209 protein-coding genes, 1 tRNA gene, 5 pseudogenes and 1 other annotated feature (1 of these 216 cut by a window edge) are annotated in these 230,686 nt (G+C 41.1%); of the genes and pseudogenes, 60 read left to right on the forward strand and 155 right to left on the reverse strand.

All coding sequences use genetic code 11. The features are described from left to right. Positions 1–363: 363 nt before the first annotated feature. The 4 genes from FZC78_RS13750 to FZC78_RS13765 all read right to left on the reverse strand — a co-directional run bounded on the left by FZC78_RS13750 (position 364) and on the right by FZC78_RS13765 (position 2,946). Positions 364–993, reverse strand: a complete 630-nt coding sequence (locus FZC78_RS13750) for an RsfA family transcriptional regulator (protein ID WP_148940364.1) — start codon at positions 991–993, stop codon at positions 364–366. A 150-nt stretch (positions 994–1,143) separates the two neighbouring features. Then, positions 1,144–1,905 carry an enoyl-CoA hydratase/isomerase family protein gene (locus FZC78_RS13755; protein ID WP_148940366.1) on the reverse strand — a complete coding sequence of 254 codons (762 nt, stop codon included), beginning with the start codon at positions 1,903–1,905 and terminating at the stop codon, positions 1,144–1,146. A 262-nt stretch (positions 1,906–2,167) separates the two neighbouring features. Continuing rightward, positions 2,168–2,341, reverse strand: a complete 174-nt coding sequence (rpmF, locus tag FZC78_RS13760; RefSeq protein WP_006836756.1) for a 50S ribosomal protein L32 — start codon at positions 2,339–2,341, stop codon at positions 2,168–2,170. 62 nt (positions 2,342–2,403) lie between these two features. Beyond that, positions 2,404–2,946, reverse strand: a complete 543-nt coding sequence (locus FZC78_RS13765; protein WP_148940367.1) for a YceD family protein — start codon at positions 2,944–2,946, stop codon at positions 2,404–2,406. Positions 2,947–3,096: 150 nt separating this feature from the next. Here FZC78_RS13765 and FZC78_RS13770 point away from each other — a divergent pair, with 150 nt between their 5' ends. Next, complete coding sequence (locus FZC78_RS13770) at positions 3,097–4,314, forward strand: nucleotidyltransferase (RefSeq protein WP_148940369.1); 1,218 nt, start codon at positions 3,097–3,099, stop codon at positions 4,312–4,314. Between the two features lie 617 nt (positions 4,315–4,931). On the opposite strand, the gene FZC78_RS13775 is transcribed toward FZC78_RS13770, so the two are convergent. Beyond that, positions 4,932–5,969 (reverse strand): SepM family pheromone-processing serine protease, encoded by a 1,038-nt coding sequence (locus FZC78_RS13775; RefSeq protein ID WP_252183622.1) that lies wholly within the window; start codon positions 5,967–5,969, stop codon positions 4,932–4,934. A gap of 3 nt (positions 5,970–5,972) precedes the next feature. Next, on the reverse strand, positions 5,973–6,758 hold the full coding sequence (locus FZC78_RS13780) for a patatin-like phospholipase family protein (RefSeq protein ID WP_148940371.1): 786 nt from the start codon (positions 6,756–6,758) through the stop codon (positions 5,973–5,975). 187 nt (positions 6,759–6,945) lie between these two features. On the opposite strand from FZC78_RS13780, the gene ylbJ reads away from it, so the two are divergent. Beyond that, positions 6,946–8,169, forward strand: coding sequence for a sporulation integral membrane protein YlbJ (gene ylbJ / locus FZC78_RS13785; protein ID WP_148940373.1), 1,224 nt, complete (start codon positions 6,946–6,948; stop codon positions 8,167–8,169). Between the two features lie 607 nt (positions 8,170–8,776). On the opposite strand, the gene coaD is transcribed toward ylbJ, so the two are convergent. The 4 genes from coaD to FZC78_RS13805 all read right to left on the reverse strand — a co-directional run bounded on the left by coaD (position 8,777) and on the right by FZC78_RS13805 (position 12,417). Further along, on the reverse strand, positions 8,777–9,259 hold the full coding sequence (gene coaD / locus FZC78_RS13790) for a pantetheine-phosphate adenylyltransferase (RefSeq protein ID WP_148940375.1): 483 nt from the start codon (positions 9,257–9,259) through the stop codon (positions 8,777–8,779). A gap of 388 nt (positions 9,260–9,647) precedes the next feature. Further along, positions 9,648–10,202, reverse strand: a complete 555-nt coding sequence (rsmD, locus tag FZC78_RS13795) for a 16S rRNA (guanine(966)-N(2))-methyltransferase RsmD (RefSeq protein WP_148940377.1) — start codon at positions 10,200–10,202, stop codon at positions 9,648–9,650. Between the two features lie 363 nt (positions 10,203–10,565). After that, positions 10,566–11,897 (reverse strand): DUF4179 domain-containing protein, encoded by a 1,332-nt coding sequence (locus FZC78_RS13800; protein WP_187444939.1) that lies wholly within the window; start codon positions 11,895–11,897, stop codon positions 10,566–10,568. After that, complete coding sequence (locus FZC78_RS13805; protein ID WP_148940381.1) at positions 11,890–12,417, reverse strand: sigma-70 family RNA polymerase sigma factor; 528 nt, start codon at positions 12,415–12,417, stop codon at positions 11,890–11,892. Before FZC78_RS13805 ends, FZC78_RS13800 begins: the two co-directional genes overlap by 8 nt. Positions 12,418–12,949: 532 nt before the next feature. On the opposite strand from FZC78_RS13805, the gene FZC78_RS13810 reads away from it, so the two are divergent. Continuing rightward, positions 12,950–13,339 (forward strand): DUF7147 family protein, encoded by a 390-nt coding sequence (locus tag FZC78_RS13810; RefSeq protein ID WP_148940383.1) that lies wholly within the window; start codon positions 12,950–12,952, stop codon positions 13,337–13,339. 553 nt (positions 13,340–13,892) lie between these two features. Here FZC78_RS13810 and FZC78_RS13820 read toward each other — a convergent pair. Then, positions 13,893–14,168, reverse strand: coding sequence for a YlbG family protein (locus tag FZC78_RS13820; protein WP_148940385.1), 276 nt, complete (start codon positions 14,166–14,168; stop codon positions 13,893–13,895). A gap of 88 nt (positions 14,169–14,256) precedes the next feature. On the opposite strand from FZC78_RS13820, the gene FZC78_RS13825 reads away from it, so the two are divergent. Then, the gene (locus FZC78_RS13825) at positions 14,257–14,571 is read left to right on the forward strand and encodes a hypothetical protein (protein ID WP_148940387.1); all 315 of its coding nucleotides are present in this window, start codon (positions 14,257–14,259) and stop codon (positions 14,569–14,571) included. A 232-nt stretch (positions 14,572–14,803) separates the two neighbouring features. Here FZC78_RS13825 and FZC78_RS13835 read toward each other — a convergent pair whose 3' ends face one another. The 4 genes from FZC78_RS13835 to FZC78_RS13850 all read right to left on the reverse strand — a co-directional run bounded on the left by FZC78_RS13835 (position 14,804) and on the right by FZC78_RS13850 (position 16,463). Beyond that, positions 14,804–15,247: a YlbF family regulator gene (locus tag FZC78_RS13835; protein ID WP_148940389.1), complete on the reverse strand. Its 444-nt coding sequence runs from the start codon at positions 15,245–15,247 to the stop codon at positions 14,804–14,806. A 61-nt stretch (positions 15,248–15,308) separates the two neighbouring features. Next, a complete protein-coding gene (locus FZC78_RS13840) occupies positions 15,309–15,704 on the reverse strand; it encodes a hypothetical protein (protein ID WP_148940391.1) in 396 nt (131 codons plus the stop codon). A gap of 106 nt (positions 15,705–15,810) precedes the next feature. Further along, positions 15,811–16,050, reverse strand: coding sequence for a YlbE-like family protein (locus FZC78_RS13845; RefSeq protein WP_148940393.1), 240 nt, complete (start codon positions 16,048–16,050; stop codon positions 15,811–15,813). Positions 16,051–16,064: 14 nt separating this feature from the next. Then, positions 16,065–16,463 (reverse strand): YlbD family protein, encoded by a 399-nt coding sequence (locus tag FZC78_RS13850; protein WP_148940394.1) that lies wholly within the window; start codon positions 16,461–16,463, stop codon positions 16,065–16,067. A 545-nt stretch (positions 16,464–17,008) separates the two neighbouring features. On the opposite strand from FZC78_RS13850, the gene FZC78_RS13855 reads away from it, so the two are divergent. Continuing rightward, positions 17,009–17,497, forward strand: coding sequence for a PaaI family thioesterase (locus FZC78_RS13855; RefSeq protein ID WP_148940396.1), 489 nt, complete (start codon positions 17,009–17,011; stop codon positions 17,495–17,497). Between the two features lie 488 nt (positions 17,498–17,985). On the opposite strand, the gene FZC78_RS13860 is transcribed toward FZC78_RS13855, so the two are convergent. Together FZC78_RS13860 and FZC78_RS13865 are read right to left on the reverse strand one after the other, a co-directional pair. Then, positions 17,986–18,885, reverse strand: coding sequence for a CAP domain-containing protein (locus FZC78_RS13860; protein WP_252183623.1), 900 nt, complete (start codon positions 18,883–18,885; stop codon positions 17,986–17,988). Between the two features lie 622 nt (positions 18,886–19,507). Then, positions 19,508–19,924: a CBS domain-containing protein gene (locus FZC78_RS13865; RefSeq protein ID WP_148940851.1), complete on the reverse strand. Its 417-nt coding sequence runs from the start codon at positions 19,922–19,924 to the stop codon at positions 19,508–19,510. A gap of 226 nt (positions 19,925–20,150) precedes the next feature. Between FZC78_RS13865 and FZC78_RS13870 the strand changes: the two genes are divergently transcribed. Together FZC78_RS13870 and ytvI are read left to right on the forward strand one after the other, a co-directional pair. Next, positions 20,151–20,510: a YugN family protein gene (locus tag FZC78_RS13870; protein WP_148940400.1), complete on the forward strand. Its 360-nt coding sequence runs from the start codon at positions 20,151–20,153 to the stop codon at positions 20,508–20,510. 402 nt (positions 20,511–20,912) lie between these two features. Further along, positions 20,913–21,971, forward strand: a complete 1,059-nt coding sequence (gene ytvI / locus FZC78_RS13875) for a sporulation integral membrane protein YtvI (protein WP_148940402.1) — start codon at positions 20,913–20,915, stop codon at positions 21,969–21,971. A gap of 241 nt (positions 21,972–22,212) precedes the next feature. On the opposite strand, the pseudogene FZC78_RS13880 reads toward ytvI, so the two are convergent. From FZC78_RS13880 to cyoE, 9 genes and pseudogenes are all read right to left on the reverse strand, one after another. Next, positions 22,213–22,470: pseudogene (locus FZC78_RS13880) on the reverse strand (sterol carrier protein domain-containing protein); the annotation flags it as partial. A gap of 30 nt (positions 22,471–22,500) precedes the next feature. Then, positions 22,501–23,358, reverse strand: a complete 858-nt coding sequence (locus FZC78_RS13885; protein ID WP_148940406.1) for a GNAT family N-acetyltransferase — start codon at positions 23,356–23,358, stop codon at positions 22,501–22,503. 106 nt (positions 23,359–23,464) lie between these two features. After that, on the reverse strand, positions 23,465–23,926 hold the full coding sequence (locus FZC78_RS13890) for a DUF420 domain-containing protein (RefSeq protein WP_148940408.1): 462 nt from the start codon (positions 23,924–23,926) through the stop codon (positions 23,465–23,467). A gap of 38 nt (positions 23,927–23,964) precedes the next feature. Next, entirely contained in the window at positions 23,965–24,882 is a 918-nt protein-coding gene (gene ctaG, locus FZC78_RS13895; RefSeq protein WP_148940410.1) for a cytochrome c oxidase assembly factor CtaG, read from the reverse strand. Positions 24,883–25,362: 480 nt separating this feature from the next. After that, positions 25,363–25,695, reverse strand: coding sequence for a cytochrome c oxidase subunit IVB (gene ctaF, locus FZC78_RS13900; protein ID WP_148940412.1), 333 nt, complete (start codon positions 25,693–25,695; stop codon positions 25,363–25,365). Positions 25,696–25,699: 4 nt separating this feature from the next. Next, the gene (locus tag FZC78_RS13905; RefSeq protein ID WP_148940414.1) at positions 25,700–26,329 is read right to left on the reverse strand and encodes a cytochrome (ubi)quinol oxidase subunit III; all 630 of its coding nucleotides are present in this window, start codon (positions 26,327–26,329) and stop codon (positions 25,700–25,702) included. Then, on the reverse strand, positions 26,329–28,200 hold the full coding sequence (gene ctaD / locus FZC78_RS13910; RefSeq protein ID WP_148940416.1) for a cytochrome c oxidase subunit I: 1,872 nt from the start codon (positions 28,198–28,200) through the stop codon (positions 26,329–26,331). The genes FZC78_RS13905 and ctaD overlap by 1 nt, the downstream gene beginning before the upstream one ends. Before the next feature lie 28 nt (positions 28,201–28,228). Further along, positions 28,229–29,308 carry a cytochrome c oxidase subunit II gene (gene coxB / locus FZC78_RS13915; RefSeq protein WP_148940418.1) on the reverse strand — a complete coding sequence of 360 codons (1,080 nt, stop codon included), beginning with the start codon at positions 29,306–29,308 and terminating at the stop codon, positions 28,229–28,231. Positions 29,309–29,413: 105 nt separating this feature from the next. After that, positions 29,414–30,328 (reverse strand): heme o synthase, encoded by a 915-nt coding sequence (gene cyoE, locus FZC78_RS13920; RefSeq protein WP_148940420.1) that lies wholly within the window; start codon positions 30,326–30,328, stop codon positions 29,414–29,416. A gap of 569 nt (positions 30,329–30,897) precedes the next feature. Between cyoE and FZC78_RS13925 the strand changes: the two genes are divergently transcribed. Then, the gene (locus FZC78_RS13925) at positions 30,898–31,803 is read left to right on the forward strand and encodes a COX15/CtaA family protein (protein ID WP_148940422.1); all 906 of its coding nucleotides are present in this window, start codon (positions 30,898–30,900) and stop codon (positions 31,801–31,803) included. Between the two features lie 48 nt (positions 31,804–31,851). Here FZC78_RS13925 and pyc read toward each other — a convergent pair whose 3' ends face one another. The 4 genes from pyc to glsA all read right to left on the reverse strand — a co-directional run bounded on the left by pyc (position 31,852) and on the right by glsA (position 38,562). Beyond that, positions 31,852–35,292: a pyruvate carboxylase gene (pyc, locus tag FZC78_RS13930; RefSeq protein ID WP_252183624.1), complete on the reverse strand. Its 3,441-nt coding sequence runs from the start codon at positions 35,290–35,292 to the stop codon at positions 31,852–31,854. Positions 35,293–35,443: 151 nt separating this feature from the next. Further along, positions 35,444–36,664, reverse strand: a complete 1,221-nt coding sequence (locus tag FZC78_RS13935) for an FtsW/RodA/SpoVE family cell cycle protein (RefSeq protein ID WP_148940426.1) — start codon at positions 36,662–36,664, stop codon at positions 35,444–35,446. Between the two features lie 140 nt (positions 36,665–36,804). Next, positions 36,805–37,086, reverse strand: a complete 282-nt coding sequence (locus tag FZC78_RS13940) for a YlaN family protein (protein WP_148940427.1) — start codon at positions 37,084–37,086, stop codon at positions 36,805–36,807. Between the two features lie 549 nt (positions 37,087–37,635). Then, positions 37,636–38,562, reverse strand: coding sequence for a glutaminase A (glsA, locus tag FZC78_RS13945; RefSeq protein ID WP_148940429.1), 927 nt, complete (start codon positions 38,560–38,562; stop codon positions 37,636–37,638). A gap of 141 nt (positions 38,563–38,703) precedes the next feature. On the opposite strand from glsA, the gene FZC78_RS13950 reads away from it, so the two are divergent. Then, a complete protein-coding gene (locus tag FZC78_RS13950) occupies positions 38,704–39,210 on the forward strand; it encodes a peptidyl-prolyl cis-trans isomerase (protein ID WP_148940430.1) in 507 nt (168 codons plus the stop codon). Between the two features lie 129 nt (positions 39,211–39,339). On the opposite strand, the gene FZC78_RS13955 is transcribed toward FZC78_RS13950, so the two are convergent. Continuing rightward, on the reverse strand, positions 39,340–40,668 hold the full coding sequence (locus tag FZC78_RS13955; protein WP_148940432.1) for a PhoH family protein: 1,329 nt from the start codon (positions 40,666–40,668) through the stop codon (positions 39,340–39,342). Positions 40,669–40,846: 178 nt separating this feature from the next. Here FZC78_RS13955 and FZC78_RS13960 point away from each other — a divergent pair, with 178 nt between their 5' ends. Continuing rightward, entirely contained in the window at positions 40,847–41,476 is a 630-nt protein-coding gene (locus FZC78_RS13960) for a YhcN/YlaJ family sporulation lipoprotein (RefSeq protein ID WP_148940434.1), read from the forward strand. A 408-nt stretch (positions 41,477–41,884) separates the two neighbouring features. Here FZC78_RS13960 and FZC78_RS13965 read toward each other — a convergent pair. Next, positions 41,885–42,321: pseudogene (locus FZC78_RS13965) on the reverse strand (hypothetical protein). A 254-nt stretch (positions 42,322–42,575) separates the two neighbouring features. On the opposite strand from FZC78_RS13965, the gene FZC78_RS13970 reads away from it, so the two are divergent. Together FZC78_RS13970 and FZC78_RS13975 are read left to right on the forward strand one after the other, a co-directional pair. Continuing rightward, the gene (locus FZC78_RS13970; RefSeq protein WP_148940436.1) at positions 42,576–42,776 is read left to right on the forward strand and encodes a YlaI family protein; all 201 of its coding nucleotides are present in this window, start codon (positions 42,576–42,578) and stop codon (positions 42,774–42,776) included. Next, positions 42,766–43,212, forward strand: a complete 447-nt coding sequence (locus FZC78_RS13975) for a hypothetical protein (protein WP_148940438.1) — start codon at positions 42,766–42,768, stop codon at positions 43,210–43,212. The genes FZC78_RS13970 and FZC78_RS13975 overlap by 11 nt, the downstream gene beginning before the upstream one ends. A 425-nt stretch (positions 43,213–43,637) precedes the next feature. On the opposite strand, the gene FZC78_RS13980 is transcribed toward FZC78_RS13975, so the two are convergent. After that, complete coding sequence (locus FZC78_RS13980) at positions 43,638–43,949, reverse strand: YlaH-like family protein (RefSeq protein WP_148940439.1); 312 nt, start codon at positions 43,947–43,949, stop codon at positions 43,638–43,640. A gap of 25 nt (positions 43,950–43,974) precedes the next feature. Next, positions 43,975–45,816: a translational GTPase TypA gene (gene typA, locus FZC78_RS13985; protein ID WP_148940441.1), complete on the reverse strand. Its 1,842-nt coding sequence runs from the start codon at positions 45,814–45,816 to the stop codon at positions 43,975–43,977. Positions 45,817–46,699: 883 nt separating this feature from the next. Between typA and FZC78_RS13990 the strand changes: the two genes are divergently transcribed. After that, positions 46,700–46,885 carry a YlaF family protein gene (locus FZC78_RS13990; protein ID WP_148940443.1) on the forward strand — a complete coding sequence of 62 codons (186 nt, stop codon included), beginning with the start codon at positions 46,700–46,702 and terminating at the stop codon, positions 46,883–46,885. 84 nt (positions 46,886–46,969) lie between these two features. Here the strand turns inward: FZC78_RS13990 and FZC78_RS13995 are convergent, their stop codons facing one another. Next, complete coding sequence (locus FZC78_RS13995; protein ID WP_148940445.1) at positions 46,970–47,776, reverse strand: inositol monophosphatase family protein; 807 nt, start codon at positions 47,774–47,776, stop codon at positions 46,970–46,972. Between the two features lie 266 nt (positions 47,777–48,042). Further along, a complete protein-coding gene (locus FZC78_RS14000) occupies positions 48,043–48,237 on the reverse strand; it encodes a hypothetical protein (RefSeq protein WP_148940446.1) in 195 nt (64 codons plus the stop codon). Positions 48,238–48,418: 181 nt separating this feature from the next. Between FZC78_RS14000 and FZC78_RS14005 the strand changes: the two genes are divergently transcribed. Continuing rightward, positions 48,419–49,039 (forward strand): YktB family protein, encoded by a 621-nt coding sequence (locus FZC78_RS14005; RefSeq protein WP_148940448.1) that lies wholly within the window; start codon positions 48,419–48,421, stop codon positions 49,037–49,039. Positions 49,040–49,106: 67 nt separating this feature from the next. Here FZC78_RS14005 and FZC78_RS14010 read toward each other — a convergent pair whose 3' ends face one another. Continuing rightward, positions 49,107–49,376: a UPF0223 family protein gene (locus tag FZC78_RS14010; RefSeq protein WP_148940450.1), complete on the reverse strand. Its 270-nt coding sequence runs from the start codon at positions 49,374–49,376 to the stop codon at positions 49,107–49,109. Positions 49,377–49,458: 82 nt separating this feature from the next. Beyond that, on the reverse strand, positions 49,459–50,430 hold the full coding sequence (locus tag FZC78_RS14015; RefSeq protein WP_148940452.1) for an NAD(P)H-dependent flavin oxidoreductase: 972 nt from the start codon (positions 50,428–50,430) through the stop codon (positions 49,459–49,461). Between the two features lie 250 nt (positions 50,431–50,680). Here FZC78_RS14015 and FZC78_RS14020 point away from each other — a divergent pair, with 250 nt between their 5' ends. Beyond that, the gene (locus tag FZC78_RS14020; protein WP_148940453.1) at positions 50,681–52,153 is read left to right on the forward strand and encodes an aminotransferase class I/II-fold pyridoxal phosphate-dependent enzyme; all 1,473 of its coding nucleotides are present in this window, start codon (positions 50,681–50,683) and stop codon (positions 52,151–52,153) included. A 372-nt stretch (positions 52,154–52,525) separates the two neighbouring features. Here the strand turns inward: FZC78_RS14020 and FZC78_RS14030 are convergent, their stop codons facing one another. Together FZC78_RS14030 and FZC78_RS14035 are read right to left on the reverse strand one after the other, a co-directional pair. Further along, a complete protein-coding gene (locus tag FZC78_RS14030) occupies positions 52,526–52,645 on the reverse strand; it encodes a GapA-binding peptide SR1P (RefSeq protein ID WP_113928954.1) in 120 nt (39 codons plus the stop codon). 775 nt (positions 52,646–53,420) lie between these two features. Then, positions 53,421–54,287 carry a polysaccharide deacetylase family protein gene (locus tag FZC78_RS14035; protein WP_148940455.1) on the reverse strand — a complete coding sequence of 289 codons (867 nt, stop codon included), beginning with the start codon at positions 54,285–54,287 and terminating at the stop codon, positions 53,421–53,423. A 554-nt stretch (positions 54,288–54,841) separates the two neighbouring features. On the opposite strand from FZC78_RS14035, the gene FZC78_RS14045 reads away from it, so the two are divergent. Further along, positions 54,842–55,222 (forward strand): hypothetical protein, encoded by a 381-nt coding sequence (locus FZC78_RS14045; RefSeq protein WP_148940459.1) that lies wholly within the window; start codon positions 54,842–54,844, stop codon positions 55,220–55,222. Positions 55,223–55,310: 88 nt separating this feature from the next. On the opposite strand, the gene lpdA is transcribed toward FZC78_RS14045, so the two are convergent. From lpdA to FZC78_RS14070, 5 genes are all read right to left on the reverse strand, one after another. Then, complete coding sequence (gene lpdA / locus FZC78_RS14050) at positions 55,311–56,720, reverse strand: dihydrolipoyl dehydrogenase (RefSeq protein ID WP_148940460.1); 1,410 nt, start codon at positions 56,718–56,720, stop codon at positions 55,311–55,313. A gap of 4 nt (positions 56,721–56,724) precedes the next feature. Then, positions 56,725–58,107, reverse strand: coding sequence for a dihydrolipoamide acetyltransferase family protein (locus FZC78_RS14055; RefSeq protein WP_148940462.1), 1,383 nt, complete (start codon positions 58,105–58,107; stop codon positions 56,725–56,727). Between the two features lie 98 nt (positions 58,108–58,205). After that, complete coding sequence (locus tag FZC78_RS14060; protein WP_148940463.1) at positions 58,206–59,183, reverse strand: alpha-ketoacid dehydrogenase subunit beta; 978 nt, start codon at positions 59,181–59,183, stop codon at positions 58,206–58,208. 3 nt (positions 59,184–59,186) lie between these two features. Then, positions 59,187–60,302, reverse strand: a complete 1,116-nt coding sequence (gene pdhA, locus FZC78_RS14065) for a pyruvate dehydrogenase (acetyl-transferring) E1 component subunit alpha (RefSeq protein WP_148940465.1) — start codon at positions 60,300–60,302, stop codon at positions 59,187–59,189. Between the two features lie 625 nt (positions 60,303–60,927). Continuing rightward, entirely contained in the window at positions 60,928–61,587 is a 660-nt protein-coding gene (locus tag FZC78_RS14070; protein WP_148940467.1) for a YkyA family protein, read from the reverse strand. Between the two features lie 581 nt (positions 61,588–62,168). On the opposite strand from FZC78_RS14070, the gene def reads away from it, so the two are divergent. Then, complete coding sequence (gene def / locus FZC78_RS14080) at positions 62,169–62,723, forward strand: peptide deformylase (protein ID WP_148940468.1); 555 nt, start codon at positions 62,169–62,171, stop codon at positions 62,721–62,723. A gap of 56 nt (positions 62,724–62,779) precedes the next feature. Here the strand turns inward: def and FZC78_RS14085 are convergent, their stop codons facing one another. Then, entirely contained in the window at positions 62,780–63,550 is a 771-nt protein-coding gene (locus FZC78_RS14085; RefSeq protein WP_148940470.1) for a Cof-type HAD-IIB family hydrolase, read from the reverse strand. A 1,222-nt stretch (positions 63,551–64,772) separates the two neighbouring features. On the opposite strand from FZC78_RS14085, the gene FZC78_RS14090 reads away from it, so the two are divergent. Both FZC78_RS14090 and rnjA read left to right on the forward strand, forming a co-directional pair. Beyond that, positions 64,773–64,982 carry a DNA-dependent RNA polymerase subunit epsilon gene (locus FZC78_RS14090; protein ID WP_148940472.1) on the forward strand — a complete coding sequence of 70 codons (210 nt, stop codon included), beginning with the start codon at positions 64,773–64,775 and terminating at the stop codon, positions 64,980–64,982. Positions 64,983–64,986: 4 nt separating this feature from the next. Continuing rightward, complete coding sequence (gene rnjA, locus FZC78_RS14095; RefSeq protein ID WP_148940474.1) at positions 64,987–66,654, forward strand: ribonuclease J1; 1,668 nt, start codon at positions 64,987–64,989, stop codon at positions 66,652–66,654. Between the two features lie 213 nt (positions 66,655–66,867). Here rnjA and FZC78_RS14100 read toward each other — a convergent pair whose 3' ends face one another. From FZC78_RS14100 to FZC78_RS14120, 5 genes are all read right to left on the reverse strand, one after another. Beyond that, positions 66,868–67,527 carry a potassium channel family protein gene (locus tag FZC78_RS14100; RefSeq protein ID WP_148940475.1) on the reverse strand — a complete coding sequence of 220 codons (660 nt, stop codon included), beginning with the start codon at positions 67,525–67,527 and terminating at the stop codon, positions 66,868–66,870. 65 nt (positions 67,528–67,592) lie between these two features. Continuing rightward, entirely contained in the window at positions 67,593–68,606 is a 1,014-nt protein-coding gene (locus FZC78_RS14105) for a cytochrome d ubiquinol oxidase subunit II (protein ID WP_148940477.1), read from the reverse strand. A 67-nt stretch (positions 68,607–68,673) separates the two neighbouring features. Next, complete coding sequence (locus tag FZC78_RS14110) at positions 68,674–70,014, reverse strand: cytochrome ubiquinol oxidase subunit I (RefSeq protein ID WP_148940479.1); 1,341 nt, start codon at positions 70,012–70,014, stop codon at positions 68,674–68,676. A gap of 910 nt (positions 70,015–70,924) precedes the next feature. Continuing rightward, a complete protein-coding gene (locus FZC78_RS14115) occupies positions 70,925–72,748 on the reverse strand; it encodes an ABC transporter ATP-binding protein (RefSeq protein WP_148940480.1) in 1,824 nt (607 codons plus the stop codon). Between the two features lie 8 nt (positions 72,749–72,756). Further along, positions 72,757–74,511 carry an ABC transporter ATP-binding protein gene (locus tag FZC78_RS14120; RefSeq protein WP_148940482.1) on the reverse strand — a complete coding sequence of 585 codons (1,755 nt, stop codon included), beginning with the start codon at positions 74,509–74,511 and terminating at the stop codon, positions 72,757–72,759. 601 nt (positions 74,512–75,112) lie between these two features. Here FZC78_RS14120 and FZC78_RS14125 point away from each other — a divergent pair. Then, positions 75,113–75,979, forward strand: coding sequence for a mechanosensitive ion channel family protein (locus FZC78_RS14125; protein WP_148940483.1), 867 nt, complete (start codon positions 75,113–75,115; stop codon positions 75,977–75,979). A 228-nt stretch (positions 75,980–76,207) separates the two neighbouring features. On the opposite strand, the gene FZC78_RS14130 is transcribed toward FZC78_RS14125, so the two are convergent. The 3 genes from FZC78_RS14130 to FZC78_RS14140 all read right to left on the reverse strand — a co-directional run bounded on the left by FZC78_RS14130 (position 76,208) and on the right by FZC78_RS14140 (position 79,329). Beyond that, positions 76,208–77,329 (reverse strand): N-acetyldiaminopimelate deacetylase, encoded by a 1,122-nt coding sequence (locus FZC78_RS14130; protein ID WP_148940485.1) that lies wholly within the window; start codon positions 77,327–77,329, stop codon positions 76,208–76,210. Positions 77,330–77,632: 303 nt separating this feature from the next. Further along, complete coding sequence (gene dapD, locus FZC78_RS14135; RefSeq protein ID WP_148940487.1) at positions 77,633–78,343, reverse strand: 2,3,4,5-tetrahydropyridine-2,6-dicarboxylate N-acetyltransferase; 711 nt, start codon at positions 78,341–78,343, stop codon at positions 77,633–77,635. Positions 78,344–78,438: 95 nt separating this feature from the next. Next, positions 78,439–79,329, reverse strand: a complete 891-nt coding sequence (locus FZC78_RS14140) for a LysR family transcriptional regulator (RefSeq protein WP_148940489.1) — start codon at positions 79,327–79,329, stop codon at positions 78,439–78,441. 134 nt (positions 79,330–79,463) lie between these two features. On the opposite strand from FZC78_RS14140, the gene FZC78_RS14145 reads away from it, so the two are divergent. Next, complete coding sequence (locus FZC78_RS14145; RefSeq protein ID WP_148940491.1) at positions 79,464–80,195, forward strand: sulfite exporter TauE/SafE family protein; 732 nt, start codon at positions 79,464–79,466, stop codon at positions 80,193–80,195. 1,076 nt (positions 80,196–81,271) lie between these two features. Here the strand turns inward: FZC78_RS14145 and FZC78_RS14150 are convergent. The 4 genes and pseudogenes from FZC78_RS14150 to FZC78_RS14160 form a co-directional block, all read right to left on the reverse strand. Next, positions 81,272–82,767: pseudogene (locus FZC78_RS14150) on the reverse strand (MDR family MFS transporter). A gap of 70 nt (positions 82,768–82,837) precedes the next feature. Next, complete coding sequence (gene cbpB / locus FZC78_RS14155) at positions 82,838–83,275, reverse strand: cyclic-di-AMP-binding protein CbpB (protein WP_148940492.1); 438 nt, start codon at positions 83,273–83,275, stop codon at positions 82,838–82,840. Between the two features lie 264 nt (positions 83,276–83,539). Further along, complete coding sequence (locus tag FZC78_RS23720; protein ID WP_187444952.1) at positions 83,540–83,695, reverse strand: hypothetical protein; 156 nt, start codon at positions 83,693–83,695, stop codon at positions 83,540–83,542. A gap of 194 nt (positions 83,696–83,889) precedes the next feature. Beyond that, positions 83,890–84,147, reverse strand: a complete 258-nt coding sequence (locus FZC78_RS14160) for a YkuJ family protein (protein WP_113928979.1) — start codon at positions 84,145–84,147, stop codon at positions 83,890–83,892. A gap of 495 nt (positions 84,148–84,642) precedes the next feature. On the opposite strand from FZC78_RS14160, the gene FZC78_RS14165 reads away from it, so the two are divergent. Together FZC78_RS14165 and FZC78_RS14170 are read left to right on the forward strand one after the other, a co-directional pair. Beyond that, positions 84,643–85,590 carry an MBL fold metallo-hydrolase gene (locus FZC78_RS14165; RefSeq protein WP_148940494.1) on the forward strand — a complete coding sequence of 316 codons (948 nt, stop codon included), beginning with the start codon at positions 84,643–84,645 and terminating at the stop codon, positions 85,588–85,590. Between the two features lie 3 nt (positions 85,591–85,593). Beyond that, on the forward strand, positions 85,594–85,845 hold the full coding sequence (locus FZC78_RS14170; RefSeq protein ID WP_148940496.1) for a glutaredoxin family protein: 252 nt from the start codon (positions 85,594–85,596) through the stop codon (positions 85,843–85,845). Positions 85,846–85,869: 24 nt separating this feature from the next. On the opposite strand, the gene FZC78_RS14175 is transcribed toward FZC78_RS14170, so the two are convergent. The 7 genes from FZC78_RS14175 to FZC78_RS14210 all read right to left on the reverse strand — a co-directional run bounded on the left by FZC78_RS14175 (position 85,870) and on the right by FZC78_RS14210 (position 96,458). Then, positions 85,870–86,553: a DUF3993 domain-containing protein gene (locus FZC78_RS14175; protein WP_148940498.1), complete on the reverse strand. Its 684-nt coding sequence runs from the start codon at positions 86,551–86,553 to the stop codon at positions 85,870–85,872. Between the two features lie 702 nt (positions 86,554–87,255). Beyond that, positions 87,256–87,498: a hypothetical protein gene (locus FZC78_RS14180; RefSeq protein WP_252183625.1), complete on the reverse strand. Its 243-nt coding sequence runs from the start codon at positions 87,496–87,498 to the stop codon at positions 87,256–87,258. Between the two features lie 64 nt (positions 87,499–87,562). Further along, the gene (locus tag FZC78_RS14185; protein ID WP_148940499.1) at positions 87,563–88,783 is read right to left on the reverse strand and encodes an EAL domain-containing protein; all 1,221 of its coding nucleotides are present in this window, start codon (positions 88,781–88,783) and stop codon (positions 87,563–87,565) included. 1,999 nt (positions 88,784–90,782) lie between these two features. Beyond that, positions 90,783–91,541, reverse strand: a complete 759-nt coding sequence (gene fadH / locus FZC78_RS14195; protein ID WP_148940503.1) for a 2,4-dienoyl-CoA reductase — start codon at positions 91,539–91,541, stop codon at positions 90,783–90,785. 782 nt (positions 91,542–92,323) lie between these two features. Next, a complete protein-coding gene (locus FZC78_RS14200) occupies positions 92,324–92,539 on the reverse strand; it encodes a hypothetical protein (RefSeq protein ID WP_148940505.1) in 216 nt (71 codons plus the stop codon). A gap of 196 nt (positions 92,540–92,735) precedes the next feature. Beyond that, positions 92,736–94,835: an RNA degradosome polyphosphate kinase gene (locus FZC78_RS14205; protein ID WP_148940507.1), complete on the reverse strand. Its 2,100-nt coding sequence runs from the start codon at positions 94,833–94,835 to the stop codon at positions 92,736–92,738. A gap of 96 nt (positions 94,836–94,931) precedes the next feature. Then, positions 94,932–96,458 (reverse strand): Ppx/GppA family phosphatase, encoded by a 1,527-nt coding sequence (locus tag FZC78_RS14210; RefSeq protein ID WP_252183626.1) that lies wholly within the window; start codon positions 96,456–96,458, stop codon positions 94,932–94,934. A 300-nt stretch (positions 96,459–96,758) separates the two neighbouring features. Here FZC78_RS14210 and FZC78_RS14215 point away from each other — a divergent pair, with 300 nt between their 5' ends. Further along, a complete protein-coding gene (locus tag FZC78_RS14215; protein WP_148940511.1) occupies positions 96,759–97,223 on the forward strand; it encodes a YkyB family protein in 465 nt (154 codons plus the stop codon). A 150-nt stretch (positions 97,224–97,373) separates the two neighbouring features. On the opposite strand, the gene FZC78_RS14220 is transcribed toward FZC78_RS14215, so the two are convergent. Both FZC78_RS14220 and corA read right to left on the reverse strand, forming a co-directional pair. Next, a complete protein-coding gene (locus tag FZC78_RS14220) occupies positions 97,374–98,279 on the reverse strand; it encodes a chemotaxis protein (protein ID WP_148940513.1) in 906 nt (301 codons plus the stop codon). Positions 98,280–98,862: 583 nt separating this feature from the next. After that, positions 98,863–99,858: a magnesium/cobalt transporter CorA gene (gene corA, locus FZC78_RS14225; protein WP_148940515.1), complete on the reverse strand. Its 996-nt coding sequence runs from the start codon at positions 99,856–99,858 to the stop codon at positions 98,863–98,865. Positions 99,859–100,236: 378 nt separating this feature from the next. Between corA and FZC78_RS14230 the strand changes: the two genes are divergently transcribed. After that, complete coding sequence (locus FZC78_RS14230) at positions 100,237–101,406, forward strand: aminotransferase A (protein ID WP_148940516.1); 1,170 nt, start codon at positions 100,237–100,239, stop codon at positions 101,404–101,406. A 242-nt stretch (positions 101,407–101,648) separates the two neighbouring features. On the opposite strand, the gene FZC78_RS14235 is transcribed toward FZC78_RS14230, so the two are convergent. From FZC78_RS14235 to FZC78_RS14280, 9 genes are all read right to left on the reverse strand, one after another. Then, positions 101,649–102,518, reverse strand: a complete 870-nt coding sequence (locus tag FZC78_RS14235) for an NAD(P)-dependent oxidoreductase (RefSeq protein WP_148940518.1) — start codon at positions 102,516–102,518, stop codon at positions 101,649–101,651. 723 nt (positions 102,519–103,241) lie between these two features. After that, on the reverse strand, positions 103,242–104,960 hold the full coding sequence (ptsP, locus tag FZC78_RS14245; protein ID WP_148940520.1) for a phosphoenolpyruvate--protein phosphotransferase: 1,719 nt from the start codon (positions 104,958–104,960) through the stop codon (positions 103,242–103,244). Beyond that, entirely contained in the window at positions 104,960–105,226 is a 267-nt protein-coding gene (locus tag FZC78_RS14250) for a phosphocarrier protein HPr (protein WP_148940522.1), read from the reverse strand. The genes ptsP and FZC78_RS14250 overlap by 1 nt, the downstream gene beginning before the upstream one ends. 1,178 nt (positions 105,227–106,404) lie before the next feature. Further along, positions 106,405–106,659, reverse strand: a complete 255-nt coding sequence (locus tag FZC78_RS14255; RefSeq protein WP_148940523.1) for a hypothetical protein — start codon at positions 106,657–106,659, stop codon at positions 106,405–106,407. Between the two features lie 119 nt (positions 106,660–106,778). Next, positions 106,779–107,561: an ABC transporter permease gene (locus FZC78_RS14260; RefSeq protein WP_148940525.1), complete on the reverse strand. Its 783-nt coding sequence runs from the start codon at positions 107,559–107,561 to the stop codon at positions 106,779–106,781. Beyond that, positions 107,554–108,192 (reverse strand): ABC transporter ATP-binding protein, encoded by a 639-nt coding sequence (locus FZC78_RS14265; RefSeq protein WP_148940527.1) that lies wholly within the window; start codon positions 108,190–108,192, stop codon positions 107,554–107,556. The genes FZC78_RS14260 and FZC78_RS14265 overlap by 8 nt, the downstream gene beginning before the upstream one ends. A 419-nt stretch (positions 108,193–108,611) precedes the next feature. Next, a complete protein-coding gene (locus FZC78_RS14270; protein ID WP_148940529.1) occupies positions 108,612–109,892 on the reverse strand; it encodes a hypothetical protein in 1,281 nt (426 codons plus the stop codon). Continuing rightward, the gene (locus FZC78_RS14275) at positions 109,862–111,055 is read right to left on the reverse strand and encodes a DUF58 domain-containing protein (RefSeq protein WP_148940531.1); all 1,194 of its coding nucleotides are present in this window, start codon (positions 111,053–111,055) and stop codon (positions 109,862–109,864) included. The genes FZC78_RS14270 and FZC78_RS14275 overlap by 31 nt, the downstream gene beginning before the upstream one ends. A 2-nt stretch (positions 111,056–111,057) precedes the next feature. Further along, positions 111,058–111,990, reverse strand: coding sequence for an AAA family ATPase (locus FZC78_RS14280; RefSeq protein ID WP_252183627.1), 933 nt, complete (start codon positions 111,988–111,990; stop codon positions 111,058–111,060). A 228-nt stretch (positions 111,991–112,218) separates the two neighbouring features. On the opposite strand from FZC78_RS14280, the gene FZC78_RS14285 reads away from it, so the two are divergent. Next, positions 112,219–112,596 (forward strand): PilZ domain-containing protein, encoded by a 378-nt coding sequence (locus FZC78_RS14285; protein ID WP_187444940.1) that lies wholly within the window; start codon positions 112,219–112,221, stop codon positions 112,594–112,596. A 386-nt stretch (positions 112,597–112,982) separates the two neighbouring features. Here FZC78_RS14285 and FZC78_RS14290 read toward each other — a convergent pair whose 3' ends face one another. Then, positions 112,983–113,723 carry an SDR family NAD(P)-dependent oxidoreductase gene (locus tag FZC78_RS14290; protein WP_148940535.1) on the reverse strand — a complete coding sequence of 247 codons (741 nt, stop codon included), beginning with the start codon at positions 113,721–113,723 and terminating at the stop codon, positions 112,983–112,985. 120 nt (positions 113,724–113,843) lie between these two features. Next, a complete protein-coding gene (locus FZC78_RS14295; RefSeq protein ID WP_148940537.1) occupies positions 113,844–114,038 on the reverse strand; it encodes a hypothetical protein in 195 nt (64 codons plus the stop codon). 300 nt (positions 114,039–114,338) lie between these two features. Here FZC78_RS14295 and FZC78_RS14300 point away from each other — a divergent pair, with 300 nt between their 5' ends. Beyond that, positions 114,339–114,518: a YkvS family protein gene (locus tag FZC78_RS14300; RefSeq protein WP_148940539.1), complete on the forward strand. Its 180-nt coding sequence runs from the start codon at positions 114,339–114,341 to the stop codon at positions 114,516–114,518. Positions 114,519–114,652: 134 nt separating this feature from the next. Here the strand turns inward: FZC78_RS14300 and FZC78_RS24305 are convergent, their stop codons facing one another. Both FZC78_RS24305 and FZC78_RS14305 read right to left on the reverse strand, forming a co-directional pair. Continuing rightward, positions 114,653–114,778 (reverse strand): DUF6254 family protein, encoded by a 126-nt coding sequence (locus FZC78_RS24305; protein ID WP_252183628.1) that lies wholly within the window; start codon positions 114,776–114,778, stop codon positions 114,653–114,655. A 63-nt stretch (positions 114,779–114,841) separates the two neighbouring features. Then, entirely contained in the window at positions 114,842–115,882 is a 1,041-nt protein-coding gene (locus tag FZC78_RS14305; protein WP_148940541.1) for a YkvI family membrane protein, read from the reverse strand. 291 nt (positions 115,883–116,173) lie between these two features. On the opposite strand from FZC78_RS14305, the gene FZC78_RS14310 reads away from it, so the two are divergent. After that, positions 116,174–118,258: an ATP-dependent Clp protease ATP-binding subunit gene (locus FZC78_RS14310; RefSeq protein ID WP_148940543.1), complete on the forward strand. Its 2,085-nt coding sequence runs from the start codon at positions 116,174–116,176 to the stop codon at positions 118,256–118,258. Positions 118,259–118,465: 207 nt separating this feature from the next. On the opposite strand, the gene FZC78_RS14315 is transcribed toward FZC78_RS14310, so the two are convergent. The 6 genes from FZC78_RS14315 to FZC78_RS14345 form a co-directional block, all read right to left on the reverse strand. Next, positions 118,466–118,924 carry a MarR family winged helix-turn-helix transcriptional regulator gene (locus tag FZC78_RS14315; protein ID WP_286365500.1) on the reverse strand — a complete coding sequence of 153 codons (459 nt, stop codon included), beginning with the start codon at positions 118,922–118,924 and terminating at the stop codon, positions 118,466–118,468. Between the two features lie 21 nt (positions 118,925–118,945). Continuing rightward, complete coding sequence (locus FZC78_RS14320) at positions 118,946–120,520, reverse strand: bifunctional metallophosphatase/5'-nucleotidase (protein WP_148940547.1); 1,575 nt, start codon at positions 120,518–120,520, stop codon at positions 118,946–118,948. 817 nt (positions 120,521–121,337) lie between these two features. After that, positions 121,338–121,538 carry an aspartyl-phosphate phosphatase Spo0E family protein gene (locus FZC78_RS14330; RefSeq protein ID WP_187444941.1) on the reverse strand — a complete coding sequence of 67 codons (201 nt, stop codon included), beginning with the start codon at positions 121,536–121,538 and terminating at the stop codon, positions 121,338–121,340. 209 nt (positions 121,539–121,747) lie between these two features. Further along, a complete protein-coding gene (locus tag FZC78_RS14335; RefSeq protein ID WP_148940860.1) occupies positions 121,748–122,332 on the reverse strand; it encodes a metalloregulator ArsR/SmtB family transcription factor in 585 nt (194 codons plus the stop codon). A gap of 567 nt (positions 122,333–122,899) precedes the next feature. Continuing rightward, complete coding sequence (locus FZC78_RS14340; protein WP_435874125.1) at positions 122,900–123,361, reverse strand: methylated-DNA--[protein]-cysteine S-methyltransferase; 462 nt, start codon at positions 123,359–123,361, stop codon at positions 122,900–122,902. Between the two features lie 5 nt (positions 123,362–123,366). Continuing rightward, positions 123,367–125,532: a PAS domain-containing sensor histidine kinase gene (locus tag FZC78_RS14345; protein WP_148940552.1), complete on the reverse strand. Its 2,166-nt coding sequence runs from the start codon at positions 125,530–125,532 to the stop codon at positions 123,367–123,369. A gap of 445 nt (positions 125,533–125,977) precedes the next feature. On the opposite strand from FZC78_RS14345, the gene FZC78_RS14350 reads away from it, so the two are divergent. Together FZC78_RS14350 and FZC78_RS14355 are read left to right on the forward strand one after the other, a co-directional pair. Beyond that, a complete protein-coding gene (locus tag FZC78_RS14350) occupies positions 125,978–127,030 on the forward strand; it encodes an acyltransferase family protein (RefSeq protein WP_148940554.1) in 1,053 nt (350 codons plus the stop codon). 431 nt (positions 127,031–127,461) lie between these two features. Further along, positions 127,462–129,219: a B12-binding domain-containing radical SAM protein gene (locus tag FZC78_RS14355; protein WP_148940555.1), complete on the forward strand. Its 1,758-nt coding sequence runs from the start codon at positions 127,462–127,464 to the stop codon at positions 129,217–129,219. A gap of 193 nt (positions 129,220–129,412) precedes the next feature. Here the strand turns inward: FZC78_RS14355 and FZC78_RS23725 are convergent, their stop codons facing one another. Continuing rightward, a complete protein-coding gene (locus tag FZC78_RS23725) occupies positions 129,413–129,559 on the reverse strand; it encodes a hypothetical protein (RefSeq protein ID WP_187444953.1) in 147 nt (48 codons plus the stop codon). Further along, on the reverse strand, positions 129,546–129,722 hold the full coding sequence (locus FZC78_RS23730; protein WP_187444942.1) for a hypothetical protein: 177 nt from the start codon (positions 129,720–129,722) through the stop codon (positions 129,546–129,548). The genes FZC78_RS23725 and FZC78_RS23730 overlap by 14 nt, the downstream gene beginning before the upstream one ends. Before the next feature lie 180 nt (positions 129,723–129,902). Here FZC78_RS23730 and FZC78_RS14360 point away from each other — a divergent pair, with 180 nt between their 5' ends. Further along, complete coding sequence (locus FZC78_RS14360) at positions 129,903–130,094, forward strand: alpha/beta-type small acid-soluble spore protein (protein WP_148940557.1); 192 nt, start codon at positions 129,903–129,905, stop codon at positions 130,092–130,094. Between the two features lie 48 nt (positions 130,095–130,142). Here FZC78_RS14360 and FZC78_RS14365 read toward each other — a convergent pair whose 3' ends face one another. The 11 genes from FZC78_RS14365 to FZC78_RS14415 form a co-directional block, all read right to left on the reverse strand. Further along, positions 130,143–131,312, reverse strand: coding sequence for an anti-sigma-I factor RsgI family protein (locus tag FZC78_RS14365; RefSeq protein WP_148940559.1), 1,170 nt, complete (start codon positions 131,310–131,312; stop codon positions 130,143–130,145). Further along, on the reverse strand, positions 131,309–132,061 hold the full coding sequence (sigI, locus tag FZC78_RS14370) for an RNA polymerase sigma factor SigI (protein ID WP_148940561.1): 753 nt from the start codon (positions 132,059–132,061) through the stop codon (positions 131,309–131,311). The genes FZC78_RS14365 and sigI overlap by 4 nt, the downstream gene beginning before the upstream one ends. Positions 132,062–132,228: 167 nt before the next feature. Beyond that, positions 132,229–132,357 carry a hypothetical protein gene (locus FZC78_RS24600; protein WP_286365501.1) on the reverse strand — a complete coding sequence of 43 codons (129 nt, stop codon included), beginning with the start codon at positions 132,355–132,357 and terminating at the stop codon, positions 132,229–132,231. Continuing rightward, a complete protein-coding gene (locus tag FZC78_RS14380; RefSeq protein ID WP_148940565.1) occupies positions 132,354–133,166 on the reverse strand; it encodes a DUF5667 domain-containing protein in 813 nt (270 codons plus the stop codon). Before FZC78_RS14380 ends, FZC78_RS24600 begins: the two co-directional genes overlap by 4 nt. A 579-nt stretch (positions 133,167–133,745) precedes the next feature. Beyond that, positions 133,746–134,207 (reverse strand): hypothetical protein, encoded by a 462-nt coding sequence (locus FZC78_RS14385; RefSeq protein WP_148940567.1) that lies wholly within the window; start codon positions 134,205–134,207, stop codon positions 133,746–133,748. A 126-nt stretch (positions 134,208–134,333) separates the two neighbouring features. Next, positions 134,334–135,416 (reverse strand): SDR family oxidoreductase, encoded by a 1,083-nt coding sequence (locus FZC78_RS14390; protein WP_148940569.1) that lies wholly within the window; start codon positions 135,414–135,416, stop codon positions 134,334–134,336. A 110-nt stretch (positions 135,417–135,526) separates the two neighbouring features. Further along, positions 135,527–138,607 (reverse strand): efflux RND transporter permease subunit, encoded by a 3,081-nt coding sequence (locus FZC78_RS14395; protein WP_148940571.1) that lies wholly within the window; start codon positions 138,605–138,607, stop codon positions 135,527–135,529. A gap of 506 nt (positions 138,608–139,113) precedes the next feature. After that, a complete protein-coding gene (locus FZC78_RS14400) occupies positions 139,114–140,133 on the reverse strand; it encodes an EAL domain-containing protein (RefSeq protein WP_148940573.1) in 1,020 nt (339 codons plus the stop codon). 673 nt (positions 140,134–140,806) lie between these two features. Continuing rightward, a complete protein-coding gene (locus FZC78_RS14405; protein ID WP_148940575.1) occupies positions 140,807–141,706 on the reverse strand; it encodes a nuclease-related domain-containing protein in 900 nt (299 codons plus the stop codon). A gap of 184 nt (positions 141,707–141,890) precedes the next feature. Beyond that, positions 141,891–143,459 (reverse strand): peptide chain release factor 3, encoded by a 1,569-nt coding sequence (locus FZC78_RS14410; RefSeq protein ID WP_148940577.1) that lies wholly within the window; start codon positions 143,457–143,459, stop codon positions 141,891–141,893. An 85-nt stretch (positions 143,460–143,544) separates the two neighbouring features. Continuing rightward, complete coding sequence (locus tag FZC78_RS14415; protein ID WP_148940579.1) at positions 143,545–143,781, reverse strand: YueH family protein; 237 nt, start codon at positions 143,779–143,781, stop codon at positions 143,545–143,547. A 362-nt stretch (positions 143,782–144,143) separates the two neighbouring features. On the opposite strand from FZC78_RS14415, the gene FZC78_RS14420 reads away from it, so the two are divergent. Further along, a complete protein-coding gene (locus FZC78_RS14420) occupies positions 144,144–145,361 on the forward strand; it encodes a NupC/NupG family nucleoside CNT transporter (RefSeq protein WP_148940580.1) in 1,218 nt (405 codons plus the stop codon). Positions 145,362–145,502: 141 nt separating this feature from the next. Further along, positions 145,503–146,573 carry an aromatic acid exporter family protein gene (locus FZC78_RS14425; protein ID WP_187444943.1) on the forward strand — a complete coding sequence of 357 codons (1,071 nt, stop codon included), beginning with the start codon at positions 145,503–145,505 and terminating at the stop codon, positions 146,571–146,573. Between the two features lie 485 nt (positions 146,574–147,058). On the opposite strand, the gene FZC78_RS14430 is transcribed toward FZC78_RS14425, so the two are convergent. From FZC78_RS14430 to FZC78_RS14445, 4 genes and pseudogenes are all read right to left on the reverse strand, one after another. Next, the gene (locus tag FZC78_RS14430) at positions 147,059–148,528 is read right to left on the reverse strand and encodes a UDP-N-acetylmuramoyl-L-alanyl-D-glutamate--2,6-diaminopimelate ligase (protein ID WP_148940584.1); all 1,470 of its coding nucleotides are present in this window, start codon (positions 148,526–148,528) and stop codon (positions 147,059–147,061) included. Between the two features lie 99 nt (positions 148,529–148,627). After that, the gene (locus tag FZC78_RS14435; protein WP_148940585.1) at positions 148,628–149,653 is read right to left on the reverse strand and encodes a P1 family peptidase; all 1,026 of its coding nucleotides are present in this window, start codon (positions 149,651–149,653) and stop codon (positions 148,628–148,630) included. Between the two features lie 174 nt (positions 149,654–149,827). Continuing rightward, positions 149,828–150,088 (reverse strand): annotated as a pseudogene (locus FZC78_RS14440) (KGG domain-containing protein); the annotation flags it as partial. Positions 150,089–150,331: 243 nt separating this feature from the next. Then, positions 150,332–151,384: a M42 family metallopeptidase gene (locus FZC78_RS14445; RefSeq protein ID WP_148940589.1), complete on the reverse strand. Its 1,053-nt coding sequence runs from the start codon at positions 151,382–151,384 to the stop codon at positions 150,332–150,334. 203 nt (positions 151,385–151,587) lie between these two features. On the opposite strand from FZC78_RS14445, the gene kynA reads away from it, so the two are divergent. After that, positions 151,588–152,430, forward strand: a complete 843-nt coding sequence (gene kynA / locus FZC78_RS14450; RefSeq protein ID WP_148940591.1) for a tryptophan 2,3-dioxygenase — start codon at positions 151,588–151,590, stop codon at positions 152,428–152,430. A gap of 575 nt (positions 152,431–153,005) precedes the next feature. Here kynA and FZC78_RS14460 read toward each other — a convergent pair. Both FZC78_RS14460 and FZC78_RS14465 read right to left on the reverse strand, forming a co-directional pair. After that, positions 153,006–153,077: transfer RNA gene (locus FZC78_RS14460), tRNA-Val, on the reverse strand. A 538-nt stretch (positions 153,078–153,615) separates the two neighbouring features. Continuing rightward, positions 153,616–154,170, reverse strand: coding sequence for a phosphatidylglycerophosphatase A family protein (locus FZC78_RS14465; protein ID WP_148940593.1), 555 nt, complete (start codon positions 154,168–154,170; stop codon positions 153,616–153,618). 239 nt (positions 154,171–154,409) lie between these two features. Between FZC78_RS14465 and FZC78_RS14470 the strand changes: the two genes are divergently transcribed. The 4 genes from FZC78_RS14470 (at position 154,410) to FZC78_RS14485 (ending at position 157,160) form a co-directional block, all read left to right on the forward strand. Beyond that, complete coding sequence (locus FZC78_RS14470; RefSeq protein WP_148940595.1) at positions 154,410–155,135, forward strand: alpha/beta hydrolase; 726 nt, start codon at positions 154,410–154,412, stop codon at positions 155,133–155,135. 280 nt (positions 155,136–155,415) lie between these two features. After that, positions 155,416–155,931 carry a YjcG family protein gene (locus FZC78_RS14475; protein ID WP_148940597.1) on the forward strand — a complete coding sequence of 172 codons (516 nt, stop codon included), beginning with the start codon at positions 155,416–155,418 and terminating at the stop codon, positions 155,929–155,931. Between the two features lie 11 nt (positions 155,932–155,942). Further along, a complete protein-coding gene (locus tag FZC78_RS14480) occupies positions 155,943–156,362 on the forward strand; it encodes a GNAT family N-acetyltransferase (RefSeq protein ID WP_435874133.1) in 420 nt (139 codons plus the stop codon). A gap of 123 nt (positions 156,363–156,485) precedes the next feature. Then, positions 156,486–157,160 (forward strand): DUF421 domain-containing protein, encoded by a 675-nt coding sequence (locus FZC78_RS14485; RefSeq protein WP_148940601.1) that lies wholly within the window; start codon positions 156,486–156,488, stop codon positions 157,158–157,160. A gap of 40 nt (positions 157,161–157,200) precedes the next feature. Here the strand turns inward: FZC78_RS14485 and FZC78_RS14490 are convergent, their stop codons facing one another. The 11 genes and pseudogenes from FZC78_RS14490 to FZC78_RS14560 form a co-directional block, all read right to left on the reverse strand. After that, a complete protein-coding gene (locus FZC78_RS14490) occupies positions 157,201–158,094 on the reverse strand; it encodes an MBL fold metallo-hydrolase (protein WP_148940603.1) in 894 nt (297 codons plus the stop codon). 23 nt (positions 158,095–158,117) lie between these two features. Beyond that, positions 158,118–158,387, reverse strand: coding sequence for a hypothetical protein (locus FZC78_RS14495; protein WP_148940604.1), 270 nt, complete (start codon positions 158,385–158,387; stop codon positions 158,118–158,120). Positions 158,388–160,062: 1,675 nt separating this feature from the next. Beyond that, a complete protein-coding gene (locus FZC78_RS23735; RefSeq protein ID WP_187444944.1) occupies positions 160,063–160,230 on the reverse strand; it encodes a hypothetical protein in 168 nt (55 codons plus the stop codon). Next, the gene (locus FZC78_RS14525) at positions 160,217–160,480 is read right to left on the reverse strand and encodes a stage VI sporulation protein F (protein ID WP_148940608.1); all 264 of its coding nucleotides are present in this window, start codon (positions 160,478–160,480) and stop codon (positions 160,217–160,219) included. The genes FZC78_RS23735 and FZC78_RS14525 overlap by 14 nt, the downstream gene beginning before the upstream one ends. A gap of 157 nt (positions 160,481–160,637) precedes the next feature. Further along, positions 160,638–160,706, reverse strand: a pseudogene (locus FZC78_RS24870) (YjcZ family sporulation protein); the annotation flags it as partial. A gap of 124 nt (positions 160,707–160,830) precedes the next feature. Beyond that, positions 160,831–161,523, reverse strand: coding sequence for a DUF421 domain-containing protein (locus FZC78_RS14535; RefSeq protein ID WP_148940612.1), 693 nt, complete (start codon positions 161,521–161,523; stop codon positions 160,831–160,833). Between the two features lie 6 nt (positions 161,524–161,529). After that, on the reverse strand, positions 161,530–161,886 hold the full coding sequence (gene spoVAE / locus FZC78_RS14540) for a stage V sporulation protein AE (RefSeq protein ID WP_148940614.1): 357 nt from the start codon (positions 161,884–161,886) through the stop codon (positions 161,530–161,532). Between the two features lie 23 nt (positions 161,887–161,909). Then, a complete protein-coding gene (spoVAD, locus tag FZC78_RS14545; protein ID WP_148940616.1) occupies positions 161,910–162,926 on the reverse strand; it encodes a stage V sporulation protein AD in 1,017 nt (338 codons plus the stop codon). Beyond that, entirely contained in the window at positions 162,926–163,396 is a 471-nt protein-coding gene (gene spoVAC / locus FZC78_RS14550) for a stage V sporulation protein AC (protein ID WP_148940618.1), read from the reverse strand. Before spoVAC ends, spoVAD begins: the two co-directional genes overlap by 1 nt. A gap of 13 nt (positions 163,397–163,409) precedes the next feature. Then, entirely contained in the window at positions 163,410–163,880 is a 471-nt protein-coding gene (locus tag FZC78_RS14555; RefSeq protein WP_148940619.1) for a YhcN/YlaJ family sporulation lipoprotein, read from the reverse strand. Between the two features lie 459 nt (positions 163,881–164,339). Then, the gene (locus tag FZC78_RS14560) at positions 164,340–164,678 is read right to left on the reverse strand and encodes a DUF1360 domain-containing protein (RefSeq protein WP_148940621.1); all 339 of its coding nucleotides are present in this window, start codon (positions 164,676–164,678) and stop codon (positions 164,340–164,342) included. Between the two features lie 34 nt (positions 164,679–164,712). On the opposite strand from FZC78_RS14560, the gene FZC78_RS23740 reads away from it, so the two are divergent. Both FZC78_RS23740 and FZC78_RS14565 read left to right on the forward strand, forming a co-directional pair. Continuing rightward, positions 164,713–164,964, forward strand: coding sequence for a hypothetical protein (locus tag FZC78_RS23740; RefSeq protein ID WP_187444954.1), 252 nt, complete (start codon positions 164,713–164,715; stop codon positions 164,962–164,964). An 834-nt stretch (positions 164,965–165,798) separates the two neighbouring features. Continuing rightward, positions 165,799–166,296 (forward strand): CotY/CotZ family spore coat protein, encoded by a 498-nt coding sequence (locus tag FZC78_RS14565; RefSeq protein WP_148940623.1) that lies wholly within the window; start codon positions 165,799–165,801, stop codon positions 166,294–166,296. Positions 166,297–166,348: 52 nt separating this feature from the next. On the opposite strand, the gene FZC78_RS14570 is transcribed toward FZC78_RS14565, so the two are convergent. The 4 genes from FZC78_RS14570 to mgtE all read right to left on the reverse strand — a co-directional run bounded on the left by FZC78_RS14570 (position 166,349) and on the right by mgtE (position 171,688). Next, positions 166,349–166,897: a CotO family spore coat protein gene (locus tag FZC78_RS14570; protein ID WP_187444945.1), complete on the reverse strand. Its 549-nt coding sequence runs from the start codon at positions 166,895–166,897 to the stop codon at positions 166,349–166,351. Positions 166,898–167,394: 497 nt separating this feature from the next. Then, positions 167,395–168,168, reverse strand: coding sequence for an enoyl-ACP reductase FabI (gene fabI / locus FZC78_RS14575; protein ID WP_148940626.1), 774 nt, complete (start codon positions 168,166–168,168; stop codon positions 167,395–167,397). A 264-nt stretch (positions 168,169–168,432) separates the two neighbouring features. After that, the gene (locus tag FZC78_RS14580) at positions 168,433–170,295 is read right to left on the reverse strand and encodes a monovalent cation:proton antiporter family protein (RefSeq protein ID WP_148940628.1); all 1,863 of its coding nucleotides are present in this window, start codon (positions 170,293–170,295) and stop codon (positions 168,433–168,435) included. Between the two features lie 16 nt (positions 170,296–170,311). Further along, positions 170,312–171,688 carry a magnesium transporter gene (gene mgtE / locus FZC78_RS14585; RefSeq protein ID WP_148940862.1) on the reverse strand — a complete coding sequence of 459 codons (1,377 nt, stop codon included), beginning with the start codon at positions 171,686–171,688 and terminating at the stop codon, positions 170,312–170,314. 418 nt (positions 171,689–172,106) lie between these two features. Here mgtE and prpE point away from each other — a divergent pair, with 418 nt between their 5' ends. Continuing rightward, positions 172,107–172,853, forward strand: coding sequence for a bis(5'-nucleosyl)-tetraphosphatase PrpE (prpE, locus tag FZC78_RS14590; protein ID WP_148940630.1), 747 nt, complete (start codon positions 172,107–172,109; stop codon positions 172,851–172,853). 104 nt (positions 172,854–172,957) lie between these two features. On the opposite strand, the gene FZC78_RS14595 is transcribed toward prpE, so the two are convergent. The 4 genes from FZC78_RS14595 to FZC78_RS14610 form a co-directional block, all read right to left on the reverse strand. Further along, on the reverse strand, positions 172,958–173,836 hold the full coding sequence (locus FZC78_RS14595; protein ID WP_148940632.1) for an RluA family pseudouridine synthase: 879 nt from the start codon (positions 173,834–173,836) through the stop codon (positions 172,958–172,960). A gap of 12 nt (positions 173,837–173,848) precedes the next feature. Then, a complete protein-coding gene (locus tag FZC78_RS14600; protein ID WP_148940634.1) occupies positions 173,849–174,646 on the reverse strand; it encodes an NAD kinase in 798 nt (265 codons plus the stop codon). A 51-nt stretch (positions 174,647–174,697) separates the two neighbouring features. Continuing rightward, positions 174,698–175,348: a GTP pyrophosphokinase gene (locus tag FZC78_RS14605; protein WP_148940636.1), complete on the reverse strand. Its 651-nt coding sequence runs from the start codon at positions 175,346–175,348 to the stop codon at positions 174,698–174,700. A gap of 294 nt (positions 175,349–175,642) precedes the next feature. Beyond that, positions 175,643–176,023: a hypothetical protein gene (locus FZC78_RS14610; protein ID WP_148940638.1), complete on the reverse strand. Its 381-nt coding sequence runs from the start codon at positions 176,021–176,023 to the stop codon at positions 175,643–175,645. A gap of 174 nt (positions 176,024–176,197) precedes the next feature. Between FZC78_RS14610 and FZC78_RS14615 the strand changes: the two genes are divergently transcribed. From FZC78_RS14615 to FZC78_RS14630, 4 genes are all read left to right on the forward strand, one after another. After that, entirely contained in the window at positions 176,198–176,776 is a 579-nt protein-coding gene (locus tag FZC78_RS14615; RefSeq protein ID WP_148940640.1) for a CYTH domain-containing protein, read from the forward strand. Between the two features lie 27 nt (positions 176,777–176,803). Further along, positions 176,804–177,460, forward strand: coding sequence for a lytic transglycosylase domain-containing protein (locus FZC78_RS14620; RefSeq protein WP_148940642.1), 657 nt, complete (start codon positions 176,804–176,806; stop codon positions 177,458–177,460). 444 nt (positions 177,461–177,904) lie between these two features. Next, positions 177,905–178,303, forward strand: coding sequence for a globin (locus tag FZC78_RS14625; protein WP_148940644.1), 399 nt, complete (start codon positions 177,905–177,907; stop codon positions 178,301–178,303). Then, positions 178,300–179,166 (forward strand): ClpXP adapter SpxH family protein, encoded by an 867-nt coding sequence (locus tag FZC78_RS14630; protein WP_252183629.1) that lies wholly within the window; start codon positions 178,300–178,302, stop codon positions 179,164–179,166. The genes FZC78_RS14625 and FZC78_RS14630 overlap by 4 nt, the downstream gene beginning before the upstream one ends. Positions 179,167–180,159: 993 nt before the next feature. On the opposite strand, the gene pepF is transcribed toward FZC78_RS14630, so the two are convergent. The 11 genes from pepF to FZC78_RS14685 all read right to left on the reverse strand — a co-directional run bounded on the left by pepF (position 180,160) and on the right by FZC78_RS14685 (position 193,723). Next, a complete protein-coding gene (pepF, locus tag FZC78_RS14635) occupies positions 180,160–181,977 on the reverse strand; it encodes an oligoendopeptidase F (RefSeq protein WP_148940646.1) in 1,818 nt (605 codons plus the stop codon). A 121-nt stretch (positions 181,978–182,098) separates the two neighbouring features. Continuing rightward, positions 182,099–183,211 (reverse strand): competence protein CoiA, encoded by a 1,113-nt coding sequence (locus FZC78_RS14640; protein WP_148940648.1) that lies wholly within the window; start codon positions 183,209–183,211, stop codon positions 182,099–182,101. Positions 183,212–183,596: 385 nt separating this feature from the next. Further along, positions 183,597–184,265, reverse strand: coding sequence for an adaptor protein MecA (mecA, locus tag FZC78_RS14645; protein WP_148940650.1), 669 nt, complete (start codon positions 184,263–184,265; stop codon positions 183,597–183,599). A 452-nt stretch (positions 184,266–184,717) separates the two neighbouring features. Then, on the reverse strand, positions 184,718–185,113 hold the full coding sequence (gene spxA / locus FZC78_RS14650; RefSeq protein ID WP_113930503.1) for a transcriptional regulator SpxA: 396 nt from the start codon (positions 185,111–185,113) through the stop codon (positions 184,718–184,720). Between the two features lie 385 nt (positions 185,114–185,498). Next, on the reverse strand, positions 185,499–186,071 hold the full coding sequence (locus FZC78_RS14655; protein WP_148940651.1) for a GNAT family N-acetyltransferase: 573 nt from the start codon (positions 186,069–186,071) through the stop codon (positions 185,499–185,501). Positions 186,072–186,478: 407 nt separating this feature from the next. Then, positions 186,479–187,678, reverse strand: coding sequence for a putative glycoside hydrolase (locus FZC78_RS14660; protein ID WP_252183630.1), 1,200 nt, complete (start codon positions 187,676–187,678; stop codon positions 186,479–186,481). 207 nt (positions 187,679–187,885) lie between these two features. Next, a complete protein-coding gene (locus FZC78_RS14665) occupies positions 187,886–188,821 on the reverse strand; it encodes an ABC transporter ATP-binding protein (protein ID WP_148940653.1) in 936 nt (311 codons plus the stop codon). Then, positions 188,821–189,891 (reverse strand): ABC transporter ATP-binding protein, encoded by a 1,071-nt coding sequence (locus FZC78_RS14670; protein WP_148940655.1) that lies wholly within the window; start codon positions 189,889–189,891, stop codon positions 188,821–188,823. Before FZC78_RS14670 ends, FZC78_RS14665 begins: the two co-directional genes overlap by 1 nt. 17 nt (positions 189,892–189,908) lie before the next feature. Beyond that, positions 189,909–190,931 carry an oligopeptide ABC transporter permease gene (opp3C, locus tag FZC78_RS14675; RefSeq protein ID WP_148940657.1) on the reverse strand — a complete coding sequence of 341 codons (1,023 nt, stop codon included), beginning with the start codon at positions 190,929–190,931 and terminating at the stop codon, positions 189,909–189,911. Then, positions 190,931–191,860: an oligopeptide ABC transporter permease gene (gene opp3b / locus FZC78_RS14680; RefSeq protein WP_148940659.1), complete on the reverse strand. Its 930-nt coding sequence runs from the start codon at positions 191,858–191,860 to the stop codon at positions 190,931–190,933. Before opp3b ends, opp3C begins: the two co-directional genes overlap by 1 nt. 177 nt (positions 191,861–192,037) lie before the next feature. Further along, the gene (locus tag FZC78_RS14685; protein WP_148940661.1) at positions 192,038–193,723 is read right to left on the reverse strand and encodes a peptide ABC transporter substrate-binding protein; all 1,686 of its coding nucleotides are present in this window, start codon (positions 193,721–193,723) and stop codon (positions 192,038–192,040) included. A 490-nt stretch (positions 193,724–194,213) separates the two neighbouring features. On the opposite strand from FZC78_RS14685, the gene FZC78_RS14690 reads away from it, so the two are divergent. Next, entirely contained in the window at positions 194,214–194,588 is a 375-nt protein-coding gene (locus FZC78_RS14690) for a DUF3899 domain-containing protein (RefSeq protein ID WP_148940663.1), read from the forward strand. 40 nt (positions 194,589–194,628) lie between these two features. After that, positions 194,629–194,854 (forward strand) — a binding site (T-box leader). 75 nt (positions 194,855–194,929) lie between these two features. After that, positions 194,930–195,916 (forward strand): tryptophan--tRNA ligase, encoded by a 987-nt coding sequence (trpS, locus tag FZC78_RS14695; protein ID WP_148940665.1) that lies wholly within the window; start codon positions 194,930–194,932, stop codon positions 195,914–195,916. 193 nt (positions 195,917–196,109) lie between these two features. Here trpS and FZC78_RS14700 read toward each other — a convergent pair whose 3' ends face one another. The 5 genes from FZC78_RS14700 to FZC78_RS14725 form a co-directional block, all read right to left on the reverse strand. Further along, a complete protein-coding gene (locus FZC78_RS14700) occupies positions 196,110–196,856 on the reverse strand; it encodes a YjbA family protein (protein ID WP_148940667.1) in 747 nt (248 codons plus the stop codon). 189 nt (positions 196,857–197,045) lie between these two features. Next, the gene (locus FZC78_RS14705; protein WP_252183631.1) at positions 197,046–197,294 is read right to left on the reverse strand and encodes a hypothetical protein; all 249 of its coding nucleotides are present in this window, start codon (positions 197,292–197,294) and stop codon (positions 197,046–197,048) included. Positions 197,295–197,683: 389 nt separating this feature from the next. Then, the gene (locus FZC78_RS14710; protein ID WP_187444946.1) at positions 197,684–198,466 is read right to left on the reverse strand and encodes a DUF2268 domain-containing protein; all 783 of its coding nucleotides are present in this window, start codon (positions 198,464–198,466) and stop codon (positions 197,684–197,686) included. A gap of 848 nt (positions 198,467–199,314) precedes the next feature. Next, a complete protein-coding gene (gene fabF / locus FZC78_RS14720; RefSeq protein ID WP_148940869.1) occupies positions 199,315–200,553 on the reverse strand; it encodes a beta-ketoacyl-ACP synthase II in 1,239 nt (412 codons plus the stop codon). Between the two features lie 68 nt (positions 200,554–200,621). Beyond that, on the reverse strand, positions 200,622–201,557 hold the full coding sequence (locus FZC78_RS14725; RefSeq protein WP_148940672.1) for a beta-ketoacyl-ACP synthase III: 936 nt from the start codon (positions 201,555–201,557) through the stop codon (positions 200,622–200,624). Between the two features lie 256 nt (positions 201,558–201,813). On the opposite strand from FZC78_RS14725, the gene FZC78_RS14730 reads away from it, so the two are divergent. After that, a complete protein-coding gene (locus FZC78_RS14730) occupies positions 201,814–202,044 on the forward strand; it encodes a hypothetical protein (RefSeq protein ID WP_148940674.1) in 231 nt (76 codons plus the stop codon). Positions 202,045–202,672: 628 nt separating this feature from the next. On the opposite strand, the gene FZC78_RS14735 is transcribed toward FZC78_RS14730, so the two are convergent. The 4 genes from FZC78_RS14735 to FZC78_RS14750 form a co-directional block, all read right to left on the reverse strand. Continuing rightward, entirely contained in the window at positions 202,673–202,861 is a 189-nt protein-coding gene (locus FZC78_RS14735; RefSeq protein WP_148940676.1) for a ComZ family protein, read from the reverse strand. A gap of 2 nt (positions 202,862–202,863) precedes the next feature. After that, positions 202,864–203,826, reverse strand: coding sequence for a BMP family ABC transporter substrate-binding protein (locus FZC78_RS14740; protein ID WP_435874134.1), 963 nt, complete (start codon positions 203,824–203,826; stop codon positions 202,864–202,866). A 193-nt stretch (positions 203,827–204,019) separates the two neighbouring features. Continuing rightward, on the reverse strand, positions 204,020–204,778 hold the full coding sequence (locus FZC78_RS14745; protein ID WP_148940679.1) for an SDR family oxidoreductase: 759 nt from the start codon (positions 204,776–204,778) through the stop codon (positions 204,020–204,022). A gap of 27 nt (positions 204,779–204,805) precedes the next feature. Then, positions 204,806–205,546, reverse strand: coding sequence for a hydrolase (locus FZC78_RS14750; protein ID WP_148940681.1), 741 nt, complete (start codon positions 205,544–205,546; stop codon positions 204,806–204,808). 1,048 nt (positions 205,547–206,594) lie between these two features. Between FZC78_RS14750 and FZC78_RS14755 the strand changes: the two genes are divergently transcribed. Next, entirely contained in the window at positions 206,595–206,777 is a 183-nt protein-coding gene (locus FZC78_RS14755; protein ID WP_148940682.1) for a YjzD family protein, read from the forward strand. A 238-nt stretch (positions 206,778–207,015) separates the two neighbouring features. Here FZC78_RS14755 and clpB read toward each other — a convergent pair whose 3' ends face one another. Together clpB and FZC78_RS14765 are read right to left on the reverse strand one after the other, a co-directional pair. After that, the gene (gene clpB / locus FZC78_RS14760; protein WP_148940684.1) at positions 207,016–209,607 is read right to left on the reverse strand and encodes an ATP-dependent chaperone ClpB; all 2,592 of its coding nucleotides are present in this window, start codon (positions 209,605–209,607) and stop codon (positions 207,016–207,018) included. Positions 209,608–209,706: 99 nt separating this feature from the next. Further along, a complete protein-coding gene (locus FZC78_RS14765; RefSeq protein ID WP_113930483.1) occupies positions 209,707–209,889 on the reverse strand; it encodes a YjzC family protein in 183 nt (60 codons plus the stop codon). 338 nt (positions 209,890–210,227) lie between these two features. On the opposite strand from FZC78_RS14765, the gene FZC78_RS14770 reads away from it, so the two are divergent. Further along, the gene (locus FZC78_RS14770; RefSeq protein ID WP_148940686.1) at positions 210,228–211,040 is read left to right on the forward strand and encodes an undecaprenyl-diphosphate phosphatase; all 813 of its coding nucleotides are present in this window, start codon (positions 210,228–210,230) and stop codon (positions 211,038–211,040) included. A gap of 378 nt (positions 211,041–211,418) precedes the next feature. Then, positions 211,419–212,111: a Crp/Fnr family transcriptional regulator gene (locus FZC78_RS14775; protein ID WP_148940687.1), complete on the forward strand. Its 693-nt coding sequence runs from the start codon at positions 211,419–211,421 to the stop codon at positions 212,109–212,111. A gap of 110 nt (positions 212,112–212,221) precedes the next feature. Here the strand turns inward: FZC78_RS14775 and FZC78_RS14780 are convergent, their stop codons facing one another. Together FZC78_RS14780 and FZC78_RS14785 are read right to left on the reverse strand one after the other, a co-directional pair. After that, on the reverse strand, positions 212,222–212,530 hold the full coding sequence (locus FZC78_RS14780) for a metal-sulfur cluster assembly factor (RefSeq protein WP_148940689.1): 309 nt from the start codon (positions 212,528–212,530) through the stop codon (positions 212,222–212,224). 105 nt (positions 212,531–212,635) lie between these two features. Further along, a complete protein-coding gene (locus tag FZC78_RS14785) occupies positions 212,636–213,403 on the reverse strand; it encodes a prolyl oligopeptidase family serine peptidase (RefSeq protein WP_148940690.1) in 768 nt (255 codons plus the stop codon). 144 nt (positions 213,404–213,547) lie between these two features. Between FZC78_RS14785 and FZC78_RS14790 the strand changes: the two genes are divergently transcribed. The 3 genes from FZC78_RS14790 to FZC78_RS14795 all read left to right on the forward strand — a co-directional run bounded on the left by FZC78_RS14790 (position 213,548) and on the right by FZC78_RS14795 (position 215,027). Beyond that, positions 213,548–214,363, forward strand: coding sequence for a Cof-type HAD-IIB family hydrolase (locus FZC78_RS14790; RefSeq protein ID WP_148940871.1), 816 nt, complete (start codon positions 213,548–213,550; stop codon positions 214,361–214,363). A gap of 314 nt (positions 214,364–214,677) precedes the next feature. Then, the gene (locus FZC78_RS23745) at positions 214,678–214,830 is read left to right on the forward strand and encodes a hypothetical protein (protein WP_006838689.1); all 153 of its coding nucleotides are present in this window, start codon (positions 214,678–214,680) and stop codon (positions 214,828–214,830) included. 2 nt (positions 214,831–214,832) lie between these two features. Next, a complete protein-coding gene (locus FZC78_RS14795; protein WP_148940692.1) occupies positions 214,833–215,027 on the forward strand; it encodes a DUF3813 domain-containing protein in 195 nt (64 codons plus the stop codon). Positions 215,028–216,374: 1,347 nt separating this feature from the next. On the opposite strand, the gene FZC78_RS14800 is transcribed toward FZC78_RS14795, so the two are convergent. Together FZC78_RS14800 and FZC78_RS14805 are read right to left on the reverse strand one after the other, a co-directional pair. Continuing rightward, positions 216,375–217,133 (reverse strand): BsuPI-related putative proteinase inhibitor, encoded by a 759-nt coding sequence (locus FZC78_RS14800; RefSeq protein ID WP_148940694.1) that lies wholly within the window; start codon positions 217,131–217,133, stop codon positions 216,375–216,377. A gap of 57 nt (positions 217,134–217,190) precedes the next feature. Continuing rightward, positions 217,191–218,045, reverse strand: coding sequence for a YitT family protein (locus FZC78_RS14805; protein ID WP_148940696.1), 855 nt, complete (start codon positions 218,043–218,045; stop codon positions 217,191–217,193). A gap of 310 nt (positions 218,046–218,355) precedes the next feature. Here FZC78_RS14805 and FZC78_RS14810 point away from each other — a divergent pair, with 310 nt between their 5' ends. From FZC78_RS14810 to FZC78_RS14830, 5 genes are all read left to right on the forward strand, one after another. After that, a complete protein-coding gene (locus tag FZC78_RS14810; protein WP_148940698.1) occupies positions 218,356–219,222 on the forward strand; it encodes a DegV family protein in 867 nt (288 codons plus the stop codon). Positions 219,223–219,284: 62 nt separating this feature from the next. Next, entirely contained in the window at positions 219,285–219,416 is a 132-nt protein-coding gene (locus tag FZC78_RS14815; protein WP_148940699.1) for a DUF3941 domain-containing protein, read from the forward strand. Positions 219,417–219,608: 192 nt separating this feature from the next. Then, the gene (locus FZC78_RS14820) at positions 219,609–220,100 is read left to right on the forward strand and encodes a YajQ family cyclic di-GMP-binding protein (RefSeq protein ID WP_148940701.1); all 492 of its coding nucleotides are present in this window, start codon (positions 219,609–219,611) and stop codon (positions 220,098–220,100) included. A gap of 358 nt (positions 220,101–220,458) precedes the next feature. After that, the gene (locus FZC78_RS14825; protein WP_148940702.1) at positions 220,459–221,820 is read left to right on the forward strand and encodes a CoA-disulfide reductase; all 1,362 of its coding nucleotides are present in this window, start codon (positions 220,459–220,461) and stop codon (positions 221,818–221,820) included. A 113-nt stretch (positions 221,821–221,933) separates the two neighbouring features. After that, positions 221,934–222,791, forward strand: coding sequence for an SDR family oxidoreductase (locus tag FZC78_RS14830; RefSeq protein ID WP_148940704.1), 858 nt, complete (start codon positions 221,934–221,936; stop codon positions 222,789–222,791). A 97-nt stretch (positions 222,792–222,888) separates the two neighbouring features. Here FZC78_RS14830 and FZC78_RS14835 read toward each other — a convergent pair whose 3' ends face one another. From FZC78_RS14835 to FZC78_RS14855, 5 genes are all read right to left on the reverse strand, one after another. After that, positions 222,889–223,935, reverse strand: coding sequence for a LacI family DNA-binding transcriptional regulator (locus tag FZC78_RS14835; RefSeq protein ID WP_148940705.1), 1,047 nt, complete (start codon positions 223,933–223,935; stop codon positions 222,889–222,891). A 50-nt stretch (positions 223,936–223,985) separates the two neighbouring features. Further along, positions 223,986–225,524, reverse strand: a complete 1,539-nt coding sequence (locus FZC78_RS14840) for an alpha-amylase family glycosyl hydrolase (protein ID WP_148940707.1) — start codon at positions 225,522–225,524, stop codon at positions 223,986–223,988. A 40-nt stretch (positions 225,525–225,564) separates the two neighbouring features. Further along, positions 225,565–226,407, reverse strand: coding sequence for a sugar ABC transporter permease (locus FZC78_RS14845; protein ID WP_148940709.1), 843 nt, complete (start codon positions 226,405–226,407; stop codon positions 225,565–225,567). A 1-nt stretch (position 226,408) separates the two neighbouring features. Further along, on the reverse strand, positions 226,409–227,701 hold the full coding sequence (locus FZC78_RS14850) for a carbohydrate ABC transporter permease (RefSeq protein WP_148940711.1): 1,293 nt from the start codon (positions 227,699–227,701) through the stop codon (positions 226,409–226,411). Between the two features lie 168 nt (positions 227,702–227,869). Continuing rightward, positions 227,870–229,156 (reverse strand): extracellular solute-binding protein, encoded by a 1,287-nt coding sequence (locus tag FZC78_RS14855; RefSeq protein ID WP_148940713.1) that lies wholly within the window; start codon positions 229,154–229,156, stop codon positions 227,870–227,872. Between the two features lie 262 nt (positions 229,157–229,418). On the opposite strand from FZC78_RS14855, the gene FZC78_RS14860 reads away from it, so the two are divergent. Then, positions 229,419–230,686: the 5' portion of an alpha-glycosidase gene (locus FZC78_RS14860; protein ID WP_148940715.1), read on the forward strand. It continues 490 nt past the right edge of the window; 1,268 of the gene's 1,758 nt are visible here — the first part of the coding sequence; its start codon is at positions 229,419–229,421; its stop codon lies off the right edge, out of view.

Here is a 230,686-nt window from a genome sequence, read left to right on the forward strand (position 1 = left end):
GAGTGTGCTCGGCTTATCAGTCAGACCTCCCTGGGTAAAAGTACAATCTTTCCCTCCACCTATCTGCTTCATTTACTTTGTATTGCTTTCGGCAGAAAGGACTTTGTTTTGTGTTGCAAACTCGTCCAACAATACTAGCCTCTTATGAAGTTCGTGTTCCTCAGACCGGAGGTTTGCCGCTCGCTTCCTTCAGATTCCACGTCACCATGGACACCCTTGCGTTAAGCTAACTGCTACTTCTGCCTTCACAGTTCGGGACTTACACCCTATAGATTGCACCCATGCCAGGCGCACAACCAATACAAAAGGCTGACGTCTAGTCAGCCTTTTGTATGTTAAAAGAAACTTGCCAAATTTCAAAGTTCATTTTTGAAGCCGCTGCAGGTTGCCATTCTTATCCATTTGAAATTTCACTTTATCCTCATTTTCTTGCAGCAATGCCATTTTCCGGGCTTTTTCAAATATAGACAGCAGGGATTGATGATCTTCTTCAAGCAGCTCCAGCTTATCTCTATAGGCAGCATTTGCTTCATTCAGCCGCTCTACTTGATGCTCAAGCTTTTCGGTGTATTCTTCAAGTTTTTTATAAGCCGACTGCAGTTCTATATCTTCGTTCAAATTGCCTTTCAGATTCTCCAAAAATTCGATGACTCCCTCAATAGTCAGCGTACCTGAGCGGGTTTCTTCAACTTCTTTTGATGATTGATTTTCCACTACTCTTTCAGACTGCAGGGGTTCAGTATAACCAGCATGGACAGATTGTTTTTTATTTTCCTTACGCTGTCTTTTTGCCAATTCAATCCCCGATTTATATTGCTTTCGCACAAATGAATTCCAGCGAAATCCACAGGCAGCAGCTGTTCTTGACAATTTCCTGCCAACTTCCTCAAACGCCTGCAGCTGCGTCCCCCCTTCTCTGATATGACGAAGCACCACCTCGGCAAGCAATAAATCTTCATCTTGACTCCATGCATCTTGTCTATTAGACGTCACTTCCATCCCTCCTGTATGAATTTATTTATTAATCCATACTTATGTTTATAGTAGAAAAGATAGAATATATTACGTAAGTTTTTAATGCATTTCGAAGTGAATGACTTCTTATTCTGCCTGAAAAGCCGCTGACATGAAGATTCTTCCAATTTACTTTCCGGATAAGAATTTTTCTACCGCTTGGTGGTGTTCCTCTTTCTCCCATAATTTTGCGCACGAGCGGATTTCTTTATCAATTCTTTGATAGAGATTGGCCGACTCCCATTTTTTCTTAACAGCTTGCTTATAAGCAGCCAGGACATTTACATCTTTATTCAAAAAACCTTCCATATGATGTATAAGAGAAGGCAAATCCGGGTTTTCAAGAAGAAAGTCGATGAAACCAAGGTCATGCATCTTCTCAGCGGGGTACAGATCTGCTGTCCCTAATAGATAGAGGGCATTTCCATGTGCTATTTTCTCCAATAGCAAGGAGCCTCCACCCCAGCCTGTTGTAATTGCAAGTCTTCCTTGTATAAATCCCATCTTTGCTCCTTTTCGTGCAGCGCGGAAATCGCATGCTGCAGCGATCTCACAACCTCCCCCTACCGCGCTCCCGTTTAGAAGAGCAGCTGTAATCTTTGGAAGTGTCGCCAGTTGATAGAGTATGTCCCCCATCTTTTTCAGCATAGAATAGGCTTGTTCTTCCGTCTTTAACCCATGAAAGGTCTCCAGGTCCCCCCCAGAACAAAATGCCTTTTCTCCAGCAGCTGTTATTACCAGGAGTTTAACCTCATCATTTGAAGCGGCTTCATCAATAGCTTTCTGCAATCCGTCCATCACTTCGTAATTAATCGCATTCCGCTTCTCTTCCCTGTTAATAGTAAAGACAAGAACACCGTCATCAGTTCTTTCCAATATGTAATCTTCCATCCTCATTCCCCTTTGCAGTAAATATAGATATGTAGTTAAACTTGTATCTCGTTCTATATTATTAATACCATACATTTACAGATATAGGGGGAAGTTTTTTGAACAGCGGCAGCGCTGATCATTCGTTTTTCAAGCCGAAAGTCCAAGATACAGCGGTGATTAATGTCTGTCCCCTGCTCGAAACGGGTACCATACTAAAGAAAAAAACCACAAAAAAACGTGAAGAGCCATGGTCTCTTCACGCTTTTTGCTGAGAATAAAATTATTTATTCACAACTTCTTTTCCTTTATAAGTACCGCACTCTTTACATACACGGTGAGCTAGTTTCATTTCCCCGCAATTCGGGCATGCAACCATACCAGGTACATTTAACTTGAAATGTGTACGGCGTTTTCTCTTTGCTGTTTTAGATGTTCTTCTAAAAGGTACTGCCATTTCTTCCCACCTCCTTACAGAGATATGTTATGATGAAGCCAGAACGAGCTGGTTCACGCGCTTTAAGAGTTCTTGTCTTGTTCAAGAAGCTTAGCAAGACCGGCAAGCCGAGGATCGACTTTCTTTTCCTCTTCTTCTTCCGCCTGAATGGCCTGCTCTTCCGTAATGACTTCCCAATTCTTGCCGGATGGAAGGTTTTCATCGTCTTTCGCTTTTTCGCTGAAAACTTGCAAAGGAATTTCCAGGACAAGCAATTCATTGATGACAGGCATCAAATCAATGACATCTCCCTGCATCCTGTGCACTTCTTCCTCTTCATACTGATCATAGTCATTCGCTTTTAATAAGAATGTTTCGACCGTGTCAATATCAACCGGAAAATGGACATCTTCCAGCGTTCTTGAGCAAGGAAGAACAAGTTGGCCTTCAATATGCAGATGGAAGGTTACTTTATCAGAACTGATGTCTGCTCTTCCTGTGACATGGATCGGAGAAACATCACGTATCTGAGGATCAAGTTCTTTCACTTCACTTGCATCGACTGTTTCATCAAGGGGCATTCCCTTATCACGAAACTTTTGCAATTGAATTATTGACCATTTCAATGTAATCACCTCAAGGCAACAAAGGTAATTATAGCTTTCATAATACCTTTTGTCAATATTTTTTCTTTACACTCTTTACAAGTATAGTGTTGTAATTATAACTTGTATTTATAAGTATTTACCACCCATTTTAAAGGATGTGAAAAAGAAATGAAAGCAGCGGGCGTTATTGTAGAATATAATCCATTCCATAATGGTCATTTTCACCATCTTTCTGAGACCAGAAAAATGACTGCGGCCGACCTGATCATTGCGGTCATGAGCGGAAATTTCTTGCAGCGCGGAGAACCTGCCATTGTTTCTAAATGGTCCCGTGCAAGGATGGCCCTGAAATCAGGAGCCGACATAGTCATCGAACTTCCCTACGCATTTGCTACCCAGCATGCGGAAATTTTCGCTTCTGGCTCGGTTGCTCTATTGGACAGTATGAAATGTTCGGCTTTTTGCTTTGGAAGTGAATCGGGTGACATTGCCGCCTTTGAAAAAACCGTAGAATATCTTCAGAAACATGATCAGCACTATAATGCCTTTGTCCAGGAGTTCGTTAAGAAAGGAATGAGCTATCCCTCTGCACTATCAAAAGCTTTCCAGAGCCTGGATCCTGATGGAAGCCTGGTTGACCTCTCATTGCCTAATAATATTCTTGGGTACCACTATATCCAGGCAATGAATAAAATAGGCTCGGGTATGAAAGCTTATACTCTTGCAAGAAAAAATGCAAATTACCACGATGAACATTTTAGCGATGAGAACATTGCCAGTGCTACAAGCATCCGAAAAGAACTAAAGAAAAAGGAAGGAAAAGTGGAAGCTGTCCATTCTTTCATTACAGAACCAACCTTGGATGAATTGAAAGATTACCAGAATACATACGGAATCCTGCATGATTGGGAACTTTACTGGAGTCTTCTCAAATATAAAATAATATCCTCTTCCAGCGAGGAACTAGCACGCATCTATGAAATGGAAGAAGGAATCGAAAACAGATTTAAAAATGCCGCACGCTCCTGTTCAAGCTTTCTGGAATTCATGGAAACGGTTAAAACCAAGAGATACACCTGGACACGATTGCAGCGAATGGCGCTTCATGTTCTGACCAACACAACCAAGGAAGAGATGAACAGGCATCATGCTCCTGAATACATCCGTCTGCTTGGCATGACGGAAACAGGCAGGCAGTACCTTAACCACATAAAGAAGGATCTTAGCTTGCCATTGATCAGTAAGCTCAGCTCCGCTGACAGAGACCTAATATCCCTGGATGTGAAGGCTGCCGAGATTTTTTCTCTTGGTGCTATTGAACCCGGCCATCAAATGAAGCTGCTGGAACAGGAATTCAAGCAGCCTCCGATCTACCTGAAAAAATAATTGTTAAAAACCAGCCAATATGTTGATAGATGAAAATCAAAACCACCAGTGTGAACTGGTGGTTTACTCTGCCGCTGGAAGCCTCTCATACCGAGCTTGGTCTAAAAGGTCCACTGAATGATTTACTTCAGCAATTTATTCCCTTTGAAAATTTTTGAAAAATAAGCGGAAAAATTCCGCTTATTTACCCCAAATTGAATTCAATTTCACAGCTGAAACCGGAAATTTCCCCTTATTTTATTTTGGATTATTCATGCCCTTCACAGGCATACATCCTCCTGGAATGAAATGAAGTCATAGGGAAACCTGCTTATCAATTCATGAAAGGAGAATTTCTCACACTAAGCTATAAACTCTCTGGAACCCACGTTACAGCCAGGGAGTTTCAGGACCCCCGAAAAAAAAAACGCAATGGAATCCAGTGCGTTTTGATATGTCATTTCAATATTTGCAGCTCACAAGTACACCTGCTAAGAAAAAAATCTTTTTTGGAAGCTATTTTCAATTGAGATGTTACTTTCGGATATCCCTAGGGTATTAGGTGATTTCTCTCTGTTCTTGCCTGCAGGATTTTCCCAATCAATAGTAAGCAGCAGAAAAGGATAAGAATCTGCCTTTTATATAGAGTCCAGGTAGCTCAAAGCCTCTTCAAACGTTTTGACAGGCACGATTTTCATATCCGTCCCGATTTCTTCAGCAGTCTGCAAAGCTTCCTCATAGTTCGGTTGTAAATCCGGATTGGATTTACTAAGGTTTTCAGGAATAATATCCATAGGGGCAAAGAACACCTCAGCACCTGCATTATCTGCCGCAATGACCTTTTGCTCTATCCCGCCGATCCTTCCGACGGTTCCGTTTGAAGAAATGGTACCCGTGCCGGCAATATCCAGTCCCTTGGTTATATCTCTTTCAACCAATCCGTTATACAACTGCAGACTGAACATCAATCCCGCAGACGGCCCTCCGATTTTCTCGGTATCCATTGTCACTTTTGTTTTCGTGATAATCTCTTTGTCATCCACCAGTCCAATACCAAGTCCGACTTTCCCATCACTGGCCGAAAACTCTGCGAGAGGAACTTCTTTTTCGTATACTTCCCCTTCTCTGGTAAACGTGATATTTACAGTGTCATTCACGGTCTTTTTACTGATATAATCAATAAACTCCTGGGAAGAACTGAATTTATTTCCGTCTATGGCTGTGATCATGTCCCCAGGTTCGAGAGTATCCTCTGCGGGCATACCAGGATAAACATTCAGGATATATACGCCGTTGTAGTCAAATGAATAAGGTTCCCCTGCATGCTCGAATGCCACTTCTATGGCATTCAATTTAGACGTTTCCATTAAGTGAAGCTGCCTGACATTATATTCTTCATCTGTCTCTTCTGGGCTTCTTATTTCTCCTGCAGGGTAGATATGCTCGTATTTCCTTAAAGAAGCAATGAGATAGGTATAAATGTTTGCCTTGCCCATTCTGACGGTTGTCAGCATCAGCCGGCCTTCATCCTCAAACCCGTTCTCCACTTCAATGATCGTATCAAGGTCTTTTGCACTTCCAGGCTTGGTTACATAATACGGCAAATAATAAAACGAACTTCCTATAATAAGGATTGTCATGATGACAAGAATGCGGATCCATTTTTTTTGTGACACTTATTACTGCTTCCCCTTCCATTCTTCAATTGCTTGCTTAATTGAAGGAATAATTTTCTTGGCTTCTTCTTCGCCGGCTGCAATGATCTCTTCTGTATGAGTGAATGCTCGTGAACTGTATTGTTCAACATTCGGCCTGATCATAAAATCAGCACTGAGTTCACGATTCCTGATGATTTCCTTCTGAAGTATATCAATACTTTGCATTATGACATCATACACAGTCAAAATTTCTGCATTTTGTTTCACTTGTGCGACATCTACACCTATGACAATATCAGCACCCATTTCTTCTACAACAGAAACAGGCACCCGGTCGATCACTCCACCATCCACAAGCAGCCTTCCGTCGATTTTCTCTGGAACAAAAACTCCCGGTATACTGATGCTTGCCCTAACTGCCTCCGCTATAGGTCCTTTAGTAAAGATTACTCTTTCTCCCTTGGTAAGATCAGTTGCCACCACAGCTGTAGGGATGCTGAGATCTTCTATGTTTTTATTATGGGTAAACAGCCTCACAAACTGCTTGATCCGTTTGCCCGCGATGAACCCCATTTTTGGCACAGTAAAGTCCAGGTAGTACTTTCTCCGAAACGCGGTTGACAACTTATAAAGATCTTCCATATTATGGCCGACTCCGTACAAACAGGCAGCGAGCGCCCCCATGCTGCTTCCGGCAATCATATCAACAGGGATATCTTCTTCTTTAAAGGCCTTCAGCACTCCCAGGTGGGCAAAACCCCTTGCTCCCCCTGAACCGAGAGCTAAGCCGACTTTAGGCTTGTTCACTTGGCCTCCCCCTTTTTTTACCGTTTGATTTATTCTATGGTCTATTTTAAGCGGCTATGAGTATATTTCAATAATATGAGGACAAGGTGCGACTGCTATGGCATTGCCTAATTTCATTCTAACATTTTTTCTACTATCTACAAGTTAAGCAAGGGGAACAACCATATAAACTCCGGGAGGGAACAGATTGAATGCTTCGCAATTAAAAACAATCTTTTTAGCACTTTCCGTTACTACACTTGCAGCCTCTCTCATTATATTTCCTCAAGAATCTTTTGAAGCTTCTATCAGGGGGCTGAACATGTGGTGGGAGATTGTCTTTCCGTCGCTGCTTCCATTTTTCATCATCTCCGAAATGCTCATAGGATTCGGGGTTGTTAAGTTTATTGGTGTCATTTTAGAACCGTTCATGCGGCCATTTTTCAGGGTTCCGGGAGTCGGAGGCTTTGTCTGGGCCATGGGAATGGCTTCTGGTTTCCCTGCAGGCGCAAAGCTGACAGCCAGGCTCAGGCAGGAAAAGCAGCTGACCAGGATTGAAGCAGAAAGACTGGTTTCATTTACGAACTCTTCCAACCCCCTTTTTATTTTTGGAGCGGTTTCAATCGGATTTTTTTATAACCCGCATTTAGGGGTCATCCTTGCCTGTGCCCATTATCTTGGAAATATTTGCGTTGGATTGATGATGAGCTTCTATGGCAGAAAAGAAGAAAGTCAGAGTAAAACGGTGTCCAATAAAGTTTTTTCGATCAGAAGTGCTCTGGCTGCTCTTCACAGAACAAGGGTAAAAGAAAAAAGGCCAATCGGAAAGCAGCTGGGAGATGCAGTGAATTCCTCTATTCAGACTCTGCTTATGATTGGTGGTTTTATCATTTTATTTTCAGTGATTAATAAACTGCTCTTTCACCTTGGGGTGACTACATTTGCTGCTGATGCGCTCAATATACTCTTAAAGATGCTGACTTTGCCAGAAACGTTGACACTGCCGTTTATATCAGGTTTATTCGAAATCACATTAGGAAGCCAAATGACCAGCGGAGCCGGTGGAGCCACCCTTCTTCAGCAAGCCATTATCACCAGCTTCATACTTGGTTTCAGCGGCTTCAGTGTACAGGCTCAAGTGGCCAGTATACTTGCACAGACAGATATCCGCTTTCGCCCGTTCTTTATAGCCAGATTTATACATGGTACTGCCGCTGCTATGATTACCCTCCTTATTTGGAAGCCGGTTTATGTGAATTTTTATGGAGATAAACCCTCAAATTCTGTACCTGTTTTTAACCAGCCCGACTGGACTGTCTGGGAATGGGCACTGCTATGGCTGAAACAATGGGGGCCAGTCATTACCATTGCCTCTCTGGTGATTTATATATTGTTATATATTCAAAAAATGAGAACGGACAGAAGGTTTTAAAGGAATACAATTGCCATAAAGATGATATCGATATTGACAAGGAGAGCAATCTTCTCTTCCAGCGGGCTTTGAACCCTTTTCAGGAGTATAATCACTTCCTATTTAGGTAAACAGCCAATTAAAAAGTGCAAGCACCCCTTTCTGTATCGAGAGGCTGCGCCCTTTCAGGCAGTGAAGGATCCTTGAGCGCTCCATTGTTAACAGTTATCTATAGAAGATGATTTTCAAATCCTATCAAACAAAAGAGGCTGGGACAAAACCTTATAAAAAGCTCTTTTCAAAGAAATGTGTCTGAGTATAAAGAAAGGGTTTCCGCTCCATGTGCACGATCCGCGGGGCGGGCGCTGAGCCTCCTCGGCTTTGCCTGCGGAGTCTCACCTGTCCCGCAGGAGGTCGCACACCTTCCGCTCCAATCCGCCTACGATCACGAACTGGCGGATAACCTAATCTAAAAAGTAACATCTTTAAGGTCAGAGCCTAATAACAAAAATGAACCGCATGAGATCAAGTATGTAACCTTGATCTCATGCGGTTTTATTTTCGATGATTTCTACTTGCATCAATTAGTTTTCTACTTTTGTCCCAGCCTCTTGCATTCCTTTTTCAGTCAGCCAATATTTTTGGCCTGCAAAGCAATCTCGACAGGTTTGGGGACAAGTTCTGAAATGTCAGCATCATACTTGGCCACTTCTTTGACGATCGATGAACTCAAGAAAGAATATTGATTATTCGTCATGATAAAGAAAGTCTCTATATTTTCATCCAGCACCCTGTTCATGGAAGTGATTTGCATTTCATATTCAAAATCCGAGACGGCTCTCAAGCCCCTGATGATGGCATTTGCGTTCACACTTTTCGCATAATCGATGAGCAGACCCTGGAAGGAGTCCACTACGATGTTTGGTATATCCTGAGTCACTTCCTTGATCAATTGCATTCTTTCTTCCACAGAGAACATCGGTTGTTTCGATGAATTGTTTAATACCGTGATGTACAATTTATCAAATACTTTGGCCCCGCGCGTGATAATATCCAGATGACCATAGGTAATTGGATCAAAACTACCTGGACAGACAGCTATACTTCCCATTTCTTGCAGCCTCCGTTTCTTTTAAGAGGGGTAACCCCCTGGAAATAATTCGGTTTATCTTTTAACCTGCTGTTTTCGTAAGTATTATTGCTATGTAAAGAGCAGTTGATTTCCGCTCCGTGTGCGCGGCTCCCCAGATTCCTGCCTATCCCTGTGACAAAATGCACCGGTACTAGGCCGGCAAAAGCAAAATCAACTCTTTTTATAAGACTGTTTTCGCATTTATTGTTGCTTTCGGCAAAATCCCAAGAGCCGGATTTTCCCCCGGATACTAAGAGTTTTAACTCTAAACGGGAAAGAGCAGCTCTTTTCTTTTCGGTTTTGCCTGATTTCATCTTCGTAATAGGGTTATTTTTTAAAAATTAGTATGGAATAGCAACAAAGTTTGCTAAAAGTGCCTTTTATAGATTGTGATTCCGATGATTCCATATGATTCTGTCCTGATTATTTTCAAGGTGCCGGCTTCCTCTGGCAGAACAATCTCCGATCCATGTTCACAAACAACGTAACCGCTTTCATTCAATAAGCCGTTTTCGTCGATGTCTTCCAGCAATTGCTGAAGTTTCTGCTTTTTGTACGGTGGATCCAGGAAAATATAATCAAAGGTTAACTCTCTTTTTATTACAGCTTTAAGGGCTCTTCCCGCTTCATTCCGGTATACTTCGCTTCTTTCACTGTATCCGCAGTGGTCCAAATTCGATTTAATGGTCTTAATGGCATTGAAATCCTTGTCCACAAAAATGACCTTTTCCAATCCTCTGCTTAGAGCTTCTATTCCCAGGCCGCCGCTGCCTGCAAACAAATCGAGACCGCTTCCGGAATCAAAATAGGGACCAATTATATTGAAGATTGCTTCTTTCACTTTATCAGTTGTCGGCCGCGTTCCGCTGCCCGGCACAGCTTTCAACGGCCTGCCTTTACATTCACCCGATATTACTCTCATTTAATTCACCACTGAATATGTATTTATTTCTTTTATATCCTACCATATATAAACATTCTTTTCTATCAATCGTCGAATTCCGGGAAAATCCGCGCAAAATCGTCCACCCCATGTATAAAAGATTGTGCACTGGTGATAATGCTAGTAACAACATCTATTCTGGTGTTGTTGCCAACCGCGGAGAAGACTTACGTTTCCCCATAAGTTCTTCCTCCGGTTTCTCCTCTCCCTTTGCCTTCTTTCCTTTGTGGAAGTAGAAGGACCCTGCAGGAAGTCCTGCAGGGTATTTTTATTTCAGTAATTTTCTGTTCCCTTACATACTGAGTTTTAGTGTCAGCCTGCTGATCTCGACTTAAATGAATACTAATACTGCTCTAACGGTATCCTGACGTCTCCTTCAATCCACGAAGGATAATCTTGAAGTTCAAAAGTGATCACACCGGAACCTTGCATTCTGTCATAAGGAAAACCAAAACGGGGCATGCCGTCAACGCCGCCGCCATCATGGTACTGAGAATGCAATTCCTGCACTTCCCCATCAGCTCCGGTATAGCTCTGTATAGGGGACATATGGCTCGCCTGTTCATATCGCTCTGCCCACGAAAAGAGTAAAGCGCCTGTCTCATCATAAATTTCCTCGTACTCTACTTTAGCAAGCCTTTCATCAGGTGCCAGAAGTATTTTCAGCTCTTCGGTATCTACCTTGACTTCCAGCTCATCTTTCTCTAATGCCCTGATTTTACTGAAGACCAGGAAAAGCTCTTTTGGTTTCTCAAAGTAGTTGCTTTGAAGATAGTATGTCTTTTCTTCAAAATCTCCGCTGGCTGAGAGGCCGTTGGAGATGCGGGACCAGGTTTCACCATTTTCATCAACCAGCCTCAGGTCCTCTATATCAAATATACGTTTAGTATTTTCCGATGAAAATTCCATCTGGATACCGACCCTTGTTGGTGAAGCCTTTATTGTTTTTACTAAGATTTTTTGCCCTTCTACTAGAAACACCTGATTGAGATGTATGTCTTTGGTTTTACCAACTTTGTTTTGATTGACCTTAAAAGGAATTTCCCATGTATCTGCTAATGGTTTATCACCGCTGCTCAACTCAATTTCCATGGTATATTTCTCCTTGTTTAAAGTTTCTTTCAAGCCATAGTCAGACTGATACATATCCTCTTCTTTCGAATCAATTGAGTCAATGGACAAGCTGTCGAAAGCGACCTCTTCACCGTACTCATCTACCACCTGAATCTTATCGATCCTCAGGTTTTCGAATGATGATGAACTTGAGTCGACTTTGTAAAAAAGGACGAGCTGTTCCTGATCGGCTATGAATGAACTCAGCGTAATCGTAATTCCCTTGTGTACTGCTGAGTTATTCACTGTCTGCACAAAATCATTGTCAATGACCGAGACCATCCCTTTGTCATGTCTAACCATCTCAACAATCTGCTCCATCCCCGGTATGGAACTTACATAAGAAGCAAAGGCCTCTGAAACCCTTAGGGAACTGATAAATAAAACTAGAAAGATTAAGGATGCAGCCAGTGATACCCTCCATGAATAGGAAGTTTTCTTTGGACGGCTGGCTTTTTGGATTCCCATCTGAATCGCTTCATCGATTGCTCTCTCGGGATACTCTCTTTCATTTATCTTTGTCTTCAATTCATCAAGACGCTCTTCTTCGCGGTTAGACATTGGAATCCTCCTCATCTTCAGTGAATTGTATTCTTAAAGCCTGCAGCCCCTTATGCAGCCAGGTTTTGATTGTTCCCTGGGGATGCTCAAGCAAGGCTGCTATCTCATCGATCTTCATCCCTTCCAGGTACTTCAGGATAATAACTCTTCTATATTTTTCATCGAGCAGCTGAATCGCCTCATCGATTTCCATCTTGGAGCCCGTTCCCGTAGCTTCTTTCGACTGAAGAATTTCATCATTATATATGATCCTCTTTTTTTTCAGAAGCTCGTCATGGCAGTAGTTCAAGAGGATTCTGACCAGCCATGTGGAGAAGAATTCAGGCTTCTTCAGCTTTCCGATAGACTTATAAGCCCGGAATGTTGTCTCTTGAATGGCTTCCAAAGCATCATGGTCATTTCGGAAATAGGAGATTGCTATTCGATACAATTGCATTTTATGAAACGTGATAAGCTGATAAAAAGCATTATCATCGCCTTTTTTTGCTTTTTTGACTAATAGTTCATTTTCTTTTTTCATAAGATTCTCCTTTCCTGTACGTTAGACTCGTTTAACAGGAAAAAGTTTTAATAAATCATAATTTTTTCTCAGATGGTGATTTTACTAAGTCAAAGATAAATATATAGGGCGTCACTCCTGCTGTGTAAAGTGAACTAAGTCTCGAGTACTGCATTCTTCAGCTCGGGTATCCTCCCACTTTGGACGCTAAGTGAAGGCCGATATGTACATTGTAAAGCAGCACTGTTATATAAAAGGAGATCAAAAGATATTAGGCCTTTCTCTCTAGCCAGGAAGAGCAGCTCTTTTCTTTCTTGCATACAAGAATACAGCCGGGAAGTTATTGCATTTTCCTTCTAAAATTTTGAACCAATAGCAGAAAAATTTACAAAACACCTTTTGAAAGAATATTTTATCATCCCTACCTAAAACCTGTGATTGTAAAAAATTGATATTCATATTCTAATAATACTCTTTACTTCTTTATATGCTTTTGGAATAATTAAAAGTTGGAAAAGATGATATCAATGAGGGTTGAAAGGAAGTAGTATACATGATCCAGCGTTTTATTGAACTAGGAGAAGGGTATTCAGATTTATATGAACTTATAGAGTTGGCACACCACAATGAACCCAGAATGCTTCATTTTATGGCGTTTCACACTGTCGTGAAAGACCGTCCTGTAACTTCGTTGGCAGTTGTCCTTAAACCTGCCGGTGAAAGTAAGTTTCAACCATTGTATATATGCCGGGAAGGTGTTCCCGATCCAAACCACCTGCCCAATAAAAGATACCAGCTGTTCGAGGAAGCAGCAAAGGCTCAGGGACGCGAAATCATCCAGATGGACGTAAAGCCGTCCTCTGTGTTTGCCGAGAAAGAATTGTATTATGCTCACCTAATCGCAATTCTGCGCCTGAATCACTTTATATCACCTTTGCAGTAGACGGATCAAAAGCGTAAGCGGCCTGCTCAGACCCGACAGGCAAATGTTCCCAAGAGAAAAAAAGGCGGTCTTTCCTTTTATTCCCTTGGGGTTATTTGACCCCGAGGGGCTGGCCGCTGAAGCTGGACGGATCAAAAGCGTAAGCGGCCTGCTCAGACCCGACAGGCAAATGTTCCCAAGAGAAAAAAAGGCGGTCTTTCCTTTTATTCTCTTGGGGTTATTTGACCCCGAGGGGCTGGCCGCTGAAGCTGGACGGATCAAAAGCGTAAGCGGCCTGCTCAGACCCGACAGGCAAATGTTCCCAAGAGAAAAAAAGGCGGTCTTTCCTTTTATTCTCTTGGGGTTATTTGACCTCGAGGGGCTGGCCGCTGAAGCTGGACGGATCAAAAGCGTAAGCGGCCTGCTCAGACCCGACAGGCAAATGTTCCCAAGAGAAAAAAAGGCGGTCTTTCCTTTTATTCTCTTGGGGTTATTTGACCCCGAGGGGCTGGCCGCTGAAGCAAATCCTAAGCAAAAAAAAGAAAACAGGTGGCTGACACCTGTTTTCTTTAACTTAAATCCCCATTTTATAATCATACTCTTTTGCTTTATCTGGTTTAGAATTTTCAAATTGAGTCTTGATGAAAGGCTTATAAGAAGGCTCCACTTTTTTCACATAAGAATAAGAAGACAGCTTTTCGACAATTGAATCTGTCTCACTTTGATTACAATACAGTACAACATACTTCATCTTTCTGGAAACATATTGTACATTGCCGAACCTTCTCATCGACTTGGCGTGTTTCAAACTATATAACCATACTGTAATTCCTTGTCTATCGGTGAACATCTTTATTTTCCCCTTAAATAACACTCTGTTTTTTCATTAGTCTAGCATAAGAAATGACTATAAATCAACAAAAGAAGGGATGAGAAGCATGGATCTTGCAGTGATTTGGAATAAATTCGCAGAACATTTGCAATCCTTTGAAGGCATCGAAGACTATGAAATGAAGAAAATTGCCGGCATTCCTTTCATATACATTAATGCTGATCTGACTAAGGAAGAGATCGAGAATTCAATCAAACGGGCCACCGCGAAATCAATGCGGGGTAAGCGGCTTCATTCAGAGACTGTATATGTAAGAAGAAGAGAGGAGTATTACGTCTACCGTCACCGTTTCTACGTACCGCAGGAAAAAATGTTTTGCTGCGGAAACCTCTGTGTCGACTGCATAAGACTGCGGGGGTAAGATCAAAAGCGGAAGCGCCTTGATCAGCCCCGACAGGCAAATGTTCCTCAGAGAAAAAAAGGCGCTCTTTCCTTTTATTCTCTGAGGGTTATTTGACCCCGAGGGGCTAGGCGCTGAAGCTGGACGGATCAAAAGCGGAAGCGCCTTGATCAGCCCCGACAGGCAAATGTTCATGCGTGAGGGTGATTTTACTATTTCCTAAACAACAAAAAATGCGGGGATTTCCCCGCATTTAAGAGCAGCCGCAGCTTCCTCCGCTTCCACAACCGCCTCCGCAAGCAGATCCTGAGTCAAAGAAGGGATTGCCGGTCGGCACTTTAACATTTTCAGACACTGAACGGCCAATTAAAACACTGACTTCATCCAGCAGGCTTTGCAGATCTTTTTCTGCACGGCGAAAACTTGCCACATTTTCGTCCATATCCATATCACGTTTCAGCTCACGGATTTCCTTCATCACCCTCTTATAATCGGGATGATAGCGGCCGAAGCGCTGAACCTCTTCATACAGTTCTTTCATTTTGCTGAATTGCTGTATTTTGAGCTGTGTGCCTTTATCTGACTTTAACCTATATAAACAACGGCGGTACTCTTCTGCAATATCCGACTGCAGGATCTGAGCTGCCAATTCTTCTGCGGATTCCTGAATTTCCAATCTTTCCAGTGTAGCAAGCAAAAACGCTCACCTCCATAACGTCATTTTAACACGTTTAAGGAAAGTAAGCTAATAGTTGTTTTTAGGGAATGCTAATGTAAAATTGTTTTTGAAGCCCTAATGATTGCCGATTATTTTTCTCGACAATATCCACCTTCACATGGTGCATACCTTTGTTCAGTCCCTTAATGACAAATGCTGCAGTATGATATTCGTCATATCTCTTTCCATCCACGCTAACTACTATTTTTCCCTTCTTGCCTTTCTTTCCTGTTGAAAACGTAACTCCCGGGGCAATGCATTCCACGTAGACTTGACTTCCCTGAACGATATGTCTTACTGTTACCTCTTTTTTGTCCCGGGAGTTAAGCGTCGCCGCCTCTGCTTCATGCTCTAATGCAAAAGATTCCGGTTCGGGTATATCTTCTCTGCATCCCGCCAAACATATAATGGCCAGTAATAATATCCATTTTTTCATTATAACCACTCCTTGCCATTAGCGTTTGCAGGCAAGAGAGTTTTTAACCAAAAAAATAAGCCATATCCGCCTGGACGACCTTAGTTGTGTGTACATGGAAATAATACTATTGCGAATCATTCATCGCCTGGAACATCTGCATCATCATCGAGGCCATTTGCACTCCATTAGAAAACCGTTGAACCTGATGGTGGACCGTTTTTTCATAATGATTAATGGAGGCAGCTTCAAACTTATCAAGCTGATGTGGATTTTTACTAAGAATTCGATACCATGCCGGCTGGACCCTTATAAAATTTTTCAGATCTTGCTTAGAATGGATATAGTCCACCACTTCTTTTCTCATACAATCCACTTCCCTTAATCTTTTGTGAATGAAAACGGATGCCTGGGACGCTCGGGAGCTTCCGTTGCTTTAGACTGTGACGAGGTATCAGCCGACTGAAATTGCGACAACACTCCTTGTACGGCACCAATCGCCTGGCTCAAACTGTTTATATGCTGTTCCATCTGGGCAGGATCCATATTTTTCAGCATACCGCCGATTTGATCCATGAATCCCTTTGAATCCTTCTTTTCTTCTTTGACTTTACCTTCTCTAAAGTCATCCCACCGTGAATCTTCTTCTCCTAATAAGTACCATTCCTCAAACAATTCCTGCCAAGTGGCAGTCCCCTTCCTCACTTCTAAAGACATTTTTGGGTGCTTTTGCACGAATTCCTTGAATTCTTTCACTTTAGGATGCAGCTGTTTTGCCATATCCTTCACCTCCTAACTCGGGGCATATACCTACTACAACATATGAAACTCCTTTCTAAATGTGAATGACCAAAAGGCTGTTTTCGCATACATTGGTGTTTTCAAAAAAATGCCAAGAGCCGGATTTTCCCGTGGATACTAGGTACTACTCTCTAATCGGAGAGAGCAGCTCAAATACTGCTTTTTTTACCCTTGCTTAAATACTGTTTTATTTTCACTCCAATGGCTGAAGTTGCACCTCACTTTTTTATGATCTTTTCGCAAACTTTGCGGCTAGTTTTTATATTTAAATAAAGTAATATCTCCTTATTAAGATAAATTTCATTTAACAAAACAGTATTACATCCTTAAAACAGACATGAAGAATCAAAAAAAATCCCCCAGGAAATTATTTCATGATATGATTAAAAAGTCTGATAAAAGGAATAGCCCACCCCCATAGCTGCTGATAACCGCTATTAGAGACTTTCAAGAGAACAAACAGCAATTAATCATTTATACAAATATAGTAAAGAAACAAAAATAAAGAAGAAGGATGAATTAGGATGAAAGAAGAACTGACAGAACTTTTGAATGAATGTATAGAGAACGGTAACGAAGCGGATATTAGCGTTTTAAAACAAATGCTTCAAGGAGTCAGAAGAAAACAGGATCAACACAATGGATCTTATATAGGCGCAGCCTTGGCGATGGAAAGAACTAACGGAGAAGATACCTGTGAAGTGACAATACCCATCACCCCGCTTACCTATAACTCCCTGGAAATAGTTCATGGAGGGATCACAGCCACACTAGTGGATTCTGCTATGGGAACATTGGCTAATATTCTCCTCCCCGAAGGATATGGTGCAGTCACCACCAACTTGAATATTCATTACCTGGCACCCGGTAAGACAGGAAGCTTAACTGCCAAAGCTTCTCTTGTTCACAAAGGCTCCAAAACACTCGTCATTGATGGCAAAGTAGTGTCAGACGATGGAAAAACTGTTGCTCACTGTACAGGATCTTTTTTTGTGGTTAAGAAAAGACTTTGAAAGCATGTAAAAAGCCTGCCATCTTGTGACAGGCTTTTTACATGCTTTCCATTGCAACTATCATGGCTTTCAAGAAAGACAAGAGCTTCACATCCTTTTTCCAGAGAACCTCCAGTAATAAATCCTAAAGAACACTCTATGCAAAAGGCTGTTTTCACTTATATTGTTGCTTTCGGATATCCCCGGATAATAAGAGTTTTATCTCTTATTGGGGGAGAGTAGCTCTTTTCTTTTCGATGTTCCCTGATTTTACCTCTCTTGATATGGTTACTTTTTCTGAATAAGTATCAAATAGCAACAATGGTTTCGAATAGAGCCTTGCAAAAACAGGCCTGAGAAAAGAGCGTAAGAGAACAGGTTTCTCACACGTTCACCACTCTGGAATTCATTGCAACTAGCAATAGCTATTAACTTTGATCCATAACCCTTAGCTGAGCCTGCCTGTTGAACAAAAAAGAACCAGCCATCTTTGACTGGTCCTTCGAAACTTATGGTACGAATTGCTGGATAAAATTTTGAGTAAAGTACTTTCGATATACTCCCACTCCAAGATGCGTAAAATCCGGTTCCAATAAAGTTTTCCGGTGTCCCTCTGAGTTCAGCCATCCATGTACAGCTGCTGGGCCGTCGGCATACTGGGCTGCAATATTTTCCCCTGCCATACCAAAGACAATATTTCCGCTTTCCAAACGGTCTGCAAGTGTTCCGGAAGTAGGGGATTCATGGGAAAAATAATCCTGTTCAAACATATCTTTGCTGTGCTGTTCCGCAACAGAGGCTGTTACCTCATCCCATTCCACCTCACCTGCTTCATAGCTTGACCGGATAATATTAGTGATTTCGAATATTTGCTTTTCACTGCCTTCTGCTATCTCATCCCACTTTTCTTGGGGGATATCGCTTTCTTCCATTAATTCCCCTCTATACACCATCTCATAAGGCCTTTGTTCAATCAGTGTCTCTTTATTGAACAGGCGTATGCTGACAAGTTTTCCTGTATACTTATCAAGGTATAGCTGTGCATATACATCCCCGAGCGAAGTCAGCATCCTTGTATTCAGGTCTTCTTCAGATAGTTCGAAACGGTAGGTACCTTCATCAACATTTACAACAATTTCAGATTCAACGGGAGAAGTTTGGTAGATTTCTTTAATCGTCTGCCCCACTTTGAATGGTTCTATCTCTGCTTCATCTCCAGCCGCATAAATGGTGACGATTTTGCTTCGAAGTATGCCAACTTGAAAGTACTTCTGGTCAGAAATATGATAGATCCACCACTCATACCCATATGCTGATGGATCAATACGGTCAGGTTCGCCTAATTGGGCAACCAGCTCTTCAGCACTCTTATTAATAAAGGAGGCCATCCCCAAGGCAGGAGCACCCATATTAGGATTCTCTTTTGTTCCATTGAGAGAGTCATTCTGATCTTCCTGAGGTTCATTTGTTGCAGGCCCTTGTAATATAGGGGTGTCATCCTGCTTTCCATTTGAATAAATACCGACAAAAATTATAATAGCTAGAATCGTTAAGATACGAAGTAAAGTTTTCAGGAGTTATCCTCCTTTCTCTTAGTATGCTGATATAAAAATTTCATTTAAATCCTTTAAGATATACCGTCGATTTACACATCGGGATAAAGACTTTATGTATATATAACTATTATTAGTATAGCATTACTTGTAATTCCTTTTACAGTAAGACCTTTTAAATTTTTTCTGAAATGCGTATTCATTTCGATTTGTTTATTTATTACCTATACTATTCACCGGCCACTTCATTTATTTAGCATTGAGCCGCTTTAATAAACACTTTGAAAAGCCTTGTTTCAAACAGTATGAAAAAAAAGCCCTTAAGAAAACAGCCTGAAATTGGAGAAGCACCGGAACATAAATAGAGCCGTCCTCAAGTAAAGGACGACTTCTCATCAAAATAGAAGTGACTGTTATCTATCGACCATCCATACCATGAGATCAAACCTGCGCTGATCAGTTAAGGCCTTGGCTTAAATTAACAAGGTTTGTTAGAGCTGATTTCGTGTTGGGATATTTTTTCTATAGCCAAGTTGGTTTGATGATCCAGCTTATCCCTGACTGCCAGGTCTCCAAGAGAGACTATACCTACAAGTTTTTGTCCATCAACCACCGGCAGCCTCCTGATTTGATGACGGCTCATTAATGATGCCGCCTCCTCGATCGAAGCTTCTGCTCCGATGGTGACCAGTTCATCACTCATCACTTGTTCTACTTTAGAAGACCCCGGATGCTTCTCTGCCACCCCTCTGATGACTATATCCCTATCTGTGATCATTCCCGCCAAAAGATCTCCATTTACAATCGGTATTGCACCGACATCATACTCCTTCATTTTGACAGCTACTTCAAATACATTATCAAGCAATGTGCAAGTTTCGACTTTTGTGGTCATTATATCTTTTACATTCAAGCTGCTCCCCTCCCTTCTGAATAGATACTGCTATTATCATTCTCTTTTAAAAGAGAAGTATTCGCCTGCATACCCGGTAATTACTATTTTCGTCACAATGTATTCGTTGCATCAATTGAAAAATTCCACTATTATAAAGAATGAGGAATTTTGCATTCTGCAGAAAATCACAAGAAAAGAATGCGTTGAAGATATTGGAGGGATATATATGCGTTTTGAAACTTCTGGCGTCGATAAAATGAAAGCGGATTTAAACAGACTTGATGAAGTGATGAGCTCACATGGAATGCATCGTGATGGGCAATGGGATTATGAGCGCGTCACATATGACAAAAAGTTTGAGATCAAAGAGGGTACATTCTACCTTAGAATTCAAGGTCATACGGTAAATGGTGACATTGGGAAACATGATGCAATCATCCAACTAATGACACCACTGCTGGGAAAACATTATTACCCGCATGGCATCGAATATGGTGAAGGAGAACACTTTCCTGCACACCTTGTGACAACGTGTGAGAAGCTGTTGGGCGAAATTAAAGCAGAAGTGTCAGGATTTGCAGAATAACGAATAACTCCGCAGGCAGAAAGGGATTACCTTTCTGCCTGTTTTTTTGTAAAGGCTGCTTTCTCCTAAATAGTTGCTTCCGGAAAAATCCCAAGTCCCGGATTCCCCCTGGAATCGAAATTATTTCTTTAACCATGAAAGGCAGAAAAGTCTAGAAAAAAGAGCCTTTTAAAAAAACACTGATGACTTTTTTAAACCCGTATGAAAGGTTCGATATGCAGAGGGCTGCACTTAGTATTCCGTGAGGGTTTCAAGTTTTGAATCTTTGGATAATAAGCTGCGTACTCGGCGAAGATAGATTAAAGTGAAAAAACTTTAGAATTGGAAGCTGTGCTCTGTTCAGTTTAGGACATATTGTAATATAATAGTTATATAGGTACATAAGAAGAAAGGGGCACCAAATTGACAAAGTTTCTTTCCAAGAAAATGATCATAGTCAGCATCTCAGTCATTTTCACTATTTTATTGCTTTATTATATCCTCCCTGTATCCATCCCGCTTATAGCTGCCATAGTCACAGCACTGTTACTGGACCCTGCGGTGAAAATGCTTGAAAGAAGATTTAAGATCAAAAGAAAACTTGCTGTCTTAATCGTCTTTATCATTTTTATACTATCAATCGGTGTGATTTCTTACTTCGTGATTACGAAAGTCGTTGGTGAAGGTGTCAAACTGGTAGAGGATATTCCCTTATATATCAATCAGCTAAGCGATATCTGGCTGTCTTACGAAAAACAATTTACCAATGCTGCAAAGGATCTGCCAATTGAAATTGTCAAAGAAACGAGCAGAGAGGTTCAGGACTTTTTAACCAGCTTCAAAAACAGCTTGAAAGAATATTTGGATATAGAGAAAATAAGTGCATTCCTCGCGTATATCCCTAACTATTTAGTCAGTTTTCTTGTATTCTTAATAGCACTGTTCATGTTTATGCTTGACCTTCCAAGGATAAAACAAACGATTTTCAACCATCTGACAGAAAAAACAGCTGAGAAAGTAAATTTTATGACTTCGAGACTTTCTTATGTGATTTTCGGATTCTTTAAAGCACAATTTCTGGTTAGTATTATCATTTTTGTAGTTGCACTAATCGGCCTTCTCTTTATTTCTCCTGAAGTGGCCGTCGTCATGTCAATCATTATATGGGTCATTGATTTCATTCCTTTGATTGGATCTATCGTGGTGCTCGCCCCTTGGGCCATATTCCACTTACTATCAGGAAATCTTACTTTGGGAACGGAGCTCGCAATACTTGCTGCGGTCCTTCTAATCATCCGCAGGACCGTCGAACCTAAAGTGATGGGGAGCCACATCGGTCTCTCTCCTCTGGCAACGCTGATTGCGATGTATCTCGGTTTAAAACTGCTCGGTGTTCTCGGTTTCATTCTGGGACCATTAATTTTAATCGTGTTCAATTCTGCTAAAGAAGCGGGAATTATTAAGATGAACTTCAAAATTTAATTCTACTTACTAAGGGCTTGATACGGATTCTGTACATTCCAATACATTAACCTTAAATATAAGTGAGGCAGGTCGATTATCGACCTGCCTCTTTTCGTAAGCTTTGTTTTCCCAAAGAATAACCAGAATTCACCGGTGTAACCTGGTGATCTTGAAAGAAAAGACCTGCCCTTCCCGATTAGAGAGAAAACCCTTAGGTTCCGGGGAAATCCCAAAACAGCACTATTTGCGAAAACAGCCTTTAGAAAAAATCAATAAAGAAACCAGATTTTACTTGCACGTTTTCTGTTAAGATCTGGATTTTCTGCGAATCTCCCTTTATGAGCCCCATGTTGCAAAGCTCTGTGGCGGAATAATTCCCGAAAATCAGCGGAATTAAAACATTGACGTCCAGCTCCAGATCCACCTCATAGTCAGATGACAATTTCTCTATTTTCTTATTAGCAAGAAGAAATTTCCCATTGTTCCAAGACGCATAATCGTCATGGATGTTCATTGATAATTCCCCTTTAAAGGAATGGAAATATAATTAAAAAAATGAAAAGACATCTACTACTCTTGCCATGAAATATGGTTGAAGTTCTGTTATGGTTTTCGGGTTATGAAATAGAAAGGGCAAAGGATCGCGCGGATGCAAGACCAATTCAACTTCTGCCAGCATGGAGTCATGCTGGCAGACGAAATTCCATAAACCATTTCTAGCCTCAGCATTCAGTGCAATAAACTCTTCTACTTTCATCTTCTGGTCTTTGACATCATAAAGAATATATCCAATGTCTTCGCCTTTATCGTCAGCGTAGACTGCAACGCTGAGGGTGGTTATCGTTCTTTCCTTCCACCATTCACTATCCCTTGCCAGCATACCGTTATACCCTTTGGCATATTGCCTGTAGATTTCTTCTAATTTATATGGATAGGTATCTTTGTTGAATCTCCTTATCGTCCCGGATACTGGCTCAAACATTTTTAATTCTGCCTTTGGTACTTTTACCTTTTTTAATGTGGTAAACAATTCCCAGCCATATTTTCGATAGAATGCAATCGAGAAAGGATGAAGCATTGAAAGAGTTTGTCCTTTTTCCCTCATCCGTTCCAAAGTAAAGGTTAATAAATCTTTTACCAATCCCTTTCTTCTGTATTCCGGGTAGGTTGCTACTCCTGCTATCCCTCCCATCTTATATTCCGTGTCTCCCAGAAAAACACCCAGCGATAGCAGATGGAGTTTTGCAGCAAGCTTATCTTCAATTTCAATGCCATATAACTCGTGGGTATCCAATTGCTTATACCTTTTTTCTAATTCCTCTTCTGGAATCTTGTATTGAAAGGCATACATCGATAAGTTTAAAGTTTCTTCATAATATTGTTTATCAAGCCTCTTGATTGTCATCCCATTTCACCTCATCGTTCAATATTCGATAGGTAAGCGTTGTATTCCTTCAACACATACAAAAAGGAGCCGGTAATTATACCAGCTCCTTTCCTTTAGGTTGCTCTTAAAAACCTAGAATTGCTTTTATGACAGAGGTTGTTTCTCCGCCTTTATAAAGGACATACAATAACGAATATACAGCCACTCCAGTAATCGCAGTAAAAAACCAAATGATACTTGTTATTGGTCCTAATTTTCTATGTCTTTCATAATTCGCTTTGTAACCTGTCCATAAAGTCACCAGACCAAAGACCGCACCGGTTGTAGCCAAGGTGATATGAAAAATTAAAAACGAAGTGTAATAGATTTTAATATCATCAGGACCGCCAAATGCGGTATTTCCAACAAAGATAGTCCGGCTTGCATAAATAATAAAGAAAGTTAAGGCGAAAACGGCTGCCATGAACATGGTTTTTTTATGTGCTTCAATCTTCCTTTGTTTAATCTGCCACCAGCCTATCGCCACAGTAATGGCACTTAAAACGATAAATGTCGTGCTGATTGTCGGTAAAATAGGTAAAGACATGGTTTCTTCCTCTCTTCTCTCTATGGTAAAAGTATTAATTATTCAACAGGTCTCGGTGCTGTATAACCGGCATTTTCATATTGCTGCATCGCTTGATCAGCTTCTGCCTGATCTTTTTTGTACCATTGAAAAAATAGGCTGGCGAGAACAAATCCAAATACGATTTCCTGGATGATTTTCATTATAACACCGCCAAGCTGCTGATCATGTTCAAGTGACATGGATGTGAACAATTCGGGACCGCTTAAAGTCAAACCGGACAAAGTGCCTGCAGGAACACACAGCGCCAATGCTTTTAGCCACTCTGTGGGATCATAATAGGTGGCATAAAGTGGATTATTGGCAAATATAATTAATCCGCATGCCGGAGTCAACAGTACGGCACTTCCAAGTATATAGCCGATTTTTTTTAAACCATGCAGGTCAATTTTATTATCTGCAGGGTTCAACAGCGGCCACCACATAAAGACTGCCAGGATGAATAAGATGAACGTAAACAAGCCATGAAGGGTCACATCTGTCCTGACATTATCAAATACAGCTGGAATATGGTAAACAGAAAACAAAATGTTAAATGAAACAAGTGCGATAATCGGTTTAGTCATGAAAGACATTACCGGCCTGATTACCGGAAGCTTAACCACGCTCTTCCAAACCCATGCAGGAATACCAAGGAGAAGCAGAGGTGTAAAGACTAGATATAGAGTCGCCATCTGAGTCATATGGACGGAAAACAGCATAGTGCTCATCACTTCCACAGGAGAACCTTTGATAGCATATAGTAGAAGCATCGAGATTAAAAAATAGGCTGCTTGTTTAGCAGTAAGCGGTTCACTCTCTTTAAAACTGTTTCTCCACTTAACAGTGATTAAGAAATAAACAGCTGTTATAAATAAAATTGTAATTATAAATAACGGACTCCACAGTGCAAAAAATCCGAATATACCTAAATGCATAATGAATACCTCATTTCTTAGGAATGCTCATCTATATTATACGTTGACCCTTTCTGCAGTTCAACGTCCGCTCATGACAAGTTCATGACATTTCCCCTTGGAGCACTTTTCTCTTCCCCTGCGGAACCGCTTTTGGTTTCCGTCCCCTTTCAGCTGGCTTTCATACCAACTGAAAATATTGGCAGGTATTAGGAAAAGGACTGGGGGCTGTGAATTTAGGTGCTGTAGTGATCCTCTAAATTGTTTGCTCGGAAACGTATTCAACATCAGCATTACTTTTCCACTAACCCAAAGCCCTTTTATTTTTTATTGCTGTCAGCCGCCTTCTTAGAAGAGAATAATTTGTTCAGTCCTGCATTATGCAAATCTTTTCTCTCTTTAGAAGGTGCATCTTTTACGCTGTCCTAAAAGAGCCTTCCTTAACAAATGAAAAAAGAAAAACCCTTGAAATTGCTAAGCAATTTTCAAGGGTTTTCTTCTTTAAATCCAAACGATTGTCATAAAAGCCAAAATGGTAATAAATCCAACGAATGCTCCTGAATATAGAAACAAAGCAGGGGCTTCATGTCCTTTATGGCTCATATGCATGAAATAATACAATTGGAAAATAAGCTGCACAGCAGCAAGGAGTAGAATAAATGGTATTACAAACCATTTTGAAAATCCACCCGCGACTGCTACGAAAGCCGTCAAAGTCAAGAAGATCATTAGAGCAAATGAAACTACCTGCATTCTCATGTCCTCTGCATTTTTCTTGCGGCGATATTCGTAATCTACACTTGGGTTACCTGAATTTGATTGTACATTCGCCATCAGTTTATCCCACCATTCCCATTAGATATACTACCGTGAAGATGAAAACCCACACGACATCGATAAAGTGCCAGTATAAACTCGCTACATAGAACTTTGGTGCATTATACAAGTTCAAACCTCGTTTGGCATTGCGGACCATCAATGAAGTGATCCACATCAGACCGAAAGCCACGTGGGCACCATGAAAGCCTACTAAGGTATAGAAAGCTGAACCAAAGGCACTGCTCGTAAATGTATGGCCATATTCATGGACATAATGATTAAACTCATAAATCTCAAGTGCAAGGAAAGCAGCGCCCAGCAAAACTGTGATTAACAGCCAAGCCTGCATACCCTTGAAGTTATAGTTTTTCATATGATACATGGCATATACGCTTGTTAATGAACTGGTTAATAACAGCATAGTTGCGATGAAGGCAAGCGGAAGATCGAAAATATCCTTTGCCAATGCATGGTCAGGACTTGGCACACTGTCTTTCAATGCTAGGTAAGTAGCAAACAGGGAAGCAAATAATACAGTTTCGCCTCCAAGGAAAAACCAGAATCCCATGAACTTGTTCTTGGCTTCCAAAGTAGCCTTTTCAGGGGCTGCCGGCCAAGTTTTAGGTGTAAATTTTTCTTCAGTATGCATTATGCATTACCTCCTTTATCTGAATCATCAAGAAGGTCTTCTTTATGAACATGATAACCATGATCATCAATTACTGATCTTAGGAACATAGCTCCTAGAGTGATCAGCATTCCGATCACAAGTACAGGAATTGCCCAAGCCTTGTCATCCACATGGTACATAGCGCCGAATGCAGCTATGAATAATCCAAGAGACATCACAAATGGAAGGATTGAATTGTTAGGCATATGAATATCACCAAGCGGTTCAGCTGGAGTATACTCTTTCTTTCCTTCCATCTTCTCTAACCACCAAGAATCCAAGCCGCGAACAAGCGGTGTTTGCTTGAAGTTATAGAATGGAGGAGGAGATGGGATTGCCCATTCCAATGTACGGCCGTCTCCCCAAGGGTCATTGCCGACTTTAACACCTTTAACCTGAGTCATGATGATGTTGTAAAGAAGCACAAGAACTGCCACTCCCATGAATGCAGCACCAATGGAACTTACCAGGTTTCCTGTTTCGAAACCTTGACCAGGCAAGAATTTCCAAATACGGCGAGGCATACCCATAAGACCAAGGAAATGCTGGATGAAGAATGTTAAATGGAATCCGATAAAGAACAACCAGAAAGAAATCTTTCCTAAAAATTCATTCAACATTGTACCGAACATCTTCGGCCAGTAGAAATGAGTTCCTGCTAATAGTGCAAATACTACCCCGCCCACGATAACATAGTGGAAGTGGGCTACAACGAAATAAGTGTCGTGGAACTGATAGTCAGCTGCCGCTGATGCAAGCATGATTCCTGTTACACCGCCCGCGGTAAACGACGGTATGAACGACACCGCATATAGCATCGGGGTTGTAAATGAGATACTTCCGCCCCACAAAGTTAACAGCCAGTTAAATATTTTAATTCCTGTAGGGACTGCAATAGCCATTGTTGCAACAGCAAAGATTGCGTTTGCGATAGGTCCCAGACCAACTGTGAACATGTGGTGAGCCCATACCATAAATCCTAAGAAACCGATAAGTACTGTAGCAAATACCATTGAAGAATAACCAAACAAACGCTTTCTTGCGAATGTAGGGATAATCTCAGAGAAAATACCGAATGCCGGCAAGATCAGGATGTATACCTCAGGATGTCCAAAGATCCAAAAGAAATGTTCCCAGATAATTGTATTTCCTCCTGCTGCCGAATCAAAGAAGTTAGAACCGAACATACGGTCGAACAACATTAGGAACAACCCGATAGTAAGAGCCGGGAATGCGAATAAAATCAAAGCAGACGTTACGAATGCTGTCCAAGTGAACAAAGGCATACGCATATAAGTCATACCTGGAGCACGCATCGTGATGATGGTTACAAGGAAGTTGATACCACCAATAAGCGTACCGGCACCTGAAATCTGAAGGCCGAGTACATAGAAGTCAATTCCATGTCCTTCTGAGTGGAGAGATAATGATGCGTATGAAGTCCACCCCGCATCCGGAGCACCGCCCAGGAACCAGGACAGGTTCAAGAAAACTCCTCCGAAGAAAAATAGCCAGAATCCAAGTGAATTCAAAAATGGAAAGGCGACGTCACGTGCGCCTATCTGTAAAGGAACGACTGCATTCAAGAATGCGAATATGAGCGGCATGGCTGCCAGGAATATCATAGTCGTCCCGTGCATTGTCAAAACCTCATTGTATAAGCCTGCGGCGATAAAATCATTATTCGGCACGGCAAGCTGAATACGTATAATCAAGGCTTCTAGTCCACCCAGCAAGAAGAAGAATCCTCCTGATACCAGGTAGAGTATAGCTATCTTCTTATGGTCCACTGTTGTCAAGTAGTCCCAAAGAGTGGCGCCGAAGCCTTTCTTTTGTGCATAGCTACTCACGATTAAACCTCCCTTTTACTTTCCCCAATTAATCTTGTACCTTTAAGCCCATTAGATATTCTGCAAGGGCGTCTAATTGCTGATCATCCAGTTCGCCATATGTACCCGTCATTTTATTGCCAGGCTTATATTGCTCAGGATTTTCCAGCCAGTTTTTCAATTCTTCTTCATTATGAGTAAGGAAACCTGCTATACGAGTACGCTCGCCAAAGTTGGCAAGGTTAGGTGCAAGACGTGCCTGTTCAGGTCTTTCATCTACACCTGAAACTGCGTGGCAGCTCAAACATTTTTGATTGAAAATCTCTTGTCCTTGCTGCGCCAGTTCAGTTGTAGGAGCAGGCGCTTCCGTTTCTTGCATAGCTGATACCCAGCTGCCGAATTCATCTTGAGAGATCGCTTTTACTTTGAAATCCATCAAAGCATGGGATGGTCCGCAAAGTTCAGCACATTTTCCATAGAACACATTTTCAACATTTTCCGCAGCTTCGCTGTCAAACTCAAGGAAGAACGTATTGACATTATCAACATTTGTATCGATCTTACCGCCTACTGCCGGAATCCAGAATGAGTGCTTAACATCTGAAGCTGTAACATTGAAGTAAACTTTTCTGTCAGTTGGCACAACTAGATCCTGGGATGTGATGATTCCTTGATCAGGATACTCAAATTCCCACCAGTACAAATTAGCACGGACATTAACAACCAGTGCTTCACGGTTGCCTTCCGCATCTTTCTTTTCCATAGCTTCTGTATCAGCCAATTTAAATGTAGCGGATACAGTAGGAACGGCCAAAATTAAAAGAAGGAGGATCGGAACAGTCGTCCAGATAACCTCTAATGTATGGCTTCCTTCCACCTGCTTAGGAATTCTGTTTTCGTCGCCTTTTTTACGACGGAAACGTGTAATAGCAATAAAATAGACAACTGCAACTACCAGAATCACGAGAACCATGATTACAGTAGACAAGATCATAAGATCGTATTGCATCTGTGCCACTTCACCGGCTGGCTGTAATGTAGAAACAAATGGCTCTCCACAGCCGGAAAGAACGAGCGCCATCAGCGTGAAAAGCGATAATAGACGCCATTTAGATAGCCTTGCTTTCATAGCTTAATCAAACCCCTCTTTCGTGTAATGTACTTTTGGTAAAACTAAAACAAGGACTGAAACCTTTTTTATATGGATTTCCTATAGAAAGAATTCCTGAATTCATTAAATGACTGTTACGATGACCATCGCTACAAAAAGGATTGTCAAATAGTTTAAAGAATAAACAAACATGAGCCTTGCCCATTTCAGATCATCCTTCATTCTATATCCTGAAAGCGCCAGAGCTAACCATCCAAGATTGAATGCTGTAGCTAAAATAAAAAATGGCAAGCCAAGATCCCATAAAAAGAACGGGATTGGAAGGAGCGCTGCTACCCATGCAACACTGTGATGCTTGGTGACTTTGAATCCCTTCACAACTGGAAGCATTGGAATATTCGCAGCCCTGTATTCTTCACAGCGCTTCATAGCGAGGGCATAGAAATGCGGCGGCTGCCAAATAAATACTATCGCAAAAAGCATCCAGGCCATCAGGCTTAGATCAGCATCAACTGCAGCCCATCCAATAAGCGGAGGCACCGCACCTGAAATACTTCCAACAACCGTGTTGCTGACATGCTGTCTTTTCGACCACATGGTATAAAGAACAACATAACTGAAGATGCCGATGATTCCTATTACACCAGCAGTCACAGTAGTCATAAATAAAAATACTGTCCCTAATGTAATCATAAGCAGCCCAATCAATAGTGCTCTGCTTCCTGTTATCTTACCGGTAACAGTAGGGCGTCTCTTGGTTCTCTCCATCAAATGATCAATATCGCGGTCAATAAAGTTATTGATGCTGCAAGCTCCTCCCATGACAAGAGCCGATCCCGCCAAAGTAAGGAACAATGTATCAAGTGAATTAAGAAAATGTGTATTAGTAAAATAGAAGGCTAACCACATACCAGTAAATGTTGTAATTAAATTGGAATTAACAATACCAATTTTTATAAGGGCCAAAAAGTCTTTCCAGGCTGTAGTAACTTGAATATCTGCATCTTTCATATCTGCAATTACTCTGCTGTTAGACATCTTTTCCCCCTCCTCTCTCTTAAATAACAGAGGTTTTCCCACCTCTATACTATAAAGGAATTTCAAAACCATTTCTATAACCATACGGGAATTTAATAGATTTCCTCACTAAATCCCTGAAAAATGATCTGCACAGCCAGAGAATTTTTAAAAATTCCAGCTGTCAATATTATATTAAACCACAGATTTTTTTCTATTTGGGAATGAGAACGGAATGAAATATGGCGATATTGTGTCATCCAGCTTCCTTTCAACATTATAGTTTGTTTCACAGAAACATCATATCATAGATTCGATTGAAACGCTTACAGTCATTCAATGTTTTTATAACAATTCCATGATCCTGATTAACTCCCAATCTCCTTAATTTGTCCTCTGAGGGGCATATTCTCTTTATTCTGTAACATTTTATCTGTTGTTTTTTGATGGTTTATTCGGTATCATCTTAAAGGCGTACATTTTTGCAGAATACCTTTTTTAAACGTTATTACAAGTGTTTTATATTGTATTGATATTTATTTCAGCATGAATATTAGTTTCAGAGTTTATAATTAAAGTAGGTGAATAGATTGCATAAAGGTTTAAAATGGTTAAGCGTTATTACAACCCTTGGAATGCTTTTCGTTTTACTCGGCGGTGCCCTGGTAACCAAAACCGATTCAGGAATGGGCTGCGGCAGGTCCTGGCCTCTCTGCCACGGAGAGTTTGTTCCAAGTGATATCACCTTTGAACTGCTCGTTGAATTATCACATAGGCTGGTTTCCGGAAGTGTGGGAATCCTCGTGCTGGTTCTGGCTGTCTGGTCATGGAAAGCCATAGGTTATAAAAGGGAAACGAAGCTTCTCGCTTCCTTATCTTTTTTCTTTCTGGCAGCACAGGCACTTATAGGAGCTGCAGCTGTCATTTGGGCACAATCCGATTTTGTGCTGGCACTTCATTTTGGAATCTCATTGATTTCTTTCGCAGCCATATTACTTCTAACCCTTTTGATTTTTGAAGTAGACAAAAAATTCGATGCGGACAAGGTTGTCATAGACCGCAAGATGAGGTTTCATATCCTTGGTATCACTCTTTACAGTTACATTGTCGTCTATACCGGCGCTTTAGTCAGGCATACAGACTCAAGCCTAGTCTGCAGGGACTGGCCTTTATGTCTGAACGACAGCCCCGGGCTGCCTGGAAATATGTATGAATGGATTCAAATGGGCCACCGCTTTGCGGCAGCCATCATATTCTTCTGGATTGCCTACGCCGCATACCTCGCAGTCAAGAACTATAAAGATCAGAGAGTGATTTACTGGGGTTGGATCATTGCCTTTATTCTTGTAACCCTTCAGGCTACTACAGGTGCCTTGACGGTCATTACAAGATTGAACCTTATGATTGCCCTTGCGCATGCATTGATCATCTCCTGCTTGTTCGGGCTGCTATGCTATTTGATTCTGCTTGCCTCCCGCAGCAAGATCCGTCAGTAATGTTATTGCAAAAAAGGATGCCGCCCCTCGTGGGACGGCATCCTTTTTTTAGATTCGATCTATTTCAATAAGTAAATCTCCCGGAGCAATTGCATCCCCGCTTTTTACATGGATATCTCTTATAGTTCCAGTGAAAGGTGCCTGTACAGTGGTTTCCATCTTCATAGCTTCGTTGATGAGAAGATGGTCTCCCTGACTGACTTTTTCGCCTTTTCCAGCGATTACCTTTAAGACGGTTCCCGGCATAGTAGCGCCGATATGGTTCTCGTTTTTTGGATTTGCTTTCGGTTTTAAGGCTACCGAAGCTTTAACGCTTTCATCCTTGATGACCACTTCCCTGGCCTGTCCATTCAGTTCGAAATACACAATCCTTGTTCCATCTGCTTGAGGCTGGCCGACAGAAATAAGTTTGACGATCAAAGTCTTACCAGTTTCTATTTCAACCTCCACTTCCTCTCCCAGCCTCATTCCATAAAGGAAAGTCGGTGTATCCAGGACTGAAATATCACCAAATGCTTCTACAGTCTTGCTGTAATCCATAAAGACTTTTGGATAAAGAGCATAGGCTATTGCATCAAAGCTCGTTACTTGACGGTCTAGATCCTTGAACAATTTTTCTTTCAACTCCCCAAAATCTACATCATCAAGCAGTTCACCCGGTCTAACCGTGATTGGTTCTTTTCCTTTAAGAATGGCTTGTTGCAGCTCTTTCGGGAATCCTCCATAAGGCTGTCCGAGATACCCTTCAAATAGCTCAATAACTGAATCAGGGAAATCGATTTTTTCACCGCGCTCTACGACGTCGCTTTCGGTTAAATCATTCTGAACCATGAATAGCGCCATATCCCCCACAACTTTAGAGGAAGGCGTCACTTTGACGATGTCACCGAACAGATGATTCACCCTTGAGTACATTTCTTTGACTTCTTCCCAGCGGTCTCCGAGCCCAACTGCTTTTGCCTGCTGCTGAAGGTTGCTGTATTGGCCGCCTGGCATTTCATGCTCATACACCTCTGTATGGGAAGACATCATGCCGCTCTCAAAATCACGATAATATTTCCTGACATCTTCCCAATAGTGGGAAAGTTTTTCAAGTGACTGTACATTCACTTTAGGTTCTCTATCCATTCCATCAACTGCATAATACAGCGTATTCGCACTCGGCTGGGAAGTTAACCCAGACATGGAGCCTAGAGCCGTATCAACGATATCCACCCCAGCCTCTATTGCTTTTGCATACATGTAGATCCCGTTTCCGCTTGTATCGTGGCTGTGAAGGTGAATTGGCAGGTCAACGGTTTCTTTCAGCTCGGAAATCAGTCGATAAGCTGCCTGAGGCTTCAGCAGTCCAGCCATATCTTTGATTGCAAGGATATGGGCGCCTTGAGCTTCCAGTTCCTTTGCCAAATTCTTATAATACTGTACATCGTACTTTTGTCTGGAAGGATCAAGGATATCACCCGTGTAACAGATGGCCGCTTCTGCAATCTTTCCATTCTGCCTTACAGCGTCAATCGCTGTTTCCATTCCCTGTATCCAGTTAAGACTGTCAAAAATCCTGAAAACATCTATCCCTGTAAAAGCCGATTTTTCCACAAACTCCCTGATGACATTATCAGGATAATTTTTATAACCGACTGCGTTCGAAGCCCTGAGCAGCATTTGAAAAAGCACATTCGGAATTCTTTGTCGAAGTGAAATGAGCCTGTCCCATGGGTCCTCTTTGAGGAAGCGGTATGCCACATCAAAAGTCGCCCCTCCCCACATTTCATAAGAGAAAAGATCCGGCATCAAACGGGCTGAAGGTTCAGCAATCGATTTCAAATCAGTGGTTCTCACCCTGGTTGCCAGCAAGGATTGATGGGCATCCCTGAAAGTGGTATCAGTCAGGAGTACATTTTTTTGTTCCTTGATCCAGTTAACCAGACCTTCAGGGCCTTGCCTGTCAAGAATCTGCTTGGTACCCTCCTGTAAATCCGGCAGTTCTTTCAAATGTGGGATTCTCGGCTTATCAAACACTGGCTTCTTCTTCTTTTCAATCCCTGGGAAACCATTGACTGTAACGTTTCCTATATAGGAAAGCATCTTTGTTCCCCTGTCTTTTCTTTTAGGGAATATAAATAGCTGAGGGGTTGTATCAATAAAGGACGTATCATACTGCCCCGTCAGGAATTGGTCATGTTTTATTACATTTTCCAGGAAAGGAATGTTCGTCTTGATACCCCTAATCCGGAATTCCTGAAGATTGCGGACCATTTTAGATGCGGCTTGATCAAACGATAAAGCCCATGTAGATACTTTAACAAGCAGCGAATCGTAAAACGGGGTAATGATCGCTCCTTGGTAGCCGTTACCCGCATCGAGCCTTACACCAAAACCGCCTCCTGAACGATAGGCCATAATCTTTCCTGTATCAGGCATGAAGTTATTCAATGGGTCCTCTGTTGTTACCCTTGATTGAATGGCATAGCCGTGAATCGAAATTTTCTCTTGCTCCGGTATTCCGATTTTACTTCCATGCAGTTCATTTCCTTCAGCAATCATAATTTGAGACTGTACGATATCGACACCGGTGATCATTTCAGTGATCGTATGCTCTACCTGCACCCTTGGATTTACTTCGATAAAATAGAAACGGTTATCTGCTACAAGGAATTCCACTGTACCGGCATTCACATAGTCTACATTTTTCATCAATTGGACTGCCGCATTGCATATCTCGTCCCTGAGCTGTTCATCCAGCGACACACACGGTGCAACTTCCACCACTTTTTGATGCCTACGCTGAACTGAGCAGTCTCTTTCAAATAAATGGATGATATTTCCCTGCTCATCCCCTAATATCTGAACCTCTATATGCTTTGGATTCTGCACAAATTTTTCTACATACACTTCATCATTTCCAAATGCTGCTTTAGCTTCGGATTTGGCTCTCTCAAAGGACTCTTTCACTTGGTCGGGTCCATGGACGATTCTCATTCCTCTTCCGCCTCCTCCAAGTGAGGCTTTAATGATGATAGGATAACCGTGTGCCTTCCCGAATTGGACTACTTCCTCAAGTCCGTTGACCGGTCCGTCACTGCCCGGTATAACAGGTATATTAGCGAGCTGGGCCTGATGCCTGGCCTTTACTTTATCTCCAAACATATCTAGATGTTTGGAGTGGGGGCCTATAAAGGTAATGCCTTCTTCTTCACATCTTCTTGCAAAATTTATATTCTCAGACAGGAAGCCGTACCCGGGGTGAATGGCATCTACATCCGCCTTCTTGGCAATTTCAATGATGCCCTCGATATCAAGGTAAGCGTCAATCGGTTTTTTCCCCTCGCCAACAAGGTAGGCTTCATCTGCTTTATAACGGTGGTAGGAACCTGAATCCTCTTTAGAATAAACCGCAACGGTCCTAAGATTTAATTCTGTACATGCACGGAAAACCCGAATGGCGATTTCTCCGCGGTTGGCCACTAGAACTTTGTTAAATTTCCTCAAATTATACCTCTCCTTTAAGCAATAATCTTGTATGTAAATAAACATGCAGATGATGAAAAACCAAATCTAAAATTTTTAATTTTTCAAACAAATCTGCTTATATAGAAGGGCTGATCACTAAGGAGTTTCTTAAATAACCAGCCCATTCTTTCTAATGATGGATATTATATACATTTTTCACTTCACTGCTGGTGTTGGCAGCAGAAATTTCTTTTTTCTCTCTGTACTTTTCATCATATTTGACAAACATCGATACATTCACCAGGACACCCATAGAAAGCGAAAGCACCAGAAGGGATGACCCTCCATAACTGACGAAAGGGAGTGGGACACCGGTAATTGGTATCACACCGGATACCCCTCCAAGATTAATGAATGCCTGAAGGCCAATCATGCTTGAAATACCGACAGCAAGCATAGTGCCGAAAGGGTCCCGGCTCTTCACCCCGGTGTATATGCCCCGAAGTACAATGTAGGAAAGCCCCAGAATGACAAAAGCAACCCCAAGGAGACCAAGTTCCTCTACAATGATGGCCATGATGAAGTCGGTGTGGGATTCAGGCAGATAACCGAGCTTCTGGATCCCTTGTCCCAGTCCTAGACCTTGTAGTCCCCCTGCGCCTATAGCTAAATAGGAATTGACAAGCTGGTATCCTTCTCCTTGAGCATATTGAAAAGGATCAAGATAGGCATGGATCCTTCCCACCCTTTCATTGGTGAAAATATAATTCCTGCCAAGATAAATGAAAGGTGAAACCAAGACCAGCAGCCCTGCTCCCAACGCCCCAAGCTTAAAAAACATCTTAAAGCTTATGCCGGAGCACAGTATCACAAAGCAGCCAATCACAAAGATGATACCAGCTGTTCCATAATCAGGTTCAAGGAAGACCAGGAAACAGATAAAACCAAAAATCAGTAATGGCGGCATTACTCCCACATTCAATTGATCTATGTAATCCTGCTTCTTAGCATAAACCGCAGAGAGATAAATGATGACCGATAACTTGGCAAATTCAGAAGGCTGGATCTGCATGATGCCTATGTTGATCCAACTTTGAGCTCCATTCACTTCAACCCCGACGAAATGGACAGCCAGCAAGAGTCCAATCGTGCCGAACAGCACTGCCTTTAGAGGAAGCTTGAACCTCGTAAACGCTTTGTACGGGAAGACAGCTGCCAATAAGAAAGCCGAGAGTCCGACAAAAATATTAAATAACTGTTTTTTATAGAAGTGATCACTGCTGGTTTCATAGAATTCTACAGCAGTCACCATGCTGGCGCTGTAAATCATGATCAATCCGAAAAAGCACAAGAAAATATAAACAGCTATCAACGAGTAATCGTACGATTTTAATATTTTTTTTATAAGCATAGTCTCTTCCTATCCCTTTTTTAGAAATATTCTATTTAAATAGTTAAAATCCTGCTAATCTCTTTAAATAGAAACATTATTGACGGGCTAGTAAAAAAACCCAAACAACCGCATGCTTTTGTTTGAGTTTTCACTATTATTTATTTTTTAGTAGAAGCTTCATGCAGGGCAGAAAGCTCTCTTTCTAAAGAATCCATAAGGGTCTTTCCATCTGTTCCGTCTACTAGTCCAAGGCGGACAGCAAACTCTATTTCACGGGATAATCCGAACATTTGAGTATCCAACACTTCCTCATATAAAGGACATTGGGGCATCGTTAAATTATCCATCTGTACTTTTATAAGCTTTAATATTTTTTCTGCGTCAGCCTTCAGCAGCTGATAGGCTTTTTCACGATGGTCGATTTTCATCTCAGACGCCATAATGATCCCCCCATTCCGTACAAATAGCGACTCTCTTATCTTAAAATTTTATCGCTAAACCGAGTAAATTGCAAGGAAAAAAGAAAAGAGGAAGCGGCCGAGCAGAGAGTTTTAAAATTGTATGCTGCCCTCTTGGGATAAAGGAGGAAACATTGACAAAATGCTCCCTTGAGTATGAGGGATTCATATTAATAGGAGCCTGAAGTTAATTAGGTTTTTCTCGTTTTATTTCAGGATGTATTTCAGAATGGAAATTCGCGGCAATTTTCAGGAAGGATCAGTGTACAGCTGGAGGTAGAATTAAAAGACTTCCGGGAGTCGAACCTCACCTGTTCGCGGCTCTCAAGGATTTCTAATAGAAGCAGGTAATTGGTTTGATTATTATAGGCTCCACTTTTCTTTTTTATTTAGTTAGTACGTCTCCTAAATAACTGACAGCGATAGTTTTTTTCACTTTCTATCATGACTGCTTCCGTATGAACCAACCAATTCAGCTTATATACCGTCTTATTTATACATCCATTTAAACCGCCTGTGCGTCGAGCAATCTTAAAAAATGCTCCATTTATATTCGGAACCCATCAGTTCAAGCAGCCTTAATCCCGCAATGCTGTTTCCGGTTTCATCAAGAGCCGGGCCGAAAATCCCAATTCCGCACTTTCTTGGAACAGAACCCATGATCCCCCCGGACACACCGCTTTTTGCCGGAATTCCTACTTTTATGGCAAACTCACCGGATGAATTGTACATCCCGCACGTCACCATGAACGTTTTGCAAATACGGGCAACATCTCTTGTAATCAATTGCCTGCCGGTTACAGGATCGATCCCGTCATTGGCGAATACCGCACCAATTTTAGCAAGGTCCTGACAATTCATCTCGATTGCGCATTGCTTAGTATAAAGATAAATCAAATTTTCAATATCCCCTTGTATAACACCATGCTGTTTCATAAAGTACCCAAGGGAACGATTCAGAAATGCTGTATTAAATTCAGACTGAGCTACTTCAGAGTTATAAGTTACTTCATTATCTCCGGTCAGCACCCTGACAAAAGCAAGCAGCCTCTCCCACTTTTCTTCATTAGTGGAACCTTTGATCATATCTGTCACCGCAAGAGCCCCTGCATTGATCATTGGATTCAGCGGTTTGGACACCTTATTGGTTTCCAATTTCACAATGGAGTTAAAAGGATCACCTGTGGGCTCCATTCCGACCTTTGAAAAGACCTCCTCTTCTCCATAATCCATCAGCACAAGTGCAAGGGTAATCACTTTGGAGATGCTTTGCAAAGTGAATTTTTCCAAGTAATCGCCTGCTGAGAAGAATTCGCCGTTCAAAAAACAAACAGAGACAGAAAGATTACCTTTATTCTCCTTTTTTAACGCTGGAATGTAATCTATCAGTTTTCCTTGAGCAGAAATCGGCCGTGCTTCCTCGACCATTTTTGTTAAGATATCATCGTTTATATACATCAGAAACCTCCTATCCTAAAGATTGTTGTCTTTTATCTTTTCCCAACATGGATGACCGTTACTCATCGGTAGGACAGGATAGATGTGAAAGCGGAATATTATCTGATATACTAAGGGTATAACACAGATGGAGGGAAGCAGATGGATACTTCAATTGTACCTTTGACAGGAAAGGTGAAATATCAAATCACACTAGATCCAGGTGTCTGGATTTTCGATGACAGAAAAGTCGATTTAAATACATATTTTCAAGATGAAGAAAAAGCGAAGAATGAGCTGGATGAGTACACCAAAAATATGTCCAAAAACTGGACTAGGGAAATTCAGGAAGGCGCCACTTCACCCCCTACTTTAAAAACGGAAAAGAAATATGAAAAAGAAAAGATTATGACCGGAACTTTCGGCATACCCTTGGATCCGTTCCTGAAGAACGCCCAGCCCGATGAGGATGCTGATACACTCATTATCTTGACAGAGGACCCGGGTAATGAAGTTAGTTTTCCTCTCTCTAAGAGCAGTGAAATCATTTTCGGCTTCTCAAAAGATGGCCAGCCACTTAAGGAAGACGGACCGGTCCATGTTCTCTTCAAAGATGGCTCAAACCTTGATAATCCTATCAAGAGTGTGCGGGGAATTAAAGTTAAGTAACTTAAAACATCCCTGAGCTTGAGAAAATGAGTGTAAACGGTTTTCGAGATTAATTGTTCACAAAAAAACGATTCAGCGTGCAATAACTGAATCGTTTTTTCATATGGTAATAATGTATTTTTCAGCTGCTCACAATATATCAGCTGCCAGCTGCGCCAGTCCGGACCTTTCTCCTTTCATAAGCTTGATATGACCAGCAACAGGATGATCCTTGAATTTTTCAACCACATACGTCAGGCCATTATTATATTCATCAAGGTAAGGGTGATCGATTTGCGCAGGATCCCCCATAAGAACGATTTTACTCTTTTCTCCCACGCGGGTCAGGATGGTTTTTACCTCATGCTTTGTAAGATTCTGAGCCTCGTCAATAATGATAAATTGCTCAGGTATGCTTCTTCCCCTGATATAAGTCAGCGCCTCTACTTCTATTGAGCCCATGCCAGCCAATATGTCGTCCAATTCCCCTGGTTTTTTCGTGTTGAATAAATACTCCAGATTATCAAATATCGGCTGCATCCACGGTCTCAGCTTTTCTTGTTTTTCACCAGGCAAATACCCTATATCTTTTCCTACAGGAACAATCGGCCTTGCAACTAAAAGCTTTTTATAAGCTTGAAGATCTTCGGCTTGCAGCAAGCCTGCAGCAAGAGCTAAGAGAGTCTTCCCTGTTCCGGCCTTGCCAACCATGGTGATCAAAGGGATGTCTTCCCTTAAAAGCAGTTCAATCGCCATTGTCTGCTGTACATTTCTCGGTTTGATTCCCCATATATGATCCTGGTCATACACCAGCTTTTTCACAAACCTGCCTGTAATATCCACGACACCTACCGCTGAAGCAGAACTCCCCAATGAATCTTTCATCAGGAGGAATTGGTGAGAGTAAAAAGGATGCTGAGTGATATCCGCTAATGGAATTTCACCCTTTTCATAAAATTTATCAAGCAGCTCCTTTGGAATGTAAATTTCAATGAATCCGCTGTATATATCGCTTACATCCACTACCCTGTCGCTTAAAAAATCTTCCGCCTGCAGCCCCAGTGCATCCGCCTTTACTCGGACCAGGGTATCCTTGCTGACCAATATAACTTGTCTTCCATCTTCTTTTGTCTCTTCTTCGAGTGATAAATTTTTGGCTACAGCCAATATACGGTTATCATTTGTCTTTTCTACAAAAATTTCCTGCAACTGATGAAAGGACCGGTGGTTCAACTCTATACGCAAAGTTCCGCCATTATACAGCGGAATACTTTCATGGAGCTTTCCTTGCTGCCGTAAGCTATCAATTATTTTCGATACGTGTCTTGCATTGCGCCCAATTTCGTCCATATAACGTTTTTTGCTGTCCACTTCTTCCAATACTACTGCGGGAATAATTACTTCATTATCTTGAAAGGAAAAAACTGCTTGCGGGTCTTGCAATAAGACATTGGTATCCAATACATAAATTTTTTTCAAATCGATGCCTCCTGCTCCTCTATTCTTATACTATTGTATGTAGACCCTCTTCATCCGGTTATTACTAAAGAGTCCACTTAAATAGGACGGCCCGTTGCTAAAATATATGAACCAAGGAATAAATATAGAAGAAGATTACACAATAAGAACTACAGATATAATAATCGGAGGTTGCATAATGAAAAAATGGCTAGCATTAATTTCACTCATCATCCTAATATCAGGGTGTAATCAGCAGAACAACCAGACCGCTTACGATAATCAAGGAAATGGCGCTAATCCACGCCCGATTAATGTAGAAAACAGTGAAATACACAACGAGCAGCAAAATGAATCAAGCCAGGAAATATCGGAAAATCTGGTTAGAATTGCTACTTCCGTACCTGATGTTAAAGATGCCACAGCAGTAGTATTAGGAAAATATGCCTTTGTTGGCATTGATGTCAATTCAACTGTTGAAAGATCTGAAGTAGGTACAATAAAGTATTCAGTTGCAGAGGCCTTGAAAGACGATCCTCACGGAGCACGAGCCATGATTGTGGCTGATCCGGATCTTTATGCACGGCTGCAGGAAGTCGGCAGCGATATCGAAAATGGAAGGCCTGTCCAAGGTGTGCTGAACGAACTGTCAGATATCGCCGGGCGGTTGATGCCTGAACTTCCTAAAAACACACAGCAGAATAATCCTGATAATGCCCCTGAACAATCCACAGATAAAGCAGATGGACAAGAAGAAAGACAGCTAGAGGAAGAACAGCAGGACCAATCAAACAATTATATGAACAGAAATCAAAATAACAATCAATAAAGAAGGCTGTTTTCGTATATATTGCTGTTTTTGGATTTTCACCGATACTAAGGGTTCTCTCTCTAATCAGGAAGAGCAGCTCTTTTCTTTTCTTGCTAACCAGGTTATTCCATTGAGTTAAGGTTTTTTTCAGAATTAGCAGCCTATAGAAGCAAAGTTTACGTAAAGAGCTTAATAAAAAGGCTGTTTTCGCATATATTGTTGCTTTCGGAAAAATCCCAAGAGCCGGATTTTTCCCCGTATACTAAGAGTTTTATCTCTTATCGGGGAAGAGCAGCTCTTTTCTTTTCGATATTACCGGAATTTTCCCTTCTTAAGATTTATATTTTTCGCAATTAGTATCAAATAGCAACAAAGTTTACGAAAAGAGCCAATAAAAAACAAAAGAAGCCTTGGAAAAGCTTAGGATTAAGCTTTTTTCATGGCTTCTATTACTTGCCGGTCCAATCTGCCGGCAGCTTCTTTATCATAAGTTTTCTCATATTGAGGTTCAACGGAAATCCTGGACCCATAGAACATTACATCCCTCACTTCTTCAATATCAAGAGAAATCAGGGACAGATTAAGAGGGACGTTCAGCAGTTTCTCAGATTTCATTTGGCATAGGAGGATTCATTTGCTATGATATTCAGCACAACCAGAGGGTTCCCCTCAACATTTTTAATGATTCGGGAACGGCTGTCGACAACAAACAGGATTCTCTCCTCACTTTCAGCATAAACCCAAGAAATTGCACACAAGTTAGGTCCTCCCGTTTCATGGTCAACGGTAGAAACCGAGATGAGTTTTTCATTCTGGAGTTCTTCAAATAAAGCAGGAATTAATTTTGATTCAATTCTATTCATTGAAATCCCTCCCCTAATTACCTATAGTATACATCAGAAAAAGAAAGAAAAGAAAACAAATGAAGCTTTTACAAACGAATTTTATTAAGTAAATAATTCATATTCCAAGGGACTTTTGAAGGTCCCTTTACAGCACCATATCAGCAAACATTTTTAGAAATGCCGGCTGCTAAAAGAAGAAATACTCTTGTCTACGTGATATACTTAGATTGGAATACATACCCATACTCATCGAGACATGGAGGTGTCTAAATATGAGAGTGAAATGCACTCTGTGTGATGTGATTGAGTCTATAAATGATGAATCATTGACAGCAAAGCGGCTAAGAAACCGCCCAATCCATACTTATATGTGTGATAAATGCCGTGAACGGATCACAAATAGAACAAAAGAACGGGCAGACACCGGAAATTTCAGGCTGTACCGTTCCGCAAAATCCAAAAATGACTTCTAGCACAGTCCTAAAAGGAAGTCTGGCAGGAATTACTTCCGGTATCATTATGGGCTTCTTTTTAAAGCTGACTGAGAATGCGACCGGCCAAAAAGTCTATATTCTGCTGCTGAACGTTGATTTCATTCCTGTCATTGGTAAGATCCAGTGGACGGAACTGATTGAGTTCATTTTTCACTTGCTTGTTTCTTTGGTGTTAGGTCTTGTCTTTTATCACCAGTCACGGAAATCGAAACTCAGATATTGGAAGAGACTGGGACTAGTTGCAGCCCTTACGCTGCCTGCCCTTTTTTTATACTTCCCTCTCTCGGTCCTGGCCAGAAAAGAGGTTCCGGCGGTTGATAATTGGGAAGCCTTTTTATATTGGAGCTTGGCACATATCCTGTTTGCCTTCTTCCTGAACCACCTATATCCCGTTCTAGAGAAATGGAAAAGTTAATCTTTTTGAAAGGCTCTTTTCTAAAAGATTGTTGCTATTGAATGCTATATTTTCCTCCTTCCTATTTTTACTAGAAGGATTGGAGCGTAAGGCGTGCGACCTCTTGCGGGACTAGCGGGCGTCTAGTTCCAGCACCTTGCTCACCCCTCGGGGTGAGCAAGGTGCTTCTACTTTTGATGACAGGTGAGACCCCGCAGGCGAAGCCGAGGAGGCACAACGCCCGCCCCGCGGAGTCGTGCGCCTGGAGTGGAAATCCATTACTTTTAAAATAGCACAATATATACGAAAACAGCCTTCTGAAAAAAGTGTAAATGATTTGTCCATTCTCTCGGATACAGGCAGGGGAAACATTGTAAACGGCTATACACAGAAGAAGATATCCATAAACTACAAAAAAGCAGAGGACCTCGGTCCTCTGCTTTTTCTTATGAACGTGCTTCTTCGTTTTTATGGCTTCGCAGCCTGACTTTATAGATAATCAAAATCAAGGCGGCGACCACCAGTCCTTCAGCTACAGGAAGAAATATCCCCAAGAAGGTCAGTATAGTTGAACCTGCAGCGAGGAAAAAATAAATGACCGCCGACTTCAATAACGGCAATTTTTTTGCGAACCCCAGCTTGTATACCAATACTGATAAAGCAATGATAGTAAGGTAAAGAAGCCACATACCGAGCTCCGTATTTTCCTCGACCCGGTAAAGGGATGCGAAAAAGGATAAACGCTCTGTTACATCCATTTCCTGATCACTCCTAAACTGTTAACTAGTTAGTTTCTACTTTTTTCTTCTTAGTAACTCTTTCACGCTCATTTTTATCAAGAATCTTTTTACGAAGACGGATGGATTCAGGAGTCACTTCACAGTACTCATCATCATTCAAGTATTCTAATGATTCTTCAAGAGTCATTATACGGGCTTTCTTGATTGTTACAGTTTGATCTTTATTAGCAGAGCGGACGTTAGTCGCTTGCTTTGTTTTGGTAATATTTACCGTGATATCGTTCTCACGCGTATGTTCCCCAACAATCATTCCTGTATAGATTTCTGTACCAGGCTCGACAAAAATTGTTCCGCGGTCTTCTACTCCCATGATACCATATTGAGAAGATTTACCTGTTTCCATTGAAACAATAACACCTTGTCTGCGTCCGCCGACTTGGCCTTTTTGCATAGGCTGGTAACTATCAAACGTATGATTGATGATTCCGTAACCGCGAGTCAATGTCATGAATTCAGTAGAGTAGCCGATCAATCCGCGAGCAGGAACCATGAAGATCAATCTTACTTGGCCGCTGCCATTGTTAATCATATCAAGCATTTCGCCTTTACGTGTTCCCATAGATTCAATGATGCTTCCTGTGTACTCTTCAGGCACATCGATTTGAACGCGTTCTACAGGCTCACATTTCACTCCATCAATTTCACGTACAATAACTTCCGGTTTTGAAACTTGCAGTTCGAATCCTTCACGGCGCATGTTTTCAATCAAGATAGAGAGATGAAGCTCACCACGGCCGGACACTGTCCAAGCATCAGGGGAATCTGTGTTTTCGACACGTAAACTCACATCTGTTTGAAGCTGTGCAAGCAATCTTTCTTCAATCTTTCTTGAAGTGACATATTTACCTTCACGGCCAGCGAATGGGCTGTTGTTAACAAGGAAAGTCATTTGAAGTGTAGGCTCATCAATACGAAGTACAGGAAGTTGATCCTGATGATCGATTGGACATACTGTTTCACCTACATTGATATCTTCCATTCCAGAAACGGCAATAAGGTCTCCTGCATGTGCTTCTTGAATTTCAACGCGCTTGAGACCCATGAAACCAAAGATTTTCGTTACACGGAAGTTTTTCACACTTCCATCAATTTTCATCAGCGCTACTTGCTGTCCTACTTTCATCGTCCCTCGGAATACACGGCCGATACCGATACGTCCTACATAATCATTATAATCAAGAAGAGCTACCTGGAATTGAAGCGGTTCTTCGCGATTGTCGATTGGAGCAGGGATATTGTCAATAATGGACTCATAAAGACACTGCATGTTTTCATCCTGGTTTGCTGGATCAGGATCAACAGATGCTGTACCGTTAATTGCAGAAGCATATACTACCGGGAATTCCAGCTGGTCTTCATTGGCATCAAGCTCAATGAAAAGCTCAAGAACTTCATCAATGACTTCTTCAGGACGCGCTGAGTCTTTGTCAATTTTATTTACTACTACGATTGGTGTTAAGTTCTGTTCAAGTGCTTTCTTAAGAACAAAGCGTGTCTGAGGCATACATCCTTCATATGCATCGACAACAAGAAGTACACCGTCAACCATTTTCATGATCCGTTCAACTTCACCGCCGAAATCGGCATGTCCTGGTGTATCCAAGATGTTGATTCTGGTATCTTTATATTGAATAGCAGTGTTTTTTGCTAAGATGGTGATTCCTCTTTCTCTTTCTAGATCATTGGAATCCATCGCACGTTCCTCAACATGCTCATTAGTACGGAAAATACCTGACTGTTTTAATAATTCATCTACTAAAGTCGTTTTACCATGGTCAACGTGGGCAATAATTGCTATATTTCTTAAATCGTCTCTCTTAATCAATGTATTCACTCCTGATTGTTGATCGTATTAGATTTATATTAAACAAACATTATGAACTGTCTTCATGTGTTCCTTCATAAAATTCAGCTATAAGCGGCCTGCTTTCGATACCTTGAATTCTTTTAAATCGCATCTTGTTTTTTCTTATAACCTGAAAATGTACAAAGCATCTTATTGGCTTAAAAAAACAACAACTAAGACATTATATCACAGCATTCAGAAAAGCAAAAACAGATTTCTGTAAATATTGCTGCTGCAGTCATCATTTGGGTATATTCAACACCTCGAAACGCCCGGCATTACTGAATTGCGTAAAGTAATTGAGTTATTCTCCTCTGCTGATTGCCTTTAATTGGAAGGTGTTTGTTGTGCTTTTATATAGGATCTTTTCGTAAACTTTGTTGCTATTTGATATTAATTCAAAAAAATAAACATAATTCACATGAATAACCTAACCTGGTAATCATGAAAAGAAAAGGGCGGCTAATCCCCGATTAGAGAGAAAACCTTTAGTATCCAGGGAAAAATCCGGCTCTTGGGATTTTTCTAAGAGACACAATATATGTGAAGACAGCCTTGTTAAGAAAAGCTGCCTTTTAAAATGGTACTGCTTTTATTCGTAACATTGATTGCCGGTCCAGGTGCACGACTCCGCAGGGAAGTTGTGAAGTCAGGATCGGAAGCAGCCGTTCAGCAGCTTCCAGTTATAATGGCTTTCCCAATGAGCTCATCACGGAGAGCAGCAGCGCCACTAACTTAATGATAGTTTACCGGCAATAAAATGTTGATGCGCTAACTTCCAGAAGAAATATACTTGTTATCATGTACATTCATTGATAAGATTTTAGACAAGTGAAACTTTTCATTAAAAGGAGAATGATTGGTGAAAAACATTAAATGGGTTTTCGTTCTGTATGCGGTTCTTGCAGCCGCTTGTATAATGGCCATCGGTATTGCGGTAAGTGAAAAAAGTTTATCCCTCGCTGCGTTGTCTGTTATTGCTTGGGCAGTTGTCATGGGAATGGGCTTTAAAACGAAGAAAAAGTATAGAGAAGCAGGAAGATTATAGTATTGATATGATATCTGGAGGAACTCAGTCAATCTTTAAAAAAGCTGGCCAAAATCTCGGCCAGCTTTTTTGATTACGGAATTTTTACTTTTTAAACTTTACACCTTTCAAATAGGTCTCAATGATATTTCGATGAAGGCCGGGCTTACAGGAGAATACCGAACTCTTTTCAAGCATATTAAGTTTCCCGCCATCCAGGCTTGTTACGACTCCGCCTACTTCTTCAATGATGATCTTTCCAGCAGCAAAATCCCAAGGAGCAAGTCTCATCGTCATATAGCCGTCGATCCTTCCAGATGCTACATAAGCCATTTCCATAGCGGCAGACCCATATGATCTGGTTCCTCTAACATCTCTTACAAGCGGCCCAAGAACTTCCCTGTCAATTTTTTTATTATCTGTTACCCAAAGGGCATTCACTCCTATTATGCTGTCCCTTACATCCACTTCTTCTAGCTGAGGAAGCTTGGTTTCATTCACGAAAGCTCCATGTCCCTTTCGCGCGTGGTATAACTCATCATGAACAACATCATAAATGTATCCGAGCAGACCTTCTCCATCATGGTAAATACCAATGGATATAGCAAAATTCCGCTGCTGATGCACAAAGTTCATGGTACCGTCGATTGGATCTATAATCCAGATTATGCCTTTCATATCCTTCAGATCATCTCCAAACCCCTCTTCACCCAGGATCCTATGTTCAGGATAAGTCTTTCTGATCCTTTCAATGAAGAACTGTTCTGTTTCCTGATCAACATTAGTGACAAGGTCATTTCTGTTGGATTTGGTTTCGATATTCAATTGTGTCTGGAACGACTGCCGAATCCTTTCACCTGCTTCTTTAATCCAATGCTTAACATATGTATCAACTTCCTGCCAGTTAGACATGCAATGTCCTCCTTCTTCTATATATCAGTTCTTTGCTTGCTGGTAAGAACCCAGTCCTTAAAGCCATGGCCGTAACCCACGCTTAGAAGGTCTTATGTATTATTTACAATTCACTAACTATGATGTACTAACTTTTTTCAAGCTTAATGTATATTCACAAACCCTTCAAGCATCTTGCATTCAGCCACAAAAATACGAACCCTTGAAAGTCTATTCCAGAGTCCGCTTAAAAAGCTATTTATGTTTATTAAGGTTATCTCTCTAACTTAGAGTGCCTTCAGTTTCAAGAGCTCTTCTCTGATTTTCATTAACTTCTCTTTCGTCTTTACCTGGATTGCAGTGTTTTTGTCTTCCATGGCCTCGAACAGGACAGCTAACTCATAATCCATTTCCAGCTTAAGCACCGCCATACGCTGTTGCTGGACATTCTTTTTCCTTGTCGTACTCATAACTTGCTTCATGGACAGTACACCCTTTCCTGATAATATTATTTTAATTTTCTGAATTTATCTAGTACATTCTATGTGAAGGTTAAGAAACACGTAACTAAAATGTGCATACACCCATTCATCCTGAATCAGCATTTTTCCTTCCTATAAATGACTGTGATAAAATAATGGCATCAGCATAAGGAGGAACAAAATGAATTTTACTGGTTTTACAGAAAATGACTTTAAAATCTTCACCATTGATGGCCTGGATGAGCGGATGGAAGCTTTGATAGAGACCGTCCGACCTAAACTTGAAGTTCTGGGACAGCATTTCTCACCTGCCCTCAGCACCATGACTGGCGATGAAATGTTTCCCCATGTAGCTAAGCATGCCAGGCGCTCAGTGAACCCGCCGGATGATACCTGGGTTGCATTTGCCAATAATAAAAGAGGTTATAAGAAGCATCCCCATTTTCAAATTGGTCTTTGGGAAACCCATATATTCGTTTGGTTCGCGGTGATTTATGAAGCTCCCGGCAAAGAGCAGTTTGGAAGTAAGCTGGAACAAAACCTGGACCGTATACAAAAAATCATTCCACCAGATTTCGTATGGTCGGGAGATCACACCAAACCGGAGTCGCGAGCTTTATCTGAAATGGACGAACAGGAGTTATCCTCTTTATTCCAACGGCTGCAAACCGTCAAAAAAGCTGAAATTCTTTGTGGAATCCGCATCCCGAGAGAACAAGCCGTCAAGCTCTCAGGGGATGAAACAATTGAAATAATAAGTGATGCATTTGTAAAATTATTACCCCTTTACAATCTACAATAAACATTGGGTTGAGCATGCAAAAAGAGGAAAGCCCCTGTAATATGAGGCTTTCCTCTTTTTCGTTTTCCTATTTCATTTTTATAATCTTGCTGTCAGACTCTTTCATCCTTTTCACAGCCCGGTAAGAAGAGTATCCGCTTGATTCCTCAAATTCATTGCAGATTCTTTTCTCTTCAGCTTTACCCGGAACAATTTCTTTAAATCGTTTATAAGCCTCCATCAGTTTATCCCGTTCAATACCTTGCTCATAGGCCTTTTCAATACTTTGAAAAAAGCCGACAACATCTATGACTTCTTCCGTTGACCAATCCAACGAAAAAGGATATTGATATTCCATACCATTCACCTTGCTTTCTTAAGGGTTAAGTGTTTACCTTTTGCTGCGTAAGGTATTCCATTCTATCATAACATCAACTTGATCATTCGTTTTCCCATTTACACCACATAGAACCGGCCTCTGCTGCTTGTTTAACCATCCGGTCCATAAGTTCTTTTACAGGCGGGATATCATCAATCAAACCCATTACCTGTCCTGCCCATCCGAACCCTTCTTCATTCTTGCCGTCATAGATGAATTTCTTATTTGCTTCGCCGCTTATATGATTTTTAAGTCCTTCATATCCCGGACCTTCTTTTTCAAGGGTCAGTATTTGATCTGTCCAGCTATTTGAAATGGCACGTGCAGGAGAGCCAAGCGATCGTTTGATGACCACTGTATCACTTTCCGAACCTCTTATCAACGCCTGCTTATATGCAGGAGATGCATGGATGCATTCTTCAGTAGCGATAAATCTGGTACCCATCTCTACCCCTTCTGCTCCGAGGCATAATGCGGCTGCCATTCCTCTTCCGTCTCCTATCCCTCCTGATGCAATGACCGGAATGGAAACTGCATCAACCACCTGGGGAATCAGCACAAAGGTCCCGATATCATCTTTTCCCAGGTGGCCGCCTCCTTCTGCACCTACCACCATGACAGCATCTGCGCCTAGTTCCTCCGCCTTTACCGCCTGCCTTTTAGCTGCTACAAGCACCAGTTTTTTTATAGCACTTCCTTTCAGCATTTCAAACATGGGAGAAGGGTTCCCTCCCGTCATCGACACAACAGGAACGTTCTCATCAATGGCTGTCTGCAAAAATTCCTTGTAAGGACGGCCGTGCTTCCCTATGGCAAAGTTAACTCCAAACGGTTTATCAGTAAGTTCCCGGACTTTATGTATTTCTTCCTTTAATCTTTCAGGAGTTTCAAGCGACATCGCTGTGATCTGCCCAAGTCCTCCTGCATTGCTGACCGCTGCAGCCAATTCTGCATATGCAAGGTAGGCAAGACCTCCCTGTATGATTGGATACTGTATCCCAAGCAGTTCTGAAACTCTCGTTTTCCAATTCATGATTATCACCCTTTCACCAATTAGTTCTATCCTTCACTAATGAAATCCTTTCAAATTCGACAAAATGTTAAAAGTGCGGGCTGATAACACTATGCAAAGAAAAGGCTAAATGCTATAATTCTTTATCGATAAGAGCAATCCTGCTTCTTACAGCTTGCTTTATCAAGAATCTTAATGAACCTAATGACTAATTCCTTATCTTTAAGGGAAAGGCTTAGATATAAAAGACTTTAAAGAGGTGTCGAATGAATTGTCTCAATACAAAACTCCTTTATTTACCGGCTTAGTAGAACATAGCAGAAAAAACCCCGTACAGTTTCATATTCCCGGACATAAGAAAGGGACCGGAATGGACCCGGAATTCAGGAACTTCATCGGTGATAATGCATTTGCAATTGATTTGATCAATATCGGGCCGCTGGACGATCTCCATCAGCCCAAAGGAATGATCAAGGAGGCTCAGGAACTGGCGGCAGAAGCATTTGGCGCTGATTATACCTTCTTCTCAGTACAAGGTACGAGCGGAGCCATTATGACGATGGTCATGTCTGTCTGTGGACCGGGAGAAAAGATAATCGTTCCGAGAAATGTTCACAAATCGGTCATGAGCGCTATCGTATTTTCCGGAGCTACACCTATTTTTATCCATCCGGAAGTCGACGAAACTCTGGGGATTTCTCACGGCATCACGAACGATTCGGTTGCAAAAGCTCTTGAGCAGCATCCTGATGCCAAAGGAGTTCTGGTCATTAATCCTACCTACTTTGGGATTTCTGCGGATTTGAAAAAGATAGTAGAAATCGCCCATTCTTATGATGTGCCTGTACTGGTCGATGAAGCCCACGGGGTTCACATTCATTTTCATGAGGATCTGCCGATGTCTGCGATGCAGGCCGGAGCTGATATGGCTGCAACGAGTGTCCATAAGCTTGGTGGTTCGATGACCCAAAGCTCTGTATTGAACATGAAGACGGGACTTGTATCTCCAAAACGGGTGCAGACGATACTCAGCATGCTTACAACGACTTCCACGTCCTATCTTTTGCTTGCTTCCTTGGATGTAGCAAGAAAAAGACTTGCTACCGAAGGAAAGGAATTGATAGAAAGAACGATCGAGCTGTCTGAAAGCATAAGAAATCAGATTAATGAAATTCAAGATCTTTATTGCGTTGGAAAAGAAATATTGGGCACCAAAGCAACTTTCGATTATGACCCGACCAAGTTGATTGTTTCTGTAAAGGAACTCGGAATCAGTGGATTTGATGCTGAAAAATGGTTAAGGGAAGTTTACAACATTGAGGTTGAGATGTCAGATATGTACAACATCCTTTGCATCATTACACCAGGAGACACAATTAAAGAAGGCGATAAATTGGTGGAGGCATTAACAGAGATGTCCTTTCAATTTGCCAACAAAGAAGGTTTGCTGGAAATCGCTGAAGTCTTGCTGCCAGATATCCCTGTTTTGTCCATGACGCCTAGAGATGCGTTTTATGCTGAAACGGAAGTCATTCCAATGGAAGAGTGTGTCGGCCGTATCATTGCCGAGTTCATTATGGTATATCCTCCGGGAATCCCTATTTTTATTCCAGGGGAAATCATTACCGCAGAAAACATCACTTATATTCACAAGAATGTGGAGGCCGGCTTGCCCGTCCAGGGGCCTGAGGACTTTGACCTTAAACACCTTCGAGTGATAAAAGAGCATAAGGCCATCAGGTAGTAACCCATTTTAGATATAACAGAGCAAATCACCACTCGATTGAGCGGTGATTTTTTTTATAGCTTCTTTTTATATGCCATGCTCAACCTGTTGAGTCTGCCCCGCCTGCTTTCCGGGATATCAAAAGCGGAAGCGCCTTGTCCAGCCCCGACAGGCAAATGTTCCAAAGAGAAAAAAAGGCGGGTTTTCCTTTTTATCTCTTTGGGTTATTTGACCCGAGGGGCTTAGTTCCGTTCCAGGGAGGGTACGGACCCTCAGGCGTTATAGCTAGACAAGGATAGTATAGTTATAGATAGCACAGAGGGTGATTTTATTATCTTCTAAGCAATGAAAAAAGCCCCGTAAAAACGGGGCCGAGCATGCTATACCCTTTTAATCGTCTAATTCGTTTTCATTGTTACAATCACAGCTGCTGGAGAATAAAACCGATACCTTCTCATCTTCAAAGTGATCAATTGTGTTTAAGCAGGACTGACATACAATTGTACCCATCTTAAAACTCCTCCCATTATGCAGTAATTTGAAAGCGTTTACTTTCTATAAATCAATAATAATATAACACAATTAAAACATCAAGCCTAAATTGTATGTCACATTAAATTTTTTCAAGTTATTCTGTTCCATTAAAATTAGTATATGAGATTCTGTATGACTTTATATCTCGTTTTTTAATTGAAGGTTATTAATTCTTAAGGCTCTTTTCGTAAACTTTGTTGCTATTTAATATTAATTTCCTAAGACAACACCATAAATCACCTTTAAGATCTGGTAAACAAGAAGAAAAGAGCTGCTCCCTCTGTTAAGAGAGGAAAACCTTAGTATCCGGAGAAAAATCCGGCTCTTGGGATTTTTCTGAAAGCAACAATTTATGCGAAAATAGCCTTTCTTAATGACCCTTTATAAAACCGCTGCAGATTGCCAGCCGGCCAAACATTAAATCAAACACCTGCAAATACAAACAATGCTGATAAACGGTTTAAGGACTTGTCATTATTTGCAATGACAAAGCGGGATTTACATCTGCTTACTAAAAGGCTCTTTTCATAAACTTTGTTGCTATTTGACACTAATTCATAAGAAAATAATTATAATTCACCGATATAACCTGGTAAACATGAAAAGAATGCGAAAACAGCCTACTAGAAAGATAGATAGGCTTGCTGTCTTCCACCGGTAAGCTTGATTAGAAGTTCAGAAGCTTCCACGCTAAAGGGTTTCTCTAAATTAAAAAGCCGGCAAACGGATTTCCGAGTGCCGGCTTTCTATATTATTGTGGTGTTTGAATCAGTTCAGGGTCAAGGATTTCATATCCCTTATCTCTTAAACCCTTTACTATATCAGCCATCGCTTCATTGGTCCATGTTCTGTCATGCATAAGCAAATTGGCGCCGCTGCTCAGCAATTCAGTATTGACCATGATATCCGCGATTCCTTCTTTATTCTGATATTGTGCTTCCCAGTCATAGCCGTACGTCCAATTCATCAGTGTCATACCTTCACTCTTGGCAAGAGCTTTAGAGTAATCGGTATTCTGGCCAAACGGAGCCCTGAAGAATTTTGGTTTTTCTCCAATGATAGAGGCAATCACTTCGTTCAAATCAACTATTTCTGCTTGCTGCTCCTCTTCAGTTAGATCTGGCAGTGAAGCATGCGTAGCGGTATGGTTACCGATAGGGAATCCCATTTCATGAATTTTCTTCAATACTTCCTTCTCTTCATCAGTATCAAGGAAATGTCCATTAACAAAAAATATCGCTGGTGCCTCAAGACTCTTTAAAGTTTCTGCCATTTCCAAAGCATGCTTGTCCGGAGCATCGTCGATAGTCAGCAAGGCGACTTTCTCATTGGCATCACCGATGGGCTGAACTGACCAATTTGCTTCATTTATTGTATAGAGAGGTTTCTTGACTTCCTCTTCTGAGGATTCCTCTTCCTCTTCAGCATTATCTTCAGCCTCTTCTGTCTCTGTCTCTGTCTCTGTCTGCATGTTTTCACTCTCAGTGTCTTCCGCTGCAACTGCTTCGTTGATGACTTCTCCCTGCCCGTCGTTGTCACCTGCTGTTTCTGATGGCTGCTGTTGGGAACAGCCTGCGATAAATAGGAGCAGTACACTGCAGTAAATCAATTTTCTCATATTGTTCCCCTTCCTCTTATTGTGGTCTGTTGCAATTATAACATTAACTTTAAAAGTAACTAGAGATAATCATTTGTTCAAAGAACATTTTCAAAGAAAAAAATGTAAGAAGGCTTATCAGAGTAATAATGAAAGTCGTTTTTGAAGATTGTAAAATTTTTTTCGCAATCAGAAATCCTAGATAAAAAAATACGATGAACATAATCCAGTTATACTCTATATGATCTTTATCTGATAACCACTGTGCAACAGAAAAAGCACTCCATATTATAAGCTGTAATAAAAAAGCAATATAATTTTTCATATACTCACCCTGTAATTAGGATTTATATCATTATATTCACTTAAGGAATCGGTTTAAAACTTAAAATTTTATTTGATTTTTCAATTCTGTAACAATTTGATGATTATCGCCAATATATTTAAGGAATATGTTAGAATTATGGAAATAAATGAATTAGTAATTATTTTACAGTTTTTATATAAATAATACTTACTTACCATCCATTTGGACAGCATATTTTGTAAATACACTATTGAAAAGAGGCTAATAAATGAAGTATTCTTTTTTGTTTGTCCTTTTGCTTGGAAACATTGTGTTCCTTTCATCGTGCAGTTTGCAGAATGACGGAACAGCAGCCGGACTCAATATTGAGAAAGGCATCCTTTTTTATTCAGATGAAAATAATATTAGTGAAGAGGATTCTTATTACGAGGCTTTAATAGAGTTGAAAGATACCTACCCCTCCCAATTTGAAAATTATGTTATCGTAGCAAAAAACAAAGACCATGCTTCAGCATTTACTTTTCTAAATGATACGTATCCCGCTCTGCTTGTAGTCGAAGACAATGAAGTTATATGCAAGGTGGTTGGAAACATTCCCAAAAAGGAAATCCTGACACCCATCAGCAATACCCTTGAAAACTGGAAGTAGTTATCTTAATTCAATACGGATATAGTTGTTGACCCGAATGAAATTATAATAAAAAAACCTCTTGGATTTTCCAAGAGGTTTTGTGTTATTATTTCATGATATGAATCGGGCTGCCCATAGCTACTTCTGCAGCTTCCATTGAAATCTCACCAAGTGTTGGATGAGCATGGATCGTCATAGCTACATCTTCAGCAGTCATGCCAGACTCAATTGCCAAACCAAGTTCAGCAATCATATCAGAAGCACCAGAACCGACAATTTGAGCTCCGATAATCAAGCCATCTGATTTACGAGTAATCAGTTTCATGAAACCTTCTGTTGCATTTAATGCCAGGGCACGGCCGTTTGCTGCAAATGGGAATTTAGCAGCCGTGATTTCTAATCCTTCTTCTTTCGCTTGTGCTTCAGTGTATCCAACTGTAGCTAATTCAGGATCTGTAAAACATACAGCTGGGATACCCATATAATCAATTTCAGAAGGCTCGCCAGAAATTACTTCTGCTGCAATCTTGCCTTCGTAGGAAGCTTTATGAGCAAGCGGAGGGCCATCAACGATGTCACCAATCGCAAAGATATTGGAAATGTTGGTACGGCACTGTTTATCAATTTTGATTACACCACGGTCCGTCATTTCGATTCCAGCTTCTTCAAGACCGATTTCATCTGTGTTTGGACGGCGCCCAACAGTTACAAGGACGTATTCTGCATCAACAGTTTGTTCCTCGCCGTTAACTTCATACTTAACAGTAACTCCACTGTCCGTCTCATCAACGCCTTTTGCCATCGCTTTTGTTACGATGTCAACACCTTTGCTCTTAAGGCCTTTTTTGACAATTTGAGTCATTTGCTTTTCGAATCCGCTAAGGATATCATCAGCACCTTCAAGGATTGTCACTTTTGTACCGAGGTTGGCATACGCTGTTCCAAGTTCGGTACCGATGTACCCTCCACCGATAACAACCATGCTTTCAGGGATTTCGGAAAGATTTAATGCTCCAGTTGAATCAAGTACACGTTTAGAAAACTTGAAGCTTGGAATTTCAATTGGACGTGAACCTGTTGCAAGGATAAGATTCTTGAACTTATAAGTCTGTGCAGAATTTTCATCCATTACACGTAAAGTGTTTGCATCCACAAGGTAAGCTTCTCCGCGGACGATTTCCGCTTTGTTGCCTTTAAGCAGGCCTTCAACACCGCCCGTAAGCTTCTTGACAACTCCTGCTTTCCACTCCTGGACTTTATCGAAGTTTACTTTAACGTTTTCTGCAACAATCCCCATATCATCAGAATGCTGCGCCTGATGGAAACGGTGACCGGCTGTTATTAGTGCTTTTGAAGGAATACATCCAACGTTCAAGCATACGCCGCCCATATTTTCTTTTTCAATAATTGTAACTTTCTGGCCAAGCTGTGCTGCGCGAATTGCGGCAACATATCCTCCTGGACCTGAACCGACTACTATAGTATCTGTTTCAATTGGGAAATCTCCTACTACCATCGCATTACGCCTCCATTAATAAAAGTTCTGGATCGTTCAACAAACGCTTAATATGGTTAAGTGCATGTTGAGCAGTAGCTCCGTCGATCATACGGTGATCGAAGCTCAATGATAATGCTAACACAGGTGCCGCTACAATTTCACCATTTTTAACCACAGGTTTTTCTGCAATACGTCCAACACCCAGGATTGCCACTTCAGGATGGTTGATAACTGGAGTGAACCATTGTCCGCCGGCAGAACCGATATTGGTAATCGTGCAAGAAGCACCTTTCATCTCATCTCCGGAAAGTTTGCCGTCACGCGCCTTACCTGCCAGTTCATTGATCTCATCTGAGATAGAGAACATGGATTTGCGATCTGCATTCTTCACTACAGGGACAAGCAGACCTTTATCTGTGTCAGCCGCAATACCGATATTATAGTAATGCTTGTGAACGATCTCGCTAGTGCTGTCATCAAGAGATGTGTTAAGTGCAGGGAATTCTCTAAGAGCACTTGTTAATGCTTTTACCACATAAGGAAGGAAAGTAAGCTTTACGCCTTTTTCTGCAGCAACTTCCTTGAACTTTTTGCGGTGGGCCCATAGCTTCGTAACGTCCACTTCGTCCATTAAAGTAACATGTGGTGCGGTATGCTTTGAATTAACCATAGCCTTGGCAATAGCTTTACGCATTCCGCTCATTGGTTCACGAGTTTCAGGGTATTCTCCCTCAGGAACTTTTTGAGCTGCAGCCTTGTTAGGTGTTTCCTCTTTTGCAGATTTCGCTGCCGGCGCTGTTTCGTTCTGCTCAGCAGGGACTGAAGAAGCTCCGCCTTCAAGGAAGGATTGAATATCTTCTTTTGTTACGCGTCCATTTTTACCTGAGCCCGACACCTTGCGGATATCCACGCCTTTTTCTCTCGCCAATTTACGAACGGAAGGCATTGCGATGACACGGCGGTTGGGATCAACTTCCTCATTTTGCTGTCCACCTTGTTCACCGGCACTGATCGTCTGTTCATCAGTGTTAGACTGGGAAGGTTCTTTCCCTACAGACTGGCCTTGTTCAGCAACTCCCTGAACTTGTCCTTCTGTCACTTCATTGGCTTTTGGTTCTTCTTTCTTTTCATCACCATGACCACCCTTGAATTGAAGGTCTTCATATCCTGGTGCATCAAACTTGATCAGGACGTCGCCTACTACTGCTACGGTCCCTTCTTCTACAAGAAGGTCCTCTACAGTTCCTGCAACTGGTGAAGGAATTTCCACCACTGCCTTATCATTTTGAACTTCACACAATACATCGTCTTCTTCAACTTTATCTCCGGGTTTGATAAACCACTTTACAATTTCACCTTCATGAATACCTTCACCGATATCCGGCAGCCTGAATTCAAATGACATAGGTTTATACCTCCTGTTATTGTTTTCGCTTATAGTTTATGGCGGGATTGGAAAAGAGAAGGGAGTCTTTCCCCCTTCTGCTCTGCCACCTGCTGTTCTTAGAAGTTTAGTACTTTCTTTGCTGTTTCAATAACATCTTTAAAGTTAGGAAGCCATACCGGCTCCGCTTGAGAGAATGGATACACTGTATCTGGTGCAGCTACACGCAGAACTGGAGCTTCCAGGCTCAAGATTGCACGATCGTTGATTTCAGCAACCACATTAGCAGCGATACCCGCTTGCTTCTGAGCTTCCTGGACAACGATAGCACGGTTTGTTTTCTCAACTGAAGCAATGATGGTATCAATATCAAGTGGACTAACCGTTCTTAAGTCTACAACTTCAACGGAGTGTCCTTCTTTCTCAAGTTCTTCCGCTGCTTTAAGTGATTCATGTACCATCGCACCATAAGTGATGATGGAGAGATCAGTTCCTTCACGTTTCACGTCCGCTTTCCCGATTTCGATTGTGTACTCTTCTTCAGGAACTTCTTCACGGAATGAACGGTAAAGTTTCATGTGCTCAAGGAAAATGACAGGGTCATTATCTCTGATGGCAGCAATCAAAAGACCTTTGGCATCATAAGGAGTTGAAGGAATAACAACTTTCAGGCCAGGCTGCTGAGCGACAAGGCCTTCAAGGCTGTCAGCATGAAGCTCAGGAGTATGTACTCCTCCTCCAAATGGTGAACGGATGGTAACAGGCGCAGTATAAGTACCGCCGGAACGGTAACGCATACGAGCCAGTTGGCCGCTGATTGAATCCATTACTTCGTATACGAAACCGAAGAACTGGATTTCCGGAACCGGACGGAATCCTTCAAGGGCAAGTCCGACAGTCAATCCGCCAATTCCTGATTCTGCAAGAGGTGTATCGAATACACGGTCCTCTCCGAATTCTTTTTGAAGTCCTTCTGTTGCACGGAAAACACCGCCATTCAATCCTACGTCTTCACCGAAAACAAGCACATTTTCATCATTGCGCAGTTCAGTGCGCATTGCATCAGTGATAGCTTGAATCATTGTCATTTGCGCCATGGCTTATTTCGACTCCTTCTCTTTATAGATTTCTAATTGCTCTTGCAAGTTATAAGGAAGTTTCTCATACATGTTATTGATGAAATCCGTTACTTTCTGTTTAGGAGTTCCATCTGCTTTCTTGATTGCTTCCTTGATATCTTCTTTTGCTTGTTCGATTACTTCATTTTCTTTCTCTTCGTTCCAGAGGCTCTTACCTTCAAGGAACTTACGGAAACGAACTAAAGGATCTTTCTTCTCCCAGTCGGTATCCATTTCAGAAGAGCGGTAGCGTGTCGGGTCGTCGCCTGCCATTGTATGGGGGCCATAACGGTAGCAGTGCGTCTCGATTAGTGTCGGGCCTTCCCCGTTCACTGCACGGTCGCGCGCTTCACGCGTAACAGCATAAACAGCAAGCGGGTCCATTCCATCCACGAGTACTCCGGGAATACCTGCTGAAACCGCTTTTTGGGCGATTGTTTTACCAGCTGTCTGTTTATCGCGAGGAGTAGAGATCGCAAATTGGTTGTTTTGTACAACAAAGATTGCAGGTGCACTGAAGGCTCCGGCAAAGTTGATGCCTTCATAGAAGTCACCTTGGGAAGATCCGCCGTCACCTGTGTAAGTGACCGCAACAGATTTCTTGCCCCGTTTTTTCAATCCAAGAGCCACACCGGCTGTCTGGATGTATTGTGCACCGATGATGATTTGCGGAGATAATACATTAACACCCTCCGGAGGCTGGTTTCCTTTGAAATGTCCGCGGGAGAACAAGAAAGCTTGATATAACGGAAGGCCGTGCCAGATAATCTGAGGTACATCACGGTATCCAGGAAGAATCCAGTCATCTTTCTCCAGTGCATAGTGAGAAGCAATTTGTGAAGCTTCCTGTCCAGCAGTAGGAGCGTAGAAACCTAATCTGCCTTGACGGTTAAGAGAAATTGATCTTTGATCAAGAATTCGAGTGTAAACCATGCGGCGCATCAGTTCTTGCAATTGCTCATCGCTTAAATCAGGCATTGCATCCTGATTAACCACTTCGCCTTCTTCGTTTAAAATTTGAACCATTTCGAATTGCGCTTCAATATTCTCAAGCGTTTTTTTCGCATCGAATTGTGCCTTCTTAGATTTAGAAGCCATCGAAGTCACCTCTTCCTTTCTTTATCCACATATTTTAGAGTTTTTTTACATACAGTGATTAGGGTGTCCAGAAAAGCCTGTGACAACCATAATTTTGGCAAATACACATCATTAAACATATGTTTCCACAATTCACTTAAAAGAAAACTCTTTAAGCAGCTTTTTTAGAAATAAACTGTACTAGTCATTTTTTGCAATAAACTAATACACTGTGTGATTACCTTTAATAGTTTACACCACTTTTTTTATAGAAGTCAACGAGTAATGCTTATAAAATCAACTCGTTTTATTAAGTAGAAATCTATAGTTATTCTCACTAATATTAAACTGTATTAATAGAGTCGCAAGATCTGTATTATAAAACAGAGTAACATTCTTTTAACTGTTATACATTAAGCGTTTCATCCATTTACTTGAATGGCTGCCTGCCGCAGATCATTCATATATTCAATAGAGGAAGAGCATTCGATGCTTAGTAAACAAGTGCTTAGTAAACAAGGGCCTGTTAAAAGGGGAAGAAAAACAGGGATAATATAGACAACTACCCACAGGGTTGTTCTTGGAGCATCCCAAAACGAAAAAAAACCGGCCTAGTGGACTGATCCACTGAACCGGGTGAGTAAATTTAAGCCTCTGAATCAATATCTATTTCTGCATTTTCATAAAAAGAAACTTTCGATCCATTAACTTCTTCAGTTAATTGATTATAAGTCTGATTGTGTTCCATTGTTGTTTCATAGTTGGTGTTTACTTTTTCAATTTGAGCCTGCAGCTCTTCCATTGTAAGGTCTTCCTTTTTTAATAACTCATATAGTTCCTTGTCGCTTGAAAGTGATTGCAGATAAGAATCCGCCATAGCTGAATGGGCCTCGAAGCGTTCGTTCATAAGACTTGAAAGATCATCAGCCTCTTTTCTCAGCTCTTCATCTTCGATTTCTTCAATTGAGGATTCAACTGCCTGAAAAGCTTCTTTAGCATCAGCCATCGCTTCCGATTCTTCATTGATTAAGGCTTCTCTTTCACTAATATTCTCTAGTGCCTGATCCGCTATCTTCCTGATTTCTTCAATTTCTTCCATGCTCATGCTGATTGCCTTATCAAACAGTGCTTGTTCTTCTTCTTCCAGCTTGGTCAGTGGCTCTTGTGTTTCTTTAAGCGTTTCTTCTTTTTTGACGGTATCTTCCAAAGTGTTGTATACCATTTCTTGAGGTGTACTTCCTCCCATACATCCTGTAAGCAGGAAAGCGGCACCTGCAGCAGCCAAAACTCCTCGAAGTTTATACACTTTTAAGTCCCCCTTATAATAATGACATTTACTACTATATCCCCACTTTCAACCTTTGACAATCGAAAATTCTTTTCGATGATCCCTCTCAGGAACATTTAGCTTAAAAAGCAATTATAATGATAACGGGTATATTGCCTGTCCTCAATTAATAACTATGATAAAAGTGAAAATGTATGTCAAGGAATATCCCTTTGAAAATGTAGTTAACTTTTTATTAGGGGTCTGTTAGACTATAATCATAAAAAAAGCACAAAAGCCCCTTTTAGCCCCGACAGGCAAATGTTCACTGGAGAAAAAAAGGCGGTCTTTTCTTTTGTTCTCCAGGGGTTATTTGATCCCGAGGGGCTGGGTGCTGGAGCTGGATTGCACAAAAAGCGCAAGCGCCCCGTTAGCCCCGACAGGCAAATGTTCTCTGGAGAAAAAAAGGCGGTCTTTCCTTTTATTCTCCAGGGGTTATTTGACCCCGAGGGGCTGGGCGCTGGAGCTGGATTCAGAAACGCTCTCTATTTTCGAATTAAAAACTTTATACTTTCTTAACTTTAAAAAATCACGCTGTGCAATACTGGGAGGAAAACTCTATGATTACAATGGAAGATATTATACGCGAGGGACACCCTTCCCTAAGGAAAGTTGCCGAAGAAGTCGCAATGCCGCCCTCTGAAGAAGATAAAGAAATACTCGGCAGCCTGCTGGAGTATGTGAAAAACAGCCAGGATCCGGAAACTGCCCAGAAATATGGGCTGAGGACAGGTATCGGACTGGCAGCACCTCAAATTGATGTGTTGAAAAGAATGCTTGCTGTTCATGTTACCGATCCAAAAGGAAATCTATACAGCTATGCATTATTCAATCCTAAAATCGTCAGTCATTCTGTTGAAAAATCATATTTGACGAGCGGTGAAGGCTGCTTATCAGTAGACCGTCATGTACCGGGCTATGTTCCCCGCTATGCCAGAATAACTGTCAAAGGAATCGATATTGATGGCAATCCAGTTAAAGTAAGACTGAAAGGGATGCCTGCAATCGTCTTTCAACATGAACTTGACCACCTCAACGGCATCATGTTCTATGACCATATTAATAACGAGAACCCGATGAGTCCAATTCCTGATGCCACACCTGTTGATAGATAAGAGCAAAAAGAAGGAAGCTTGACTAAGCTTCCTTCTTTTTGTATGAAAATACATTTTTAAATTAATGAAAGTTCTTTAAGACCATGATATATACCATCTTCGTCTACTGATTTGGTTATAAGATCTGCATGCTCCTTCACTTCAGGTACTGCGTTTCCCATGGCCACGCCTGTCCCGACAGCTTCAATCATCTCAATATCGTTTAAGCCATCTCCGAACGCGTATACCTCGCTGATATCGAAGCCCATTTTTTCTATCATCTTTTTGATTCCTTCTGCTTTTGAGCCGCCTCTTGGCAAAATATCCATGGAATATTGATGCCACCTGATGAAATTGAATTTTGAAAACGTGTCTCGATAAATGCTCTCATCCACATCACGGCAGAACAGCAGGGATTGATATATTTCCTTATCACTATAAAAGTCAGGCTGAAAATCGGGGTGAGGGAACTTCAAGCTCGACATGCTTTCTTCTATGAAAGGATGATGCTGGATATTAGCCTTCATTGTCTTCTCGTTTAAGTGGACAACCGGATGGCTGAGTCCTTCAGCCTTGCTCAGTAACTTCTCCAGTTCATCCCTGTCAAGCGGATTCTTATAGATTACTTCATTCTCAAAAACTACATATTGCCCGTTAAAAGAGACAAAGGATTCTATTCCAAGTTCCTCTCTCAGACCTTCATACATAAAAGGCGCACGGCCAGTTGCGATTGCTACATATGTACCATTATCCTGTAACTGCTTGATTGCCTTTTTAGTTGCATCAGGCAATTTTTTATCATGGTCAAGCAGAGTCCCATCTATATCAAAAAATACTATTTTCGACATTTATTCTATCTCCCTTCAATCGTAAGTTATATGATAGTACTTCAATTGAAATACTCTGTCATTCTCCTTCATTAACTTAAACCTCTCCATTTTAAATGTCAATTAACTCCCCTGTCACTAAGACATGAGCTCTGATGTCCTTCGGGAGTTTCTTGAGGGACACTACAAGGTCCAAAAAAGAGCTTGGGTGTCCTTCGGAAGTTTCCTGAGTGACACCTGAAGCCAATAAAAAAGAGCTTTGGTGGCTCTCGTAGATTTCCTGAGTGACAACTGAAGGCTGAAAATAGACTCTGATGTCCTTCATGGATTTCTCGAGGGACACTAGAAGCCCATTAAAGGACCTTTGGTGTCCTTCGGGAGTATCCCGAGGGCACCTGGAACCAGTAAGGAGCTTTGGTGGCTCTCGTAGATTTCCTGAGTGTAACTAAGAGCCCGTAAAAGAGGAAGAATTCTCTGATCACTGTATTTAACCTTCAGACTGGAGGGCGGAATCCTTTAGTAGAAGAGCTGACCCGACCCTCCTGAGAGACAGCTTTCGATGCAGCTCCCACATCAACCGCTGAATCTATCAATGGCTGAAAGCATCTGCTTTTTTTAGACTGTTTTCTAATACATTGTTGCTTTCGGATATTCCTGGAGACTAAGGGTTCTCTTTCTAATTCGAAATAGCAGCTCTTTTCTTTTCGGTGTTACCAGTTTTCATTCCTCTTAATATGGTTATTTTTTTCGGTATTAGTATCAAATAGCAACAAAGTTTACGAAAAGAGCTTTTTTAAAAGAAGTATAATGTGCTTAAACTTTACTCTTCCAATCTTATCCACGTAAAATCTGTCAAAAATTCCATATACTAAAATCGAAAAAAGAGACAGGAGCCTAGCGGGTAAACTTTACTTTAAGACCAATTCTAGGTAAACTACTAATAAGGAGTGATCCAGATGTTAAAGAAGCTTAGAAAGAAGCTCTTGAAACAATGGAAGGATGTACTCAGAAAAAAAACAATCGCTTAAATGTGCAGGCCCTCACGTTTAGGAGGGCTGTTCTTTGTTTAATGATAGTAAAGATGGAATTCGGCAGGACGGGATGAAAAGCCGGTATTCTTTCAACATACTATCAGCATTTATACATAGAGGGTTCTTATTATGTTGAATGCATGAAAACTTTTAAAACTTTTTATATAATAGAAAAAGTTACATTTTTGATTACGGATAAGGAGAGAGAAAAAATGATTTACAAAGTTTACTATCAGGAAACGAAACAGGAAGTTCCTGTGCGCGAATGCACGATGACCCTGTATGTGGAAGCTGATTCAGAACGTGATGTCCGCCTGAAATTGAAAGATAAACCGTATAATATCGAATTTGTTCAATTGCTTGATGACTCACATCTTGACTATGAGAAGCAATCAGAAAACTATAAGGTGGAGAGTTACTAATATTATGAAATTTGTTAAAAATGATCAGACAGCTGTTTTCGCACTTGGCGGTTTGGGCGAAATCGGTAAAAATACTTACGGTGTACAATTTCAGGACGAAATCATTTTAATTGATGCAGGGATCAAGTTTCCGGAAGATGAATTATTGGGAATCGATTATGTTATCCCGGATTATACCTATTTAGTGAAAAATGTTGATAAAATTAAAGGCCTTTTCATCACACATGGCCATGAGGATCATATTGGCGGAATTCCGTATTTACTTAGAGAAATCAATATCCCGATATACGGCGGTAAGCTGGCTATCGGATTATTGAAAAACAAACTTGAAGAACATGGATTGTTACGCACTGCAAAGCTTAATGTCATTCAGGAAGAAGATATCATTAAGTTCAGGAAAACAGCAGTCAGCTTTTTTAGAACGACTCACAGCATTCCCGATTCTTATGGAGTTGTCGTAAAAACACCTCCTGGAAATGTAGTGCATACAGGAGACTTCAAGTTTGATTTCACCCCAGTTGGCGAACCGGCCAACTTGACCAAGATGGCTGAAATCGGCAAGGAAGGTGTACTCTGCCTCCTATCTGACAGTACTAACAGTGAAATACCTAACTTTACTATGTCTGAAAGAAAAGTCGGAGAAAGCATTGATGATATCTTCCGGAAAGTAGAAGGAAGGGTCATATTCGCTACTTTCGCTTCTAACATCTACAGATTGCAGCAAGTTATAGATGCTGCCGTTATGCATGGAAGGAAAGTCGCGGTATTCGGCCGAAGCATGGAGAACAATATTCGTATCGGACAGGAATTGGGATACATCAAGGCACCAGAGAATACGTTTATTGAATCAAACCAAATCAACAGACTGCCGGCAGGAGAAGTGACTATCCTTTGTACTGGAAGCCAGGGAGAGCCTATGGCAGCTCTTTCCCGAATTGCAAATGGTACACACAGACAAATCCAGATCCATCCTGGAGATACGGTCATCTTTTCATCTTCACCGATTCCTGGAAATACCATCAGTGTAAATCGCACGATTAACATGTTGTCCCGTGCAGGTGCTGATGTAATCCATGGCTCTTTGAATGATATCCATACTTCAGGCCATGGAAGCCAGGAAGAACAGAAACTTATGCTTAGGCTCATTAAGCCTAAATATTTCATGCCGATCCATGGAGAGTACCGGATGCAGAAAATGCATAACCAGCTGGCTGTAGATTGTGGAGTTGAACCGGACAATTGTTTCATCATGGATAACGGTGAAGTACTCGCCCTTGGCAATGATACTGCCCAGGTTGCAGGCAAGATTCCATCTGGTTCTGTATATATTGATGGAAGCGGTATTGGTGATATCGGCAATATAGTACTCCGCGACAGAAGAATCCTATCTGAAGAAGGATTGGTCATTGTTGTCGTAAGCATCAACATGAGTGACTTCAAAATTGCTTCCGGCCCTGACATCATCTCCAGAGGTTTTGTCTATATGAGAGAATCTGGTGATTTGATTAATGAAGCTCAAAATATCATCAATAAACATTTAAGCAAGCTTCTTGAGCGCAGAACAAGCCAGTGGTCAGAAATCAAAAATGAAATCACTGATACATTAGCTCCATTCCTATATGAAAAAACTAAACGCCGTCCAATGATCCTGCCGATCATCATGGAAGTGTAATACAACAGAAGCAGCCCCCGGAGTATAAAACTTTGGGGGCTGCTTCTGTTTCAATGACCATCGAAGCTTCCACTGAAGCAGGACGTGTATCATGAGCAAACCATGGAAACATATCAGGTGGTTTTATATCCTTTCCCAAGGCTTTTGCTGAAACCTTTTTCTTAACATAAAAAAAGCAGGCTGCAAAAATTACAGCATACTTTTTCAATGATATTAAAGCATTACTTTCTTCTCAAAACGGGTTATATCCGAGTCTGCCCCAATTACAATCAGAACGTCTCCCGCCTGTATCAGTTCATCAGCCTGAGGCGAAACGAGGATATCTTTGCCTCTTTTGATAGCTACAATATTAATTCCATACTTTGCACGGATATCCAGATCAATTAATGAATTTCCATCCAAGTGGTCATTAGCCACAATCTCGACTATAGAATGTTCATCTGACAGCTCTAGATAATCAAGGACGTTATTGGAAACGATATTATGTGCAATCCTCCGGCCCATATCCCTTTCAGGATGGACAACATGGCTCGCCCCTATCTTCCTCAATACTTTTTCGTGGTAATCATTTTGTGCTTTCACCGTAATATTGTTCACGCCGATTTCTTTCAGCATCAGCGTGGTCAGGATACTGGATTGAATATCATCACCGATCGCGACGATTACATGATCAAAATTCCTTATTCCAAGGCTTTTTAAAACAGATTCATCAGTGGTGTCTGCAACGACAGCATGAGAGGCAATTGATGCGAATTGATTCACCTTATCCTCTTCCTTATCAATCGCCATGACTTCTAAATCCTGATCTGCCAGTGAGTGGACAATACTTCCCCCAAAACGCCCTAATCCTATAACAACAAATTCTTTTTTCACTATAACTCCTCCAACATACGAGAATGCTTATAGCTTAATTTTACCATAAAATTTTGAATTTCAGATTATTTCTTTCCTTTTACATAGTCGGCATCGAAAAGGAACAGTTTCATCAGAAGGATTAAGGAAGGAATCAACAAGAGCAGGCCGGCAATGAAAACCACCACCAGCGAAGTCCCCATTACCGGACTTGTGACGCTGCTTTCAATCGTGATGAACGGCTTCAGGATATACGGCAGATGAGATGCCCCGTAACCAAAGAAAGCAAAAAAGAATTGCAGCATGACCATGATAAAGGCAGCCCCTAGTTTTTTTCGCTTAAAGATGAGAACAGATGCTGCCAGGAAAAATACAAATGACAATCCAAACATCCACCATATATCCAATGCATTTTGAAAATGCTCAAGATTATGTTCTCTAAGTCCAATGAAAACGAGGAAACTTGCCAAGATAGTCGGCGGGCTCCAAAACAGAGCAAATTTCCTTACGATCTCTCTTGCATCCAGATCATTTGCTTTATCTGCATAATAAGTCAGAAACGCTGCGGAAATGAACAGAACAGATACGATTGCCAGCAGAACTACACTCCATGAATACATACTTGTGAATAATTCGCCCGCAAGGAAAATAACTTTGTCCTCCGTCTCTTCAAGGAATCCACCTTCTGAAATCGTCAGAGCCGTCGACAAAGCTGCCGGAATTAAAAGCCCTGTTGCACCGTAAAGAAACAAAAAGAAAACATTATCTTTGGATCCGTAATTACCAAAAGCATAGAAGGCCCCCCTGATCGCAATCAGGATCAGAGCGATACTTCCCGGAATAAGGAGCGCAGTTCCATAATAATAGGCTGTATCTGGGAAAAACCCGACAAGCCCGACAAAGAAAAATACAAAAAATACATTTGTTACCTCCCAGACGGGAGATAGATACCTGGTGATCAGATCATTTACGGTGTGCTTCTTATTGGTCACCTTTGCATAAAAGGCAAAGAAGCCTGCGCCAAAATCAACAGAAGCAACAATCAAATATCCATATAGGAAAACCCAAAGCACTGTAATTCCTAAAACCTCTAAACTCACGAATCTCCCTCCTTTTCCAGCCGCGCAGCGGCCAAACCCCAATGTTTTTCAGCACGTTTCAACTCTCTTATTGGAGTTTACCACTCTTGAATCTCTGCTCATATTCAACTTCAGGCGGCTTATTCTTGAACATTTTAATTAGTACAGTCACACAGAATATCCCTAAAATAATATACAGAATCACGAAGAGCGCGAAGGACAGTCCTACTCCATCCGCTTTGGTTGCAGCATCCGCCACTTTCATATATCCTCTCAATATCCAAGGCTGCCTGCCTACTTCGGCATATATCCAGCCAAACTCAATTGCAAGCATTGAAAGAGGACCACTGGCTACAATACCCCAAAGAAGAGGCTTGTTCCACTCATTGCGTTTCTTCCATTTCCAGAAAAGAACAAACATTGATGTTATAAACAGTGTGAACATCCCTATTGAAACCATTGAATCAAACAGATAGTGCACAACCAATGGAGGAAGTTCGTCCTCTGGAAATTCCTCCAGCCCGATAACTTCTGTATCAAAGGAATTTCCTGCCAGAAAACTCAGAAAACCTGGAAGCCGTATTTCATTATGAATTTCATTATTTTCATCCAATGTTCCAAAGAGTACTAAATCGGCATCGCTTTCTGTTTCAAAATGCCACTCGGCAGCCGCCAGTTTTTCCGGCTGGTATTCAGCCAGAAATTTAGCAGAAACATCCCCTGCGACAGCAGTTCCGACAGCAAAGATAAGGCCGCAGACCATTGTCATTCGCAAAGCTTTTCTATGGTAGGCGCTGCCTTTGTTTTTTAAGATAGCAAAAGCTGTAATGGCTGCAAGGATTAATGCTGAAGTAAGGTATGCCGATGTCAGCACATGAAAAACCTTGGCAGGTGTCGCAGGATTGAACATCGCGGCAATCGGATCGATATTGACTGCCTTCCCTCCCTCCAGGTCAAAGCCTTGAGGAGTGTTCATAAATGCGTTAACCATGGTGATGAAAAGTGCAGAAGCTGAAGATCCAATGATGATCGGTATCGTTAACAGCCAATGGACCATCCGGTTCTTAAATCGATCCCAAGTATACAAATAAATTCCCAAGAAGATCGCTTCAAAGAAAAAAGCAAAGGTTTCCATAAATAATGGCAGCGCGATTACCTGTCCCGCTACCTGCATAAAAGAAGGCCACAGCAAGGATAACTGCAAACCTATCGCTGTACCTGTGACCACTCCCACAGCAACCGTAATCGTGAAACCTCTGGCCCACCTTCTTGCAAGTAATATGTAATGTCCATCATTTCTTTTGATTCCTATGAACTCAGCAATCGAAATCAACACAGGTATCCCGACACCGATTGTTGCAAAAATAATATGAAACGCCAGGGTCACTGAAGTGAGCATCCTGCTCAATATGACACTATCCAGCTCCATACGTATCCCCCCTATCAATCTACTATACTTATAGATATCACTTTTCCACCATTATAAAACCTCCGGACGAGTTTGTGAAGTAATGAGCATTATCCCATAAAAAGAACTATGGTATTTCCATGTCTTCCTTCTTGTAAACCCGCCCTTATTCCTCAGCCGCAGAGTACACCGCCAGTGTGAACGGTTGGTGTACTCTGCGGCTGAAAGACTTTCTTGCCGGGCTTTTGAAATTTTGCTGTTTTCACATAAATTTTTGCTCTCGGAAAACCCCCAAGAATGGGATGACTCTGCTCCCGAGGACGGTATTACCCAACAACCTTTAAGAAAAAAGCGAGATTGAAGGCCAAATCTTTACTCGAGGAACCAGAGGGTTTTAAATAAGGGAATATTTTACCCTTAAGTACAGTCTTCAGCTTATTTTGCTGATGAATAAGAGAAGTTTTTTCCCTTATTTGAAAAAGATGCTCCCTTTTTGGGAATTTTGATTAGAATAAGAGAATATTTTTCCTCTATTGAAGCTATTTTGGGTGCTATTTAGTAATTAAGGGAAGTTTATTCCTCTATTTAAAAAGCTGTTTTCGCATATATTGTTGCTTTCGGAAAAATCCCAAGAGCCGGATTTTTCCCCGTATACTAAGAGTTTTATCTCTTATCGGGGAATAGCAGTTCTTTTCTCTCTTGCAAACCAAGAAATTCCCTGTACATTATGAATTTCCTTGTAAGATCGTATAGAATAGCAACAAAGTTTACGAAATGGCCAAATAAAAAGATAAGGAAACCTGATTACCCTAAGATAAAGTGAGAATTTTCCATACCCAGCTATAAGCTCTCTGGAACCACCGCATAGCCGGCCAGGAGGTTTTCAGGACCATAACAAAACCGCCCTTCTGTGAAGGGCGGTCCTGTTTATCTAGATAACTTCCAGCATTTTAAATTGAGCTTTCACTAAGTGGAAGTATTCTCCCTGCTGATCCATCAATTCATCATGGTTACCATGTTCGATGATGTTTCCGTGGTCAAGCACAAAGATATTATCCGCTTCCCTGATCGTAGAGAGCCTGTGGGCAATCATGATGGCTGTACGACCTTTCAGCAGCGTTCTCAGCGCTTCCTGTATCTGGACTTCCGTTTCTGTATCAATTGAAGCAGTAGCCTCATCCAGGATGATGATCCTCGGATCGGCGAGCAGCGCCCTTGTAAAGGAAATCAGCTGGCGTTCACCCACAGACAATATGTTACCTCTTTCTTCAACTTCCGTCTCATATCCCTGGGGAAGTTTTTCGATGAATTTATGGGCTCCAACAGCCTTGGCTGCTTCCAATACATCCACATCAGAGGCATCCGGCCTTCCAAAGAGTATGTTCTCTTTGATAGTACCCGAAAAGATAAACGTATCCTGAAGCACAATACTGATCTGGCTTCTCAGGCTGGCTAAAGAAACGTCCCTAAGGTCATGGCCGTCAATCTTGACTGACCCGCCTGTAGGATCATAGAAACGGCTGACAAGGTTGGCTATGGTTGTTTTACCGGACCCTGTATGGCCGACAAGCGCAACGGTTTCCCCGGCTTTCATTTCAAGGGATATATTATTAAGTGCTTTCCGTTTGCTGTCATAAGCGAAATCAACATGTTCAAAAACGATATGGCCATCAACATCTTTTAATTCTTTGGCATTCTCCCTTTCTCCGACATTCGGTTTTTCATCAAGGAATTCGAAGATCCTTTCAGAAGATGCCATCCCAACTAAGAGTTGGTTGTATACCATTCCTAATCGTGAAATCGGTTCCCAGAACATTCCAAGGTAAAAGGCAAAAGATACGAACTCTCCCAAGGTGATTGAATCTCCTTGAATCAAAGCTGCACCAAACCAGATCAGGACAGCTGTACCGACTGCATTCGTCAATTCGACCATTGGCCTGAACATCGCACTCTTTTTTGTGGCATTCTTCCAGCTGTCAAAGCTTTCTGTATTGACACCATCGAAGAATTGCATGTTTTCTTTTTCTTGTGTGAACGATTGGGTTACCCGGATTCCCTGGATGCTTTCATTCAAGTGGGAATTCAATTTAGATTGTTTCAAGCGGACCATCTGCCATGATCTTCTTATTTTCTTTCTCAAGCTGGTAGAGATGAAGAACATGAGCGGCAGAATCACAAGTACCGCAAGAGTTAAAGGCGGACTTAAAGTAAACAGAATTACAATAATTCCGATCAGCAGGATCATATCCATGAGGAGGTTGATGACTCCATTAGTGAACAGTTCCTGAAGGGAGTTAATGTCATTCATGATCCTGACAAGTATGGAACCGGCCGAGCGCTGATCGAAAAATCTGTGTGAAAGCCGCTGAACATGAGAGAACAAGTGCTTTCTCAGGTCATAAATGACCCCTTGGCCAAGCATATTCATCCACCGGATCCTCAGCACGTTGGCTATGTAACTAAGAATATAGAGGCCGGCAATTGAAATCACCAAGGTGGTCAGCATGGAGCTGTCTCTTTCTATAATGGCTTTATCAAGAGTGTAAACACCGATCAAGATAGGAATGACCAATCTGACCCCTGTGGTGATCAGCACCATGATGACGGAAAGCGGCAGCAGGTTCTTTGAATAAGGCTTCAAATAGGTCAGCAGCCTCCAGAGCTGTTTCCAGTTAAAAGGTTTATCAATCACCTGATCGGTTGAATAATAAAACCTTTCTAATATTTTCTGATTTGTTTTTTCCTTATTTTTCATAGTCTCACCTACCCTTGCTGTGATTGAAGGATCTTCTTCTGATCTTTATATTGAATGTCATAAATTCGCTGATATGGTCCATTGTTCTTAAGCAGGAAGTCATGGACACCCCGTTCAACGATTTTACCGTTTTCGAGCACAAGGATTTCGTCTGCATGTTTCAACGAAGAAATACGATGGGCGATGATGAAGGTCGTTCGACCAGCCATCACCTCATTGAAGCCTTGTTGAATCTTGAACTCTGTTTCCATATCAACTGCACTTGTTGCATCATCCAAAATGAGGATACTTGGATCTGTGCAGATCGCACGTGCAATAGCGATACGCTGTTTTTGCCCGCCGGAAAGGCCGAGGCCTCTTTCTCCCAGCTTTGTATCGTAACCGTCTTCAAGTTCCGCAATGAAGTCATGAGCCTGTGCTCTTTTGGCAGCATCGATGATTTCTTCCATAGTGGCTTCGGGCCTTCCATAGGAAATATTCGTCTTGATTGTTGATGAAAATAAGAAGGATTCCTGCAGAACAAACCCAATATTCTTTCTTAGTGATTTAATGGCGTAATCCTGAACAGGTCTTCCATCAACCAGCACTTCTCCTTCACTGGGTTCATAGAACCGGGTCATCAGGCTGGTAATGCTGGTTTTCCCAGATCCGGTCCCGCCTATCAGACCAATGACTTTTCCTGGTTCAGCCTTGAAGGAAATCCCCTCGAGGGCATCTTCATCATCCTTTGTATATTTCAGGGTTACATTTTTGAATTCTACTTCACCTTTCATTCTGTCGACTTTGACAGCATCGTCTTTGTCGACAATGTCTTCATTTGCTTCGAGAATTTCAAGGAGGCGCTCACCAGATGCCTTAGATTGCGAGAATTGGTTGATGGTGAACCCAAGGTTCATAATCGGCCAAATGATGTACCACAGCAAGCTGTAGAAGGCCACCAGCTCACCTGGTGATAAGCTGCCGTTCATAACTTGAAATCCGCCATAGGAAAGCAGGAGGACAACACTGACATTCCCTAAAAACTCCATAAGCGGGAAATACTTTGCCCAAACATCCGACGTCAATAAGTACTTATCTTTGTAATCTCCGTTTGATGAGTTGAACTTTTCGATTTGAAAGTCTTCCCTTGATAAAGATTTTACCGTATTGATACCACTGATATTTTCCTGTACGTTTGTATTCAATTTCCCGAAAGACTTTCTGATCCCGCGGAAAGCAGGATGCACTGCTTTATCAAACTTATAAACCGACACAGCGAGAAACGGCAGGGTAGACAATGTCACGAACGTAAGTGACGGAGAGTAGTAAAACATGACTCCGAAACTGAGGGTGACCAGCAGGGCGAAGCGAATCAATTCGGAGATCCCGAATGAAAGGAAAAACCTGAATGCCTCTACATCCGCTGTCAGCCTTGACATCAGATCTCCTGTTTTAGCGTTATCATAATAACGGAAGGGAAGATATTGAAGCTTTTCATACAGCTCATTGCGCAGTCTGTATACACTTGTAATCCCAAACATATCCCCGTTATATTGATGAATGAAAGTGGTGACACCTTTTATGACCATGATAAAGATGAAACCGAACGCCAAATAAGGTACCAGGCCAAACTCCCTCTGCAATATTACATCATCGATTGTCCTCTGCAGGATGATCGGGTAAACCACTGTGATACCTGTTACGAAAACCAAGAAAATAATCGAAATGAAAAAGAATTTTTTGTAAGGCCAGTAAAACTGCTTTAACTTTTTAAATGTATCCACTTATTTTCCCCCTCTCTTTGATGCAAAAAATTCATGTACTATTTAATATATCGGGTTTCGAAATATTTTTCCACCTTTTTATTTGAATTTTTTACTTTTTTAAGAATCCTTCATGAATTCTGATTTTACTACTATGGATACTTTACTTAACTAAGCATAGGAAGAGATCGGTCAAATGGCCGACCCCTTCTCCCCCTTTAGTCGCTTACTCCCTTTTGTCAATTATTCAACAGCCCGATTGACACGTTTTTCAGGAGCTTCATCCCGATTTCCCTAATTGAAAGGAATTAATTTTCATTTTTCACCAAGCTGCGATTTCAAATAAATTTTCGATAACTACCGCTATAATGCGGGATAACCTGGTAAGCCAGAAAGAAAAGAGCTGCTCTCCCTGTTCAGAGAGAAATTCCAAGAAAAATCCGGCACTTGTAATTTTTCCGTATGCAGCAATTAATGAGAAAACAGCCTTCATCAAGCGGATCTTTCGCCATGATTGTCGAATAAAACAATCTGGTTTTTGACAACACTAATGAAGTTATGTTTATACTTATAAGGTCTTTTTGCTTGTACATATAACCTTAATATGAAAGGAATGACTAAGATGGGCTTTATATTAGGCTTGAATGGATTTACAGAAAGAATAAATGACTTTGATTGGACAGGGCTTTTAATCACAATAGGAATTTCCTTCTTGCAAATTATAGCTATTTATATTGCATTTTTGTTAGTAAGAGGATTTGGAAACAAAGTTCTTCATAGGGCATTCAGCAAATATAGCGAGAGAAACAGTGTCTCTGCGGCGAGAGCACAAACCTTAGAGAGTTTGGCAAGAAACATTTTCTCCTACGTATTGATCTTTATTTTCTTCGTGACCATCCTTCAAATCTTCGGAATACAGGTAACAGCCATTCTTGCAGGTGCCGGGATTATTGGACTTGCCGTCGGTTTTGGTGCACAGGGACTGGTCAGTGATGTGGTTACCGGCTTCTTCATTCTGCTGGAAAAACAAATTGATGTAGGAGATTATGTCACAGCAGGAAGTTATTCAGGAATTGTTGAGGCTGTCGGACTTAGAACGACGCAGATCCGCAGCTTTGATGGCACATTGAATTTCCTTCCTAACAGGGAAATTACCTCGTTGAGCAATCATTCCAGAGGAAACATGAGGGCGCTTGTCGATATAGGGATCTCTTATGATGACGATATTGATAAAGCCATCACGGTCCTACAGCAGGTCTGTGACAAGGCGGCAGCCGAAGATGAAAATATTGTGGATGGCCCTAATGTAATCGGTGTCCAGACGCTTGGAGCATCAGATGTGGTCATCAGAGTGATTGGGAAAACAAAAAATATGGAGCAATGGGGCGTGGAACGCAAACTGCGCAAAGCTCTTAAAGAAGCCCTTGATCAAAATGGCATTGAAATTCCATATCCGCATCAAGTGTACATCGAAAAGAAAGAACAATAATAAAAAAACAACGTCCAATTTCAGGACGTTGTTTTTTATTGGCTGTTTTCGCATCTATTGTTGCTTTCGGATATCCCCGGATACTAAAAGTTTTATCTCTTATCGGGGGAGAGTAGCCTTTTCTTTTAGATTTTAGCCTATTTTATCTTCTCTTAATATGGTTACTTTTTCGAGATGAGAATGAAATAGCAACAAAGTTTACGAAAAGAGCCTTTTTATTTTTGTTCCTTATAAAGTACTGATGTAATCCGTCACAGTGGAGATTGCAAATTCAATGGCCGCTTCATCAGGATTCAATTTAGCATGATGAAGCCCGAATTCAGAATTAACCCCAAGCCAGAACATGAAACCGGGAATTTCTTCAAGCATGTAGCCGAAGTCCTCACCTGTCATAGCCTCATCACATAAAACAAGGTCTACATTCTCTTTCGTTTGCAGAAATTCAATGAACCTTCTTGTCGCCTTTTCTTCATTGAAAACCTGGCGGTACATGCTGCCGTAGTCAATGACCGCCTCACAGTCATAGCCGATTTCAATCCCTTTTACCAGTGCCTGAATCCGTTGTTTCACACTATCCATCGACTCGGCAGATAATGTCCTGATGGTTCCCTCCAGTCTTGCTGTTTCTGCAATTATATTCTGGACGGTTCCTCCTGTGATTTTTCCTATAGTCACCACCGCGCTGTCAAGCGGGTTTATATTTCTGGAGACAACCGTCTGCAGCTGGGTAACGAGCATGGCGGCTGCCACAACCATATCTTTGGTATGGTGAGGATAAGCTGCATGACCTCCTTTTCCTTTCAAGTCGATGAACAGTTCTGAGGTGTTGGCAAACAACAGGCCTTCCTTAATGGCAATAGTCCCTACCTCATACTCTGGCGCGACATGAAGGCCAATAATAAAGTCAGGTTTCCATTCTTTCATAATCTCACTTTCAAGCATGGGTTTCGCGCCTCCGGGACCTTCTTCTGCTGGTTGAAAAACAAACAGAAGATGATCTTCCATTGGGTTTCTTGCAAAATGGGTCAGTATCCCCAACGCAATACTCATATGGAAGTCGTGCCCGCATGCATGCATTCTCCCTTCATGTTCCGAGCGAAATGGAAGGCTGGTGTTTTCTTCAATCGGCAGGCCATCAATATCTGTGCGGTAACCGACCGTCTTTCTTGGATTAGTGCCTTCCAGCCTTACGAACAGGCCTGTTTTCCACTTTTTCACTTGAAGCCTTTCCTGCGGCAGGCTTTCAATATACGAAAGCAGATACTCTTGTGTCTTATGCTCTTTAAATCCCAGCTCAGGGATCTTATGGAGATCTCTTCTGATTTCAATGAATGTGTTGCTTTCAGGCATGGTTGTGCCTCCTTTCATATGGCTCCTGCATTGACTCTATGTGAAAGACTCTTTTCGTAAACTTTGCTGCTATTTAATACTAATTTCGAAAAAATAACCCTATTACGGAGATGAAATCTGGTAACACGGAAAAGAAAAGAGCAGCTCTTCCCGGTTTAGAGTTAAAACTCATAGTATCCGGGGGAAAATCCGCCTCTTGGGATTTTTCCGAAAGCAACAATATATACGAAAACAGCCATGTGAAAAGGACTGATGCCGTATGGCCCTCAGTCCTTTATCCAATCAACCGATGACCGGCAATTATTACAGTTGTCTAAGTTCTTGCTTGATTTCGGTCTTTGATTTTGTTTTTTCATCGATTTCTTTAATGACTTTGGCCGGGGTACCAGCTACAACAGTGTATGGAGGCACATCTTCTACCACAATAGCGCCCGCTGCCACAACGGCACCTTTTCCTACCGTGACGCCTTCAAGAACAACTGCATTCGCTCCAACCACTACATCGTCTTCGATTACAACCGGCTTTGCAGATGGAGGCTCAATGACACCAGCAAGGACGGAGCCGGCACCGATATGGCAATTCTTGCCCACAGTTGCACGTCCGCCAAGTACTACGTTCATATCAATCATTGTTCCTTCACCAATCACAGAACCGATATTGATGGAGGCTCCCATCATGATGACAGCATTATCGCCGATTTCCACCTGATCCCTGATGATGGCGCCAGGTTCGATACGGGCTTTGATGCCTTTCATATCAAGCAGAGGAATGGCCGAATTGCGGCGGTCGTTCTCCACTACAAAATCCACTATATCCTTTTTATTGTTTTCGAGTGCTTCGGAAATCTCTGCCCACTCTCCGAACACCACACCGGATTCGCCATTAATAAAGCTTTTTGCATTAGCGCCAAAGTTAATATCCGAAAGGTTTCCTTTGACATATACTTTGACAGGTGTAGATTTGGTGCTATTTTGAATAAATGAGATGATCTCATTTGCATCCATTTGTTTCATTTGAGTAACCCCCTATTAATATGTATATATTCAGAAATCTATTATCCACTTTAACAAATTAAAGGACGAAAGACAAGAATTCTCTATTCTTACCATTAAAAAATAGATGTGCTGTTTTCCTCTAAAAACTCTTCTACTATTTCCACAAAAGCCTGAACCTGCTTCAGCTGGAAAGCAGAATCATAGCCAATAAGCCAAGTGTCCCTGTGGATCGAACCTTTCTTTTCATCCATTAGGGGAATTTTATAAAGATTTTCCTCAGCCCCGTTTAACGTAATTGCCGGCAGAATCGCATATCCTATCCCATTGAATGTCATCTGCTTACATGTCTCTATTTGATCGACCACTATCGTCCGTTTAGGTACTGATTGAAATTGGCGGTGCCACCAATCCTGAATTTCCTGATAGTAGTTTGAATCGCTCTTGAATTGAATGAAAGGACGATCTGTTTCCAAAACTTCTTCCACATTCTGAATTTCCCTATCTACTAAGTACAGCCTGTCAGTGAAAAGGTGATACTTGGGACCTTTCCAATCAGCAGTTCCCCTTATGATGCCTATATGAACCTGATCTTCATATAGTGCTTCCAGTATTTCACTGCTCCACCCGGTGATCAAGGAGATTTTAGCATGCGGATACGCATCTACAAACTTCTTGAGAACTTGGGGAAGCCAATTCTGTCCTACAATGGATGCGCATGCAATCTTAAGGGTTCCATGCACTTTGGATTGCAGGGCCTGGATTTCTTCCTTCACCTTCTCTTCCTTTTGCAGCATTTCCTGTGACAGCTTAACCACAAGCTCTCCAGCAGGAGTAAGAGACAACCCTTTCTGGGACCTGATAAACAGTTTGGTTCCCCACTCCTTTTCAATGTTCTGAAGCCTTTGAGATAAAGCAGGCTGAGAAACAAACAACCGTTCCGCTGCTTTTCTCATATTCATTTCCTGAGCAAGAACAGACATTAACTGATATTCAGAAAAAGCCATAAAGCCTTCACTCCTATCAATAAGTTTTTCTTATATTATATCTTAGTTTTTATGTAATTTCATTATGACCTCAAAAAGAATACACTATTAGCAGAAAGTAAATGTGACTAACAGAAGATAAATGAGGTGATAACATGTTCATTCTCCTTTTGCTTGCAGGATTTTTCACTGCTCTTATAGGAACTATTGCAGGCAGCGGCGGCTTGATCGGCCTTCCTGTCATGCTCCTCGCAGGTCTGCCTATCCATTCCGCTATTGCAACGAGCAAGTTTTCAAATACGATCAGCTCATTTTCCAGCTTTGCCTATTTGCTAAGAAAAAGAGAAATACGGTGGAAAGAAGCTTTCTCCATCCTTCCCTTTGCATTTGGCGGCGGGATTGCAGGGGGACTGACAGCAGGTTTGCTTTCTCAGTCAACTTTGGAAGCCCTGGCCATTATTTTTTTATCGACCGCATTTTCACTCAATTTCATTAGGAAATCCTCACCCTCCCAGACAGGGGATACCGAAAACCTAAAAGGCATCGGTCCTTTTTTAACTGCCATAGGTTTCTATGATGGTATGTTCGGACCTGGCCAGGCAACAATGCTGATGCACACTTTTATTTACAAAGGGGTCTCTTTTATCAAATCCATTGCTTTTACAAGATTCCAAACCTTTATTTCCTGTTCAGCTGCCTTCACAGCTTATCTTTACAATGGACATTTTATCTGGCAGGCAGGCTTGGCTTTTTGTCTTGGCAGCCTCATGGGCGCACAAATAGCTGTAAAAATCGCTGGCAAGGTTCCCTTGCAGCTGGCAAAAACCGTTTTAAATGTGATGACTCTTATTTTGATCGTTAAGTTGGTTCATTCCTTACTGTTCTAGAAGATAAAAAACCTTGCTCTTGGTTTTCCTTTTTGAATTCTGATAGGTGTATGAGAGGAATCTCGCTTAGTCTGAATCTGCTCCTGCACACTCACCCCCCTCCAAGAAACTTCAAGTAAATAGCTTTTGATTATTATTTAACCCTTCAAATAATCAACCAGCAGCGGAATTTAAATAACACTTTAGCAAGATGAGCGCACTGAAACAGTCCAACAAAGACTATTAATTGTAAAACTTGCCTTTTCCGCTTCAGAGATTATGAAAGAGCTTTGGTTTCCGTTGAAGATAACCGGCTCATCTGAGTAGGCGCTTGATGGATCAGGTCTTATAACGAAATCCGCCTGTCATTTCATTAATTGGGTACCCAGCGGTATAATTAAGGGAACTTTTTTCCCTTATTCGTCAATCCAAGTTAAATACTGGGTAAATAGAGGAACTTTTTTCCGTTATATGATAAAACAGAACATTTTTTAGTGTATTTAGTTAAATAAGGGAATTTTCTTCCCCTATCTTAGCTTTTTTCAATGTTTCTTAGTAAATAAGGGAACTTTTTTCCCCTATTTATTATTTATAGTACTGAGCCATATTGGAAAGACTCACCCGTTACTTGCTTGAGTTAGCATGTTTCTATGAACTAGTTGAAAAAGGCCGCATTCCCGACAGGCAATTGTGCCCAAAAAATTCTATACGTTGCCTTCAATAAAAAAGTCAACTATTCTTCCTATTTAAGGAAGGGTAGTTGACTTTATCTTTGTTCATATAAAGTAAATTTTAAAATTCTCTAGATTTTCAGTTTTCTAAGCAAGACTGGATGCCTTGTTCACTCTATAGACTGCGGTTTTCGTTGATTACCTTCTCAGCCTCGCTCTCCACCTTACTGAATATTCATTCATTTAGACTTTGTAACGATCACTGGATCCCCTGCCTGAATCTATTCCATCGCTATTAAACTCCGTCATCCTGTTTCCCTCGACTGTCTGGAAGCATTTCTGAATACAACGGTTCCCAGCTTGGACCGGCCTCCTCCTAATTGACTGGGTTTAATCAATTAAAGAGAACTTCCAGACATCTCCCAATCAGTCTTTTTTAGGAAGAAACAAAATAAGCAAAAGGCTTATAACAGCAAAGGACAACACCCCAATATATACCCAATGAAGAGAAAAAGTCAGGGCAGACTGCAAGGTTTCTCTTAATGGACCGCTGAGTTCACTTCTCTTCTTCTCATCAAGAAGCATATTAACTACATCAATGTCAGCTTTTGTATGGTCCTTGTTCTCTAAATATTGCTTTATAGAGCTGTTCAGTATCCCGCCGAGTAGCGCCGCTCCCAAGGTACTTCCCAGGTTTCTCATGAACATGTTGGCAGCAGTGGCAATCCCTCTTTGCTTCCATTCAACCGTACTCTGGATGGATACGATAAAGGAGGTAGAAGTCAATCCCATACCTGCTCCAACAAAGAAGGAACCTGCTGCTGCCCATAAAGGTCCCGAATCAGCACCCATGGTGACAAAGAAAATGCTCCCGATGATCAGGGAGAATCCGCCTATCAGCGAAGTCTTATAGTATCCTATTTTCAGAAGTAATCTTCCTGCAGCCGTTGCTGCAATCGGCCAGCCGATGGACATTGTTGTCAGAGTGAAGCCAGCCACTGTGGGGCTTCGTTCCATGACTCCCTGCACAAAGGCAGGAAGAAAACTGGAGATTCCTATTAACATCACTCCTGTAGTGAGTGAAACAATATTTGCTATAAAGATAGATTGCTCCTTCCAGATACTGAACGGCATCATTGGTTCCTGAGCTCTTCTTTCCTGAAATATGAACCCTATAAAAAATAAGATGGCGGCAGCAATCAAAGCTATAGCTGCGGGTGAATCCCATGGGATATGGACTCCCCCTTCCACAAGGATGAACATCAATGTGGAAATGGCACTGTCAGTAATAAAGCCCCAAGGTAATCAATCTTATGCTTTTCCTTCTTAACGTCTTCATGGAGAAACAGCCAAAGGGCAGCAATGGACAATACCCCAAGCGGAATGTTGATCCAGAATACATAATGCCAGCTGACATACTCCACCAGCAATCCTCCAATTGCGGGGCCGCTGACAGCAGAGATACCCCAGACAGAAGACAAATACCCTTGTATTTTCGCTCTTTCTTCCCTAGTATAAATGTCACCGACAATGGTAGTCGCCATTGGAAGAACAGCTCCTGCACCAAATCCCTGAATCAGCCTGTATAGGATCAGCTGTTCCATTGACTGCGCAAAACCACATAGTATGGACCCTGCCATGAATAAAACAATGCCGAATGTAATAATGGGTTTTCTTCCAAATAAGTCAGATAACTTTCCATAAATCAATACCGTGACCGCATTCATCAGCAAATAAGCTGAAAAGACCCAGCTGTATAAAGAAAAGCCTCCCAGATCCCCTACAATAGCCGGCATGGCAGTGGATACAATCGTTGCCTCTATTGCACCCATGAACATGGCGAGCATGACTGCTGCAAGTACGAAAGGCCTTTTTGTCCTTTTAGGAGCCTGTCCGATTGAACTCCCATCCTCTTTCGACATCTCACTTCCCCCTCTTCCGTATTCATCTATTATTAGTAAGAAGAGCCCCCGTTATAGGGAGCTCCAGATATCATGCATTATGTATATTACGGTTTAGCTGTTTAAGGATAACTCTCCTGGTCATGATACCTTCAAAAAGACCGTCTTCATCCACTACACAGAGAAACGGATGATCAATTAGAAGCTGAAGCGCTTTAATGAATTTGGTTCGAAGTAAAATTGTAGGAAAATCCACATCCATGACTTCCTCTACCTTTTTCTCATCCAATTTTTCAAATTCGATATGCTCAAGACCCAGGATTGAATCTGTAATCAAGCTTGAACTGATTAATCCTTCTAAGTGAAATTGTGCATCGAGCACTGGAATGGACGAATACCCGCTTTTCGTCAAGACGAGCAGAGCGTGTTCCAGTGTATTAGCTTTCTGAACATGAGCAACCTTTTCTGACGGTATAATAAAGTCGGCAATATTCGCTTCCAGGAAATCCTTGCTGTGTAACGAAAACATTATGAACCCCTCACTCTCGTATTAAAAGCTGTTCTCGAATGAATTGCTGCCTCGAGGAAAGATGACCGTTCTCCTATACCCGAACCCTGCAGCTCCACTCCCTGATACATGGTCTGATAACAAGAAGAAGAAGAAGCAATTGAAGATAGCAAGAGCACAGGTGCATTGACTTCTTATCAGCAGCAAAGTTTACGAAAAAAGCTAAATAAAGGCCGGCTTTTATTGTATCATACTTTAAGGAATATGTTGGGTTTAAAAGTCTGTTCAGCCCTTTTTCGTCTCTATATTTTTCTTATGATATCCGCAGAAAGGGCAGTCGTACATTACATTTTGATTGGACAATGCAGTCAGGACATCTTCCATAACGTTTATTTGGCCGCATGCAGGACAAATGGTTTCAGGATTTTTTTCAGTATTCATTCTATCACCTCTATCATTAAGTTCCGTCATGCTTGTTATTTCTATACACCCCACACTCCTGTTCCTGCGGGAAGCAGCGTAACATAACAAGAAAGAAAATTAACAACAATTTTCACTAAAGGAGCCGTAAAAAAAAGAGAAAGCAGTCACATCTATGTGACCGCCTTCTCTTCTGCTGAGGATGTGCCTCCCGGTTACTGGGAGTTTTCCTTCTCTTCTTGAAGCAATTCAAAAATCTCGATAGCTGTAATATCGATATCATCGAATGGAAACTTGTTGGCTTTCTTATCATCAGTGTAAACTTCTAATTCAAATGTATCGGTATTAGAAAAATACTTTACCTGACATAGTTTTTTACCATTCACTTCAAAAAAACGCTGTTGTGTTTCACCTGTATCTGTACCATCCTGCAATGATTTTAAACGCTGAATGATCCCTAGAAGCTGAGACATTGACCGTCTCTCCTTTCTTCACTTCATTCTGTCTTATCTTTTACATTATAACAATTTCTATCCTTTCAAAAGATGAGATAAACCGCCATCTGAATGAAAGATCCTTACTAAAAACACATACAACTCTATCACACCTTTTAACATAACACCACCACTTTCCCTTCTCAAGAAAAAAACAGAATTTTTTTATTTTTATTCTAATTCGGCTATAATTAACATCAAAAGAAGCTAATTGAAAGGGGCATTTGAAGGTTTCACCTACAGATTATGCCCTTCTCCATAGGGTTCTTTTCGTAAACTTTCGTTGCTGTTTGGTTCTAATTCCGAAAAAATAACCATAGTTCACATGAATAACCTAGAAATTATGAAAAGAAAAGAGCTGCTCTCCCCGATTAGAGAGAAACCCTTCAGTATCCGGGGAAAAATCCGGCTCTTGGGATTTTTCCAAAAGCCACAATATATGCGAAAACAGACTTTCATAAAGGGGCAAAGAAGATGATAATAAATAGTGAAGATAGAATATCCATTATTGACCTTCTTGATTTGAACGAACGCTTCAGAACAGGTGCATATGTCATCAAAGAAGAAGAAGTGACAGTAATTGAAACTTCTGCCAGCCCCTCTATTCCCCGTTTGATTGAGGGGCTGGAACAAATGGAGATTTCATTGGATAGAATAAAAAATATCATCGTAACCCATATTCATTTAGATCATGCTGGAGGTGCGGGTGTTTTTCTTGAAAAATGCCGGAATGCCTCGATTATTGTCCACGAAAAAGGAGCAAGACACCTGATAAATCCCGAGAAACTTGAAGCAGGTGCAAGACAGGTATATGGAAAGGATTTTGATCGCTTATTCCATCCTATCATCCCTGTACCTCCAGAAAGGGTCATCATAAAAAAACACAATGAGCATCTTCAACTAAGCCCTGACAGTACTTTGACCTTTTTGGATACACCGGGTCATTCACGGCATCATTTCAGTATATATGATAATAAATCAAAAGGAATATTTACCGGGGACACTGCAGGAATCAATTATGGATACATTCTGGAAGGGGAAGCTCTTTATTTGCCGTCCACCTCTCCTAATCAGTTCAACCCTGAGGAGATGCTTCAATCACTTGCTCTATTCAATGAATTAGAACTAGAGAGAATTTTCTTCGGACATTTTGGTATTTCTGAAGAGCCGGCAAAAGTTTTGACAGAGATAAAAAATTGGCTGAAAATATTTATCGATACTGCTATTCGAATCACTAAAGAAAACAAACCAGAAACACAGCTTCCTGCATTGGCAGAAGCACTAAAAAAAGAAGTACTGAATTCAGATAACAGGCTGAGAGGAAATGAGGATTTCCTCCGTCTCCTGGATTTGGATATGAAGGTTTCAGCAATGGGCCTTCTCGACTACCTAAAAAAAAACCATTCCAAAAAGGAAGTGTAAAGATTGAAGCAAAGAGACATCACGGTGTATACGCAGCCAGACTGCCCTCCATGCACTTTCGTCAAAGAACTTTTAAACCATCATAAGATTCCTTACACAGAAAAGGATATCAGAAAAGATCCGGTCTTCAGGAAAGAATTAGTAGAAAAGTACAAAGCAATGTCAACTCCTTTGGTACTGGTAGATGATGAAGTATTATACAGCTCTGATCTTGCACAACTTGCTGAATTGCTGGAGATAAACAAAATAAATTGACACATCTTGTGTCAATTTGAATTCTCAAATAACATTTGAAAAGTAGCGGCTGTCATCAAGGAAATAGCCTTGAAAAATAATGTACAATTTATTTCTATAGGAAACGGAAAGGGGGGAAGAAACACCCTCCCCTTCTGCCGTTTCCAATTTTTGAGCTTCTTCAGTCGAGGAAGCTTCATTGCCGTTCTCTCTCGTTTCCAGTTCTTTTGGGAGTGTAAAGAAAATATCATCCACTTTCAAATCGCCATTTTCTTTTACCAGTTTTACCCCCTGATACCCGTCCTCAAAATAAACAGGTCCTTCCTCATAAGTAATGTATTCATACAGGTAGACAGTTTCACCCTTTTTAACAGCTTCTGTTTTGTCTGTATAGCTAAAATTAGGAATATAATAGGAGGCAAAATCTGAGCCGAAAGTCTGGAAGCCTTCATCCGTTTCAATGACATTTTCCAATACGAATTTTTCCTTGAAACTTTCCGTAAAATGAGTATTTAAAATAGCGTCAATTTCGTTCATATCCCTCGGTTTTTCACTCAAAGATACCTGCTTATTAAAAGAAGTTTCAACTCTTTTGACAATTCCCTCTTTATCCAGGGCAGTCGCCGGTTCAATGAACATGATACAAAAAATGGCTGCAATCAATACTGCGGTTAGTTTCTTGAATTTTTTCATCATCTTTATCTTCTCTCCTTTGGATTTCTTTTCCATTGTAGCAACCCTTGTATGTCGATAGTATGTAAATCATTCGCATTTTACTAACAAAAGCAGACAGATTCATTTATTAATTTCATTTATTCTGTTTCCCTTTTGTCATATTTGTAAAACTTAAATGATGATAAAGAATAATTTACCAGTTATTTAATGTCAAGTTTTCTCTCTGGAGAAGGGGGGAGGTGCTGGAATTGGATGCGCCGCAAATCCTGCAGGAGGCTGCGAAACTTCTGCTCACTCTTTATGTAAGCCTCTTTTCGTAAACTTTGTTGCTATATGGTGTTGATTCCGAAAAGCAGCGCCATAAGCGACAGGAAAAAAACCTGTTAATCAAGAGAGGAAAGAGCTTCTCTTCGTTAAGGTGAAACCTTAGTGTACAGGAGAAAATCGAGCTTTTAGCATTTATCTGAAGCAATTATGTAAGCGAAAACGGCCTTTAGAAAAGAGTCAATAAAAAAGAAGAAGACTGCATCAGCACATGATACACTCTTCTTCTCTGAATCCTGCTTATTCTTTTCTCTTTAAATCAGGCTCATTTTGTAAACTTTGTTGCTATTTGATACTAACTCCGAAGAAATATCAATCTCAAGAAGGAAAAAATACGGTAATACCGAAAAGAAAAGAGATAAAACTCTTAGTATCCGGGAGTATCCGGAAGCAACCATGTTTCAGAAAACAGCCTTTAATACTGACAAATACTCATGCAGCGTATAAATCAACCGCTTTATAGATGATAAATAATATAACAAGTACAGCAGCAATTAAGTAGGTGAGAAAAATTGGATTCTTTGTATATGGATGCTCCTGCACTTTATCCGGTAAATCTGTATCAAGTTCGTTTTTTAATTCTTTCTGCTGACGAGCTACCTTTAATGTATATAGTAATGACAGAACAAGCACTCCTGCACTAATAAGCATAAGGACCATAATAAAACTGCTCATCATACCACCCCTTAATAAGCTTTTAAGGTTAAGGTGCCCACTGAAGCATCAACTATTCCGTGTTCTAATAATGGATTCCATCCTGGTCATACAAGAAATCATAGGCCAAGTCCATAAAAAGATAGTGGTTCTCCCCTAATGGATAGGAAAAGGTCCTGATCATCTCACCCGTTTCAATATCGCTGTAGGAATCTGAAAGCAATCCTGCATTTTTGTTTTGCATTCTCATGATGTTTTCAAGGAAATACGGCCTCCAACTCCAGTTTTTCCCTTTAAAACCGTCAAGTGCTGCCCACCTGCTATCTTTTCTGATCAGGTTCTCCGTCAACTGAAAACCGTTTCCGTCACATATATACAGCCGGAAAAATTTATCCCCAACGAATTTGGATAGGCTGATAATCAAGCTGTCTAAATCATTCATTTGTTTTTTAAGTTGGTTGATATGCTCATTGGTTTCCCTCTGAAGAAGCTGCGCAAGACCATGGACTGCTTTTAAATGTCTCTTTTCATGTTCTATATACTCCTGACACTTTGTCTTTAACTTTTCCCGCAGGATTTCTTTTTTCAGAAAATCTGCGGACGGTTCCTGTAAATAAAAGCCCTGATAATACCTTCCGCCATTCTTCCAGGCAAAGTGAAGCTGATAGTCCAATTCGATATTTTCAAAAAGAAGCGTCGAACCAATCTTCCTGGCCAGCATAGAAAGGCTGTATAAAATATTATGAAAAGCAGTGTTTCCTGCTTCTTTCCGCAGGTGCTGAAGATCAACCTTCATAATATCAGGGCTCACCTTTGCAAGCCTCTCCCACTGATCGCTGTCTCCGCCTATATTATCAATGGCAATTTTGATTCCATACGTTTTATAATACTGAATCAAATGAAATAACTGCTCAAAATCCCCTCTGAACGTTTTCTCTGAAATCTCGAGAACAATTCTCTCCAAGTCTAACCCTTTGGAACAAAAGCGCAATAAAAGTTCAAGAAGTGACTGTCCTCTATCTGCCATTAACAGGTTAGCATCCCTGTTCACAAAAAAACTTGTGGAAATGCCCTCATTCAAGGATTTTTCTAAAGCCTGTGACAAAATATAATTATCCGCCTCTATCCGATACTCATCGGGAATGTCCTCATCAAGGAAAAACGGCCCCAGACTGATGATTCCTTGGTCAGACTGATATCTTCCCAATATCTCATATCCCATAATAGTATGTTCATCTGCACTGAATACCGGTTGAAAATAAGGAAAAGCCTTATTCAAATTCGCTATAACTTCCAATGGATCCATCTTCAACCACTTCCCTACGATAAAATATTATTGAGTATATCATATCCTGATGCTTCAGAGAGAGAAATGATGACTGGTTTTTTTATTTAGCTTTTCAGCAACGATTGTGACTGAAGGAGAGGTAAACTAATAAACAGAGCCGGCTGTTCAGCGGCGTGCAGAGTAATTAAGAGCCTTTTCACATTGATTCCGTTTGTTCAGACAGAAGTAACTGGCGGCATGCCTTTTTTACCATACTATATAAAAAGCAGGCTCTTGAAGAAGGATCTATTAAAGCAGTCAAGAACAAAAGCGGAAGCGCCTCTTTCAGCCCCAACAGGCAGATGTTCTCAAAAGAAAAAAAGGCGGTCTTTCCTTTTATTCTCTTGAGGTTATTTGACCCCGAGGGGCTAGGCGCTGCAGGACGCGGATAATGTAATCCAAAAAAGAGGAGTTTATAAAAATAAAAGGCTCTTTTCGCAAAGATTGTTGTTGGGTAAGGTGCAGCCTTATCCCATCCCAAATATCTAAGCACTCAAGAAAGAAAAGAGCTTCCTCCAAGGGAAATACTTAGGGAAGCGGGATAATTCTACACGGGCAACGACACCTAACATAGAAAAACGACTCCTGGTGTCACCCAAACCGCTCTTGAAGGATACCCGAAAAACAGACTCCTGGTGTCACTCAAACCGCTCTCGAAGGACACCTAACAGCGAAAAACGACTCCTGATGTCATTCAACCAGCTCCCGAAGGACACCTAACAGCGAAAAACGACTCCTGATGTCATTCAACCAGCTCCCGAAGGACACCTAACAGCGAAAAACAGACTCTTGGTGTCACTCAACCAGCTCTCGAAGGACACCTAACACAGAAAAACAGACTTCTGGTGTCATTCAACCAGCTCTCGAAGGACACCTAACAGCGAAAAATAGACTCTTGGTGTCACTCAAATCGTTCTCGAAGGACACCTAACACAGAAAAACAGACTCCTGATGTCATTCAACCAGCTCCCGAAGGACACCTAACAGCGAAAAACAGACTCTTGGTGTCACTCAAACCGCTCTCGAAGGACACCTAACACAGAAAAACAGACTCCTGGTGTCACTCAACCAGCTCTCGAAGGACACCTAACACAGAAAAACAGACTTCTGGTGTCACTCAACCAGCTCTCGAAGGACACCCAACAGCGAAAAACAGACTCTTGGTGTCACTCAAATCGTTCTCGAAGGACACCTAACACAGAAAAACAGACACCTGGTGTCACTCAACCAGCTCTCGAAGGACACCTAACACAGAAAAACAGACTCCTGGGGTCACTCAACCAGCTCTCGAAGGACACCTAACACAGAAAAACAGACTCCTGGGGTCACTCAACCAGCTCCCGAAGGACACCTAACACAGAAAAACAGACTCCTGGTGTCACTCAAACCGCTCTCGAAGGACACCTAACAGCGAAAAACAGACTCCTGGTGTCACTCAACCAGCTCTCGAAGGACACCTAACAGCGAAAAACGACTCCTGATGTCATTCAACCAGCTCCCGAAGGACACCTACCACAGAAAAACAGACTCCTGGTGTCACTCAACCAGCTCTCGAAGGACACCTAACTAACACAGAAAAACAGACTCCTGGTGTCACTCAACCAGCTCTCGAAGGACACCTAACACAGAAAAACAGACTCCTGGTGTCACTCAACCAGCTCTCGAAGGACACCTAACAGCGAAAAACGACTCCTGCTGTCACTCAACCAGCTCTCAAAGGACACCTAACAGCGAAAAACAGACACCTGGTGTCACTCAAACCGCTCTCGAGGGACACCTAACAGCGAAAAACGGTCACCTGGAGTTTTTAGGATACTATTTCTCTCTAAACAGAAAGAGTAGCTCTTTACTCCCTTGCTTATCCGGTTATTAACAGTGAATAATGGAGTTCTCTTATGAAAAATAGATTAATTAGCAACAAAGTTTACGAAAAGAGCCAATAAAAAACCAGCCTTAAATCTGACTGGTTGAGATATTCTTAAAATGGAAAGCGGTTAAGCCACTGTCCCCCGTCCATTGTCACACATTCTCCGTTGATATAGGCTGCGCTGTCTGAAGCAAGGAAATAGGCCAGTTCAGCTATTTCTTCAGGAGTACCCAATCGTTTTAACGGCACACTGTCAATTGTCCTTTTGGCAGCTTCCTCTGATTCCCACAGCTTCTCGGCTCCTCCAGTCCTCTCAATCGGACCTGGAGCAATAGCATTTGTTCTGATCCCGTATTTATGGCCCCATTCGACAGCCAGTGTTCTTGTTAGAGAGAGTACTCCGGCTTTTGCTGCTGCTGAATGGGCAACTCCTGCACCGGCATTCCAAGCATATGTAGCTACCATATTGATAATGTTCCCTTTCGTTCCTGTCTCTTTCCAATAATTGGCCGCTGCATGAGAGCAGAAAAATGTGCCGTTCAATACTATGTCGATGACCGATTTCCATCCGTTAGGAGTCAACTTTTCAGCGGGCACAATGAAATTCCCTGCTGCATTATTAATTAATGTATCAACGCTGCCGAATTTTCCTGCTGTAAATTCAATCATCTTTGTTGCATGTTCAGGCTCCCTGACATCCATTTGAAAGACCTCCATTTTTCCAGACAAAGAAGCAAATCCTTCTTTAGTCTTTTCAAGCCTTCCAATGTCCCGTCCTGTAATGACCACGTTATTTCCTTTCTCCAAAAAGTGTTTCGCCATATATTTCCCCATACCGTTTGATCCGCCAGTTACTATCACTGTTTTCATCTCTAATCCTCCTACTAAATGAATGATCACTCATTTTATTTATGTCAGAATTATATAACAATTTACCCTTTATGAAAACACTTACAATAGAAAAAACTCTTTGCTTTTTTAAAATTAATCCATATCGCAGGGAGTTCCAGTCTCTGAATTTAAGAATTCTTTAGAAAATAATGATATACCTGCGAAGTTTTCAAGGAATTAATATATGAGGTCCCAGCCAGATATATCTGAAGCATTTCTATAAAATTTTTATAGGGGCCATTAACTAAAGAGAATACTCCTTGAGCCCCCAGCATGAGTTCGCTAAGTCCTTTCCTGTCGGCACAGACCATAGGGGCGGATCCTCCGAGAAAGCATAGTTAAAAATTATCCGCATAGGTTGAATTTCTTTCAACTTACTAAAATCAAAAACCACCAGTTTAAACTGGTGGTTTGCTCTGCGGCTGGAAGCCTTCCTTACCAGCCTCGGCCTAAAAGGCCCAATGGATTATTTTCTCTGGCTGTTTATTCCGGCTAAAAAACGTGGAGAAATAAGCGGAGAAATTCCGCTTATTTTAGGCTTTATTAATGCCAATCAGCAAGGATACCTCCCCTCATGCTGGACTGACATGTAGTGATAAAGAACCGGCTTTTTCTATAGAAAGAGGGTGTTCTACACTACGCTATAAGCTCTTTGGAACCACCGGCATAGCCAGGGGTTTTCAAGACCATCACTCAAAGAAGCCGGTGTGAACCCCAAGTTCACACCGGCTTTCAGTCTATATAAAATTAAAAGATCAAACTTAATCCTGACTATTTACGAGCAGCTGATGAAGCTGGGCTAATGTCCGAATGATTGTCTTTTTACGGTTGTATCCTTTAGAATCGACGGTTATGTCGTTTAATTGTACAACTACTTGTCCCCACGATCCAAATGGTTTAAATCCGTAAACGAAAACCTTCACCTCACCCTGATCTGTTGGCAGGATGATCATTTCCATTTGTTCATGCTTCGTCATAAAACATACTCCTTTGCTGTTAAACTCTGGGCAAGCAACACTAAGTACCATTACACTAAAAGTAAATTATCTTCCTGCCTTTTGTCAACTTATAGTTTTCTTCCTCAGCATATAGGAGAGTTTGTGTAACCCTATTAACTATTGGACTCTTTAATCTGTCTGACAACCAAGACCGTTACTGTCCTTAAAATCTCTATTAGCTTTCCAAATAAAGATGTTTGTATGCTTCTTCTTTTAATTCGAGCTGACTATTAATCGGAGGTGTGCCATCCTTTCGCTGCACATAATGATAGTTGCCCTCAGAATCCTGCTTTCTGGCTTTCATATTGTCGGACAATGATAAATCCAGGATTTCCAGCAGCCTCTTCTTAATGCTTCCTCTATAAATCGGGAACAAGATCTCTACCCTTTTAATCATATTCCGGGTCATCATATCTGCAGAAGATAAATACATTTTCCCTTCTCCATTATGATGAAAATAATAAATGCGGCTGTGTTCCAGGAACCTCCCTACAATACTGAGGACTTGAATATTGTCACTGACTCCTCTTATTCCGGGCCGCAGACAGCAGATGCCCCTGATTATTAAATCGATCTTCACACCTGCAGCGGAAGCTTCATACATTTTCATGATGAGTTCTTTATCGGTCAACGAATTCATTTTGGCGATGATACGGCCATTTCCATAATTTCTATGAGATTTTATTTCCTCGTCTATCAGCCTTACAAATTCATCTCTTATATCAAAAGGCGCAACAACCAAGTGATGAAACTCGGGTTTATCAGTATATCCGCTGAGATAATTAAAGAAGTTTGTGGCATCGATTCCAAACTTTCTCTTCGATGTGATAATGCCCATGTCTGTGTATAGTTTAGCTGTCTGATCATTATAATTTCCTGTACCCAAATGCACGAATCGGTCAATTCTTCCATGGGTCTTCCTGACAACAAGCGTAATCTTGCTATGTGTTTTCAGGTTATTCATTCCATAGATTACGTGACATCCGGCTTTTTCGAGCTCTTTAGCCCATTGAACATTATTCTCCTCATCAAACCTGGCTTTTAACTCGACCAGTACTGTTACTTGCTTTCCGTTTTCGGCTGCCCTTTTTAATGCATCAATAACAGGGGAATCGCCGCTGACCCTGTATAATGTCTGCTTTATTGCAAGAACATTGGGGTCATCGGCAGCCAATGAAACAAAATCAACGATCGGTTCAAAAGATTCATAGGGGTGATGGAAAAACAAATCTTCATGAAAGGCTTTTTCAAAAAGGTTTTCATGAGAGTGCAAATCCCTTGGAGGCTGGGGAATAAATACTTCAAAGGATAAGTTGTCCCTCTTTTTCTTTAATTTGCTGATGAAACTAAATAAAAAAGTCAAATCAAGAGGCCCCTTGACCTTATAAACATCCTTGCTATGGATTTCAAGCTCCTCCAGCAGGTACTTAAGGACTTTTTCATTCATGGTTCCTTCTTGGACTTCCAGGCGTACTGCTGCTCCCCATTTCCTTTTTTTCAGCTCTTTCTCAATCTCCAGCAGCAGATCTCTTGCGCCTTCTTCGTGTATCGTCATATCCGCATTTCTGGTGATTCTAAAAGCACTCGCTGACCTTACGCTATACCCCTTGAAAACTTTATCAATGAAATGGATGATCACCTTCTCAAGCAGAATGTACATTTCTTCCCCAGTTTCGGAGGGAAGGGAGATTACTCTGTCCAGTACAGAAGGCACTTGAACGAGAGCAACCTTCTCTCTCTCTTCCTCATCTTCCGCCTCTGGATTCTCCAAGATCACAACAAGATTGAGACTCTTGTTCAACAGCATGGGAAATGGACGGTAGGCATCCACTGCCATGGGGGTGAGAACGGGAAAGATTTGTTCCTCAAAAAAGATTTCCAGAAAAGTCATCTGTTCAAAGTTCAAGTCCTCAAAATTCATGAGGTGAATCTTTTCATCGTTCAACTGAGGAATAATAAGGTTGGTAAATGTCTCATCCTGAAGTTCCACAAGCTCATGGTTCTTGGTTGAAATCGCTTCAAGCTGCTGCTTCGGTGTCAATCCCGCTTTATTTTCCGGTTTATTATAGTTGGCTTTCACCTGATCCTTTAATCCAGCTACTCTGACCATAAAGAACTCATCAAGATTGGAGCTGAAAATCGCCAGGAATTTCATTCTTTCCAGAAGGGGGTTGTGGTCATCCAATGCTTCTTCCAATACCCTTTCGTTAAAAGCCAGCCAGCTCAGTTCCCTGTTATTATAATACTGAGGCAAATCTAATTGTTCTGCCTTCATCTCGTTGTCTCCCCCTCTCTTACTTTTTTCTATCATTTTTTATCCTAGCAAATGCAGAATTGGTATTTATTAAGAAACAGTTAAGATTTTGTAAAGTTAGTCTATTTTAAAGTCCATGTTTATATCAGTTCTGAGAGCCTTTTCCAAATGCCTCTTTTGCTTTTCCGTCTGGTATTTTTCTGCAAGAAAATCACCATGACAATGCACAGAGAAGTTTAGAGAGCCACCACATTTAGTGATATTCAATTCTCTGACAATATTTCTTTTAGTTGCATTCAGGCTGTAGGCCAGCTTCAGCACAGCGCCCATTTCTCTTATCTTCTTCATTTCTTCTTTTGTGAACCATTCCGGGAATATCTTAAGGTATTGCTTTAGGGATAACTTGTTTTTAAAAGAAGAAATGCTTGCAAGCTGCACTCTTTCCCTATGAAAAAATCCATTAATCGATCGATTGGCCATGATATAGAATGTATGCTGTGAACTGGACTCAGAATCAATATATTCACCCAGGTAGTATAAAGCCGCACCATACTGAAGTATTTTCAAATCTTCTGCTTCAAGCTGCCAGTACCCTGACTCGGACAGCTGTTTCCAGACCTCTCCCGCCAGGAAAATCATTTGCTTTGAATGAGATTCGTTGATGTCGAACTCATGGCAGAGTTCTTTAATGCTCAATCCAATGACACTCTCGCGGTTCAACACCTTTTCACCGGTTTCATTTGCCATCTCTATTACCAGGCCATCCCTGAGTCCTTTCCTGCTGACCATAAAATAAGAGGCACCTGTATAGTTGAACAGCTGATGGAAAACTTCAGCAGCAGGAAGTATGATATCCGCCCTGTCTTTCGAAAGTCCTTCAACTTTTTCAATTTCTTGATAATTCAAAGGAAAAAGCTGATCACGAATGGATGAAATGGTATTGCCTGAGAGGATGTATTGATGCACCCCCGCTATTTCATAGTCCCTTTGCTGCTGATCGATCTGGGCGATATTCCTTGCACTTCCCCCGACCCCCACGATTGGGACTCTTTTATTTTTAAGCCAGGGAAGTTTGGAGAACTCTTCCTGTAAAAATTGGATAAGATTTTCTCGTTCTTCTTCCGTAATAGATTCACCTTTTATAAACTGTTGTTTCAATGAAACGACACCAAAAGGATAACTGTGTGACTGCTTCAGTTTTCTATCTTCAAAAAAGGTGATTTCAGTACTGCCTCCCCCAATATCTATTGTAAGGGCGGTATCGGCAGGGGTTGTGGAAATAACAGCGAGATATCCATAAAAAGCCTCCTGCTCTTCTGATAATATTTCGATATCCATCTCGGTTTCCCTCTTGGCTGCAGAAATAATCTCTTCCCTGTTCCCCGCCTGCCTGATTGTGGCCGTTGCGACACACCTTGCTGCAGGAATATCATGAAACTCCAGGATTTCTCTAAAACTTTTTAATATCTTGAGGAGTTTATCAACTCCCCTGCTGGATAAATTCATGTCTTCCCCTAAATAGGTCCTTAATCTGGCCACTGCTTTTACATTTTCTATCTCTTTAAACCTGCCATCAGAATAGTGGTTATAAATAACCAGGCGGATTGTGTTAGATCCTATATCAACTATTGCGCTTTTGCTCATTTTCATCATCCTATTTGAAATTATAGTATCGCTTCATTTTCTTCCCAAGTATTCCTTACTTACTTATGTACCATTCTTATCTCGTAGTATTCTTGGAAACTTATTATCCTTAGCATATATTATTTACCTGCTTTAGGGATAATTTAATCTTAAAGTTCACAAGGATAAATATATATGTTTAATTAATGTTGTTCTCATACAAATCATATACCCACTTTATATTTTCCGAACTTTCCAATCACAGAAAAAAAAGGTATAATAGAATAAACCTATTCCCAACTTAAGGAAGGAGCCAATATTTTGCGAAATTCCCAAGATCCATCCCCTCATTCTACTACAGTAGAAAGCCTCTCCCAAGCTGTTTTCACGGTGAATCGCCACGCCAAAACTGCTATCAATCCAAAGTACTTATATTCTTTGAAAAAACAAGCCCTCCAAAAAATGATCAATGAAGGTAAAGCAACGAAAGTAGGATTGCATTTCTCTAATAATCCACGTTTCAGTCAACAGCAGTCCGATGTCCTGGTTGATTGCGGAATGTACACTTTCCATATTCCTCCTGCTAAATCCGACTTTGAAAATCTTCCACACCTTGGAACGCTGGATAAAACAACCCGAAATCCGAAATGCAGAATGAGCCTTGGGGAAGCCAAACTGATTCTGGAAAAATATACGGGCATGAAAGAGAAGAAGGAAACTTCACAAGGTGCATACGGACGTACTTACCAGAAACCTGTATTCAAAAAACTTGGTGATAGTTATTAAGACTGAAAGCGCCAGCTCCCCTGGCAAGGGCAATATAAGTGAGCGAAGATAATACAGGAAATTAATTTGATACCATTCTCTATAAAAAGAAGCAAAGCTGAGTAATAACTCAGCTTTGCTTCTTTTTCAGTCTGCGCATGATAGGCAGCTCTATAAAATATACTTATCGATTTTCAAAACCAGCTCATTTATTTGGGGTTTACTCACCTGGTCCTCCGCTCCCACTCTTGCCCCTTTATGTTTCAAGTCATCGGTAATCAGTGAAGAGAAGATGATGACAGGCAGCTTTTTCAATCCAGGATGCTCTTTGATGCGTTTTGTAAGATGATGCCCGTCCATCTGCGGCATTTCGATATCTGTCAAAACCAGATTCACAGCATCTTCTATATTTCCCTTGGAAACAGCCAGAGACTCAAGGAAATCATAGGCATCTTTTCCATTTTCAAAAAACTCAACATTATCATAACCTGCTTCTGACAATGTATCACTCAATAACTTTCTTAGAAGAGGTGAATCTTCCGCAGCCACGATCTTTTTTTCCGACCTGGTTCTCTTTCCTAATTTCCTTACTTGCTCAACCTGTATCCCAGACTCAGGGTTGATTTCAGCCATGATGCTTTCAAAATCCAATAGAAGCAGCATGTCTTCCCCTTTTTTGATGACTCCGATGACCTGTGAGCCGCCTCCTTGGTACATATTAGTGGGCTTTTCAATTTGCTCCCAGGAAATCCGGTGGATCTGAGTAACATTTTCCACATGAAATACGACTCGTAATTGATTGAATTCCGCTACTATGTATTTATCTTGCTTATTTTGTACTCCATTCTCAACACCCAGTACTTTTTTCATATCGATGACCGGCAGGACTTCCCCTCTTAACTGGATGATCCCTTCCATGAATGGGTGAGCATGGGGGATGGATGTTACTGGCAAGGGCTGTATAATTTCCTTTACTTTAATCACATTAATTCCATATTTATTTCTGCCTACTTCAAATTCGACGATTTCCAATTCATTGGTACCTGATTCCAGCAGGATTCCTTTATCTTCATTCATATTTCAGCATCCTTTCCTTTTGTAGATACTGTCCTAGAGGCAGCTTAGTCTCACAGATTATTTCACTGGTCTTGTTGCAATTTTAAGGCCGCCTTTTAGGCTTCTGTCACATACCCTTAGGCACAATGCGGCAGAAGCATGTCTGTCTTTGTCTATGGCTCTTTCGTAAACTTTGCTATATGGTATTAATTCCGAAAAAGCAACCATATTAAGAGGTGGAAAAATAAAGAAAGACCGAAAAGAAAAGAGCTACTCTCCCCGATAAGAGATAAAACTCTTAGTATCCAGGGATATCCGAAAGCAACAATATATGCGAAAACAGCCTTGTCTTTCCATTAGACTTACAGAAGATCGCCCAACTGCTGAGAATTACAATAGGACTTGATTCTATATATATATCGGCAGCTATCACCTTTTTCTAAAGGGTGCACCGGCATTTAATAAAGTTATGTTTCGAGAACGAAGTATTTGGAAGTTTTACTGCAGTACCTGCAAGTACACAAATAAAGAAGGACGAAATCCAAATGGGTTTCGTCAGCAGGATTGAATCATATCAATAAGATGGCCTTCCACTTACTGTGTATTACTTTAAGCGTATTTTGCGTCTTTTCTTTCTTTTTTTAATACTAAAGTGAAGCCAGCCGATTTTAACGAAAAACATGAACATCCCCAGAGCTATGAAGCCCATTATTCCAAGGACAACGAAATAGGCATTTCTTTCATCCAGCTCTGGCATATAGGCAAAGTTCATTCCATATAAGCCTGCAATAAACGTCAGCGGCATAAAAATGGTAGTGATCACTGTAAGGGTCATCATAATATTATTCATTTTATCTGAGTTGATGGAAAGGTAATTATCTCGGATATCAGAAGAAAATTCCCTATAAGATTCAAGCATCTCCACCAGCTTTAATAAATGGTCATAAACATCGTTGTAATAGAGATGGTGTCCTTTAAGAAAGCTTAATTTCCCAGTATTTAAGATCCTGTACATCAAGTCCCTCATAGGAACCAGAGACCGCCTCAGCTTGGACATGTCATGCCTGATATCAAACAGGCGCTCCATAATTGCAGAAGTATTAGCATTTTCGAGTACATCCTCAATTTGGTTCAAGCTGTCTTCAATTTTATATACAAGCGGAAAGAAGTCATCCACCAGCCCATCTATTATTTCATGCATAACATTATATGTAGAGTACTTCCCGCTTTTCATTTCGGCAGCCTTTTCCCAAATCCTGTCCACAATACTAACCGGCTGCTTATGGAATGTGACAATGAACTTATCACTCACGAACATATTCACTTCATGAAAGTCCAGTGTCTTATGATCGATGGTATGCATTAGCAGGAAAAAATAATCGTTATAGAAATCCAGTTTCGGTCTTTCACTAAAATCTTCTATACAATCCTCTATGGCCAGAGGATGAAATTGAAAAAAATCATACAGCTGTTGAGTTTCATTGCTGTCTGGCTGGGCAAAGTCCACCCAATACCATTGAATATCTTCTCTGCTTACCTCTTCTAAGGGGATATCTCGTCTTACATCCCTATTTTCCTTCACAACTATAGTTCTAATCATAACGTTCTCCCCAGACTCCGTGATCTATTTTGTAGAATTAAGTTGCCCTTCACTAGTACGATTTATTGCCTATCACAAGAACTGATCCTTTTTTATGCGGGTTTTTTCGTGAACTTTGCTGCTATTCCATACAAATTTCCCTCAAAAATACCACCATAGCTGAGCGGCGATACCCTTATAAGCTACTCTCGCTGAAGAGAGATAAATAATCTTAGTATTAGGGATATCCGAAAGCAGCACCATATGAAAAAGCTGCCTTGCTAAAAGGGCTTTTATTTTTTTACCCCTTTTCAAAACAAGCTAATCTCCTAATGTCGTTTTAATGCCGATAACATGGTAAAATATGAAGCAAGTTAGAAAGAGAAGGTGTTATAAATAATGGATCATTTAATTAATCAACAAGTTCAAAATATCGAAATATCAGGGATCCGAAAATTTTTCAATATGGTTTCAGATATTGAAGATATGGTATCCCTTACCCTTGGCCAGCCCGATTTTCCGACTCCCGGCCATATTAAAGAGGCCGCCAAAAAGGCAATTGATGCTGGTTACACCAACTATACCCATAATGCAGGTTTTCCCCAATTAAGAGAAGCCGCTGCCAATTTTTATAGAAAGAAGTATAATGTCTCTTTTGACCCCGCAAATGAAGTGATCATTACAAATGGAGCATCACAAGGAATTGACTCCACTCTAAGGACCCTTTTGAGTTCCGGAGATGAAGTGATTCTCCCGGGGCCGGTATATCCTGGATATGAACCAATCATTAAATTGTGCGGCGCTGTACCTGTCTTTGCCGATACGGTGTCAAATGGATTTAAAATGGATGCTGAAACTATAAGCCGGTACATAACAGAAAAAACCAAGTGCATCATTCTGCCCTATCCTTCAAACCCGACGGGAGTAAGTTTGACAGCCAGTGAGTTAAAAGAAATTGCCAGCCTTATTAAAGGGAAGGACCTATTTATACTGGCAGATGAAATTTACAGCGAATTGACTTACGATCGGAATCATACTTCCATTTCGGAATTCCTTAAAGACCAAACCATCGTCATAAATGGCTTATCCAAGTCCCATTCTATGACAGGTTGGAGAATAGGCATGGTTTTTGCACCTGAGAAAATTGCTAAACATATACTTAAAGTTCATCAATATAATGTATCATGTGCTTCTTCAATATCACAAAAAGCGGCGTTTGAAGCTTTAACAGAGGGAATTAATGACTCAGATATCATGAGGGATGAATATAAAATTAGAAGAGATTTTGTCTCTGGAAAGCTAAAGGAAATGGGATTTGACGTGATTCTTCCCGATGGAGCCTTTTACTTCTTTGTAAAAATTCCAGATTTCTTTAACGCGGATTCATTTACTTTCGCTCTAACATTGGCTAAAAAATACAAAACAGGCGTGGTTCCCGGCAATAGTTTCTCTTCTTTTGGAGAAGGATTCTTCCGCCTGTCTTATGCATGTTCAATGGAAGAACTGCAAAAAGGCATGAATAGAATTCAAGCATACGTACAAAATGCTGAAGCCTTTATAAAGAAGTAGGAAGTTCTCATCATCTGCAAATTAGAAAAAGGACCAGACAATGGTCCTTTTTCTATTTCTTTATCAGGTTGACCGCCTTTTAATGAGGTGCTTTTAATGACTTTGCCTTTATAGAGCATCATTAGCAGCGGCACTTCCGATTTCCAGTGGAATTCCCGGACAGCACACTTGTCTTGTAAAATTCTCCCGGGAATAAAAACCTTAAGAGCAGCAGATAGTATCTCCCGCAGGTAGGAACATAATTATTCATTCCATATTTTTATCAAAGCCTGAGTCCCATCATCAGCAGCACCAGCTGAACTAAGTTCTTCATACAGTTCTTTTGCCAAGGATAACCCAGGCAGTGCCAATCCCATAGTGTCAGCTTCTTCCAGAGCGATTCCCATGTCTTTAATGAAGTGCTTAACATAGAAACCTGGCTCAAAGTCACATGCAACCATCCTTGGCGCGAGATTGGACAGCGACCAGCTGCCGGCAGCTCCTCCTGAAATGGTCTTAAGGACTGCCTCCAAGTCCAACCCCGCTTTCCTTGCATAGACAAGGGCCTCGCATACTCCAATCATATTGCTGGCGATGGCGATTTGATTGGCCATTTTGGTATGCTGTCCTGAGCCGGCTTCTCCATGATATCTGATGTTAGAACCAAACGCCTTCATATAAGGCAGCGCTTTTTCATAGACACCTTCATCTCCACCCACCATGATGGAAAGAGTTCCATTTCTCGCCCCCGTGTCCCCTCCCGAGACAGGGGCATCAAGTGTATGTATTCCATTTAGTTTAGCAGTCTTAAAAATCTCTTGCGCAAGGGCAGGTTTTGAAGTAGTCATATCCACCGCAATCAATCCTTCACTGCCATTATGGAGTATCCCATTCTCTCCAAAGTAAATTTCTGATACATCGTGAGGGTAGCCCACAATCGAGAATAGAATATCTACCTTCGAGGCCAGTTCCCCTGGAGAATCACTCCACGTCGCACCAGCTTTCAACAGCTCTCCCGCTTTTTCTTTCGTTCTAGTATAGACAGATAAGTTTTCGTATTTCTGCAAAAGGTGAAGAGCCATGCTTTTACCCATTACTCCTGTTCCGATGAAGCCTGCTTTTAATGTATTCATTCTTACCATTCCCCCTTATGTAGTTTACTGCCATTATAATAAATTTTCTGTTTTAAAAATACTTTATTGTCTGGAACGAAAAAAAGAGGACCTGCTATGCAGGCCCTCAAAGAAAAGGGGGTTGTAAAAAGAGAATCTCCAACTTTATGCTTAATTATAGGATTCCCTTATTTTTAATGAATAAACCTATATCACAATAAATTTTTTAAAGAAATTCACTCTTTAAAAAAGCGCTTACATCATTTATAATGATAGATGGCTGTTAAACCAAAAGCGGAAGCGCCTTGATCAGCCCCGACAGGCAAATGTTCCTCAGAGAAAAAAAGGCGGTCTTTCCTTTTATTCTCTGAGGGTTATTTGACCCCGAGGGGCTGGGCGCTGCAGCTAGACGGACCAAAAGCGGAAGCGCCTTGATCAGCCCCGACAGGCAAATGTTGCAAAGCGAAAAAAAGGCGGTCTTTCCTTTTATTCGCTTTGGGTTATTTGACCCCGAGGGGCTAAGTCCGTTCCAGTGGGTACGGCCCCTCAGGCACTGTGCAGCTGGACGAGGATAATATATATAGGTAATAAGCACATAGGGTGATTTACGATTCCCTAAACAATAAAGAAAAGCCAGGTGCGTGAACACCTGGCTAATAGTGGGGAAATGAGAATGAAAAGGCTGAGTAAGTCACCGCTGATGTAGTACTTATATACCCTCATTTCCCCCATTGAATCATATTTTTAAGAGTTAATAACTTTTTTTACTGCTTCCATGACACTGTCGTTCGTGTCAAGCGCTAATACTTCATTAGCAAGGGCTTGCATATCTGATTTATTCAGATTCCTGATTTGAGAACGCGCCTTCAGGATTGAAGTGGCACTCATTGAGAATTCGTCAAGGCCAAGGCCAAGAAGGATAGGTATGGCGATTTCATCTCCTGCCATCTCACCGCACATTCCGGCCCACTTACCTTCTTTATGAGCTGCATCAATAACCATCTTGACTAAACGAAGGATTGCAGGATTGTATGGCTGGTACAGGTAAGAGACCTGTTCATTCATACGATCCGCAGCCATCGTATATTGGATTAAATCATTTGTTCCAATAGAAAAGAAATCGACTTCTTTAGCAAACACATCGGCCATTACGGCTGTTGATGGAATTTCGACCATGATACCCAGCTCAATGGACTGTGATACTTGTTCGCCCGCTTCGACGAGGTTTGATTTTTCTTCTTCCAAGATTGACTTCGCTTCTCTGAATTCATTCAGATTGGAAATCATCGGGAACATGATTTTTAAGTTTCCATAACTGCTGGCTCTTAACAGTGCTCTTAACTGAGTACGGAAAATGCTCTGTTCATCAAGGCAGAGACGGATTGCACGATAACCAAGGAAAGGATTCATTTCTTTTGGAAGGTCAAGATAAGGAAGCTCTTTATCTCCTCCGATATCCAATGTCCTGACAACTACAGGCTTATCGCCCATTCCTTCCAGAACAGCCTTGTATGCTTCGTATTGTTCATCCTCGCTGGGCAATTCAGTTCTGCCCATGTAAAGAAATTCTGTCCGGTAAAGACCGATTCCTTCACCGCCATTATTTCTTACACCTTCCAAGTCTTTAGGTGTACCGATATTGGCAGCAAGCTCAACGTGAGTACCATCTGCAGAAACCGTCTTCTCATTGACGAGTTTGGCCCATTCTTGTTTCTGCTTTTCATATTGCTCATGCTCTTTCTTGTACTGCTCTACCACTTCTGGAGTAGGATTGATATGTACTTCCCCATTCAACCCATCTACAATAACAAGATCTCCATTTTTAATTTCTGAAGTGACATCCTTCGTCCCTACAACCGCCGGAATTTCCATTGACCTCGCCATGATGGCTGAGTGAGAAGTTCTTCCTCCAATGTCGGTTGTAAATCCTTTAACGAACTCCCTGTTCAGCTGGGCAGTATCAGAAGGAGTCAAGTCTTCTGCAATGATGATGACTTCCTCTGAAATCATGCTCGGATTGGAGATTTGAACACCAAGCAGATGCGCCAGTACACGTTTCGTTACGTCACGTATATCAGCTGCACGCTCTCTCATGTACTCATTGTCCATACCTTCAAACATGGAAACGAACATATCAGCAGTGTTTTTCAGAGCAGCCTCCGCATTGACTTTTTCATTCTTGATGTTATCTTCTATAGGTGATATCAACTCAGGATCACTGAGAACAAGTAAGTGAGCATCAAATATCGCTGCTTTGTCCGCACCAAGATCTTCATGTGCTTTCTCTCTGATTGCTTCCAATTCAGACTTTGAAGTCGAGAGGGCTTCCCTGAAGCGGTTTACCTCAGCGTCAACATCCGCTACTTCCTTTTTTTCAATGGAAAGGTCAGGTTCCACGAGGCGGTAAGCTTTTGCGATGGCAATGCCATTTGAAGCTGCTATTCCTTTAAGCATACTTGACATTACTCTGCAAGTCCTTCTTTTTTCAGTGTTTCTTCAAGACTGTTCAATGCCTCTTCTTCATCGCTTCCCTCAGTGATGATTGTGATATCGGCGCCTTTGCCTACACCTAGAGACATAACACCCATAATTGATTTAAGATTGACTTTCTTCTCTTTATACTGCAAGTGAACCTCTGAATCGAATTTGCTTGCTGTTTGAACAAGAAGTGTTGCCGGACGGGCATGAATCCCTGTATCAGCTATTACTGTGAATTGTTTTTGTGCCATAATTAATCTACTCCTTAACATAGGTTTATTTTTTCAGCTTTTTAACCAGGTGGAAATCCCCAATTAAATACCGCGATAGTACGGAATGATATAAGCCTTTTCAATTTAAAAGAATAGCATGCAATTTAAAGTTTAACAATTGTAAAGCATGATATTTTTATTATTTTCATAAATTAGACATCTTATGACCAAAATCAGGCATTTTTCAGGCTGTATTTTAAATCTTTTTTCACCTCCATAAAGCATTCCGCTTTTGGATGTATTGTTTTGCAGCGGCTGTTCCCCTTGTCCATTCTATATTTAGATTTCCCTCAAAAGGCTGAATTAAACGCATGTGAAAGCTCAAAAGAAAAGTTCATTCAATAGAGTTTCTGTTTTCGAGTTCATAATTTATAATCCCAGATCAAAAGGAGTGCCAAACCGCATCGATTTGGCACTCCTTTTTTCTTGATTTAACGTTTTTTTGGCGGTTTTATGTTACCTTGGCAGAAGTTTGTATGCGGGTCAGAACCTCATTTTTTAAGGGCACTGAAAATCTAGAGATTTTAAAATTTTCTTTTTATGAACAAAGATAAAGTCAACTTTCCTTCCTTAAATAGGAAGAAAAAGTTGACTTTTTTCATTGAATGCAATGTATCGAATCATTTGGGCACATTTGCCTGTCAGGAATGCGGCCTTTTTCAACTAGTCCATAAAAAAATGCTAACTCAAACCAGTGACCGATGGGACTTTCCAATATGGCTCAGTATTCTAAATAATAAATAGAGGAAAAAAGTTCCCTTATTTACTAAGAAACATTGAAAAAAGCTAAGATAGGGGAAGAAAATTCCCTTATTTAACTAAATACACTTAAAAAATGTTCTGTTTTATCATATAACGGAAAAAAGTTCCTCTATTTACCCAGTATTTAACTTGGATTAACGAATAAGGGAAAAAAGTTCCCTTAATTATACCGCTGGGTACCCAATTAATGAAATGACAGGCGGCTTTCGTTATAAGACCTGATCCATCAAGCGCCTACTCAGATGAGCCGGTTATCTTCAACGGAAACCAAAGCTCTTTCATAATATCTGAAGCGGAAAAGGCAAGTTTTACAATTAATAGTCTTTGTTGGACTTTTTCAGTGCCCACCATTTTTTTCAGGGTTTTTTTTAAGGTTCGATTTTCTCCCTTGGAATTTATACCTTCTGCTTATTGGCAAGGATTGCATTATAGCTGATTTTCGCTTTAGAAATGGTTCCTTGCAAAGCGGATTCATGAGCGTCTGTAATACCGGTATAAACATTAACTAAATCACAAATACATCTGGAAAGCATCTCTGCAGTATGCTTCAAATCTTTTTCTTTATAATGTACATCGTCTTTCAATAATTCCTCTATTATATCCAGTGCGATGCTCTTCACTTTCAATGCCTGCTCCATTTCAATTTTCATTCTTCCTGCCCCTTCCTATCAATCGATTCTACTAAAGCCTATGTGCCCGCATAGAAAAATAGAACTGATAGAGATAGATTGGTGGCCCAATGCCTGAACGTCAGAAATCATTCAGAATATCAATCGAGAAGCCGGCTGTCTTTTGTAAAAAAGGTCCTGTACCCCAGCAGAATGAATATGATCACAGTGAGTGACACACTTCCCAATATCCCAAGAAGAATGGCTATTTGATATTCTATCGCGAGAAGAGGACTGACACCGGAAAGAATCTGTCCTGTCATCATTCCCGGAAGAAATACAATCCCCATTCCCAGCATGTTATTGATGGTCGGAAGGACTGCAGAATCAAATGCATTATCAACATATGGCTTTGCTGCTTCCCGTGGTTCTGCCCCGAGCATCAGGGCTCCCTCGATCCTGGCTCTGCTGGCAGAAAACCCTTGTATCAATGTTTTAACACCCAATGTGATACCCGTCATCGAGTTGCCTATGATCATTCCTGCAATGGGGATAAAGTAGCGGGGATCATACCATGGAGAGAAATGGATGACGATCAAGTTAAAATATAATAGGCTCGCCAGGCTTCCCGATAACATGGAAACGGTGATGATACTTTTCATCTGCTTTGAAAGCTTCTCCCTGACTTGTTTGAACACATTCCGAATCGCAAAGATTTCCATGATCATAATGATCATTATCGTGAGAAGCGGATGGGGATTGTCAAATATATAAGTGAGGATATACCCTGCAAGTATCAATTGGATAGTCATTCTCATAGTGGCAATGGCAATTTGTTTTTCCCTGGAAATCTTCCTCACTTTAACAATAAGAATAAGAACAAGAACAAATATATACGCTGCGATCAACCTCGTGAGTTCAATATCGATTAAGCCTTCATTCATTGTGCTCACCTGCTTTTTTTCTATATTGTAAGTGAATCTTGTCCTCTCCAAACCTGTCAGCGATGGGCTCGGAATGAGTGACCATGATGACAGTGCCGTTCCTCTCCTTCACCGATTGAATGACCCTTTCCATTACCGCCACTTCTGTCCCTCTATCCAATGCTGATGTCGGCTCATCAAGAAGGTAAACGGAAGGATTCATTAAGAGGACCCTTGCCAATGCCAGGCGCTGCTTTTCACCGCCTGATAGTTTTTCAGAGGAATCACTCAAAGCTTTTTCAAGGAGGACAATCTGCAAAGCTTCTTTTAGCCTTTCAGGTGGAGCCGGAGCTCGCTTTGACAACTTCAAGCCAATTTGTAAATTTTCTTCAATGCTTCCATCAAACAGGACTGGGTCCTGCTGAAGCATAACCGCCTGCCTGCGCAGCTCTACTGAATCAATTGATTCCAAGGGCCTCTCTTTATAAAATATCCGGCCCTCAGTAGGAATGAGCATTTTATTGAGAAATTTAAGAATGGTTGATTTCCCTCCACCGCTTTTACCAGTAATGCAAGTAACTTTTTCTTCTGAAAATTCCATGTTTATGGAATCCAGTATAGAATAAAATGAAACATTTTCTAATCTGAACATTTCCTCTCCTCCTGGACACTTAAATGAAAATTTACCCAAAAAAAAGAGCAGTTATGCTCTTTTTTAATGGATGCTTTCTCATATATTGTTACTTTCGGAAAAATTCCAAAAGCCGGATTTTCCCCCGGATACTAAGAGTTTTATCTCTTATCAGTGAGAATAGCTCTTTTCTTTTCGGTGTTCCCAGATTTTCCCCCTCTTAATATGGTTCCGCTTCGGAGTTAATATCAAATAGCAACAAAGTTTACGAAAAGAGCCTGTTTGAATGATAAAAGGTCAGTTGTACAGTACACCGATGACCGGCTGGCCCCGTCGGAAGACCCCCTCCCCTGGGGTTAACTAATCCTGCTCAAAAAAAGAATAAGGTCTTTTTCTCAAGATATACTGGCGGGGCACTCAGCTTTTTATGCAATTCATTTCTACCTTGGCTTCTTACCGGTTATCTTGGCTTCTACTTGCTTTACAGATTGCTTGAACCAGGCTGTTTTATCCATCGCAATATACTTGTTTCCATATCTGACCTCTTCATAAAGACGATAGAATTCCTTATCCTCCTGAATTCCAAGTCTGCACAGCCACTCTTCAAGAGTTTCACCATTCAATCGTGACACTCCATTCTTTTCAGCCAGTTTTTCCAATGAAAAAATATCCTTCCTTATTTCACTGTCTGCCGCTGAATACCTTGTGTTGGCCGATTGGACAGCTTTCTCTGCTATGGCGGATTCTTTAAAGGACGAAAAGCCTGCGTACCTCTTCGGGCCTTCTTCAGCCACCCAGCCTTTGTCCTTATAACGCCTCCATACATATACCAGAATGACAAGAACCAAGACAGCTATCAGCACTTCATTCCACCACGAAAGAAAGAGCCTGCTGCTGCTATCTTCAAGTTGTTCTGACGTTATGTCGTATGGCATATCCGGTCTCCCTATAGATTGGAGATCTTCTGACATATCCTTGGGCAGCAGTCCCAAAAGCCAGTTGATCAGCTGCCATATTGGAGTTACCAGAAAAGACAATATCCAAAATAAACCACCCATCACGTAATTGATGGACCCGTCAATTGTTTCACTCACTGCAGCAAGCACAGCGGCCAATCCGGCTAGGAGTACAGTAAAAAGAAAGGGAAGCTTAGCCGATTTCACTCTAGTCGCCTTCTTAGAGTGCACTGCACTTTCTGCGACCCTTACTAAATATGTACCTCCACTATAAAGGATCATTCCACTCACAAAGAGAAACAGAATGATTGCTGAAGATTGTTTTTCATAAATATTTTGAAAAGCATAAGAAGAAAGGGTAATAATCAAGAAAGCGAGCATGAACCCGCCGCTCATCTCATATCGCGAGTCTCTTTCCTCCTCCAGATGGGTCGAAATTCTCCAGTGCAGCAGAAACAACAGTAAAAGCGAGGACCACCACGGCAGTCCAAGGAAAAACTGTGCGGTCAGGAATAAAGTAACACTTATCCCTAAGAAGATGACATTAAATTTTCTACTCGATTCGATCCCTGTCCATATTAAAGGCAATGTCATCACGATAGCCAGTGATAGGAAAGGAAGAGCTCCTCCCAAGAAAGAACTTTCAGTAGTAAAAAAAGTGAGAACCGCCAGCAGCAGCAAAATATCTGCCAGTAATTTCACTGAAACCCGGGTAACGTACGCTGATTTTTCCTTTACGCGAATTTCCTGCTGTGCTGCTTCCATTTTCTCAAAACTCCCTGTTTATTAGTGTTTTCCAATAGGTAGACTGAAACATCCTTATAGCTAATTATCGATAATAACTTTTCACTTTCTTTATCCTGTATTCCGGCAGAAATGAGCACCGGGGGAATTTGATGATGCAGAATCAAATATTGATACATGATGCTGAATGGAAAAGTTACATCCTCAACTGAAAGGACTGAAAGCATCTCCAGTGCTCTCTGCCGCTGCTTCTTGCCTTCTCCGATCGGAAGGTAATAAAAAGGTGTCCTGTTCAAAGAACGAACGTTGATGGCGAGAGAATAAGGGATATCGTTTTTGGCTGCCGTCTCAATGATAAACGCTGTCCGTTCAATCAGTTCTTCCAATTCTCCAGTGATTGAATATTGTGAAGATATATTAAGGGTAATCAGCCAATTCCTGCTTGTGGCAGGTGAGTTAACTTTTGTCTGCAGGGACTGTAATCTTGCAGTGGCTTTCCAATTGATATCTGCAAAGCTGTCACCTGGTGAGTAATCTCTTGTTCCAACAGGCTGAAATGGATCCCGGAAAAGAGAGTCATGCACAGCAAATACACCTTGAGTCCTCGTATGGGCGGAAGTAAAACCATCCACCGCTTTTTTCTGAGGAAACACAAGCAGTTCCGCTTTAACAGGCTTAGTATATTGCATGTGAACCTCTCCGCTTCCAAACAGATTAGGTATATCTACGAACATTTTATCAATTTTCGCCAACCCTCTCCGTTGCGCTTCCACAGGAAATTCAATGCATACTGATTCATTTTTATGGATGGAAAATGGAACTTTCATCTCTATGATTCCGCCTGGAAAAACATCATAGTCGACTCCTGCCGGATGGACCACGTCATTAAACCGAAGAATCAATGACCCATTCAAAATCGGCAAGCCGCCATTCCTGAAAGTGAAAGTCCATATTGCCTGGTCTCCTTTATTAAGCCTCTCCCTTGACCTTTCATTTTGAAAAGTCAGCTTCTCTCCTGCCTTATTTACATATAATTGTGCACTGTAAAATAAGAGGAACGAGACCAGGAAGATCAGCAGCACCAGGAAATTTTGAAAAAAAAGTCCAAGTACTGCCAGTATCAGGCTTAAAAATGTACAGACCGTTATTGATTGTAATTCAGTCGTCTCCTTTTTCCACTCCACGGTCACACCCTCGATTCGACAGGAACCACTATTTCTTCTATAAGCTCTTCCATGATCCTTTCAGCTGTTTTTGTCAGTGAAGCTTCCGGAGTCAAAGAGATTCTATGGCTCAGCACAAATTTGGCAACCTTCTTTATATCTGCAGGTGTGACATAATCTCTTTCATTGATATAAGCCATTCCTTGTGAGGCCCGCATCAAGGCAAGGCTGGCACGGGGACTCACGCCCAATTCAATCATCTCATGATCCCTGGTATTCCTGGCAATCTGCAATATGTAAGTTTCTATATCTTCTGAGACATGGATTTCTTGAACGTCTTTTGCACATTTTTTAAGTTCTTCAGGTGTAATGACCGGATGAAGATCATTAAAAGGCTGTTTACCCTTAAATCTTCTTAGCATTTCCCTCTCACTCTCAAACTCTGGATAGGCAATAGGCAGTTTCATTAAAAATCTATCGAGCTGGGCTGCCGGGAGCGGAAAGGTGCCTTGCTGTGATTCAACTGGATTTTGTGTTGCAAGAACTATAAATGGCTCTTCCAGCTTCAGCGTTTTACCTTCAATGGTCACCTGCTTTTCTTCCATGACTTCCAGGAGGCTTGATTGAGTCCTCGGAGTTGCCCTGTTGATTTCATCGGCAAGAAGCACATTGGTCACTACCGGGCCCGGACGAAGTTCAAACTCGTTTTCTTTCGGGTTAAAATAGTGGATACCTGTCACATCACTCGGCAGCACGTCAGGTGTAAACTGGATTCTGCAGAAACTCGACTGAATACAGGCTGCAAATGTTTTCGCCAGCATGGTTTTCCCTGTTCCCGGAACACTTTCAAATAATACATGTCCACCCTGCAGGAGAGCGATACTTAACAATTCAATTTCATGATCCATACCAATCATTACTTTTCCTATTTCTTCTTTCAACTTGTTAACAAACACATTACTCCCCCATTTCTATCTTTCTTTCATTATATCAAAAGAGCATTAATGATTACATAATATTCTAAATCCTCGAAACGATTCTATACAGGAAAAAGATGTTTCGTTAAAATGGACTTAAGTAATGACTTTTCTTAAACATTTCATCAGAATAAAAAGCTGGATTCACTATAAAAAGCAAAAATTCAAAGAAAACACACTAACTAATAGATAAAGCAGGTGATAAAATTGAAACCTTTCATACGCGGGGAATCGTTCCGCTACACTTTTAAGAACCCTCTTCCAGGCAGATTTAAGTTACATATGGATCAAGGAAGGGAACGTGCTTCCACAAAAGAGGGAGCTTTACTTATTAAGGACATCAGTCCAAAAGGCATGCGGTTCAAGACAGAATACACTTTGCCCGTTGACCGGATTGATTTTGAATTGGAAATACATTTTGAATTAATGGACCAGCCGATCACTATGGCAGGCCGCCCAATTTGGAGAAAGGGTGCTGGGAAGGAGATACTTTATGGGTTTACTTCAGTGGAAGATGCTGAAACAGAGAAGTTGATTATCGAGACTCTGAAATCGTACTCAAAAGAAGATAAAAAGAAGCAGTAAGGTCAGCTGCTTCTTTTTAGGCTATTTCGTAAACTTTGCTGCTATTTCGCACTAATTCCGAAGTAATAAACTTAATTCACCTGTTTAACCTCGTAAACAGGTGAAGAAAAGAGCCTCTCACCATTAGAGAGTAATACCTCGTATCCAGAGAAAAATCCGGCTCTTGGGATTTTTTCGAAAGCAGCAATGTATGCGAAAACAGCCTTTTATCATTATAATTTACAAAATATTAAAATAATTAAGCACTTCCATAAACATTCCTTCTATATGATGTAATAAACCATCATAGGAGGAACTCAATATGTTCTGGAATATTGTTATATGCATTATTTTTGTCGCGGTTATTGGAACCTTTAATATCATCCTGCTCAAAAAACAGTAGCAGATTAATGTTCATAAATCATTTTTCTTGTCATTCCGCCGTCAATCACCAAATTTTCGCCATTGATAAAGTTATTTTCTTCATGACATAAAAACAGGCAGGCTCTTGCCACATCATCAGGGGTGCCGACCCTGTTAGAAGGGTGCTGGAAATGATCTTTTTCCCTCAAGCTTCCATAATCACCCGTTTCTATCCAGCCAGGACTGATACTGTTCACTTTGATATTGTACTCACTGAGAGTAATGGCCAAAGCATGACTCAATGAAACAATTCCGCCTTTGCTGGCAGAATAGGCCTCTGTATGGGGCTCAGACATCGCTGCTCTGGTCGATGCCATATTGATGATGCTTCCGCCTAGATCTTTCATAAGCAGCGCCGCTTCTTTAGACATAAAGAACATACTGCTCAAGTTAGTGGAAATCACTTCTTCCCAATCTTTTTCTTCCATGTCCCAAAAATTCTTGAACTTTGAAATTCCTGCATTGTTGATCAAGACATCCACCTTTGGGTAACTGCTTTTTATTTCTGTGAAAAGTGTTTTCACTTCCTTATAATTGCCAACATCACATTTCTTAAAAATGATAGACATTCCTTCATCTTTAAGTTCCCGGCATACTCTTATCCCTTCTTCTTCCTCTTTATCTACCAGTATCACGGTATAGTCTTCCCTGCAAAACCTATTGACAATGGCTTTTCCAATTCCGTTCGCCCCTCCGGTCACAATAGCAATCTTATTCTCCTCCATTTATATTCCTCCTTTTAAAGTAATCTTTCCAAATAATTTACCCGCTAAACTTTGTCTTTATTTCAGCTTTGGATAACCGGATTGCGAAGTTAATAAAAAAGCCTGCCAGAATGGGCAGACTTAACTTCGCGGTTTTTCCATATATGTATAAATGATGTCTCCACCCTGCTGTGCTATCCCGCGAAAGAACTTAAAATCATCTTGTGTAATTAATACATTCCTGAATTGAAGGAAATCCGACTTACTGACCCTATATTCATCAATCCCTTTGTTTCTTAATTCATCCAGAATCGCTGCAATTTCTTGTTCTTCCATACTAATCCCCTTTCATCCGGCAAACCGCTTTTTCCAGATTGCCAACTATTAGTCTGATATAGTTTTACACACATAATATAGTAGCACGGAAAATTCACTTGGTGAAGTTCCTATTTATTTCCTATTGATGATGAATTCAAGCTCTGCGGTTTTGTAAGAGGAAGCTGGAAAGTTATTATGGCGCTATACCCGTTAACATACCATTATTATAATATTTAGATAAAGTTCTTTACCTTTTCGTTATTTTAAGGCAAACTGTAATTAATTGTTTCTGAAACTTTTGACAAAGGAGAGAGATTTGTGAAAAAAGCAGAAGTAGGTAACCTAATAGAATTTAAAAATGGACTAAAAGGGGTCGTTGAGAAAGTGAATGAAAACTCCGTCATCGTCGATTTGACACTCATGGAAAACTTCCGTGATTTGGAACTCGAAGAAAAAACAGTTGTTAACCATAAAAATTATAAAATCCTTGAAGCATAGAGTAATGAAAAGGCCTGGTATCCCCGCGATAAATACCAGGCTGTTTCCCAGCTATAGTTCTCTTCCAGTGAAGGATATTATTATAGGGTATTGTTTGGGTATTGTTCAGGACCATTGATAAAATATTCACACATCTATTTTTTATTCTTCGAAATGCTCTCACCTTCTAATTCCTTGAAAGACTCAACTTTTCCATGAGGATGCTGATCCTGTTTCCTTACATTCCATTGCCTTTCCTTTTCATGCTTAGATTTTGTCATGTGTTCTTCCTTCTTTTTATTCTCCTATAGAGTGGCTTTTTCTCTGAGATTTCATACAAAACATTAAGATTTGTTCCCTGACGGCTTCATCCACAGCAGGATGATGAACAGCAGACTTAAATAGCCAAACAGCGGGTATAAGTAAGACAGCAGCTGGCTGTACTCAAAGAAACTAAGGAGATAAATGATAATGAAAATAACAAAAGTGATGAAAATTCTTCTTCCATTCCAATAATTGGCCATCTGTTTCTCTAAACCAAATACCCCTCCTATAATGGATGTAAATATCTCCCCAAAAATAATGAAGATGTAAATCCCATATAAACTGCCAGCCATGCTTTTCATAACGATGGCCATTGGAATTTCATACGAGGTAACATCCGGTATCATGATAAGAGTAAAATGGCTTGATATTAAGATAATGGTAAGAAGGACCCCGCCGAGGATGCCGCCATACTTAACGGTTTTGATATCCTTAATTTCTGCTGCGACAGGTACCAGAACCGCCTGAGCCATAGCCAGATTGAACGCTGCATAGGAAAAAGGGCTTATGACTGCTTTCCAGCCATCATCGGCATGAGGGATTTTTAGTAAAGCTTCGAGGAAACCAGGCTGAAAAATGTTTGCAAGCATGATCGAAATATTAAATATGATCATAATCGGTACTACAAGGGTATTGACCGCGAATAAACCTTTCATACCAATCATCATTACGATGAACCCTAGGAAAATAGACAGCAGTACACCTGTTTGTTTACTCATGCCAAGCTGTTCTTCAAAAACCGCTCCTGCCCCGGATAACATGACTGCCGTGACTCCAAGAAGCATTAGCATCATCAGGATGTTCATGAACTTGGAAAACCATTTTCCGAACAGATATTCATTGAATTCTTCATAAGATTTAGCTTTAATTTGATGTGCCTTCACCATAATCTTTGCTCCCAGGAAGATAAACAAATAACCGCTAATTAAGATTCCGACCAAACCAATGAATCCGAATCGTGTAAAGAACTCGACGATTTCCCTGCCTGTAGCAAAACCCGCTCCAATAATTGTTCCTACATATACGGCAGCCAATTGAAAAATGCCGCTCCCTCTCTTCATTTATCCCACCCCACAATTACTTGCTGTACTTTTGAAAGATTTCACGGACGCTCCTTATCCAACCCTAAGGCCGCTATTTAACCATATGTACAAGCAGGTTGATTAAGAAGTACAAAATCCACACTTAAAGGAGATAATTACCAAAGCATAACTCTTGAAAGTCAAAATTAGTCAAAGTATAATTTGATCAAGGTCAGAAATGATCAAACATTTACAACTCATTACTATTTATATAGATAGAGTAAAAGTCAGTAATATTTAATACTCATTTTCTTACAGGAGGAATAATTTATGATTTGTCAAAATTGTAACGAAAACACTGCAAAAGTGAATCTGCACTTTAATGTAAATGGACATAAAAAGTCTTTATTTCTCTGTCACGAATGCTACTCTCAAGAGAAAGAATTGATTAACTCGGGCCACAGCCCTTTCCATAACTTTTTTGGTGAAAATCAAAAGGGATCTCTCAAACCTGCCGTTCCTAAAAAGGGCCAAGAGGAATCTTTCCTTGACAAATACGGAAGAAATTTAACTCACCTAGCCAAAGCCGATTTAATCGACCCGGTAATCGGGAGAGATGAAGAATTGGATAGATTGATAGAGGTCTTGAACCGCCGAAATAAAAACAATCCTGTTTTAATAGGTGAACCCGGTGTCGGAAAAACAGCAATAGCTGAAGGACTGGCCATCATGATTGCCAAAGGCCAGGTTCCGTCAAAATTGATGAATAAAGAAGTCTTTCTTCTTGATGTTGCATCTCTAGTATCTAACACAGGCATCCGAGGACAATTTGAAGAGCGGATTAAAGGGCTGATTGAAGAACTTCAGAACCGAAAAAACATTCTTCTATTCATAGATGAAATTCATCTGATCGTTGGCGCAGGGTCCGCTGAAGGAAGCATGGATGCAGGAAATATCCTCAAGCCTGCTCTGGCGCGTGGAGAACTGCAATTAATTGGTGCTACAACACTTAATGAATATAGACAAATCGAAAAGGATGCAGCTTTAGAACGGCGGTTCCAGCCCATTCAAGTAAAAGAACCTTCTGAAGAAGCCGCTATCCAGATTCTTAAAGGGCTTCAAAAAAAATATGAAGACTTCCATGAAGTAAAATACAGCGATGAAGCCATTGAGAGCTGCGTCATCCTCTCAAAACGTTACATCCAGGACCGCTTCCTGCCTGATAAAGCCATAGACCTGCTGGATGAAGCCGGCTCTCACGAAAACCTCCGTCAAGGCAAAAAGGATAAAGATGAGGTTCGCAGCAGGCTTTCTCAAATAGCAGCCGATAAAGAAAATGCTCTTTCAAAAGAGAACTATGAGCTTGCAGCCAAGCTAAGAGATGAAGAAATGGAGTTGGAGAAAGCTTTAGAGGCACAGGACAACCAAGATTATTCTGTAGTCAACGCTGAGTTGATTCAGAAATTGATCGAAAAGAAAACAGGGATTCCCGTAGGCAAGCTTCAAGAAGATGAACAGCAGAAGATGAAAGAATTACAAATGCTCCTCAACAACCAGGTCATAGGCCAAGAGGAAGCTGTAAAAACAGTTGCGAAAGCCATCAGGAGAAGCAGAGCCGGCCTTAAAAACAAAAACCGACCAATTGGTTCTTTCTTGTTCATCGGCCCTACAGGGGTTGGTAAAACGGAATTATCCAAAACGCTCGCCAAGGAATTGTTTGGAACTTCCGACAGTATGATCAGACTTGATATGAGTGAATATATGGAGAAACATAGTATATCTAAACTGATTGGTTCACCCCCCGGCTATGTAGGGCATGAAGAAGCCGGACAGCTTTCAGAAAAGGTGCGCAGAAATCCATACAGCATTATTCTCCTCGATGAAATTGAAAAAGCACACCCTGATGTCCAGCACATGTTCCTGCAGATCCTTGAAGATGGACGCTTAACAGACAGCCAAGGCAGAACTGTCAGTTTCAAAGATACTGTCATCATCATGACAAGCAATGCCGGTGTCGGATTCAAAGAGAAGCATGTAGGATTCACGAGCCACACCATGAAGGAAACTTCGATTCTAGATAATCTTAAAGATTATTTCAAACCAGAGTTCCTGAATCGCTTTGACAATATCGTGGAGTTCAATTCCTTGGATACCTCGGCTTTAAAGAAAATTGTCGATATCCTTCTGAATGAGCTTTACTCGGTTCTTGCTGAACAAAGCATTACTCTGACGGTAACTGACGAAGTCAAAGAAAAGCTGGTGGAAGATGGTTATCACCCGGACTTCGGGGCCCGTCCATTACGAAGGATCATCCAGGAAAAGCTCGAAGATACAATTGCAGACTTTATATTGGATCATCCAGATAAAAAACAAATGACCGCAGTCCTGGAACAAGATGAAATCATCGTAAGGTAATCTCAAAAGCGAAAGCGCCCTGGTCAGTCCCGACAGGCAAAGCCGACGAGGCTCAACGCCCGCCCCGCGGAGTCGTGCGCCTGGAGTGGAAATCCATTACTTTTAAAATGGCAACAACCTATGCGAAAACAGCCTTAACAAAAGAGGAACCTCCCAATTCAATGGGAGGTTCCTCTTTTATATTTACCGTTGATCATACAGACTCTTTTAATAAGACAAATCTTTAATAGATAGTCCTACTCGTTTCAACAGCTCGATCGCCGTATCTTTTTCCTCATTGTCGAGAACGGACATGAGCTTATGAATCTGCTGTTCATGGCGCGGGAATAATTCAGCTATGAAATCTTTCCCCTCTTCTGTAATCTGGGCATAGGTTACCCGGCGGTCATTGGGGCAAGCCACACGCCTGATTAACCCTTTCTTCTCAAGCTTATCCACTACATACGTGATGCTCCCGCTTGCCAGGAGGATTTTCCCTCCAATTTGCTGAAGAGGCTGGTCCCCTTTATGGTAAAGCAATTCCAGCACGGCGAATTCTGTCATGTTCAATCCATTGTTTTGAATAAAAACTTGTACATCTTCGTTGATTGCCTTATAAGCGCGGGACAATACAATGAAGAGCTTCAATGATTGTTCAATATCTTTTCTGTCTTCCATAGCTATCATTTCCTTTTATTATAGTTGTACCTATTTTACTACTTTCCAGTTATGGTTTACAGCCGCTTTAACTGTTTTATGTTTTAGAAAATAGTTTGCAAGCATTTCTGCCATATCGATCTGGCTGGACTTGGTGATTGGACGGTTTTTAAACATAGGATACTCTCCTCCGCCGCCAGCGCGGTAATTATTCATAACCACTTCATATTTCTCATTCATCTCAACGGGCTTGCCATTATACTGCAGGCCTTCTATCCGTTTTCCAATTTCATTGCTGATATTGATTGTATATTCAATACCTTCCCACATATCATAGTTATAATGCTGTGGCTTTGGCACTGAAAATGCAGGATTCACAATGACTTCTCCATTAGCGCCAACCAGAAAATATGAAGCGGAACGCTCCAAAGCATCCTTCATATCTTTCCCGCTGATTTCAATAGCCGTCAAGGTATTGGGGTATACATAGTTTGATACAATATCCCTCATGGTGACAGTACTCGGAAGCCCTCTTGCCGAGTTATTAAACAACGCTGTATTGGAAATCTGCACACCTAGAGCATCCATTTGGACGTTATTGATGAATTCGACAAGCGGATGTTCAACCATTCTTGCCTGAAGAGGATCTTTGATCGTCATATCTCCTTCTATGAAGCCAATGGGCTGATCGAGCCATTCCTGGGTGCTGATTTCATACTTATTCACAAGCTGAAGTACTTCTTCGTCCTCTTCTTCAGAACCTGCTGGAAGAAGCTCTGATTTTTTTTCAACAATATGCCATCTGCCTTCACTCTTTTCAAATATTATATCTGCTTTACCCACATATTCACCATTAAACCCCGGCTGCAGGATTAAAACATTATTAATCGTTCCTGCTAACTGGCGGTGCTGGTGCCCGGTTAATAGGACATCAATGCCATCTATCTCTGTACACATCCTGTAACCTTGATTCTCACTCGTGTGTGACTCAGTCGGCTTTCCTGAATGAGGATCGTTTTCAAAACCTCCATGATAGGAAACAATGAGCACTTCAGGGTTTTCCTTCTCCCTTATATGAGTCACCCAATGCTTTGCTGTCTCAAATGCGTCAGCAAAATCGAGATTTGGAATATGCTCTGGATTTTCCCAATTGGGTATATAGTGGGTGGTTACGCCGAGTACTGCTGCTTTAAGTCCGCTGCCGAATTCCTTTAGAATATAGGGCGTCCCAAAGTACGGCCTTCCGGTTGACTTATCGAGGATGTTTGCAGAAAGCCACGGAAAGGAAGATTGTTCTGCAGCTCCTTGCATGATTGGAAGTCCGTAATTGAATTCATGATTCCCGATTACTGCTGCATCATATTGAAGATGGTTAAGTACTTCTATCATAGGGTTCGGTTCAGAACCCCTATATTTAACATAATGATAGGTAAGCGGAGTCCCTTGGATGATATCACCATTATCTATAGTTAAAACGTGATCATTTTTACTTCCATATTTTTTAATAATTGCTGCTGCCTTGCCCAAGCCCAGAGGCTGAATTTCATTCGTACCATAATTAACAGGAAAAATATTCCCATGAATATCACTTGTTTCTAATATCGTTAAGGTTATTTGTGACATCATTTACCTCCAGCATTCTCTCATAATTCTATTGTATCAAATTTCTCCCCCATTGTACTATATACCTAATTGTACCTAAAAGGCTGTTTTTACATATATTACTGTTTTTGGATAGCACGGCTTATTAAGAGTTTACTCTCTAGCGAAAAGAGACATCTAAGAACTGCAAGCTGAAAATACAGTCCTTTATTATTAGGCTCTGTTAGTTAATATTATTGTCAAAAGATATTTTGGGTTCAATTATTGATTGATCAACTTGCTGCTCTTTTTAATTTTTGCGTCAAAATTGTTAACAAAAATTGGTAGGTCCAGTGTGCAATGGATTCTCATTTCCTCTGCATAGGTTTACTGAAGCGGAAGGTGTACGATCTCCTTCGGGACTAGCGGTCGTCAAGTTCTAGCACCAAGCCCGGCAGAGTCGCACACCTGGAGCGGAAGTCAACTTACCCTTTAAAAACAACATTTTTTTGACAGAGGCTATTAAAAATACCAGGTTCAATAACACCAATATAAAAAAGGCCGCCCAAGGTATACCCTTTTGGACAGCCTTTGTCATTAAACGATTCGTCTCCTGATAGCTGACGAAATAAAGTCGATGATGGTAACTACAATGAAGATGACAAGTAGAATCAGACCCATTTGTTCCCAGTTGTTCATCTGGGCACACTGTAGTCAGGATCATTGGGGAAAAATGGTATAAATAGGTTGAAGCAATGCGAGAAAGTATCCATTTTTCAATGGGCTAGCGGTAGCAGCTTGAAAGGAGGAACAAGAATAAATTATTCTTGAACGCAAAAAGTCCCTCGCCTTTGCGGGAACTTTAAACTTGATGCTGTTGGACGCTTTTACTAAAATTTAATTCCTGATACATAGTGATCAGCTTGTCCAGCTCCTGGCTGATCCTAACTGTTCTATAATCGTTCAATCCATAACGGGCTCCTATTTTAAGCATTGTTTTTTGTTTCTTTGCGATTTTATACAAGATTACTTTTTCGCAGGCTTTCTCATGTGGGAAAATCATTGAGTTCTCACCTTTCTTCTCTATGTATTTCACTAATTGAATTCTCATTCATAAATAATAATACTTTTGAAGTATCCCAACTTCAGATATAAAAGTAAATAGAATCGCTAAAACAAGACAAAAATCTCCAGTCTTTTTTGTCAAAGGGGCTCCATTATGACAATAAACAACAAAATCCTCAATCTTATCAAGATTGAGGATTCTAACAGTCATTCAATAGTCGCCCACATCTCCTTGGGATTCACTTCATAGATACCATTCTCTCTATACATATAATGATTTATAATAAATTCCCTTCTAATAGTCGCATAATCTTCGTGGAATTTTTTGATGTACTCATTAATCTCCTTTTCTTCATACTTTACACCAGGCTTTAACCCTTCCATCAGATGCTCAAAAACAAATAATTTCTTTTTCCTCTGAGCAGGAATTCCCTTTAATGTTCCATCATTAGTAAAAAAGTTATTTAAGACCTTTTGTTTTTCTTTTTGCCGCTTCTCCATTTCTTCTTCATCCCCCTTGCTTTCTTGTGCCATATTCATAAGCACATTTCCATGATGCTTGATGACCTTTTTATTCAAGTGATAATACAGTGAATTTTTGTCCCTGAGAGAATATACGAGGTTGATTTCTCTCAATTTTGTTAAATGATGTGAAATTGTTGGCGCAGTAAGCCCCAGTTTGCCGGCAATCGCCAAACCATGAAGAGGCCCTTCTTTAAGAAGCGTGATGATTTTAAGCCTTGTTGGATCTCCCATTGTTTTATAAAAAGAAACTTGTTTATCAAGCTGCAACATAATCCCCCTATCTAATTCGATATATATCTAATTTAATATTCATCTAATCAGTTGAAATTGTCAAGGATTTTTTCCATTTTTATATTTAAACAATTACACTCACAGAGTTTTCATCCAGGAACACCTATATCTCTCCCGCTAATACAGTCTTGTTTTCGTATTGGCTGGTGCGGCTGGATGCACACTGTATAAAGGACTTTTTTAGGAAAGCGGGACATGTAATAGTATGCAAGACGGAGCTTTTAGATCGTTGTGAAGAAATAAAAAAAGCCTCAAGAAGAGACTTAATCATTTACCAACTTAGTATCAAATTTTCATTAAAGCTCTTTTCGTAAACTTTGTTGCTATTTGATACAATTCCGAAAAAATAATGCTATTACGAAGATGAAATCTGGTAACACCCCTAAAAAAGAGCTGTTCTTCCCAACTGGAGTCAAAACTCTTAGTATACGGGGAATAATCCGGCTCCTGGGATTTTTCCGAAAGTAACAATATATACGAAAACAGCCTTTTAATAATACCTGCCCTTTAGATTTTCATTGGACTTTTTCAGTGGCATATCATTTATAATATAATCTTTTCAACCTGCAGCAATACTTCTTTTTTGTCCACCTGTTTCCCCGCATAGCCAGTCAGTGTCCGATTCTTTCCAATCACCCTGTGGCACGGGATAATGATCGGCAGTTTATTAGCCTTGTTGGCCTGTCCTATAGCCCTTACAGCTTTGGGATTATCAATTTTATCTGCAATATCTTTATAGGTGCAGGTACTTCCGAATGGAATTTCGCATAAAGCTGTCCATACTGCTTCTTGAAAAGGCGTACCGTTTAACTTTACCGGCAGATCAAATGTCTCTCTGCCCCCGGCGAAATACTGTCTCAACTGCTCTGCTGTCTCTTGGAGAATCTTATTCTGGCTTTCAGATTCCCTATCAGTAACAAATTCTACTTTTACAAGAAAATCATCTTCTGATGTAATTCTTACATTACCTACAGGACTTGAAACCACCATACTTTCCGTCTTCAAAAACCTCATCCTTTCTTGATGGGAAAATCAATGTGAAAGGTCGTTCCTTTTCCCAGTTCACTTTCCACTTCAACTGTACCCTCATGCTCTTCCACAATCTTAAAGGTCACCATCAATCCGAGACCCGTTCCCCTCTCTTTAGTGGTATAAAACGGTTCTCCAAGTTTCTTGATTTTTTCTTTGGGTATACCAATTCCTTCATCAGAAATGGAAATTCTCACTTTATTTTCTTCTATTTCTGAAATAGCAATGGAAATGGTCCCTCCTTTCGGCATCACCTCAATCGCATTCTTCACGATATTGATAAATACCTGCTTTAACTGGTTGGGTTCTGCAAAAATGCTTGGAATCTCAGTATTATACCGTTCCTTGAATTGAACATTATGCATAACTGCCTGTGCATTCAGAAGTTCCAAAGTGTCCCTCATGATCTTCGCAAGGTCTGTTTCCTGATACTGCACAGCCTGAGGCTTGGCCAGAATTAAAAATTCCGTAATGATGCTATCGATTCTTTGAAGTTCTGATTTTATAACATGAAAATACATTTCATGGTCTTTTCCCATACTGCTTTCGAGAAGCTGAATAAACCCTTTTAATGCCGTCATCGGATTTCTGATTTCGTGAGCGATCCCGGCGGCAAGTTCTCCAACAACAGACAGAGTGTCCGATTTTCTCAGCTGGTCTTGAAGTTCCACTTTTTCTGTTATATCTCTTATAACGGTAAGATTCAAGTTGGAAAGCAAATTATATTTGGAAGAAAGCTCTAAATGTTGAAGTCGTTCCTCATCTATCTTAATCAATTTGATATAATTGGCATGGCCTTCTTCCTTCAACTTTAACTGATAGTCAAGATATTCTTCGTCTTCATTCTCTTTTATCATAAAAATATCTTTTATATCACTGCCGATCAATCTGTCTTTCCCTATAGAAAGAATTTCCAAGGCTACCGGGTTTGCATCGACCACTTGGCCCGAATGGTTGGTAAGCACCATTCCATCCAGAGTGCCTTCGAAAATTTTCCTGAACCGTTCTTCACTTTCTCTTAGACTCTTCTCCATTTGATGCCTTTCACTTACATTCCGGAATATGGTCATATTATATCCATCCACCGAGTGAAGTTTTGAGGTGAATTCCAAGTGCTTCAATTGATTGTTGGGCATCAGAAACAAAATCTCGTCACGGACAGCTCCTTTTGCCTTTAATTTATGGGTGACTGACTCAAACTTATGCATTTCCAGGGGATAGACGAAATCCTCAATCTTTTTTGTCAAAATTTCAGAAAGTGTACACTCAAAGATCTTTAAAGCGGAACGATTCGCACGGAGCACCCTGCCATCCTGATCCCAAAGAACGATTGCATCAATTGCTTCTTCAAACAGATCTTTAAACAATTCCTCACTGCGTTTCAGCTGGATTTCCATCTGTCTCTTTTCCGTGATATCCCGCAGGATTGCCATATGAAGCTCGTGATTCACATAAGGAGTCGTTGTAAACTCTACAACAGATACACCTTCTGAATGTGTGATCGGCATCTCTCCCCGTGCCTGTCTCCCTGAATCTAGAAGTTCTTTTATTTTCACTACTTTAAAGTGAAAGTTTTCAGGAATAAAAGAGGCGACTCTTCTATTCAGTACATCTCTTTTTTGGAGATTCACCTGCTTGCAGAATGCCTGATTGACTTCTTTTATGTTTCCCTCCTTATCAAATAGGATGATTCCTTCTGCTGCCTGCTGGAAGATGTTATTTAACATGTGCAGATTCATGTGATCATTTCTTTGCTTCTCTCGTTCACTGGTTATATCTCTGAGAAAAAAGAAGGCAAAATCACTCTGTTTAATCTTGGTTATTTTCAACTCGATATGTTTAATGATCCCTTCTTCTGTAGTCATCAAAGTCTCATCTTCTATCTCCCCTCCTTCCCTCACAGCATTTTCATAATGTGAAAGGATAGGAGACGGAACGGCTTGAAAAAATCTGATGAACGATTGATGAAGAAGACCGCTTCGGTCCATTTCAAATAAATCCAGTGCTGATGAGTTAGCTTCTATAATAATCAAATCGCTATCCACGATCAAAATCGGATTGGGAGATGCAGCCAGTATTCCCCTGAAGTCTATTGTATCCAACGGACTTATTTCTTCATCAGATTTGAATGTTTGTTTGTTGGTCATTGCTCTTTCCTCCTATTTACCATACATCTTTACCTACAATAATAGTATCTTTCTTCTGTGTCAGTTAGTTTACAAGGAAATTTCAGAATATATCGATTGCATTATTTATAGTTTAAGAAAGGATTGAAAGGGTATTTTTAAGTTATATTTTTGGTATCGTAATGAAGGAGTTTTCTCTTACCAGGCTCCCTTGCTTGATAACCAGAGTGGAATAATCAAAAACATCTATTAAATCATCTTTCAAATAATGGCTGTTTTCGATTATTTGTTTCTTTCGGATATTCCCGGATACTAAGAGTCTATCTCTTATCGGGGAAGAGCAGCTCTTTTCGTTTCGATATTACCCTATTTTTTCCTTCTAGAGATTGATATTTCTTCGGAATTAGTATCAAATAGCAGCAAAGTTTCCGAAAAGAGCCTAAATAACTCAAAGTTGGTGAACAGCGTGAAGACAACCAGAAATTATTACTTTGACAATGCCAAGGTCATCCTGATCTTCCTGGTCGTATTCGGCCATTTTATCCGTTCTTTCATCGAGAACGATCCCTATGTTCTGGCATTATATAAAACGTTATATACCTTCCATATGCCAGCCTTTATAATTGTTTCGGGCTTCTTTGCCAAAGGATTTTATAAAAAGGGCTATATACCGAAGCTGTTTAAAAAACTGATAATGCCTTATCTGCTTTTTCAGGTAATCTATTCTATCTATTATTATTTCCTTTACAATAGGAACAGTCTGACTATTGATATCTATGACCCTCAATGGTCCCTGTGGTTTCTGCTGAGCTTATTCTGCTGGAACATCCTGCTGTATCTCTTTGTCCGGAAGTGGAACTTAACCAGGAACAATGCTTTATTCATAGCTTTTGCGGTCGGAATTGCCATAGGATTTATCGATAGCATCTCGAATTACCTCAGCCTTTCAAGGACTTTTGTTCTTTTTCCGCTGTTCCTTCTAGGCTATTATTTGAAGAAAGAGCACTTTACAATGCTCAGGTCGAATAGAGTTCGAATTGCTTCGGCAGTCATACCGGCAGCCGTATTCATTTTCATGATCTCAGTCCCGGAGTTTTCAGATAAGTGGCTGCTTGGCTCAAAATCTTACGAGCAGCTTGGCGGAAAAGATATTTTCAGTCCTCTGTCAAGATCAGGTGTCTATCTTCTAAATATCATCATGGCTTTCAGTTTTTTCTCTTTTGTTCCAAAGAGCAGGCACTTTTTTACTAAATGGGGCGCAAGCACGCTGTATGTTTATCTGATACACGGCTTTTTCGTTAAGTTTTTCAGAGAGAGCCCTTATACGGACCTGCTGCCTCCGATCCAGTCGATTTTCCTGCTTACGGCCGCATCATTTATATTGACCATCCTTTTATCAAGCAGGCCTTTGACCTCTTTAACCCAGCCGCTGATAGAATTAAAAACCAGTAAACTTTCCCGGCTGCTGAATGACCTTAAGAACAATAAAAAGAAATATACTGAGGACATGAAATATTAAATATCCTTTCAACAACACCAAACTAAGACCGGCATTTGCCGGTCTTTATTTTTGGCTCTTTTCGTAAACTTTGTTGCTATTTGGTACTAATTTCAACAAAATAACCCTATAACGTAGACGAAATCTGGCAAAACCGAAAAGAAAAGAGCTGCTCTTCCCGTTAAGAGTTAAAACTCTTAGTATCCGGGGATATCCGAAAGCAACAATATATGCGAAAACAGCCTTATTTTTATACATATTCTCATTCTCCCTCCCAAATTCCTTCATATATTTTGGAAATAGGACAAAATACTGAATAACATTGAGTTTGGGTTCATGCTTGGGTACAATGTTAAAGTAGCTTTTGGTGACAGGCTGCGCCCGCCACCTCAATGATTTACAATTAATGATTAAAAATTCATGAAATAGTTGATCTATGAAGGAGTTTATAAATGAAGAAAGCTGTATTAAGTACGTTGAATGCCAAGTTCATCCACACGAATCTTGCCATCAGAAACCTCAAGGCATTTGCAGAGCCCGAACACCATGTGGAAATTACAGAATATACCATTAAAGACCCTCTCATGAACATCGTGTCTGACCTTTATACAAGAAATGCAGATGTAATTGGATTCAGCTGTTATATATGGAATATTGAAGAGACGATAGCTGTGGTTAAAATGCTGAAAAAAATAGCACCTGAAACGGTCATTATTTTCGGCGGCCCCGAGGTATCTTATGATGTGCCTTACTGGATTGAACGGCTGCCAGAAGTTGATTTCTTTGTAATCGGAGAAGGTGAAGAAACGTTCAAAACGTTACTGCATCAGATTTATGGAGAAAAAAACTGGACTGAAGTCAATGGGATCGGCTATTTATTAGAAGGCAAAGTGAAAATCAATCCGCAGCGTAATAAGCTGGATTTAAGAGAACTGCCCTCCCCGTTCAGGTTCGAGGAAGATTTGAGCGACCTTTCGAAGCGTGTCACTTATATCGAAACGAGCAGAGGCTGTCCTTTCCGCTGTCAATTCTGCCTTTCCTCCATTGAAGTTGGCGTTCGCTACTTTGATAGAGAAAAAGTCAAAGAGGACATCAGGTTCTTGATGGAACATGGCGCTAAGACAATTAAATTTGTTGATAGAACGTTCAATATCAGCAGAAGTTACGCGATGGAAATGTTCCGTTTCCTGATTGACGAACATCTTCCTGGAACTGTATTTCAATTTGAAATTACAGCGGATATCATGCGTCCAGAAGTTATTGATTTCCTAAATAAAGAGGCACCAGCTGGTTTGTTCCGATTTGAAATCGGCGTCCAATCAACTAATGATGAGACAAATGACCTCGTTATGAGAAAGCAGAATTTCAGCAAGCTGACTAGAACGGTGACCATGGTCAAAGAAGGGGAGAAAATTGACCAGCATCTTGATCTGATTGCGGGGCTTCCTGAGGAAGATTACCAGTCCTTCCGCAAAACCTTCAATGATGTGTTTGCTATGAGGCCGGAAGAACTTCAGCTTGGTTTTCTTAAGATGCTTCGTGGTACAGGCTTAAGAATCAACGCTGATAAGCATGACTATATTTATATGGATAATGCTCCATATGAAATATTGGGCAATAATGTTCTCAGCTTCGATGATATTGTGAGAATCAAACAAGTGGAAGATGTTTTGGAGAAGTACTGGAATGACCATCGTATGGATCAGACCGTAGAATATCTTGTCACTCATGTATTCGAGACTCCCTTTGATTTGTTCCAGAGCTTTGGTTCGTATTGGGAGGAGCGTGGATGGTCCAGAATCGGACACCAGCTTGAGGACTTGTTTAAGAGGCTGCAGGAATTCCTTTCGGTGAATAATCCAGAGTCACTTCCGACACTCGAAGCGATCATGAAATACGATTATTTGAAGAATCAGCGTTATAAACCAAGAAAGGCATGGTGGCAGTCACAGCTGGATAAACGCAGCCGCTCTGAGATTTATCAGTCGATCCTGAGGGAGCCATCTGCCTTCGGTAGCGAATTTGTCACATTAGGCCTTAACGAGAAAGATTTGCATAAGCACACCCTTCTTGAAAAGCTCCCTGTAACACCTGCAGTTTCCGGGTTTGAAGCTGAGCCTAGCTACCTTCTGGCTTACTATGATCCGGCCACAGGAGCGGCACAACTCTTTACTGCCCATGAAAACTCTCTGCTTCAAGAACAAAATTAAATATATCAGTAAAAGCCCCGCTCTCTTCTTTCGGTTGATTGCGGGACTTTTGCATAACAAAACGTATATTCTTTACCACTTTAAAGTGCTGAAAGGGACAGTCCCTCTTAGTGATTTAGCGCTCGAAAGTTAACCGGCTATTTCAGTGTAGAATCCTCAGATGACTTTCTACCGCTTAGGAATACCCGCTTCCTTAGCACTTCTTCTTGTTCTCCTGTTTCTTATTTGCCTCTGGAATTTCAAAATGTTTGGCTGAATTGAAATCGCCGAACTCTATTCCGAATTCTTCCTGAAAACTTTGCTTTTCAGATGATTTCAGTTTGCGGTTATCTTTCATCATTCATCCTGCCTTCTCTTCCATGCTTTGAATTTCTGTTTTTAGCTTTTGCTGGATCCTCTTCCTGTGCAAACTCAGCGCTGAAGTCCTTCTGTTCTGCCAGGTTCTTTCTCGGTGTTTTATTGTTTTTATCTGCAGCATCGTATTCAGCTTTTCTCTTAGCCATGTTGGTCAGCTCCTTTTTTGTGAACTAGGGTTTAGTTTTTCCGGTCTGCCTTTTTTTCATACAAAATGAAACCGCACACCCTTACAAGATAGACATGCGAAAAATTACCACTCATTTTCTTTGACATTTTAGAAAAGATAACAATAGAAACAAAATAAATTAATGAGGAGGGAAGCCACAATGGCTAGAAATTCAAATAAATTATTAGTTCCTGGTGTAGAACAGTTCATGGATCAGGTAAAGTATGAAATCGCAGAAGAATTTGGGGTTACACTTGGTTCTGATACAGTTTCCCGTGCAAATGGTTCTGTAGGCGGCGAAATCACCAAACGTCTTGTAAAACAAGCTCAAACACAGCTTAAAGGCCAATAATTTAATATAGATTTGGATGAAAAAACAAGGCTGCGCAGGCAGCCTTGTTTAGTTTCGATTTCCTTTTTCCTTATCATTTTTAGGACCGTGATGTTCATTTCTGTCATTTTTCCGCTCATTTCGATTCTCTTTTTCCTTGCCTCTCTGCTCTTCTTTCTGTTTTGGCCGGCTGCTGGAGCTGCCATTGCTTTTCTGCTGTTCTTTTTGTTTATGTGGACTGCCATTGCCTCTCTTCTCTTGGGTATGAGATGGAGGGGAAGCCTTGTTTTCAGAAGCATGAGGAGTATGTCCTTTGCCACTCCCATTATTTTTATTACTATCCTCTTTCTTTATTTCGGAAGCTCCGTTATGGGATTTAGTACCCTTCGTCCCGGGATTTGCTTCGCTTTTACCCTTCTCTGCTTGTTTTTCTTTAGCATGAGAGGTTTTTTTATCTTCTTTTGATGGTATTTCTCTAGGCAGATCTTTTCGGTCGTCCGCTTTTGAATTTTTTGTCTTTGAAGGAGAAGCAGGAGCTTTTTCTTTTATTTCTTTAGATTCTTCTTTTTGCTTTATTAACTGCCCGGCCGTCATACCGGCAGCTGCTGCTTCTTCTCTTACTTCATAACTGGAGTCGATTAAAGAGATGGCGACAGTATCTTCTTTTAATTTTTCTGTTGAAAAGCGCTTGATTGCTTCTTCAATGGAACTCTTATCCCTTGTCTTTGCTTCTCTAGTAAATACTGTCGTTACAGTTACCTTTTTCTCGTCATCCATATACCCTTCCTTAGAGCTGAGATCGATGATTTCGTCCGTAACAGCGACGATTGACTTTCCTTCAGGATCAGCCATTTGCTGCAGCATTTTCCTGGCTTCTTTATTAAACGCTTTGATATCCACCACCTCTTTGTCTTGATCTATGCTCAATTCAAAGCTGGGATTGATGTCAACCGAGACATAGGCAAAGACCTCAGGCTCTTTGAAAATGGGTGAAAAAATGAATAAGAACAGCATCAGCATGGCGGCCGCACCAGTAATAACAGGTTTGATCCGAAGCTTCTCTTTCCATTTATGAAAAAGCCCGGGGGTATTTCCGTCACTGGTTTGAGGAAAGAAGGTCAACTCCTCACCAATTTCATACTGTACAGTCGGCTGCTTCTTTGTTTTGATAAACTCGCCTTCAGGTGTCATCATGACGATGGTATTGGGTTTAACCTCCATAACGATCCCTTTTTTCATTGATTCATCCGCCCTTTTAAGTAGTCCTTTAAAAAATAGAAGTCCTCCATGATGATTATGGAAATAGCAATAATATATTTTCTGTTTCTCTCAATCGTTTTTCTGCTGAAGCCTACCTGTTTTTCCAGCTGTTTTATCGGCAGCCTCTTCTTGTCTTGCAGATAGTGGATGAGTGCCGGTGTGGACACCACTGTATTCGCTATTGATATGGCATTGATTCTGGCGTCTTCATGTTTTGGAGAATGGCTGACAAGATCCTCAAAGCTGAGGGAATACTCTTTTAACTTTTTTGTAAAAGCTGCAATCTCATCTTTTCTATCTGAGGCTTCTTTTCCTCTGGTATACTCCTCAAGTGACAACGCGTCAGTAATTGTGTTCCGGGTTTCTCCTTCATCACTTTCGACGTTTACATCCACACTGATGTTTTGATGCCTGCCATTGGCTCTGATATAGTCAATGACTTTTCTTTTTATAATTACTTCTGCAAAGCTCAGAAACGATGCTCCGCGCTCGCTGTTATATTTGTAAATAGCATCATGAAAGGCTATAAGACCAATGCTGAATTCGTCATCGCTTTCGTATATGTACCTTTTGCATACAGAAGAAACAGCTTTCTTGATAAATGGCTTATAATCTTCCAGTATCTGATTCAATAAATCTTCATTCCCATTTTGAATTTGGGCTGCGGAAGATTCCAATGTTTCTTTTTTATTTCTTTTTGCCGAAAAGATCATTAATACATTCAGCACCAGTCTCACCCCACTCCAGCCTTAATTATATCATGTTCAAAACAAAGCTGAAGGCAATTGATTAGGGAAAAAGCTGCCTGCCCCTGACAGATTAAACCCGCTGGGGCAAGGCAGTCTTCCTGGACTAATGTCTGCGCATTAAATTCTGGGAAGTGATGAGGTAATCTTTAATGATTGCTGTTGCCATTGTTCTCTTTATTTCCATGGCCCTTGCCTTTATTTTCTTTATGTTCCTTCTTGCCTGCCTCTTTTGCCGCTTTACGCTCAGCTTTTTGTTTCTCCCGTTCAGTTCTCACTTTTTCTTTCTGTACCTCATGGTTCGCCTTGATTTTTTCTTTTTCTGCATCACGTTCTGCTTTGAGCCTTTCTCTTTCCATTTCACGCTCTGCTTATTTTTCTCTTTATCAGCTTTCTGCTCTTTTTCTGCCTTTTTCACAGAAGGAACTGGTATTGAAGCTTGTGCTTCTTCTGTTGAATCTGCTACTGTCTCTTCTTCAACCGCTGGTTCATCGCTTTCCTTTTTTTCTGCTGACTTTACGATTTTTGCTGCCAGTTTCGCATAGCTTTTTTCAATATTTTTCTTAAGAGCCGCTTTCGCTGCAGGGTTTTTCACTTTTTCCATTGCTGCTTTGAGAGCAATGATATTATGTACCATAACTTCTTCACGCTCATCATGGGACTCTTCCTCTTGTTCTGTCTCTTCAGTCACTTCCCCGGTAAGAGTTTCCTCTTCGATCTCTTTCTCTTTCTCTTTCTCTTTTTCTTCTTGCTCAGCACGATCATCCTTTAAATCGACATCATCAGTGTCAGCAGGCACTTCCTTGTCCTCATTAGCAGTATCAGATTCCTCTATTGCTTCTAGTGCTTTTTCAATTGTTTCTATCCCCTTATCTTCTTCTCCTGCTTCGAATAATGCCTGAGCTTCAGCCAAGCGCTCCGAAGCAAATTGAGCTAAAAGTTTGGCTTCCTTCACTTCATCCGCTGTAAATGCCAGCTTTACTTTTTCTAAAATAAGCTTAGCAAAATAAAAGAAATCTCCCGGCAATAATGATGGAGATTCCTGGACCTCTTCCAAAGAGTCCAATTCTTCTTGAACTGAATCCATAACAGCTTCATCATTCACACTGACATTGGATTGGTCTTCAGTACCGTCTTGAAAATCAAATGTTTCGATAGTTTTGTTTACATTCGCGAATGTACTAGAAAATAAAAAGGTTCCAGCTGCGAAAATGGCTAACGATGTTCTTTTTAATTATGACTGTTTTGACAATGTGTTCACCTCATAGATTGGTTTTCAAGCGATCGCTTCACTACAAAGTTACGGATGTAGATGTCCTCTTTTGGGGGTGTTATTATTCCTTTCTTTTGTTTTCATCATTTCGGGCAGTTAGTCTGATGGTTGTTTAATCTGTGCTTTTTTAATAGCTTTGGAATTTTTCATGAAAAATTTAGTGAAACCTCTAAAATAACCTGTAGTGACTAATGAAATTTGTTCAACCAGAGTTATGCAAAAAGGAGCAACTGCTTTATTTAGGCTTTAAGGCAAGAAAAAAGGACCTATGTCCACTTCAGACAAAGGTCACAGGCTTTCATTTATTATCGGTGCAGCTGCAGTTACTGACACCTTCACCTTTGGATAATTAAGTCCTATAAAAACAGCTTTTTATCGCATACAGTACAAACTTCAGGTTCGAAGCAGTAAGTATTTTAGAAGCAACCCGGCCCCTACACCAGGCAAGACACAAAGCATCGGAAAAAAAATTGGTCCGATAAAAATTTCGTTGATGAAGACCTTAGGTGATACCATCAACCCTGTAGTGACCGTATAAGCTGTAAATACGAAGGGCAGATAGGAATACTTCCCTCTTTCCCCCTCAGCACTCTTAAACGCATCCCACATGGCAAACATATATAAACATGGATAGAACATAAGCCACTGGTAATCAATCACCTGTGCGGCTAATCTGGTTTCCCCTAGAAAGCTTAAACGGATAGCTTCATTAAAGTTGCTCTGAACATTAATTAAAAATTCCAGTGCCACAAAGAAAATTCCTTTGATAACTGAATTTTTTAAAAGCTGTGGAAAACCGGGAAGTGCAATACTCCACAAGATGGCTTCGAGCTTACTAATCGTTTTTTTATGCATCCACTCTCATTCCATCTCCTCCAAAATGTCTCACTGTCCTTAGTTTGCACAGAGATGGAAGTCTTATTACTTTTATTTACAAGCAGAAAAGAAGTAAACCCTCTAATCCTTGTGCTATTTCTAAATTTAATCCACCATCACATGATAATGCGGATCATTACGGTTCTCTTTGTAGAACTTGACCATGCTCCCCATTGTTTCCAAAAAGTCAGTGCAGACAATCCCTGCGGGGTTTAAATCCCCTAATGCTTCTGTGCAGTCAAATGATCCATTCCAGGAAAAATAATCGAGCGCTTCTTTTTCAACTTTCAAATATTTTCGGACAGGTGAGAGCTTCAATGAGGCAGAAGCCAATCGAAGCGGAATACTTCCTACCGGTTTTTTTCTGTTCAACTCCCATAAAATGGAGCTGTAAATCTCCTTCACCTTATACGGGTGGGGATCTGTCAGGTGATAGGTTTTGCCGACTGCATTGGATAAATGCCCCAGATAAATGGAAGCTCTTGTGATAAATTCTACCGGAACGATATTCACAAAACTACCGCCATCTCCTATAGCCGGAATGATTGGTAAAAAAGAAAGACGGCTAAACATGTTCATGATAAAATATGGACCATCAAATTTACTTGTTTCACCAGTATCTGATCTTCCTTTCACAATGCCTGGACGGAATATAGTGACAGGCAATTTTTCTTTAAGTGAGTCTACGAGGCATTCTGCTTCAAATTTTGTTTCTTCGTAATGATTGTGAAAGGCTGCCGGCCTTATCAATTCAGATTCCAATAGCTTGCCTTCCCTGTCTCCGGCAACAAATGCCGTGCTGAAATAAACATATCTCCTCAGGCGCGGCAGTCTCAAACAAAAGCGACTTATGTTCTCTGTTCCAATCACATTCACTTTATAAGCGGCCTCATGGGCAACGGACAAATCATAAATAGCGGCCAGGTGCCAGACATATTCAACTTCTCCTTTTAACTTTTCCTGAATAGAAGAGGTTAAATTCAAATCTTCCTGTGTGATATCTCCTTCAATTAAAATAATCCTCCCGCTGACTCCCTTTTCTTTTTCAACCTTGCTTGCCTCTAGGGCAGCCTTTTCTTTCATTGATGGTACATGAAGACAGTAAAAAATATCATTATCGCTTAGCATTTCCTTGATTAATTGATTGGATATAAACCCAGGGAATCCAGTTATAAAGTAGTTTGCCATGCTTCTGCTCCTTTTTTTGATATTTAAAAAAACAAAAAAACCTCAAGACTGAACGGACCGCACTTGTCCAATCTTGAGGTGATGAAAAATCCTTAGTGAAATTTCATACTTTATTTATATGCTCTTCTTCTTCTCTTCATTCTTCTAGTATCTTTATCAAAAAGGCTGTAAACAACAGGAATGACATAAAGTGTCAACAAGGTGGAGCTGACCAGCCCGCCTATGACCGTGATGCCCATAGGCTGATTGATTTCTGTTCCCTGGCCGATTCCCAGTGCCAGTGGAACCAATCCAAGAATGGTTGTCAAAGCGGTCATCAAGATTGGCCGTGCCCTGTCTTTTACTGCTTCAACAATGGATTCATAACTGTCTATTCCACTTTCTTTCTTCTGATTAATATAATCCACGATTACTATCGCATTATTTACAACAATACCAGCAAGAACAATGACACCTATGACAGCCGAAATACTGATAGGTGTCCTCGTAATTGACAGCGCCAGCGCTACTCCAATGACCATCAAAGGAACTGTGAACATAATGACGAATGGATACTTAAATGACTCAAATTGTGCTGCCATCACAATATACACGAGAATGATGGCAAGACCGATAGCAAGTATCATATCATCTATTGAGTCTTCAAGCAGCTCCCTGTCCCCTGAAAATACTACCTGGGTCTCTTGGGAAAGATCAAGAGAGGCAATTTCCTCATCAACAATCTCAGAAATGGATCCAAGGTTTGTCTCAGAAGAATACTTCAAAGTGAATTGCACAGAACCTTGCTGGTCAATTCTTTGAATGCTGACAGGTCCATCTTCTATACTGAAATCCACAACTTCATCAAGCGCAATATATTCTCCTTGCGCATTTTTCAACTGCAATTTTTTTAAGCTGTCGAGATTCTCAGTGATTTCCCTGTCATATCGTACAAATATCGTAAAGACATCATCATTCTCAGCAACGATTTGTGCTGCAGGTACCCCGCGGGTTATATCGTTAACTGTCTGTGCTATTCCAGCCGGCGTCAAGCCCTCTTCTAAAGCAGCTTCACGATTTACTTTCATCTGGACTTCCTGGATCAATTCATTTTGATCTGTCTCCACATCTGTTACGTATTGAGCAGATTGAAGTCCTTTTTCAATTTTCCCAACAGCCTCCTCGAGTCTTGCGCTGTCAGTGTCTCTCACATTAAAAGTCAGCGTCTGGGGACTCTGCCCTGATGTCGATTGCAAATTAAACCCGATACTCGCTGATTCATTCTGGGAGAGGGCAGCTGCCTCCAACCTCGGCTTTAAATCATCCACAAGTTTAAAGACGGAAATGTCCCGCTCTTCAAGAGGCTTCAACTTCACATAAACTTCAGCAATATTCCTGTTTGACTGCCCCCTGAATGATTGTTCCTGGTTAGTACCAGTCAGTGAAACGTAAACATCAATTGCTTCTTCCTTCTCTAATTCATCCTCTATTGCTTCTACGACGCTATTCGTCTCTTCTAAAGAAGATCCATTTTCAAGCTTAACATTCATATTGAAAAAACCTTCGTCGGTCGGCGGGAGGAATTGAGTGCCGACTGTCGTAAGACCGAAAGCACCGCCTGCCAGGAAAACCGTTGTAATCAACAGAACTGCCCATCTGTGCTTCAGCGACCAATGAATGCTCCTCTCGAAAGAATTCATCGATTTAGAACGCCTTCTAATGGCCTCATGGTTTCCTTTTGGTGTTTTCAGCATTCTGCTTGCGAGCATCGGGATGACCGTCAAGGCGACCACCAGCGAAGCGAACAAACTAAATGAAATCGTCAGTGCAAATTCTGTAAAAAGTTGTCCAATCAGCCCTGATATAAATACAACAGGAAGGAAAACAGCAACTGTTGTCAATGTTGAAGCGGTAATTGCTGCAGCTACCTCCTTGGCACCGTCCCTTGCTGCCTGTTTGGAGTCTTTTCCCATAGAAAGGTGGCGGTAAATATTTTCAATAACCACAATTGCATTATCCACAAGCATACCTATCCCCAATGCAAGTGCTCCAAGGGTCATGATATTCAAAGCAAAATCAGCAAAGTACATGAGTACAAAAGTGACAATAACGGAATATGGAATGGCCACCCCGATGATCAGCGGGCTCTTGATATTTTTCAGGAACAAAAATAACACCAGCATAGCAAATGCTCCCCCAAGGATTAACGAAGTAGCAATATTTCCTATTGCATCTTTGATATAATCCCCTTGGTCAAAAAGGATATCAGCCTCTATGTTTTGATAGCGTTCCTGATCCAGCAGCTGATTGAGCTTCTCCTGGAAAGCAGTAGAAACGTCCGCGGTGTTGGCATCAGATTCCTGGAGGACACTAAGAAGAACAGCATCCTGTCTGTCAGCTCTCGTAATCGTGTTGCTTTCCTGCGCCCTTTGTTCTACATTCGCTACATCCTCCAGGGCAATATTATCGCCAGTTTGTGGATTCTTTCCGATCACTAATCCGGCAATTGCTTCTGCATCTTTTAACTGGCTCACAACCCGCGTCGTCAGTGTTTTATCTCCAGTTGTAATGGTATCCCCCGGCATCGTGATATTGTTGGCTCTTATACTATTGACGATATCGCTCTGGGTAAGCCCAAAGCTTTTCAGCTCTTCCTGATCAAGGTCGATGGCTATCTCCTGCTCATTGACACCAGATACATTGACACTTGCCACACCTTCAGCTTTAGTCAATTCCAGCTCTAAATCACGGGCAAGATCCTGCAGGTTTTCCTCATTTCCGGTTTCTTTTATCGAAACCTGAATAATTGGAAACTGAGAAGGATCAAATTTCAAAAAACGCGGATCCTGGGCATCCTCGGGGAGAGGGGCACTGTTCAATCTTTGAAGGACTTCATCTTGTAAGTCGTCTATAGAGGTGGTCCACGAAAACTCAAGCAGGATAAAGTTGGAGCCTTCCCTTGAGGTGGATTGGATACTCTTGATTCCCGGCAAGGTTGCCAAGGTATCTTCCAACGGCTTTGTCACTTTTTCCACAACCTCGGTCGGACTGGCTCCTTCATATGTAGTTACCACAACACCGACCGGCGGATTGATATCCGGTATCAGCTTAAGGGGAATCCTCAGCAGTGAGACTCCTCCCAAAATCAGTATCAAAAACATTGTAACTATAGTAAAAACAGGTCTTCTTATCGAAAAATCGCTTAATTTCATCCATTTTCTCCTTCCCTGACAAACCGGCAGCTCCATCCATAAACGCAGCTGACTTCTTTGGTTACACTTACTATAATTCTTGTCCCATTGAGTATCAACATTTAAGCTTTTCAAGTGTTCCAAGCCTGATTAGTATCGGAAAAATTTTAGAAAAAGATACCAGCCGCCCTCAAGCATGATTTTGGGAACGCCGGATTGGTTAGGGCTGCTTGTTGGCCAGAATTACTCCGGAAAGAGAACGGAAAGAGACCCCCGAGGGATACTATAACTATTGACTGGCGTGCACATGCCATTTAATCTCTAATTTAATGCAGCGTGGTAATAGAAAAGCTCTGGACTGGAATTACACTGACAAGATGAACCCCAATGGATACTATTACTGATGATGGACGTGTCTACGCCATTAAAGGAACACTGTTCTCGGATTACCCGAAATTTAATGAAGCGCCGTTCAAAAAAGGTCAAAAAAAAGAGGCTCTAAAACTTGCCTCTTCCATAAAGAATGGTCATACCATTACAGGAACTTTTGGTTCTCTTAATGGTTTTCCAATATAGTAACCTTGTCCAAGTTCTACACCCAATGATTTACAATACTGAAGTTCTTCTTTTCTTTCAATTCCTTCTGCCAGCACACTGATCCCTAATTCTCTGGAAATGCGGGTGACATCTTCAAGGAATGACTGATTAGCTTTGTTTTGGTCACAATCCTTGATGTAAGAACGGTCAATTTTCACATAATCCGGATTCAACTTACTAAGCATGTCCAAGGTAGAGAATCCTGCCCCCACATCATCCAGTGCAACTTTCATGCCTTCTCTCCTATATACATCGAAAACCTTTTTCAAATGAGCTACATCTTTTATCTGCTCGGTTTCCACTACCTCAAAGACTAGGTCTGCAGGATCCACATCATATTTTTCTACGTAACTGAAGGTATGCTGTAGACAAAACTCTGGGTTATAAATTGTGGAAGGAAGGAAATTGATAAAGCTTTTGATACCTCTTTGAAGGTGGTCTTTCCGACATCTGATTGCTGTCTCGCGGGCCCTTTGGTCTAAAAATGAATGAAGTCCTGTTTCATCCGCTGTTTGAAACAAGGATCCCGGCGAAATTTCCTTCTCCTGGTCTCCGGACCTTAACAGAGATTCATATCCAAAAAGCTCTTCGTTCTTCAATTCAATTATAGGCTGGAAGTAACTGACCAACTTTCCATTTTGAATGAATTCCACCTCATCGCGCTTATCCATCCGCTTCTTCAAATCTGCAAACGGGATCATTCTGATATTTTGGCGTCTAGCCGAAACCCCCGCACTCCATTCTCCTTCAGAAATAGAGTTCTCCAATTCCTCCAGCATTTCCAGCAGTTCTTTATATTCCTTGAAGTTAAAATGATATGTAAATATTCCTGTCTTTTCACCAGAAAAGGAGAGATTGCCAATATTAAGCTCTGTTTCTCCCTGAACCGCCAAAAATCCTCGTTCATAGAAAGGAATCGAAATTCCGCAGTTGATGCATGTGTTTTTCATCAGCACTCTTCTCCTGTCCAGTCATTTTATAATGTACTCATACTACTTTTTACCTATTTAGTCTATCATTAATGTGCTGAATAGACATACTAACTTCCCTTGGATTTTGTGATTTTTTAAACAGCAGATGGATTTGGGTTTCTAAGCGCTCCCTTGACACCACTTCAGCGCCTTTCCAAACGCCTTTGGGCTTACCCCAAGAGTTTGGGCACCTACCTGCTCTCTTGGTGACCTTTTTCAGCTTTATCATAAGAGTTGGAGCACCTAGACACTCCCTTGGTGACCTTATTTGCGTTCAAACCAAGGATTTGGGCACCTAGACGTTCTCTTGGTGACCTTTTTCTACTTTATCATAAGAGTTGGAGCACCTAGACACTTCCTTGGTGACCTTATTTGCGTTCACCCCAAGAATTCGGGCACCTAGACGTTCTCTTGGTGCCCTTTTTCTGCTTTATCATAAGAGTTGGGGCACCTAGACACTTCCTTGGTGACCTTATTTGCGTTTACCCTAAGAATTCGGTCACCTAGACGCTCCCTTGGTGACCTTATTTGCGTTCACACCAAGAATTCGGGCACCTAGACGCTCCCTTGGCGGCCTTTTACATCCCTCCCTAAGCACTTAGGTACCTAGCACTTGTATAGAGATTAATAATTGGTCTACTAGATGGTTTATTTAGATATAGTATGAATGTTTCCCGTAGCCTTTCATATTGAAATGATAAGAAAGAGAGTTTCTAATGATTTTTTCACTATAAATACCTCCACACATTATCTGAATCCTTTGGGTCGTCACTTTTTCATCAGGAAATAACAGCTTGAATTCCTCTACTGTCCTTAAAATAGCCGGCGATTTTAGTTCGCTCCCACCGCATGACTTACAAACAAGCGATCTCCCCAAAGATGACTCATAAATTCCACCACACCCCGGACAGAGAATTCCTTTACGCAGATTCTCAAAACTATAATCAGGAAGCCGCAAATACGGAGATTCCTCAATATGATGCGAACACAATTTTTCAGCCAGTTTGAGGTCAAATTTATTCAGTTTTAGAGACCTGCTCTGAAATTTTTTCATGAATCTGTTTAACTGTGGGTGATAGATGATGTATGGGTTATCCGATGGGTTATAAAGATAAAATTCGGGGTTAATAAAAATGAGGTATGATTCCACATTACAGTGAAATCCAAGCTGCTGCGTGTACTGGCGAATAAGGGATTCAGTTCTCTTCAATTGAATCAAGGGATCTTTCTTCTCCTCTCCGGATGGGCTGATCCAATTACCATTCTTAATCTGGTAGTCTCCTTCAAAGTTTTTCACTTCAAAGTGGAAGATTGTTTTAGAGGCTATGGCGCAGGAGTCAATTTGGAATATTGAACCTTGATGTTCCAGCAGCAGATCATTCAGGAAAACCATCTCATTTACCAGAGGAATGGCCCATTCATCAAACTTCAATTCTCCCAGGTATCCTTTTTCTGAAGAAATTAAATTTTTCCTGTCTTTTTCAGAGAGTGTAGTTCTGGCATTCAGTAATCTCAGCAATCTTAGTTCATCAGACTCAACTCGTTCCTTCATTATCAAATAGCATCTCTACCTTCTTGTATATTTTATATCATCCCCCTTTTTCTTCCTATACTTTCCAACTATTTTTTTAAAAATATACTTGCCTATTACCAGCAAATGCTGCATCTAAGGCGTCTTCTTCCACAACAAAAAAACAGAGGAAAAGACCTTCTCCTCTGTTCCTAAAAGTTCGAACTTATAACAAACTGTACAGCTTGATTTCAGGATTCTTATCCTGGAACCATCTCATGGCAAAATCATTTTCAAACAAGAATACCAGGCGGTCATGCCTGTCTTTAACAAGCAGGCTTCGGGAGCTGGACATAGAATCTTTTACATCTGCTTCGTTTTCGATCCAGCGCGCAATTTTCCCACCGATATTCTCCATTATGACGTCAACATTATATTCGTTTTTCATGCGGTGTTCAAATACTTCATATTGAAGCTGTCCAACGGCACCAATGATGATGTCCTCTGTTCTCAATGTTTTGTATAACTGAATGGCCCCTTCCTGCACAAGCTGATGAATGCCTTTATGGAAGTGTTTTTGCTTCATGACATTCTTGGCTGTGACCCGCATAAACAGCTCTGGCGTAAATTGAGGGAGCTTTTCATACTGAAGCAGCTCTTTTCCTTCTACAATTGTGTCGCCGATCTGATATGTGCCTGTATCATACAGTCCGATGATATCGCCGCTGACCGCTTCATTCACCGTGCTTCGATCATCTGCCAGGAATTGTGTGGACTGCGACAACTTGATTGATTTTCCCGTTCTCGAGAGGGTCACACTCATTCCTCTTTCGAACTTGCCGGAACAAATCCTCACAAATGCGATGCGGTCTCGGTGAGCAGGATTCATATTGGCCTGGATTTTGAAAATGAATCCTGAGAATTCTTCTTTTACCGGGTCCACTGGTCCTACATCGGCTTTCCTCGGTTGAGGAGAAGGTGCAAACTGCAGATAGGTTTCCAGGAATGTCTGGACACCGAAGTTCGTCAATGCACTTCCGAAGAAGACAGGTGTCAATGTTCCATTGGCAATCTTCTCATTTGAAAAGTCGTTGCCTGCTTCATTCAAAAGCTGTACATCTTCCAAAGCCTGCTGATAAAGTCCTGATGACTTCAGCTCTTTATCTCCAATAAGTTCACCGTTTTCGTCAAGCGGAAGGAATCTTTCCTCTTCTTCTACCCTGAATTGCTCGATCCGGTTATAATGTCTGTCGTAAATACCAAGGAACTCTTTCCCCATTCCAATCGGCCAGTTCATAGGATAGGAATCGATCTCCAGTACCTCTTCTAATTCTTCCAGGATTTCAAGAGGTTCCCTTCCCTGGCGGTCAAGTTTATTAATAAAGGTAAAAATAGGAATTCCTCTCATTCGGCAGACTTTAAACAGCTTGATTGTCTGGGCTTCTATCCCCTTCGCCGAATCAATGATCATAACGGCACTGTCCACAGCCATCAGTGTACGGTATGTATCTTCACTGAAGTCCTGGTGACCAGGTGTATCCAGGATATTGACACGGTATCCATCATAATCAAAAGCCATAACGGAAGATGTGACGGAGATCCCTCTTTGCTTCTCAATCTCCATCCAGTCGGAGGTTGCAAACTTTCCTGTTTTCTTTCCTTTGACTGTCCCAGCGTCCCTGATGGCACCGCCGAATAGTAGCAGCTGCTCAGTTAAAGTGGTTTTCCCGGCATCGGGATGCGATATAATGGCAAACGTTCTTCTGGAAAGAACTTCATCCTGTAATTTATTCATGAAAATATAACCCTCTCATCTTTAAAATCTCACTCTTCATCATATTCTTTCCTGCTAAGGTTTGCAATATAAACTGAAATCAAAACTACATTTCCCTTGTCCAATGATAAATCCGGGATGCTATTTCCGAAGTTTCCTCAACTGTCAACCCGCTTGTTTCAAGCGAATCCGCCAGTTTTTCCTGCAATTTGTCTGTCTCATATGTAAAATCGATTGACCAGCTTATATCCGGAATGGCTACCATGAAGTACTCTTCTTTCTTATTCTCATATATAAATACTTTTCTCTCCTCACCGCCGGCAAAGCTTTTTCTTATTTTCATTAAAATCATCCTTTCTTTTTAAAATATCCTATATTATAGATTAATTATGTGGGTATAAATAAAGTGTGTTTATCTGCCTCTTGTTTTCACCAAAAAGATACTTCTTAAAGAGTTGCCCGCTTCCCTGCCAATCATTCCAATTCATGCTGCTGCCCTCCCAAGGTTCCTAACCATAACAAGCTGAATCTTCAGAACAAATGACGGTTTTCATAGCAGTTAGATTTATCGATTCGGATAAAAAGGGTTAAACAAAACATACTAATAAAGATTTCAATACAAAGTGCAGATATAGGGTTTACATGAAGAAAATTTTAAAGTAATCTTACTATCCTAGCAAGAATATTACATAAGAGGTGAGAGATTTGCAGTATATTTGGGGTATCTTAGGTATTTTGGTCGTCATGGCCATAGCATTTATCTTTTCGACGCATAAGCGTTCCATCAATTGGAGGACGATACTTGGCGGTCTTGCCATTCAGCTGTTCTTTGCATTCATTGTTTTGGAAACCGGCTGGGGACAAGATTTATTGCAGTGGTTTACAAGAGTAGTCAACAACATCATCAACTACTCTAATGAAGGAATCAACTTCCTGTTCGGAGGATTATTTACAGATGATTCAAATATTGCCTTTGTATTTGCGTTCAACATTTTACCTGTCGTCATTTTCTTTTCATCACTAATTTCAGTTTTGTATTATCTGAAAATCATGCAGGTGTTCATTTACATTTTGGGCGGAGGACTTTCCTGGCTTCTTGGAACAAGGAAAGCTGAATCCATGTCTGCTGCTGCCAACATTTTTGTCGGCCAGACGGAGGCTCCGTTAGTTGTGCGTCCATTTCTTCCTAAAATGACAGAATCAGAATTATTTGCCGTCATGACGGGCGGACTTGCTTCTGTAGCCGGTTCAGTCCTGATTGGTTACTCCTTGCTTGGAGTTCCTTTAGAATACTTGCTTGCCGCTAGTTTCATGGCAGCTCCTGCCGGTTTGGTCATGGCAAAGCTATTCATACCTGAAACGGATGATAAGCCTGAGCCTAAAGAGTTTGAAATGGAGACGGACTCTGAGTCCACAAACGTAATCGATGCTGCAGCAAGAGGTGCTTCTGTCGGCCTTCAGCTGGCATTGAATATTGGAGCCATGCTTCTTGCTTTCATCGCACTTGTAGCATTGATCAACGGTATTCTAGGATTTCTTGGCGGATTTTTCGGGATAGACAGCCTTTCTCTTGAATTGATTCTGGGATATGTTTTCTCTCCGCTCGCCTTCGCTATCGGAGTTCCATGGAGTGAAGCAGTTACAGCTGGAAACTTCATTGGGCAGAAGCTCGTCATCAATGAATTTGTTGCTTATTCCAACTTCGCTCCTCAAATTGAGGATCTGTCGGACAAGACTGTTGCCATCATCAGTTTTGCACTATGCGGATTTGCCAACCTTTCATCACTTGGCATCCTGCTTGGCGGACTTGGGAACCTTGCTCCAAACCGCCGAAAAGATATTGCGCGCCTCGGCTTAAAAGCCATCGCAGCTGGAGCACTTGCTTCACTGCTGAGCGCCGCAATCGCGGGAATGTTTGTCTAAATTTAACTGATTGAAACAGAAATCAGTCAAACAATGAAGTGTTAAAAAAGAATCGCAGCACATGCTGTGATTCTTTTTTTGTTTTTTTTGCTTTCTATCATGACTTTTTCTATACTGAAAGCAGGAAAAAGGAGATTTTATATGCTTAAGTTAAAGAAATTCAACATTATTGGCGGCCGGGTGATCAAGACGGCCATCGCTGTTTTTTTGACAGCTCTCATCTGCTATTGGTTTAACCTTCCAGCGGCATTTGCCGTGATAACAGCCATTGTCACAGTTGAACCGACCGCTGCGGATTCCATCAGAAAAGGTCTTGTGCGTTTTCCTGCTTCCGCAATAGGCGCTGCACTGGCCATTCTCTTTACATCCCTATTTGGTGACACCCCGGTAACTTATACTCTGGCTACCCTGTTCACCATTGTCATATGCCATAGACTGCACCTGGAAGACGGCATGCTTGTCGCGACATTGACAGCAGTTGCAATGATTCCCACTACAAATGACCATTACCTTCTCTCATTTGTATCAAGATTGGGTTCAACGAGCATCGGCCTTATCATTTCCACACTGGTCAACATCTTTGTCCTTCCTCCAAATTATTCGCCGCGGATCACTACGATGGTCCATAATTTATTCGTAAAAACAGGTAATCTTCTTGAAACAAGGGTCATCGAGCTTGTTCTTGATAAACAGACGGAAGCCAAGTCTCGTCAATCTTTTCAGGAAGTGAATAAATCAATGGATACAATCGAGAAGCTCTGCCGGTATCAGCGCAAAGAGTGGAAATACCACCGCCACAGCCGGAAGGATATGAAAATATTTCATTATGAGAATAAAAAAATGAGTATCCTGAGACAAATTCATTATCATCTCGGCAATCTCATCCTTCTCCCTCAGCACGATATTAGGTGGGATGAGGAGAAACAGAAAAAGGTCACTGCCGCTGTACAATCACTGGTCGAAATTATACAGGATCCTAAGCATTTCATATCGAAGGAACACTACCATAAATACAAGGACCTTCTGGAAGAATTCTGGGATATCCGTTCTCAATTAAAGGAAGTCAAAGAAAACGACCAGCACCAACTTTTCTCGACTGAAACTGTACTTCTTTATGAATTGCTCTCTATTCAGGATTTAACTGAAGAGCTATCACATATCCATGCCATGCAGCATAGGAATGATACTGCTCTGATACAAAACCACAGTTAAACAGCACAGCCGTATTGCCGTCACCATTTTAGTTAAAAGGCTGTGTTCACATCCAATGTGGCTTTTAGAAAAATTCCAAGAGCCGGATTTTTCCCGGATACTAAAGGTTTTCCTTCCTAATCGGGAAGAGTAACCCTTTCTTTTCATGATTACATGATTACCAGGTTATCCATGTGAATTATGGTTATTTATTTCGGAATTGCTATCAATAGCCACAAAATTTACGAAAAAAGCTCTTTAAAAAGAAACAAGAGAAAAAGCCAAGGAGCTAACTCCTTTGGCTTTTTTATGAAGGCTGTTTTCGCATTTATTGTTGCTTTCGGAAAGATCCCAACCCCCGGATTTTCCCCCGGATACTAAGAGTTTTATCTCCTATCGGGGAAGAGTGGCTCTTTTCTTTTCGATATTACCGTATTTTTTCCTTCTTGAAGTGATATTTCTTCTGAATAAGTATCAAATAGCAACAAAGTTTACGAAAAGAGCCTTTATAAATTGTATTTTTCTTTACAGCGCTGAATCGCAATTTCCTTATCACTGTGCGGATATTTTGTATTTTCAATGATTTGATAATCTTCGTGGCCTTTTCCGGCAAAGATGATAATGTCACCCGGTTCACTGACATCAATTGCATGTTTAACCGCTTCTTCGCGATCGCCGATCAAAGCAAAGTTGTTATGGAGCATCCCTTTTCCAAGGTCGTTGACGATACTGTCATAACTCTCATAGCGTGGATCATCCGTTGTCAGGATCACATAATCAGCTATGGAGGCCTTTTCAGCCATTGCCGGTCGTTTGGACTTATCTCTATTTCCTCCAGTTCCGACTAGGAAGATAATCTTATTCTCCTTGAATGGCAGAACAGATTGAATCGCATTTTCAATTGCATCTGGAGTATGTGCATAATCAATATACATGGACAGCGGTGCATCGGAAACTACCTTTTCCATACGTCCATTCACAGGCGGCAGCTCTTTGATGATCTTCACCAGCTTCTCTACTGGCATACCTTTTGCGAACAGTGTCGCCATGGCAGCAAGAAGATTATACACATTAAATTTACCAAGAAGCTTGGATTCCACTGCAAATGTCCCTTCTGGGGAATGAAGAGTAAAAGCAGTCAAATCATTATAGTAGCTGATTTTTTCAGCCTTAAAATCTGCATAAGATTCCAGACCATAGCTGATGATCTCGTGAGCTGTCATTTTAGAGTACCTTTCATACCATTCATCATCACTGTTCAGGACAGCATATTTAGGTCTGGATAAATCCTGGCCGAGCTGGGAGAAAAGCAAGCCTTTCGCATATCCATAATGCTCCATTGTCTGGTGGTAATCAAGATGATCGTGACTTAGGTTGGTAAAAGTAACCACATCAAAATCCACTCCCCAAAGCCTGCCAAGTGTGAGTCCATGTGATGAAACTTCAAGCACCATATTCTCAATATCCCTGTCCAAAGCCTTCTGGATCATTTCTTGATTGGTCATGACGTCACAAGTCGTGTTCTCACTTGGGAACAGCTCACCATTCAGGTCAAATCCAATGGTTCCTGAAAGGGCTGAGCTCTGGCCGTCTTTTCTCAAAATGGAATGAATCAAGTTTGTCACAGATGTTTTTCCATTCGTCCCTGTCACACCAAAAACATTCATTTTCATGGAAGGATAGTCATAGTATTTATTAACAAGCTGTCCCATCGCTTTAAATGTGTCCTTCACAACTACCAGCGCTGCTTTTTCCAGATTGATATCAAGCTGCTTCTCAGCAACAATCAATACAGCACCCTTTTCAACGGCATCGAGAGCATAATCATGTCCGTCCACTGTAAAGCCTCTAGTACAAATAAAAATATCGCCAGACTGGACCTTGCGTGAATCAACATGCAAATTAGATATATTTGAAGGAAGCTCCCCATAAATCGTCTTCACTTTTAAAGTTGATAATAATTCATATGTATTCATTTCTACTAACCTCACAATGTGTTGAAATCAATTACCTTCTATTGTATATTACCACCGGGAAATTGAGAAGAAAAAGAGCACTCTTTCCTAGAGGCATTTTCAGCCATTATAGTACTTGCTAAAAGAAGAGGCACTCCTGCCTTTCCTTCCATCGGTTTCTTCCGCAAAATAAAGGGATGAAAGAATCGCTTCTTCAACTGCTTCAGAGGCTCCCTGAAAAATCTTATTCATTACTGGGTGATCTTCCCTGATCATTTTCACTGTATCAAAAAGCCCGTCTTGCCGATGTTTTACTTTGTTCTCAGTAGTAAAAGCAATGACAATATCCCCGCTTCCATGATGGATAGTGCTTCCTGATCTGGAGAGCCCTACAACAGCTCTTTTGGCCAATCTTTTTAACTGTCTGTCTGACATAGGGATATCAACAGCAAGAATAATCATAATGGATCCGTCGGGAAGCTTTTCCAGACTTGGAATAAGAGGTTCATTCAGAAACTTAATTTCTTCTCTTCTTCCAAAATTGGTTTGTACAAGGCTTGCTACAGTAAAAGTCTCTCCCTCTGCTTCAATAACTCTTGAAGAGGTTCCGATTCCCCCTTTAAAACCTAAACAAAGCGTTCCTGCCCCCGCACCTATTGCACCATTTTCAGAAGGAGCTGTACTTGCAGCTTCAATGGCTTGCACTGCATGAGCTGGCTGCACGGCCTGAAGCCTTACTGAATTAAGATAGCTGTCATTACATTCACCAACGACAATATTAACAGATCCCGCACTTTCCCCAATTTCAGAAGTTTGATCCAGCATATATTGCAGGGTGCCCTGCCATACACTTCCTACTGAAAATGTATTCGTCAGCATGATTGGCGATTCGATCAGCCCCAGTTCATCGGTTTGGATGAGGCCGGTTGTTTTACCAAATCCATTAATCACATAGCTTGCGCTGCGGACTTTTTCGCAAAATAAATTTCTTCCATGCGGAAGGATGGATGTCACGCCTGTTTGTATTTTTTCTCCGTCTTCATAAGCCTTTACTAAAGTAACATGCCCTACTCTCACATCATGGACATCAGTAATGCAATTATTTTTGCCTTTCGGTAAATCACCTATAGAAAACAGATTATTCATGCTGCCACCCCTTTATGCCTTTACGGTATATTTCCATCTTCTTACTATTTTCTACATAAACCCCTTTTTTCCTTCATTTAGTTCTAATAAGAAGATCTCTGCCAATACTGGCAGAGATCACTTCAGATTGAAATATTTTATTTCATTCACTAGTTAAAAGATCCATCAGGACCCACTGTTGCGGTTTCCGCCTTTTCTTCCGATGTCTTGATAGAATTCTTTGTCGTGGCTGCTGCTTGTTGCTTCGCCGCCTTTTTCGCCGATGTCCTGATAGAATTCTTTGTCATGGCTTCGGCTTGTTGCTTCGCCGCCTTTTTCGCCGATATCTTGATAGAATTCTTTATCATGATTGCGGCTTGTTGCATTACCGCCCATTCGTCCAGCTTCCTCGCGTGACATCTTGCCGTTGTTGTTAGAGTTATTGTTGTTTGCCATTTTCTAAACACTCTCCTTTTAAAAAGTTTAGTATTTAGCTTTAAGAAGCTTACATTAATGTATTATCCTTCTCAAACAGATATAAACAAAATATGTCGAAAAACCACTAATTTCAAAGTATTACCAGTTCAGTGACAGTCACGCCCCGGAATTTATCGATTCAGACGCCGGAGAACATGTGGAATTAAATAAGAGGAAGCCCTCATTAGCGGGCTCCCTCCATAATTTTCGTGACTCAATTTATCATTCTGCCATTGAAGACTGAACATAGTGATAGAGCAGTTTCTCTGTATGGTATAAAGACGATTCATGTGTCCGTTCATAAGCATGCGATGAATCAATACCCGCACCGATTAGTCCATGGACAATATCATGGCCCGCGCGGATTGCGGCAGAGGCATCCGATCCGTAATAAGGATAGATATCTACCTTGTATTCGATCTCATTTTGTTTAGCAAGGTTGACCAGATGCTGCCTTAATCCCAAATGATATGGACCGCTTGAGTCTTTTGCACAAATGGAAACGGTATATTCATCAGAAGACTGTCCATCTCCAAGTGCCCCCATATCCACTGCTAGATATTCAACCGTCTCAGGTGTAATATTCGAGTTTCCTCCATAGCCAATCTCTTCGTTGTTGGAGATAAGGAAGTGGGTGGTATAAGGCAAGGTGATGTTGTCTTCTTTCACTTTCTTGATTAATTGAAGAAGCATCCCTACACTTGCTTTATCATCGAGGTGCCTGGATTTGATATAGCCGCTCTCTGTAATTTCAGCACGGGGATCGAAGGAAATAAAGTCCCCTACTTCAATGCCCAGTTCTCTTACTTCTACTGCATTTGAAACTTTTTCATCAATGCGGACTTCAATATTCACATCGTCCCGCTTGGCATCTCCTGCATCTTTATAAACATGCACAGAGGTCTGGTGCATGAGGATAGTTCCGGAGAATGTTTTGCCGGATGAAGTTTCAATCGTGCAGTATTCTCCCTCCACTGCATTCCAGCGGAAACCTCCGATCATGGACAACTTTAAGCGGCCGTCAGCTTTTATATCTTTTACCATTGCCCCCAGTGTATCAACATGAGCAGTCAGCATCCGGTGCCTGCTGTCATCCTCTCCTGGAATGGTGAGGATCAACCCGCCCTTTCTGTTTCTGTACATATCATAGCCTGTTTCTTTTAAGTAGTCCTCGACAAAAGAAATAATTGTATTTGTATTTCCTGAAGGACTTGGAATGGATACAAGCTGTTTAATGAGTTCCATCGTATTTTTTGTGTTCGGATATGTAGTCATATTTTTCAATCTCCTTTCCCCATTTGTTTCATTATAGCTTAAATGCAGTCCTGCATAAATCTCTAAGCCTTCTTACAGCATTACAGCACTCTGGTTCGCCAGGTAATTAATTCAATCTTTTAAAGGAGTTCCAAGGTTTTAATCGAAAGTTGTTAATAAAGGAACACCAAACTTAATATTTTTCAAAATCAGGAGGGTACAACATGGGAGATAAAAAAAATAAAGATATTTTTGGTAAGGATATACATACAGACTTTCTTGAAAAAATGACCTACGGGGATTATCTGCAATTGGATTCCCTGCTGTCCAGTCAAAAAAGGCTGTCTGGACATCACGATGAAATGTTATTCATCATCATTCACCAGGTGAGTGAATTGTGGATGAAGCTTATTTTGCATGAGCTAGATGCAAGTATCGATTCTATTCAAAAAGGCGAACTGTCACCGGCCTTTAAAATGCTGTCGAGAGTATCTAAAATACAATCTCAAATCATCCAGGCGTGGGACGTACTGTCCACTTTGACCCCTGCTGAATATATGGAGTTCCGCGAAAAGCTGGGGCAAGCTTCAGGATTTCAGTCATATCAATACCGCATAATCGAATTCATGCTGGGTTACAAAACCAAACATGTGCTGGAAATCTATAAAAAAGATCCTAAACTGCATAAAGATCTCCTTGATGCATACCAGAAGCCCGGCATTTATGATGCATCCATCAATGCTTTATCGCGGGCCGGCCTCGAAATTCCAGATGAAGTTCTGAATAGGAATTACACTGCTCCCTATTGTGCTCATCCTTCCGTTGAGGATGCATGGGTTACAGTTTATAAAAATGTTGATGAATACTGGGACCTTTACGAATTGGCTGAGAAACTGATAGATATTGAAGACTGGCTTCAGCAGTGGCGTTTCCGCCATATGAAAACAGTCGAAAGAATCATTGGGCATAAGATGGGTACAGGAGGGTCTTCAGGAGTAGGCTATCTAAAGAAGGTATTGGATCATCGTTTTTTCCCTGAACTTTGGGATGTCAGGACGAAATTATAAACCAAAAGCGCAAGCGGCCCGTTCAGCCCCGACAGGCAAATTTTCCAAAGAGAAAAAAAGGCGCTCTTTCCTTTTATTCTCTTTGGGTTATTTGACCTCGAGGGGCTGGCCGCTGAAGCTGGACGCATCAAAAGCGTAAGCGGCCCGTTCAGCCCCGACAGGCAAATGTTCCAAAGAAAAAAAGGCGCTCTTTCCTTTTATTCTCTTTGGGTTATTTGACCCCGAGGGGCTGGCCGCTGAAGCTGGACGCATCAAAAGCGCAAGCGGCCCGTTCAGCCCCGACAGGCAAATGTTCCAAAGAAAAAAAGGCGCTCTTTCCTTTTATTCTCTTTGGGTTATTTGACCCCGAGGGGCTGGCCGCTTAAGCTGGACGCATCAAAAGCGTAAGCGGACTGTTCAGCCCAGACGAGCTAATGTTTCATAAGAAAATAAAAGGGATTTTCCTTCTTAGGGTTATTTGACACTAGGGGCTAAAGCTGGATGAGAATAACATAGTTACAGCTAACCCTGGCTTATTATTATTGTTTCCTTAACAATAATAAACGCTGCTTCATAAGAAGCAGCGCTTTTTTGTATGATCTGAGAGGGATTCGAACCCCCGACCCCATCCCTGTCAAGGATGTATTCTCCCGCTGAACTATCAGATCAAGAAGTTAATGTATTTAAGCTACATATTCTATTATATGAAAAATTCATAGCTTGTCAATAACACAGGACACTTTTTTTAAAAAAAGTTATTTTCTCTTATATTGCTGCTTTCGGAAAAATCCCAAGAGTCGGATTTTTCCCCGGATACCAAGGATTTCTTTCTAATCAGTGATAACAGCTCTTTTCTTTTCATGTTGACTAGGTTATTCCGGTGAATTAAGGCTGTTTCTTTCGAGAATTAATATCAAATAGCGACAAAGTTTACGAAAAGAGCCTTTAAAAAAACAAGTATACAAGAACGAAGGTTCGCGTATACTGCTTTATTTCAGAAAACAGTTCCGGACATTTAACAGAGAAAATATTTTAGCCGCCCTTCCTGCTCGCAGCTGTTCCTCCAATTGAATCATCTCGTCATAAACTCCATACTGCTGACCGCATGTGCACCGCAATCACAGAGATCTCTTATACTGTTTGATAGAGAGTTCAGGACAGTGTTCTAAAGATAAAAAATCCCGCTATCCATTAGCGGGATGACTTCTACCCGATGATCTCTTCCGCATCATGGGCTTTAATTTCCTCATCTGTAAACTGTTCTTCAATGTCACGCAGACGGTGGGCGATCCTTGATGCTGCGTTGGCTGCAATACTTGCGACCATATCATCGAGGAAGGTATGCACACCGTTTCCATTTTTCGTATCCAGCTTCCGTATGACACCAATCTTATTTTTATCAAGGTGCCCAAATGTAGTTACGGCTATGCTTCCATATCCCAATGAAGCACCAAGGGCAATGGTTTCATCAACCCCAAACAGGCCTTCATCCGATTCCACGATGGAATGAAGCGGTTCTGAAAGCTGCTTATTTTCTGCAAGAACATCAAGTTCGATTCCGACGAGGATCGCATGCTGGATCTCCCTCTTAAGCAGGACTTTTTCAACACTTGCGGTGCAGTCTTCCATTTCCAGTTCTGGATGGTAAGGGTACTGCATCTGGTAGACGATTTCTGCTATATCTTGTATCGATACACCTCGTTCTTCCAGCTTTTGTCTGGCTGCATATGTAACATCTTTAGAATGTACAATTTTTGACATTGTTTCTCCTCCTAAGTCTGCGAATCTCTTTTTTCATATTATACTGACAATGAGCCCATTATTAAACTATCTGTCTCTTTTCTTTTCTCCAGCTGAGGGGTTTTGAAACCTGTCCGCTCGAATACTTTCAATTGTGAGCGGTTGCAGGGATTTTGGAAAAAGAGTATGGTACAATCTTTTTTGGAAGGCTTATTAGCCGCAATTGAAATTTGGACAATTTAATCATTGGAGGTATAAAAATGACTTCTTCTAGAGGAACAATCAACGAAATCAGCCTCTTCAGCAAGGAATTGAATGAAGAAATTAATATGCTTGTCTATTTGCCCCCCTCTTATTCACCACTCTATAAGCACGCCTTATTAATTTGTCAGGATGGCAAGGATTACTTTCAGCTTGGCAGACTTCCGCGGCTGGCTGATGAATTAATCGGTGATCAGGAAGTTGAAAATATGATCATTGTCGGAATCCCTTATAAGGATGTTCAGGACCGGAGAAGAAAATATCATCCTGAAGGCGAGCAGAATGCTGCTTATATCCGCTTCCTCGCTCACGAACTTGTGCCTTTCCTGGACGATCAATACCCGGTTTACCATATGGGGATGGGAAGAGCGTTAATGGGAAGTTCTTTAGGCGCCTCTGTATCTTTGATGACAGCCTTGAAGTACCCTAATACGTTCGGCAAGGTACTCATGCAGTCTCCTTTTGTCAATGACAGGGTTCTTGAAGCAGTGAAACGGAATGGCCAGCCTCACCTGCTGAACCTTTACCATATTATCGGCAAAGGGGAAACCGAGGTGAAAACGACTAATGGGCAAACTGCTGATTTTCTCACACCGAATAGAGAGCTTCACGGAGTGTTTGAAAAAGAAAGGTTTTCTTCTTTCTATGAGGAATTCGAGGGCGGCCATACATGGAAATATTGGCAGCCTGACTTGAAGCGCGCATTGAGGCATATGTTCTCATAGGAACTCTTGAATTTGGCATAATAGTAGGTATCTCTTATTTTGGCTCATTCGGGAGAAACCCGAGGGTTTCTCCCGCTTTTCAGCATAGCTGAAAAGCCGCAAGTGTGAGAAGCAGCCCGATAGCAAATGAATTTGCTTCGGGCTGCTTCTCACACTCGCGGAATGAACCAAAATCATGGGTATCCATTAAAAGCATCTCATCTTTTTTTGTGCTATAATAACTGATATATTTAATTATTTTGAATTTATCGAACTTCACGATCAGGGAGGTAACATTTATATGAATTATGGTATCGTTATTTTTCCATCTAAATCGCTCCAGGATAAAGCAAATGCTTATCGTAAACGTTACGATCCCCATTATGCTTTGATCACGCCCCACTTGACTCTGAAGAATGTTTTTACCACAGACGACAGTGGAATCAAGGATATAGCAAACAAGCTTAGACACATTGCCAAACAATATGATCCATTCAATATGAAAGTTTACAAAATCAGTTCATTTCAGCCTGTCAACAATGTAATCTATTTTAAAGTTGAGCCTAATCCTGAACTGGAAGGTCTGCATAAAGCCATGCATACGGCAGAATTCAATGAACAGGAACCAGAATATGCATTCGTGCCTCATATAACAGTCGCTCAAAATCTTTCAGATGACGAACATTCGGATGTTTTTGGGTCTCTGCGCATGTTAGGCATAGACCATGAAGAAACTGTGGACCGTTTCCACCTGCTCTATCAGCTTGAAAATGGCTCTTGGACAGTCTACGAAACATTCCGCTTAGGAAAGGAATAATTGTTTTGAAGATGATCCTGGCTGAAACTGATAAACAACTTCAAGAGGCAATGGATGTGCGTAAAGAAGTTTTTGTTCAAGAACAAAACGTCCCCCTCGAAGAAGAAATAGATGAATTTGAAAATATATCGGACCATTTCGTTTTATACGATGAAAATGAACCTGCTGGCGCAGGACGATTCCGGTTGAAGGATGGCCTTGGAAAGGTCGAGCGAATCTGTGTATTGGCAAAGACCCGGGGTAAAGGCGCTGGAAAGATCATTATGAATTACATTGAGAAGCATGCCCGCAGTAAAGATGTTCCTGCGTTGATTCTGAATGCACAGACTCATGCCATCCCTTTTTATGAGAGTTTGGGCTACTCGGTCACATCTGATGAGTTTCTGGATGCCGGGATTCCTCATAAATCCATGAAAAAAATACTGAAATAACCGAAAACCGTCTCCAACTTTAAAGGAGACGGTTTTGTTCGTCTGGCTGAAAACGAATAATTCTTCCTTATTTTGTTTAGAATGGATTAATACCATTTCATAAAAAATTGCAGGAGAAATCTTATGAACTTTTTGGCTATCGCTTCTGAATTAATTGTAGGTTTTGCAGCATTGCTTATCTTAACCAGGATATTGGGAAAGACCCAAATCTCGCAAATAACACCATTTGATTTTATTTCCGCCATCATCCTTGGGGAATTAGTAGGAAACTCATTATATGATGACAAAAGCGGAGTATTAGAAATTCTATTTGCCATATCCCTATGGGGAGCTTTAATCTTTTTTACAGAAATCATGACCCAGCGCTCACGAAGGGTGAGACACTTTCTTGAAAACACCCCTTCCATTATCATCAGAAAGGGACAAATTCAATACGAAGCAATCAAAAATAATCATCTGGATTTAAACCAGATGCAGCAGCTGCTGAGAGCGAAGGATATCTTTTCTATCAGGGAGTGTGAATACGCCATCCTTGAGACAGACGGCAGCCTCAGTGTGGTAAAGAAACCAAATTATGCTGCCATTCAAAAGCAAGACCTTAATATTGCCCCCACACCCGCTTCCATGCCGATTTCCGTCATAATGGATGGAGAAATCATTTATGATAATTTGAAAATGATTGAACTCGATAAAGAATGGCTCCTAAACGAAATCAGTAAAAAAGGATATTCTTCCTCAAAAGAGATACTATTTGGTGAGTGGACAGATGGAGAGGAATTACTGCTGCAAGGATATTGATTCAATAGTGAGAATGCAAAAAAGGCCTCTCTGGTCCTTTTCAGCGGGTAATATAGAGCTGATTATTTTCTATCACTGCCTTGGCTGATCCTTCATGGACCAGTTTGGTTATGTACGCTGTAAAACTTGTCCGAAACAAAAGAAACTGGCCAATCGAACGCGATTGAATGTTATTCCCATTAAGGAATTCTTGTAGCAGAAGATCGAATGGCAACCTGCCCTGGTTTTCATCCAATATTTGAACAATCTGTTTCATCTTGTTCATATGTATTTCAAAATTGGCTGCGATGCTTTCTGAAAAATCCTCTTCAAACTCCCCATGTCCGGGTACAGAACCTTTCACGACAATGTTTTTTAATTTTTCAAAGGTTTGTAAGGTCTGTTCTGCATCTGTTATAAATGGAACTAGATGTTTTTTCAGGGCTTCTTTGCCGAAGTAAGCATCTGCCGCGTAAAGGATTTCATTATGGATGATTCCTACCTGATCCGCTGAATGTCCGGGAAGAGAAACTGCTTCCAGTGTGAAAGGACCAATTTCCAAGAAACCATGTACTATTGAGACATCCACATCCACCGGTTTTCCTTCCAGGAATTTATTTCTTAATTCATTCAGCGGATAAGCTCCATTCCATAAATACACCGGCTCCAGGATTGGATTTTCAATGACAGCTCTTTCCAGCTTGGGAGCATACAGCTTAATGTCAGCCTTTTTCTTTAAATAGGATGCTCCGCCAAAATGGTCTGTATGTGCATGTGTAATGATGCAGTAATCTAAAGGCAGGTTCTCATTCTCAAGGATTTTCATGATCTTTTTAATCGAAGAGTCATCAATTCCAGTATCTATGAGTAATCCCTTACCCTGTGTCATTAAGTATCCGACATTGACAGCAGAAGAAAAGTAGAAGCAGCTATCATTAATTTTTTTTAATTCCAAGGGAAATACATCCTCTCCTTTTTTTATACATATTCGTTAATGTACTTCCCTTTTCCTGTAACATCTGCTAAAAATTCAGCAGAAACATTATCCTCTTCATTGATCTTCTTCCTTCTATTGTATCTTAATGAATTGACGTCTGTTTCAATGCCCTCTTCTGCAGACCTTTCTTGATTGAAAAGAGGCTGAATCCTGTTGACCGGTACAAATTTAAAGGGATCATAATCCTTATTTGCTTCACGTTCGGCGTACTGCATATATTGATAATGCGGGACGGGTGCAATATACCCCATACTGTTCACCTCTCTTTTCTTACAATTTCCCCTGCAGGAAAAGTTGTAAACCCTTCACTGTAATACTATTAATCTCGGTGAAAAATATGCTTTTAAGGGGGGAAAGCAAAAGTGAAAGCGGCTGTTCAGCCCCGACAGGCAAATATTCTCAAGAGGCACACCTCCCGCCCCGCGGAGTCGTCCGCTGGAGCGGAAATCTATTTGGTTCAAAGAAGCCACATTCTTTGCCAGAGGCTCTATTCGTAAACTATGTTGCTGTTATTTTATATGAACTGCGTTAGATATCATTAACCAAAATATTCTGATGAGCAACAAGAAAAGAGCTGCTCCACCGTTTAGAGAGAAAAAAATTAGTGTCTGTGAGGAGAATCCTGCTATTGGGGTTCCCCCAAAGTAAAAAATGCAAAAACAGCTTTTTATAGTCTTTACTGAAAAAATAGAATACGATTTTTTACTTTCATCCCCCTTTACGCAGGAGGATTGGAGCGGAAGGCGTACGATCTCCTGCGGGAATAGCGGGACAGGTGAGACCCCCAATCTAGTTGCAGCGCCCAGCCCCTCGGGATCAAATAACCCGGAGAGAATAAAAGGAAAAACCACCTTTTTTTCTCTCCGGAACATTTGCCTGTCGGGTCTGATCAGGGCGCTTCCACTTTTTATACNACTGAAAAAATAGAATACGATTTTTTACTTTCATCCCCCTTTACGCAGGAGGATTGGAGCGGAAGGCGTACGATCTCCTGCGGGAATAGCGGGACAGGTGAGACCCCCAATCTAGTTGCAGCGCCCAGCCCCTCGGGATCAAATAACCCGGAGAGAATAAAAGGAAAAACCACCTTTTTTTCTCTCCGGAACATTTGCCTGTCGGGTCTGATCAGGGCGCTTCCACTTTTTATACAGGCGAAGCCGAGGAGGCTCACCGCCCGCCCCGCGGAGTCGTCCGCTGGAGCGGAAATCTATTTGGTTCAAAGAAGCCACATTCTTTGCCAGAGGCTCTATTCGTAAACTATGTTGCTGTTATTTTATATGAACTGCGTCAAATATCATTAACCAAAATATTCTGATGAGCAACAAGAAAAGAGCTGCTCCACCGTTTAGAGAGAAAAAAATTAGTGTCTGTGAGGAGAATCCTGCTATTGGGATTCCCCCAAAGTAAAAAATGCAAAAACAGCTTTTTATAGTCTTTACTGAAAAAATAGAATACGATTTTTTACTTTCATCCCCCTTTACGCAGGAGGATTGGAGCGGAAGGCGTACGATCTCCTGCGGGAATAGCGGGACAGGTGAGACCCCCAATCTAGTTGCAGCGCCCAGCCCCTCGGGATCAAATAACCCGGAGAGAATAAAAGGAAAAACCACCTTTTTTTCTCTCCGGAACATTTGCCTGTCGGGTCTGATCAGGGCGCTTCCACTTTTTATACNACTGAAAAAATAGAATACGATTTTTTACTTTCATCCCCCTTTACGCAGGAGGATTGGAGCGGAAGGCGTACGATCTCCTGCGGGAATAGCGGGACAGGTGAGACCCCCAATCTAGTTGCAGCGCCCAGCCCCTCGGGATCAAATAACCCGGAGAGAATAAAAGGAAAAACCACCTTTTTTTCTCTCCGGAACATTTGCCTGTCGGGTCTGATCAGGGCGCTTCCACTTTTTATACAGGCGAAGCCGAGGAGGCTCACCGCCCGCCCCGCGGAGTCGTCCACCTGGAGCGGAAATCCACTTCGTTCAACGCAGCCACAATCTTTGCGAAACCAGACTTTTTAAAACAAACATAAAAACAAACCATTAGTCCTGCTTTATTGTAAGCATTCCCAATGGTCATGTTGATATTATTTTTTGCCATTATTGATCATGTTTGATATCGTTCCGAAATCCAATTGTTTACCATCATTTACAATTGATTTGACGATCTTATCTTCCATCTCTTTGTTTACTGGTTTGTTAGCAATTTGAGATACCCTCTTGATAACCCCTCGCACCGTGCTTTCGTCTTTGAAATTGGCATTTTGCAAAGAGGTGGCCAATTCCATGACATCGTTCATATTGACACCGGTTTTCTTTTCAATGTTTTTAAAGAAGTTATTATTATTCATTGGGTAAACGCCTCCTTTACAGCTAATATATTGTATGAGGCGGTCAAAAAATGGTGCATGGCCCAAGGATGATGAAGGTTTCATTCGATGAGAAGGCTCTTTCGTGCTTTAAGGTACAAAAAAAGCAGATTCTCTTTAGAATCTGCTTATCCGTCCTTTAGCAAAAGCTTGTACCGACGATGATCAAAAGGATAAATAGAACAACAATCAGCACAAATGTTGATCCATATCCCCCGCCGTATCCTTGATTTCCGCAGCCATAACCATTTCCATACATAGTTATCACCTCTCTTTATATATGACTACTGCAGTATATGTAGAGATGCTTACTATGTAAAGGCTTCCTGTGGTTACTTGGATAGAAACCAATCGTATAAATCAATGGTTAGTTTGCCGGATGAATCAGCCTGTGCCAGAAACACATTGTCTAAATTGATTTTCCGCCTCTTCAGCTGATTCATAAGCCAATCTTCTGACAACCCTAAACTTGTCAGCCCCTTTCTTTCGATTGCTCCGTCACTGATGACAGAGTGAACTGGAATTACCTTAAAGGAAGTGTCAAATATATCTTCATAGAGTAATGGCTGCTTTTCTTTTTTAAGCATGACACTCAGTTCGCCATTTGTATCAAGAGTCGCAAATTCCACATCAGAGACCCTGAAAATGTTCTTTTTCCTTAGCTGTTCAAGCAGCTCATCCGAGGAAAACTTTTCTTTTTTCAACGCCTGCTCTATGATATTTCCATTCTCTATAAACACTGTCGGGGTGCCTTCGACAAAATGCCTGAACTTTACACTTTTGAGAGATATGAAAGAGAAAATGAATGGCACAGAGAACCACAGGAGAATACTCATCAGCCCTTCAAGCAGTTTCACGTCAAGATCCATTGAAAGTGTCCCGGCGATGCTTCCAACGGTAATGCCGGTAATGTATTCAAAGAAAGATAGCTGTGAAAGCTGCTTTTTTCCGAGTAATTTTGTGATAAGAAATAAGGCAATCAGAACAAAAAGGCTTCTAAGGGCTACTTCAGTATACTCCGACACACACCCTCATCCTTTCGGTTTAAAAATCAAGGCACCAATAAATCCGAAGATGATGGCTGCTGAGATACCCGAACTTGTCACTTCAAACATTCCCGTAAGAACTCCTACCAGACCATGCTGTTCCGCTTCCTGCATAGCGCCCTGGACCAATGCATTGCCAAAAGAGGTGATCGGAATCGTTGCCCCTGCTCCGGCAAAGTCAATCAATGGCTCATAGAGACCAAATCCAGCTAAAATTGCACCGATCACTACCAGCAGACTTAATGTATGAGCAGGTGTCAATTTAGCTATATCAAATAAGAGCTGACCAATTACGCAGATGCTCCCCCCTATTAAAAATGCCCAAAAAAACATTGCCAACATGGTGTTTTCCTCCTTTCAACGATTTAGCTGTATTCAATTGAAACCGCATGAGCTATACACGGAATTGATTCACCCTGCTGAAATGTCAGCGGAGACAAGAGAGCTCCGGTCGCAACCATCAAAATTCTTTTGTATACACCCTTCTTCATCTGGTTGAGCAGGTGTCCATATAAAACCGTTGCAGAGCAGCCTGGTCCGCTTGCTCCCGATTGTACTGGCTGATCCTGTCCATAAATCAGCAATCCGCAGTCCTGAAATTGGGTTTCCGTCAGGTTGAACCCTTTTTGCTGAAGTAACTCCTGAGCGGTTTTTCGGCCGATTTTAGCGAGATCCCCTGTAATGATTAAATCGTAGTAGGACGGATCTCTTCCTAAGTCTTGTAAGTGAGAGGCAATTGTGTCTGCTGCCGCCGGCGCCATTGCCCCTCCCATATTAAAGGGATCCGAGAGCCCCATATCAATGACTTTACCAATCGTTGCTGAAGTGACCCTTGGAACAGGGCCCTGTACATCTGTACCACTGCCTACTATCGAATACCCTGCTCCAGTAACCGTCCATTGAGCGGTAGGCGGCTTCTGGCCGCCATACTCTGTTGGATAACGAAATTGCTTTTCCACTGCGGAATTGTGGCTTGAGGCGCCAGTGATGACATAGTTTGCTCCTCCTGAATCAACCAAAAAAGAAGCTATAGCAAGCCCTTCCATAGATGTTGAACATGCACCGAATAGGCCCAAATAAGGGATCTCATTGGTTCTCGCAGCAAAGGAAGAAGGTGTGATTTGATTAATCAAATCCCCCGAGAGAAAAAATTGAATTTGATTCTCTTGCAGACCCGCTTTTTCAAGGGCAAGCTTGACTGCGTCTTCAATCATTAAGCGATTTGCTTTTTCATAGCTGTCCTCCCCCATCCATAAATCATCATAGAAGTGGTCAAAGTCTTCAGATAACCTGCCATTTTTTTCAAATGGCCCTCCTACAACTCCTGAGGACAAAATAACCGGCCTATTCTGAAATTCCCAAGACTGTGTGCCTTGTAACATTAAATCACCCCCCACTTAATAAGAAGAGTCTTGATAATTGCTATAACGAAAGCAGAAAACACACCAAACACAATGACAGAACCTGCAAGCTTGAATATATTTCCTCCCACTCCCAGAACAAGCCCCTCTGTCCTATGTTCAATGGCTGCAGATATAACCGCATTACCAAATCCCGTCACTGGTACGGCACTTCCTGCACCGGCAAACTGCCCAAGATGGTCATAGATGCCAAACCCGGTCAGCAGCATTGAAAAAAAGACCATCGTAGCCACTGTCGGGTTTCCTGCAGTCTGTTCTGTAAAGTTAAAAAAGTAAATATAGAAATACGTAACAGCCTGGCCGAATAAACAAATGAGGCCACCTACGAAAAAAGCCTTGATACAATTGATAAGCACAGGCCTTTTTGTTTCATGCTTCTGTTCAAGCTGTTCATATTGCTTCTGCTGCGGGGTTTTAGGTTTCTTTCCCATACCTTGCTCCTTTCTAGGTTAGCTCCTCTTTTAACTTAATGATTTCCTGAAATCTTTTTTCAGCATCCTTATTGGAGATATTTTTATTCTTCATCTTATCTTTTAGCCTGACCGTCTCCAGAAAAATCTTATAATCACTGGAAACGATGAATTTTTCATCTGGATACTTCTTTTCCAGTTTTTTTGTCATTTTTTTCTCAATTTTCTTCATATGAAACCGGTGGGAATGCTTTACTTTATAGGATACAAGGATTTCTTCCTTTCCCTGTATGACTGCCACATCGTAAAGCTCTTCAAGCTTGGCTATTTCCTTTTTGACTGCATGTCCGATACTGTCCGTCTCTGGATTCTCCATCAGTTCAACTGGAGGAGGATCTGTTACCTTAATCAATGCTCCTCGGCTGTCTGCACCGTCTTCTTTGTTTGCCGCGCAGGCGGATAAATATACTGTTATTACTACTAGACCGACAAATAATTTGTTCATAGTATCCCCTCTGTTTTTAATATGCCCCTGAACCATAGTCAGCGGCGAATGAACATGTGAATCTTCGCTCTTTGGGAATCAGCACTCGGCCATATCTTCCCAAGTTACTTATATGTAGTCTTATATTCTGCAAAGAGGGTTCATTTTATGAATAAAAAAAGACTGAAGCTCATTAACTATAATTCCTTAGTTTAATGAGCTCACAGCTTTTATTTATTTTTTTGTAAAAATTTACAGAAAAAGAATCATTATTTTTGGTTTTTTATTTTTGCCGCAGCCGCAGCCTTTTTTCTTTCTTTTCGTTTTTACTGGTTTAATTTGTGAAGTGGATTTCTTCATCATCCAATTCTTCCTCCTCTAATGATGGAAATTCAGAAAGCAGCGTTTCCTCTTACAAATGTTTACAAAGCAGATATACATACCATTCTATGCAGCAGGAGTAACGCTTGTTCTCTTGTTTCATGAAATCCACTTTTGAATCAAGGTTTCAATAATGGAAGCAACACCTGCTGCCGCTAAAACTGTAATTAGCGGATTAGCAATGGTAGGACAGAAAAAATACAACCCGTAAAGACCTCCCGCAGCCCAGATGCCTGTGCACCAGTGGCAGCTGAGAAGTTCGCCCATCCAATTTTTCGGAACCAAATAAACGTCTATATTCCCTGATTTATCTTTCTCTTCCTCTTCCTCAAAAAAAGGAGCCCTCAAGAACTCCGTGATTTTGTCATATACAATTAAGTGTGTCAGACGGAATACAGCTACTCCTAAAACGGCCACTTGCATAAAAGTCAGATCCACTTCTTTATCTCCTTTTCGTTGAGTTGGAATTTTAATGAACAAAAGCGCAAGCGCCCTGGTCAGCCCCGACAGGCAAATGTTCCTGAGAGAAAAAAAGGCGGTTTTCCTTTTATTCTCTCAGGGTTATTTGACCCCGAGGGGCTGGGCGCTGAAGCTGGATGAACAAAAGCGCAAGCGCCCTGGTCAGCCCCGACAGGCAAATGTTCCTGAGAGAAAAAAAGGCGGTTTTCCTTTTATTCTCTCAGGGTTATTTGACCCCGAGGGGCTGGGCGCTGAAGCTGGATGAACAAAAGCGCAAGCGCCCTGGTTCAGCCCCGACAGGCAAATGTTCCTGAGAGAAAAAAAGGCGGTTTTCCTTTTATTCTCTCAGGGTTATTTGACCCCGAGGCCTAACTCAGTTCTTGTGGTACGCATCCCCGGGCGCTGGAGCTGGTTTGATACACAACACCTTTTTAAATAAAGTAATGAATGGTCATGTCCTTGCTTTAGTAACTAGCATGAAAAATAAGGGAAGTTTTTTCCGTTAACTGCAAGCTTCACCTCAATTTGTTGGTGAATAGGGGAAGATTTTTCCCTTATTTGCAGAAAAGACCCCTATTTTTAGTGTTTAGAGGCTAATAAGGGAAGTTTTTTCCTTTATTTAAGCTATATTCGATGCAAGTAAGTAATTAAGAGAAATATATTCCTCTATATAAAAAATGCCTAAGCGGCATGGCCCTCCCCCACAGGTTAATGTTCCTTATAGAAGAAAAAGGCGGTTTTTCCACACACGGAGGGCTAACTCAGTTCTCAAGATACGTATCCCAGTCGCTGAAGCTGGATTCAGAGATGCTCCCTACTTTTAACTAATTAATTTTTTTCTTTTGAACAAATCGCAAAGCGACTCTTTCAGCTTCTGCACGCAGACGTCAATAAGGAGAGAAGAAGAACACTAAAGCTGTACTTGGCTGGCCAGTATTTACAAAGTTGTCCTCAAAGTTTTCCCTGAACAACAGTAATATCACAGATGGGATACACCGCCTATTTTGACAAAAAAAGGGCTATTATCCGTAACTTAAACTCCTTGGCTACAATATGTTATTAGTGTAGCGATAAACAATTAAAAGGAGGATTTTCTAATATGGGTTGTGGAAAAAGAGATGATGTAGGTGGAATCAGTACAGATAACTGTGTATGTGAAGTAGTACGCGCAATTAAAGATATCCAGGATGCTGCTGTGGCTGATGATTGTCTGGATTGTACTACCAGCTGTTTCCTTGAGCCGCTAGGCGATTTGAACAGTCCTGCTATGAGACGCCGTGCTGACACGCGCGTGTTCACCCTTACTAATAAAAATGGTGAATTATTCAAAGCGTTGTTCAAACAAAAAGATGGCCAATGTGATGCAAACTGTGTGACTATTTATTTCCGTGTGGAAGAAATCTTCGATAACTGCTGTGCAACATTGAGAGCACTAAGACCGAACAAAGATATCATCAATGACTATGGAAAATTGGACTATGGTGCAATCTGCAAGGTGGACGAATGGTTCAGAACAAACAACTGTATCACTGTTGACCTGAACTGCTTCTGTGCAATTCAATGTATCGCCGATGTTGACCTTGACATCTGTGAATAATTCTTAGAAAGCCTGCCGGATCTATCATCCGGCCGGCTTTTTCTTTTACTGATTATAAACCGATGATCTTAATGCCGCGTAGAGAACTCCTGTTTATCTCTACCTCATCGCCTTGAAAAGTTTTCAGCACCAGGATATCTCCTTCAGCGCTGAGTAAGATTCCTTTATGTCTTTCCTCTGCACTGATAAATTCACAAGGAAAAGGAGCTTTACCGTTAATATACCGTGAAAGATAAGTAATCTTCTCATCCAGTTCCATATCCCTGAAGGGTTTTAGGGGTTTGAAAGAGTATGTTTTTTCTTTATGTTCTTCTATATTATCGACTGTTTCTGATTTTTCAGATTTTGGAATATCGATGACATCCTGATTGTCTTGGACCTCAGCTTCTCCATACAAAGTCCCAAGTTCCTCTTCAAAATAGGAACGTTTCTTTCTTCTTGGCTTTTTGACTCCAGCTTCAGCCGATGGTTTTTCTACAGGTATAGTTTTCACATCCCTTGAAGAATACGACTGCTGCATGTTGGCTCTTGATTCTTTAAAAGCAGGCTGCTGGATATATAATAAGGGTGTCTTTTTAGGTTCTTTAGAATTTTTTTTCATAAGCTGCACCTCCAGAGGTTCATTCCTTTTACAATGTATGCAGCAAATGCCTATAGGTTTCATGAATGTTTTGGAATTATTTTGCTGAGGTTCCCTGTTAATAAGTCTGCTATCTCATATATTGTGGATTTTGGAATATCTTCACGGGAAATGTTTTAGGGGACATCTCATGACCGACCTCATGACTTCCTCTTCAACTGCACCAGTAGAAGGATTGACAATATGACAATACTCACCCACCACTCATTGGATATCAGCAATCTTTTAGAGGATGAACGATGCGCCTATAATTAAATCACTCATTTATACAGCACCATCTCATGACTTAGAGAGATCATTCGCTGCAATTGGAATGCAGGCTGGATCCCTAAGGACATTGCTCCTCTTCTGATGCGAACTGTGCTGCATAAGAAATAATACCATTTTCAAAAACAGGCCAAATAAAAAGTCCAAAGGCGGCTGCCTTTGAACTTTGAGTCTTTTATTTTTATTGGTTGTTAACCTAGGACGTGATATCCTGAATCCACGTGGATGTTTTCCCCTGTAATGCCCCGGCTCATGTCACTGAACAAGAATACTGCTGTATCTCCGACTTCTTCTTGTGTCGTATTTCTGCGCAGCGGAGCTCTCTCTTCAATTTGTTTCAAGATAGTATTGAAATCTCCTACTCCTTTTGCAGAAAGAGTCCTGATTGGTCCTGCTGATATAGCATTAACACGGACACCGGATTTCCCAAGGTCACTCGCAAGGTATTTTACACTTGCCTCCAAGGAAGCTTTGGCAACACCCATGATATTATAATTTTCCAGAACTCGTTCTCCGCCTATATACGTAAGAGTGACAATGCTGCCGCCTTCAGTCATAAGGTCTTTTGCTGCTTTGGCAACGGCAGTCAGTGAATAAGAACTGATATTATGTGCAAGCAGGAAACCGTCTCTTGTCGTGTTCATATAATCACCGGCTAATTCTTCTTTTTTAGCAAAAGCGACACAATGTGCAATTCCATGGATGACGCCTGCTTCCTCCTTGATTGTCTGGAAGCATTGATCGATGTCCTCATCATCAGTGACATCACATTGAAGAAAGAGATGGTCGCTGCCTTCAAGCGTTCCGGCCAAATCCTTGACACTTTTTTCAAATCTTTCGCTTGCATATGTAAAGATCAATCTCGCTCCTGCCTGATGAAGGCTTCTTGCTATCCCCCAGGCAATACTTCGTTTATTTGCTACACCCATTACCACATATGTTTTTCCCTGTAATGAAAGAGTCATATTAATCCCCCTAAGTTTATTACATGTTATTAGTACCTGATACTAATTTTATCCCATTTCTATCAGGAAAGAAAGGGATAACCGTAAAAATAAATTTACTTTTCATATCCGCAAAAAAGGACGCAACCAAATTTGGTTGCGTCCTCTAATTAATGTCTCTTTTTTCTCCATTATAAATACCAAAACGTTCGACACTTGGTGCGCCAGTACCCTATTAATGAAAGGGGAAGGGTCTCTATCGCTTCTCATTATAAATACCCTTAATCAGCAGTACTCACAGAATTCCAATTCACGCTTCAGTTCATCAACATATTCTTTTGAGCCTGTAACAATCAATCGATCATTCATGTGCAGTTCCGTATCCCCATGAGGCACGATTGAATCCTTTCCTCTGAAAATACGGACAAAGATAACGTCCCCGGTAAAAGGAAATTCCCTCAATGTCATCCCTTCAAACTGGATGTTCATCATTTTGATTTCATAAAGTGATGCTTCCTGATTCGTAAAGATGTTCATTACGGAAGGAGACTCTATCAAGGCCTTCAAAAGCGCCTTCGTAGAAAGCATGACCGAAAATACCTCTATTTCGTTCTCTCTCAGCATCTCTTCAAGATCAGGACTTTCCACTCGAACAATTACACGTTCGATACCGTATTCTTTCGCTGCAATCGCAAGTGTAGCATTCTGCTCTTCATCCCCTGTAGAAATGACAATGATATCCGTTTCGAATATATTATTTTTCTCAATGTTTTCCAAGTTAAAATTCTCTATTTCATTGATTTCAAACAAAGAGTCGGATATGCTCCTGGTTGATTTGTCCTGTCTTGTATGATAAAGCACAGGGACATATAGGGCTGACTTAAGTTCCCGGGATACCGGAAGCGTCATCTGGTTGGCTCCCAGGAAGGAAACTTTTATTTGCTTTTCCTCACTAGCTTCCTTAGGGAAAAGCTTTTTAAATACTATTGGTGTAACCAGGCATGTAATAACGGCTACCAATATCAACGTGCCGCTCATTTGTGCAGTGATGATCTCCATACGCTCTGCAATTTTGGCAGCAGCGATGACCAATGATAACGTAGATGTCAGCAGGAACGCTGAAGCAATCGTCGTTTTGTTATCATACCACTTCCTTAAAAGGAAGACCGGCAATAGTTTTGATAATAAAAATGCCAGCATGAGCAGCGGAATCAAAATGAGCATTTTAGGGTCACTCAACAATGACCATAGCTCTAATTCCACCCCAACCATTACGAAGAATATAGGAATTAGGAACCCATAGCCGAAGGAATCGAGTCTGTGGACCATTTCCTGGTTGGGAGAAAGAAGCGATACCAGCACACCTGCCAGGAAGGCACCAAGGATATTTTCAGCACCAACCGATTCAGAGACAGCGACTAACAAGATGATCAGGGTAAAAATAGCCCTGGTTCCGATTTGAGTCGTGCCTGTTGATAGTGTCTTCATTAATGCATTATTTTTGAATCGTTTCGCCAGGAAGTACAGCAGTACACCGGCACCAAACAACAGAAGCAGCAGCCACATATTCCCTTGGCCTTCTCCATACAGTGAGACAAATACTGCAAGCAGGATCATCGTCACCAAATCGGCAATTACTGCGACCAACAGAATGATCTGTCCAATGCCGCTTTTCATGATGTGAGCCTCTTTTAACGTAGGTACTACCACCCCAAGTGAAATTGTTGAGATGATCAGTGTCATTAAGAAGGCATTATCAATTAAGCCAGCCAAAACAAATAAGTAGGATAATCCCAGTGAAACAAAAAAGATGCCTGCGAATATCACCATGGATACCTTAAGTCTATTCGGTTCAGGCTTTCCACTTGGAAGAACTTGTTTCTTCTTTCCATCATTAGAGAAGGCGGAAAAATCAATTTCCAATCCGCTCAAGAACATTAGAAAAATAAAACCAAGAGTGGACAGTGTCTCCAGCCACATATCCTGGTGAACGAGATCGAATCCGCTCCTTCCAATTATCAGGCCTACAATGATTTCGGCAATTACTACTGGAATAAAATTAAGCTTTAGTCTATGAAGCAAAATCGGTGTAATGAATGCAGCAAGAATTACAATAACTAGTGATGCCACTGATGCACCATGTTCCATACCCTTTCCCCCTCTTCTATACTAAATAGTTCATGAATAATGTGGCCATGCCAAAATAGATCATGATACTGATAATGTCATTTATAGTCGTGATAAACGGACCGGAAGCCACCGCAGGATCCACCTTAAGCTTATGCATCAAGAGCGGCACAAGCGATCCTGCCAATGTTGCGACAATCAAGGATACCATAATGGATACACCGACAAGAAATCCTAAAAATAATTGCCCTTTCCATACGTATACAGTAATCATGACAACTATTCCACAAACAGTTCCGGTAATTAAACCAGTCCCGGCTTCACGGATAACCAGATTCCATTTGCTCTCTTCTTCCAAGTCACCAGTTGCAATTCCGCGAACTGCCACTGCGAGGGCCTGTGTCCCCGTATTTCCAGCCATGCCGGCAATCAAGGGGATAAATACAGCCAATATCGCTACCTTATCCAGGGTTTCTTCAAACCTTCCTATCAAACTGGCCGTGAACATTCCCAAGAATAACAGTGCAATCAGCCAAGGAAGCCGCTTCTTTGCGGCAGTAAAGGGGTTGCGGTCAACAGAATCAACATCCGAGATACCCGCAAGCTTCGAGTAGTCATCAGAAGCTTCTTCATCAATGACGTCAATGATGTCATCGACAGTAATGATCCCCAAAAGATGATGCTGGAAATCCACAACAGGCAATGCCAGGAAATTATAGTCTCTCATTGTCCTGGCAACCGCTTCCTGATCTTCTCCAACAGAAACGGATACGACCCGGTCACTCATAACCTCGGCAATCATAACATCATCGTCACTGATAATCAGATCACGCAGTGAAATAACCCCTGCAAGCCTTTTTGTTTCGTCTACTACAAAGATATAATAGATGGTTTCTGCATTAGGGGCTTCATTCTTCAAGATGGTCATGGCGGAACGGACCGTCTGGTTAGCTGAAATCGCAACAAACTCAGTGGTCATGATACTTCCTGCTGTATACTCCTCATAATGAAGGAGTTCTTTGATTTCCTGAGCGGACTCTTGGTCCATTATGGTCAGGTAACTTGCCACCTGGTCTTTATCCAATTCATTCAGGACATCAACAGCATCATCGGCATACATATTAGACAGCATGTCCGCAGCATAAGCCGGGTTCATCTCGGCGAGAATATCCTGATATTCTGTTTCATCTTTATCAAGGCTTTCAAATAACTCAGCCATTTCTTCAGGAGATAAATATTGATACATTTTTAACCGCAGAGCATCGTTTATTCTTTCAAAGTATTTAGCCCTGTCATAAGAGTGGAGTGAATTGAATTCTTCACGAAAGATTTCCATTTGTTCATTTTGAAGGGCAGAGGTCAAGTACTCTTCATCAAGCTGGACTTCTCGTTTATCTTGGTTTTCTGCAGCCATCGGCATACCCTCCTTCTTGTATTTCAGTACATATTCGTGTTTCTTTTTCTTGTTTTTCTTCCAATTTCCGGTTAAAAAGATATGATCAGAAAGTGTCTTTCCAAAATGATGTTGGTTTGGCATACTTGCTTTCATGAACGCTCTTCTATTCAGATTGTTATTTATCAGCCTTATTATTTTTAAAAACGACTTAGAGACAAAAAAAGAAAATGCCGTTTAAAAATGCAGGATAAGAGAATTATTATAGTAGGACCCAGATTGGGCTCTCTTCAAACCATTCCTGTACAGTCTTCATACTAGATAACGATTTGCAGTCCTAATTATACTAGCAAATTCTAAAAAAATTGTCGCCTCCAAAAGATTATTTACTAAATTAAAAATATTATTTACATTTGCTGCATTAGAAAGGAGTAAACTTATGAAAATAGATATAATTGGTGACATTCACGGCTGTTTCGATGAATTTAAGGAGCTGACGGGCTATCTAGGATACCGGTGGGATTCAGGGATTCCGGTCCACCCTGATGGCAGGGTGCTTGGTTTTGTGGGTGATTTAACAGACCGCGGACCTAACTCCCTGGGAGTGATTGAAACGGTGTGGAAACTGGTTACTAAACAACTGGCATACTATGTTCCGGGCAATCACTGCAACAAATTATATCGTTATTTTCTTGGTAACAAAGTCAAAATTCTTCATGGTCTTGAAACAACTATAGAGGAACTAGGCCGTCTTCCGAAAAAGGAAATGAAGAGATACAAGGAGATGTTCATTGAGCTTTATGAAAATGCGCCTCTCTATCAGCAGCTGGATTCAGGAAACTTAATCATTGCCCATGCTGGAATTACAGAGGAGCTCATTGGCAGGCAGAGTAAGAGAGTGAAAACCTTTGTCCTGTATGGAGACATTACCGGAGAAACAAATGAAGACGGTACACCTGTCAGAAGGGACTGGGCATTCAATTACAAAGGCGACGCCTATGTTGTGTATGGACACACACCTTTTTCAGAAGTGAGAAACATTAATCGGACATATAATATTGATACCGGCGCTGTGTTTGGCGGAAAGCTTTCCGCACTTTCTTACCCTGAGCTGACAACAAAAAGCGTTAAGTCAGGCATGCCTTATGCAGCGGAAAAATTCCGCGATGTTAATCCTGATAGATAGAGCATAAGGTTCGACTGAGCAAATGGAGAATCCCCATTCTCATTTCCATAGAAGTAAAAGAAAAACAGCCGGCTGGACAGACAGCTGGCTGTTTTTATGTTTCTCTAAAGAAGGCTATTCATATCTTCAGGCAGCGGAGCATTAAAATGAAGCTGATTATTGGTCATCGGATGGAAAAAAGAAAGAGAAAGGCAATGAAGGGCCTGCCTGTGAATTCTTTCTGTATTTCCTCCATATAAGGTATCACCGAGCAGCGGATGCCCGGAATATGACATATGGACACGGATCTGGTGTGTCCTGCCAGTACCCAGATCCAAGTGCAGGTGTGCAAAACCTTCATACTGATTAATGATGCTAAAATGAGTAACAGCAGGCTTCCCATCCTGCCTTACTTCCCTTTCAATAATCGAAGTTTCTTTCCTTCCAATAGGTGCATCTACCGTCCCTTCCAAAGATGAAAAAACACCATGTGCGAAAGCTTGGTAAGACCTCTTGATTTCCCTCTTCCTTTGCTGAAGGCTCATTAAATGATGGACATGCCTATGCTTGGCAATTAAGACCAGCCCCGAGGTGTCCCTGTCAAGCCTGGTCACTATGTGGATGGCAGTATCTATGTCATGCCTCAGATAATATCCGTGAATCCCATTAGCAAGGCTTCCTGCAGGATGCTCCCTCGAAGGAATCGTGCTCATGCCCGAGGGTTTATTGACAACCAGGACATCTTTGTCTTCATAAATGATATCCAACTGCATGTTTTCCGGCACTAAAGCGGAGCTCTTAGGCTCTGGAGGAAAAATAACCAGCAAATGGTCCCCGGGCTGAAGGGCATAGCGGACAGTGACTTCCTTATGATTCACCATAATCTTCCCGCCAGCATATTTGATGTCTGTCAGCATCCGCTTTGAAATGTTCTTCTCATTCAGAAACGCTTTGATAACTTTGCCTGATTGGTTCTTTGGGATGTTCCATTCCATTTTGTACATGATTTATAGTAATCAATCATCCGCGATGAAGGAGTCCCTGACCCTTTTCCAAAAAGGAAACGGCCTGAATCTCGCAAAACGGATTTTTTCATCAGCAACCCTGTACTGTATCGATTTTACATCTTTATGGAGAAGCGTTAGATGATCGATCGTAATCATGAAGTCAGGTACGTTGACTGGTTTAAGCATGCAAGTATGGTGTGCGGGCAGAATCAGTGGAGAACCGATTGTCCTGAAGACCCGGTTGTTGATGGATGCCATTTCTGCAAGCTGGATGGCAGGAATCGATGGATGGAGTATCGCTCCCGCTAATGCCTTATTATAGGCAGTACTCCCGGATGGTGTGGAAAGGCACAGGCCGTCTCCCCTGAAGCGTTCAAAATGCTGTCCCCGGATTTCAACATCCATCACCAGCGTTCCTTCCACACTCTTCACCGTTGATTCATTCAACCCCAGATATCTTGTTTCCTTTCCTCCATTTTGATAACGGATGATCGTTTCTAATAAAGGATATTCAATAATTTGATAAGGTGTCTTTGCTATGGCGATGACAAGCTTTTCAATCTCTTCAGGCACCCAGTCTGCATAGAATCCAAGGTGGCCGGTATGTACTCCGACAAAAGCTGTCTTGTCCAGTCTTGAACTATAACGGTGAAATGCATATAACAGTGTACCGTCCCCGCCGACTGAAATGACGATATCCGGCTCCTCTTCATCATATACCAACTCAAAGTCTTGAAGATATGTACGCATTTTGTGCATCAGTGTATTAGACTTTGAATCTCCTTTAGAAGTGATTGCAAATTTCATATTGGATACACCCTTTTTTAGTTTCTTTTCCCTCTCCGGCCAGACCAAAACTTATTGTCCTTTGGGTTTCCGGCGTTTTTCGTCTTGATCTTTCTTATTAGAGAAAAATCTTTGAGCTTCCTGGATTTCTTCTCTGATTAGAGACATTTCTTCATCAAGCCTGAATGCCGCCTCAGCTGCTCTCATTAATCTGGTTCTGATTTCTTCAGGAAATTGGCCTCTGTATTTATAATTAAGAGAATGCTCAATTGTTGCCCAAAAATTCATGGCCAGCGTCCGTATCTGTATTTCTGCAAGGATAATCTTTTCCTCATGGACGGTTTGGACGGGATACTCAATCACGACATGGTAAGAGCGGTATCCACTCGGCTTTTTATGCGATATGTAATCCCTTTCTTCCACTATGCGAAAATCGTTTCTCGCCCTCAATAAGTTTACGACAGCATGGATATCCTCTACAAATTGGCACATTAACCGGATACCTGCAATATCCTGCATCTCTGTTCCCAGTTTATCCAGCGGAATTCCTTTTTGGTTCGCTTTATCCAATATACTGGCAATAGGTTTGACCCTTCCGGTGACAAACTCAATTGGAGAGTGCTCCCGCTCCAGTTCGTAAAGTCCTCTCATTCCTTTTAATTTAATCTTCAGCTCATCTACAGCCTGTTTATACGGTCCCAAAAACTGCTCCCAATGATTCACAACGTTCACCTCTTCTTACGATGGCTTATCAGGTAAGTTAAAAGCTATTGATCAAAGTCTTTTTAGAAGGCTCTTTTCGTAAACTTTGTTGCTGTTTGATACTAATTCCGAAGATATCAATCTCAAGAAGGAAAAATACGGTACTATCGAAAAGAAAAGAGCTGCGCTTCCCCGATAAGAAATAAAACCCTTAGTATCCGGGGATATCCGAAAGCAACAATCTATGCGAAAACAGCCTTTTAGAAAGGCTCTTTCAGCTTAGGCAGTTAGATACGCCATCGCTTATATTCTAACCTACTCCGCTTTTTCTAAAAAAATCGATTCTACTTTTTCAACCATCTCATCTCCATAATTGCTGTTGCCTTCTATGTTTTCAATCAGGAAGTCCAGTTCATGGTAAAGCCCTTCTAATTCGAAGCTTGTCTCCCCGAGGTCTGCAACTACTTTGATATTCTGCTTGATCCCTTCCTTCAACGCGGGCCAGCACCCTTCTTGAATGTGAAGCAGTACATAATCATCGTCAGATTCCGCCAAATACACAAATGAATAATTTTCTGAGTCGACAATTACCTGACCGGCAGGCTGTAAATTTTGTTCACTGGATTTTTCGCTGCTATGTAATAGTAATGAATCTTCAAGAAGTTCAGCTTTCGTTAAATATATATTTTTTCTCATATGAAGTGTGGTGCTCCTTTCACTGCTTTATGCCTCCTATTTTAACACAATATCTCCTCAACTATCTAAAGATTGAAGTAACCCGGAGAGAAGGAGATAATGTTATATGTAAGCAGGAACCCTGTAATTGAAAGAAAAAGAAATATCCCATTAAACTTGGAAAGGAAGAATACTATGCCGGAAGAACTTGAAATAGAATTTAAAAACATGCTCACTCAAGGAGAATTTAATTGCATCAAGAAACATTTCTCCTTTACAGATAAAGACTTCACCCTGCAAAAAAATCATTACTTTGATACCCTTGCCAATGATTTGAGAGAGAAGCAGTGTGCTCTCCGCATCAGAGAAAAGAATGGTAAATTTGAATTCACCTTGAAACAGCCTGCTGATGGAGGGCTGCTGGAAACCAACCAGACAATTACGGAGCATGAGTCCAGCAAGATGCTCGCTGAAGGTTTTATTCCCCCAGGAGAGGTAGAGTCTGCTTTGAAAAAACTGGGCATAGAAACAAAAAAATTCCTTCACTTTGGAACCCTGTCCACCAAGAGGGCGGAGTCCCGGTATAAAGATGGATTAATGGTACTTGATTACAGTTTTTATTTAAACAATGAAGATTTTGAGTTAGAATATGAAGTGAACGATAGAGAATCAGGACAAGAAAAATTCTTTGATTTTCTCAAGACCATGAACATTCCGATTCGACATGCCGATAATAAAATAAAAAGATTTTTAAGAGCTGTAATTTCAGACTGACAGTTCATATAAAGGAGACACATAGCAATGAACGTGCAAGCATTAAAAACAATGATGGAATTACAAGCATTGCAGGGGCTCAATTCAAATTCAAAATCTGGCCAGCCGGTTTCTGGCTCCGATTCTTCCTTATTTCAGCAAATGCTCACTGAAACCCTTGCCAGCCAATCAATGCAGCCTCAGCTTTCAAAGCTGGGATCTGTCAGCCAAATGATTCCTCTGTTTTCAAACGGAAATAGTCTTGTCACTAAAAATGCAGCTTCTTATATCTCGAATGCAGCATCCGTGTCGACAAGCAAAGCACCTGACAGTTCGATACAGCAAATTATCAGCAGGGCTGCCCAAAAATACAACCTGCCTGTTAAATTAATCTCATCTGTTATCAGCCAGGAATCCAATTTCAAACCGGATGCTGTCAGCCATGCAGGTGCTTCAGGGTTAATGCAGCTCATGCCTGCCACCGCCCGAGGGCTTGGAGTTACAGATATATTTGATCCTGAGCAAAATGTTTTTGCCGGCACTAAATACCTTAAGCAAATGATGGACAAATATAACGGCCGCCTCGAATTGGCGCTTGCCGCTTATAACGCTGGACCTGGGAACGTTGATAAATATAATGGGATCCCTCCCTTTAAAGAAACGATGCAATATGTACAAAAAGTATCTCAAAGGTATTACACTTGATTATGACCATTTTTCAGCTCACAGTCTATGTGGGCTGTTTTTTTGAACTTTGTCCACTATTCCATAGGAACAATATATGCGAAAACAGCTTTTTAAAAGGCACTTTTCGTAAACTTTGTTGCTATTTAATACTAATTTCAAAAAAAAATAACCTGTATTACGAAGATAAAATCTGGCAAAACCGAAAAGAAAAGAGCTGCTCTTACCCGTTTAGAGTTAAAACTCTTAGTATACGGGGAAAAATCCGGCTCTTGAGATTTTTCCGAAAGCAAACAATATATAGATTCTTACTTGAGGGCTGAAATCACCATTCTGCACAGGGAATGTTACTCCTGCATTGGCAGATACTAATCAAAATTGAGTATTATGAATGCTATTTGTTTGAGATATCTTTCAGCGATTGCTAAAATAAAACAAACAATCAATGCAAAAAGGAGTCTACTTATGGAGAAACATAAGACGCCGTATGAAACAATTGGCGAAGAAAAGCTCTCAATGCTTGTAGATGCTTTTTATGCAAGAGTAGGGAACCATCCTGATTTAATTCCGATATTTCCAAACGACCTGTCTGAAACTGCCAGAAAACAAAAGCAGTTCCTTACCCAATATTTGGGCGGACCACCTTTATATACGGAAGAACACGGCCATCCAATGATGCGCGCCAGACATTTACCTTTTGAAATAACACCAACAAGAGCAAAAGCATGGTTGAAGTGCATGAGTGAGTCCATGGATGAAATCGGTCTTGAGGGTCATTTCCGAGAAGAATTCTTTTCCCGGCTTGTGCTGACAGCCAGGCATATGGTGAACTCACCGGACAACCTGCTAGGTGAAGAAAATTGAGCAGCCTGAATAATAAAAAAGCCATTCAAGGATGCAAGCCTGATAAAAAGCCTTTAGAAATATATATGTTCATCGACCCTCTTTGCCCTGAGTGCTGGGCATTGGAACCTATTCTTAAAAAGCTGCAGATCCAGTATGGACAGTATTTCAGGATCAAGAATGTTTTGAGCGGAAAATTGACCTCTCTGAATTTGTCCAATAAAAAGAAGCAGGAAAACATCGCAACCCAATGGGAAAAGACCGCAAGCCGGTCTGGAATGTCCTGCGACGGAAATCTATGGTATGAAAACCCTATTGATTCTCCATATTTGGCTTCCATCGCCATTAAAGCTGCAGAATTGCAGGGAAGGCATGCAGGGATCCGTTTTTTCAGAAAACTGCAGGAAACTCTTTTTCTTGGAAAACAAGACGTATCCAATCTCGAAGTTCTGACCGGCATAGCCTCTAACAGCAAGCTTGACTTAAAGGAATTCCAAAGCGACATCCATTCTGAATCAGCTGCTAAAGCCCTTCAATGCGATTTAAGAATTACAGCTGAAATGGATGTTGAAGAAATACCGACCCTTGTCTTTTTTAATGAAAACATTGAAGATGAAGGAATAAAAGTGACCGGAATGTACTCCTATGAGGTGTATGTTCAAATATTGGAAGAAATGCTTTCCAGTATCCCGGAACCACAGCCTCTGCCGCCGTTGGAACATTTTCTGGAATACTACCAAATGGTTGCCACTAAAGAAATTTCAGTAGTATATGACATGAGTATGCTTCAAGTTGAAAAGAATATGAAGAAGTGGATTCTCCAAAAGAAAGTTGAGAAAGTCTCTGTCAAACACGGAACGTTCTGGAGGTATCTCTCTTCTTAATTAAAATATTGAATATATCTTCTGATAAGATATATTGAAATAAGAATAAAAAGAAAACCCGTTGTCCGAGGACAACGGGTTTTCTAATACAAACAAAGGGGATGGGAGAAATTTTTCACGGTCAAACAAAGGGGTATATGTTTGTTGTGATCAACTTCTTGTACTTAATATAGCATGAGGGAACTTGTATGTGCAAGATGTTTGTTTATTATTTCACAATATTGTCATATAGTTTAATTTTCCTATACTTTACTCCCGAGGATTGGGACGGCTGGCAATCGGGCTCCTGTGACCTGCCCCTTGAAGCCGTGAAGCTGGAGGGAAATTCATTTGATTTAAAGCAGACATATTCTTTGTGAAAGGCGTTTAAAAAAGGCTGTATTCGCATACAGTGCTGCTTTCGGAAACATCCTAAGAGCCGGTTATTATACCCTTCAATTATGGTTAGTTTTTGATAATTAATATGAAATAGCAGCAAAGTTTGCGAAAAGAGAAAAAAATGATCTCATATCCAGGAAAACTCAGGTTTAAGTAGACTTATGCGAAAGAAGCACGTACATCCACTCATCATTTTTAAATACTCAGTGAAGACAGCACGTATTTTCAGCGATATTCCTCATATAATTTATAGATATTCTTTTAAGGAGGATCATTACTATGAGACCCAATCTCACGTTCATCTTATTGATCTCGTTTATACTCCTGTCATTTATCCTTAATATTTTTGGGTTAATGTATCTTTACCCCATTTATGTGACCTCTCCATTGCTCTTCCTATCGCTCCTGCTGCTTATGCAGTATATTAATAATCGAAAAAGATTCAGAGGCTTCTGACCGACCCAGGCTGCGTTTTTTAAGACTAACAATTAATTAAGATACAGTTTTCAATCAACCAAAGCAATCCTTGCAGCTCAATGGATTAAAAAGATCAAAAAGGCAGCCATGATGTAATTATCATGGCTGCCTTTTAGTTTTGTCTGGTGAACAAGACGCTTAAGAAAGCATCTTTTCCATTTCATTAAGGTTTTCTTCAAATACCTTCATCGCTTCTTCGATTGGCTGTGAAACAGTCATGTCGACTCCAGCTTTTTTTAATACTTCGATCGGATAATCAGAACTTCCGGACTTAAGGAATTCAATGTATCTTTCCACTGCCGGCTGTCCTTCCTCCAAAATCTGCTTGCTCAATGCAGTCGCCGCACTGAAGCCTGTCGCATACTGATACACATAATAATTGTAATAGAAGTGCGGGATACGTGCCCATTCAAGACCGATTTCTTCGTCAATCTCAATGTCTTCTTCCCCGAAATACTTCTTATTCAATTCATAGTATTCCTTTGAAAGCATCTCTGCAGTCAAAGCTTCGCCTTCTTGGGCCTTCTTGTGGATGATATGTTCAAATTCAGCAAACATTGTTTGACGGAAAACAGTCCCTCTGAATCCTTCCAGATAGTGATTAAGAAGGTACAAACGTTTTTTCTCATCATCGATATTATTCACTAGATAATTATTTAATAGCGCTTCATTACAAGTAGACGCCACCTCAGCAACAAAGATCGAATAATTGCCGTATGGATATGGCTGGGCCTTCCTCGTGTAATAACTGTGCACACTATGTCCGAACTCATGCGCAAGTGTGAAAAGGTTATTGACGTTGTCCTGCCAGTTCATAAGGATATAAGGATTCGTGCCATATGTTCCTGAAGAATAGGCCCCGCTTCTCTTTCCTTTGTTCTCTACTACATCTACCCAGCGGTTTTCAAAGCCCTCTTTCAAGACGTTCATGTATTCTTCGCCAAGCGGCGTAAGGCCATTAAGAATCATGTTCTTAGCTTCTTCGTAAGGGATTTCCATTTTTACTTCTTTAACAAGAGGAGTGTATAAATCATACATGTGGAGCTTTTCCAGTCCCAATACCTTTTTCCTCAGCTTGATATAACGATGAAGAAGGTGCAGATTATCATTTACGGTTTTGACAAGATTCTCATAAACCGTTTCCGGGATATTATTTGCAGACAGTGCAGCATGGCGTGCAGAATCATAATTTCTTACGTCTGCGCTGAAGTTATCTTTTTTCACTGTACCGCTTAATGTGCTTGAGAAAGTATTTTGGAACTTCCCATAGGTTTTATAAACAGCCTTGAATGCCTCTTCCCTTACGCGGCGGTCATCACTTTCGAGGAAACGGATATAGCGGCCATGTGTAATCTCAACCTCTTCACCATTTTCATCTGTGATTGTCGGAAATTCCATGTCAGCATTATTCAGCATTCCAAATGTATTCGCTGATGCGCCCAGCACTTCAGACGCCTGCGCAAGCAGTGCCTCTTGCTCCGCTGATAAAATATGGGGACGCTGAAGGTTGATTTCTTCAAGGGCATGCTTGTAAAGATGAAGTTCTTTGTTTTCCTCCAGGAAGCTGTTCAGCCTGTCTTCATCAATTGCCAGGATTTCCGGCACAAGATAAGCAAATGAACTAGAAAGCTGAGTATATAAAGTTTTCGCTCTGTCATCAAGCCCTTGATAGTAGGAATTCGTCGTATCCTGATCATATCTCATGTGAGAATAAGCATACAGCCTTCCCATTCTCTCGGAAACTTCATCCTGAAATTTCAACGCTTTAAAAAGATGATCAGCACTTTCAGATAGCGAACCTTTGAAGTCACCGGCACCTTTTATTAATTCCTGTACCTCTTTGTACTCTTTTTCCCACACCTTATCGTCAGCAAAAATATCTTCAAGTCTCCATGTCAATTCTTCCTTGATATCCTTGCGGTTCGGAAGACTCTTTACAGCTGTTTCATTTGTCATATGTATCCTCCATTCTTTCGTTATACGAATTAATCCTTCCCTCTTACATTCTCCAATAAAAAAGGAAATCCTGCAAGAAATGGATGTTTTCATTATGAAAACAATAAAAAGCCCTTTAACTTTATTTAGTATGATTTCCTGTTACATAATATACTTCAGATTTTATCTCCTTTATTATGTCTCTTTTAAGAAGAATCATTAAGTATTCTTTCAGCGCTTCCAGTAGCAGATCTTCCTTTACAAGGGGGAGAATCCTGCGTTGAATGAAACCAGTGCTTATTCTCTTAAGAAAACTGTTCAATAGATCCCCAAAGGAGAAACTGGAACCTGCTGGCTTTTTTTTAAATCCATCATACCAAATAAAGTACTGCCACTCGATTGGGTGGCTTTTGAAAAGAAGCATATGTTCTGTTGGGATGCCGATATAATCAGGTAAGCTCAATAAATGGTCGCCGTTTAAATAAAGGGCTTTTAAAAACCGGTCATTTACACCGTTATTATACATGAGTTTATTTTTTATCCACGAATCATTTGAAGCTTTAAAGTACTTATTAGGAGGGTTGTTCGTTTTTAAAGGTAGCTTAAAAGGAAAAGGAACGGAAGTGAGCGTAAGAGTAAATGTTTCTGAAGAAAAGAGTTTTGCAGAATGAGGATGAAGGTTGTAATAAAAGTGCATCATTTCATTTTCAGTATCGAAGTAAGAGAGCCAGTAGCCGGCATGAGGACTGTATCGGATAAAGTGCTGCTGAGAATGAGTTAGTGAAATTCGTGGACCCGTCCCTTTCTGAACAATTCTGCTGCCCAGGATCCACACTGGTTCAATACCTGCATTTTGATAGCCTATTGTTCGGGCCAGAAAATCAGCACTGCTGATAGCAGCACATTGAAATTCCACAGAATACCTTTTATCCTTCAATAAAATATAAACATCCGGTCTCTGCTGGACAGACGGCAGATAATGTTCTAGCTCAACAGTCGAAATTAGTGAAGAAAAGTGATGAAAAAGAAGTTTTTTACCTCTAAGATGAATAACAGTCTCTGGTTCACCGCTGCCTTTACAGCCTATGTTAGAGACATGTGCAAAATGGGGAATCTTAATCTTGCCTGCTTTGATTATTAAGGGGCCCTTACATACAGGACAATAGAACTTACTGCCCTTTAAACCTTCCACCTCTTCATCTGAATGCCGGATTAATGTAATCAACTGCTTATGTTTATTTAATGCGGTCAGCATTTAGTCACCTCCTGTAACCATATTCTTCTGTGCAGGAGGGTCATATTCCTTTTTCTAATTTACAATAATATTAATTAAAGGATCATAGATTTAGTTAGAAAAAACGGATGAAATTGACTCAATCAAAGCTGCGAAATAGTAAAAGGCTGTTTTCGCATAGATTGTTGCTTTCGGTAAAATTCCAGGAGCCGGATCTTTCCACGGGTACAAAGTGATTTCTCTCTAATCGGGGAAAGCAGCTCATTTCTTTTCATGATCACCAAGTTATTAAGATGAATTATGATTAGTTTTTTTGGAATGAGTATCCAATATACAACAAAGTTTACGAAAAGAGCCTAGTAAAAAAACGCATCCTCAAATGAGAATGCGCATTATCTGCAAAAAATTAACTGAAATGTTTAGTAACCGTATGGAAGACATCCTCATTCATGACGGTTGTTCCATACTCGTTCAAACGATGAACGGTAAGGCTGGATTCATTTCCGTACTCAAGCATTATACTTAACACATTATCGATCTCATCTTCTGTGAATTGCTCATCAGAAAATTCAATATGGATATAATATGTCCCTTCAAAGGAAAACAATTTGGTGGATAGATGTTCATAATCAGTAGAGATCATTTTATGTGATAAAGAGATAACATCTTCGAAATCCTTAAATTTTATAGTGAATTCCAATGCTCCTTCATCTTCGTTTTGATCCTGCTTCATCTGGAAGTGCTGATCCAGGAAGTCTTCTATCCGTTCATCTACAGGGAGATCCTTGATCTTATCTTCAGGAATCGGCAGTTCAAATTTCTGTCCATCCTTAGTGACCTGGGCTCTTGTCACCAGGACTTCAAGTCCTTTATCAAGAGCTTGTACCTGAATCCATAAAGGGCCTTCTATAGTAAAGTTCTCTTCCTGGTGAACTTCATCCATCATTTCCCAAAATAATTCTTCGCTCCGTTCCCGGTTGTACCATATTTCTTCCCGGTCAAAGCCTCTTTCTTCTATATCGCCATATGAAATATAAAACTTTACAGTGTTATCATTTATACGTTCTATCTCCATCAAACACCTCTCCCTTCTGTTCAATGTTGGTGAAGGGACTGCACCCCTGAGCATTAGCCCTGATAATTGATGTAGGCTGTTCACTATGATACTTGTTCTTAATATAAAAACCGCTTTTTCTCGTTCTCCAGCAGAACTAGTGGGCTATCTACCGAAAAGCTTTCCATAAAAGAAGCTTCTGACTAATGAATGTTGAGTTAGTTTATACCTTGTACTCCTATTTTATGATAAAACATATAGAATTGGAATTAAAAATGTGCCTATTTTTCACTCCAAGTGATACTAATATACATTCCAGTGTTTTGGTTATTTTAGCTCATACACATCGAGAATTCAAGTTTTTAGTTTCTGCCTATATTAATGAATATCCTTAGAAAAGCAGTTTAAAACCTTGAAATGCCCTTGAATAAAAAAACCTCCATGCGAGAGCATGAAGGAGATGGTTTGATATATTAGTTGACCATGCGTTGAGCTTCAAGCAATTGGAAGGTCCTCACTTTTCGAGGCAGAAAACGACGAATTTCATCTTCGTTATATCCTACTTGAAGTCTCTTTTCATCCATGATGATCGGTCTGCGAAGCAAACCAGGATTTTGCTGAATCAATTCGAAAAGGTTCTGCAAAGGCAGAGCGTCAAGTTCAACATTCAATTTTTGGAATGTCTTGGATCGGGTAGAGATGATTTCATCCGTACCATCTTCAGTCATTCTCAAAATTTCTTTTATCTCGTCAATACTCAATGGTTCCGAGAATACATTTCTCTCTTTATATGGAATTTCATGATCTTCTAACCAAGCTTTCGCCTTCCGGCATGATGTACAACTAGGTGAAGTGAACAAAGTTACCATGAACCATTCACACTCCCTTATATTATTAAGACTTTTATTCACAAGTAGAGTTTTCCCTAATTAACTTTCTCATTTAATAATTAGTTTAAAGAAGAAATCTCTATTATGTATTATACATGAAAAACATTTGGTTGAATATAGTTTTAAATAAATTGTCAACTTTTAATACGAAAGTTAAACAAATATATCGTGTTACTTAACATATACCCGTGAATGAAACATATAAACCATAAAAACGAAAAAAATTATGTTGGCTTTGTTTGCGCAAAGATTGTGGCTAATGGTTTGCATTGCAAAAAAATTTGATTGAAAGATTTCCAGCTGACTAAAAAACAGCTGCAGATACGAAAAACCTTATTGTTATGAACAATAAGGTCGAAATCATTTAAATATCTTTCAGGATATCCCTATTTCTATCGTCTTCAATGTTCAAAACTTCATCAGCGGGCTGGTAAGAAGCTCCATAGAATTTTGTGTCTTTATAGGTATGAATCAGTTCATAGGTTTTTACCATGGACTCATAAACCAGTTCTTCTGATTCATTGCCGGGTGCCCAATAAAGAATCTCCATCTCATTAATTTCATGCGTTGCAAGAGACCTGCGGCGGTAACCAATGCTCGAAGCGTGTTCAAATCCTTCTCTTTTATAAAATTTCAACCGTTTTTCGGTATCAGTATCATCATAATCAACCGGTTCGACTTCTAAAATGATCGCCTTGCCTTTCTGTTTCAGCTTCTCGATCAACTTATGTCCCAACCCCTGCCCTCTGGCTTTGGAAGAGACAAACAGATAATCAATAAAGATGAATTTTTCCAGCTCTGCATACATCAAAACATGAAGATCATCTTCATCCTTATGGTAAATATCACTGCGCTCTTTCAGCAGAGTTTCCATGTGTTCCTTGGATTTCATTTCTTCTACGGGGAAATATTGATTTAACTTCTCATACCAATGCATTGATCTACTCCTTTTTTTTCAATTAAGTCAACTATTGTCGCCATATCATTTCATACTAAAATCATTCATACTATGCCCTTAAAGTTACTAAACAACAGCAGCTAAGTTATGTCCTTAATTGTTTTTTGGGATATTAGTGTGCTTTCAAGAAGTTGCGAAAGCGTAAGTGGGAAAAAGTGGGTGTTAAGCGGTATTCTTACCAATTTAATTGTATCGTATTGAGAACAAAAGTCAAATGAGAAGCACTGCTTCAGGTACTGCCTTTCCTTCTCTTCCTATTATCCCTTTGATCCTTCTCTTCGTTATATACTTTACCTTTCTTACAATGAAGCACGCCACCTCCCTGGAACTTAACAACTGTTTTGAATAAAAAGAAAGACAGCAGGATTTCCTGCCGTCTAATTAGTTTAAGGAGTAAAATCAGCACTTTCAGTGTAGCTATTACCAGCATTCCAAAGTAGATATTCATTAATACCCTGATCTTGAAGAGCTTTAATTTGTGCTTCCACTTCAGCTTTTCCATACTGCTTATAATTTCCTGAGCCAAGCCATGAAGCTGTGAAATCCTGCAGCCAAGGACGGGAAACAGGAGGGTTTTCCAACTCACCTAATTTCTTGTTTTCCAGCTTGGCATATTCAGCAATTAAATTATACGGTTCGAGGTCAGGTTTTGCTATTCCAAAGTAAGAAGTCCAATGACTTGGATAAATCATGGATGAGATGACATCAACATGCTCTGAAATCTTTGTAAAGTTCTGGCCGATTCCTGGTGCTTCAGGCAATGTTGCCGTATAGCCGAATATATCCACAGATACATCAACATCATATGGTTTCAGCTGTTCTTTGGCATAGGCAACAAAGTCCGTAACAGCATGAACTCTTTTTTGAACGTTATCTTCATCCATCTCAGCGTATTCACCCATACTATATTTTAATTCTGTATCTCTCTTTTCAAATCCTTCGGGAAAACGAACATAGTCAAATTGGATCTCTTGAAAACCCATTTTTGCAGCTTCAATGGCAATGCCTACGTTGTAATCCCATACTTCCTTTAGGAAAGGATTAACGAAAGAGTCCCCGCTTCCATTTGCCCATACCTCATTACCCTCTAAGTACGATAACTCAGGTTTAGCCTTAGACAACACAGAGTCCTTGAACACAACTACACGTGCAATAGGATAAATCTCTTCTTCTTCCAATCTTTCAAGCATTGCTCTTGGATCTTTAATATAGGACTTGCCAATGTCTTTGTACTGAGATTGGTCATCTTGGTACGTGATATTTCCCCAATCATCCTTAATATCGATTACCATGGAATTCAAATCCGTTTTATTCATTAAGTCGATCAAGCTCTCAAACCTGCTTCCGCCAGCTGAATGACCCGTTACATAGATTCCTCTTACAGCATCCGGATATGTAAATTCCAAGCCAGTGTCATAAAAAAAACGAGATAGCTGCTGAGGGATTACCTTTTCTTTCAAACCCAAATTCAATGTGTGATGTTCTTGAACTTTTGAGTCCTGTTCCTCTTCAGCGCCCGCAGTATTGAACGGAAGGAGACAAAGTGCTGAAACTCCCACAGCAGTCAGTACATTTCTGAAATTCAATATTAACCTCTCCTCTTAGACAATTATTCTATAAAAAATAATCTTCTTCTATTCTTATGTTCTATACCCTATTTTAACAATGGAAGTACATGAAATGGAAGGATTTTAATCAGGAAATTGTCGAAATTTCCAGGGAAATGAACTTAGCAGGATTTATGTAGGGAAAGACTAAATAAGACCTCAGAATATTCTGAGGTCTTATGAGTATTAGTTTTTATATTGTGCTTTATATTGAGCGAATTCCTTCTCAGAACAGTAAATGAAGTGTCCAGGAGCAACTTCACGAAGTTCTAATTGGTCATCTTCTGTATAGTTATGAACGGCGGGATCGTAAGTTTTACGCTTACGGGAACGCTCATAGTCTGGATCCGGCAATGGAATCGCAGAGAGAAGTGATTGAGTATAAGGGTGAAGCGGATTCTTATACAGAGCATCGCTAGGAGCAAGTTCTACAAGCTTACCATAGTACATAACTCCAATTCTGTCACTGATATACTTAACCATTGAAAGGTCATGAGCAATAAACAAGTACGTCAATCCTTTTTCTTTCTGAAGATCCTTCATCAAGTTAACGACCTGGGCTTGGATTGATACATCCAAAGCAGAAATCGGCTCATCAGCGATGATGAAATCAGGATCAACTGCAAGAGCTCTGGCAATTCCCAAACGCTGGCGCTGACCGCCGGAGAACTCATGCGGATAACGGTTGGCATGTTCCTTATTCAAGCCGACTGTCTCCAAAAGTTCATGAACCTTTTTCAGTCTTTCTTCCGAAGAAGCAGCCAATCCGTGAATATCAATTCCTTCTGCAATCAGATCCGCGACCTTCATACGAGGGTTTAGGGACGCGTATGGATCTTGGAAAATCATTTGCATTTTGCGGTTGAACTTTTTAAGATCTTTACGCGATTTTTTACCATGGACATCTTCACCTTCAAATAAAACCTGTCCGTCAGTTGCATCATAAAGGCGGATAATTGTTCTTCCTGTTGTGGATTTACCACAGCCAGACTCACCAACCAGCCCTAATGTTTCTCCTTTATAAATATCAAAAGAGATATCATCAACTGCCTTAACCATATTTGGTTTCCCAGGATTGAAGTATTGCTTTAGATTTTTGATTTCAAGTAATTTTTCAGCCATTATGAACGAACCTCCTCAAATAATACCGGCTCATCATAGTTGGAAGGCATTGTACGCTGTCTTATTTTAACAGCTTCCGGCGGCTCAACTTTAGGAGCATTCGGATGCAGCAACCAAGATTTGACAAAGTGTGTATCTGACACTTTATAAGTCGGTGGTTCTTGTTCGAAATCAATCTTCAGGGCATATTCACTTCTAAGAGCAAACGCATCCCCTTTAGGAGGATTCATTAAATCAGGAGGAGTACCAGGTATCGCCTGAAGCTGCTGTCCTGTTTCCGTGTCCAGTGTAGGCATGGATGCTACAAGTCCCCAAGTGTAAGGATGCCTTGGATCATAGAAAATCTCATCCACTGTACCCGACTCAACAATTTGTCCACCGTACATAACAGCTACCCTGTCTGCCACGTTTGCCACGACACCAAGGTCATGGGTGATGAAGATGATTGATGTATCAATTTTATTTTGCAGATCTTTCATCAATTCAAGGATCTGCGCCTGAATGGTAACATCCAATGCAGTAGTCGGCTCATCAGCAATAAGAATTTTCGGGTTGCAAGCAAGTGCGATCGCAATTACAACACGCTGTCTCTGTCCGCCTGAAAATTGATGAGGGTACTGCTTGAAACGGCCTTCAGGATTCGGCAGTCCAACAAGCTTTAATAATTCAATCGTACGTTTTTTAGCATCGGACTTACTCATGTTCTGATGCTTCAGCAACGGCTCCATGATCTGCTTGCCGACTGTCATTGTAGGATTAAGAGATGTCATAGGATCCTGGAAAATCATTGAAATGTCTTTTCCGCGGATTTTTTGCATATCTCTTTCAGGAATTTGGGCTAAATCTCTGCCTTCGAAATTAATTTCACCGCTTTTGATGAAACCTGCTGGTTGAGGTAAAAGTTTCATGATTGCTTTTGTAGTTACTGACTTACCTGAACCAGATTCACCAACGATTGCCAGCGTTTCACCTTTGTCAAGATGAAAATCGACTCCGCGCACGGCTTTAACTTCTCCCCCGTAAGTCGTGAAGGAGACTTGTAAATCTTTAACATCTAATACTCTATTCATATTTTCTACTCCTTCCACTATTTACGCATCTTAGGATCCAGTGCATCACGCAATCCATCAGCAAGCAGGTTAAAGCTCAAAATAATTAGTGAGATAACGACAGAAGGAATCAACATCATATGAGGATATGATTGAATTGATCTGTATCCGTCATTTACTAGTGACCCTAAAGATGCTTGAGGTGCTGCAATACCCAAACCGATAAAGCTCAGAAATGCTTCAGTAAAGATTGCGGTTGGGACTGTGAACATAGTGGTAATGATAACAGGTCCCATTACGTTAGGAAGCAAGTGTTTCCAGATCAACCTGTTGCTCGTTGCACCTAATGTACGTGAAGCAAGGACGAACTCCTGATTTTTCAACTGCAGGATCTGTCCACGGACTATACGGGCCATACCGGTCCAACCGGTAATTACCATCGCCATTGTTATAGTGAATAATCCTGGCTCAAATAAGAGGATAAACAGGATAACAACAATGAGATTTGGGATCCCTACAAGTATCTCAATGATACGCTGCATGAAATCATCTACTCGGCCGCCATAGTAACCGGAGATTCCGCCATACGCGATACCAATGATTAAGTCGATAAGGGCAGCAAGGACTCCGATGTATAGGGAAATACGTGTTCCCTGCCAAGTCCTCGTCCAAAGGTCACGGCCCAAATCATCGGTACCGAACCAGTAAGTTTCTTCTACTTGGCGCTGCTCATATACGTTGTTACCATTCTTATCAAATCCATCAAACCAGCCTAGTCCTGAAAGGGCTTCAATTTTAGGCGGCAATTTAGCATGTCTAATATTTTGGTCTTTATAGGACATTTCTGTCATGCCAGGTCCAATAATAGCCATCAAGATTATGACTACCATGATGACCAATCCAACGATAGCGCCTTTATTTTTGAAAAGGCGAAGCCATGCATCATGCCAAAAACTTAGGCTGGGCCTTCCGATGACTTCTGATTCAGACTCATTTGCTTGTCGTGGTTGGAAAAGGTCAGGATTAATGTTATTAAGGTCTTTTCTATTGTTAGTATCCATTATTTCTTCCCCCCAGCCAAACGAATACGAGGGTCAATTATTCCATATAGGATGTCCACAAGGAAAATTACTCCGATGAACAAGGCACTATAGAATAATGTTACACCCATGATTACTGTGTAGTCACTTGTGTTAATTGAGTTAACGAATTGCTCACCAAGACCAGGCACAGCAAATATTCTCTCTATTACTAGAGTACCTGTCATGATACCAACTGTCATAGGCCCCAAAATAGTGATAATTGGAATCATGGCATTTCTGACTCCATGCTTTAATACTGTCGCTGTTTTTGTAATACCTTTTGCTTTAGCTAGAAGAATATAATCTGAACCTAAAACCTCCAGCATTTCAGTGCGCATAAAACGGGCAATTGTGGCAACGACTCCAACTGTTAATGCAAGCGTTGGCATAATGGTGTATTCAAATCCACCCCATAATGCTACCGGCAGCCATTGGAGCTCTACTCCAATATAATATTGCATTAGGCCGGCAAAAACGAAGGACGGTATGGAAATACCTAATACAGCGATAAATGTGGCACTATAATCGAGCCACGAATTATGTCTTAGTGCTGCAATGATCCCCAAAGCCAGTCCAAGAAATGTTCCTAGTACGATTGCCTGGAATCCAAGTTGTGCGGAAGGACCAATACGCTGACCGATAATATCTGTAACCGGGCGGTTATCGTATTGGAATGACAAACCTAAATCACCTTGTGCTAAGTTTGTCATATAAGTTACGTATTGTACTGGGAGAGGATCGTTCAAACCGTATTTTTCCAAAATGATTTCCTGCTGTTCCGGTGTCAGCTTTTCTTGGTTTGAAAGCGGTGATCCAGGAAGGAGCTTCATCAGGAAGAACGTGGCTGTTGCAATAATAATTAACGTTATAAACATATAAGCTAGTCTTTTTAAAGTGTATCTGATCACTCTTTAGCCCCCCTTTTTCTATTTTTTTTGGCTACCTTACATATTATATCTTATTTCGACAAATTTTCAATCTATTTCTTAAATTACAATTTCTTTCAGGTAATCAGGGAAAAAGGAGAGCATATGCCAATGCATACACTCTCCTTTTGAAAGTTTGTCTCATTGAGCGTTTATAGGTTACTCAATGTGTGCCCATTTGTAAGAGTTGTCAGCACCGAAAGCGTGACGAAGGATTCCTTGTACGTAAGGGCGCTCTAGGTAAGCACTACCACTTTGGTACATTGGAGAAATCGCAGCATCTTCGAACAAGATTTGTTCTGCTTTAAGCATTGCTTCCCAACGAGCTTCTGGGTCACCAAGCAATGTAGTCTTAGCATCTTCAATCAATTGGTCATACTCAGAGTTAGAGTAGCCCATTTGGTTATGAGCGCCATCAGTTACGAACATGTCAACAAATGTCATTGGATCTGGATAATCCGGGCCCCAGCCAGCGAATGAGAAGTCATAGTCGCCTGCAGTTTCCAGATCAAGTTTTTGAGCGAAAGGCTGTTGAGAGATAGTTACAGTCAAACCTTCAAGGTTAGTCTCCAACTGTTCTTTCAAGAATTCACCGATTTTTCTAGAGTTTTCAGAATCGTAGTTCAATAGTTCAAGAGAAACTTCTTCGAATCCAACTTCTTCTTTAGCTTTAGCCCATGCTTCTTTAGCAGCTTCTACGTTAGTTTCATTGAAGTTGCCGTTAGCTTCACGGAAGTCAGTTCCATCAGGACCGTAAACGAATTCTTGTGGTACTAAGTAGTACGCAGGGATAGATCCGTTGTTAAGAAGAACGTCAACCATACCTTGCTTATCCCAAGCCATGTCGATTGCTTTACGTGCATTAACGTTCGCTAGAGTTTCATTCTCTTGGTTAAAGCGAAGGAAGTATACAGATGTAAGTGAACGTGTTTTGAAGTTTTCGTCATTTGCATACTGGTCAACGAATTCAGCAGAAAGTCCTGCAACATCCGCTTTCTCAGTTTCATAAAGGTTTACACCTGTAGCCGTGTCTTTAACAATGTTCCAGTTGATTTCTTCAAGCTGTACTGCATCAGCTTCCCAGTAATCAGGGTTTTTCTGAACCTGGAAGCTTTGCTCATGTTTCCAGTCACTCATTACGAAAGGACCATTGTAGATAGAAGTATTAGCTTCTAATCCGTATTGATCGCCTTGCTCAGTTACGTACGCTTCATTTTGCGGATAGAAAGTTGCGAAAGAAAGCAATTCTTTGAAGTAAGGTACAGCTGACTCCAACTGAACTTCTAAAGTTTTTTCGTCAGTTGCTTTAACACCAAGCTCATCTAAAGGAAGATCGCCAGCGTTGACTGCTTCTGCGTTCTTAAGGTCATACATAATGTATGCATACTCAGCAGCAGTATCAGGATTTAAAGCTTTTTTCCAAGCGTATTCAAAATCATTAGCTGTAACAGCTTCACCATTGGACCATTTAGCGTCACGGATTTTGAAAGTGTATGTTTTGCCATCTTCAGAAATTGTAGGCTCTTCTGCTGCCATACCAAGTACCGCTGCATCATTTTCACCTAAACGATAAAGACCCTCGTAAACCTGGTTCATTACGTTGAATGAAACAGCGTCAGTTGCTAGAGATGCATCCATTGATGGGATCTCAGAGCTTTCTAGCAGGTTAAGTACTTGTGCTCTCTCTTCTGCAGGCGCTTCTTCCTCGCCGCCGTTATTTCCAGAGTTAGCGTTGTTTCCACCATTGTTCGTTGCCGCATTGTTGCCGTTGTTACCGCCGCAAGCAGCTAGGAAAGTTGCTAGTGCCAATAATAGCACTAAAAGAAATGAAAACTTTTTCTTCATCTTGAAATTGACCTCCTCGTATTTCATATTTATTTATCTTCCGATTTATCAGAAGATTCGTTTTCTATTATACAACATACAGAAATTATTGCAATATTAATTTAACAGTTTTTTTGCAAAATTGACACACTGGCCTCTAAACCCTTATATATTAATGGTTTAAACATGTTTTAATTCAAGTTCTCTCTATTACAATCTTTACAATTGGTGTTATCAGAGTATAAATTACCAAAATATACATATAAATTATCCCATTTTATAGAGCCAATATTCTTATGTTTATGCAAAAAAATGAATCCTTATTTCATAAAACTATTTCTCTTATTTTCTGTGGGGGGCATTTTATTCTTCTATATAACAAGGAAGTGTCAGAATTGAAAGAAAACTACCTTTTGCCAAATTGCGTTATTAATGAATATATATTTAAAAAATCTTGATATAACCCCGCGGGATTCGTTATACTAAAAAAAAAATAATGTTGGTGAATTAATTGAAAAAAGTATTTTTTGCAGTGTTAACAATCTTTCTGATCTCTGCCGTTATATCATTTTTCTCCCAGGATGAAATCTTTCTTGGCATTATCAATATCTCCTTCCTTATCGGAATGGGATTCCTGGTAATCGGCGGATTGATGAAAGTAGTCGAATCGGGTTTCTTCAATGGAATTCAATATGCTTTTAAGCGTTTTCGCAAAAGCAGCAAAGAAGGAAGCTACATCGCCCAGTTTGATGATATGGATGATACAAATGAGGCTTACAAAGAATTTAATAAAAGGGACACATACCCTTTAACTATGCCATTACTGTTAAGCGGAGGCATCGCGGTTGCAGCCGATCTTGCTGTCTCCTACCTTTTCTATACTTGATTTTGGTTTATGAATTCTTTTATAATCATTTCTGGATAATATTTATGCGATGACAAAGAGTAGTACATATATCTTGGTTTTTCAGAGAGTTTGTGGCCGGTGCGAACAAACAGCCGAAGTATGGAATGGACTTTCGAGCATCATAAGTGAACTAAAGTAGCTTATGACGGCAGCCCGCCGATATCCGGGCACCATGTTTACATGGACCAAGCGGCCTTCCGGGGCAACTTAGGGTGGCACCGCGGAACAATCCATTCGTCCCTATTCATATTTAGGACGGGTGGATTTTTTTATGTTTACTTATACTAGTAGAAACAAACTTTTTGAATGGAGGAATGGAAATGGAAACTATTTTCAGCGGTATACAGCCAAGCGGTACGATAACCTTAGGCAATTATATTGGAGCTCTTAAGCAATTCGCAGAGCTGCAGGAGGACTACAATTGTTATTTCTGTGTAGTCGATCAGCACGCTATAACGGTTCCCCAGGATAAGCTGGAGTTAAGAAAGAACATTAAAAGTCTGGCTGCTCTTTATATAGCCAGCGGAATCGACCCTGATAAATCAACACTATTTATTCAGTCCGAAGTCCCTGCACATGCTCAGGCTGGCTGGATGCTGCAATGTGTCGCTTACATAGGAGAGCTGGAAAGGATGACTCAATTCAAGGATAAGTCTCATGGAAAAGAGGCCGTGTCGGCAGGGCTGCTTACTTATCCTCCATTAATGGCTGCGGATATCCTGCTATACAAAACAAATCTTGTTCCTGTCGGGGAAGATCAGAAACAGCATCTTGAATTGACCAGGGATCTGGCAGAGAGATTTAATAAAAAATACAATGATATCTTCACTATACCGGAAGTAAGGATTCCGAAAGTTGGAGCAAGGGTGATGTCCCTTCAAGATCCATCGAAGAAGATGAGCAAATCAGATCCTAACCAAAAAGCGTTTATCACTCTCTTAGATACTCCAAAGCAAATCGAAAAGAAGATTAAAAGCGCCGTGACAGATTCTGATGGAATTGTAAAATATGATAAAGAACTAAAACCGGGAGTTTCCAATCTTCTATCTATTTATTCTATTCTTACTGATACGAGTATCGGGGATTTAGAAGAAAAGTACGATGGGAAAGGATATGGAGACTTCAAAGGAGACCTTGCAGAAGTTGTTGTGAATGCACTGGCTCCTATTCAGCAAAGATATAATGAGCTTATTGATTCAGAAGAGCTTGATGAAATTCTTGATAAAGGTGCAGAGAAAGCCAATTTTACCGCTAATAAAATGGTTAAGAAGATGGAAAAAGCTATGGGACTAGGAAGAAAAAGATAGAGAGTACGCAAAAGGGAGCCTGAACAGCTCCCTTTTATTTGCCTTCTATACACCAATTCAAGTTCAAGCCCTGATGCCTTATGGATATGCATCAGATTTAAATAACAAATTAAGGTTCTTCAATAGAACTTTGCTGGCTGCCAGTATTAAGCAGCCGTTATACAGAATAAAAGGCAGCCCCAAAGGCTGCCTTTTAGTTCACTTTTGGACGATTTTCCATTTCCCACAGTTTCTCAAAAAACGGCTGTCCTTTTATTAGATTTTCACAGAAAAGCAAGTGCTTATCTGTCCACCCCTCTTTTGTTTCTTCGAAAAGGTTCTGCCACGCTTCTTCAAAGTCCAGCGATTGTATTCTTTCATAGTTTTCAGGGGTCCACTCTGTACACCAATACCTGATTTCCGCTGTATTCTTGGAAGAATACAGTTGATCAAGCGCCATGAACATCAATTGTTTCAATTGTCTTTCCCTTCTGGTCAAGCCACTCATGATCGTCGGCTTAGGAGAAAGAATATGATAATCCTTATCTGATTTTTCCTGCAGGAAATTATAGCTGTATGGCTCTTGATCTTCTGTCATTTCATATACCAGCTGTTCCTGGCGCGGGATGATTCTGCTTTTTCTGATTGGGATGGAATAGCCGATTGTATCAACAGCCAGTATGCCTGTCCCATCCGTGACAATAAAACAATACTCCAGCTGAATTCTTTCATGATTTTTACGCAGATATGCTTTTTGGTAGATATCATTGAGCAGTGACTGAGGAAGTTCTGACAAGTCATTTTCTATGTAATTGAAAAACTCAGGAGTTACTTTGATAAGAGGAACCTGGTCGAGAAGCTCAATAACATCCTCTTTCCTCCACTCATGAAAATGACAAATATTGTAACCGTTTTCTTCACCTTCAAACCAATTTACCCATACGTCATGAAGATATAGCATGATTGACCCCTCGCTTCAGCCTATTTGTCAATCAGTATAGGCAATTAACACCCAATTTATTCCTTGTGATGCTCATTTTTGCAGCACGATTTATTAGAGTATATTTAACAGCCTGCTGGAGATTTATCATAACATTTAGAAAGAGCATTAACTAAATCCAACTTCATTTTGAAGAAATCAACTCCGAATTTAACTCTTTCTAGCTGGAGAATAGATGGAAATAGTTATTAAAAAGATCCCTGTCAGCAAAAGATAACTTTCTACCCTTCCTAATATGAAAAGAAAATAGTCTTGGAAAGACAATCCAGCAGCCAGAAAGTTAAGGTACATAATCAACGTCACTCCGCCAGATACAGAAAATCCAAATCCAATTAATAATATAAATACTCGAAACATCATTCCTTCCGCCCTTACCGTCCAGATTTTCAAGATATTCATTTTTCTCACCTTTTCTGCTTGTCCATGTACTAGCATTCTATGATAAGAAATTAGAATATATGAACGTTCAAAACGGAAGAAAAAATCATGGAAAGTCTGTACGTATAAAAGAGCTGCGATGTTTTCCTTAGAGAGTCTTTGCAATACTGCTCAAAGACTCTTATTACACTATTCAGCATTCTTTAGTCTTAGATAAAGGCTGTCTTCGTATATATTGTTGCTTTCGTATATCCCCGGATACTAACAGTTTTAACTCTAAACGGGGAAGAGCAGCTCTTTTCTTTTCAGCTTTGACAGATATCATCTTCGTAATAGGGTTATTTTTTTGAAATTAGTAAAGAATAGCAGCAAAATTCACGAAAAGATCCTAAATAAATCGTTCATCCTCTTCAATCCTCCTCTGCTTTTTCATCTTCAATAAACCGGTTAGAATCAAGACTCATCATTTGTTTGGCAGACATTCCATGTTTCTGTCTGAATTTACCTACTAAATAAAAACCAATAGCATACCCGAGCATGCTTGGATACTTTCCTCTTCCCAGCAGAAGCTGATCATGTCTGGAGTCGTTTTTTCTTAAGTGAAGTTCATTTTTAATGTGTTGATTCCATAACTTTCGGAGAAGAAGCTCACTATATTTTTTAGTCCATCCGCTGACATAATGATCACCGCAATATTCTTTCACAGCATCTTCTGCAAGCCCTTCGAATATGAGGGAATCCATCAATGTATATTCAGCAGGGTTCTTCTCTAATAGATTCATCCGGGTACAATGGTGATACTCGTGGACAAATAAAGCCTCCCATTCCTTTTCATCCTCTTCATCGGAAAGGAATAAATAAATTTCCTCTTTGAAGGATACACCCGATTTCTTCAATCCGCTGCTGAAGATTCCCCTGGAAGCTTGCACAGGAAAAATATAGACCGGTATCGAGGGTCCCTTCCATAATGCCCGGTACTTTTTATAAAATAAATTAATTTTCTTCCATGCTTTCCGTTCCTTCAATGAGTGGACCAATTGTTTCGTATATAGGGAAGGCGTGTACATTCCAAAAGATTGCAGATAGCTGTATAATTCGGCTGCCTCTTTACTTGTGATTCCTTTTTTCATAAGTAATTTCTCAGGTTTCTCAGCATAGTCATCCAGCCACTTACTTGTTTCAATAACTCCCATCAAACATCCCCCTTTTTCATCTTTTGAAACACCCTGCTGGAAATCTTCTTCTTTCATTCTATTTGCTTCGATGTATAAATGCAGTTCTCGTATAAGTTGTGGTTATTTAAAAGTAAAGGATTTCCGCTCCAGGCGCACGACTCCGCGGGGCGGGCGTTGAGCATCGGCTTCGCCTGCTTAAAAAGTGGAAACGCCCTGATCAGCTTCGACAGGCAAATGTTCTCAAGAGAAAAAAAGGCGAACTTCCTTTTATTCTCTTCGGGTTATTTGACCCCGAGGGGCTGGGCGCTGCAACTGGATTGGGGGTCTCACCTGTCTTCAAAAGTGGAAGCGCCCTGATCAGCCCCGACAGGCAAATGTTCTGAAGAGAAAAAAAGGCGTCTTTCCTTTTATTCGCTTTGGGTTATTTGACCCCGAGGGGTTAGGTGATTGAACTAAACGCCCGCAAGTCCCACAGGAGGTTGCCCGCCTTCCGCTTCAATCCTTCTACGTGAAAATAGGAGGGAAATAAAGCATTCAAAAGCAACAAACTTTTAGAAAAGAGCCTAAATTAAAAACCAACAACATCACTTTCTAAGAGGCAGCAGAACTCAAAAGAAATTTTCTAACTGCCCATTCTTTGTGAAGAGCTATTTTCATGATTTTTTAAAAAACTTTAATGCGCCGGATTCCCCTATGGCAGAAAAGGAAGAGCAGTTTTCTCTTTCTTGCTTTCAAGTAAGTTGCTATGAACATGTTTTTTTTAGAGTTATTAATATTGATTTCAACAATTTTCCAGAAATGAACGAAACAAAAAAAAGACTATTTCATAAGGATTTTTCTATATCCTTATGAAACAGTCTTGAGAATTATTTATATTTTTTAAATACAATAGTTGCATTATGGCCGCCAAATCCAAGTGAATTGCTCATAGCCACGTTCACTTCCGATTTCCTGGCACCTTCTGTAACATAATCCAGATCGCAATCTGGATCAGGTGTCTCAACGTTGATTGTAGGCGGAAGGATATCATCCTGCAGAGCCAGTACAGAGAAAATTGCTTCTACTCCGCCTGCTGCACCCAGCAGATGCCCTGTCATGGATTTTGTTGAACTTACAGCCAGTTTATAAGCATGATCCTGGAATACTTCCTTGATTGCCATCGTTTCATATTTATCATTATAAGGAGTGCTTGTTCCATGTGCGTTAATGTAATCCACATCCTCAGCGGAAAGGCCGCCATCTTCAAGAGCGATTTTCATTGCCCTTGCCCCGCCTTCTCCTCCTGGTGCTGGAGCAGTAATATGATGTGCATCGCCTGTTGATCCATACCCTACGATCTCAGCATAGATTTTTGCTCCACGGGCAAGCGCGTGTTCAAGGTCTTCAAGAATGACAATTCCTGCTCCCTCACCCATAACAAATCCGTCACGTCCGGCATCGAACGGCCTGGAAGCTTTCGTTGGATCGTCATTTGTAGACAGAGCTGTGTTGGCACAGAAGCCCGCCATGGACATTTTGGTGATCGGTGCTTCAGTACCGCCTGTCACCATTACGTCGGCATCGCCGCGCTGGATGACTTTGAAGGCATCTCCGATAGAGTTAGTTCCCGTGGCACAGGCTGTCACTGTACAAGAATTGATACCTTTTGCTCCAAGCAGGATGGATACCTGCCCGGCAGCCATATCAGGAATGATCATAGGGACGAAGAAAGGACTCACTCGGCGGTAGCCCCGCTTCTGGAAGGTCTCGAACTGGTTTTCAAAGGTTTCCATTCCGCCGATTCCCGATCCAATCCACACTCCTACCCGGTTGGCTGTATCTTCTGTAATTTCTAGGTTTGCATCTTTCACAGCCATCATGGAAGCCGCTACTGCATATTGGGTAAAGCGATCCATCTTCCTCGCTTCTTTCCGTTCAACATATTCTTCAGGATCAAAACCTTTTAGCTCTGCCGCCACTTTTGCGGGATATTCATCTGCATTCAGCCTGGTCAGCGGGCCAATGCCGCTCTTCCCCTCAAGGATACCTGACCATGTTGTTTCTACATTATTACCAAGCGGAGTTACCGCACCTAATCCTGTAACTACTACTCTGCGCTTATTCACTTTCATTCCATCTCCTTTTTCTGGTCATAGAAGACATAGATTTATTAGCAACTGCTCTTTTATATCCGTTAACGTCCCCACCTGAGGGCAATCGCACCCCAGGTCAGTCCTCCTCCGAAGCCTACCATCACTAGGATATCGTCATCTTTTATCTTGCCGGCTTCCAGCTCCTCCACCAGTGAAATCGGAATAGAAGCTGCTGAAGTATTTCCATATTTATGGACTGTTTTGGACATTTTTTCCTCTGGAAGTTCAAGCCGCTGCCTTGAAGCTTCCATAATCCTGATGTTTGCCTGATGCGGAATCAGAAAGTCAACATCTTCTTTCTTCAATCCAGCTTTTTCTATCACATTAACGCTGGATTCACCCATTTGCCGTACAGCAAATTTAAAAACTTCCCTGCCATTCATATAGATAAAAGCATCATTCTGGAACAGATGCTTTCCACCTGAACCATCTGCACCAAGTTCAAAAGAAAGAATCCCTCTTCCCTCGGAAACCGGCCCCATGACTACAGCTCCTGCACCATCCCCAAATAGGACTGCTGTATTCCGGTCATTCCAGTCGGTAATCTTAGAAAGCTTTTCAACCCCAATAACCAAAACATGTTTGTAAGCCTTGTTTTCAATAAACTGCTTAGCTGTGATCATCCCATACATGAATCCTGCACATGCAGCACTTACATCCATAGCTGCAGCTTTACTGGCCCCCAATCGCTCTTGAAGGATAGTTGCTACAGAGGGAAACGGGCGGTCAGGCGTTACAGTCGCTACTAAAATCAAATCGATTTCATTTGCTGAAATGCCCGAATCCTTGATGGCATTAACTGCCGCTTCATAGCTAAGATCCGAAGTATCCATATCATCTCCAGCAATTCTTCTTTCCTCAATTCCTGTCCTTGTACGGATCCATTCATCTGATGTATCAACCATCTTTTCTAAATCGGCATTCGTTAAAACCTTTTCAGGCAGATATCTCCCAATCCCGATAACACCAGCATTCATATATAGTCCCTTCTTTCCGGTTTTATTGCCGCAGCATAAGATAAAGGCCATGATCTTCTGCTGCATGTATACTGTAAAATTCAGCTTATAGTTAATATTTATATCAATTATTATGACTTGGTACTAATTTTAACGAAAATCATCTATTGTTGCAACATTTTTATATTTTGACGCGTCTATGCGTTTGTCTATACAGGCACGGCAGTTGAACATATTCTATTTATATTAGAGCCCTACTAAAGGAAGGAGAATTGCTATGGAGCAGAAAGAGCGTCGTCCCCATCCCTTTGATATCATGGTTATGGGCAGGCGGGAAGAACCATCGGCTGCTGAAGAAGAAGATCATCCGGATTATGAAACTGAGGAAGATCCTCAGGACAATGAAGATCTCATGTCACATATCGAAAATTTGATGACTGCTGTGTCTGATTTAAAGCCCCTGTTTCACAAAGCCATGCCCTTTATAACAAAATGGACGAAATCCTGATCAACTGGCTTCCTAAAGTTTGGTTAGGAGTGTTAATATCACTTATTAGCTCGTAACCTTCTATATATATATCTAGAAGCAGCTCCCGCAAGTAGTCTTGCAGCATTAATTTTCTTTTTATTGGATTTGATGCTGTTTTTTTGCCTATTACAGCAACGTTCTCCTGAATTTCATTTTAAATGCTGTATAAGAGTCGTTATTACTGCATCTTGTTGGAGATCTAAAACTTCATGCTGTTCAATACGAGTTTTACCCCATCATGTTTTCGTATTTATGGATTTGATGCTGTTAAAAAGGAGACACTTCACTATCTGAAGATTTATAGCTTTCTCACCAAATCCTTGAGGCGTCACTTACCAAGTTGCAGCTGTCACAGCTGGTAAAGCGCCTTTAGGAATTATCAAACGGAAAGAAGAAGGACGAAATCCCTAGGGATTCCGTCCTTCAGCTTTTATTTAGGCTGTTTTCACATATATTGTTGCTTTCCGATATCCCCGGATACTAAGAGTTTTAACTCTAAACGGGTAGAGCAGCTCTTTTCTTTTCGGTTTTGCCAGATTTCTTCTTCGTAATAGGGTTATTTTTTGAAATTAGTATAGAATAGCAACAGAGTTTACGAAAAGAGCCTTTATTTATTTTCTTCCAATGCGTCTCTATGTCCCATTTGGTAGGCCTCATTCATAACCTGTGTAAAAAGGGTCATGAACGGCTGGATCATATCGATGGACAGTTCAATCCCTGACTGCTCCAATTGCTCTTTTGCTTCTGGCAGGTATTTCATAGCAATTTGCATAAATTCCATGTTTTTATCTTGCATTCCTACTCATCCTTTCTTTCATGCGGGAGTTCACCCATTTTAATATAATGACTAATATCACTTTCAATGACTTCCCGGAACTGCTTATCTACCTCCGGACTGAACTTCCCCATGGATATGACGCCGTCCTGGAAATCAAAGGGTATATTTCCTGATTTCAGTTTACCATCCGAATATCTTTCCGCAACTACTTCGTATAGTTTGTCCACATGCTGAACAGTGCTGGTAAGGACCGTGGACTCTCCCATATCAGATTGATCTGATACATATCCAACCGCATGCAATCCTTTTTCTTTCAGCTTTTCAATAATAGAAACATTATATCCGTCTCCGGCTGGATAAACAACATCCACATCTTCTCTTAATTGAATATGTAAAAGAACCATTGCCTTCTCTGTATTATCCCAGTCATCCGTATAATCAACCGTCACCTCAACACTGCTATCCTGATAGTCAGCACCTTCGATAAATCCTTTTACTTCCGGCTGCCAAGCATAAGAAGCAACAACCCCAATTTTTTTAGTTTCTGATTGTTGGGCAGCCGTCATTCCGCCAAAGAACCCCATAGCGTATCCCTCAAACTTTAAACTGGTAGTATTCGGCTGGCTGGCATTACCATTGAAACTGACAAAATGCATGTCAGGATAATCTGAAGCTATGTCATTGAAAAGGGAGGCATATTCCTGGCCATGCCCAAAAATCAAATTAACACCTTTCTTATCATACTCCGCCACTGCCTGTTCGACAGCCTGCCTTGTTGTCATTCCTTCTTTATAAAAGACATCTACTCCAAATTGAGACTGTATTTTGAGAAGCCCTTTATATCCTTTCGTTCCCCAAACCTGATCACTTATGGTTTCTGGAACGAGAAGACCGACGTTCTCAAGGCTTTTCTTATCACCTTGCCCGGAACATCCAGTCAGTAAGAGAATCACAGTCAGGAAATAAAATAATTTCTTCATTATAGCAACTCCTTAAGGATGCCAGCCGCAATCCGGCTCCGGTTTGCTTTCAAAACGAGCCTTGCAGTGGTGACATCTTGATTCGCAATTCTTCGCGAATTACTTGCAGGGTTCAATGGTTCCAGCAAGGGTTTGACTCTTCTATTTTACCTTGCTTTATGGATGAAGAAAAGAAAAAGTTGACTCCCGTCTGTCATCAGGGCTTTCTCTGAAGCTCAAGTACCTCTTCAAATGATAAAGAAGCTTTAACACCAACATGCTTTAATTTTTGGGGGATGATGTCAATATAATTTTGAACTTCTCCCCTATCCGGTCCTGCCTGTTCCAGCAAACTAAGGCTTTTTTTCCAGCTGTCATGATCATCTGAAAGGAGCAGGATGCTTTCCAAACTTCTTCCATTATGGAGGACAGCCTGTGCTGCATCCTTTACATAAATAGCTGAACGGGGATCATCCACGAAATCATCTTCCTTGTCTGATTTAGAAAGCAGCTGCTGAAATAGAAAGGTTTCAGGCTGGCCGGAACCAAAGAGAGTAGGGAGATAAATAGAATATTGATTTGTGATGTCTTGCTCCTCTAAGAATTGAAGAAAATCAGAGAGTTCAGTTTCTCCTGATCTGTTAGAAAGCACAGTAGGAAGCAATACGGCTGCCTCTTTAAAGGATTTTTTGTTTTTTTCAATGAAACTGCTAATATCCTTAAGAGTTTTGCTCCTCTTTCTTTCTGTAAAGTAATCATATAAATTAATAAAGACTGAAGCTTTGGCAGCCTCCTCAGGAACCTCCTGATCCAGGTGCTGATAAGTGATATTTGAGTTTCTGCCCACCTCCAGCCACCTGTCTCCTGCTGCATTGGCAGAATCGGCTGCCAGTACTTCCAAACCTTCTTCGAGCATTGCCAGGCACAATTCAAAACCTAAAAACCCCATGGCACCCGTTACAATCGCTTTTTCCATATTTAAATATTCCTCCTCACTTCCAGTTTAAAGTTGTTCATGTAATGAAAAGTATGAAACGATCTTATAGGAAGCTTTATGTTTCTTTTCCGGAAGAATGATATATATTTCTCCGGGGAGACGATTAATATTTCGCTCTATATATATATCATTTATGAGGGGAAACTGATTTTTATAACGGTAAGCGTTGATTGATTGAATTGTATAAAGCGGTTTATCTGTTTTCTTGAGGTCCTTGCCCGCATGAATGCCTGCGTTTACCATATCCTCACATTGCTGCTCCTCAAGGTTATAAGCCATTGTGATTTCTTTCATAAGTTTTTTATAGAAGAACTTTTGCTCTTTTTCTTGTGAAAAATGTTCATATAGGGAGATGCAGGGCGTCAACATAACTACTGAACGTATTTGATGTCCCATTGAGGACAATAATTTTTCAATAATCAACCCTCCCATCCCCTCAGCAAGAATGTGCACTTTCTCGTTAATGATTTCCCTCCGTTTTACATAGTGGTACAGACGCTGAGTTAAACTTACGGCTTTATCGCTTCCCCAGTTTGCTCCATATAAATTCGAATAAAAGACAATGTACCCTTTTTCGGTAAGTTGACTTATAATCGAATTCCTTGTCTCCTGCTGCATCCAGAAGCTGCTTTTCTCATCTACATAATGATTGACATCCCCCATAATCATGACCGCAAACCCATTCGGCCGGAAAGGATAATGCACAATACAATGTTCATTGTCGATGGTAAAAATTCGTTGGCTCATCTAAAAAATCCCCTTTTATCAAGCTGTCTTTCGTAGCTATAATGATGTTCGTCTAAGCAAACACACAGCTAAACATAACTAGTCATGATAGTCTATGAAAAATTCTCTTAAAGGTATGGGGGACAGCCTAAAAAACAGTAAAATCCAAGCTCGTTTCATTTCCGTTCCAGCTTCGATCCAATTTGCACAGCTTCTCTTCTGCCGATAATAGGTGATACTGCAAAGTACATGGGCCCCTTCCCTCACTGCAAGCAAATGTTCCTAAGAGAAAAAAACGGTCTTTAATTTCTAACGGGTTCTGTTTTCGAGTACAAAATTAAAAATTGCACATCAAAAGGAATGTAAAATCTTACTAATTTTAGCACTCCTTTTTTTTGTTGATTTAAGGTTATTCTTGCTGGTAAATCTGTTTAATTGGTAATTCAAAATGCACCCTAAATAGCAAATGACAGAAGTTTTTGTTCTGCAAAATTTGAGGTGCAATTTCCTATACACCTTTCAATCCCAATACAAATATATAGGAAAACAGTTAACTATAAATAAGACAGCAATGATTAGATTGGAACTGAAGGTGCGTGACGTCTAGTTCCAGCACCCAGCCCTGCGGAGTCACGCACCTGGAGTGGAAATCAATAGACATTGTTTTCGGGTGCAAATCACTCAACCTTTTCTTTGGCTAATTAGAAGTTTGTACTTCAAAACAGAATCCGTTACTTTATTTTTATTCTCATATTTTTTTGCCCCCGGGGATCAGCTGCTGGAGATGTGGAGATGTCTTCAATAAGGCTGCTTGATTTCCAATCATGTCTTATTTTCCCATAAAGGGGTACTGTTTTTATCGTATACGTTCAGGTTTGCCCGCTGATCGGACACAAAGAGTCCACATACAAGAAAAGGTTTACATTCTTAAACTGAAAATGATTTATTATTTCTCATTCTTATGGTACTATAATACAGAAAATGTTTTATTTAAGGGATCAAAGATAGTTCCCTTCTGGACTCTATAACATTCTGTTATACATAGATGCAAGGAATTGAGGTGAATGTTTTGAAATACTTTTGGACTTTCTTTTGGACTTTCCTGCTTGTAGAAATGCTTACGTATGTAGTTAGTTCCATGACAGGAGCTCATTTTGAGTTCCAAACCGGCGCTATTCTGTCTGTGCTTGTTACAATCTTGCTTTTTGTCGTTTCAATGATCATTCCGAACGATCCTGTGGAAAAACATTAATCTAAGCTAAAAAAGAGAATCCGCTCGCGGATTCTCTTTTTTTATGGCTCTTTTCATAAACTTTGCTGCTATTTCAGACTACTTCCGAAAAAAACAACCATAATTTATCAGAATACCCTCGTAACAGGAAAAGAAAAGAGCTGCTCTCTCAGATTTGAGAAAAAATCTTTAGTATACGGGGAAAAATCCGGCACTTGGGATTTTTCCGAAGGCAACACTGTATGCTAAAACAGCCTTTTTATTTATCAAAAACAATTGTACCGCCATGAATATCAATCTTGACTGTATCTTCCGCTTTAAAATTCCCTGCAATGATTTCCCGCGCCAGCTTGGTTTCAATATTTTTCTGAATGTACCTTTTCAACGGACGGGCACCATATACAGGATCATAAGCTCCTCTTGCAATGAATTCCTTCGCAGATTCAGTGATTTCCATGGTTATATTCTGTTCCTGCAGCCGTTTTTGCAGGTCCTTCACAGCTTTTTCAACGATTCCTTTAATATCTGCGATACTCAAGGGCTTGAATAGAACGATATCGTCCACGCGGTTAAGGAATTCCGGCCTGAAGGATGCTCTCAATTGACCCAGAACTCTTTCTTTCGTACTTTCGTCAATTTCTTCTGAACCTTCTTCTCTCTCCAGCAAAAATTGAGAGCCGATATTTGACGTCATAATAATGACTGTATTTTTAAAATCCACGGTTCTTCCTTGCGAGTCTGTGATTCTGCCATCATCAAGAACTTGGAGAAGTATATTGAAAACCTCGGTGTGCGCTTTTTCTATCTCATCAAGAAGTATGACCGAGTAGGGTTTTCTTCTAACTGCCTCCGTAAGCTGTCCACCTTCTTCATAGCCAACATACCCCGGCGGTGCTCCAATCAGCCTTGATACTGAATGTTTTTCCATATACTCGGACATATCAACCCGGATCATCTGCTCTTCGCTGTCGAACAGGGTATGCGCAAGGGTTTTGGCGAGTTCAGTTTTGCCGACACCTGTCGGGCCAAGGAATATAAAGGAACCAATCGGCCTTCCAGGATCTTTGATCCCTGCCCTGGCCCTTAGGATCGCATCACTGACAAGCTGAACAGCATCTTCCTGGCCGATTACCCGCTCATGCAAAATACTTTCAAGCTTCAACAGCTTTTCACGTTCGCCTTCCACCAGCTTGCTGACCGGGATTCCTGTCCACCTTGCCACAATGCCTGCAATCTCTTCTTCTGTGACTTCTTCACGAAGCAAGCGGTTTTCCTGTTCGTCCATCATTGCTTTTTCAAGATCTTGCAGTTCTCGTTCAGCCTCAGGAATTTTTCCGTGCCTCAGTTCAGCTGCCTTATTTAAATCATAATTTCCTTCTGCCTCTTCAAGCTGCCGGCGAAACTGCTCCAATTCTTCCCTTTTTCCTTGAAGTGAGTTGATTTTTTCTTTTTCCATCTGCCATTTCGCTTTCATTGCATTGCCTTCTTCTTTCAGGTTGGCAAGCTCTTCTTGCAGCTGCAGCAAGCGGTTCCTGCTTGCTTCATCCTTTTCTTTTGAAAGAGCCGCTTCCTCTATCTCCAGCTGCATGATTTTCCGGGTTACTTCATCCAGTTCAGATGGCATGGAATCAATTTCTGTCCTGATAAGAGCGCATGCTTCATCGACCAAGTCTATCGCTTTATCTGGAAGAAACCGGTCAGTAATATATCGATTGGAAAGAGAAGCGGCGGCTACTATTGCCTTGTCATGGATATTGACTCCATGGTGGATTTCAAACCTCTCCTTCAAACCCCTAAGGATGGAGATCGTATCTTCTACATCCGGCTCCTTGACCATAACTTGTTGAAATCTCCGCTCCAAAGCCGGATCCTTTTCAATGTACTTTCGATATTCATTCAAGGTGGTTGCTCCGATACAATGAAGTTCTCCCCTTGCTAACATTGGCTTCAGTAGATTGCCTGCATCCATGGCACCTTCTGTTTTTCCGGCTCCAACGATTGTGTGTAGCTCGTCAATGAACAGAAGGATATTTCCATTGCTGCGCTTTACTTCATTTAAAACAGCCTTCAATCTTTCTTCAAATTCACCGCGGAACTTTGCCCCTGCCACAAGAGCACCCATGTCAAGCTCGAAAATCTGCTTATCCTTAAGCCCTTCCGGTACATCCTTCCTGACAATGCGTTGAGCAAGCCCTTCGATGATTGCGGTCTTCCCCACCCCCGGTTCTCCAATAAGCACCGGATTGTTTTTTGTTTTTCTGGAAAGAATTCTGATTACATGGCGGATTTCGCCGTCCCTCCCGATAACCGGATCCATTTTCCCTGTTTTCACTTCTTGTATCAAGTCTCTTCCATATTTTTTTAGAGCTTCATACTTTGCCTCCGGATTCTGCGTATTCACGTTCTCTCCTCCTCTGATTTTCTCAATGATAGTGGACATCTGACCTTCTGATAAGAACTTTTCAAGGTAAACAGCGGCAGGATGCTGCTTTTGCCTATGAAGCGCCAGCGCAAGATGTTCTACAGACAGGTACTCATCCCCCATCTTGTTTTTTATCCTGTCTCCATCTTGGAAAAGCCGGTTGAAATCCTGGGAGGCATACTGGCCATACCCCACTCCCTCCCCTGATACGGCAGGTTTTTCAGAAAGCAGTTTATTTATATAGTAGATAAATTCATTTGTATCTATACCGGCCCTGGTGTAAATTGAACGAAGCAGCCCGTCTTCTTGGAAGAGCAGCGCTTTCCATAAATGCAGAACCGTTATATCTGTATGTTGAAATTCTTTTGCAATTTCTCTGGCGGAAACAATCGCATCCTGTACTTTGTAAGTGAAACCTTCAATATTCATGGTACTCCTCCGTTTTGACCATTATTGACCTTTACTTTCATTATAATTATTACCGAAAAAAAGTAAAGCCATCCGCTTCTGGATGGCTTTACTTCCTTGCTATTGAGTTTTTGGCATATACGTCCAATAACGCTTGTCATTAGAGGTTTCCGGAAAACGGTCACCAGCTTTAAGTTTGACTTTCTTCGGGTTCATGACACCGCTCCCAGTTTCACCTATTTCGAGATAGATGCCGTTATTCGGCGCTTTCTGTCCAGAGCGGAATTGTCTTGACTGGCCCATGGCAGTCCCTCCCTTATAGAAATTTTCTTTGATCATTCGGCATAAATGAAAAGCGATTGGATCAATCGCTTACCCTTACTATGACTTTTATTCGCTAAAAAGATTCACGGTTCTTATTGCCATTAAAGTTCGTCTACCGCTTGGCTGTATCCTCATTAATTAGAACAATCTAAAAATATGAATAGCCATAAGACTTTTAACTGTATTGCCTTATGGAAAGATGGTGAGCACTTATTACTTAGAAATCTTTGAGAAGCTATCCAGTTAAGTCTTGCAGGTATTTCCTCTTTGTTGTTAAATAGAAAGATGCGAGAAATTTTTTCAATGGAGGATACTATATGAATGAAACTGCATACGAGCTCCTTAAATACTTGTTTCTTGGGTTATTTCAAGGATTAACAGAACCGATTCCAATCTCCTCAAGCGGTCATTTACAACTGGCCCAGCATTACCTGGATATAGACCTGCCCGGATTAACATTTGAACTGCTTGTCAACACCGCTTCATTACTGGCCGTATTGATTATCTACCGGGGAGATATCATGCGTCTAGTAGTAAATGGACTTGGCTATTTTAAAGAGAAAAGCCCTGAAAACAAACGTGACTTTCACTTTATTATTTACTTGATCATCGGAACTATTCCTGCTGGCGTGATTGGTGTATTGTTCGGTGATTTCATTTCTGAGGAGCTTTCCGGAATTAAAACAGTGGCCATTACCTTGATTATTACAGGTTTTGCCCTTTGGCTGATTCGAAATCTTCGCGGCCGCAAGCATGATGGCGACCTCACCTTCAAGGATGCCATAATCGTAGGATTGGCACAGGCAGTTGCCTTGATTCCCGGCATCAGCCGATCCGGTGCAACGATTGTAGCTGCAATGGCAAGAGGGATGAATCAGGAAACTGCGCTTCGCTATTCTTTCCTGCTTTTTATCCCAGTCAGCTTTGGAGGCATGCTCCTTGGTTTATCCGACCTGCTTGCCGATGAGCACTTAACAGAGAGAGCCATACCATATGCGGTTGCGTTCCTTGGTTCTCTGGTTGCTTCTTACTTCTCGCTTAAATGGTTCATGAATATCATGGCTAAAGGCAATCTGAAGATATTCGCGATTTATTGCGTAGTTGCCGGTGCAGCTGTACTAATTTTTTAAAAGAACGGATTTTTTCCGTTCTTTTTTTTATGCTATTTTGAAATGGCTGTTTTCTTAATAAGGTCGCTATATATAACCTTGTAATCCAAAGAAGACGAAAGCTGCTCACCTCTTCAGTAATCGATTTTTCTGAATGCAGGAAACTGTACGAAAAGAGTCTTTCGAAGAGTGCAGCCTCAAAGGACACTCAAATTCCAAACCAGGCGGACGGGGAGCACCATTCATGTAGGAGGAGATGAAAATAAAAAACAGCAATAGATTCCTCTTCGATTGCATGAAATCAGCCAGCCTAATAAATGTACTGTTTCTTCCAGATGAGTAACACGCTAACAGCCATATGTTATAATGACGTTACCTATATTGTGGCGGGGTGATGAGATGAGCGAACCCAATAATCCTTTAACTGAGATTGAAAGTCTGTTTACAAGCCAGGCAAGTTTAAAGAAGGTGGAAAAAGGCCGTTACTTGTTTCAGGAAGGTGAGACAGCCCACGAATTATTTCTTGTTAAGAGCGGGAAGGTACAGATCGGAAAAGTGATTCCCGATGGCAGGGAGCTGAGCATGAGGATTTGTTCCAATGGTGATGTGATAGGGGAATTAACATTATTTTGCGATGAATCTACTTACATGCTAAATGCCAAAGTCATGGAGGATTCTGAAATTTATATCCTTTCAAAACAGATTTTTGAAGAAAATCTCTCCAATAAGCCGCAGTTGACTGTTGAATGGCTGAAATGGGTCCAGCTTCAAAGCAGGAAAAACCAAACGAAATTCCGCGACCTTATTTTACATGGAAAAAAAGGAGCTCTTTACTCCACACTGATCAGACTTACAAACAGCTACGGAAAGCCGGTTGATGAAGGTCTTTTAATTGATTATCCGATGACCAACCAGGAGCTTGCCAACTTCTGCGGCACATCAAGGGAAGTAGTCAACCGGATGCTGAGTGAGTTGAGAAAAGAAAAAATTGTAATAGTCGACAAAAACAAAATCATTGTGCATGATTTGGATTATCTTAAGAAAGAGATTGATTGCGAGAACTGTCCAATTAATGTCTGCACGATAAAATAGAGATAATAATGCAGTATAGGATGCTCACATTGCACAGAAGAAGTGCATGTTATAAAAAAGCAGTGTTTATTCAGATGAATAACACTGCTTTTTTTATATGTTACTGAGTTTTAGCGAATACCTAATGCGATTTTCGCATATCTCGACATTTTGTCTTTGCTCCAAGGCGGATTCCAAACGATATCCACTTCTGTTTCTTTTACCTCTGGAAGATCAGAAAGAGCTGCTTTTACCTGATCCACGATCGTTCCCGCCAGCGGACACCCCATCGATGTCAATGTCATGGTCACCGTCGCTTTGCCTTCTTCGTCTAAGTCGACGTCATATACTAATCCAAGATTGACGATATCTATTCCCAATTCCGGGTCGACAACTTGTTCAAGCGTCCCCATCATACTATCTTTCATATCTTGATCCATCCAATTTCACTCCTTATCTGCACCTTTTTCTATTTTTATCTTAACAAAGAATGTTATGTATAGAAAGTGATACGGCTCTTCACCTTTGCATCCCGGATAAGTGGATCAGAGGTTCTCTGCAAACCAAGCCGCACTTTTCAATACAGCTTCTCGCGATACTTTATGCCCCGCGGTTTCGTCTGGCATAAATTGCAAATCCCTCATTTGCGGTTTGCCGCTTTCAGTAAGACTTTTGTAGAAATCATATGCAGGCTGATAGGGCACGACAGTATCCTGCTTCCCATGCCAGAAAAAGAGCGATTTCCCCTCAAGCACTTCAGGCTGCAAGGTTAAGTCATATCCTTTCAGCATATCCAGGAGCGAGTTCAATTCTTCATCAGAATAAGGCAATTGGTAGCCTTTTCTTTTCAAAGAGCCGATCTGGGTATTTGCCAAATCTGTATAAGAAGGACATCCCATCAAGCTGACTGCGGACTGAATCCAAGGAAACTTTGTCAGTGCCCCCAATGTAACAATCCCGCCCATCGAGGTTCCAGCTGCACCGATTCGCTCTTCATCAATGAGGCCGTTCTGTGTATAATGATTCTTCAACTTGCCCAATTCCTCAATAGTCGTGACGACTATTTCCCAAAAACGCACACTCAACCGGCTTTCGTTTAGTCCTTCCGCTCTCTCTCCATGGAGCAGTGAGTCCGGCATTAACACCCTATATCCCTTTTCCGCCAAGTAAAAAGCATAATGCAGGTTGTGTTCTTTTGCACTTGTAAAACCGTGTATAAAGAATACAGCAGGAAGCTTCTCATCAGACCGTTCTTGCAAGCTGAGATTCAGAACTGGTATATTTTCAATTCTATCTTTTTTTATTGTAATCATTTGCATTACTCCTTTACTACATACAACAGGGTTAACCTGCTGTAAAAGTTTGTATAAATCAGTTTACCATGGTGGACTTCTGTTTTACGAAACATATACACTATACTTGTATATAAAAATAGAATGGAGATTGATTTAATGAGTATGGATAAGCATTTAATCGTGTTGGATCTCGACGGTACATTATTGACGGATGAAAAAAAGATTTCTCCAAAAACCAAGCAAACCTTACATAAAGCCAAAGAGCAAGGCCATGAAATCATGATAGCAACAGGAAGGCCTTATAGAGCAAGTGAGATGTATTACAAAGAATTAGTCTTAAATACACCGATTGTCAATTTCAACGGTGCCTTTGTCCACCATCCTCTCGACCAAAACTGGGAAACCTTCCACCAGCCAATGGAAGTCGGGGTAGCAAGGGAGATTGTCCAGGCTTGTCATGACTTTGATTTTAGTTTCAGAAACATCATTGCAGAAGTAATGGATGATGTCTATTTCCACTATCATGACGAACGCCTGATTGATGTTTTCAATTTTGGAGAGCCGAATGTCACTACGGGGGATTTACGGAACTATTTAACCCAATCCCCTACTTCCATGCTGATTCATGCCGATGAGGAGCATGTAACCGAAATCAGGAAGCATTTGAGCAGTGTTCATGCTGAAGTCATCGACCACCGCCGCTGGGCAGCCCCTTGGCATGTCATAGAAATAGTCAAAAGCGGATTGAACAAGGCGGTCGGAATAGAAAAAGTTGCAAGCCATTTGGAAATCCCGCAGAACCGCATCATTGCATTTGGAGATGAGGATAATGATCTTGAAATGCTCAAATATGCAGGAGTCGGAGTCGCCATGGGAAATGCAATCGAACCCTTGAAAAGCGTCGCAGATGACATTACATTGAGCAACGAAGAAGATGGAATTGCAGCATTTTTGAACAGCCACCTCCGTTTAAGCTGAATACAAGGCTGTATTCGCGTACTTGTTGCTTTGGAAAAAATCCCAAATTCCGGATTTTCCCCTCGTATACTAAGAATTTTCTCTCAAATCTGAGATAGCAGCTCTTTTCTTTTCCTGGTTACGAGGTTTTTTCGGTGATATATGTTATTTTTTCGGAATTAGTCTGAAATAGCAACAAAGTTTACGAAAGAGCCTAATACAAACAGACATTAACAATGCTGGCAATATTTCTGTTCACTAATCTTCCCCGGTTCTGTTCATACTATCTATGAGCACACAGGTTCAGTGCTTAAAAAGACAAAGGGGTGCTGAAGATGGGCAAAAGCAATAAATCCAAAAGATTTGTGCAACAGGGAAAAGACGCGGTTTCCAAACACGATGACCGCATTCCTTACCACTCCACACTGGCTGAGGCTGAAGCCAAAAAATTAGAGAACGTTGAAAACTCTTCGCTTGGAGGCATATAAAAATGGGAAACCGATTATTCCAAGAAGCCCGTCAATATGTCCAATTAGCTAAAGAGGCTTCAACCACAGGCAGTGAAGACACCCAGCAAACCATTGCACGTGCCAAGAACGCTCTTTCCTCTGCTTATGCTAACACAACCAGAGCTGAACAGGAGCAGCTTCGTGAATTACAAGGCGAATTGAACCAATTACAGTAAGTCCAGAAGCATCCGGAGTTTTTCCGGATGCATTTTCGTAATGTAACCATGCTGATAGTGTTGAAATTTATCTATGCTCTAGAAATCCCGCTGAAGTACCAGAAAGGGTGGATATATATAAACACTTACTCCTGTAATCATACGACCGATATAGATATATGTCTGTGCAACAGAACCAATTTATGTACCCACTACACGCTCTGCTCTTATATCTGCACCTGTCTGACTCGCTTGGATACAGATCTTCGGCTAATATGCCCTACTCTTGTACCCACTTGACTGCTTGGATACAGATCTTCGGCTAAAAGGCTCTTCTCTTGTATCCACTCGGCCGACTTGGATACATATCTTCTGCTAATATGTCCTACTCATGTTTCCACTCGACACGCCTGGATACATATCTCCGGCTAATATACCCTACTTATGTATCCACATGACGCGCCTGGATACATATCTCCGGCTAATATACCCTACTTATGTTTCCACACGACGCGTCTGGATACAGATCTTCAGCCAAAATGCCCTACTCTTGTACCCACATGACTCGTGTGGATACATATCTCCGGCCAAAATGCTCTGCTCATGTATCCGCATGACTCGCTTGGATACATATCTTCGGCTAAAAGGCTCTACTCATGTTTCCACATGACGCGTTTGGATACATATCTTCGGCCAAAATGCTCTACTCTTGTATCCACACGACGCGCCTGGATACATATCTCCGGCTAATATACCCTACTTATGTATCCACATGACGCGTTTGGATACATATCTTCGGCCAAAATGCTCTACTCTTGTATCCACACGACGCGCCTGGATACATATCTTCGGCTAAAAGGCTCTACTCATGTTTCCACACGACGCGCATGGATACATATCTTCAGCCAAAATACCCTACCCTTGTTTCCACTCGGCCGGCCTAGATACATATCTCCGACCAAAAGGCCCTACTCTTGTTTCCACTCGACACGCCTGGATACATATCTCCGGCCAAAAGGCCCTACTCTTGTTTCCACTCGACGCGCGCCTGGATACATATCTCCGGCTAATACACCTACTTATGTATCCACATGACTCGCGTGGATACATATCTCCGGCTAAAATGCCCTGCTCATGTATCCGCATGACTCGCTTAGATACATATATATCTACACCCACCACAAGGCCCTGCTCATGTATCCTCCTATACTCCATCCATCTCACCTTGCCCTGAGAACGACAACCTCATCATCTTTAAAAGGAACTGCACAATTTTGTGCAGTTCCTTTTAAAGTAGCTTGACCCATTCTAGAAACTTCCCCAAGACACTGTCAAGGAATTTGAGACCTTTACTAGACACCGCTAATATCACTTAACTTCAACTGTATAATTATGGTGAACCGTACCGTCCTCAAGATCTCTCTCATAAAGATTCAAAAGCACTGGCCTATTTTTGGCAATTTCATCTCTTCCCAGATCAAAGCAAAATTCAAATTCACTCCAGTTCGGAGATTCCTTGTTCACTTTTACCATCGTTTCTTCTTTCAGGATGTTATGGCCATCCTCCACTGTGTAATAAAAGCTGCCTGCTGATACTTTAGCTTGCCCCCTGACACAATAGCTGTTCCCGGAAGAAACCATTTTAACGTTTTTAAAGGAAGGATTCTGTTCCTCGATTGTTAGCTTCATCGTCTGGCCAATTCTTTCTTCCACTGGTTTTCCATTAACTTGCTTAACCTGCAGGAAAGCTTCTACCATATATTCTCCAGGAGGAATTCTTTGTCCATACGAGGATGAATGGTCCCATTTGCTCTGCCAGATTTTTTGCTCGCCGCTCTTTAAAGTGATGCGCTGGACTGCCGGCAGGAAAGCTTTATTATCACTGTATCGGTATACTTCTTTTCCGGAATGGTCCATTACTATATAATCAAAAAATTGGCTTGAGGGAAACTCCAAGATCATCTTATCTGGAGTATTATTGAAGGCGGTCAATTCTATCTCAACACCTCCGTCCCCTTCTTCTGCCTTCACTTCCCATTCCGGCTGTTGATTTCCCGCCTGGGTGGTTCCGGTCGGATAATAGGCTGTCGACACTATAAAAAGTAATATCACGATTGCTTTTTTCAAAGAGATGTACCCCTTTCTTTAAGGATGCACCCTTTATTATCCTCAACTACCGCAGTATTAATCCCGTCGGAAGAAACCGAAGATGCCGGCAGTCTCTACTATATTTGTGAAGGCAGTCGGGTCGACTTCTTTGATAATATGTTCGAGATCGTATAGCTCATAGCGGGTAATGACGATAAACAGCATCTCTTTATCCTCATTTGTAAAGCCGCCTCTTGCTGGAAGGGTTGTGATTCCCCTTACCAATTTAGAGTGTATGGCTTCTTTCAATTCTGTTGAATTCTTCGTAATAATCATGGCCGTCAGTTTTTCATGCCTTGTATGGATGGCATCAATCACACGCGTGGAAACATATAGTGTGACAAGAGTATATAATGCCTTCTCCCATCCATAAAGCTGTCCGGCAGTAATAATGATGACTGAATTCATCAGGAAGAAGTATGTACCGACAGGCTTATCTTTCAAGCGGGATAGAATCATGGCGATAATATCCATGCCGCCTGTTGAGGCACCCCATTTTAAGGTCATACCTACCCCCACAGCCGCAATGACACCGCCAAAAACGGCATTCAGCAGAATATCGGGAGACAGGTGTATCACAGGGATGAAGCCCAGGAATATGGTGGTTGATAGAACTGAGACAAAGCTGTAAAAGGTGAAGGATTTACCCACCTTCAACCAGCCCAGTATTGTCACAGGGATATTAAGCAAAAGCAGAAGGATACCTGTAGATACTGCAAATGGTGTGTAATCAGATAAAACGCTTGATAAAAGCTGTGCGATTCCTGTGAATCCGCTGGCATATACATTAGCGGGGATCAAGAACAGGTTCAGGGCAAGCGCATTTAAAAGGGCACCGAATAACACGATGACCAGTTTTTTTGTTTCTAATACTACAAAGTCACGAGACATTGCATTCCCTCCTTTTAAAAGTATCTCTTATCTTTATTTATCCCAAAAATGAAAAAAACAACAAATGATTGTCATTTTTTCTATAAATGGCTAGACTTAGTGTATATAGCTTAACTTTTTTTGAAACAATATGTTGTTTTCATGATTATGACTGTATGTCTTAGCGTGCAATTTCCCAGAAAACAACCGGGCAAAAAAAGAATCAAGGGCTGTATGGCTCAGAATGATGCTTTCAAAATACATATCATTTTATTTCATCATCAATTTGCCTGTACAGCTTAATAAAACATTTTAAAGGGTGAATGGTCCAATGAGTATCCGTTTATTTGCTGATAGTGCATCCGATCTTCCAAAAGCTTTTTATGAGGAATACGATATAACAATGATCCCTCTGCGCGTATTAATTGATGACAACGAATATGAGGATATGGTCAATATCCAGCCTGAAGAAGTATTCCAAAAAATCAGGGAGGGGAAAATGCCTAAAACTTCTCAAGCATCACCTTCGTTTTTCCAGAAAATATTTACTGATCTCGCCAAAAGTGATGAGAAAGGCATTTATGTCACTTTCTCATCTGAGTTATCAGGAACCTATCAGACAGCAGTCATGATAAGGGATCAAATCAAAGATGAGTACCCCGCTTTAGATTTGACGATCATTGACAGTAAATGCGCTTCCCTAGGGTATGGTCTTGCTGTCAAAGAAACAGCGGAACTTGCAAAGAGCGGGGCTTCTGCTGATGAAATCATTTCCTTTGCCAAGTACAAATGTGAACATATGGAACATCTTTTCACAGTGGAAGATCTTGATTACCTGGCTAAAGGAGGCAGAGTATCGAAAGCATCTGCGTTCCTCGGAGGCCTTCTTAATGTCAAGCCTCTCCTTCATGTGGAAGATGGTAAACTTGTCCCAATTGAAAAGATCCGCGGCCGAAAAAAAGTCCTGAAGCGCATTCTCGACCTAATGGAAGAGAGAGGCGCAGACTTGGACCAGCAGGTTGTAGCTATCAGTCATGGTGATGATGAGGAACTTGCCCATGAAATGAAGAACTTGATACAGGAAAGGTTTCAGCCTAAAGAAGTTTATATCAACATTATAGGAGCTGCAGTAGGTTCCCATGCAGGCCCGGGTACACTGGCGATATTCTTTTCCAATCACTCCCCGGCTTCCGAGTAATAACGATTCCCTTTTTCGGAAAAGCTAAATCTGTATTAAGATTTAGAAGGGAGAATCCTATCTTGCCGCATACTTCAGATAACGATAAGAAGGCTAAAGACAATAATGCACTTCATCACGAGAAGAACATGATGAGAGAAAAAAACCGTAAAGCGGGCAAACGTCAATACTCCAAAAAAACAGACCACCTGTAAGATATACAGGAATCTATATGAGGGCCGGCTTTGGACTTAGACCAAAGCCGGCTTTTTTCTAATCATATACAATAAAGATAAAAACACCCTCGCTAAAAGTTGTATGGGGTTATTTCGTTGTCTATAATGTAACTAACAGGCCTTACATCTGGAATGTTGGCTTAGAAAGTGATACATAAGGAGGTCATTTCCATGGCAAAGGAAAATTCATTTGACGTAGTTTCACAGGTTGATTTCCCTGAAGTCAAAAACGCCATCAGTGCAGCACTTAAAGAAATTAAGACACGCTATGATTTTAAAGGAAGCAAAAGTGATATTTCATTGGACAAAGAAGAAATCGTACTGGTTTCTGATGACGACTATAAGATGGACCAGTTAAAGGATGTTTTGATCGGCAAACTCATTAAAAGAGGCGTTCCGGTCAAAAATCTTGACTACGGAAAAACGGAAGGCGCTTCCGGAGGCACAGTCCGCCAAAGAGCGAAATTAGTTCAAGGAATCGGGAAAGAAGATGCAAAAAAAATAAATACGCTCATCAAAAATTCTGGTGTTAAGGTAAAAAGCCAAATTCAAGATGATCAAATACGCGTAACCGGAAAAAGCAGAGATGATCTGCAGCAAATCATGGCAGCTATTAGAGAGGCTGATTTGTCTGTAGACGTCCAATTTATGAATTTCCGTTGATGGTGCTTCGTTTTTAATAGAGCCGGCTGGGTAAAATATATCCAACCGGCTTTTTTATATACCCTCTTTGAAACTGTTTCAGTATCAATTGCTGCTTTCATATCCCCCTCGGTAGCGGGATTTTCTCTCTCAACAGGAAGAACAGCTTTGGTCTTTTGCTTATCACGATATTTTAGTGAATTTGACGTAACTTTTGAAAATCATCAAGTTTAAGAGAAGCCGCTTTTATTAAGGGCTGCTTAACTTGCTGTAACATGTGATCGGTTAAGAAAGCATGACTGCTTGCTTAACAACAAGAGCTGATGATAATGACATTTTTCAGTTTTTATGAAATAAAGAAATCCAGGGAGGAATATCCATGACAAGTCGAATATTGGTCGTTGGCGGTGTTGCAGGAGGCGCGACTACAGCAGCACAGCTCAGAAGATTGGATGAGGAATGTGAAATCGTTATGTTTGAAAAGGATGAGCATATTTCGTTCGGAAACTGCGGGATGCCTTATTTTATAGGTGACATCATTAAAGAAAGAGATCATCTGTTTGCTGCGGATCCCAAATCCATGAAAGAACAACTAAATATTGATGTCCGCGTCTTCAATGAAGTTTTATCAATCGATCGAAATGAGAAGAGCATTAAAGTGAAAGATCTTCGTTCGAAAGAGGAGTATCATGAAAACTACGACTTCCTTGTACTGGCACCCGGGGCTGCCCCCTTCCTGCCTCCCATTAATGGCCTGAAAGAAAGCCGCCATTTTGTGCTTCGGAATATCGAAGACATGGATAGAATCAAAGAATTTCTTGAGACCAGGCACCCAGCCTCCTGTTCTATTATTGGCGGTGGATTTATAGGCATTGAAATGGCTGAGAACTTATCAGTCCTGGGAATGGATGTCAATCTGATAGAAGCATCACCCCATTTAATGGGTGTCTTGGATGAGGACATGAGTGAAATGATTGAAAAAGAAGTGAGAGAACATGGAGTCAATGTGTTTCTCAATGATGGCGTGCAGAAAGTGGATGATAAGGGAGTCATCATTACGCAGAGAGCCAATGAAATCCACTCAGATTTCATCATCGTTGCTACTGGTGTCAGACCGCAGACAAGGCTTGCAGGAGAAGCCGGGCTCTCGATCGGCAAGACTGGGGGCATAAAGGTAAATGAGTACATGCAGACCAGTGACTCCTCCATCTATGCTGTAGGTGACGCAGTTGAGAGCAAGAGCGCTATTTCAGGAAAACCTGTCAGAATACCGCTCGCGTGGCCTGCTCACCGGCAATCCTACATCGCTGCAAAGCACCTGACAGGGGATCCCATCCGTTTCAAAGGCCTCCTTGGTACATCCGTGGTTAAGATTTTCAGTTTGACTGCAGCTTCCACTGGTTTAAATGAAAAACAGCTTTTGGAAGAAAATATTGCCTTTCACACTGTTGCACATACAGGTAAATCACATGCAGGTTATTATCCTGGAGCTGAAAGAGTAAGTATTAAGATGCATTTCAGCGAAGAGTCTGGAAGGATACTTGGTGCACAAATCATAGGAGGTGAAGGGGTCGATAAAAGAATCGATATCCTTTCAGCCTGTATCAATGGAAATGTAACGGCTGATCGTCTGCAGGAAATTGAGACAGCCTATTCTCCACCCTATTCATCGCCTAAAGACCTTATTAACATAATCGGGTATAAAGCAGAAAGCATGATAAAAAATAAGCATCAGGATTAAAATTCCGGCAATCGGGTAAAGATAATTTGAAATTGAAGCAGCACTGTTACTATCTTGGCACAACGACATTTAAATCCTTAAACTCAATTCATTATCGAAGGAGTGAAGTATCTATGTCTCAAGAAAATAATTTTCCGCCCCAGCATCAGGATCATCAGCCAGGCACCGAAAAGGAGATGCATCCTCAGCCGAAATACATCGATGATAACTATAAAGGAAGCGGTAAACTGAAAGGCAAGGTTGCCCTCATCACAGGAGGAGACAGCGGAATCGGAAAAGCCGTCGCCCTTTACTTCGCTAAAGAAGGAGCAGATATCGCTATCGCCTACCTCGAAGAAGACCAGGATGCCCAGGAAACAAAGAGCCTTATTGAAAAAGAAGGCAGAACGTGTTTGCTGTTCTCTGGTGACCTCGGGAGTTCTTCCTACAGTGCAGAAGTAGTCCAAGAAACGGTGGATCATTTTGGACAGCTCGATATACTTGTCAACAACGCCGCAGAACAGCACCCTCAAAAGAGCTTGCTTGACATCTCTGATGAACAACTGGAAAAAACATTTAGGACAAACGTGTTTTCCTTCTTTTATTTGACAAAGGCAGCACTGCCGCATCTTAAAAGCGGAAGTTCAATTATAAATACAACATCTGTCACCGCTTACGCCGGGAATGAGCAGCTGCTTGATTATTCATCAACAAAGGGGGCAATCGTTGCGTTTACACGATCCCTATCCCAGTCACTGGCTTCACAAAACATCAGGGTGAATGGAGTGGCGCCTGGCCCTATTTGGACACCATTGATTCCCTCTACATTCCCTGAGGATAAGGTGGCTCAATTTGGAGCTGATACGCCGCTTGGCAGAGCAGGACAGCCATTCGAGCTTGCGCCGGCCTATGTCTACTTGGCAAGTGATGATTCACAATACACTACTGGACAAGTCATGCATGTAAACGGCGGAAAAATCGTAAATGGCTAATAGTAATGAAAACAGACAGCCCTCGATACCGAGGAGCTGTCTGTTTTGAGTGTGCGGTTATAGTTCCTAAAAAAGCCATACATAGAAGGCCAGCTTTCTATAAGGACTCAGTATTTTTCACCGTTTTCACCATACTGCATGAAGAACGTTCTACAATTTGATGAGGAATCGTTATCCTCTTCACAGGTTCGCGAGGATCCTCTATTTTTTGAATCAGGTTCCGTGCTGCCTGATATCCTAAGTCAAAAATATTGATATCGACTGAAGTCAGAGGCGGACGTGACATTTCAGCCAGCATAACGTTGTTGAAACTGATGATGGAAATATCATCGGGTACCGATATTCCCATCTCATTCAACGTATTCAATACCCCAAGAGACATTAAATCATCCGCAACCACCAGTGCAGTTGGCGGGTTCTTCAGCGTCATTAATTCCTTGACGGCTTCCTGGCCGCCTTCTCTTAAGAATTCTTCATGTACAATATATCTGTCTTCAAGAGGAATACCCGCATTTCTGAGGGATTTCTCATAGCCGAGCAGCCGTTCTACAGTAACAACCAGATTCAAATCGCCGCCCACAAAAGCTATGCGGTCATGTCCGGCTTTCAACAAGTAATCTGTAACTTCTTTCGTTGCCCTGAAATTATCGTTATCTACGTGTGTGATTTCATCGGCATGCTTAAACGGCTTTCCAATCACGACAAAAGGAAAATCTCTCTCTTTGAGGTACATCATGACTTTATCTTCAACTTTGGAATAAAGGAGTATGATTCCATCAACCCTTCCTCCTTGTACCATTTGAACGATTCCGTCATAGATTTCCTGGTCACTTTGGCCTGTGGTCATTTGCAAAGCATACTGCTTTTCATGTGCCCCTTCACTTAAACCTCGCAGTACCGTCGGAAAAAACGGATTTTGAAAAAATTTATCCGCTGATCCAGGCAATACAAGGCCAAGCACCTGGGTCGATTGGTTCGCCAGGCTTCTCGCGATGAAGTTCGGATGATACCCCAGCTTCTTCATTGCTTCTCTCACTTTTTGTTTTGTACTATCGCTAATACGGGAATTATTGGCTATCACTCTGGAAACAGTAGATGGCGCAACATTAGCCAGTTTTGCTACATCTTTTATTGTTACAGCCATATTTTTCTCCCCTTCCCCAATAACTCGAACCTATGATTGGAATTTAACGATCATTCAGCGTTTTTCCTTGCTTTACCTTTTTTCCAGACGTAATAAATAAAGATAAGGAAAATAATATATACAGCGGAAAGAGCTCCGATAAATCCATAGTTCAAGCCGCTTCTTTGCTGAAGTGTATAGACTTCAGCCTTTTCACGGTCAAGAATGATATCATAACTGTCCCCTTCTGCACGGACAAGGTCCCCTTCAACCAGGCCTCTAAGTTCCATTCCTTCCGGCAGCTGTGGTGATTTCAACTTGACACTCTGTGATTCACTGGTGTTATTAATCGCTACAATTAATGTCTCGTTCTCATCTTCACGTTTGAAGACTGCCATACCATCTTCTTCATACAGCAGTTCCATACTTCCCCTTGTAAGAGCCGTATGGGTATTTCTCAATTCACCAAGCTTGGTAATATATTCGACAAGCTCTTTATCCGTTCTGAAGTCCATTAATCGGCGGTTGTCAGGGTCTTCTCCCCCACTGAGAGCAATTTCAGAACCATAATAAAGAATCGGCAGGCCTGGAACAGTAAACATATATGCCAATGGCAGCTTCCAGCGTGTACCCGGGAACTGATTATTTTGTGTTACTAAATTTGTGAATCGCACCATATCATGATTATCAATGAACGTGCCCATCAAGTATGGGTTTTCAAAGTAAGTTTGGTTATACTGCCAAAAATTGAAGAGCCTGTCCATATCTGTGTCGGGCTTCTGGAAGACATCCCGCATCTCTTGAGCCTGCGGAAAATCTGCAAAGCCATCAATCCCTACTCCCTCATACTTGGCAATATTCCGAGGGTCGTAATCAAAGACTTCACCCAATAGGTAGAAATCTTCCTTTTCAGCTTTTACTCTTTCAGAGAACTCTTTCCAGAATTCCTGAGGAACATGCCTGACAGTGTCAAGCCGGTAGCCGTCAATATCCGTTTCTTCAATCCACCAGGCGGCAGCATCTAATAGGTATTGTTTCACTTCCGGATTTTCTGTATTCAAATCAGGCAGGTCATATAGCCAGTCATTTTGAAGGCTCTCTTCATCATTGAAATTCATCGGCTGTTTTTCGTGAAACCAATCTGCTTTTTCAGGATCATTCAACCACTCGTGATTTGGACCGACATGGTTAACAATAAAGTCCAATATAACTTTCATGTCACGTTTGTGTGCTTCGTCTACAAGTTCCTTGAACTTCTCCATTGACCCAAAATGTTCATCTGTATTATAAAAATCTTTAATCCAGTAACCGTGGTAGCCTTTTTCCTGGTTATCAAATACTGGTGTCAGCCAGATGCTTGTAAAACCCATATCCTTTATATAATCAAGCTGATCGATGACTCCTTGAAAGTCACCGCCCTGATAGGCCTTCGGATCTTTTTTGTCTACGTCATAATCGTTAGACTGATCACCATTGTTGAACCTGTCTATCATCAAAAAATAAATGGATTCGTCTTGCCATGTACGTTCTTCTTTTTCAGCAGCTCCTGCAGGGAGGGCGTAAAAAAGAAGAAACGGAATAAGAATAAGAGAAAATACTCTTCTTTTCATCTCCGCTCCTCCTTAAATTTAATTAGTTACGCCTTTAAGATTATCCTTTTGTTCCCCCTGCCGTCAATCCAGAAACAAAGTATTTCTGGAAGTACAGGAACAGGCCGGCAATCGGGATGGCGATAAGTACTGATCCCGCAGCGAACGTGGTGAATTCCGCTCCGAATTGTTTAGCCACCATATCATATAAAGCTACCGGCAAAGTATACTTCTCTTCCGATCTTAGCAGGATGCTGGCAATGATGAAGTCAGCAAACGGTGCAATGAATGAAAATAATGCAACGACAGCGATGATCGGTTTGGCAAGAGGCATAACAATCTGGAAGAAAATCCGAAAATGTCCCGCTCCGTCCATTTTCGCAGATTCATCAAGCTCCTTAGGAATCGTATCAAGATACCCTTTCATCAACCAAGTGTTCATCGGAATTTGTCCACCGACATATACAAGGATCAAACCAAGGTGTGTATCAAGCAGATCTGTTACCAAAGCCAGTACGAAAATGGCAATCAAAGCCGCAAAGTTAGGAATCATTTGCAGGATCAAAAATGTCATCAATCCATTTTTTCTCCCCACGAAACGATAGCGGGAGAATGCATAAGCAGTCAAGCTGACCATCAACACGGTTAAAGCCATAGTCGACAAGCTGACTTTCAATGAATTCCAATACCAAATCAAGTAGTTGCTTTGTTCTAAATCAAAAAGTTCCTTGTAGTGTGACAATGTTGCATTTTTCGGAATAATACTTGATCCGGATAAACTTTGGCCCGGGTTAAATGATGATCCAATGATCCACGCAACTGGATACAAGATGATAGAAAACATAATCGCAATGGCTATATAGGACAGTGTCAATCTGATGAGTTTCTGTTTTTTTAAATTCATATCACATCATATCCTCTTCTTGGAATGATTTTGTTCTTCTGAACTGCCATACCGCTATTGTGATAACAAAGATAGAAAGCAGTAAAGTGATAGCAGCTGCTTTAGAGTACTGAGCAGATGTCATGGTCAAGCTGTAAATCCATGAAATAAGGATATCCGTTCCGCCTGCATTCTGGCCGGTCAAAGCTGGACCGCCGCCGTTGAACAGATAGATGACATTAAAGTTATTAAAGTTGAATGTATATTGAGTGATCAAAATCGGTGCCGTTGCAAAAAGAACAAGCGGCAGAGTGATATTCTTGAATTTCTGGACGCTGGAAGCGCCGTCCACCGTGGCAGCTTCGTAAAGCTCATCCGGAATGGACTGAAGCACCCCTGTAGTCATGGCAAAGATAAATGGAAAACCGAGCCATGTCTGAATAAAGATCAATGCAATTCTGGTATACATTGCTTCAGTCATCCACGGGATGTCTCCTATACCAAGAAAAGCGAGGATATCATTGTTGATCGTTCCGAAAGATTCATTGAACATTCCCGCAAATATCAGGATGGACACGAATGCCGGGATAGCCCAAGGCAGGATGAAAACTGTCCTGATGATCGCTTTCCCTTTTAAATCTTTCTGATTGACCAGGATCGCCAGGAAGATACCAAGTGCAACCTGTGTTGTCGTTGCACCGAATGTCCAAACAAGCGTCCATGACAACACAGAGAAGAATGTGCTTCTCCAAATATCAATCTGGAAGATATCAATAAAGTTTTGAATCCCGATCCAGTCGACTAATTTTGCTGGAGGAGAGTGATATAGATCATAGTTCGTAAATGCCAGAAGCACAACGAAGATGATTGGGAATATAACCACGAACACTAACAGCAGGAAACCAGGAGACATGATCAGGTATGGAAACCCATTGTCTACAAGATTGCGGTATTGTTCTCTGATCGTGCTGAGCTTTTCACCGCGGTCTCTCTTCTCTCCGTTTCTAAATGCGTCATAAAGATTGAAGGCGTAGAAGCCTAATCCAAATAGAATGATGATGATTGCAAGAATCCCATATACCATCAAGAAAATGGAGTGGTCTTTATAAGGTGCTGCAGTACTTTCGCCAAGGGTAAAAATCCCCCAAAGTCCATAATCAATCAAATCACGGAATACGAAGATAAAGGCCGCAGCCATTATAAGGAAAAATCCGCCTTTTAATTTTTGTTTGTTGTAGAACTGACCCAGCCCGGGTATCAAGGAAAGGGCAAGCGCTGTTTTTCGATGTTTTGTCTGATAGGAATTTTCAGCCATCCTAAATTCCCCCTTCTTCTCTTTATATTTTTATAAGCTTCAGAAGCTTTATCAAGAAAGATACAATCTTTCTTCATGAAGTCACTGAAGAATTCTTACTGTTCAGAGATTTACTATACTTTAATATAGAAGACTGACTCAAGTAAGAGTCAGTCCCCTCTATTATGTTTAGTTTGAATGGTTCGCTTCGATATTTTGCTCGATTGTATCTACTGCTGAATCAAGGGCAGCTTTAGGCTCTTGTTTACCAGTAACGACCGTTTGCAAAGCATCTGCCATTGGATCCCAAACTTCTCCCATTTCAGGAATGTTCGGCATTGGCACTGCATGCTGAGACTGCTCAGCTACAGCTTTTGCTCCTTCGTTTTCAGCAATTGCAGGGTCATCTACAAGGGCTGTATTCGTAGGAACTTCTTTTGTTTGTTCAAATCGAAGTTTTGAATTCTCATCCTGTGTGATGAACTCGATGAACGTTTGTGCCCACTCTTGGTTTTCAGAGTAGCCGGATACGTGCCATCCTTTAACACCCATGAATGTTTTCATCGGCTCGCCATTTGGAAGCGTTGGCATTGCAGCTACACCAATTTCGATTCCTGCTTCTTCATAACTTTGGAAAGACCAAGGTCCATTCATTACAGAAGCAACTTTTCCTTCATTAAACAATCCATCCATTGCAGCTCCGCCGTTTTCACCGACGATCCCTTTAGGGAATAAACCTTCTTCATACCATTTTTGGATATATTCAGCACCTTCAACAGCACCGTCATTGTTCAAACCAAGATCTGCCGGATTTAATGCACCGTCATTCTCAGCGAAAACATATCCACCCATTCCTCCGATAGGAGCGTGAGCAAAGTAGTAGTTATCCCATAGCGCAAGGAAACCATAGTTTCCATCTTTAGTGAAATCAGTAGAGAACTCATATACTTCATCCATTGTAGCCGGAGCTTCTTCCATCAACTCTTTGTTATAAATGAATACTGGGGTTTCCGAAGATTTCGGAAGACCGTATAGTGTTCCCTCATAAGATTGAGCTAAAATAGAAGATTCAGAAAAGCGATCTACTATTTCTTGTTCAACATCAAGCTCTGCGATATGTCCTGCAAGAGCCATTTCTCCGATTTGGTCATGAGGCAGTGTAAGTACATCCGGGCCTGTCCCAGCCGGACCATCTAAACGAAGCTGTTCTTTCATCTTCGTAGCCATTTCTACTTCTTTGACTTCAATTTCAATGCCATGTTCTTCAGTAAACTTGGCACCTACTTCATCTAACCAGCCTGACTTTTTATCATCTTCCCAAACGACAAGCTTCTCTGGCTTGCTTGTTTCAGGTGTTGCGTTATCGTCTCCGCCTTGATTATTGTTTCCTGCTCCCTCTTCACGATTAGGTCCGCAGGCAGCCAATGCGCCTAAAACCAGCATGATTACCATCAATAATGATAGTGTCTTTTTCATTCTGACCCCTCCTGAGTACATAAAAATTAAATTGAACAACCGTTTGCACAAAACGACAAAAAATAAAAGGTATTAGATACCGCTTTCATATCTGTGAAACCGATTGCACAACCTACCCCTATTATAATGCTTATATTTATTTTGACAATACCTTTTTTATTTTTTTTTGAAAACGTTTTATTTATTGTATTGAAACATCTCCGTTGACTTTACTATAGATATGGAATAACCTTTAAGGGAATTTTAAAAAGGAGGCTGAAATATGCACTTAGAAGCTATCTATCACAGACCGAAAGATAACTATGCATACGCTTGCACTGATAAAGAAATACATATACGAATCCGAACGAAGAAGAATGACGTCAAAACAGTCTCGCTGCTGCATGGAGATCCTTACGAATGGAAAGACGGAAAATGGATTTATTCTTCCCTGCCTATGGTACATACCGGAACCGATCAGCTTTTCGATTACTGGTTCACTTCGGTTGAACCGCCTTTTAAGAGATTGCGCTACGGGTTCCTGCTTGAGGATGAACAAGAGGCACATTTTTATGGAGACAGGGGATTTCTCGATCAGCCGACCAATGATGTTGGAGATTACTTCTGCTTTCCATTCCTGAACTCAATCGATGTATTCCAAGCACCTTCCTGGGTCAAAGATACTGTCTGGTATCAAATATTCCCCGAAAGGTTTGCAAATGGGAATAAAGACTGGGATCCGGAAGGCACCCTTCCTTGGGGAAGCACAGATCCCAAACCGGATAATTTCTTCGGCGGTGACCTCCATGGTGTCATGGACGCTATTCCATATTTAAAAGAGCTGGGCATCACCGGTATTTATTTCACGCCAATTTTCAAAGCCTATTCCAACCACAAATATGATACCATCGATTATTTTGAGCTGGATCCGCAGTTCGGTGATAAAGAAACACTTAAAAACCTTGTAAAAGCATGTCACGAAAACGGAATCAAAGTTATGCTGGATGCCGTGTTTAACCACAGCGGACTGTATTTCCCACAGTTCCAGGATGTTTTGGAGAAAGGGGAAAGTTCAGCATTCAAAGACTGGTTCCATATCAGAGAGTTCCCGCTGCAAAAGGATCCTCTTCCAAATTACGATACTTTTGCTTTTGAACCGTCCATGCCGAAACTTAACACGGAAAATCCCGAAGTCAGGGATTACCTCCTGGAAGCCGCCCGGTATTGGATCAAGGAATTTGATATCGACGGCTGGAGACTGGACGTTGCGAATGAAGTGGATCATTCATTCTGGAGAGAGTTCCGTAAAGAGACCAAAGCCATTAAACCGGAACTATACATCCTTGGTGAAATCTGGCATGATTCAATGCCATGGCTGAGAGGCGACCAGTTCGATGCGGTCATGAACTACCCTTTCACCACCAATATCCTGAATTTGTTCGCCAAAGATACCATTAATCCAAGGCAATTCATGGAAAGTATGACACAAGTTGTTCATATGTATCCAAGGAATGTAATGGAGACCTCCTTCAATCTGGTTGGCAGCCATGA

This window comes from Rossellomorea vietnamensis, from assembly GCF_008180415.1.
Taxonomy (GTDB): Bacteria; Bacillota; Bacilli; order Bacillales; family Bacillaceae_B; genus Rossellomorea; species Rossellomorea vietnamensis_C.

What these genes read in the sequence shown, in the direction of transcription:
- FZC78_RS14485 (WP_148940601.1), top strand. Translation starts at nt 156,486, where the DNA reads ATGAACTTTTTGGCTATCGCTTCTGAATTAATTGTAGGTTTTGCAGCA.
- clpB (WP_148940684.1), bottom strand. Translation starts at nt 209,607, where the DNA reads ATGAATATTGAAGGTTTCACTTACAAAGTACAGGATGCGATTGTTTCC.
- FZC78_RS14770 (WP_148940686.1), top strand. Translation starts at nt 210,228, where the DNA reads ATGAATGAAACTGCATACGAGCTCCTTAAATACTTGTTTCTTGGGTTA.
- FZC78_RS14060 (WP_148940463.1), bottom strand. Translation starts at nt 59,183, where the DNA reads ATGGCGCAAATGACAATGATTCAAGCTATCACTGATGCAATGCGCACT.
- FZC78_RS14495 (WP_148940604.1), bottom strand. Translation starts at nt 158,387, where the DNA reads ATGGGGTATATTGCACCCGTCCCGCATTATCAATATATGCAGTACGCC.
- FZC78_RS14355 (WP_148940555.1), top strand. Translation starts at nt 127,462, where the DNA reads ATGAAGAAAGCTGTATTAAGTACGTTGAATGCCAAGTTCATCCACACG.
- FZC78_RS14330 (WP_187444941.1), bottom strand. Translation starts at nt 121,538, where the DNA reads ATGATTTTCCCACATGAGAAAGCCTGCGAAAAAGTAATCTTGTATAAA.
- FZC78_RS14290 (WP_148940535.1), bottom strand. Translation starts at nt 113,723, where the DNA reads ATGGAGGAGAATAAGATTGCTATTGTGACCGGAGGGGCGAACGGAATT.
- spoVAD (WP_148940616.1), bottom strand. Translation starts at nt 162,926, where the DNA reads ATGTTACAAGGCACACAGTCTTGGGAATTTCAGAATAGGCCGGTTATT.
- FZC78_RS14595 (WP_148940632.1), bottom strand. Translation starts at nt 173,836, where the DNA reads ATGTACAAAATGGAATGGAACATCCCAAAGAACCAATCAGGCAAAGTT.
- FZC78_RS14825 (WP_148940702.1), top strand. Translation starts at nt 220,459, where the DNA reads ATGACAAGTCGAATATTGGTCGTTGGCGGTGTTGCAGGAGGCGCGACT.
- FZC78_RS13820 (WP_148940385.1), bottom strand. Translation starts at nt 14,168, where the DNA reads ATGTTCACCGATAGACAAGGAATTACAGTATGGTTATATAGTTTGAAA.
- FZC78_RS23745 (WP_006838689.1), top strand. Translation starts at nt 214,678, where the DNA reads ATGGGCAAAAGCAATAAATCCAAAAGATTTGTGCAACAGGGAAAAGAC.
- FZC78_RS14435 (WP_148940585.1), bottom strand. Translation starts at nt 149,653, where the DNA reads ATGAATAATCTGTTTTCTATAGGTGATTTACCGAAAGGCAAAAATAAT.
- fabI (WP_148940626.1), bottom strand. Translation starts at nt 168,168, where the DNA reads ATGACTCTTTCATTACAGGGAAAAACATATGTGGTAATGGGTGTAGCA.
- FZC78_RS14270 (WP_148940529.1), bottom strand. Translation starts at nt 109,892, where the DNA reads ATGGAAGCAGCACAGCAGGAAATTCGCGTAAAGGAAAAATCAGCGTAC.
- FZC78_RS14855 (WP_148940713.1), bottom strand. Translation starts at nt 229,156, where the DNA reads ATGAAAAAGACACTATCATTATTGATGGTAATCATGCTGGTTTTAGGC.
- FZC78_RS14250 (WP_148940522.1), bottom strand. Translation starts at nt 105,226, where the DNA reads ATGGCACAAAAACAATTCACAGTAATAGCTGATACAGGGATTCATGCC.
- kynA (WP_148940591.1), top strand. Translation starts at nt 151,588, where the DNA reads ATGGGAGATAAAAAAAATAAAGATATTTTTGGTAAGGATATACATACA.
- ctaF (WP_148940412.1), bottom strand. Translation starts at nt 25,695, where the DNA reads ATGGCGAATGTACAATCAAATTCAGGTAACCCAAGTGTAGATTACGAA.
- FZC78_RS14700 (WP_148940667.1), bottom strand. Translation starts at nt 196,856, where the DNA reads ATGCTATATCTTCATGACGTATGGGTAAATTGGTTTGAAGGTGAAGAA.
- FZC78_RS14725 (WP_148940672.1), bottom strand. Translation starts at nt 201,557, where the DNA reads ATGAATGCTGGTGTTATCGGGATTGGGAGATATCTGCCTGAAAAGGTT.
- FZC78_RS13870 (WP_148940400.1), top strand. Translation starts at nt 20,151, where the DNA reads ATGCGTTTTGAAACTTCTGGCGTCGATAAAATGAAAGCGGATTTAAAC.
- pdhA (WP_148940465.1), bottom strand. Translation starts at nt 60,302, where the DNA reads ATGGCTTCTAAATCTAAGAAGGCACAATTCGATGCGAAAAAAACGCTT.
- spoVAC (WP_148940618.1), bottom strand. Translation starts at nt 163,396, where the DNA reads ATGGGAAAGAAACCTAAAACCCCGCAGCAGAAGCAATATGAACAGCTT.
- FZC78_RS14475 (WP_148940597.1), top strand. Translation starts at nt 155,416, where the DNA reads ATGAATTATGGTATCGTTATTTTTCCATCTAAATCGCTCCAGGATAAA.
- FZC78_RS14580 (WP_148940628.1), bottom strand. Translation starts at nt 170,295, where the DNA reads ATGGAACATGGTGCATCAGTGGCATCACTAGTTATTGTAATTCTTGCT.
- FZC78_RS14735 (WP_148940676.1), bottom strand. Translation starts at nt 202,861, where the DNA reads ATGCAAGATAAAAACATGGAATTTATGCAAATTGCTATGAAATACCTG.
- FZC78_RS14205 (WP_148940507.1), bottom strand. Translation starts at nt 94,835, where the DNA reads ATGAAGGCAGAACAATTAGATTTGCCTCAGTATTATAATAACAGGGAA.
- FZC78_RS14445 (WP_148940589.1), bottom strand. Translation starts at nt 151,384, where the DNA reads ATGACTACATATCCGAACACAAAAAATACGATGGAACTCATTAAACAG.
- FZC78_RS14465 (WP_148940593.1), bottom strand. Translation starts at nt 154,170, where the DNA reads ATGTCAAAAATTGTACATTCTAAAGATGTTACATATGCAGCCAGACAA.
- FZC78_RS14260 (WP_148940525.1), bottom strand. Translation starts at nt 107,561, where the DNA reads ATGAATGAAGGCTTAATCGATATTGAACTCACGAGGTTGATCGCAGCG.
- FZC78_RS14775 (WP_148940687.1), top strand. Translation starts at nt 211,419, where the DNA reads ATGAGCGAACCCAATAATCCTTTAACTGAGATTGAAAGTCTGTTTACA.
- FZC78_RS14385 (WP_148940567.1), bottom strand. Translation starts at nt 134,207, where the DNA reads ATGCATAAAAAAACGATTAGTAAGCTCGAAGCCATCTTGTGGAGTATT.
- ctaG (WP_148940410.1), bottom strand. Translation starts at nt 24,882, where the DNA reads ATGCATTTAGGTATATTCGGATTTTTTGCACTGTGGAGTCCGTTATTT.
- FZC78_RS14180 (WP_252183625.1), bottom strand. Translation starts at nt 87,498, where the DNA reads ATGAGCAGTTTTATTATGGTCCTTATGCTTATTAGTGCAGGAGTGCTT.
- FZC78_RS13755 (WP_148940366.1), bottom strand. Translation starts at nt 1,905, where the DNA reads ATGGAAGATTACATATTGGAAAGAACTGATGACGGTGTTCTTGTCTTT.
- FZC78_RS14015 (WP_148940452.1), bottom strand. Translation starts at nt 50,430, where the DNA reads ATGAATTGGAAAACGAGAGTTTCAGAACTGCTTGGGATACAGTATCCA.
- FZC78_RS14400 (WP_148940573.1), bottom strand. Translation starts at nt 140,133, where the DNA reads ATGAAAAACACATGCATCAACTGCGGAATTTCGATTCCTTTCTATGAA.
- FZC78_RS13905 (WP_148940414.1), bottom strand. Translation starts at nt 26,329, where the DNA reads ATGCATACTGAAGAAAAATTTACACCTAAAACTTGGCCGGCAGCCCCT.
- FZC78_RS14835 (WP_148940705.1), bottom strand. Translation starts at nt 223,935, where the DNA reads ATGGCTGTAACAATAAAAGATGTAGCAAAACTGGCTAATGTTGCGCCA.
- FZC78_RS14200 (WP_148940505.1), bottom strand. Translation starts at nt 92,539, where the DNA reads ATGACGAAGCATGAACAAATGGAAATGATCATCCTGCCAACAGATCAG.
- FZC78_RS13960 (WP_148940434.1), top strand. Translation starts at nt 40,847, where the DNA reads ATGAAAAAATGGCTAGCATTAATTTCACTCATCATCCTAATATCAGGG.
- def (WP_148940468.1), top strand. Translation starts at nt 62,169, where the DNA reads ATGATTACAATGGAAGATATTATACGCGAGGGACACCCTTCCCTAAGG.
- FZC78_RS14030 (WP_113928954.1), bottom strand. Translation starts at nt 52,645, where the DNA reads ATGGGTACAATTGTATGTCAGTCCTGCTTAAACACAATTGATCACTTT.
- FZC78_RS14140 (WP_148940489.1), bottom strand. Translation starts at nt 79,329, where the DNA reads ATGGCTTTTTCTGAATATCAGTTAATGTCTGTTCTTGCTCAGGAAATG.
- FZC78_RS14115 (WP_148940480.1), bottom strand. Translation starts at nt 72,748, where the DNA reads ATGAAAAATAAGGAAAAAACAAATCAGAAAATATTAGAAAGGTTTTAT.
- FZC78_RS13810 (WP_148940383.1), top strand. Translation starts at nt 12,950, where the DNA reads ATGATCCAGCGTTTTATTGAACTAGGAGAAGGGTATTCAGATTTATAT.
- FZC78_RS14565 (WP_148940623.1), top strand. Translation starts at nt 165,799, where the DNA reads ATGGGTTGTGGAAAAAGAGATGATGTAGGTGGAATCAGTACAGATAAC.
- FZC78_RS13935 (WP_148940426.1), bottom strand. Translation starts at nt 36,664, where the DNA reads ATGCTTATAAAAAAAATATTAAAATCGTACGATTACTCGTTGATAGCT.
- FZC78_RS14620 (WP_148940642.1), top strand. Translation starts at nt 176,804, where the DNA reads ATGAACGTGCAAGCATTAAAAACAATGATGGAATTACAAGCATTGCAG.
- rnjA (WP_148940474.1), top strand. Translation starts at nt 64,987, where the DNA reads ATGAAATTTGTTAAAAATGATCAGACAGCTGTTTTCGCACTTGGCGGT.
- FZC78_RS13975 (WP_148940438.1), top strand. Translation starts at nt 42,766, where the DNA reads ATGACTTCTAGCACAGTCCTAAAAGGAAGTCTGGCAGGAATTACTTCC.
- corA (WP_148940515.1), bottom strand. Translation starts at nt 99,858, where the DNA reads ATGATTAGAACTATAGTTGTGAAGGAAAATAGGGATGTAAGACGAGAT.
- FZC78_RS14175 (WP_148940498.1), bottom strand. Translation starts at nt 86,553, where the DNA reads ATGGAAAAGAAATCCAAAGGAGAGAAGATAAAGATGATGAAAAAATTC.
- FZC78_RS14810 (WP_148940698.1), top strand. Translation starts at nt 218,356, where the DNA reads ATGAGTATCCGTTTATTTGCTGATAGTGCATCCGATCTTCCAAAAGCT.
- FZC78_RS14295 (WP_148940537.1), bottom strand. Translation starts at nt 114,038, where the DNA reads ATGGAAGAACAAGAAATTGCAGCGATTCTGGATGAATTAAGAAACAAA.
- rsmD (WP_148940377.1), bottom strand. Translation starts at nt 10,202, where the DNA reads ATGAGAGTAATATCGGGTGAATGTAAAGGCAGGCCGTTGAAAGCTGTG.
- FZC78_RS14405 (WP_148940575.1), bottom strand. Translation starts at nt 141,706, where the DNA reads ATGAAGGAACGAGTTGAGTCTGATGAACTAAGATTGCTGAGATTACTG.
- FZC78_RS13860 (WP_252183623.1), bottom strand. Translation starts at nt 18,885, where the DNA reads ATGGGTGCTCCTGCCTTGGGGATGGCCTCCTTTATTAATAAGAGTGCT.
- FZC78_RS14345 (WP_148940552.1), bottom strand. Translation starts at nt 125,532, where the DNA reads ATGACCAACAAACAAACATTCAAATCTGATGAAGAAATAAGTCCGTTG.
- FZC78_RS14220 (WP_148940513.1), bottom strand. Translation starts at nt 98,279, where the DNA reads ATGAATGAAGATAAAGGAATCCTGCTGGAATCAGGTACCAATGAATTG.
- FZC78_RS14745 (WP_148940679.1), bottom strand. Translation starts at nt 204,778, where the DNA reads ATGGAAAAAGCGATTGTAACGGGTGCCATGGGGTTTTTAGGTTTTGAA.
- FZC78_RS14310 (WP_148940543.1), top strand. Translation starts at nt 116,174, where the DNA reads ATGATTTGTCAAAATTGTAACGAAAACACTGCAAAAGTGAATCTGCAC.
- FZC78_RS13970 (WP_148940436.1), top strand. Translation starts at nt 42,576, where the DNA reads ATGAGAGTGAAATGCACTCTGTGTGATGTGATTGAGTCTATAAATGAT.
- FZC78_RS14750 (WP_148940681.1), bottom strand. Translation starts at nt 205,546, where the DNA reads ATGAGCCAACGAATTTTTACCATCGACAATGAACATTGTATTGTGCAT.
- FZC78_RS13940 (WP_148940427.1), bottom strand. Translation starts at nt 37,086, where the DNA reads ATGGCGTCTGAGATGAAAATCGACCATCGTGAAAAAGCCTATCAGCTG.
- glsA (WP_148940429.1), bottom strand. Translation starts at nt 38,562, where the DNA reads ATGTATATAAACGATGATATCTTAACAAAAATGGTCGAGGAAGCACGG.
- FZC78_RS14705 (WP_252183631.1), bottom strand. Translation starts at nt 197,294, where the DNA reads ATGAATATCTTGAAAATCTGGACGGTAAGGGCGGAAGGAATGATGTTT.
- FZC78_RS13850 (WP_148940394.1), bottom strand. Translation starts at nt 16,463, where the DNA reads ATGGCAAAACAGCTGCATCCTAAAGTGAAAGAATTCAAGGAATTCGTG.
- FZC78_RS14785 (WP_148940690.1), bottom strand. Translation starts at nt 213,403, where the DNA reads ATGATTACAATAAAAAAAGATAGAATTGAAAATATACCAGTTCTGAAT.
- FZC78_RS14765 (WP_113930483.1), bottom strand. Translation starts at nt 209,889, where the DNA reads ATGGGCCAGTCAAGACAATTCCGCTCTGGACAGAAAGCGCCGAATAAC.
- ptsP (WP_148940520.1), bottom strand. Translation starts at nt 104,960, where the DNA reads ATGTCAAGTATGCTTAAAGGAATAGCAGCTTCAAATGGCATTGCCATC.
- FZC78_RS13770 (WP_148940369.1), top strand. Translation starts at nt 3,097, where the DNA reads ATGAAAGCAGCGGGCGTTATTGTAGAATATAATCCATTCCATAATGGT.
- FZC78_RS14805 (WP_148940696.1), bottom strand. Translation starts at nt 218,045, where the DNA reads ATGTCTCGTGACTTTGTAGTATTAGAAACAAAAAAACTGGTCATCGTG.
- FZC78_RS14670 (WP_148940655.1), bottom strand. Translation starts at nt 189,891, where the DNA reads ATGAATAGAGTATTAGATGTTAAAGATTTACAAGTCTCCTTCACGACT.
- FZC78_RS14625 (WP_148940644.1), top strand. Translation starts at nt 177,905, where the DNA reads ATGGAGAAACATAAGACGCCGTATGAAACAATTGGCGAAGAAAAGCTC.
- FZC78_RS14555 (WP_148940619.1), bottom strand. Translation starts at nt 163,880, where the DNA reads ATGAACAAATTATTTGTCGGTCTAGTAGTAATAACAGTATATTTATCC.
- FZC78_RS14430 (WP_148940584.1), bottom strand. Translation starts at nt 148,528, where the DNA reads ATGAATACATATGAATTATTATCAACTTTAAAAGTGAAGACGATTTAT.
- FZC78_RS14160 (WP_113928979.1), bottom strand. Translation starts at nt 84,147, where the DNA reads ATGTCTCAGCTTCTAGGGATCATTCAGCGTTTAAAATCATTGCAGGAT.
- FZC78_RS23735 (WP_187444944.1), bottom strand. Translation starts at nt 160,230, where the DNA reads ATGGCAAAAAATAATATCAACATGACCATTGGGAATGCTTACAATAAA.
- FZC78_RS14780 (WP_148940689.1), bottom strand. Translation starts at nt 212,530, where the DNA reads ATGGATCAAGATATGAAAGATAGTATGATGGGGACGCTTGAACAAGTT.
- FZC78_RS14255 (WP_148940523.1), bottom strand. Translation starts at nt 106,659, where the DNA reads ATGAAAATTGAAATGGAGCAGGCATTGAAAGTGAAGAGCATCGCACTG.
- FZC78_RS23740 (WP_187444954.1), top strand. Translation starts at nt 164,713, where the DNA reads ATGAACAAAAGCGCAAGCGCCCTGGTCAGCCCCGACAGGCAAATGTTC.
- FZC78_RS14415 (WP_148940579.1), bottom strand. Translation starts at nt 143,781, where the DNA reads ATGAAAATAAGAAAAAGCTTTGCCGGCGGTGAGGAGAGAAAAGTATTT.
- FZC78_RS14655 (WP_148940651.1), bottom strand. Translation starts at nt 186,071, where the DNA reads ATGCATTGGTATGAGAAGTTAAATCAATATTTCCCCGTAGAAGAAATG.
- FZC78_RS14130 (WP_148940485.1), bottom strand. Translation starts at nt 77,329, where the DNA reads ATGCCTGAAAGCAACACATTCATTGAAATCAGAAGAGATCTCCATAAG.
- prpE (WP_148940630.1), top strand. Translation starts at nt 172,107, where the DNA reads ATGAAAATAGATATAATTGGTGACATTCACGGCTGTTTCGATGAATTT.
- FZC78_RS14615 (WP_148940640.1), top strand. Translation starts at nt 176,198, where the DNA reads ATGCCGGAAGAACTTGAAATAGAATTTAAAAACATGCTCACTCAAGGA.
- mecA (WP_148940650.1), bottom strand. Translation starts at nt 184,265, where the DNA reads ATGGAGATAGAACGTATAAATGATAACACTGTAAAGTTTTATATTTCA.
- FZC78_RS24305 (WP_252183628.1), bottom strand. Translation starts at nt 114,778, where the DNA reads ATGACAAAATCTAAGCATGAAAAGGAAAGGCAATGGAATGTAAGGAAA.
- FZC78_RS14055 (WP_148940462.1), bottom strand. Translation starts at nt 58,107, where the DNA reads ATGTCATTTGAATTCAGGCTGCCGGATATCGGTGAAGGTATTCATGAA.
- FZC78_RS14110 (WP_148940479.1), bottom strand. Translation starts at nt 70,014, where the DNA reads ATGGAGCTGGATAGTGTCATATTGAGCAGGATGCTCACTTCAGTGACC.
- FZC78_RS14730 (WP_148940674.1), top strand. Translation starts at nt 201,814, where the DNA reads ATGGAGCAGAAAGAGCGTCGTCCCCATCCCTTTGATATCATGGTTATG.
- mgtE (WP_148940862.1), bottom strand. Translation starts at nt 171,688, where the DNA reads ATGGCTGCAGAAAACCAAGATAAACGAGAAGTCCAGCTTGATGAAGAG.
- FZC78_RS14845 (WP_148940709.1), bottom strand. Translation starts at nt 226,407, where the DNA reads ATGAATTTAAAAAAACAGAAACTCATCAGATTGACACTGTCCTATATA.
- cbpB (WP_148940492.1), bottom strand. Translation starts at nt 83,275, where the DNA reads ATGTTTTCGTTACACAGCAAGGATTTCCTGGAAGCGAATATTGCCGAC.
- FZC78_RS14710 (WP_187444946.1), bottom strand. Translation starts at nt 198,466, where the DNA reads ATGGGAGTTATTGAAACAAGTAAGTGGCTGGATGACTATGCTGAGAAA.
- FZC78_RS13845 (WP_148940393.1), bottom strand. Translation starts at nt 16,050, where the DNA reads ATGAGAAAAGAAGTGGTGGACTATATCCATTCTAAGCAAGATCTGAAA.
- FZC78_RS14840 (WP_148940707.1), bottom strand. Translation starts at nt 225,524, where the DNA reads ATGAAAAGAAGAGTATTTTCTCTTATTCTTATTCCGTTTCTTCTTTTT.
- FZC78_RS14380 (WP_148940565.1), bottom strand. Translation starts at nt 133,166, where the DNA reads ATGGATTCAGTTCAAGAAGAATTGGACTCTTTGGAAGAGGTCCAGGAA.
- spxA (WP_113930503.1), bottom strand. Translation starts at nt 185,113, where the DNA reads ATGGTAACTTTGTTCACTTCACCTAGTTGTACATCATGCCGGAAGGCG.
- FZC78_RS14210 (WP_252183626.1), bottom strand. Translation starts at nt 96,458, where the DNA reads ATGAGCAAAAGCGCAATAGTTGATATAGGATCTAACACAATCCGCCTG.
- FZC78_RS14265 (WP_148940527.1), bottom strand. Translation starts at nt 108,192, where the DNA reads ATGTTCAGATTAGAAAATGTTTCATTTTATTCTATACTGGATTCCATA.
- FZC78_RS13840 (WP_148940391.1), bottom strand. Translation starts at nt 15,704, where the DNA reads ATGAAAAAATGGATATTATTACTGGCCATTATATGTTTGGCGGGATGC.
- FZC78_RS14185 (WP_148940499.1), bottom strand. Translation starts at nt 88,783, where the DNA reads ATGGATCCATTGGAAGTTATAGCGAATTTGAATAAGGCTTTTCCTTAT.
- FZC78_RS13855 (WP_148940396.1), top strand. Translation starts at nt 17,009, where the DNA reads ATGAAAGAAGAACTGACAGAACTTTTGAATGAATGTATAGAGAACGGT.
- FZC78_RS14425 (WP_187444943.1), top strand. Translation starts at nt 145,503, where the DNA reads ATGCTTAAGTTAAAGAAATTCAACATTATTGGCGGCCGGGTGATCAAG.
- FZC78_RS14640 (WP_148940648.1), bottom strand. Translation starts at nt 183,211, where the DNA reads ATGCTGACCGCATTAAATAAACATAAGCAGTTGATTACATTAATCCGG.
- FZC78_RS14000 (WP_148940446.1), bottom strand. Translation starts at nt 48,237, where the DNA reads ATGAAGCAAGTTATGAGTACGACAAGGAAAAAGAATGTCCAGCAACAG.
- coaD (WP_148940375.1), bottom strand. Translation starts at nt 9,259, where the DNA reads ATGGGAAGTATAGCTGTCTGTCCAGGTAGTTTTGATCCAATTACCTAT.
- FZC78_RS13800 (WP_187444939.1), bottom strand. Translation starts at nt 11,897, where the DNA reads ATGTCTAACCGCGAAGAAGAGCGTCTTGATGAATTGAAGACAAAGATA.
- dapD (WP_148940487.1), bottom strand. Translation starts at nt 78,343, where the DNA reads ATGAAACAAATGGATGCAAATGAGATCATCTCATTTATTCAAAATAGC.
- FZC78_RS13980 (WP_148940439.1), bottom strand. Translation starts at nt 43,949, where the DNA reads ATGGATGTAACAGAGCGTTTATCCTTTTTCGCATCCCTTTACCGGGTC.
- cyoE (WP_148940420.1), bottom strand. Translation starts at nt 30,328, where the DNA reads ATGTCTAACAGCAGAGTAATTGCAGATATGAAAGATGCAGATATTCAA.
- FZC78_RS14305 (WP_148940541.1), bottom strand. Translation starts at nt 115,882, where the DNA reads ATGAAGAGAGGGAGCGGCATTTTTCAATTGGCTGCCGTATATGTAGGA.
- FZC78_RS23720 (WP_187444952.1), bottom strand. Translation starts at nt 83,695, where the DNA reads ATGAATACTGAAAAAAATCCTGAAACCATTTGTCCTGCATGCGGCCAA.
- FZC78_RS14045 (WP_148940459.1), top strand. Translation starts at nt 54,842, where the DNA reads ATGAAGTATTCTTTTTTGTTTGTCCTTTTGCTTGGAAACATTGTGTTC.
- coxB (WP_148940418.1), bottom strand. Translation starts at nt 29,308, where the DNA reads ATGAAAGCAAGGCTATCTAAATGGCGTCTATTATCGCTTTTCACGCTG.
- FZC78_RS14230 (WP_148940516.1), top strand. Translation starts at nt 100,237, where the DNA reads ATGGATCATTTAATTAATCAACAAGTTCAAAATATCGAAATATCAGGG.
- FZC78_RS14820 (WP_148940701.1), top strand. Translation starts at nt 219,609, where the DNA reads ATGGCAAAGGAAAATTCATTTGACGTAGTTTCACAGGTTGATTTCCCT.
- FZC78_RS14010 (WP_148940450.1), bottom strand. Translation starts at nt 49,376, where the DNA reads ATGGAATATCAATATCCTTTTTCGTTGGATTGGTCAACGGAAGAAGTC.
- FZC78_RS13890 (WP_148940408.1), bottom strand. Translation starts at nt 23,926, where the DNA reads ATGTCTTTACCTATTTTACCGACAATCAGCACGACATTTATCGTTTTA.
- FZC78_RS14480 (WP_435874133.1), top strand. Translation starts at nt 155,943, where the DNA reads ATGATCCTGGCTGAAACTGATAAACAACTTCAAGAGGCAATGGATGTG.
- fadH (WP_148940503.1), bottom strand. Translation starts at nt 91,541, where the DNA reads ATGAAAACAGTGATAGTAACTGGCGGATCAAACGGTATGGGGAAATAT.
- FZC78_RS14005 (WP_148940448.1), top strand. Translation starts at nt 48,419, where the DNA reads ATGAATTTTACTGGTTTTACAGAAAATGACTTTAAAATCTTCACCATT.
- FZC78_RS14830 (WP_148940704.1), top strand. Translation starts at nt 221,934, where the DNA reads ATGTCTCAAGAAAATAATTTTCCGCCCCAGCATCAGGATCATCAGCCA.
- FZC78_RS14795 (WP_148940692.1), top strand. Translation starts at nt 214,833, where the DNA reads ATGGGAAACCGATTATTCCAAGAAGCCCGTCAATATGTCCAATTAGCT.
- pepF (WP_148940646.1), bottom strand. Translation starts at nt 181,977, where the DNA reads ATGACAAATGAAACAGCTGTAAAGAGTCTTCCGAACCGCAAGGATATC.
- FZC78_RS13825 (WP_148940387.1), top strand. Translation starts at nt 14,257, where the DNA reads ATGGATCTTGCAGTGATTTGGAATAAATTCGCAGAACATTTGCAATCC.
- FZC78_RS14085 (WP_148940470.1), bottom strand. Translation starts at nt 63,550, where the DNA reads ATGTCGAAAATAGTATTTTTTGATATAGATGGGACTCTGCTTGACCAT.
- FZC78_RS14145 (WP_148940491.1), top strand. Translation starts at nt 79,464, where the DNA reads ATGTTCATTCTCCTTTTGCTTGCAGGATTTTTCACTGCTCTTATAGGA.
- lpdA (WP_148940460.1), bottom strand. Translation starts at nt 56,720, where the DNA reads ATGGTAGTAGGAGATTTCCCAATTGAAACAGATACTATAGTAGTCGGT.
- FZC78_RS14410 (WP_148940577.1), bottom strand. Translation starts at nt 143,459, where the DNA reads ATGAATAAATTACAGGATGAAGTTCTTTCCAGAAGAACGTTTGCCATT.
- FZC78_RS14790 (WP_148940871.1), top strand. Translation starts at nt 213,548, where the DNA reads ATGGATAAGCATTTAATCGTGTTGGATCTCGACGGTACATTATTGACG.
- FZC78_RS14570 (WP_187444945.1), bottom strand. Translation starts at nt 166,897, where the DNA reads ATGAAAAAAAATTCTAAAGAACCTAAAAAGACACCCTTATTATATATC.
- FZC78_RS14685 (WP_148940661.1), bottom strand. Translation starts at nt 193,723, where the DNA reads ATGAAGAAAAAGTTTTCATTTCTTTTAGTGCTATTATTGGCACTAGCA.
- FZC78_RS14315 (WP_286365500.1), bottom strand. Translation starts at nt 118,924, where the DNA reads ATGATAGCTATGGAAGACAGAAAAGATATTGAACAATCATTGAAGCTC.
- FZC78_RS13950 (WP_148940430.1), top strand. Translation starts at nt 38,704, where the DNA reads ATGGATACTTCAATTGTACCTTTGACAGGAAAGGTGAAATATCAAATC.
- FZC78_RS14320 (WP_148940547.1), bottom strand. Translation starts at nt 120,520, where the DNA reads ATGATGTCACAAATAACCTTAACGATATTAGAAACAAGTGATATTCAT.
- FZC78_RS14610 (WP_148940638.1), bottom strand. Translation starts at nt 176,023, where the DNA reads ATGAGAAAAAATATATATTTAACGAAAGCTGAACTTCTTGAAGATTCA.
- FZC78_RS14360 (WP_148940557.1), top strand. Translation starts at nt 129,903, where the DNA reads ATGGCTAGAAATTCAAATAAATTATTAGTTCCTGGTGTAGAACAGTTC.
- FZC78_RS14665 (WP_148940653.1), bottom strand. Translation starts at nt 188,821, where the DNA reads ATGGCTGAAAAATTACTTGAAATCAAAAATCTAAAGCAATACTTCAAT.
- FZC78_RS13805 (WP_148940381.1), bottom strand. Translation starts at nt 12,417, where the DNA reads ATGAAAAAAGAAAATGAACTATTAGTCAAAAAAGCAAAAAAAGGCGAT.
- FZC78_RS14235 (WP_148940518.1), bottom strand. Translation starts at nt 102,518, where the DNA reads ATGAATACATTAAAAGCAGGCTTCATCGGAACAGGAGTAATGGGTAAA.
- FZC78_RS14390 (WP_148940569.1), bottom strand. Translation starts at nt 135,416, where the DNA reads ATGGCAAACTACTTTATAACTGGATTCCCTGGGTTTATATCCAATCAA.
- trpS (WP_148940665.1), top strand. Translation starts at nt 194,930, where the DNA reads ATGGAAACTATTTTCAGCGGTATACAGCCAAGCGGTACGATAACCTTA.
- rpmF (WP_006836756.1), bottom strand. Translation starts at nt 2,341, where the DNA reads ATGGCAGTACCTTTTAGAAGAACATCTAAAACAGCAAAGAGAAAACGC.
- FZC78_RS14470 (WP_148940595.1), top strand. Translation starts at nt 154,410, where the DNA reads ATGACTTCTTCTAGAGGAACAATCAACGAAATCAGCCTCTTCAGCAAG.
- FZC78_RS14600 (WP_148940634.1), bottom strand. Translation starts at nt 174,646, where the DNA reads ATGAAATTTGCAATCACTTCTAAAGGAGATTCAAAGTCTAATACACTG.
- FZC78_RS23730 (WP_187444942.1), bottom strand. Translation starts at nt 129,722, where the DNA reads ATGGCTAAGAGAAAAGCTGAATACGATGCTGCAGATAAAAACAATAAA.
- FZC78_RS23725 (WP_187444953.1), bottom strand. Translation starts at nt 129,559, where the DNA reads ATGATGAAAGATAACCGCAAACTGAAATCATCTGAAAAGCAAAGTTTT.
- FZC78_RS14365 (WP_148940559.1), bottom strand. Translation starts at nt 131,312, where the DNA reads ATGAAAAAAGGGATCGTTATGGAGGTTAAACCCAATACCATCGTCATG.
- FZC78_RS14035 (WP_148940455.1), bottom strand. Translation starts at nt 54,287, where the DNA reads ATGAGAAAATTGATTTACTGCAGTGTACTGCTCCTATTTATCGCAGGC.
- FZC78_RS13885 (WP_148940406.1), bottom strand. Translation starts at nt 23,358, where the DNA reads ATGACAATCAAGAGGCTTGATAAACAATATTATGAAGAAACTTTAAAC.
- FZC78_RS14395 (WP_148940571.1), bottom strand. Translation starts at nt 138,607, where the DNA reads ATGAAATTAAGCGATTTTTCGATAAGAAGACCTGTTTTTACTATAGTT.
- FZC78_RS14125 (WP_148940483.1), top strand. Translation starts at nt 75,113, where the DNA reads ATGGGCTTTATATTAGGCTTGAATGGATTTACAGAAAGAATAAATGAC.
- FZC78_RS13995 (WP_148940445.1), bottom strand. Translation starts at nt 47,776, where the DNA reads ATGTCTAACTGGCAGGAAGTTGATACATATGTTAAGCATTGGATTAAA.
- spoVAE (WP_148940614.1), bottom strand. Translation starts at nt 161,886, where the DNA reads ATGTTGGCAATGTTTTTTTGGGCATTTTTAATAGGGGGGAGCATCTGC.
- FZC78_RS14165 (WP_148940494.1), top strand. Translation starts at nt 84,643, where the DNA reads ATGATAATAAATAGTGAAGATAGAATATCCATTATTGACCTTCTTGAT.
- FZC78_RS14090 (WP_148940472.1), top strand. Translation starts at nt 64,773, where the DNA reads ATGATTTACAAAGTTTACTATCAGGAAACGAAACAGGAAGTTCCTGTG.
- opp3C (WP_148940657.1), bottom strand. Translation starts at nt 190,931, where the DNA reads ATGGATACTAACAATAGAAAAGACCTTAATAACATTAATCCTGACCTT.
- FZC78_RS13865 (WP_148940851.1), bottom strand. Translation starts at nt 19,924, where the DNA reads ATGACCACAAAAGTCGAAACTTGCACATTGCTTGATAATGTATTTGAA.
- FZC78_RS14525 (WP_148940608.1), bottom strand. Translation starts at nt 160,480, where the DNA reads ATGAATAATAATAACTTCTTTAAAAACATTGAAAAGAAAACCGGTGTC.
- FZC78_RS14850 (WP_148940711.1), bottom strand. Translation starts at nt 227,701, where the DNA reads ATGGCTGAAAATTCCTATCAGACAAAACATCGAAAAACAGCGCTTGCC.